Origin of the sequence: Geobacillus sp. JS12 (genome assembly GCF_001592395.1) — a bacterium.
Lineage (GTDB): Bacteria > Bacillota > Bacilli > Bacillales > Anoxybacillaceae > Geobacillus > Geobacillus zalihae.
On sequence record NZ_CP014749.1, the window covers coordinates 286,339 to 517,024 of the forward strand.

Sequence of the window (230,686 nt, forward strand, 5' to 3'; positions counted from 1 at the left end):
CGGTGAAGTTCTACATTTCCTATGTTGATATAGAGGAGCGCGGCTTTGACCGCGAGGAAATTTGGTACAATCGGGAACGAAGCGAAGAATTATTTTGGGAAATGATGGATGAAGTTCATGGGGAAAGCGATTTTTCGCTCGATGGTCCGCTTTGGATCCAAGTGCAGGCGCTCGAAAAAGGGCTTGAAGTCGTCGTGACGAAAGCGCAGTTGTCCAAAGACGGAAGCAAGCTCGAGCTGCCGCTTCCAGAAGAGAAATGGCGCGAGTTTTCGCTGTCAGCTGATGAAAAGGTGGAATCGCTGTTCGGCCACCATTTCCACTTTGGTCAAAACGGGGACGCCGAGGAGAGAGAAGAGCAAGATGTCCTTCAATTCACCCTTTCGTTCCAAGATATCGAGGATGTCATTTCCTTGGCCCATCGCGCTGACTTCTCTCGATTGTCGAACCGCCTGTTCCAATTTGAAGGCCGCTATTACTTGTTCGTGGAGTTTGACGAGCGCTACACCGAGCAGGAAGTGGACAATATGCTCAGCCTTCTGTTGGAATACGGAAGCGATTCCCAGCTGACGATTTATCGACTTGAAGAATACGGGACTGAAATTATGGGCGACAATGCACTCGAAACGATCAAAACGTATTTTCCAGCCTCATAATGTTTCCATTCCGCCGATTTCGCCGCCAGAAATCGGCGTTTTCTACGTTAGCGGAAGAAAAACGGCCATCATGAAGAGCCGGGTGGAGGGGTTTTGTTGCGAAACACATCGAGAGTGGCGATTCTCGTCGTCATTGTCGGCGCGTTGCTGGCATTGACGAACGGGTTTTGGGAAGGGAAGCTGCTTGGTCTTTTCAGCGTATTGATGTCTTGTTCCGTCATCTTTATTGCGCTGGTCATTTCTCTTGAGAATCGAAAGCCGGCGCAGACGATCGCTTGGCTGGCGGTGTTGGGGAGCTTTCCGATTGTCGGCTTTTTGTTTTATTTATTGTTCGGACGCAACTATTGGCAACAACGGCGCTATAAAAAGAAAGCCGATTTTGATGAGGCGGTGCTGCTCAAGTTTCAAGAGCCGTCGCCGATTGCCGTCGAGCGGCTGCCGATGGCGCCCCATCAGCGTCCGCTTTTGCGCCTTGCTTATCGCATTGGCCAGCATCCGGTTTCACTCGCCTCGCAGACGGCAGTGTTGACGAACGGAGAGGAGACATTTTCTTCTATTTTTGCTGAACTGGAAAAAGCGGAACACCATATTCATTTAGAATATTATATCGTCCGTCATGATGAAATCGGCCAACAGTTGAAGCGCGTCTTGATGGAAAAGGCGCGCCAAGGGGTGCGCGTCCGTTTTTTGTACGACGCCGTTGGAAGTTGGAAGTTGTCAAACGCCTATATCGAGGAGCTGCGCGCGGCTGGAGTCGAGATGATCCCGTTTTCACCAGTGCGCCTCCCGTTTTTAAGCAACCAAATCAATTTCCGCAATCACCGAAAGATCATTGTCATCGATGGAGGCGTCGGCTTTGTCGGCGGGCTGAACATCGGAGATGAGTATTTAGGAAAAAACAAATATTTCGGATTTTGGCGCGATACGCACTTATTGATCCGCGGTGAGGCGGTTCGGACGCTCCAGCTCATTTTTTTGCAAGATTGGTATTACATGACGGGAGAACGCTTGTTGACGCCGGACTATTTGTCACCGCCGCTCATCGTCGAGGAAGGGCAAGGCGGGGTGCAGCTCATTGCCGGCGGTCCGGACCAAAAGTGGGAAGTGATCAAACAGCTGTATTTTGCCATGATTACGTCGGCCAAACGGTCGATTTGGGTTGCCTCGCCGTACTTTGTGCCGGATGAAGACATTTTGACGGCGCTCAAAGTGGCGGCGTTAAGCGGCATCGATGTTCGCCTGCTGGCGCCAAAGCGTCCGGATAAAAAAATTGTCTTTTACGCTTCGCGCTCGTATTTTCCCGAGCTGCTCGAGGCTGGGGTGAAAATTTACGAGTATGAGAAAGGGTTTTTACACAGCAAAGTCATCGTCGTCGATGGCGAGCTCGCCTCGATCGGCACGGCGAACATGGATATGCGCAGTTTCCATTTAAACTTTGAAGTGAACGCCTTTTTGTATTATACCGACAGCATTCATAAACTCGTCCGCGATTTTTTGGAAGATTTTCGCCACGCTTCCATGATCGACTACGAACAGTTTCAACAGCGCCCGTTCCGGGTGCGTATCGCTGAATCGGTCTCCCGGCTGTTGTCGCCTCTGTTGTAACCAACCGCTTGTAAACGCCAGTCCGCCGAATCGGCGGACTTTTTTCGGCGCAGTTTGGCTTTGGGCAGGAAAACCGGCGATGGTCAACGAATAAAAGGGAAGAACCGGACGGTGAAGGGGGCAGCAGAGAACAATTCCAGCTGTTCCCGCTCACAGACAACTATTTTTTACTGGAAAGGAAGTGATCATGTTGTTTGTCGCTCTCTCAGCTGATGGCAGGACGGTTTCGCTTGCCGGGGCGGAAAGATGGGAACGAGAGGGGCTGATGCGCCTGAAACGACAGGAACCGTTTTTTTGTCCCGCGTGCCGTCAAGAAGTGGTGCTCCGGTCGGGCCGCTACCGTTTGCCGCATTTCGCCCATCGAAAAGGGGCGGCCTGCCCGGTTGAGCACGAACCGGAGTCGGAGCGTCACTTAACCGGGAAGCGAGACTTATTCGCATGGCTCATTCGTCAAGGCATGGAGGCGAAGCTCGAGCCGTATTTGCCCGCCATCAAGCAGCGTCCTGACGTATTGTTCCGCCATGGCCCACACCTTTATGCCCTCGAATACCAATGTTCCACGATCGATGAATCGCTGTTTCGCGAACGCAATGACGGCTACCGTCGCCTCGGCATCCGCCCGTTGTGGGTGTTAGGAGCCCATCATTTGCGGCGTTCGCCAAAATATTCGGGGGAAGTGCAGCTCTCCCGGTTTCAATGGTTGTTTGCCCATCGCGCTCCACATTCAGTCGTTCCACATATATGGTACTACAGCCCAGAAACGAAACGCTTCATCCGCCTTTTTCGCCCGTTGCCGCTATCGGTGCAGCGAACATTCGCTGCGGTCGATTCGATTCCGCTTTCGTCGTTTTCGTTCCCCGATTGGATGGCCCCCTGCCCGCTGCCGCTTTCACCCACGTTTTGGGAACGATGGCTCGAACGAAAAAAACAATGGCGGCGGACGTTTCCGCTTTATCCGAACCAAACCGTGCGCCGCATTTGTGCTGATTTTTACCAGGCGGGCATCGTTCCGTCACTGTTTCCGACCGAAGCAGGCTGGCCGGTGCCGCGCGGGTATTTATGGGAGACGGCGCCGTTCATTTGGCAAACGTATGTCCTTTTGTTTCTTCTTGGAAAGACCGGACGGCCGGCAACGGCAGTATCTTTATTTCAGTGGCTCGACGACAAAATCCGCACCGGCCGCCTCGCCCCGCGCCGGCTGCCGCTTGTCGGCCGGGATACGTATCGTGAGGCCGTCGGCGAGTATTTGCATTGGTTGAGCCTGCTCGGCTATCTCCGCCGCGAAGAGGGCGACCAGCTTCATTTGGTGAAGCCGCTGTCGTTTCCGTCGACCGTCGATCAGATGATTCATCAAGATGCTGCGCTTCTTGAGCAAATTCATCAAACGCCAGCGCTTAGCCGCTATTGGGAGGCGCTTGAATTTCAAAACACGGAGAAAATGAGCAGAAAACAGGAAAAGATGAACAGAATGGTGAATAATAATTCGTGTATCGATTCATTTAGATAAGGAGGAATGATGACGGTGGAGGAGAAGAAAGCGAAAAAATCGCTGCCGCTGCGAAGCGAGATTCCGGTGGGAGAAACGTGGCGGCTTGAGGACATTTTTCCCACCGATGACGCCTGGGAAGAAGAGTTCAAACAAGTGAAGGCGATGATTCCAAAGCTTGGCGAATACAAAGGGCGGCTTGGCGAATCGCCGGAAGTGTTGTATGAAGCGCTGAAATGCCAAGATGACGTATCGATGCGCCTCGGCAAGCTGTATACATACGCCCATATGCGCTATGATCAAGATACGACCAATTCGTTTTACCAAGGGCTCGACGCCCGGGCGAAAAGCTTGTACAGCGAAGCATCGAGCGCGATGGCGTTTATCGTGCCGGAAATTTTGGCGATCGATGAAGCGGTGCTGCGCTCGTTTTTGGAACAATACGAGCCGCTTCGCTTGTATGCGCACGCGTTAGACGAGATTACGCGCCAGCGCCCGCATGTGCTGTCGGCGGAAGAGGAGGCGATCTTGGCGCAGGCTGCCGAGGTGATGCAGGCGACATCCAATACGTTCAGCGCGCTGAACAATGCTGATTTAACGTTTCCGACGATCATCGATGAAAATGGCGAGGAAGTCGAAGTCACGCACGGCCGGTTCATCCGTTTTTTAGAAAGCACGGACCGCCGCGTCCGCCGCGATGCGTTTTACGCCGTATACCATACGTATGAGAAGTTTCAAAATACGTTCGCCAATACGCTTGCCGGCACGGTGAAAAAAGACAACTTTTTCGCCCGCATCCGCCGCTACCGTTCGGCGCGGGAAGCGGCGTTGGATGCCAACAACATTCCGGAGAGCGTCTATGACAACCTAATTGCTACGATTCATGAACATTTGCCATTGCTGCACCGGTATGTGCGGCTGCGCAAACGAGTGCTTGGGCTTGATGAGCTGCATATGTACGACTTGTACACGCCGCTTGTCCAAGATGTGAAAATGGAAGTGACGTACGAGGAAGCGAAGCAATATATGCTTGAAGGGCTCGCGCCGCTTGGCGAGGAATATGTGGCGATCGTGAAAGAAGGTCTTGACAACCGTTGGGTCGATGTGCGCGAAAACAAAGGAAAGCGAAGCGGCGCCTATTCGTCGGGAGCGTACGGCACCCATCCGTACATTTTGCTCAACTGGCAGGACAATGTGAACAATTTGTTTACACTTGTGCATGAGTTTGGCCATTCGGTGCACAGCTACTATACGCGCAAAACGCAGCCGTATCCGTATGCGCATTATTCAATTTTCGTCGCCGAAGTGGCGTCAACATGCAATGAGGCGCTGTTGAACGACTATTTGCTGAGAACGATCGATGATGAGAAAAAGCGGCTCTATTTGCTCAACCATTATCTTGAGGGGTTCCGCGGCACGGTTTTTCGCCAGACGATGTTCGCGGAGTTTGAGCATTTGATCCATTTGAAGGCGCAACAAGGCGAGGCATTGACGGCCGAGACGTTGACGTCCCTTTATTACGACTTAAATAAAACGTATTTTGGCGATGATATTGTCGTGGACAAAGAAATCGGCCTCGAGTGGGCGCGCATTCCGCATTTTTATTACAACTACTATGTGTACCAATACGCAACCGGCTTCAGCGCGGCGACTGCACTTAGCAAACAAATTTTGGAAGAAGGCGAACCGGCGGTGAGACGGTACATCGACTTTTTAAAAGCCGGCAGTTCTGATTACCCGATTGAAGTATTGAAAAAAGCCGGCGTCGACATGACGAGCGCCGAGCCGATCCGCCAAGCGTGCCAAGTGTTTGCGGAGAAGCTTGATGAGATGGAGCGGCTGCTTGAGAAATGAAACGAATGCGGCGCTACAGCCGCACTCGTTTGGACGGAAATCCACGAAACTGATGGCGGCGGTTCCATGTCGCCACCAACCCAAGCAAGGAGAGGAACAAAAGCGGCATGGTCGCCCAAAGCGGAAGGAGCTGCATAAGGCCCAACAAATTCAGAATAAAGGCGGCAGCGGATGCCGCCGCCCAAAAGGATAAGACGATGCGCTGCTTCATGGCGATGGCCACCTCTTCCCATTTGCTTTAGTTGATGGCTCTTCACCACAACATGTACTTGACAAGCAATACGGTTTCCTGCACAAAGATGTGCAAAAATCACTGATTTGTTGATTTTCCTTCACAAGCGTAAATAGGGTATGTTCAGAAAAAATCAAGTACAACTTTTGGTGAAGAGCCTAGTTGATTATATGCTGTTTGTCTGCCTGATCATGACGCAGGGCGAATTATGACAATAATGTGAACAAACGAGCAAACGGGTTGCCAATTTGGTTGGACGTTTGGTAAGATAAAGACGTGAACGGAAGACAAAACCTGATACCCCTTTGTTTGACCGTGAACAATTTCTCCCATCCCCTTTGTTGTCTTGGCAACAAGAAAAAGCCCGGCGTCAGCCGGGCTTTTTCTTGCGCCCATCCCTGCTTTTAGGGACGGGAATCATCGATATAGCGCCAAAATGTTCCGTGTTTGACGGGCACCCGCTCCACTTTTTGCTTTAGCTGCAGCTTTTTCATTTCCGTTTCCGCTTCTTGGATCGTCCAGTTGTACACAACGGCAACTTCCTTTGTGGCGACGAATTTAAAATGGCTTAAAAATGATTCCAGCGGAGGAGGAGAGGACGGTTCAGGATGGAAGCCGAGCATTTCAGCGATCAATTCGACGTAGATGTCGTACGGATAGCATCCGGAAATTTTAATGCCTTCGTCTTCAATGTTTTCATTAAACAACACAAGCGTCGGAATTTCGTCAACGTCCATTTCCGAGGTGATTTTTAAATCGCATTGGAACGCTTTCGCCGCTCCCGGCGAGTGCATGTCGCGCAAAAATTCATCGACATCCAAGCCCGCTTTGACGGCGCATTCGGCGAGCACAGACAAATCGGCGACATTTTGTTTTTCGAGAAAGAGCTGTTCTTGCAGCTTGCGCAAAAAGCGAAGGCCAGCCCGCTTTCCTTGCATTTCCGCCGCTTTAATGGCGAGCGATGGGGCGAACGGGCTCGAAATCGGGTTTTCGAGCCAAACGCTGCCGTCGCATGACATGCCGGTGCGGTTCGCCGCCCACTCCCACGCTTTCGCCATTGCCTCCGGCTTTGTTCCTTTGCGCGCGCTCCATGTCGCCCATGTTCCGCTCAATATGTGCCTTAAGGTAAAAAAACGGCCGTATTCGATCGTCAGTTTTTTGATGACTGGTTCAAGCCCCCAGCATTCCGGGCATAAAGGATCGATAAACAAATACAGCTCGAGCGGTTTGTTCGTGTTGCCTAGCGGCTGGGAAGGGTAGCAAGTTGATGTCGTCTTCCCAGCAAACTTCTCACTCAAGGGTATGCTCCTTTCTGTCCAGATGATCTGGGGTATTGACCATATGATGGGCGGTGAGTACGAGCCGGTGATAAAACTGTTCGCGCGCCGGCCCGGACAAGCCGATTTCGTCCATGGCTGCCCGCATGCAGGCAAGCCACGCTTCCGCCCGCTTCGGCGTGATTTCAAAGCGGAGATGGCGCGCCCTCAGCATGGGGTGTCCATGCTCTGCCGTGTAAAGAGGGGGCCGCCTAAATATTGTGTTAAAAACTGTTTTTGCTTGCGGGCGGTTTCCGTCAAATCGTCAGGGAAAATGGGCCGCAAGTCCGGATGCGCGGCCACGCGACGGTAAAATGCTTCGACAAGTTTCGCAACCGTCTCCTCTCCGCCGATCGCCTCATAAAGAGTTTGCCATTGTTCACCCATCGCGGATGCTCCTTTTGTTTGAAAATCATTCGTTGTCGTTTGATTGCTATTTTATCAACAGCACGCATGGATCTCAAACAAAGTGACTCGAGCACCGCTCGTTTATGTGCGGTAGCTTTTCAACACGCGTTCGACATACGCCCGCGTTTCGGCAAATGGGGGCACGCCCCCATAGCGGTCGACGTGCCCAGGCCCGGCGTTGTAGGCGGCTAAGGCGAGAGTGATATTGCCGCTGTACCGGTCAAGGAGCTGGCGCAAATATTTTACGCCGCCGTCGATGTTTTGCGCCGGATCAAGCGGGTTGTGGACGCCGAGCATTTTTGCCGTGCTTGGCATGAGCTGCATGAGTCCAAGCGCTCCAGCCGGGCTTTTCGCATCGGGACGGAAATTTGACTCATGGCGAATGACGGCGCGGATGAGCTGCGGGTCAACATCGTATTTTTCCGCTGCCGCCGCGATGAAAGCATCGATGGAAGAAGATGAGTTGGTTGCAGCACCCGCTTCATGTTCGAGCGGGGCGCTGCGATGGCCGGCGGGCGCCGGGGGCTGACCGCTTAGGGCAGCTTGAGGCGCCTCGGCAGAGGATTCCTCCACGCGGCTGAGAGATTCGGCAAGCAAGCTTGAAAACAAGGATGGCACCGGCGATGGCAACAGGCTGGAGCGTCCGGGTGAGAACGCATTGAGCGCCTGCCATTCGATGAGCAGCTTTAATGGCGAAACGGTCATCGTCTTTCCTCCATTTCTTTCATGCGGGCGTAAAAGCGGGCGATTTTGTTTGGCGCCGGGCGGCGCGGGATGCCGAGCGCCTCAAGCAGGCGCAAAAACCGCTTTTCACCCGCTTCCACGTGATCCACTTCATATTCAAGTTCGTAATCTTCGCTTTGCAAGTAACAGTTATGGTCAAGGCATAGCGTGCCGCCTTCATACGGCCATTCGGCTCGGTCGGTGACAAGGGAGCCAAAGCAGCGCACCTCGTGTGGGTTGATGCCCAGTTCTGCAAGCAAATCGGCGATCGCCCCGCGCGGCGCCGCTATACCAGCAAGCAACGCTTCTGCTTCAGACAGCGAAAGCGGCTCATGGATTTCCAAAATGGTCCCGTCCGCCCGCGTTTGTTTCAGCGTCAAGGTCAGGCGTCCCTCTTTCGCTCGGATGCGCAGCGCTGCCGCTCGTTCTTTCAGGGCGAATGACGGGGTGTCAAAGTAATGGTTTTCCTGGCGGAAGAAAGCGCCATCATCAAGGCGAAAGGCGGCGCGGACGGCAGCAAACTCCGCTGCTGTTAACAAGTTTTTTAATTCGATTTCGATTTCTTGATGCATCGTGAATCCCCTTCAGACAGGATAGTCGTCTCCCTCTATTATCAGCTGTTTTCCGGCGAATATCAATTATTTCGCCTGTATAGGGTGAATATGGTAAAATAAAGGGCGGATGGTTGATGCGGAAGGAGAGAAAACATGAACGAAAAATGGATCGTCGAGCGGGCGGAGCGGGAAGGCGGCCGGCTTTGGCTGTATGTCAATGATGCTCCGGTTCCGCTTGCCCGCGTAACGCCGAAACGCCATATGCTTGTCGACTCGGATGCGTTGGCGTTTGCGTACATTTTGGAAACCGATAACCGCTTTCTATATGTCATGATTCCGAAGCCGTGGTGGCCTGAGCTAAAGGCGGCGCTTGACGCCAAGGAGCCGGTCTGGCTTCGATGTGGAGAGAGGACGCTTGAGCTTGAACAGTTTCGCGATGAACTGTCTTATTTGCTTGAAAATATTCGCGGCAACGCCAACTATGGCGAGGCGCTTGAACAGGCGGTGCAAGACGTGTTTTTTGAGCCATAAGCCGGGGGTTCCCTTTCCGGCGCGTTAGGATCGGGAGCGGCCCGGTGAATTCGACAGATGAGCGGTTCCATCGAGCAGCAAGAGACGTAAGCCGCGGGAGATCGAAAACATGTAGGCAGGTGGTACGATGGTCAACCATTGGGATTTGTTTTTAGCCCCGTATAAGCAGGCGGTTGAGGAGCTGAAAGTGAAGCTAAGGGGCATTCGCGCCCAATTCGAGATGATTGAAGCGCACTCGCCGATTGAGTTTGTCACCGGACGGGTGAAGCCAGTTGCCAGCATTTTGGATAAGGCGCAAAAGAAAAACATCCCGCTCGACCGTCTCGAGGAAGAGATGCAAGATATTGCGGGGCTGCGCATCATGTGCCAGTTTGTCGATGACATTAAGACCGTCGTCGAGCTATTGCGCCAGCGCAACGATTTTACGATTGTCGAAGAACGCGATTACATCACGCAAAAAAAAGAGAGCGGCTACCGCTCGTACCATGTCGTCATCCGCTATCCAGTGCAGACGATCCGCGGTGAAAAAAACATCTTGGCGGAGATTCAAATTCGAACGTTGGCGATGAACTTTTGGGCGACGATTGAGCATTCGTTGAACTATAAGTACAGCGGGCGTTTCCCCGAAGATATCAAAGTTCGGCTGCAGCGCGCCGCGGAGGCGGCCTATCGCCTCGATGAGGAGATGTCGAAAATTCGCTTTGAAATTCAAGAAGCGCAGGCTGCTTTTTCTCGAAAACAAGAAGCAAAAGGAGAAGGGCAATGAAACGGACGGACGCGCCGCTCGTGTTCGCCATCACGTCCAAAGGCGACGACATATCAAACGCTCTGGCGCAAAAAATGAAAACGTATTTGCTTGACTTTGACTTGCGTTACGATGAAGAGGAACCTGATCTCGTCATTTCGGTTGGCGGTGATGGAACCCTGTTGTATGCGTTCCATCGCTATTGCCATCGGTTGGACAAGACGGCGTTTGTCGGAGTCCATACTGGCCATCTCGGCTTTTACGCAGACTGGGTGCCGGAGGAACTCGAAAAGCTCGTCATCGCCATCGCCAAGACGCCGTACCAAGTGGTCGAATACCCGCTCCTTGAGGTGACGATCCGCTATCTCAACGGCGGAAGCGAGGCAAAGTATTTAGCGCTCAATGAATGCACAGTCAAGTGCGTCAGCGGGACGCTCGTGATGGATGTCGAGATTCGCGGCGACTTGTTTGAGCGGTTCCGCGGCGACGGGTTGTGCATTTCGACGCCGACCGGCAGCACGGCTTACAATAAAGCGCTCGGTGGCGCGATTTTGCATCCTTCGCTTGAGGCGATTCAAGTGACCGAGATGGCGTCGATCAACAACCGCGTGTTTCGGACAATCGGTTCGCCGCTCGTGCTGCCGGCGCACCATACGTGTTTACTCAAGCCGGTCAACCACGTCGATTTTCAAATTACGATCGACCATTTGTCACTGTTGCATAAAGAAGTGAAGTCGATTCAATGCCGGGTGGCCGATGAAAAGGTGCGTTTCGCCCGCTTTCGGCCGTTTCCGTTTTGGCGGCGGGTGCGCGACTCGTTTATCGCCGACTGAGGGAAAGCACGCCTCCTTGGTTAGGCAACGCTTCCTGTTTGCGGCGAGGTGATGGTCTTTTGGCGCGGATGCCGATTCCGTTTTCGCGGCGCCAAAGAAAAGTGGATGGAACACGATGAGCAAGACGGAGATTTTTGATCAGAAAGGTGACGAACATTGCCGCCGTTTACCATGACCTTTTCCATCGATGAACAGCACGACGGAAAGCTGCTGCGCCAGTTTTTGCAAGAGAACGGCATTTCGCGGACGGCGCTTACCGATATTAAATTCCATGGCGGGGCGCTGTTGGTTGACGGTCGGCCCGTCACCGTCCGCCATGTGCTGCGCGCCGGCGAGACGCTGTCGGTTGTCTTTCCGCCGGAGCGGACAAGCGATTGGATGGACGCAGAAGCGATGCCGCTTGACATTCTGTATGAAGACGATTACGTCCTTGTTGTCAACAAACCAGCGGGATTGGCGACGATTCCGTCGCGCCACCATCCGGGCGGGACGCTCGCCAATGGCTTGCTTCACCATTATCGAAAGCAGCAGCTCGACTCGACCGTCCATATCGTCACCCGGCTTGACCGCGACACGTCCGGGCTCGTGCTCGTCGCCAAGCACCGCCACGTTCATCATTTGTTGTCGGCATTGCAGCAAAAAGGGCACGTTGTGCGCACGTATGAGGCCATTTGCCATGGCGTCATCGTCGAGGATGAAGGGACGATTGACGCCCCCATCGGCCGCCAAAGCGACAGCATCATTGCCCGCGAAGTGCGGGAAGACGGGAAGCCGGCTGTCACTCATTTTCGTGTACTTGAGCGGCTTTATGGCTATACATACGTTTCGCTCCGGCTGGAGACGGGGCGCACGCACCAAATCCGCGTCCATTTGGCTTATCTCGGCCACCCGCTCGCCGGCGATGAACTGTACGGCGGGAGCCGGGAGATGATCGGCCGCCAGGCGCTTCATAGCCGGCAGCTGTCGTTTTTTCACCCGTTTGCCGGGCGCTGGTATACATGTTCCGCCCCGCTTCCTGACGATATGGAACTCCTCCTCGAGGCAACGCGCAGACGGTGCGCTGATTAGGAGAACGTGCGGAATTTTTCCGGGACGAACGGCATCGAGGAAGGAACGGATACCGTTTCCATTTCCGGATAGCGCAAGGCGGTCAGCGCACCGCCGAATACGCAGCCGGTGTCGATGTTGACCGTCCGCCCGACAAACCGCGGTTTTTCGACCGGCGTGTGGCCGTATACAACCCATGCGCTGCCGTGATACCGTTTCGCCCAGTCGCGGCGCACCGGCGTCCCGTCCGGGTTCGTTTCGCCGGTGATGTCCCCATACAGGACGAACGTCTTGACTTTTTTGTCCGTCCGCCCGATATAGTCGTGACGGATGCCGGCGTGGGCGATGACAAGGCGCCCCTCATCGAGCACCGCATACAGCGGAGCCTGTTCATACAGGCGGATGAACTTGCGGCGGATCATCTCTTGTTCGCTTGGAGGCAAGGCGCGATATTCCGCGACCGTCGTCTCAAGCCCGTGGGCGATTTGCACGTTTCGTCCTAAAAAAAAGCGGTACAGCTTATTGCAATGGTTGCCTGGCACGTAGTAAGCCAAATTTCGCTCAACAAGGGCGCAGACGATCTCGATCATGTTCAGCGATTCAGGACCGCGGTCGGTCAAATCGCCGACGAAGCCGAGCTTTCGTCCGTCGGGATGAATTGGCACCCCTTCGTCCCAATGGTAGCCGAGTGTTTCTGTCAATGCGGCGAATTCGCGGAAGCAGCCATGAATGTCGCCGATGATGTCCACCTGCATAGGATGAGCTCCTTTCTAGCCCGAATCGTTATACTACCAGTATGTCCGTTCGACAGGGAAAAGAAAAGATGAGGCAGCCTTGCCCTACCCATCGAAGGCGCTGTTCAAAAAGCAGTGGCCGCGGCGGAGAGCGGAACAAAGAAGGGGCCTTGGGCCGGGATGAAGGCCAAAAGAAAGCCGCCTGCGGACGCAGCAAGCGGCTTTATTCATCGCTCGAGAACATAAACTTCCGCGTTCGCGAATGAACGTTTAAGACGAGGCCGATCGCCAGCATATAAGTCGCCAGCGAGCTTCCTCCATAGCTGATGAACGGAAGCGGCAACCCCGTGATCGGCAAAAGTCCAATCGTCATGCCAATGTTTTGGAACACTTGGAACGTAATCATGCCCGCGACGCCGGCGCATAAATAGCTGCCGTATAAATCGTTGCTCTCCAAGGCAATATGGATCATGCGATAAATGAGCAGGAAAAAGAGAGACACGACGATGCTTGAGCCGACAAATCCGAACTGTTCGGAGATGACGCCAAACACAAAGTCTGTGTGCGCCTCTGGCAAATAGACTTGTAAGTTGCCCAATCCTTTCCCATACAGTTCCCCTGACCCAATGGCCATGAGCGAACGGATGAGCTGGAAGCCTTGTTCGTTGGAATATTCATATGGAGCCAGCCAGCCATAAAACCGGTTCAACTGATAATCTTCTTTAATAATGTATTTATGGAAGAAATCAGGAAAATAAAAGAAAATGAACACAACGACTGCCACCATTGTTACACCGGAAAAGACAATGCCGAAAATGATGCGCCAGCGGATGCCGGAAACGAGCACCAAGGTGGCGGTGATGGCCATAAACACCATCGACATGCCCATGTCTGGCTGTTTGGCGAGCAAAATGAGCGGCGGCAAGACGGTCAAAGCGATTTTGCCAAGCAATTTAAAATCATCGCTGATCGTCGGTTCGGGATATTTTTCCCGATGGTTGACGATGATGCGACTTAGGACGATGATCATAAAAATTTTCATCAGCTCGGATGGCTGAAAGTTGCCTCCAGGTAGATGATACCAGCTCGTCGCCCCCTTAATGGTTACGGATCCTGGGACGTTCAATTCCAGCCCAAGCAACAGCAACATCCCGAATCCATACAAATACCAAGCGATTTGAAACAGCCGATCATAGTCAATGATCATCGTCAAGGCGATCACGACAGCGCCGATGGCGTACCATTGCAGCTGTTTCGAAGCGAAGTTGACGTTTTGCAGTTTCTCCGGCAGCATCGGTTCTGCGCTATGGATGGCGATGGCGCTGACGACCGCCATCAAGAATAAAAGGAACAGCATATGGTAATCAAGCTTCGATTTGGAAAAACGATCATGATCCATGGAACGATCCTCTCCATTCAAATGTGCCATATACCATATTAGCGAATCGCGCCGGTTTTGCAAAGTGGGAAAAACCGCCGCCAGCATGAAGGAATCGGAAGGCAAAAGGGAAGCGTGCATTTACATCGACTGCCGCATCGCCTATAATAGAATTAACACCTGGTGCTAAGAATAAATGATAATTGGGAGGATGAACGAATGGTCTTATCGTTGGAAGGACGTACATATGTCGTGATGGGGTGGCGAACAAACGAAGCATCGCCTGGGGCATTGCTCGTTCGCTTCACGCTGCCGGCGCTCGGTTGGTGTTTACGTATGCCGGAGAGCGGTTTGAAAAAGAGGTGCGGGCGCTTGTGGATACGCTTGGGGACGAACGTTCGCTTCTGCTGCCATGCGATGTGGCAAAAGACGAAGACATCGTTCAATGTTTCGCGCAAATCAAAGAACAAGTCGGCGTCATCCATGGCGTCGCTCATTGCATCGCCTATGCCAATAAAGAAGACTTGAGCGGTGAGTATATGAACGTAAGCCGCGAAGGCTTTTTGCTCGCCCACAACATCAGCGCCTACTCGCTCACCGCGGTTGCGCGCGAGGCGAAAGAGCTGATGACGGAAGGGGCAGCATCGTCACCCTCACGTACTTAGGCGGCGAGCGCGTCGTGCAAAACTACAACATTATGGGTGTGGCGAAAGCGTCGCTTGATGCGAGCGTGAAATATTTGGCGAACGATTTAGGCAAATACGGCATCCGCGTCAATGCCATTTCCGCTGGACCGATTCGCACGTTGTCGGCCAAAGGGGTGAGCGATTTCAACTCGATTTTAAAGCAAATCGAAGAACGCGCTCCGCTCCGCCGGACGACGACCCAAGAAGAAGTCGGCGATGCGGCGCTGTTTTTGTTCAGCGACTTGTCGCGCGGCATCACCGGGGAAATTATTCACGTCGACTCGGGATACCACATTTTAGGATATTAAAAACGTGCGAGCAGCCGTTCCTGTTGATGGAGCGGCTGTTTTTTGCTTGACTTGGGCAATTATTGAGATCACGGGCATACATATATAAGGTAAGGCAAGCATGGAAAGGGGGATCGACGTGCGGAAACAAAACGTTGTGGAGACGGAGCCGTTGCTTTACATTGTGCAGCCAAAAGCGATGCGGGCGGCGGCGCATATGCAAGAAACGTTTATGTGGACTAGCCGAATGCAACAGGAAGAGGAAGGGAGTTCCAGCGATGAACGAGGCGGCGAGGAGGAACCGACTGAATTTTTTGCCAAAAAAGAATTCCAAGCGATGGCGCTCGACGAGCGGCTGGCCTTTTTGGCGGAGCTGCCCGGCCATTTGCCGCCGCTGAAATGCCAATTTGTCATGAAGGATAAGAGCTATGAAGGCATATTAAAGAAGTGCACGGCGACCGAGTTGACGATCGCCGATGAACAGGGAAACGAAACGGTCATCGGGCGCGCGCAGCTTCTCGCGGTGACGATGATCGGGTTTGTGCAGTAACGCATTTCCTTGCGTTGAAACGCATCTTTGCCTGAATGCGTTGCGGCGCCAGGAAAGGATGATGAGGGTTTGTTTCCCTCATTTGCTGTGGGAGTGTATTCTCATTTTTATTTTGGATGTCTGTCACTTTCTTCGTTGGCGATTTTCGATTCGTGTTAGTGTGAGCTTGCAATCGTAAAATGTTTGGTGTCATGTTTCGCTTGAGCCAATTTGCGGTTCAAATGCGTTTTAGGCGACGCGTCCAGCGTTTGTTGGTTGCCGCTTGCAATGGTAAAAGGTTTTATGTGGCGGCCGGTTTGGGGATGTTTAGGAGCTGGGGCGCTTTTCGCGAGTTCAGTTCGCTCTGCCGCAGCTTCTTTTTGTTTGGCTGTTTGTTGATGGTCTTCCATTGATATGGCACGCTCTTTTTTGGCTTTTCCCTTTTTCGTTTTGTCGGATGACGCTGCCGCTTTCTTTTTCGAGTGGACTTTTTCTTTTGCATCCGCTTTAGGGGTTGGCCGGTTCAGTTGTTCTGTTGCCTCTTCTTTCAGCGGTTCTATTGTCATGCCGGCTGCTTGTTCTTCACTCACTACAGCTTGTTCTGTTTTCTCCGCCTGCTCCCAAACTTCCAATAACTCGGAAGCGACTCGCTCCCAATGATAGATCGAAATCGCAAGCTGCCGGCCTTTTTCTCCCATTCTTCTCATCAATGATTGATCCGATAATATTTGGGCAATCTTGTTGGCAAAATCACTCGGGTCCTCCGGATTTTCTACGATCAGGCCGTTTTCATTGGCGAAAATGACTTCCGGATTGCCGCCTCTCGCGGTCGTTACGATCGGAAGGCCTGCTGCCATGGCCTCGTAGTGGACGCGCGCCAACGGTTCCTGCCATTGCGAGGTGCATACAAACAAATCAGCCGCCGCAAACCAATTTTGGATTTCATTCGGTGGGACAAAGCCTGTCGTGACAACGGGGACAGGCATTCGTTTCGCCAGTGCTCTTACATATGCGACATAATCAGTAATGTCATTTTCGCTAAACCAGTTGCTCCCGACAATCACCAGGGCTAAGTTTTTAAATTTTTTTGCCAGCTCCGGCAATGCTAGAATGAGTTTATCGACCCCTTTATTGCGCGACAGCCTTCCGGCGAACAACATGACCGTTTTGTTTTCCAACCCATGCGCCCGCCGAATGTCGTTGCGTATTTTCTGCATTTTTGGATGATTTCCCGGCAAAAATCGTTCGCTGTCTACTCCAGAATAAATCGTGCGCAATTTTGGCGATGCCTGCGGATATAGACTGCGGATGACATTGCCAATATAATCGCTCACTGTTACGATGTAGGCCACTTCTGCGATGGCCGCCGTTGCTTCTTCTGGATCGATTTTTTCCGGTTGAAACATATCATTGTGCATACTTAACGTCATTTTGGCGTCGGGCGCTGCCTGCCGGATGGGCAGAACAAGGCGGGGGCGGTTAAAGATATGGATGAGATCGAACTTGTTCGCTTCCACATAACGAACAACGTTTTCCCGGTATATTTCAAATATTTTTCCCGGTACGCGCATGTAGTGAACGCCTTGGATCGTTTCTTGCTCGGGAAGCGACGAATCGCTGATGCCTAAAACGGTAATATCATGGAATTGGCTTACATGTGGAAGAATGCCGGAAATATACGTTTGAATGGCTCCGCCGAGTACAGGGGAATGGGGAGTTTTTCTGTACAAACCATCAAAATCCTCATATTTATTCCACTCCTTTCCAGTCATTTTCGATTTCTGCCAATACAGGCCACTTTGACTGGTCAGTTTCGACAATCGTTTGAATGAGCTGTGCGGTTTGTTCATTGAGAAAGATTTCCGGTTCATAGACGACTTCTTTCATATTTTTATAAAATTCGTTTGGCATGGCCAAGTCAATCATCAAAAGCTCGTATAATTCAGGTGTGATTGGATTTGCTTCATGGTACGCTAGAATCATTTCCCGCACCCATGTTGCATCCCATTTGTATAAATCCGCCATTGTGCCGCTAATGAGTTTTCGTAAATCACGAATCGGAAGGTCAAAGGCAACTCCGTCGAGATCAATAATCCACATTCCGTCCGCGCCCATTTGGCCGTTGGACCAACCGTAGTCTTGGTGAACCAACCCCCAATGAGCCGTTCCTTGCTTGACGAATTCAACATAGCTGGATTGCAGGAATCGTTCCATGCCTTTTCGCGCCTGTTCTTCAAATCGGTCAACTACCTCTAATAACGGTGGGCTTGCCGGCATTTCAGGGTAGTATTTGGCAATGTTCCGAAACCAGCTCATTTTCGTAATCATTTTTTCATAGTTTTTTGGCCATTTGGTTAGCCGCGAAGCCATTTCCGCCTGTTTTGGGGGACATACCCTTTGCTTAGCCGATGGAATTCACCAAGGGCATAACAAAGCTTTCTTGCTCCTTCCAAATCCTTTGCAACTGGCGTCAACGGTTCAATCCATTCCGCCACAAACCATAGTTTTCCTCCTGCCTCGACATAACGTTTTCCATCCTTTGTTTTTACAATTGGCGGCACTCTTGCCTTGCGCACTTCCACTAAATATTCTTGTGCTCCTAGGCTGAATAGGCTCCTTGTCGGCCTCCGGTGCAGCAGCTTCAAACTTTTCGGGCCTGATTTCGTTTCGAGCTTCCAAATCGCTCCTCCCTTGTCCGGTTTTGTCGTAACGATTTGCATATTTTGAACGGATAAATCGTAGTTTTTCAGCACTTCCTCTGCCAGCTGGATGATATACTCAGGGACAAAAAACTCATGAGTCGTTTCATCGACGAGCCATGGTTCAATCACGATGTCTTTCATGCTATCCCTCCTGTCAGGTATTTGGGAATGGACGAAGCGAAATATGTGTGATTGCTACTAGGATATGTATGGAGAACGAAATGGGACTGGGTAAGCTCATTAAATAGAGGATATTTCCCAAAGCCTCTGCAGTTTGACGAACTGGGGGCGGCGAAAGTGTGACGAGTGGGGATCGATGCACAAGGAGCGGCATGGTTGATTTCATCGGAGAAAGAGAAAAAGGCTGTCCCGAAACCATTTCTCTTAGACAGCCCTTATTGGTTTGGGGAAAGGGAGGAACATGCTTCCATATAAACCGTTTCAAACCGCTTGGCCACATGGTGGAATTGAAATTGCTGTTCAACGAGCGTTCTTGCCTTTTTCGCCATGGTTTCCGCTTCATGTTTGTTCACAAGCATGTAATCAATCGCTTCAAAAAAAGCGTGCGGGTTTTGGTAGTCATCGATGACAAAGCCGGTTTCGCCGTGGCGGACGATTTCGGCATTGCCGCCGCGGTTGGTTGTCACGACCGGAATGCCGGCGGCCATCGCTTCGTAATGAACGCGGGCGAGCGGCTCGTGCCATTGCGAGCTGCATACAAACACATCGGCCATTAAGAGCAGTTTGGGGATATGACTGTGCGGAACGTAATTCGTAAACAGAACGCGATCGGCCATCGGCACCGCGAGTTCATGAAGCCAGTCGATGTATTCGCTTCGTCCGGTGTCGCCGAACCATTTTCCGCCGACGATGACAAGCGCTGCCTCAGGATGGTGGACCAAAAGGGATGGCAAGCATTGAATCAGCAAATGCGGTCCTTTTGTTTTGCTGAGTCGGCCGAGAAAGAGAACGACTTTTTTATCAGTGAGTCCGTATGCTTCGCGTTCTGCCTGGCGTATGCGCTTGCCCTCTTCTGTCCAGACGGGGATGTACTGGGCAAGGTCGACTCCGGAATAAATGACTTTGATTTTTTGCGGGTTCACCAAGTACCGTTCAGTCACCGTCCGTTTGATGTATTCACTGACGGCGGTCAGCAAGGTGCAGGCGTCTAGCGCCCGCTTCACCTGCTTGGCTGTCATTTTCAGCGGGGAAAACATGTCGTTATGCAGGCTTAGCACAAAGGCGCTTTGCGGAGCCGCCGCTTGGTAATCGATGAGCGGAACAGGACGATTGAAGACGTGAACGACATCAAAGTTGTATGCGGCCAGCGCACGTGCCACATCCGTTTCATACGTGGCTTTTGGAAAACGGATGTAGTGGATGTCTCCGTCTGTCTCTTCAGGCGGCAACAGCGGGTCAGTGATCGAAAAAATGGTCAGTTCGTGGCGGCGGGCGATCAATGGAGCAATCCCATCGATCATCATTTGAATGGCCCCGCCCCGCACTGCTGGGGCGGGCAGCTTTTCGGTGCAGACATAGGCGATTTTCATAAATGCTCACCCTCATACAGCGAACGGATGTATTCAATCTCTTTTTGCAGGCCGTCCTCAAGCGTTACAACCGGTTTGTACCCAAGCAGCCGCTCCGCTTTTGTCAAGTCGGCCCATGTTTGTTTCGGCTCTCCGCGGGCGGCGGGGTATACTGAATGATCGCTTGTTTTCCCGTCAGCGTTTCCAGCAGCCGGATCACCTCATTGACCGATGTTCGTTCTTTTCCGCCGATATTGATCGTTTCTCCAATGACGCCATCCCGCTCGATTGCGGCGATCGTTCCATCAACGCAGTCAGAAATATAGGTGAAATCGCGCGATTGTGTTCCGTCGCCGAACACAATGAGCGGTTGTCCAGCGAGCAGCTGGCGGATGAAGCGGTGAAACGACATGTCCAGGCGCTGGCGCGGGCCGTAGACGGTGAAATAGCGCAAAATGACGATCGGTACGGCGAACTCACGAAAATAGACGCGGCATAAATGTTCGCCGGTGAGCTTCGTAATGCCATATGGGGAGAGCGGGGCCGGTTCAAGCGTTTCCGACAACGGGCCGCTCCGCTCGCCGTAGACGGATGAGGTCGAAGCGTAGATGAACCGTTTGAGCGGCCGGTCTTTGCATGCCTCAAGCAACCGCTGGGTAGCGGAAATGTTGTGTGCAGCATAGGCGGCAAACTCCGTCCCCCAGCTCGTTCGCACGCCGGGCATGCCGGCTAAGTGGTAGACCGCTTCGACGTTTTGCAGCAAGGACGGCAAATCGGCTGTCAACAAATCCAGCTCAAGAAAGGTAAACCGTGGATGAGACTGCAAATGGGCAATGTTCTTCGCTTTTAGCGGCGCCGGCGTCGGTCCGAGAAAGCCGTCGACGCCAATCACATGATGCTCGTCGTTTTCGAGCAGTTTTTCGCATAAATGGGAGCCGATAAATCCGGCCGCCCCGGTGACGAGAATGTTCACGGGCGCCCCACCCCCATGTAGCGCAAACCGCTTTGTTCGACTGCATGGCGATCCAAACAGTTTCGACCGTCAAACACGAGCGTCCCATTCATCGCCGCTTTCACTTGCCCCCAGTCAAGCGTGCGGAATTCGTCCCAATCGGTGGCGATGACCAAGCCATCCGCCCCTTGGATCGCTTCGTGCACCGACTGGACTTGTGTGACGCGGGCGAGCGGCTCCGAGAGCGTTGCCTTCGGGTCGTAGGCGGCAACCGTACAGCCGTTTTCACTCAATCGGCGGATGAGCGCTTCAGCGGGGGAAAAACGCGTATCGTCTGTATTCGGCTTGAAGGAGATGCCAAGCACGGCGATCTTTTTGTCCGTCAATGGGGCAAGTTGCTCATTGAGTTTTTGGAAGCAAACGTCAAGCTGGGTGGCGTTGATGGTCTGCACTGCCTTCAGCAAATGCGGCTCCACTTGGCGCGAGCGCGCCGCATGTTCGAGCGCTTTGATATCTTTTGGAAAGCAAGATCCTCCATAGCCGAGGCCGGCCCGCAAAAAATGCGGGCCGATGCGCGGGTCGAGGCCGATCCCGCGGGCGATGTCATTGACATCGACGGCAAACGCGTCACAGATGCGCGCCATTTCGTTAATAAAGGAAATTTTGGTCGCCAAAAACGCGTTGGCGGCGTATTTGATCAGTTCCGCGCCGGTCAGGCTTGTTGTGAGGTAAGGGGCATTGATGCCGGCATACACCGCCTGCATGACGGCAAGCGATTGGTCATCATCCGGTTCGAGTCCGACGACGATTTTGTCTGGGTGAAACATATCGTAGACAGCCGACCCTTCCCGCAAAAACTCTGGGTTGGATACGATGCGGAACAACTGCGGTTTCACTCCTTTGCGGATGAGCTCGGCACGCATCCATTCATTCGTCCCCGGAGGGACGGTGCTTTTCGTGACGATCGTTTTGTACGATTTGATCGTTGTTGCCAAGCGGTCGAGCACCGCTTCAATATAGCGCAAGTCGGTGCCGCCGTCGGGCCGCGGCGGGGTGCCGACACAAATGACAACGACGGCCGCCCGTTTGATATCATCCCAGCGGCCGCTGAACGTCAGATCATTATAGTTTTTGACAATCAATTCTTCGAGCCCTGGCTCATAAAACGGAACTTCCCCGTTATTGAGCAGGCGGATTTTCCGTTCATCATGATCGATGCAATGCACTTCATGCCCAAGTTCAGCAAGGACGGCAGCGGTGGTTAGTCCGACGTAGCCAGCGCCAATGATACAAATGTTCATCCTAATAGGCCTCCTTCGTGAAATCTCCGGCTTTTATAGCGTATTAACAGACAAGCGTGGTTTGCTACATGGCAAGCGCCTAAAACGCTGGAAATGGTGCGGTCTATTTTCGGCGGACAACCTTTCTGCTGTTTGGAAAGGAAAGGGGAAGAATGAAGCAACAAAGGGGTGTCCCAAAAGGATCGGGACACCCTCTTTCGTCTCTATATATACGTACTGACCGCTTCTTCCGCACTATATTTTGTGTCTATCCTGAAGGCAGAAAGCCTTTTGGGTCAGCCCCTTTTGATGAACTCATCATACAACCGCTCCTGCACCTTGATTTGTTTCGTGATATCAAACCGCTGTTCAATCACTTTGCGCGCTTTTTTCGTGAAGGATGGAATTCGTTCCGGATGTTCCAGAAAAAAGCGAATGCCGTTCGCTAGCTCAAGATCGTCTCTTTCTGGTGCGAGATAGCCGGTGCGTTTGTGTTCGATCAATTCGGGGATGCCGGCGTGATTCGTTGAGACGACCGGCAGTCCGCTTGCCATCGCTTCTTTCAATACGTTGGGGATGCCTTCAATGTCTCCGTCTGAAGCGGTCTCGCTCGCCAGGCAAAATAGATGGGCGCGTTCCATTTCGCGGGCGATTGAAGCGGCATCCATGGCACCCAGCAGGTCGACAAACGGATCGAGCTTCAGCTCGCTGATAAGCCGGCGGATGTTTTCTTCCTCTTTGCCGCTGCCGATGATGCGGAGGCGGCAGCGCGGATGAACCGCATGCACGCGCCAAAAGGCGCGCACGAGCGTTAAAAAGCCTTTTTTCTCGACGAGCCGGCCGATTGAGAGAATGATGATGTCTCCGTTCTCAGGAATCGTCTGCTCTCGGTACGGAAATAAATCGAGCTCGATGCCGCCGTAGAGAACTTGGATTTTTTCCGGCGGAAAGCCTAGTGTGGTCAGTTCATTGGCAAGATAGCGGCAGACAGGAAGAAAGAGCGCCCCGTGCTGTTTGAGCAAATTGTACCGTTTTTGATTGCGCCGCAAGCTTTGATATTTCGCCGATCCATCGCGGCCGCGGATGCTGACGACAAGCGGAATGCGATGGGCGATGCAAAGCGGAAGAATTTCGACGGCATGCTTTCCATGGTGAGCGTGAATGGCGACAATATTTTGTTCTTTGGCGAAGCGGCCGAAATCGTCGATGTCGTTGAGGTGATAATAGTTGATGAGAGGAAACGGATGGCTGCCGTCATCGGCGAATGACCCGATCATGATCGGGCGGTATTTTTTTAAATGAACCATTTGGTTGTAAATAAAACGTTGATTGATTTTCATTTTTTCATGAAGAAAGTGGGCGATCGTTTGTTTCATTTTTCTCTATCCCTCGCTTTTGAAAAAATCGGACAAGAATGCGAATTTTTTTGTTTCCTGTTCGGCGAGGCGGGTGAGCAAGTTCAAGGACGCTGGGCTGTTTACCGCCCGCTTTTGCTTTTCTTGGCCGACCGTTTCGCTGTAAAACACGTGCGGAAACATGGCATCAGCCAAATAGACCCTTTTGTATGGAGCATACAGGGAACAAACGGAGAAATAAAGGTCAAATAGCAACTTCGTTCGTTTTACCGCATCGTCTTTCGGGTTTTTCGTCAAAGAAATAAGCAAAAAGCGAAAATCATCAAGCGGAAGACCATAGTAGGCGAGGTCAAAGTCGATCATGATGACTTCGTGGTTTTCCGCCAATAAAAGGTTGTTGCTGTTGTAATCCCCGTGGCAAATGGCCTTTCGTTCTTTCGCTGTGCGGCAAAAATCAGCTAGATTGCTTTTTTCAAGCCATGCATAACTTTGATTCGCGATTCCAGCCATCTGTTCCATTATATGAGAAAGAGTGTCACGATGATCGATGGCCTTTGCCTGCTCCTCTAACTGTGCTGCTTTTTGCCGATGTGCGCTCAGCACGTCTTTTGGCTCCGGAAACGATGAAGGGCAGGGGCCGATCCAATCGGCAAACAGACTGTGAGCATGAAAGCGGGCGAGCCCTTCGATCCGTTGTTGGAAAGAGGGCTTCGTTCCGCTTGGGACGATGTAGTCCATCAAATAGTAGTAATGGCCTTTTCGGTGGATGTAATATTGGTCTGTTTTCGTTTGGAAGATTTTTGGGACATGAAATCCTTCTTGGTACAGCTTGGAATGAAGCAAAATCGGAAAATTCGTTTTGTCTTCGCTCAGCCGTTTCAGCACGTACCGTTCCCTCGTTTTTTTGTTTTGCACAAGCCATACTTTTTTTTCTTTCAGTTCCTTCATGATATCGACTTCAGTTCCAGTCAGGTCGTAACGGCTTAAAATGTCAAACAACAAGCGAGATCGTTTCGAAGCCAAGATCAGTTCCTCCTAGCATCCATTGTCGATTGGTAAAAGTGTATGTAATACGAGAAGAGAATGTATAGACAAGCGCGCTAGTCAATGAGAAAACGGCGCCGCCAAAAAAATAAGCGCCGGCCGCGTTGGTTGGCGTCAGCCGGCTGTGCTTTCTTTCTTGGTTATTCTTCCTCGTCATCCGAATCAGCGGATGAAGCCGGCCGCATGGAAACAGGGAGATCGATTGCGGTGATCGCGGCCGCATCGATCGCAAGGGAGCGCCCCCGTCTTTATAAAAGCGGTCAACCAATAGCGAGACGCTGTTCGTCCGCGGCTCGAAGCCGAGAAAAAGCGCATTGTAATGCGTCTCGTTGGTGGTGTGCACGTTAACCTCAGTGTTGAGTGGAAGCGCGGCCAGCTGTTCGTAAAGAGCACGGGGAAGGCGGGGTCGGGTTGGGCGTCGGTTGAAAAAGACATGGTACATCGCGTCGCCTCCTTTCTTGTCCCTTGTGTTAAAAACCTATACTCCATCATATGATTGGCTTAGGAGAGCGTTTGGGCAAACGTCCGCGTCAAAGAGAATTCACTGGCTGCCAAGTTGGAACGACGGAGAGGTAATCGGTTTTTTAGCGGTCATGACCGACGGAAAGGGGGAGAGGAGCATGGACGATCCATTTTCATTTGTCCTTCTTTGTTTAGCCAGCTTTCGCCTGACACGGCTGATTGTATATGATGCGATCACCGCCTGGATTCGCCGTCCCTTTCACGAATGGACGGAGCAGGAACTTCCAGACGGAAGCAAACAAGCATTTCTTTCTTTCAAGGGAGGCGGGCTGCGTCGCTGGTTTGGCGAACTGCTGAGCTGCTACTGGTGCACGGGGATCTGGTGTGCGGCGTTTTGTTATACTGGCCTAATGCTTTGGCCGAATGTTTTTGAGCCGCTCATTATGCTTCTAGCGATTGCCGGCGGGGCGGCGATCATGGAGACGCTCGTCAGTAAATGGCTGTCGTAAGGAGAAAGGCGGCTATTGAGATTATGACACAGCCAATGAGGGATGCCGGCGGGCGTCGTTTTGGTCAAAAAATGGACAGCGAACCGGTGATGCTGGTTGGGCAACGTTCGCTGAAGGAATGGCTGGCGGTGTGGATGGAAGTCGTCAAGCCGTCGTCAGCCGGTGATGCCAAAACAGCAGCGCAGCTTGTCGGGATGACGTTGATGGAAGGAAACGTCCAACTCCTATTGTTTGAAATAGGAAATAGCGGAGCCGGCCCAAAACGGCCGGCCCAAACAGCAGGTGCGCCGCTGGCCGGCATGAAGGCGGAAAACGAGCGGGTCACCATTGAATGGCAATATGGTTGGCGGCAGGAACGCCCTTTGGCAGTTCTGCGCAATACACGAATCCATCAACCGTCAATGAGCGGGCATTGCTGGACGGGGGAACAGTGATTTCAAACTGGGAAAAGCGCCGCTCCTCGCCTGGTTCAAGCGGGGCGTCATAAAGCGGGGCAAGCCAGTATTCCCCGCTTTGCCGCACTTTTTCCCGCCAGTTTTCTTGGGTGAACGTCCAGCTTTCCGCGCTATTGGAGATCAGCGCTTCCTGCTCGGCCCGTCCGCTGTTTGGCAAAACAATTTTCCCGCTGAGCACCGCCGTTTTTGGAGGCGAAAGGCGGAGACAGACAATCAAATGGTGAAGCGGCGCTGTTCCGTGATTGCGAATGATGAAATCGCCGATGATGGTCAGCTCTTCCTCGTCAAGATGCGTCGGAATGACGACAGAGTAGTGAAACAACGACGACACGGCGGCAGCTCGTTCAAACGCTGGTGTCTGTGCTTCTTTGGAGATGTTGGATCGCGTTTCTTCGAGTGCAATTTCACACAACAGAAGTTGGCGTTCCAAGGCGGCGATTTTTTTCTTATACGTTTCAACGTTGACGGTTTCTGCTTCGCGGAACTTTTCTTTCCAATAGGCGCTGCGCATTTTTTCTTTGGCCAGCTCGGCTTCCAGCTGTTGCACTTGTTGCCGGCATGAGGCCGCTTCCGACCGGTAGTGGATGATTTGTTGCTGCAGACGGAGATGTTGGTCGTTTTTGTTTTTCATATGGTTTCCACCCCTTCCATTCTCATCTTATGTATCCATTGCGGGTGCATGCCATATAAAAAAGGCTGTTGTTGGAACAACAGCCTGAACGGTGCAGAATGCTACATGGCCGGGAATACGTCCGGGCATTGCGGCGGGAATTTGGTTGTCGGGCAAAGCACGGCTTCGGCCAATTCTTCGCGCGGTTGGCAGAAACGAGCTTCGACTTCGATTTTGACATCAGCTTCCACTTGGACTTCAAGGCATAAGGTGATGGAAACATCGAGTTGTGCAAAGTTGTCTGTGCAGACTAGGCTCGTGTCGCATTCGAAGAACGAAATATGGCAGTTGAGCTGTGTGCCTTCCGGGGCGCACAAGATGAACGTTTGTGCTGTAGCGAACGGAATTGGCTTCGATTGGCAAATGACCGTGCCGGATGGGCTGACAATTTGCACGACGACATGCCCTTTGATGAGCGCTTTGACTTTTTGCAACGTCACCGTTTCCCCAGAAGGAAGGGTGACGTTTACGGACTGCCGGCCGTTTGGCTGCGTAATTTCCTGGCAAATCAAGGCGTCCTGGTCAACGACTGAGTCGATCGGATTGCCTTCAGCATCTGTCAGGAAGCAACGGATTGTCAAGTGTTGCGGGTTTGTATGTTGCGCTCCCAAAAAGTCGCAAATCGTTCCTTCCCGCCGGCAGTGATCCAGCGGGAAAAGTGCTTCCAAATCCTCGCCGCTGAAGCTGCGCAATGGCACATCGACTTGGCGCGTCACCCAGTCGTAAATTTTGCGCGTTCTGATGCATACTCTTTCTGTATCGCGACGGTGATGATGACTCATTTTTCTTCGTTCCTCCTATCGTTCAGTTGTTCCCCAACGCTTGGTGGTTTGGGACTACTGTATACTATGGAACGGATTAGGTAAATGTGTTGGGACAGATGCGGATTTTTGGTTGGTGGGCGCAGCCAGCGATGAATCAAAGGGGGAGATGTCGAATGATGAAAATAAACATGGGGCGATGAACGAAAAGAGAAGGAGCACGGGTGAACAGCGGCTTGCTGAGCGAATGGCGGAACTGGAGCGACGTCTGAAAGAGGTGGAAGCCGAAAACATTGTGTTAAAGGAGCTGGCTTACCAAAGCGCCAAGCGCTACGAGCAGCTCAAACAGCTGGAGAAGGAAAATGACGAGCTCCGCCGCCAGCTGCTGCAATCGCCATGGAGCGAAAAAACGGGCAAGACGGATGAGGACGAACGGCCGGACAGCTGGTTTTTCCGCACACTGAGGCAAGAAAATGCCATCATGCCACACCCGGAGCGAAACGAAAAATGAGAGGCACCCTTGGCTCGCCAAGCCATACAATAGCAGTAGCCGCTCGCTTTTTCTCTCGCCGTTAGACATTGTTTGTTTTTATGCCGTTTCGATTAGAGACGAATCGTACGGAAATGGACTTGAACATAAATTGGTTGATCGGCGAGGGCTACACTTTTTCGGGATGGAGGGATGAGAAATGAAGAAGCCAACTCCGTCGAAACCGGTGACAAGGGTGCTTTCTTCGACAACGCAGCCTGTGCGGCGTCCGAGCGGATGCGGATGCGGTCGGCCAGCCGTCATCAAGAAGAAATAACGGAAATCCGTGAGAGATGCCTATACTTCGCTTCGCCTCCTTGCATAGTCTAACAGTGCAACTAGGCGAAAGGAAGGGGGGAAGGGCATGTCGGATCGGAAAAAAGCGAAAGTGATTCATGTCGATAAATTGATCATTCATGCCGATGACATCGTCATTATGCCGCGCGGCCGCATCCGCGATCCGTGGTTGTTCCCGCACCGCGATGATACGGAAATGGAAGCCGTTGAAGATGTGCGGGACCGGGATAAGGAAGAACATGGTGAAGGAGGCCATGATCGAAACGAAGGAGAACGGAGACCGTTCTCGTGGATCTAGCCATAAAGCAAATGGGGGACGCAAACGGTGGAGCGTTTTAAAAATTACGGGCTTTGGCTCGGGATCGGGTCGTTTGTCGTACTGGCGCTGGAGACGTTTGGCGTCGACATCGACCTTGGCAAGTATGAACAGTTGTATCATGCGTTATTAAGCATTTTGGTGATGGCCGGCATTTTAAACAACCCGTCGCTTGGCCGCGGTTATTCGGATAAAGTTGATGACAAGTCGTAAACCGCATGGGGGGCGCCTGCAGAAGGCGCCCTTTTCGTGCCCGGAAAGGCTGGAAAGGCGGCAGAACGTTTTGTAGAAAATGACAATTATAATCTGAAAAGGGAAAAACCATTCTAAACATTGTCACCACCCATTCTCATATCAAGGAGGACATGAATCATGACGGTTGCAACACAAGTGAAACAAACATTGGCGGGGTTAAAATCGGCGCAAGCGAGCTTCGAAACGTTTGCTTTGCAAACCGAAAACCAAGCCGCGAAACAGCTTTACCAACAAGCTGCCCAACAAACGCAGGCGGTCATTGATTTGGTGAACTCGCGCATGCAAGAAATTCAAAACGAAGAGCCACAATATAAACAACCATAACCTTCGCTGAAGCGAATGGGATGGTTCAGGCGGAAAGGTTGGCACAGCACGCCAACCTTTCCCGACTTGGCGGAAATACATAAAAACGAATGGGTTGATGAAGATGAAAAAATGGTGGTTGGCGGCCGTCGTTGCGATGATCGCGGTCGGCGGCTGCGCCAAAGAAGAAACGGAACAAAAACAATCGCTGCAAGGGGCAAACCTGCTGAGAACCCAAACGTACGGGACGGCGAAACATGCGGAGCTGAACCAAGGTCCGGCCGAGCGGGCGGCCAGCTATTTGCGCGGGCGCGACGATGTTCGGGACGTGGTGGCGGTCAACAGCGGGGATCGGTTGCTCATTGCTTATCAAATTCCCCATATGAAGCGGTGGAGTCGAAAACAAATTGAGAAAGACATTGACCAAAAACTGCGCGACCTGTTTCCTGGCTATGATGTTGTTTCCTCGAGCGATTTGAAAATTTTTTGGAAGACGAAGGAATTAAAAGCCAACATGGACAATCGACGCTGGGATGAACGAAAAGTCAATCGGGAAATCAGGCGCATTGAAAAGCTAAGCAAAGAGCAAACATAAGAGGTGTCATGATGGCGAATGAAAAACGGAAAAAGCTGACCCCGGTTCAGCAGGAATATCATTTATTCGAAAAAGAGCGGGAAACGAAGCGCCCTATCGTTCGCAACTGTGTTTGCGCGTTTCTCGTTGGCGGAATCATTTGCACGATCGGGCAAGCGATCTCTTATTTCTATATGTACTTCTTTGATTTCACCGAGCAAACGGCAGGCAATCCGACGGTCGCGACGATGGTCTTTTTGTCGATGATTTTAACTGGGCTTGGCGTTTATGACCGGATCGCCCAATTCGCTGGGGCGGGAAGCGCCGTGCCGGTGACAGGGTTTGGCAACGCCGTCATCTCGGCGGCGATTGAGCACCGGACGGAAGGATTTGTGTTAGGCGTCGGCTCGAACATGTTCAAGCTCGCCGGATCGGTCATCTTGTTCGGTACGTTTGCCGCCTTTGTCATCGCCCTTGTCAAAACGATTGCGACCCAGTGGGGGGGATTGTAATGCTGAAAGGGCACCGCACATGGGTGTTTGCGAACAAGCCGGCAATCATCGCAACAGCGGCGGTCGGCGGGCCGTTTGAGGCGAACGGCCGCCTCGCGGAAGACTTTGATCTTCTTCACGAAGATTTATGGCTCGGAGAGGAGTCGTACGAGAAGGCGCACCGCGTGCTCATGGAAGAAGCAGCGTTTCAGGCGATGGAAAAAGCCGGCCTAGAGAAAGAAAACGTGCAATTTCTCATCGCCGGCGACTTGATCAACCAAATGACCCCGACAAGCTTTGCTGCCCGAACGCTCGGCATGCCGTATCTCGGTGTTTTTGGCGCCTGTTCCACTTCGATGGAAGGGCTGGCGCTAAGCGCTTTTATTACCAACTACGGCGGGGCAGATTATATATTAACCGGAGCCTCAAGCCACAATGCTGCCGTCGAAAAACAGTTTCGTTACCCGACGGAATACGGCGGGCAAAAGCCGCCGACGGCGCAGTGGACAGTAACGGGAGCTGGCGTGGCGATCGTCAGCCCGAAAGGGGACGGGCCGCGCGTGACCGCGGCGACGATCGGCCGCGTTGTGGATATGGGGCTTGCCGACCCGTTCAACATGGGTGGAGCGATGGCGCCGGCGGCGGTCGATACGATTGAGGCGCATTTGCGCGACATGCAAATCGATGCATCGTATTACGATTTGATCGTCACCGGCGATCTAGGGCGAATCGGACGCCAAGTCTCCCTTGACTTGCTGCGTCAGCACGGCATTGACATCGATGAAGAGTGCTACCAAGATTGCGGGCTGCTCATTTACCGCGATGGGCAGCCGGTTTTGTCCGGCGCAAGTGGGGCGGCTTGTTCCGCTGTCGTCGTTTACGGGCATCTCATCAAACGGATGCGGCGCGGCGAGCTGAAGCGCATTTTGGCAGTCGCGACAGGAGCGCTATTGTCGCCGCTATCGTTCCAGCAAAACGAGACGATTCCATGCATCGCCCACGCGGTGGCGATCGAGTATGGAGGTGAGGCGTAGCGTGTTGGCGATGTTTTTTTGGGCGTTTGTCGTCGGCGGGCTGATTTGCGTGATCGGGCAAATTTTGATGGATGTGTTTAAACTGACACCTGCGCATACGTTGACGATTCTCGTCGTCGTCGGGGCGATTTTGGATGGATTCGGTTTGTATGAGCCGCTCATTGATTTTGCCGGCGCCGGGGCGACGATTCCGATTACGAGCTTTGGAAACGCGCTCGTTCACGGCGCGATGCAAGAGGCGGAAAAACACGGCATTATCGGCGTATTGACCGGCATGTTTGAAGTGACGAGCGCCGGCATCTCCGCGGCGATCGTCTTTGGGTTTATCGGGGCGCTCTTGTTCCGCCCGAAAGGATAGGAGGGATCTTCCATGACCGTTGCTTCGCAGGTGAAACAAACGTTGGCGAGCTTAAAAGGCATTCACGCTGGGCTGCAACAGCTGGCGCTCACTTCCCAGGATGAAACGGCGCAGCGGACGTTTCATGAAGCGATGCTTGCGACAGAGGAGATCATCGCGGACATCAAAGACCGGATCGGTCGGCTCGAGTTCGAAGAGCCGCAATACCACGGAAAGTAAGGAGCATGATCGATGCCTATATGGTTAGAAACCGCCATTCGTTCGATTTGCATTTTAATCGGGTTGTTTGTGATCACCCGCATTCTCGGCAAAAAGCAATTATCAAAATTGTCGTTTTTTGAATACATCGTCGGCATTACCGTCGGCGATATCGCTGGAACGATGTCGGTCGATTTAGGAATTTCGTTGCAAGAAGGCATCACCAGCATTTTGATTTGGTCGCTGTTTCCAGTGGCTGTCGCTCGTCTCTCGCTGCGCAACAAGAAATTTCGCGATTTTGTCGAGGGCAACTCCACGGTTTTTATTAAAAACGGCAAAATTTTAGAGGAAAATTTGAAACGGGAGAAATATACGGTTGACGAGCTGCTCGAACAGCTGCGCAAAAAAGATGTGTTCCGCGTCGCCGACGTCGAGTTTGCGGTGCTTGAGCCAAACGGCGACTTGAACGTGTTGCTGAAGCGGGAAAAGCAGCCGCTCACCGTTGGAGATGTGTTCCCAAACCCGCCGCGGGAAAAAGAGCCGCAAACGGTCATTATGGACGGCATGATTTTGGATGAGCCGCTCGCTACGATGGGGCTTGGCCGCGGCTGGCTGAAGGAACAGCTTGACAAACAAGGAGTGGCGATTGAAAATGTGTTTCTCGCCCAAGTCGATTCATACGGACAGCTGACGATCGATTTGTACGATGATAAGATCCAAATTGCCGAGCCACAGGAGAAAAAGCTGCTCTTGGCCGCGATGAAAAAAGTGCAGGCTGATCTGGAGCTGTATGCGTTGCAGACGAATTCCGAAGAGGCGAAGGCGCTGTATGAACGAAACGCCGCAAAAATGGCAGAGCTTGTGCAAAAAGTCGAACCGCTCTTGCGAAACTGATGACACAGGAGGAAAAGACGATGGAAGACAAACGGACAAAAACGACGGATGAGGAAATTCAAATCCAATTGAAAACGAACGACCGCTCCGAGCGGACGCGGACGACCGATGAGGAAATTTCGATTGAATTGATGTTTGACAGCCCGCAGCTGACGCGCCAGCCGAAAGACTACGACGAAATCGAATATTGACGGCTTCCGTTTCCACAATCGGCGATCCATAAGGAGCTGTCTGTTCATTCGCATTGGCTGTCCGGGAAGGAAAACTTCCTTCTCGGACAGCCTCTTTTTGTTGCCCTTCTTCTCTGGCGACGCAAGGGCGCCGCCCCGCCTTACTCCGGCAGAGACTGCAAAAAGGCGCGCACCTCTTCCGGCGTTTTGGCGTCAGCGCTGTGCAGATGAGCAATTTTTTTTCCGTTGCGGAAGACAAGCAGGCTCGGGATGCCAAGCACCTGGTATTTCTCGCCAAGTTCCGGAAACCGGTCACGGTCGATTTCAAACCAATCATATTGTCCATAGTCGCGAACGATGTCATCGATGAACATATTGAGGCGCACGCAGTCCGGACACCAAGTTGTGTAAAACTTCATAATCGCTGGCTTATCGCCGGAAATGGCCGCCTCGAATTGCTCAGCTGTTTCAATCTGTCTCACATTCGTTCCCTCCCTTTCATGTTGCCGTTCATCTTTACTTTACCATATGGCAAGGCAAAAAAAGAACGGGGACGCCTTCACCTTGGGCAGTCGTTTTTGCATACAACAGTAAGAAAGGAGGGGAAAGTGTGAGCAAAGAGTTGGAAAAGGCGCTCGAAGGTTGGGTGGCGTCACGCAAAGAAGGGCATGAAACGTTCATCCGCCTGTTTGAACAATGGGGAAAGGACTTTAACAAACAGCTGCAAGAAATCGAAAAATTGAACAATGGATTTTTAAAAAGTGTGCAAGGCAACTTAGACTACATCGAGCAATGGTTTGCGAAGAAGGAGCGGGAATTTGCCGAGCTGTTCCGCCGATTTGGATGACAAAATGCCCTTGCGCCCATACGTCTTGATGCGCGGATGAATACGATACAGTAAACAAAGAAGGAGGTGCATCATGATGGGCTTCTGCGGCTATGGATTTCCGTACTACGGCTACGGCTATGGCGGTGGCTATGGCGGTGGCTTTGTGCTGATTGTCGTGTTGTTCATTTTGTTGATTATTGTCGGCGCGGCATTTGTCGCCTAACGGAAAAAGCGAATGGGATACGGGCCGTTTCGGCGCCACGGAGCGGCTCGTATTTTTCTTTCCCTAATTTGATGCACGCCGAGGCGGGAGCATCATACGATATAGCAGGGAGAAGGAGGCGGAACGATGGATCAGCAATTTTTTAAAAACATCGAAAAGAAAACAGGTGTCAATATGAAAGACGTTTTTGAGCTCGCCAACTCGCTGCAAAACGCCAATTTCAGCGACGAAAAAACGGTGCGCCAAGTCGTGAAACGGGTGGCGCAAATCGCTAATCGAAAAGTGCCAAAGGAGCTCGAAGACCAAATCGTCAAGGCGATCGTCCATAACGGCAAGCAAATTGATTTCAATACGATTGCCAATATGCTGAACAACAAAAAATAAGCGAAAGGGAGCTTGCGTGCGCACAGCTCCCTTTTGCTCTGCTTGGCTTAGGGGAGCGAAACGGTGTTCAATGCCTCCAAGCCTTGGATCAGTGTAGACGGGGCTGTTCTATGGCCATCATTCGAGCGATTTCACCATCGTGACATGTGGGATGCCGGCGTCCATAAAGACACCGGAGACGGTCGTGTAGCCGAGCTTTTTGTAAAACGGTTCCGCGTGCGTCTGGGCGTTCAGTTTCGCCGTTTTCGCCCCTTTTGTTTTCGCCAGCTGTTCGATCGCTTCCATCACCATCCGTCCGGCGCCGCGGCCGCGGTAGGACGGCAGGACGCAAATGCGCTCGATTTTGCCGACGCCTTCGTCAATGAAACGGAGTCGCCCAGCACCGACCGGTGTTTGGCCATCATACAGGACGAGGTGGAACGAGTCGTCCTCGAATGCGTCGATTTCCTCGTCTTCCGGCACGTTTTGCTCCTCAATGAATACGAGCCGGCGGACGCGCAAGGCGTCTTCGTACAAAGCGCGATCTTGCGTTGTGCCAATCGCAATGTTCATCTCAGACCGTTTCCTTTCCTCCGACGATAAACGTTTCATAGACGGTCCACGAGCCGTTTTCCAGCTGATAGAGAAGATGGAAGCGGTCGACGGTCTCCTCGAAGTGCACATCTTGCAGCTTCAGCTGGCTGTAGACGTCCGCATATTCTGCGCCCGGCAAATCGCGGCCGATCGTAATGTGAGGTACGAACACAAACTCCGGCTTTCCGGCGAACAAGCCGCTGTGCAGTTGTTCATGAAGGCGCTCGAGCACGTCGTTTGGCTCCACCTTCAAATAAATGATGTTGCTTGTCGGATAAAACGAGCTGAATTTCGTCACTTTGATCGGAATGGGAGGTGTTTCCGCCGCAATGCGGCGCAACTCTTTCGCCATTTTTTTTATTTGCTCCTCATCCGCTTCAAATGGGTATTTCAGCGTAATATGCGGAGGGATGAGGGCGTAATGGCTGTCGTACCGTTTCCGGTACGAGTTGGCGAAGTCTTGAATCCGTTTTGGCGGAAAGATCACAATGCCGTACTTCATTTTGTTTTCCCTCCTTGAACCAGTTCTTTTTCCACGCGCAGGAAACGCACGGAATGGATGCGGCGGCTTCGACATCTTTGAAGTTGCTCCGTTTTGTCCTATAACGATAAAATAGCGGCTACGGCTCGGGGGACATCCGGCTGCCAATACGTCCACGCATGACCGCCTTCGAACTCATGGTACGTATAAGCAAACCGTTTTTCCATAAACAAGTCCGCGCCATTCGATTCGGGGTGATAAAATCGCGCACATGGCCATCCGTCGTTTTCACCGCTGTCTCCTCTGTGCCAACAGAATGGTAAAGCGAAAGGAGCGATGGATCGCGGAATGAGCGGATGCGCGCCAATACCGAGTCATCGATATAGGGGGACTGCATGGCGATTTTCCCAAATGTATGCGGATACAACAACCCGGCTAGAAGCGACACCGTTCCGCCGAGCGAATCGCCGATCAGCGCCCGGCCTTTGCCCATTTGGTATGTCGGCAGTTCGCGGTCCAAAAACGGGACGAGTTCATGGGCTAAAAAACGAAGGTATGCTTCGTGCTTTCGGCCTTCCGGGTGGTATTTCTCGTAGCGGTCGTTGACGTTCCGATACGGGATGCCGACGACGATCGTCCGGTCGATTGTTCCTTCTGCCATCAGCGTTTCGATGACGGTTTTCATTTTTCCATACATAAAATAATCTTTGCCATCTTGCGCGATTAATAAAGAATATTTGTAAAGCGGCGAAAAATTGCTTGGCAAGTAGACGAGCAGTTCGATTTCTTCTTGCAGCTCTCCGCTGTACAACTTGCAGTCGCGCATCGTTCCTGTTGCTGTCGCCATGACCATCCTCCATGAAAGCGTAAGTTCATCTGTTATTGTAACATATTTGCGCCAAAAGATGTTAACGAAGGGCTCGAATTTTTTGCGAATTTGCCGAATCGTGCCATTCACAAAAAAATGGCTTGCAAAAACGGGGGGAATGCGCTACATTTTTTATTAAAATTAGAAAAATTGAATACGCGTCTCATTCTTATCAAGAGAAGCGGAGGGAACTGGCCCAATGAAGCTTCAGCAACCAGCCGCCCGGCGGCCAGGTGCTAAATCCAGCGAATTGAGCATTCAATTCGGCAGATAAGAAGAAGCATGACCATGTGCGTATGGAAAAGTCTTCTTCTTAGAAGACTTTTTTTATTTACTCAAGCGGCCGCTCCCATCAACCGCGAGGCGGTCTAGGACCAAGGCCCTCGGCCGCTGCCCGACAGACAGCGGCGCTTCGTTGGGCGTCAAATGGTCGGCCGTTGATCCATGATGGAATTTTCAGCAGAAGGAGAGAGATGAGATGGAGAAACTGGAGACGTTGTTAGCGCAAATTGGCAATCGGAGCGAAACGGTGACGGGGACGGTCAACCCGCCCGTCTATTTCTCGACCGCCTACCGCCATGCTGGCATCGGAGAGTCGACCGGGTTTGACTATATCCGCACCGGCAACCCAACGCGCAAAATCGTCGAAGAAGCGATCGCGAGACTGGAAGGCGGCGACCAAGGCTATGCGTTCAGCTCCGGCATGGCCGCCATTCAGACGGTGCTCGCCTTGTTTGAGAGCGGAGACGAGTTTCTCGTATCGGCCGACCTTTACGGCGGCACGTACCGCCTGTTTGAGCGCGGCTGGCGCAAGTACGGTCTCGGCTTTCATTACGTCGATTTTGCTGATCTTGCCGCGGTGGAAGCGTGTATCACCGAAAAAACGAAAGCCATCTTTTTGGAAACGCCGACGAACCCATTGATGCAGGAGGCGGATATTTCGGCGGTCGCCAAGCTCGCCAAACGGCATGGGCTGCTGCTGATCGTCGATAACACGTTTTACACGCCGGTGCTCCAACGCCCAATCGAACAAGGAGCGGATATTGTCATCCACAGCGCCACGAAATATTTAGGCGGCCATAACGATGTGCTGGCCGGCCTTGTCGTCGCCAAGGGCGAAGATCTCTGTCAACGCTTGGCCGAGTACCAGAACGCCATCGGCGCGGTGTTGTCGCCGTTTGATTCATGGCTGCTCATTCGCGGGATGAAAACGTTGGCTCTCCGGATGCGTCAACATGAAGAAAACGCCAAGCGCATCAGCGCGTTTTTGCGCGAACATGAAGATGTCACGGATGTGTTGTATCCAGGGAGAGGCGGGATGCTGTCGTTCCGGATTGCCGATGAAAAGTGGGTGAACGGGTTTTTAAAAAGCTTGCGCCTCATTACGTTCGCGGAAAGCCTGGGCGGAGTCGAAAGCTTCATCACGTACCCAGCGACGCAGACGCATGCGGACATTCCTGAGGAAATCCGCATCCAAAACGGTATTTGCAACCGGCTGCTCCGTTTCTCGGTCGGCATTGAGCATGCGGATGATTTAATCGCCGATTTGGCGCAGGCATTGAAAAACATGAAAGAGGTGTAAGCGATGGAACAGGAATGGGCGTTTTCGACGAAACTACTCCATAACGAATGGAAAGTCGACCGCGAGACGGGGGCGGTGAGCGTGCCGATCCAGCACGCCTCCACGTTCCATCAGTTCGATTTCGACACGTTCGGCAAATACGACTACAGCCGCTCCGGCAACCCGACGCGCGAGGCGCTCGAGGAAACGATCGCGGCGTTAGAAGGCGGAACGCGCGGGTTTGCGTTCGCTTCTGGCATGGCGGCTATTTCAACGGCGTTTTTGCTCTTGTCCCGAGGCGACCACGTCCTCGTGACTGAAGACGTCTACGGCGGCACGTACCGGATGATCACGGAAGTGTTGACCCGCTTTGGCATCGAGCATACGTTCGTTGATATGACCGATTTGCGCGCCGTGGCCGAAAACATCCGGCCGAACACGAAAGTCATTTATATGGAAACGCCGTCCAATCCGCTGTTAAAAGTGACCGATATTCAAGGCGTCGTCAAGTTGGCGAAGGCGCATGGCTGTTTGACATTCTTGGATAATACGTTCATGACGCCGGCGCTGCAGCGGCCGCTTGACCTTGGCGTCGATATTGTCCTTCACAGCGCCACGAAATTTTTAGCCGGCCATAGCGACGTCGTCGCCGGGCTGGCGGTCGTGAAAGATGAAGAGTTGGGAAAAGAGCTGTACAAACTGCAAAACGCATTTGGCGCTGTCCTTGGCGTCCAAGATGCGTGGCTTGTGCTGCGCGGATTAAAAACGCTCCACGTCCGGCTGAAGCAGTCATCCGAATCCGCCCTAGCCATCGCTGAGTATTTGGCGCGCCATCCGAAAGTGGAAGACGTGTATTACCCGGGGCTTTCGCACCACCCAGGCCATGACATCCAGCGCCATCAGGCGGCCGGGTTTGGCGCTGTGCTGTCGTTCCGCTTAGCCGATGAAGACGCGGCTCGGACGTTCGTCCGCAACGTCCGTCTGCCCGTGTTCGCCGTCAGCCTTGGCGCCGTCGAATCAATTTTGTCGTACCCGGCGAAAATGTCGCACGCCGCCATGCCGAAAGACGAGCGGCTCCGCCGCGGCATTACCGACGGCTTGCTGCGGCTGAGCGTCGGGCTGGAGGATGTGAACGATTTGATCGCCGATTTCGAGCAGGCGCTGTCGTTCGTGAAAGAGCGGCCGTCGGTTTCAACGCCATAGCAATCAGCCCGCCAAGCCTTCAAAGCTTGGCGGGCGGGTCAAGATGCCGCTGAGGTTGACAACAGCTTCTCCTCTTGTAAGTGTTTCAAAAAGAGGTCGACGAGTTCGCTGTCCCACTGCGTTCCCTTTCCTTTTCTCAAGATGTCCGCCGCTTGACGAATATCCATACCTTTTCGGTACGGGCGATCGGAAGTCATGGCGTCAAACGCATCGGCCACGGCGATGATTTTGCCAAACAACGGAATGTCGTCGCCTGCTAAGCCATCCGGATATCCCTTGCCATCGATGCGTTCGTGATGGGAGCGTATGCCGGCTAGAAGCGGTTCGATCGGTTCGATCGGCCTGACTTCCCGCAAAATGGCCTCCCCAAGGGCGGGGTGTTTTTTGATCCAGGCAAATTCGTCATCGCTTAATTTTCCGTCTTTCAGCAAAATGGCGTCCGGAACGCCGATCTTTCCGATATCATGCAGCAGAGCGGAGCGATACAAGGCATCCAGCTGTTCATCCGGAAGGGAAAGCTTTTCCCCAATCGCGAGCGCGTAACAGGCCACGCGCAGCGAGTGCCCAGCTGTATAAGGATCGCGGGCGTCAAGCGCCGCTGTCAAGACAGTGATGAAACTGTTGAGCAGTTCTTTGTTCGTTCGGTCGCGGCGATGCACAGCATCGATCATATGGTTGAATCCGCGAAGCAAATCGGCAAATTCATCAGTATACATATTGTGGGCGACGGGTTTATACGTTTCGTTTTCCGCCCATTTCATATGAGTTAACAGCACGTTGACTGGCTCGTTGATTTCGTCAACCAACAGGCGGGTCAAGAAAACGGAAAACGCGATCGAAAACAGCAAAATCACGGTTGCCCAGGGCCAATACGACCAAGGGGATGCGCTCGGTCCGGCGAGCGACCATTTGATTTCCGTCGCTAAGCTGAACAATAAAACAGGAAATGTACTGCTGAACAAGACCGTCAGCTGCAATTTCGTTTTGAGCGGCACCGGAAGCGGCGGATGCCTTTCATCGATCCTGCCAGCCTTCGTAAGCAAATGCGCCATCAGTGGTCGGCACGCCTTCGTTGTCAAGAAAAATTCAATCAACGCATGGAGCGACGCGATCAAAATAGCGCCGATAAAGGCGTACAAAATGTATCGATAGGGAAGAGATAGGACACGGTAGTGGATGCATAAAGCCGTCAGCCCCATGCCGGGAATTGACAATCCAAACAGATGCGGGCCGAAAATGCGGCGCACCGCCAATAACGGCAAGCGGCGCGCTTGTTCTAGCGCCTTTGCTGCCAATTCCTCGTCCGGCTCTTTGGCGGCAAAAAAACGGCGAATCGGCGCCAAATCGCGCGGAAACACAATCGACTCGGCCGTTCCCATGACCATGGCTGAGAACAACAAAATGCCAATCAGCCATTTCGCTTCTTCCCATGAGATGCCAAGCGTCGTCAACATTAACGTCGAGCCGACGCCCATCACCGCAATCGCTGAGCCGATGATATAATGACGCAACAACTGGTGCACGAATGAACGATACATGGTTTTCCGCCTTTCTTCTAAGACTATGGGCTTATTTCTAATATACTAATTCTTTCTTGATAGAACAATCAGAATGTAGAAAAAATACGATGACTAAGTTGTTAGGTGTTTTCTTCCGTATTGGCTACTCGTCTGCCTAGGCGTCAATTGCTATATTCGACTTCGTTGCCAGACAGCCGTTTGAAACGAGCTTGCACGAAACAGCAGCTCAAGGCGAAGATTCCCCGTCCCCGTGTTCCACTCTTGCTTCAATCGTTCGAATGCATGATATTTGAAGAAGGATTCTCTTTTTTCATCATGAACAACGATTTTTAAAAAAGTTGTTGACAACCTGTATGCTCGTCTATATAATGAAAGATGTGTTCGATAGCGATACGACCTGTTAGCTCAGTGGGAGAGCACTTCCTTGACAGGGAAGGGGTCGGGGGTTCAAATCCCTCACAGGTCATTATCAAGAACCTCGAACTCATTTGAGTTCGAGGTTCTATGGAATGTAAAGGATTGAATAAGTGAATTAGTATAGAAACTATATGGGATAGGAAAGGCGCGCGATGAAGTGCGTCTTTTTATTTTTTTTCTGAATTTTTTTACTTATTAATAATGTGGTTGTATAATTAAACCAGATTGTATAAGTAATAAGGAGGAAAATCATTGATTTTGAAAAAAGTTCCAATAAGAAATCAGAATGATCAATGAGGGCCTTCCGGGGAATTTTAAACTGGCGATTTTGGGGAAAAGTAATCGGCCTTGACACAAGACGCATTTTAATGTGATTTAACTCATTTTATGCATTTAACTCACTTGTTTCCCCTTTCTATTTTGACAGAGTGGAGGTCGCTGGTTCGAGCCCAGTCGGAATCATCGAGCGAAATCCCTTGAGCTGGAAGGCTCCAAGGGATTTTTTGTTTATGTTGTTTATGTTGTCGTTTTTTATCGCCACGGGTAATAAAACTATATTGAGCACGTAAAAAGGGATGCATATGAAAAATCATCAAACAAGAACAGTCTATGTCATATCAGGCCCCGCTGGAGTTGGCAAATCAACAATCTCAACAGCATTGGCGAACAAGTTGGAGCGTAGTGCGTATATTTCCGGCGATGACATCAGCCATATGCATATCAATGGACGGAAAAAACCGTGGGAAAGCAAAGAAGAGCTTTCATTAATTTGGGATAATATTCTAAGTCTTGTAAGAAATTTTGTAAAATACGGCAATGATGTGGTAGTGGATTATATTGCCTTTCCCCAAGAAGCGATATGGTTGTATGAAAATGTAAAGGATTTAAACGCAACGGTTATGTATGTTGTTTTGTGGGCAGATGGGAAAACGTTAAGGCAAAGGGATGAGATGAGAGCCCCCGAGCAACAAATGGGGGAGCGCTGCCTCATTTTGCTGAATGAGTTCCATGCATCAGGATTCGATCGAAAGCATCTTTTGGATACTAGCGGGAAACGTAAGGATGACATAGATGAGATGATTGATGAAATCATGAGCAATCAAAGGTTTCGAATTGGTTAAAAGATGTTTCATTGGCGCTGCTCTTTCCTTGCCATCGCGAGTTGATTCTCACATCAGCAATGACACTGCAAATTTTATTGCTCTGCCGGTGAACACAAACAGCCCGTTTTCAGCGGGCTTTTTTTCATGATATGATAATGGAAAAAGAAGAAAGTTGCAAAAGAGACAAAGATGAGGGATGGACATGGCGCATAACTTTCAATTTCTAGAAGGAAAATGGGATGTGCTTGCCCGGGTAGGGGAGACGGCCGAGCGGCATGTGCATCAAAATCCAAACGTGGCAATCAGCGAGCTGCGCAAGTTGGCCGAGGCGATGACGAAATACATATTGGCGCTCGAAGGCATTCGCGAAGAGCGCGGCACCGATCAGCAAGACCGCCTCAAGGTGCTGCTGTATGAACAAATCATCCCAAAAGAGATATATGACATCTTCACGATGATCCGCTTAAAAGGCAACCAAGCGGTGCATGATCCCCATTATGGGGACGTGCATGAGGCAAAGACGCTATTGCACATGGCGTTTCGCCTAGCTGTATGGTTTATGGAAGTGTATGGCGACTGGTCGTTCGAAGCTCCCCAGTATCGAGAGCCGCTGCCGCCATCGTCTGAATCGACGGATGAACTGAATCGGCTCATCGAATCGTATAAGCAGCGGCTTGCCGACTTGGAAGCGGAGCTTTCGCACATCCGCGAGACGGGGTTGTATACGAGTGCCGAGGAAAAACAAAAGCGGCGTGACTATTCGCGGCGGGCGGTGGCGAATTTCGAACTGACTGAGGCAGAGACGCGCCTCATCATCGATGAACAGCTGCGGGCGGCTGGCTGGGAGGCTGATTCGGAAAAACTGCGCTTTGCCAAAGGCGCGCGGCCAGAGAAGGGGCGGAATTTGGCGATTGCCGAATGGCCGCTTCGGCACGGGGTTGCCGATTATGCTCTTTTTATCGGCTTGGAGCTGGTCGGCCTCATCGAAGCGAAACGCGCAAGCAAAGACATCCCCGCCGATATCGAACAGGCAAAACAATACGCCCGTCTCGTTGTGCGCCATGGGCAAGAAGTGATTCACGAGCCGTGGGGGGGAGTATTTCGTTCCATTTTTGTTCGCCACCAACGGCCGTCCGTACGTGAAACAGCTTGAACAAAAGTCCGGCATTTGGTTTTTGGACGCCCGGAAATCGACGAACCATCCGCGCCCGCTGCAAGGCTGGTATACGCCGGACGGGTTGAAACAGCTGCTGGAACAAGACATTGAACGATCCGAACAGCGGCTGCGCGATGAGACGTTCGATTATTTGAAACTGCGTCCGTACCAAGTGCGGGCGATTCAGGCTGTTGAGCGGGCGCTTGAAGACAAGCGCCGGAGCGTGCTTGTCGCCATGGCGACGGGAACGGGAAAAACGCGCATGGCGATCGGCTTGATTTACCGCTTGCTCAAAGCGAAACGGTTTCGGCGCATTTTGTTTCTCGTTGACCGAAAAGCGCTCGCCGAACAAGCGGAAGCGGCGTTTAAAGAAAGCCGAATGGAGCACTTTCAGACGTTTGCCGAGATTTACGGTTTGCAGTCGCTGTACGACCAAAAGCCCGATCCGGAGACGAAAGTGCATATCGCCACCGTTCAAGGAATGTTGAAGCGCATTTTTTACAACGACCGTCCCGAAGACGTTCCGCCGATTGACCAGTATGACTGCATCATCGTCGACGAAGCCCACCGCGGCTATACGTTGGATAAAGAAATGAACGAAATCGAGCTGGAGTTTAAAGACCATCGCGATTATGTAAGCAAGTATCGGCAAGTGCTTGATTACTTCGATGCCGTCCGCATCGGTTTGACCGCGACGCCCGCCTTGCATACAACGGACATTTTCGGCCCGCCCGTGTTTACGTATTCGTATCGCGAGGCGGTCATTGACGGGTATTTGGTCGACCATGAGCCGCCGTATCAGTTTGATACGGTGCTGAAACGGGAAGGAATTACGTGGGCGAAAGGAGAGACGGTTGATGTCTACGACGCCGTATCCCATACGGTGTCGCAAGAGTATTTGGAGGATGAACTGAACATTGATGTTTCGCACTTTAACACGAAAGTCGTAACAGAAAGCTTTAACCGCGTCATCATTCGCGAGCTCGTCAACTATATCGCTCCGGATGATGAAGGGAAGACGCTCATTTTTGCCGCGACGGACGATCACGCTGATCTCGTCGTCCGGCTGCTGAAAGAAGAATTTGCGCGCGTATACGGAGAGTTCGATGACAATGCGGTCATGAAAATCACCGGATCGATCAAAGACCCGTCAGGAGCGATCCGCAGGTTTAAAAACGAAAAATACCCGACAATCGCGGTGACGGTCGATTTGTTAACGACAGGGGTCGATGTGCCGGCGATTACGAACCTCGTCTTTTTGCGCCGCGTTCGCTCGCGCATTTTGTATGAACAAATGCTCGGCCGGGCGACAAGGCGGTGCGATGAGATTGGGAAAGACCATTTCAACATCTTTGACGCCGTCGGCATTTACGAAACGTTAAAGCCGTATACAAGCATGAAACCGGTCGTCGCCCGCCCGCAGGCGACGCTGACGGAGCTGTTCGATGAACTCGAACAGCTTGAACAGACCGCCCATCTGGAATACCAAAAAGAACAAATCATTGCGAAGATGCAACGGAAAAAGCGGACGTGGTCCGACAGGCAGCACGAAGATTTCCGCGTGCTTTCCGGCGGAAAAACGGTCGATGAATTCATCGACTGGCTGAAATCGCTGCCGTCTGATGAACTGAAAGACGGGCTGAAAGAATATAAATCGATGTTCCGCTATTTGGACGAAAACCGGTACCGCGAGCGCAAGCAATACATTTCCCACCATGAAGACAAGCTGCTTGGCGTCAAACGAGGCTACGGCAATGCGAAAAAACCGGACGACTATTTAGAGGCGTTCGGTGAATTTATCCGCACGAACATGAATAAAATCCCGGCGCTGATAATTGTCTGCCAGCGGCCGTCCGAACTGACGAGGGAAGAGTTGAAACAACTGCGATTGGAACTTGACCGAAGAGGCTTTTCCGAGAAAAAACTCCAGGCGGCATGGCGGGAGGCGAAAAATGAGGACATCGCGGCCGACATTATCGCCTTCATCCGCCAACAGGCGCTCGGCGACCCGCTCATCAGCCATGAAGAACGAATTCGCCGCGCCATGAACGCCATTTACCGGATGAAACCATGGCCGCCGCTGCAAAAGAAATGGCTTGAGCGGATCGAAAAACAGCTGCTGCAAGAATACGTCCTCCATCCCGATCCGGAAAAAGCGTTTGACTACGAACCGTTTAAAAGCCACGGCGGCTTTAAGCAGCTGAACAATATTTTCGGCGGTCAGTTGCCGCAAATCGTGCGCGAAATTAATGAAAACTTGTACAACTACGCCAAGAAGGAGCAAGCCTAGAGATGAACAACCGAGAAATTGTCCAAAAGCTGTGGAACTTGTGCAACGTCTTGCGCGATGACGGCATCACGTACCACCAATATGTCACCGAGCTGACGTATTTGCTGTTTTTGAAAATGATGAAAGAAACCGGGCAAGAATACATCATCCCCGAGCCATACCGTTGGGACGTGCTCGCCAAAAAGGATGGAATCGAGCTGAAAACGTATTACCAACAGCTGCTCATGGCACTTGGGCAGGAAGAGAACGAACTGTTAAGGCAAATTTACACCGACGCGACGTCCAACATCCGTGAGCCGAAAAACTTGGAAAAAATCATCCGCACCATCGACGCGCTTGACTGGTACAACGCGAAAGAAGAAGGGCTCGGCGCCTTGTACGAAGGGCTGCTCGAGAAAAACGCGAGCGAATTGAAATCAGGCGCGGGGCAATATTTCACCCCCGCGTGCTGATTGACGTCATCGTCGAACTCGTTGACCCGAAGCCCGGCGAGCGCTGCCACGACCCGGCGGCAGGGACGTTCGGCTTTATGATCGCCGCCAGCCGCCACGTCCGGGCGAAAACGGACGACTATTTTGATTTATCGGAAGAAGAAATTCGGTTCCAGAAATATGAAGCGTTCTCCGGGGTCGAGCTCGTCCGCGACACGCACCGCCTCGCGGTCATGAACGCCCTCTTGCATGATGTGCACGGCGACATTTTGCTTGGCGACACGCTCTCTCCCCTTGGCGAGCGGCTGAAAGGGTATGACGTCATTTTGACAAACCCGCCGTTTGGCACAAAAAAAGGCGGGGAACGGGCGACACGGACCGACTTTACGTTTATGACGTCAAACAAGCAGCTGAACTTCCTCCAGCACATTTACCGGGCGCTCAGACCAAACGGCAAGGCGCGCGCCGCGGTCGTTGTGCCCGACAACGTGCTGTTTGAAGGCGGCGTCGGCGCCGACATCCGCCGCGACTTGATGGACAAATGCAACGTCCATACGATCTTGCGCTTGCCGACCGGCATTTTCTACGCCCAAGGGGTGAAAACGAACGTCTTGTTCTTCACCCGCGGGGAAACAGACACGGGCAACACGAAAGAAGTATGGGTGTACGATCTTCGCACGAACATGCCGTCATTTGGCAAGCGCAATCCGTTGACGAAAGACCATTTCGCCGGATTTATAAAAGCCTACACCGCCGAAGACCGCCATCAAGTCGACGATGAACGGTGGAACGTCTTCACCCGCGACGACATCGCCAAAAAAGGCGACAGCCTCGACATCGGTCTCATCGCCGACGAATCGCTGTCCGTGTACGACAACTTGCCCGACCCGATCGACTCGGCTGAAGAAGCGGTGGAGAAATTAGAGCTCGCCATCTCGCTGCTCCATGAAGTCATTGCCGAACTGAAAGCGGCCGAACACCCGACCCGCTACGAACCGGCCAAAACCGAAATGCTCCACGTCGCTGAACGACTCGAGGTGTCAGAACGATGAGCAAGGCCAAACCAAAATCGATGGAGCAGCTGCTCGAAGAAGCGCTCGTGCCCAAAGACGAGCAACCGTACGAAGTGCCGGGGAATTGGGTGTGGGTTCGATCAGGCCATATAGCAAAGTGGGGATCAGGGGGGACCCCTTCAAGAAAGAGATTAGAATATTACGGTGGGGATATTCCTTGGATTAAAACGGGTGAATTAAATGATGGAATAATTACCGGCTCTGAAGAAACTATTACAGAAGAGGGACTCCAGAAGTCCAGTGCAAAAATATTTCCAAAAGGATCTATAGTCATTGCAATGTATGGTGCAACAATTGGGAGACTTGGCATACTTGGTATAGATGCTGCTACAAATCAGGCCTGTGCAGTCGGTCAACCGTATGAGTTTTTAGATTCAAAATATATGTTTTACTATTTTTTTGCACGAAGAAGTGATTTAGTAGCGTTAGGTAAAGGTGGAGCCCAACCGAATATCTCTCAAACGATAATCAAAGATTTTCCTTTTGCCTTGCCTCCCCTAAACGAACAAAAATGCATCGCTGATAAAATTGAGCGGTTGTTTGCAAAAATCGATGAAGCAAAGCGGCTGATTGAAGAAGTGAAGGAGTCGATTGAACAGCGGCGGGCGGTCATGTTGGAGAAGGCGTTTAAAGGGCAATTAGGGACAAATGATCCGAGCGAGAAAAGTATATTGGAAACATCCGATGATCTAAGTGAAAAAGACGTCATTCCGAAAGAACAATGGCCTTATGAGGTGCCGGGGAATTGGACTTGGATAAAGCTGAAATCATGTCTAAGAAGATTGCAATATGGATACACGGCAACATCATCGACTTTAACAGAAGGACCGAAGTATCTGCGTATCACAGATATACAAAATGACAATGTTGACTGGGAAACGGTTCCGTACTGTAAAATAGATGATAAATTATTAGAAAAATACAAATTGAATAAGGGAGACATCGTTATTGCAAGAACAGGGGCGACTACTGGTAAAAGCTTTTTGATTGATGATATGCCATTTTGTTCTGTTTTTGCTTCTTATTTAATTCGCTTAACGATGAATGAAAATTTGAATCCGTACTACCTATGGAATTATTTAAAAAGCTCTATGTATTGGAAGCAAATCACTATTGTAAAAAAGGGCATTGCTCAACCGGGAGCCAATGCTCGGATTATTGGGGAACTCATTGTTCCATTGCCGCCTATTCCAGAACAAAAACGCATCGCCGAGAAACTCGACAACTTATTAGAAAAATTAGAGAACGAAAAACAACTCGTTTTGGCAGCAGAGGAAAAGCTCGATTTAGTAAAACAATCTGTTCTCCAGAAAGCCTTCCGCGGCGAGTTGGGGACGAATGACCCGAACGATGGACACGCGATGGAGTTGGTCAAAGAAGCCTTGCTCTCGTCAAGCGGACAGCGGTGACGCTGTTCGCTTGATCGAATCATGATTTTGCATTGTGGGGGATGATGAAAGCTGCGGGGATTGTGGAAGCGCGCAGAACGATTTCAGTTGTTCATGAACCAAACTGACGGTCAAATAAGCGCAGTGCTTTACAGATTTGGGACTGAAGCCCTTTTTGAACATTTCCATAAATCACCATATGACTAAAATGCCTCCCAACCTTTCTGTCTCAAAGGATGAGAGGCATTTTATCTGTCCGGCTGCTGTCGAACCCGGTTGAATCAGAGTGATCAAAAATAGCTTATTTTAGTAAAGAAAAAGAGTGAATGTAAAACATATACATTTTTTGCTTACCCGTTTGAATCAAGCGAGTGTTTTGATGCAATCGTAAACTTTTGCACCATTTCTTGCAACGTTTCGGATACATTCGCCAATGAAGCGGCTGCTGACGCAATCTCTTCCATGGAAGCGAGCTGTTCTTCGGTGGAATGGGCCATTGTTTTGGACGTCTCCATCGTCTTTTCGGCTGCAGCGGCGAGTTCCGCAACGGCTGAATCCAGTTCTTGTATGCCTGCTGACAGCTGCTGTACGGATGCTGATACGTCTTCCAATTGGGCTGAGATGGTTTTCGAGTTTGCGAAAATCGTGTTGAATTTCGCTGCTGTTTCTTGGGAAGCATCGATGCCGTCTTGAACATTTTGCATCACATCTTCCATGCTCGTTGATGTGTTCTCTACATCTTGATGGATGCTAGACAACAAATGGGTAATTTGTTTTGTCGCTGCTTGCGTTTGTTCGGCCAATTTTCTCACTTCATCGGCCACGACGGCAAATCCCGCCCCATGTTCTCCTGCTCTCGCCGCTTCTATGGCGGCGTTAAGGAAAGGAGATTCGTCTGCTCCGCGATTTGATGAATCGTGTGGACGACCGCTTCGATTTCTTTCGACCGCTCCTGCAACGTGTGAATCAGTTGTTCTGACCGGAGCACGGCTTGATGAATGTCCTGCATCTGCTCGGCATTTTTTTCGACCGATGTTTTCCCGTCTTCGGCTAAGTTTGTCATATGGACGGCCAAGTGGGCGATGGCTGTCGTACGCTCCGCGATTTGCGAGACGCCCTGCGTCATTTGCTCCATGGCGGCGGCGATTTCATCGGTTTGGCTGCTTTGGCTGTCCGCTCTGCTGGCGACCTCTTGGATGCCGACAGAAACTTGTTCCGTTGACAAGGCTGTTTGCTCCGCGCTCGCTGTCAGTTCCTCTGCAGCCGCGGCGACTTGCTCTGATGCATCCGCGACTCGGGTCAGCATTTGAGAAAGATCGTCTTTCATTTTGTTATAGCTTTCGACAATTTGTCCAATTTCATCACGAGTTTGGTCATTGATGGCAACCGTAAAGTCTCCATTCCCTGCTCGCTGGAGGGCGCTGGAGACGGCGGCCAATCGAGCATGGATGCGACGCGAGAACCATATTGTGGCTGCTGATGCCATCACGAGTATGATGACGGCAGAAAGGATCAATGTTTTCAAAAGGGAAGACACGGCTGTGTCCACATATGTTTGGGGAATCCCCACATAAAACATCCCGATCGTTTCTCCGCGATCGTTTTTGATCGGCATATATGCAGCTTGATACCATTGATGCAAAATATTCACTTCACGGAAGAAGGTGTTCCCTTTCTTTAACACTTGTTCCACCACTTCTGGAGGCGCGGTTGTGCCAACAGCCCGTCGATGGTTCACGATAATGTTGGTGGCAACCCGTGTTTCATTTTGAAAGATCGTGGCCGTTCCGCCCGTTAGGTTTCCGATTTCGTCAACGAGTTGATTGTTGCCATTGATTTTCTCGCTTCCTTTATAAAGCGCTCCGTTTTTGACAGCCCAACTCCCTTCATATTTTTCGTCAAGATAGTGATAGGCCAAGGAAAGACTGGATTTGACTCTTTCAAGCGTTTCTTTTTGGATTCCTTTTTTGATTTGGATGATGGCAGCAGCCGTCAAAACAATGGTTAATAGAATAATGATGCAAAAAATCAAAATATTGATTTTTGTTCCTAGCTTCAACGTTTTCAATGAGCGCTCCCCCCTCTCTATTCTTTGTCAAACATATCCATTATTATAGTAATAAAAGAGGAATTCATAAATAGTGTATTGTTCCTAATTCGAATTCTAAAAATGGTAGAGTGGGGAATACTGTCTAGCAAGAATGCCAATAATTTAGCTCAATAAGAAGGAAGTTGTCATGATTCAGGATCATATAGTAAATAATTTTAGTAAAAATATTGCGTATTTGTTATAATACTCATGGATACAACTAAGTAGAATGGGGTAATGCATATGGCTACGATTCGCGACATTGCTAAACAAGCAGGCTATTCCATTTCAACTGTCTCGCGGGTGTTGAACAATGATCCAGATCTTTCGGTATCCGAGGAGACGCGGGAGAAAATTTATGAAGCAGCAGAAAAGTTGAACTACCGCAAGAAAACCATCAGAAAAGTGATTCGCAATATTGCTTTTTTATATTGGTTGACGGATAAAGAGGAATTAGAAGACGTGTATTACAAAACAATGAGGATGGAAATGGAAAAGCTGGCGAAAGAGTTTAATCTAGAACTGCAAATGTATAAAATTTCAGATGGCATTGACCAAATTCCAGAGAACATTGAGGGGTTTATTGCCGTTGGAATTTTTTCGGATCGGGAGCTTGAACGTCTGCGATCGATGACGACAAATGGGGTGTTTATTGATTTGTCGCCCGACCCGCGCTGTTTTGATTCGGTGCGCCCAGATTTAACACAGATCACTGAGCGAGCGATCGACTTCTTTCTTGAGAAAGGGCATACGGACATCGGCTTTATTGGCGGGACGTATCCGAATCCGAATACAGGAAAGGATGAGATGGACTCGCGCGAGCGGGCGTTTCGACATTATATGAAAGCAAAGGGGTTGCTCAAGGAAGAGTATATTTTTTGCCACCGGGGATTCTCATTTGACAATGGCTATGAACTCATGACCAAGGCCATTGAAACCCTAGGGGATCGATTGCCTACCGCGTTTTTTGTAGCGGCGGATCCCATTGCTGTCGGTTGTCTGCAGGCGTTGAATGAGCATCGCATTCCCATCCCTGAGCGTGTGAGCGTCATCAGTGTCAATAACATCAGCATTACCAAATACGTATCACCGCCATTGACGACATTCCATAATTGATATTCATGAAATTTGCAAAAGTGCGATCGAGTTGTTGCTCGAGCGGATACAAAGAAAGAGAAACATTGTGAAGACATTGCTGTTAGGGGCTGAGCTTATCGTACGGAAAAGTACGAACTAGCCCTCTTTTTTTGTTTCGTAAATATTTTTATTAATTTTAGTAAAAAGTTGTTTACATTTTTTATTGTCGATGCTATATTGAAGATAATTAAGCGTTTCCAAAACGAGAAGGGAGAATGGGGGAAATGATGAGGAGTATTAGTAAACATCTTGCGCTTATGAGTGTGATGGCTTTTAGTTTGTCTTTAGCTGCATGTGGGCCTAAAGAAAATGCTAATCAAGGATCTCGTGCAGGAGAAAACAAAGAGAACAATGAAAAAGTAGAGCTCGTCGTTTGGGAAGACATTCAAAAAGGCGCGGGAATTAAAGATGCCATTGCCCAATTTGAAAAGGAAAACAATGTGACAGTAAAAATCATTGAGAAGCCGTATGCGAAACAAATTGAGGATTTGCGTTTAGACGGGCCGGCTGGCACTGGACCGGATGTATTGACGATGCCGAGCGACCAGATTGGGACAGCCGTGACGGAAGGGATCATTAAAGAATTGAATGTTGGGGAAGACATTCAATCCATCTATACGGAAGCCGCCATGCAGTCGCAAAAAGTAAACAACAAAGTGTATGGTTTGCCAAAAGCGGTCGAGACAACGATGCTTTACTACAATAAAGATCTTATTTCCGAAGAGGAATTGCCGAAAACGCTTGAGGAATGGTATGAGTATTCCAAAAAAGTAACAGATGGCAAAAAATTTGGCTTTTTGGCTCTGTTTGACCAGATTTACTATGCCCAAAGTGTGATGAGTGCGTATGGAGGCTACATTTTTGGCAAGGACGAAAACGGAAATTACAATCCGAACGATATTGGATTGAATAATGCCGGCGCTGTCGAAGGGGCTAAAATGATTCAAAAATTTTATAAAGAACGTCTATTTCCGTCAGGAATGATTGGCGAGCAGGGTATTAATGTACTCGAATCGCTGTTTACGGAAGGCAAAGCAGCAGCGATCATTTCTGGTCCGTGGAATATTGAGCCGTTTACAAAAGCGGGAATCAACTTTGGAGTGACGAAACTTCCAGCGTTACAGAACGGAAAAAATATGAGCGCATTTATTGGAGTAAAAAGCTACAACGTAAGCGCCTACTCGAAACATCCAGATCTTGCTGAAAAATTGGTGATCTTTCTGGCGAATGAAGAAAATTCGAAAAAACGTTATGAAGTGACAAAAGAGGTTCCGGCCGTCAAAGCGTTGGCGGATGATCCGGTGGTGAAAAACAGTGAGGCGGCACGGGCGGTTGCGGAGCAATCTCAATTTTCTGAAATGATCCCGAATATTCCGGAAATGAATGAGGTGTGGAAGCCTGCAGATTCAGCATTGCAAACGATTGCAACTGGAAAAGCAGATCCGAAAGCGGCATTAGATCAAGCCGTGAAAACGATCAAAGGGCAAATTAAGGCGAAACATAGCGGCAAATAAGGGGAGAGAACAAGGTCCTTGCGCTTTCGTTTCTAACAAGGTGCAAGGACCTACAATAAATCGATCGTGATGGTGTGAAACGATCTTTTTGTTTGATGCGTTTTGTGTTGAGAAAATGTGTTCTTCAAGGAAAGAAGGGGAGTCCATGTCACACCGGAAAATGGCCTTATGTTTATCGATTATTCCTGGCCTAGGTCAATGGTATAACCGACAATGGGCGAAGGGAGTTTTGTTTCTTGTTTTCGCTGCCTCTTTTTTGACGGCGTTTGCCGATCTGTTCAACATGGGGTTTTGGGGATTGTGACGCTTGGAACAGAAGTGCAACGCGATAATTCGATTTTTCTTTTGGCAGAAGGGATTATTGCGGTCATTGTCGCTTTGTTTGGATTGGCTTTTTATTGTTTCAATTTGTGGGACGCTTATAAAAGTGGTGAGCGGAGGGACAGGGGAGATCGGTTGAATACTCTGAAAGAAGAGTACCATCAACTTGTGGAACAAGGGTACCCGTACGTTGTCAGCAGCCCTGCTTTTTTTCTTTTGGTTTTTTCTGTTATTTTTCCAGTGTTGTTCAGTTTTGCCTTGGCTTTCACCAACTATGATTTATATCATACTCCTCCTGCCAAGTTGGTCGATTGGGTTGGGTTCGATACATTCCTCAAAATTTTTACGGTTGATATTTGGCGCTCAACCTTTTTTGATGTGTTGTCATGGACGGTCATTTGGACACTCGTTGCTTCCACTCTTCAAGTGGCGGCAGGTATTTTATTGGCGGTGATCGTCAACCAAAAAGACCTTCGGTTGAAGAAATTGTATCGAACCATTTTCGTATTGCCGTGGGCTGTGCCGGGATTTGTGACGATTTTAGTGTTTGCTGGCTTATTTAATGACAGTTTTGGAGCCATCAATCATACAATTTTAGCGGCGCTTGGCATCGATCCAATCCCTTGGATGACTGATGAGCATTGGACGAGGGTGGCGCTCATCCTCATGCAAGGATGGTTGGGATTCCCATATGTGTTTGTCGTGACGACGGGCGTTTTGCAGTCGATTCCTGAAGAATTGTATGAAGCAGCGACGATTGACGGAGCTTCCATGTTTGCCAAATTTCGATATATTACATTGCCGATGGTGCTGTTGGCGATGGCCCCGATTATTATTACACAGTTTACCTTTAACTTTAATAACTTCAACATTATTTATCTGTTTAATGGAGGCGGACCGGCTGTTCCGGGATCGACAGCGGGAGGAACGGATATCCTTGTGTCTTGGATTTATAAATTGACGATGCAATCAAGCCAATATGCGTTGGCTGCCGCTTTAACAATTTTGTTATCTTTGTTTGTCATGGGGATTGCGTTATGGCAATTTCGACGGACCAATTCTTTTAAAGAGGGAGTATAGAACATGAGAGCCAGTGTCAGGTCAAAAAAATTCCTTCGTCTCTTCGTATCCTATGCCATTTTAACGTTTGTCGCCGTGGCAATCATCTATCCGCTGCTTTGGACTATTGGCGCCAGCCTGAATCCGGGGAACAGTTTAATCAGCACCACCCTTATCCCCAAAAAACCGACGCTTGATCATTATCGCGAGTTGTTTGCGGGCAAAGAAAGCTTATTGTACGAACGCTGGTATTGGAATTCGATGAAAATTAGCTTTTTTACGATGCTTGGTTCCGTGATTAGTGTTTCATTTACTGCGTATGCATTTTCGCGTTTTCGATTTAAGGGAGAAAAAATGCTTTAACGTTGTTTTTGCTGTTGCAAATGGTGCCGCAGTTTTCTGCGTTGATCGCTTTGTTTGTTTTGGCGCAAATGCTTGGGATGCTCAATAGTCACTGGCTGTTAATTTTGCTTTATATCGGCGGGCAAATTCCGATGAATACGTACTTGATGAAGGGATATATGGATTCGATCCCGAGAGATTTGGATGAAAGTGCCAAAATCGATGGAGCGAGCAATACGAGGATCTTTTTCCAAATTCTTTTGCCGTTGTCTAAACCAATGATTGCGGTCGTGGCGATGAACGGATTTACCGGACCGCTTGGTGATTTTGTGTTATCATCGGCCATTCTCCGAACTCCTGATGCTTATACGCTTCCGATAGGGCTGTATAATCTCGTTAACGAAGTGATGGGGGCGAGCTATACGACGTTTGCAGCCGGGGCGCTTCTGATTAGCATTCCGGTAGCGATTGTCTTTTTGATGTTGCAACGGAACTTTGTGTCCGGATTGACATTGGGTGGAATCAAAGGATGATGCAGGGAAAGGAGACGACGTAATGCCAAAATATGAACGAACGTATACAACACAAGCGAACTTCATTCTTCATGGAGGAGATTACAACCCTGATCAATGGTTGGATCGGCCGGATTTTTTGCAGGCGGATCTTGAGTTGATGAAACTCTCCCACACAAACACATTCACGATTGGTGTATTTGCTTGGTCTGCTCTCGAACCGGAAGAAGGGGTTTATCGTTTTGAATGGCTCGATAAAGTGTTTGACGACATTTACCGTATTGGAGGGCGGGTGATTTTGGCTACGCCAAGCGGCGCTCGACCAGCATGGTTGTCGCAAAAGTATCCGGAAGTGTTGCGGGTGAATGCGGCGCGTGTTCGACAGTTGCATGGCGGGCGTCATAATCATTGTTTTACCTCGAGCGTATACCGTGAAAAAACTCAACATATCAATCGATTGCTGGCGGAACGGTACGGAGATCATCCTGCTTTGCTCATGTGGCACGTTTCCAATGAATACGGCGGGGAATGCCATTGTAATTTGTGCCAAGAAGCGTTTCGTGAATGGTTGAAAAACAGATACAATCATGATCTTGACGCGCTGAATGCCGCTTGGTGGACGTCATTTTGGAGCCATACGTACACCGACTGGTCGCAAATCGAGTCGCCGTCTCCGATTGGTGAGCATACGATTCATGGGTTGAATCTTGATTGGAAACGGTTTGTGACAGATCAGACGATTTCCTTTTTTGAAAACGAGATCGTTCCGCTTCGGGAGTTGACGCCTCATATTCCGATTACAACGAATTTTATGGCGGATACGCATGACTTAATTCCTTTTCAAGGACTTGACTACAGCAAGTTTGCAAAGCATCTTGACGTCATTAGTTGGGACGCCTATCCTGCTTGGCACAATGATTGGGAGAGCACTGCTGATTTGGCTATGAAAGTCGGTTTTATCAATGATTTGTATCGAAGTTTGAAGCAGCAGCCATTTTTACTGATGGAATGCACTCCGAGTTTAGTGAACTGGCATAAAGTGAACAAAGCGAAGCGGCCAGGCATGCACTTTTTATCTTCGATGCAAATGATCGCTCATGGTTCCGACAGCATCCTCTATTTTCAATGGCGCAAGTCGCGGGGGCGTTTGAGAAACTTCATGGTGCAGTCGTCGACCATGACAATCGCACGGATAACCGTGTATTTCAAGAGGTTTCTAAAGTTGGGAAAGCGCTCGAGAAAATGTCTGGCATCGTCGGAACCAATCGGCCGGCGGAAGTGGCCATTTTGTATGATTGGGAAAACAATTGGGCGTTAAATGATGCGCAAGGATTTGCGACTGAAACGAAACGGTATCCACAAACGCTCGTACAGCATTATCGCCCCTTTTGGGAGCGGGATATCCCTGTTGATGTCATCACAAAGGAACAAGACTTTTCCCGCTACAAATTGCTGATTGCGCCGATGCTTTACTTAGTGAGCGAAGAGACGATTGCTCGTTTGAAACAGTTTGTAGGGAGCGGAGGGACGCTTGTCATGACTTATATAAGCGGAATGGTCAATGAATGTGATTTAGCGTATTTAGGTGGCTGGCATCCCGATTTGAGGAAAACATTCGGCATCGAACCGATCGAAACGGATACCCTTTATCCACGCGATCGAAATTCGGTTCATTATCGTGGACGGTCTTACGAGTTGAAAGACTATGCAACGGTGATCAAGGTGTATACTGCAACAGTCGAAGGAGTTTATGAAGATGATTTTTATGCGGGTACGCCCGCTGTGACGAGCAACCAATACGGGAAAGGTCAAGCCTATTATATTGGCGGCCGCCTAGAGGATCAATTCCATAGAGATTTTTATCAAGAATTGATGGAAAAACTGGATCTGAGGCCTGTCTTGTTTGTAAAGCATGGAAAAGGAGTATCCGTGCAAGCGCGGCAAGCGCCGGAATGTGATTATGTGTTTATTATGAATTTTACGGAGGAGAAACAGGCTGTTGTTGTTGAGGAAAAGGTGAAGGATCTGTTCACTGGCGAGGAAATCGTAGGGGAGATTACGCTAGGCAAATACGAGGTGCGAGTCGTGGAGAAAAGGAGATAAAGGAGAGAGAATCGCTCAAGCACCAAATCAAGTAGGACGGTTGGGTTTCATAAGGTAGCCAATCAAGTGTGTGCTATGTTCTAAAAATATTCATGGAGGCGGGGGAGAGGATGAGGAAACGATTTTTTTTCATACTAGTCGCCATGATGGTGATGATCATGCCGTTTTCGTCCAATCATATTCATAAAGCAGCGGCTGATTCGTATAATTATTTAATTAACGGGGGATTTGAATCGGATTTTTGGGATGATGGGTCATGGACAGTCACTACGCAGGATTGGAATTCTGTTGATCTACAGCGTTTTTCTTATACAAATGATGCATGGATCGTTCCGAGTGAGGGAGATAGCGCCTTTAAATACTGGGTCCGCGATATAGCGAACGGAAATCAAACATTTACATTGAAGCAAACGATCGGACAGCTGCCGCCAGGGAGTTATGAACTTTCTGTTCAATCAATGGGAGGAGCAGGAGACGAAGCGGGTCATATTCAATTGTTCGCAGGCGATCAGATGGCGGAGGCTGTTGTTACAAAAGGATATAATTCTTGGGAGACGGTTAAATTGGAATTCACACTGGAAGAAGAAGCGTTGAACTTTGAAGTCGGTGCAATAGTTACTGGGAAACCGAACGCTTGGGGCTATATGGATTATTTTCAGTAGATATCGCTGAACAGTGCGGGAGGCCGAGAGGGGCCAAAGCCTGTTCCGGCTGATATTTTCGTAAAAAGGGTAGATGGCCTAAGCAAAGGGTTCGTTAAAGGAGTTGATGTTTCGAGTATTATCGCACTTGAGAACAGCGGAGTGAAATTTTACAACGCGGCTGGTAAGAAGCAAGATATTTTTAAAACGCTAAAAGAAGCCGGGATCAATTATGTACGGGTGCGCGTATGGAACGATCCTTATGATGCGAAAGGGCATGGGTATGGAGGCGGGAATAACGATTTGGAAAAAGCCATTGAGATTGGAAAGCGAGCTACGGCCAATGGGATGAGGGTGCTAGTGGACTTCCACTATTCCGATTTTTGGGCCGACCCTGCCAAACAACGTCCTCCCAAAGCATGGGCAAATCTCAATTTTGAAGCAAAAAAGAAAGCTTTATACCGATTCACGAAGGAAAGTTTAAAAGCAATGTTGAAAGAAAAAATTCAAGTCGGAATGGTTCAAATCGGAAATGAAACAAATGGAGCGTTTGTCGGGGAAACGGATTGGGCGAAAATATGTGAATTGATGAATGCAGGAAGCAGTGCAGTAAGGGAGATGAATCGGAATATACTGGTTGCGCTTCATTTTACGAATCCCGAAACTCCAGGCAGATATGCATCCATAGCGAAAATGCTTGCTGAACATAAAGTGGATTACGATGTGTTCGCTAGCTCCTATTACCCGTTTTGGCATGGTACTTTAGCCAATTTAACGTCTGTGTTGAAACATGTAGCCAATACGTATCATAAAAAGGTGATGGTGGCAGAAACATCGTATCCATATACGAAAAAAGATGGAGACGGCCATGAAAATACAACTCCAAAGAGTTCTGGACAAATACTGAACTATCCGATTACTGTCCAAGGGCAAGCGAACTCGATTCGAGATGTGATTCAGGCGGTGGCGGCTGTAGGCAAACGGGGGATCGGGGTGTTTTACTGGGAACCTGCATGGATTCCTGTTGGCCCTCCTGAACGTCTCAAGCAAAATGAGAAAAAATGGGAAAAATATGGATCTGGTTGGGCGTCTAGTTTTGCTGCTGAATATGATCCTGATGCGGCGATATGGCATGGGGGAAGTGCTGTAGATAATCAAGCGCTGTTTGATTTTAATGGTCGACCTTTACCATCATTATATGTGTTTAAATATGTAAACACAGGAGCTGTAGCTCCTTTGAAAATCGATGAAATCAAAGACATATATATTCGCGCTATAGTTGGTGAACCGGTTGAGTTGCCTGATACGGTAACAGCTACTTATAATGATGGGAGCCAACGCTCTGTTTCTGTGAAATGGGATCAGGACGAGTTGGATCAAGCGCTGAGAATTGGCATCGGAACACATGTGATTCAAGGTATAGTGGAGGGTGGAGAGACGGTAAAAGCCTATCTTGACATTACACCGAAAAACTATGTAGTGAATCCGAGCTTCGAGGATCAAGATAGAACGATGTGGACCATCATTTATCGAAACGGCACCTCTCCACATACGGATTATTTGGAGAAAGCTGCGGATGCGAAATCGGGAAACTATTCCCTTCACTTCTATTCGAGTGAGGCTGTTGATTTCCAAGTAGAACAGACGATCACGGGATTGGAGCCGGGATATTATGATTTATCGATGTTTTTGCAAGGAGGAGATGCCTCCGATGCAGAAATATACTTGTATGCGAAAACAGGAGGTAAAGAGTATCGGGCAGCTGCCGCGGTGAATGGTTGGTTGAATTGGAGTCATCCTGAGATTCATGATATTTATATTGGTGATGGAACTGTGACGATCGGAGTGAGCATCAAGGCAAACGGCGGCGCTTGGGGAACGCTGGATGATTTTCAATTATATCGAAATAAATGACGAACTTGTAAAACCGGGCGGAAGCAGCCCGGTTTTGCAGTTGAGTCAATCATATCCTTGCCTAAATGATCGAAAGTATAAGCGATTTACTTCGCCTTGTGCAACATGCGAATGACAAAGCTTGCAAGCAAAATGAGGATAACGGAACCGATCAGCGCGGGGATGATGTCAAATCCGCCGATGGTCGGCCCCAATTGCCTAACAGCTTCGTTCCAAGCCAAGCGCCGATAAACCCAGCAATAATGTTGCCAATGATTCCTCCTGGAATGTCTCGACCTGTAAGAAGCCCTCCCAGCCAACCGATGATGCCCCAACAATTAAGCTCCATAAAAAGGACATGGATGATTCCCCTTAAAGAATGATGAAGATTCCTTCCGTATTGATATTGTATGTCAAAAGGATTGATATTTATGCACATATAAAGGTGTTACTCACATTTCGCACCCTCCCGACGAAAATCGGGAGGATTTTTTGTTCCGATGTCGAATGAATCCTTGACACACAAGGAATGTAAAGGAGTTTTTCTCTCATGAATGTGAAAGTCAAAGGGGTCTATCGTAATGATTATTTGAATATAATAAGTGTTCTAGTCAAAAAGCTGGACATCCCCGCTTGATTGACCATCTTGTACCCGTCGATCCACAGTGCCAAACACGAGTCAGCGATGCCGTTCAGGCCATCCTTTACAATCTATTTGACGGCCGGCAAGCCCTGGTTCACTTAGAACGATGGGCTCAGGAGATCGATTTAGAGAAACTCATCCGTCCCGGTCTCCAACCTTCCTGGTTGAACGACGATGCCTTGGCTCGTCATCTCGATCGCTTGTATGAGGCCGATATTCACAAGGTCATCAGCACTTGCTTGATTCATATTTATCGCAAAGAAGGCCTTTCCCTCCGAGTCTTTCATGCCGATACGACGGACAAGACGGTTTACGGAGCCTATGAATCGGCCTCGTTGGAGGCTCTGCAGATCACACATGGCTACAACCGCCATCATCGTTGGCAAAAACAGATCGGCTTTGGACTGGTCGGCAACGAGGACGGCATCCCGTTTTACGGCGATGTGCACGACGGCAATCGATCGGATAAGGCGTGGAATCCTGAGGTGCTGTCGCGGATCCACGAACAGTTCAAACAAGCCAAGATCGACGATGAGTGGATTTACGTGGCCGATTCCGCCGCGATGACAAAAGACACCTTGGCGCAGACCAAAGCCGCCCGTGCCTTTTTGATCACCAGAGGCCCTTCATCGCTCCGGATCGTGAAACAGGCGCTCGCGGAGGCCGATTCGCCTCACATCCCGTGGAGCAAACCCTTTACCCTAGCGGAGAGAAACGGCGCTACGTATCGGGTATGGGAAACGGCCTCGACCTATGAAGGCCACTCGGTTCGGCTGATCGTCGTCGAATCGAGCGCCCTCGACCAGCGCAAAGGAAAGACGCTCGAAAAAGAACGAACCAAAGAAGCGGAGCTTCTTTGTGAGGAACAAGTCCGTTGGGAGCGCCACCCTTCTCCTGCCGCGAAGACGCCGAACAAGCCTTGACGTCCCTCAAGGCGTCCCTTCGCCCTCGGTTTCATCGAGTGGAGGCCGCGGTCGAAGAGATCGTGCGTCCGAAAAAACGGCGCGGACGGCCGAAAAAAGGGGCGGAGCCCGAGACGGAGACGCTGTACACCCTTCGCCTAAACGTCGAATTCGACCAACCGGCATGGGAACAGGCAAGACGGAAAGCGTCCCGGTTTGTCCTCGTCACGACCGTTCCGAAGGAATGGAAGGGCCAACCCATGGATGCCCAAGAGATCCTAAAGCTGTATAAAGGGCAAATCTCGGTGGAAATGAACTTCGCGTTTTTGAAAGATCCGTTTTTCACCGATGAGATTTACGTCAAAAAACCGGAACGGGTCGCCGTATTGGGCTATTTGTTTCTGTTGGCCCTAGCGATTTACCGCGTTTTTCAGCGCCGGGTGCGCCAGTTCATCACACCCGAACGTCCGTTAAAGGGTGCGGGAGGCCGCAAGTTGACACGGCCAACGGGACAGGCGATTTTTCAGCTGTTTCAATATGTGAACGTCATCCTGCTGGAGCTGCCAGACGGGCGCATCCAACGCGCACTCGATCGCCCCTCAACCCGGACCAGCGAAGGATTCTGCAGGGATTGGGCATGGATGAGAGCATCTACGTGTAACGTGATACGGAACGACCAGCGATGGTAAAAAAAGGATTGCCATCGCTCGTTGTGTTGGCCAAAAAGTTATTCTGAAAAACTAAATAAAAAATCCTTCGTTTTGACCTTGTTAGGGTGCGAAATGTGAGGTGTTATGTAAGAGGGGGCTATTCTGCTTTTGGAGAATTGTCCCATAAATGGTCATTTTCTCTTCCGCCCTCGTGCGCGGCCGGGCAGGGGGGATTTGATCGGGATCAAAGAAGCCGAGATGCAAAAAGCCGACAATTTTTTCCCCCGGTTGGACGCCGAGCCGTTCCCGCACTTTTGGATCATAAATGTGCGGATTGGTTTTCCACACAACCCCAAGCTGACGTTCCCAAGCGAGCAGTTGGAAGTTTTGGATGAGTGCGCTCACGGCCGCGAAGTTTTCTTCCCATTGTTTTTGGCGCGGATCTTCTCTCATGATGACGATAAGAAAGGCCTTGGCTTGTTCGAGGCGGCGGCGGGTTTTTTCTTGTTCTTCTCCAGAAAATGCTGATGCAACGGTCTCGATAAAATGTTCTTTCTGCGTTGCGGGGACAAATAGAAATCGCCACGGTTCGCGAAGGCCGTGGTTGGGCGCCCAAACGGCCTCATTCAGCAGTTCGGTGATGAGCTCAACGGGAACGGGATCGGGTTTGTATCCTTTTTTGATGGAGCGCCGCTCACGAATCGTTTTCGCAATGCCTGCGTATTGTGCTGTTTCGGGAAACGATGGATTCATGGAAGATGTCCTCCCCTTTTTATTGATAATAATTATCATCATCACAATCATTATACATGATTTTCTGTTCAAATTCCATGTATTTGGTCGAAACAGCGCTGTTGTGCGGTGAGGAAAAACAGTGTTCTCTGAAAGAGGTTCTACATTAACATGAAAACCGCGTTTGACTTGCAGTCAAGCGCGGTTTTCGGATGAAGGAAAACTAGCGAATGGATTCAAGTTGCTTGGCAAGATGGTGGAGTTTCTTCTCATGCTGGATGGTTTTGGACGCGAGGAAATGGACGGTTTCTTGCGTTTCGGTCAGCTCCACGCGCAAGCCAGCGAATTTTTGTTCGAGTCGGTCGAACCGCTCGTTCACCTCGGCACGAAATTGCTGCATCTCCGCTCTCAACTGGTTGGCTGTTTCTTGCATTTCCGCTCTCAACTGGTTGGCTGTTTCTTGCATTTCCGCTCTCAACTGGTTGGCTGTTTCTTGCATTTCCGCTCTCAACTGGTTGGCTGTTTCTTGCATTTCCGCTCTCAACTGGTTGGCCGTTTCTTGGATTTCGGCTCTCAACTGGTTGGCGGTGTCTTGGATTTCGGCTCTCAGCTGGCTTCCCATTTCGTCAATTTGGGCGCGGATGTCGCGGGAAAATATTTTCAGCGCCTCGACCACTTCTTTCACCACCGTGTCGCGTTCCATGCTTGTTCACCTCCTCTTTTTTGATTATACAATGTGAACCAGGGAAAGAAAACGGCTTTTTGAACAAGCGTTTTCTCCGTTTTCATTTGATTGATCGTTGGTTTGAGCTGCGGCGTCGTGGGTGAGAAAGTTCATGTCAATATAGTGGCGTTTTGGGGAACGGGTGGATCTGCCTCTTCGTTAATCAAAGTATTTGTTTCTCGTTTACCACTTTTAGAAGGCGGGTGATTTAGTGAAAAATCGTGGGAAACGGAATCTCTTCTCAAATTGAGAAGTCCTGTAAAATCAACTCTTCTCTTTCGACCGAAAACAATGGGTTCAGCGAAATCGGTCGTATTTCACCAGCCTCTTAGGGATTTATGATAAGTAATTACTTATTATAAAAATAATAAACTTTTATTTTACTTATTGAAAGAAGGGACATATGATAAAAACAGTTATGTGATACTAATAGGGGGGATTAGAGTGCAGAAGCGAAAGATGGCTGATTGGCCATATTGGACTGCCCATGAACAAGGGAAACGTTTTTGGTTGGGGGGAGTGGCCTTTACGTTTTTGACGGCCGCTGTTGGAATGTCATTGGCCTTCCTGCCGGGATTCGATCGTGTCGGTCCGCTCGCTTGCGCCATTTTGCTTGCTGTGGTGTATCGGCAGCTGTTTGGCTATCCAGAAGCGCTGCGACCAGGCATCCAGTTTGTTTCGAAATATTTGTTGCGATTGGCCATCATATTATTTGGTCTAAAGCTGAATGTGAATGTTTTGATTCATCAAGGATGGGGGCTTGTCATTCGCGATGCGGCGGTCATTGTGTTTGCCATTTTCATGACGATTTGGGTTGGAAACATGTTGAAAGCAAGTCCTTCTTTATCCTTATTGCTGGGCATTGGAACAGGGGTATGCGGGGCGGCCGCGATTGCCGCCGTTTCTCCCATTTTAAAATCGAACGACGAGGAAACGGCCATCTCAGTTGGAATGATTGCACTTGTCGGCACGGTGTTCTCGATCGCGTATACACTGATTCGTCCTGTTTTGCCCATTTCATCTTTCCATTACGGCATTTGGAGTGGGATGAGCTTGCATGAAATTGCCCACGTCGCGTTAGCGGGCGCTCCAGCTGGGCAGGATGCATTAGCTATGGCGTTGCTGGCAAAGTTGGGAAGAGTACTTTGGCTTGTGCCGCTCAGTTTTGTTCTCATTTATTGGAGAAGAAAAAAAGACGATGGACAGGAGGAGGGAGACACAAAAGTAGAATTTCCTTGGTTTTTGCTTGGATTTATCATGATGAGTTTGCTTGGCAGTTATGTGCTTGGAAACGCCATTCCTGTTTCTCAAAACGTCTTACGCTACATCTCTTCCTTCACTTCATTTCTTTTGACGGCGGCAATGGTCGGCCTTGGATTGAATGTGGATTTGCGAAAATGGCGGACAAACGGATGGCGTCCTCTTCTTGCCATGTGCATGGTGTCTCTTTTTTTGTCTTTTTTCTCTTTTTTTATCGCTTAACGTTCAAGGAAAAAGACGGCCCGCAAATGCTGCCGGGCGTCTTTTTATTAGGGAGATGGGGAGTGTGGTGAATGGATGATGGAAGGTTGGTGAGTACGTACAATGGTTAAAAACACCTCCATGGCTTTTGTAGAAAATGGCGTTTTTGGTGTCACGAGAGAAAAGTGGCGAAAAAATGGTTCATCATCGATCGGAATGATTGTTAACGTGCCAAATGAAAGTTCTTTTTTGATCGTCCAGAGAGAGAGGAAGGTCAACCCCAAACCCGCCTCTACCGCTTCTTTAATAAGCTGTGTACTGCCAAATTCCATAATGGAGGACGGAGTGAAGCGGTGTTTATGAAAAAATTCGTCCGTTGCTTTCCTTGTTCCCGAGCCTGGCTCCCGAATAATCCATGTGGCGGTGCGGAGGTCTTCCATCTGCACTGCCTTTTTTTGAGCATACGGGTGATGAACAGAAGCAACGACAACCATTTGATCTTTGGCAAATGGTTCAATATATACATTTTTTGGTTCGATATCCATTTCGATGATCCCTACATCCAGTTGATGGCTGCTTACCATTTCGACAATTTCATTCGAGTTCCCGATGGTGATCGTTGGTTTGATTAGTGGATAGTGTTGATGCAATTTTGCGATCATCTGTGGAAGAACATACTCGCCATACGTGTAGCTGGCCCCAATAGACAGCTCCCCGCTGGCTCGATTCATGAAATCATCCAGCAGTTGATTCATGCGTGTATACAGTCCGAGTATTTCTTTCGCATAGTGATACACAATTTCACCGGCTTTATTCAATTTGACGTACTTGTTTGTCCTGTCCAGAAGTTTCGTATTGAATAATCGCTCTAGCGTTTGGATATGCTGGCTGACAGCAGGCTGTGTCATATGCAGTTCTTCAGCTGCTTTTGTAAAGTTGCCCTTTTCCACGACTTTGACGAATACATGCAACAACTGATCCAAGGTTGTCCCTCCAAACTTTGTTTGAATATACGCTTAGTTTATCATGGGTTTCGGTTAACGCCAATCCATTCATCTCTTGTTTTTCGGTGATTCAAGGAAAAGATCCATGGGCAGCTTTTTCCATTCGCCCGGGTATGAAAATCCCCTGTTCTCCCGCAACGAGACGTTCCACCGACTACAACTGAAAGGCAGACAAGTTATACGGAGAGGGCTATCAAGTCGTGATCCAAATGAATTCGTCACAGATTCAGGTTTTTCGTATTTCACCTAAATTTCATCTTCCTCCAGTAAAGTAATAAATCGATCACATTCTTGACATGATGCAGCAGGTCATTTCGATGTAGGGGGGAAGCAGATTGAGAAAGAATTATGTGAAAATGGTGCTCGACTTGTCCATGGCGATTACGTTTGTGTTGTTAATGAATCCAAGGGTGTTCAACGGGTTGCCGTTTCATGAAATGGCCGGTTTAGTAATAGCAGTAGCTATTCTTATTCATATCGGGTTGAATTATCGCTGGGTGATCAACACGACGAAAAAAATTTTTGCTCTAGAACTCCCGCGAAAAACACGGTTCAGTTTTTTATTAAACATCTTGTTGCTTATTTCGATGACAACGGTCATTGTATCCGGAATTTTGATTTCGCGAGTCGTTTTTCCGAATTTTTCCATCGAAGGCAACCACTTTGTTCGCGGGATTCACGACCTTTCCGCCAATATGACGCTCGCATTAGTAGGTCTTCATATTGGCGTACATTGGCAATGGATTATGAGTACTTGTAAAAAGGCGTTTAAATCGAAAGAAGGAAAATGGAGAAAGGGCGTTATTGCCTCTGCTGTGCTGTCGCTTGCTGTCTTAGCCGGTGGAATGTATTGGATTTCATTAAACGTCAAGCCCAGCGAAGGGGATTTCAAACCGAAATTTACTGAACAAAACGCCCCATCATTTGATGAAAAAACGGCTGGAACAATGCCAACGCCGCCGGACGGAGAGATACGGGACGGAAAATTCCGTAAAGAACGGGGAAGCAACAACCCGCTACTCGCCCTATTTACCTACTTTGTCATTTGGGCCGCGATCATCATCCCTACTTACTATCTTGAAAAACGAATGTTGAAAAATAAACGTGCAAAGGATGCGAGTGTGTAAACTTGCTATTGTTAGGCTAGCAAAGTTATTTTTGGTAAACTAATGAGGAGGGGGAGCACTGGGGAGGTGCTCTTCTTGTTTATTATGTGCCTATAGAGAAGGAGGAATAAACCGATGAATAAAAAGTTTCCAGAAGGCTTTTTATGGGGAGGAGCGACGGCGGCCAACCAGATCGAAGGAGGATTTGGCGAAGGAAACAAAGGGGTAAGCATTGCCGATGTGCTTCCGGGAGGAAAGATGAGGCAACAACTGCTTAGGGAAAAAGGGTTGCAGTTTGCCATTGATAAGGAGAAATACACATACCCGAACCATGAAGCGATCGACTTTTACCACCGGTATAAAGAGGATATAGCCCTGTTTGCTGAGATGGGATTTAAAGCGTTCCGCCTATCGATCGCCTGGACGCGCATCTTCCCGAACGGCACCGAGCTTGAGCCAAATGAAGAAGGGCTTGCCTTCTATGATCGGGTGTTCGATGAGTTACATAAATACGGGATTGAGCCGGTGGTGACGATTTCCCATTATGAAATGCCGCTCCATTTGGCCAAAGAATACGGTGGCTGGCGGAGCCGCGAACTGGTAACGTTGTTTGAACGTTACGCCAAGGTGATTTTCCAGCGTTATAAAGATAAAGTGAAATATTGGCTGACGTTTAACGAAATAAACGGTGCGCTCCATTTTCCGCTTATGAGCATGGGATTTGTGCCGGAAAGCGAAGAGACGAAATATCAAGAGTTGTTTCAAGCGTTCCATCATCAATTTGTCGCCAGCAGCCTGGCGGTGAAGGCGTGCCGCGAGATCATTCCGGACGCAAAAATCGGCTGCATGATTCTCGCCGCCCCCGTGTACCCGTACGACTGCAATCCAGAAAACGTCATGCATGCACTTGAAGAGGAGCGGCTGTTGAATTTCTTTTGCGCCGACGTTCAAGTGCGCGGCGAGTATCCATCCTTTATGAAACGCGTGTTCGACGAGCGCGGGGTGAAACTCGATATTCGCGACGGGGATTTGGAACTGATCAAGAAGCATACGGTCGACTATATTGGTTTAAGCTACTATATGTCCGTCACTCAGAAAAAAGACAAGATGGATGATGAGCTCATCCCCGGCAGCGTATTTGATGGGGTGAAAAATCCGTTCCTTAAAGCGAGCGATTGGGGCTGGGAGATCGACCCTATAGGGCTGCGCATCATTTTAAACCGGTTGTACGATCGGTATCGCGTACCGCTTTTTATTGTGGAAAACGGGCTTGGGGCGCATGACAAAGTGGAAGAAGACGGCTCGATTCACGACGATTACCGCATTGACTATTTGCGCCGTCATATTGAAGCAGCGCGTGAAGCGATCGCCGATGGCGTCGAATTGATTGGCTATCTCGTATGGGGCTGCATTGACCTCGTGAGCGCCTCCACCGGCGAGTTTTCAAAACGGTACGGGTTGATTTACGTCGATAAACACGATGACGGCAGCGGCACGCTCGAGCGGAGAAAGAAAAAGTCGTTTGATTGGTATCAAAACGTCATCGCGACGAACGGGGAACAATTGTAATGGAGACGGTGCATTGTTCCTTGGAAAATGCAACGGAGCGAGTGGCAAGGGAATAAATGGATACGCTATGGATGAAGTCGATCATCAACCCGATTTGAAGGAGGGACAAACAATGAACATCGTTGCCCTTGTCGGCAGCTTGCGGAACGAATCGTATAACCGGAAACTGGCAGAGTGGATCAAGGAGCGGTACAAAGACAAATTCCAATTGGACATGGCCGATATCGGCGCTCTGCCGCATTACAATCAAGACGATGAGCTCGATCCACCGGATGTCGTGGCGGTGTTCAAGCGGCAAGTGGCGGATGCAGACGGCGTTTTGATCGTGACGCCGGAGTACAACTGGTCCGTTCCCGGCGTGTTGAAAAATGCGTTAGACTGGCTGTCGCGTGTGGACAAAGTGTTGGTCAATAAACCCGTGATGATTGTCGGAGTATCGACAGGGATGATGGGAACGATCCGTGCCCAGCTTCATTTGCGTCAAATCTTGCAAAGCCCGGGGCTAACGGCGAAAGTGTTGCCGCCGGCCGGGAACGAGGTATTGATTAATTTTGTGAACCAAAAGTTCGATGAATCGGGGCAATTGACGGACGCAGCAACGATCCAATTGTTGGATCAGGTGATCGGACGGTTTGTTCAATGGATTGCTCAAAGCGGACGGTGAGCGCCGTTCGCTTTTTCTTTCGGTAGGCAATGAGTCCGAGTCAGCTGAACAATTGGCTTGATGATGGTGAGCATGATTTGTATTAAGGAGCTTCTGTTGTGTTTTATACCCATTACCGGTATAATGTAATGAAAAGAGGTGATGTTTGATGAACCATTATGAAGATCATCATGTGGATAAAAAAATGGTTCCACGGACGGAACAGGAAATCGAGCGCATCATCAAGCGCTTGAAGCGCATTGAAGGGCAAGTGCGCGGTGTGCAAAAAATGGTGGAGGACAATCGGTATTGCATCGATATTTTAGTGCAAATTTCCGCGATCAGAGCGGCGTTGAACCAAGTCGGGCTGCAGCTGCTTGAACGCCACGTGAGCCATTGCGTGGCGAAAGCGATCCGTGAAGGGAGCGGAGACGAATCGATTCGCGAATTGATGGATGTGATGAAACAATTTTCGAAGTAAGGGGGGGAAACGGGAAATGGGAGAGCCGAAAACCGTGACGCTGAAGGTGACCGGCATGACATGCGCCGCGTGCGCCAATCGGATTGAGAAAGTATTAAATAAGATGGATGGCGTCAAAGCCTATGTCAATTTGGCCATGGAAAAAGCAACGATTCAATACGATCCATCAAAACAAACGATCGCCGATATCGAAACGAAAATTGAGAATTTGGGGTATGGCGTTGCGACGGAAAAAGTGACGCTTGATATTGAAGGAATGACATGTGCGGCCTGTGCGACGCGGATTGAAAAAGGGTTAAATCGGATGGAAGGTGTGACAAGCGCTGCTGTCAACTTGGCGACAAACAGCGCGGTGGTTGAATACAAGGAGGGTGTTGCATCTGTCGAAGACATTTTAGAGAAAATCAAAAAGCTTGGGTATAAGGGGCAAATTCGAAACGAAGAACAAGACGATGCTGGCCGGAAAGAAGAGCAGTTGAAACAGAAGCAGCGGCGACTCGCCATTTCGATCCTCTTATCGTTGCCGCTGCTTTATACGATGCTGGCTCATATGCCGTTTGCTATTGGCTTGCCGATGCCGCAGCTCTTGATGAATCCGTGGTTTCAGCTTCTTTTCGCTACACCTGTTCAGTTCTACATCGGCGGTCCTTTCTATGTCGGGGCGTACCGGGCGTTGCGAAACAAGAGCGCGAACATGGATGTCCTAGTGGCGCTTGGAACATCGGCCGCGTACGTTTACAGCTTGTACGAAGCTTTTCGGACACTTGGGAATCCTGACTATATGCCGAGACTGTATTTTGAAACAAGCGCCGTCTTGATTACGCTTGTGCTTGTCGGCAAATACGTTGAGGCTCTTGCGAAAGGGCGAACAACCGAAGCGATCTCGAAGCTAGTCAGCCTGCAGGCAAAGGAAGCTACTGTCATCCGTAATGGGGAAGAAAGAAAAGTTCCGCTCGAGGAAGTGGTGATCGGCGATACGATCCTTGTCAAGCCAGGAGAAAAAATCCCGGTGGACGGTACAGTCATCTCCGGCGCCTCTTCCGTAGACGAATCGATGATTACCGGTGAATCGATTCCGGTTGATAAGAAGGAAGGCGACTATGTGATCGGAGCGACCATTAATACAAATGGGGTGCTGACCATTCGAGCAGAAAAAGTAGGAAAAGATACAGCACTTGCCAATATCATTAAAATCGTCGAAGAGGCGCAAGGTTCGAAAGCTCCGATTCAGCGGATGGCGGATACCATTTCCGGTATTTTCGTACCGATTGTTGTCGGAATTGCGGTTGTTGCATTTATGATCTGGTACTTCTTTGCTGGGCCGGGTGATTTGGCGAAAGCGCTTGAGGCGGCCATCGCCGTTCTTGTCATCGCGTGCCCTTGTGCGCTCGGTTTGGCCACACCGACATCGATTATGGTCGGCACCGGCAAAGGGGCAGAACAGGGAATTCTCTTTAAAGGAGGTGAGTACCTAGAGAGAACGCATCAAATCAATGCCGTATTACTCGATAAAACAGGAACCGTGACAAAAGGAAAACCGGAAGTCACCGATGTGCTGGCCTTCCGCGAGGATATGCTCGATTATGCGGTTTCCGCCGAGAGCGCTTCGGAGCATCCGCTGGCTCATGCGATTGTTGAATACGGGAAGAAACAAGCGATTTCGATGAAGCCATTGGAGCACTTCTCCGCCATTACCGGCCACGGAATTGAAGCTGTCATTGACGGAAAAAGCATCCTTATTGGGACGCGAAAATTGATGAAGGAATGCTCTGTAGCGATTTCTGTGCATGAAGATAAAATGGTAGAGCTTGAAAAACAAGGGAAAACAGTGATGCTCGTTGCCATCGATGGACAGCTTGCCGGCATCATTGCTGTCGCGGATACGGTAAAAGAAAGCTCCAAAGAAGCCATTCAAACATTAAAACAAATGGGCATCGATGTCTATATGGCAACAGGGGACAATCAACGGACAGCGGAAGCGATCGCCAATGAAGTCGGCATTGAGCATGTGTACGCCGAGGTGCTTCCGGAAGACAAAGCGAACATCGTCGAGGAATTGCAAAAGCAAGGGAAACGAGTGGCGATGGTCGGTGATGGAATTAATGACGCTCCAGCTCTTGCGAAAGCGGATATTGGGATGGCGATTGGCACGGGAGTGGATGTCGCCATCGAGACCGCGGACGTGACCTTGGTCGGCGGCGATTTACGCCATATCCCGAAAGCCATTGAGTTGAGCCGCCAAACGATGAAAAACATTCGGCAAAATCTGTTCTGGGCGTTGTTTTATAATACGATTGGCATTCCGGTCGCCGCTTTCGGATTATTGGAACCATGGATCGCGGGGGCAGCGATGGCATTTAGCTCTGTATCCGTTGTGACCAACGCGCTTCGTTTGAAACGGGTGAAACTATAAACATTTAAGGAGGAATGGATGATGACGATTACATTACAAGTACAAGGAATGACATGCGGACATTGCAAAGCGGCGGTGACCAATGCCCTTCAAGCGTTGGATGGCGTCAGCCGTGTAGAAGTGCATTTGCAAGAAGGAACTGTCGATGTGGAGTATGATGAAACAAAGGTCAGCGTAGAAAAACTGAAAGAAGCGATTGAAGAGCAAGGATATGATGTGAAATAACATACGGAAGGTGCCCCGAAGTGATGACGGGGCACTTTTTTATCGCCTAAACGAGTTCTCGGCTGGGGAAAGTTTTTTCTCTTCTTGAAGAATATCGAGAAAGCGAGATGTTATAATGAAAATAACAGGCGCGGAAAAAAGGGGGGATTTATTTGCTATCGCAGCAAGACATCCTTAATGAAATGTCGAAATGTTTAGATTTATGGAAGAAAAAGTATGGTGTGAAGCGAATCGGGTTATTTGGCTCGTACAGTCGGGGGGAACAAAGGGAATCGAGTGACATTGATGTGTTGGTAGAATTTATGGATAATGCGTTGACGTTTGATCATTATATGGAGTTGAAACTGAGTTTGGAAGATCATTTTCAAAAACCAGTGGATTTAGTGATTGTAGATGATATCAAACCAGAATTAAAGCCGATTATTTTAAGGAGTGTTAAGTATGCAGAGGGATCCTAGCGTCTTTTTGCAAGATATTTTGGCTGCTGCAGAGAAAATTGAGAAGTACACCCAAGGGCTTTCTTATGATGACTTTTTAGATAATGATTTAGTATCAGACGCAGTCATTAAAAACATATTAGTGATTGGAGAAGCAGTGAAAAACATTCCAGACGAAATCAGGCAAGCATCCCCATATATTGAATGGAGAAAGATGGCTGGCATGAGGGATATGCTGATCCACAGTTATTTCTCCATTAATTATCGAATTGTGTGGGATGTCGTTCGAAATAAGATTCCTGTATTAAAACAGCAAGTTGAACGATTGCTAAATGAAAGTTAGACTTCAATTCAAACCGTATGCGCCGTTTGGGGATAGCTCGTTATTCAAAAAAGGGGGTGGCCTAGAAGGACGGTGAAAAACGGCTGCCACGAGCAAATCAGCGGCATTTCACCAAAAAAAGAAGGCTGATTTCGCAAAGTTTCTCTAATTGAGAAAAAGATGGAATAGCGGTATTTTGTACTAAATCACCGGCCCTCTAGAAGGCCGGTGATTTAGTGAAAAGTCGCGAAAAACGAACTCTTCTCAAATTGAGAAGATCTGTAAACTCAACGACTCTCTTTCACCCAAAAGAAACGGATTCGGCGAAATCGGTCGTTTTTCACCAGTCCTAAAAGTCAGCGTAGAAAAACTGAAAGAAGCGATTGAAGAGCAAGGGTATGATGTGAAGAAAGGGAGAACGGTTGGACAGCAGCCCCGCTTTTTCCGTTAATCGTGAAAATATCGTACATATTCATATTATGTCCCATGCTGCTCATATCCATTTGTTGGCCATCGGAACTATTTCCATGTCCCATATGGCTATGGTTCATGCTGCTCATATTCATGTCCATATGGCTTTCGGCGTCCGGGTCGCTCATCCATTCATCGAATACAAGCGTGTAATCTCGATCGACTTTTTCTTCATTTTTCGGCTCTACGATTAATGTTCCGTACAGTCCTTTGTCCACTTGTTCGGCGCTTTTTTGATGGGAATGATACCAATACGTTCCCGGCACGGTTGCGGTAAATTCAAAAAAGGCAAGCGATTCGGATTCGCCGATGCCTAACGGCGATACGTAATCGCCTGCCGTCCCATTTGAACCCAAGCGTCGATAAAGTCTTGTTTCGGCGCTTTTTGGTTTTTGACAGCGGTCAATGGATCATTGAAATAAATGTACTGCTCATCGTATCCCGTAATGAGCACCGCGTGTTCCCGGTACGTGATTTTGATCGGGCCTTGCGGGGTTTGCCATTCCCGAAAGGCAGAGGGAGGAAGAGGACGAAAGGTGGTGTTGGTGATCACCCAAACCGGTGCGCCTTTGGCCAAGTATGTATAGATGTTCTCAAACGATTGCCCTGTTAAGTCGATGATTTGGTTCGGCAAGTACCGCTCAGCCAACTGCTTGATCGGCTTATGGTACACGCCGTATCCAGGCTTCGATAACGTATACATATCGCCGACAAACCCTTCATTTGGGTGGCCGTAAAACACTTGGCCATTCCGCACTTGATACGGAGTAGGGTTTTTCTTGATTTGTTTCGCCAACGTCATCTTATCGACGCGAATGCCGGCATGATTCAAGAGCATGGCCAAGCTGGTTACTTCGCATCCCCTCGGCAGTTCCGGAAGCTGAGACAAAAGAGGGGCGTCAATCAGGACGGATGTCCTTAGCGCTTGTTTCTTTGAAGAGGCAGCTGATCGATTCGCCTCCTTTGCTTGATTGCTGGGGGACGGATTGGTTTCTCTGCTGTTTCTGTTCTGTATGAAGGCTTTGATGGCATCGCCTGTCTGGGCCGAACTTGCATAATAGGATAATGAGGCGGCCAATAGCAAGAAACAGGAAATATACAATCCGAGCGACAGTTGATCCATCCTCCCGTTCAGAGGTCTTCTCAAGAGAACAAAACAAAGGGAAACGATGAGAAAAGTCAAAAAAAGGATAAGCGCTAACAAGCCATTCTCAACTCCTTTGTAACACGTGTGTGTTTTTATCGTAACAGATCGATGTGCAAAAATGGTGAAATTCACACTTTCTCCATACTTTATCGTTAATATTATGAGGAACTGAACATCTTGCCGGCAGTTTTCCTGAAAAAATGGAAACAGATTGTTTTTGAAACTTGATGTTGTGTACGATAGAATGAAAGTGTCTTTGTATAAATCATTTTAGTTTCAAACAAAAAGGTTTTTGGTGTTGTTTTTGGATTCTTCTTAGCAAAGTGGAGGGACAATCATCGCCATGTGCGGTTTTATTGGCTGTATTCATGATCGCCCGAGAGCGATTGAGCAAACATGGAAAACAACGTTGATGGAGATGAACCGCCTGATTACGCATCGCGGCCCCGACGATGAGGGGTATTTTTTTGATGAATACGTGAGTTTTGGCTTTCGGCGGCTGAGCATCATCGATCTGGAGGCGGGGCATCAGCCGCTGTCTTATGAAAACGACCGCTATTGGATCATTTTTAACGGGGAAATTTACAACTATCTTGAATTGCGGGAGGAGCTTTCGGCGAAAGGATATTCGTTTGCGACGCATTCGGATACCGAGGTGATTGTTGCCCTTTACAGCGCCGAAAAAGAAAAAGCGGTCGAAAAGCTGCGCGGGATGTTTGCGTTTGTCATTTGGGACAAGCAAGAGAAAACGGTGTTTGCGGCGCGCGATCCGTTCGGCATTAAGCCGTTTTTTTATGCGGAGCAAGGAGATCGCACGTTTTTCGCTTCGGAAAAGAAAAGCATCTTGCTCGCTCTGGAACAGGAGTCGCTAAACGGCGATTCCCTGCAGCATTATTTAACGTTCCAATATGTCCCTGAGCCGCTGACGATGTCGGCCGGCATTTGCAAGCTGGAGCCGGGGCATTATCTCAAGAAACAAGTCGGAAAACCGCTCACCATTCATCGTTATTGGAAGGCATCCTTCGAGCCCATTCGCCAATCGGAAGAGGAGCTTGTCAAGAAAATCCGCGATGCGCTGTTTGATTCGGTCAACGTCCATATGCGCAGCGATGTGCCGGTCGGTGCGTTTTTGTCGGGAGGTATTGATTCATCGTTCATCGTCGCCATCGCGAAACAATTCCATCCGCACCTGAAGACATTTTCCGTCGGGTTTGAGCGGGAAGGGTTCAGCGAAATCGATGTCGCAAAAGAAACCGCAGAGAAGCTTGGGGTAGACAACATTAGCTATGTCATCTCACCGCAGGAGTATATGGAAGAGTTGCCGAAAATTATGTGGCATATGGACGATCCGCTTGCCGATCCTGCGGCTGTGCCGCTGTATTTTGTCGCTCGTGAGGCGAGAAAGCACGTCACGGTTGTGCTTTCCGGCGAGGGGGCGGACGAGCTGTTTGGCGGCTACAACATTTACCGCGAACCAGAGTCGTTGCGGCTGTTTGCGCGCATGCCAAACATCGTAAAAGCGGTGTTGCGGGTGATCGCGAAGATGCTTCCGGACGGAATGAAAGGAAAAAGCTTTTTGGAGCGCGGAACGACGCCGCTTGAAGAACGGTATGTCGGCAATGCGAAAATCTATAGCGAAAAGGAAAAAGCGGCGTTGCTCAACACGTACCAAGAGGGGCGCGAATATACGGCGGTGACGGCTCCTTTTTACCGCGAAACGCTTCATGACCCACCCGTCAACCGGATGCAGTATATTGATATTCATACATGGCTAAGGGGCGATATTTTAGTCAAAGCGGACAAAATGACGATGGCCCATTCGCTTGAGCTGCGCGTTCCCTTTTTAGACAAAAAGGTATTTGAGGTTGCTAGGCAAATCGCCCCTAACATGAAAACAGCCAACGGCACGACGAAATATATTTTGCGCAAAGCGGCTGAGGGCATCGTACCGGATCATGTGTTAAACCGGAAAAAATTAGGGTTTCCCGTGCCGATTCGCCACTGGCTGAAAAACGAAATGTATGACTGGGCGAGACAGCTCATCAACGAAAGCGAAACCGATCATCTGTTCCATAAGGACGTGCTCTATCGGCTGCTGGATGAACATGCCCGCCACAAGGCGGACCATAGCCGCAAGCTGTGGACGGTCTTGGCGTTTATGGTTTGGCATCAAGTCTATGTGGAAAAGAAGTACGATTTTGCTCCATCCGCACAAAGCGAGAAGCGGCCAGCGTCTGTTTTGGAGGCGTAGCAGGGAAATGAAGCGTCCCGGAGCTCAGTCGGGACGCTTGTTCATCGAAAGAGGCTGATTTCCGAGCGAAGGAATTTATATAGATGCAATTTGAAGCTTTAACATTTGTAGCTTTTACCGAGCATTTGATCGACTGTCGGGCGACCGAACAACGCCGCTTTCAGACCCATGTATGGGTCTGTGAAGCGGGTGGTTGTTCGGTCTTCCGTTACGCCTTGGCGTGACGGAGGCAAGCCTGTGGCTTGCCTTCGACAGTCGAAAAATGGACAAGTGACTTTTCCATCAAGGATATGTTAAACTTTTTCGTTGCATCTATATAGTTCGTTTTGATGTTCGATTTTGATGGGCGGTTGAGATTGGGCGTTTGAATCCCATTTTGCGTCCCCTCCTTCATATGATTCGTACATGGTGAATCGTAGCAAGTTTTTATGAACGAAATATGAACAAGGAACGATTTTTATGTGGAAGAGAAAATTTGATTCACTCACTCTTGCAATTTTCCCGGTTTTGGTATATGCTTGTTCCATCAGGATGCTAAATACTATATATTGGTTTTGAAGTCTTGTTGTACAACTACATATCGTTCTGCCAAGCAATGGTGTCCATCAGGACTTAATAGGGAATCCGGTGCGAATCCGGAACTGCCCCGCAACTGTATGTGCGGACGAAATGGGATGGCCACTGGCGGCAAGAGCCGTTCGGCGCGCCGCTGGGAAGGCCCCAAAGTAGGACGATGCACGAGTCAGGAGACCTGCCTTGCTTGGAACGTTTCATGTTCTTCGGGGTGTGAGAAGATGAAACGATAGGGGAAAAGAAAAAGGGTTTCGTATGCCTTTTTTCCGTCTGTCGTTTCATCCGCTCGCCTGCCCGAGCGGATTTTTTTATGGAAGGAGAGGGGAAACGAATGACCGTATTGACGAAAATGATCATCCTCGATGACCAAGGGAAGCCGGTTTCGTTTTCACGTGAAGAGTTTGCGTCGCTGATTGGGCAAGCCGCCGCTGGATTTGGCCGTCTGTCGCTTGATGAATACGTCGAGCGTGTTTGGCAGCTTCTCAGTCGAAAGGAGTCCGTCACGGTAGAACAGCTGCACCAAACGGCTATTTTGGAAGGACTTTCTTACATTGATGAAGATGAGCCGGAATGGACGTTTGTGTGCGCCCGGCTGTATTTGCAGAAACTGTACCGCGAGGCGGCACGGCAGCGCGGGTACGATGAACGCGAGCGGTATGGCGATTTCTACGCGCTGCTTGTTGCGCTGACAGAACAAGGGGTGTACAGCCCGTTCTTGCTTGAACGTTATACGAAAGAAGAAATTGATGCCATCGGTGCGTTTCTTGATCCGGAGAAGGACAAGCTGTTTACGTACATTGGGCTGCGCACGCTCGCGGATCGGTATTTGGCCCGCGATTATGAGCGACGGCTGTATGAATTGCCGCAGGAGCGGTTTTTGGTCATCGCCATGACGCTCATGGCGAATGAACCACCCAAGCGGCGCCTTGAGCTCGTGAAGGAAGCGTATTGGGCGTTAAGCAACTTATACATGACTGTGGCGACGCCGACGCTTGCTAATGCCGGGAAGTCGTACGGCCAGCTGTCGAGCTGCTTTGTCGACACGGTCGATGACAGCTTGCAAGGGATTTATGACAGCAACACCGACATCGCCAACTTGTCGAAATCGGGCGGCGGCATCGGCGTTTATTTGGGGAAAATCCGTTCGCGCGGCAGCGACATTAAAGGGTTCAAAGGGGTCTCCTCCGGCGTCATCCCGTGGATGAAGCAGTTGAACAATACAGCGGTGAGCGTCGATCAGTTGGGACAGCGAAAAGGGGCCATTTCCGTCTATTTGGATGTATGGCATAAAGACATTTTTGCGTTTCTCGATGCGCGGCTCAACAACGGCGACGAACGGCTGCGGACGCATGATTTGTTCACCGGCGTTTGCATCCCTGATTTGTTCATGGAGCAAGTCGAACAGCGCGGCGACTGGTATTTGTTTGATCCGCATGAAGTGCGGAAGGTGATGGGGTTTAGCTTGGAGGATTTTTATGATGAGGAAAAAGGGTGCGGGAGTTTCCGCGAGAAATACTGGCAATGCGTCAACGAACCAAGGCTGTCGAAAGAAAAAGTGCCGGCGATCGACGTGATGAAAAGCATCATGCGCAGCCAGCTCGAGTCGGGGACGCCGTTTATGTTTTACCGCGATGAAGTGAACCGGCAAAATCCGAATCGCCATCTCGGGATGATCTACTGCAGCAACCTTTGCACGGAAATCGCGCAAAACCAAAGCCCAACGGTGATGAAGCGGCAATATGTAAAAGACGGGATGATCATCATTGAGAAAATCCCAGGCGATTTTGTCGTCTGCAATTTATCGTCGATCAACTTGGCGCGGGCGGTGACCGATGGGGTTTTAGCGCGGCTCATCCCGATTCAAATGCGGATGCTCGATAATGTCATTGATTTAAACAATATTCCGGTGCTGCAGGCCGGCCTGACGAACGAAAAATACCGCGCTGTCGGGCTTGGAACCTTTGGCTGGCATCATCTTTTGGCGTTAAAAGGTATTCGCTGGGAGTCGGAGGAAGCGGTCCGCTATGCCGACGAGCTGTATGAAACGATCGCGTATTTGGCGATTCAAGCGAGCATGGAGCTCGCCAAAGAGAAAGGGAGCTACCCGGCGTTTCCGGGGTCGGACTGGCAGACGGGCGCTTATTTTGAGCGGCGCGGCTACGAAAGCCACGGTGAATTGGATTGGGATCGGCTGAAGCAAGATGTGGCCCGCTACGGGATGCGCAACGGCTATATCATGGCCATCGCCCCGAACGCATCGACGTCGATCATCGCTGGCAGTACGGCAAGCATTGATCCCATTTTCTTAAAAGTATACGCCGAGGAAAAGAAAGATTATAAGATTCCCGTTACGGTGCCGGATTTAAACGAACAGACGACATGGTATTACAAATCGGCGTACCATATCGACCAACGTTGGAGCATCAAGCAAAACGCCGCCCGCCAGCGCCATATCGACCAAGCCATCTCCTTTAACTTCTACGTCATGAACACGATTAAGGCAAAAGAGCTGCTCGATTTACATTTGACGGCATGGAAGTCGGGGTTGAAAACGACGTATTACGTGCGTTCGACATCGGGGACGATCGACGAGTGCGATTCTTGCGCGAGCTGACCATGGGGCGCAACAAACGCCTTTGGTCGGGCTTTCCCTTCCTTGTGCGGGAGGGGCGTCCGCGGTTGGTCGCGCATCACGATACTTGAAAGAGAAAGGAAGGAATCGACACCATGACGATCCGCTTAGTCAAACGGCCGATTATGGATCCAGAGGCGCCGAACCGTTCGACGGGCATCATCAACGGCCGCTGCTCGAATGTGTTGAACTGGGACGATATCGCCTACCCATGGGCGTATGCGAAATATAAGCGAATGCTCGCCAACTTTTGGACGCCGTTTGAAATCAATATGTCGCAAGATGTGAAGCAGTTTCCGCAGCTGACCGACCGCGAGCAGGATGCGTTTTTGAAAATCATCGGACTCTTGGCGCTGCTTGACAGCATCCAAACCGACTACGCTGGGCGCGTCGCCGATTACATTACGGACCCGAGCATCAATGCGCTCATGATCATGCTCGCCCAGCAGGAAGTCATTCACAACCATTCCTATTCGTACGTGCTCTCGAGCCTTGTGCCGAAAGCGAAGCAAGATGAAGTATTCGACTTTTGGCGGAACGAACCGACGCTGCGCAAGCGGAACGATTTTGTGACGAACGGCTACAAGGCGTTTGCCGAAGATCCGAACGTGGAACATTTGCTGCGGTCGATCGTCTTTGACGTCATTTTAGAAGGATTGTTTTTCTACTCGGGGTTCGCCTTTTTCTACAACCTCGCGCGCCAGCAAAAAATGGTGGCGACGAGCACGATGATCAATTACATCAACCGCGACGAGCACATTCATGTTGATTTGTTTGCGAAAATTTTCAAAGAAGTGTTGAACGAATACCCGGAGTATCGGACGCCGGAGCTTTCCGATTTTGTCCGTGAAACGTTTACGAAAGCGGCTGAGCTGGAAATCGAATGGGCCGGGGAAATCATCGGGAATGACATCGATGGCATCGACTTGGCTGATTTGGAAGCGTACATTAAGTTTTACGCCAACGTCCGCGCTCATCAGCTCGGTTTTGACCGCCCGTTTGACGGCTATCGGACGAACCCGCTCCGCTGGATTAAAGCGTATGAAGAAGTCGACCTCGGCAAATCAGACTTCTTCGAGCAAAAACCGCGCCAATATACGAAAGTGCAAGTCGATAATGGGTTTGATGAGCTGTAAGGAAAACCGCGTTGGGGCATCGTCCAACGCGGTTTTTTACCGGAAAACATGATTAACGGAGGGATTCTCGCTGCATTATACAATGGGGAAGAGAAAAGGAAAAGAGATGTTGCGGCTTGTTGTCGGACGGTAGGCTTGGGCGCCTTACCTTGGTATAATGAGAAAAAACGTCCTTGTGAACTACCCACCACCTACGCTTCGCTTAGAGATGGGGGCTTCGAGCGACTTGTGTGTGTTCGCCGAACGGTAAGCCACACACAAGAACCCTTTATGCTTCCCTTCGTTCCGAAGGTGTCCGTTCTAGCCATATTCTATCCTATTCGTTGGCTGACGCCAACCGACATTCATCTCCCACTTTCACTTCGCTTCGAAGTGGGAGACTTCTTTCGGAAAGATGTTAAATTGAACATTTACGAAGAAGAGAGCGGTAAGTGCAGGAAAACGGTGCGTTGCGACGGTGCTCCAAGGCTTTCCGTTTTTTGGGAAGAACGGCAGCGGGCGTTTTGGCGGGACAGATGGTGCCAAGCAGTCTTAAAGCGTAAGTGGACGATGAGGATATAAGAGGGCATTCGATGGTGTGTATCGTTCTGTGTCGCTGGCGCGCGAGCAGCCCACCTGATGAAAGGGTGAGCTGTTTCCGTTCAGAGCATACATTATTCGTGGCGATGTTTCGCGTCTGTTCAAGGGGAATGGCGACATCAAGGCAAGCGGTCAAACAATATCCCCGAGCCGCTCTTTTCCGTGCTGACGGCTGACGAGTTCGTCGAGCTGGCGGATTTTTTTCCACGCTAAGTCGTCGCTGATCGTTCGATAATGGTGGCGGCCGCCGGGCTCCTCGTCGGCTTCGTCGGCCCATTTGACGATGGCTTGAAGCGGCGTTCGTTTCCATTCTCCTTCTGGAAGGTAGGAATCGGTATGAAGCAAAATCGCCAGGGCAATTTCCTTAGCGTTTTGCGGATGTTCGCCAAGGCGGATCAGCAGCTTATGGGCGCGCTCGGCCCCTTTGATGGCATGGATGTCGTTTTGCCGGTATTGTTCGTAGTCCCAACGGCCGTTTTTGTACCATGTGTAATGGCCGATATCATGAAGCAGTGCCGCTTTTGTCGCCAAGTCGACGTTCACTCCGTGGCGGAGGGCAAGGTGGTAGGCATGGTACGCCGCGGTGATGGCGTGGGCGAGGCCGGATCGTTTCAAATATTTTTGCGCAATCGGATGGGCAAAGACGTCGGTTAAGGTGACCGTTCTCATAGGCATCCCCTCCGTTTTTTGTATTTCTTACCATCATACCATGGCATAAAGAGTCAGGCAATGAGAGAAAGTAGGCGGGAGCGGTTGCATGGGAAAAAATAAGCCGATCGTGCTAAAATAGCGCTCGGCTTATTGGATTTGTGCTTGGCAGGCAAGCCGTTTGGCTGGTTGATCCGTTTTTTCGCGCTCGCGCCGCGTTTTCGGAGCGAGAAGGTGAGCGCCGGCCAGAACGGTGACCATGCAACGGCCACACGTTCCTTTTTTGCATTTGTGATCGAGCAGAACACCTTGTCCTAGGGCGGCGTCAAGAAGCGAAACGCCGGGGGCTGGCTGCACGGTGAACGTTTTCCCTTTTTGTTCGATTTGAATGACAAACCAAATTCAGTTGAACCATTGAAAATCAAATCGTCCTCGAGCAGCGTGCACTGCTGGGCGGCGTTGGCGGCGGCGGAAAAGTCGATCGGGCTGCCGAGCTGTTTCGCCTGTTCAATGTCACTTCGAACGTCACCTTTTCTCCTGGTCCGGAATAAAACAGAATAAGGAACATTGCCCACTTGATATGCGGCGCGATTCCAGCGATAATGGAAACGATGTGGAATGAATGCCGCCAAGCGGCACGGAAGAAGTAAAGAAGGTGACAGAATGATGGAACATGCGGAACAGATTTATCAAAGACTCGTAGAGATTTGTGGGGAAAGAAACGTCCTTCGCGATGAGCCGATGAAAAACCATACATTGGTGCGGATCGGCGGCAAGGCCGATTTTCTCGTCTGGCCGGAGACGTACGAGCAGGTCATTGAGGTGTTGCGGTTGAAAGAAGAGTACGGCCTGCCGTTTACGCTTCTTGGCAACGGTTCGAACGTCATCATCCGCGATGGCGGGCTGCGCGGCATTGTCATGCAGCTGAAGCATCTCAACCGCATTTGGCGTGAAGGAAACAACGTGATCGCCCAAAGCGGGGCGGATATTAAAGCGGTGTCGCGGTTTGCGTTGGAACAGCACCTCACCGGGTTGGAGTTTGCCTGCGGCATTCCGGGATCGGTCGGCGGGGCGATTATGATGAACGCCGGAGCGTACGGCGGGGAAGTGAAAGATGTGCTTGACCATGTCAAAGTGGCGACGCTCGCCGGCGAGCTAAAAACATTGACAAACGAGGAACTGGAGCTCGGTTATCGAACAAGCATCATCAGCCGGACGCATGATATTGTGCTTGAAGTTGTCTTTTCCTTGCAGCCGGGCGACTATGCACAAATCAAGGCGAAAATGGATGATTTAACATTTCAGCGCGAATCGAAACAGCCGCTTGAGTATCCGTCGGTCGGCAGCGTGTTTAAGCGGCCGCCGGGCTATTTCGCCGGCAAGCTCATCCAAGACAGCGGCCTTCAGGGAAAAGGATTCGGCGGTGCGGAAGTGTCGACGAAGCATGCAGGATTCATTATTAACAAAAACAATGCGACCGCTGCCGATTACATTGCGACGATCGAAATGGTGCGCAAAACAGTGAAAGAAAAATTCGGGGTCGATCTGGAATTAGAAGTCAAAATTATTGGCGAGGAATGACGGAGGATCCGAATCCGGTTTGCGGGTTCGGATTTTTCTCATTTCGCCGAGAGGAAAAATGAAACAAACCGCAAATAGGTAAGAAAAGGGGTTATGAATGGGGGAAGAGGATGAACCTTTATTTCATGATCAATCCAGCCGCCAAAAACGGCCGGTCCGTGTCCATTTGGAAGCAGCTGCAACCGCTGCTGGATCGGGAAGGAATCGCCTATCAGGCATATTGGACGAGCCGAAAGGGAGAAGGAAAGGAAATCGCCCGACGAATCGGCGAGGAAAGCGTCGAGCCGACGGTGATTGCGGCGGTCGGAGGCGATGGGACCGTGCATGAAGTGGTGAACGGAGCGGGTTCGTTTCCGCACGTTGCGATTGGCTGCATCCCCGCCGGAACGGGAAACGACTTTGTCCGCGGTTTCCGTCTTGCCCGAAAACCGAAACAGGCGCTCCAACGGCTGTTGAGTGACGTTCGATCCGGCAAGGATTTGGCTTTCGATCTCGGCCGTTTTGCCAGCAGCGCCGTGCCCGACGGCGTGTTTGCCAACAGCATCGGCTGCGGTTTTGACGCCCATATCGCCCGCATGGCCAACCGTTCAAAATGGAAAGGGAGGCTGAATCGTTTTGGACTCGGTTCGTTCATTTATGTGTTTTATTTAGTAAGAGAGTTGTTTCGCTATCAACCGGTTGACCTTGATATTTGTGTGGATGGACAGAATTATTCGTTTTTGAAGGCCTGGCTGGCAACGGTTTCGAATCACCCATACTACGGCGGAGGTATGCGCATCGCCCCGTCCGCCCGGGGTGATGACGGCTTGCTTCATGTGACGGTCGTCGGGCTGATGCCGCGTTGGAAAATTCTTGGGCTGTTTTTAACTGTATTTTGGGGCGGGCATGTGCGAATGAAAGAAGTTTCCGTGTTTGCCGGGCGGAACGTGCACATTCGCCCTGCCGCTCCTGTCCCCGTTCACGCTGATGGAGAGGAAGCGGGGGTGGGAGAGGTGTCGGCTTGGATTGAGGCTAAAAGGATGCGAGTCATTGGCGCGGAACTCGGTGGATGATGAGGGCGTATGTGAAAAGAGAAAGGGGGAGTGAGGAGACAAGTGGTGGGGAAGCGGATGGTCATGTTTGATGTCGTATTCTATGTGGTGTTTCCGATCATGCTCTGGCATGCATTGCGCAGCCCGGTCGGGGAGTACGGGGCGATGTTGATTTGTACCGTGCCGGGAGCGGTTTATACCGTTTATCGCTATTGGCGTATTCGCAAAGTGCAATGGTTCGGCACGTTTTTGATTGTTAATCTGGCCGTTAGTACGCTGTTGAACATATTCGCTGGCTCTGCGTTGCAGATGTTATGGAATGACGTCTGGTACTCGATTGTTTTGTCTGTCTTTTTTTGGTGACGGTCGTTGTCAAGCGCCCGTTGTTGCTTTATTTTTCTCTTGATTTTGTGGAAATGCAGGGGGCTCCGCGCTCGGTCATGAAAAGACGGTTTTTGGAACGTGATGTCTTTTCACTTTTTCAATGGATCACTGTTGGTTTTGCTTTGCGCGACGGGCTGTTGGCGGCGATTAAGGCGTACTTGATCGTTCGCTACGACGTCGAAGCGTTTGACCGTGCGATTGTCATTCGCGAAGGCATTGGTTGGGGGATCACGATTCTCTGTATGTTGGGGTTTGTCCGTATTTCGAAAATCATCTCGGAGCGGGAGAACCGCCATCATTCGACGTGAGCGTAAAGGAGAGAAGCGGTCGAAAGCAAAACGGGCAACTGAAGAAACAGGGAAAAGGGAGCGGCGTTGCACATGGCCAAACGCCAAGAGGGTGTCCCAAAAGGATCAGGACACCCCCTTTCGTCTCTCTATATACGGCATTGACCGCTTCTTCCGCACTATATTTCGTGTCTATCTTGAAGTCAGACAGCCTTTTGGGTCAGCCCCTTTCTCATCTTAAATGAAGAACTCATAATACGCAGGTGGCGGGAGTATGTCATTCGGAACTCATTTTCTATTGTTTTCTTGCTTGTTCTGTTTCCCTTGGCCTGCCGGATGGTCGGCTTTCACTTGCGGTGCAGCTGCCTGCTTCAGTTGTTGTGAATGGGAAACCGAGACACGAGACTCTGTTTGTTTGTTCACAGCAACCGCCGCTTGGTGTTTTTGACCGTTTGCTTTGGCGCTGGCAGCAGTTTTATGGTACATATTCCCTTTTGTTTCTATCTTGATCGCTTGCGTGGGGGACGAGTTCGTTTCTATTTTTGTGCTGGTGTTCGTTTGTTCATTTTGTTGAACCGCTGTCTCGTCTTCCGCCGGTGCGCTATTTTTCGACTGTGGGAGCGAAAAATCAGGCGAACGAAACAGAGAAATAGGAAAGAAAGGGAAACGGTGAGAGTTCCTTCACGGTTTGGCAGTCAACCGCTTGTTTGCTATAATGGAAACAAGTTTGACAAAGACGATATCCGAGGCGGCTCCTGCCAATTTGTTTGGTGGGAGTTTGTTTTTGCGATGAGCGCCCGGCAGGGGAAAACGGGATGGCCAATGCCATGCCGAGCGAAAACGAAAGGAGCAAACCGGTTATGACGGAGCGGGTGGATGATATTGTTGAGGTTTGTTTATTAGCGGGAAAATTGATGCTTGAAAGCGGCGGAGAGACGTATCGGGTCGAAGATACGATGATGCGCATGGCCGCTTCGTTCGGTGTTTCCCGCTCTCACAGCTATGTGACCCCAACGGGCATTATGTTTTCCGTTGAGGGAACGAATGTAACACGGTTTATTCGCATTTCCGAGCGTTCGACCGATTTATCCAAGGTGGCGCTTGTCAATCACATTTCCCGCCGCATCAGCAGCGGCGAACTGTCGCTCGACGGAGCGCGCAAAGAACTGGAACGCGTTCAGCAGCAGCCACTCGGTTATCCGCTTTGGCAGCAAACTGCTGCCGCAGCGGCGGCGAGCGCTTGTTTTGCCTCGCTGTTAGGCGGCATGAATCATTTTCTCCCTTCCCTTCTTTCTGGTGGAATGGCGTTTTGGTGTTTTGAAATGATGCATCGGTTCGTAAAAATCCGGTTCTTCGCTGAATTTTTTGCCGCTTTTGTCGCCGGTGGGATCGTGCTGTTGATGGAAAGGGCCGGATTTGTCGGAGACGTAGGAAACATGATGATTGGCTCGGTGATGCCGCTCGTGCCGGGGCTGGCGATTACCAATGCGGTGCGCGATTTAATGGCCGGCCATTTGATCGCCGGTTTGTCGCGCGGTGCTGAGGCGTTTTTAACCGCGTTTGCGATCGGCACCGGCATTGCCTTTATTTTATCGATTCGTTAGCAGGGAGCACCGATGATGATTGTGCAACTGTTGCTTAGCTTTGTGGCGTCATCGCTGTTTGGCGTCATTTTCAATATTCCGAAACGATTGCTGCCGCACAGCGGATTTGTCGGCATGAGCGGCTGGGCGATGTATATGGCTGCCGCCCGGTCGGGGATGGACGGTGTCGCCGCCACGTTTGCAGCGGCGTTTTTCGTCGCTTTTTTAAGCAACGGGTTCGCCCGCCGCTATCGGGCGCCGGCAACCATTTTTATTGTTCCTGGCATTCTCCCGCTCGTTCCAGGTGGGACGGCATTTGAAGCGATGCGTCATGTCGTCATGAACGACTACAATGCAGCGATTCCGTTGGCGGCGAAAGCGTTCATGATTTCCGGGGCGATTGCGATGGGGCTCATTTTTTCTGAGGTCGTCAACCAGCTGGTAAAGCGCCGCCCGTAATGGCACGTGTCTGTTTTTTCCAATCATTTGCCTATCGTTGTATTTGTTTGTCTGAATATTATAATGAATATAACGATGTTTTTTCTATCGATTTTGAAACAGCGGGGGAGAGCGGGATGAAAGAAATTGTTCAGCAGATGAAAGCGGAGCTATGGGAGATTTTCGATCACCTTCATCACCATCCAGAAATCAGTTGGGAAGAGTGGCAAACGACTGAATTTCTCCGCCGAGAGTTGGAGCGCGAAGGGTATCGGGTGCGGACGTTTGCCGATTGCCCGGGTGTGGTGGCGGAAATCGGCGCCGGGCCGTTTACGGTTGGGGTGCGCAGCGATATGGACGCCCTTTGGCAAGAAGTGAACGGCGTTTGGCAGCCGAACCATGCGTGCGGGCATGATGCCCACATGACGATCGTGCTCGGGGTGGCGAAGCTGCTTCGCCGCATCGGCTATGAGCCGCCGGGGACGCTCCGGTTTTTGTTCCAGCCGGCTGAGGAAAAAGGCACGGGGGCGCTGAAGATGATCGAAAAAGGAGCGGCTGATGGCCTAACGTTTTTGTACGGCGTTCATTTGCGCCCAATTCAAGAGGTAAAAGGCGGTTATGCGTCTCCGGCGATCATTCACGGGGCGGCGCAATGCATCGAAGGGCGGATCCGCGGCGTGGCGGCGCATGCGGCGCGGCCGCATTTAGGCGTCAACGTCATTGAAGTCGGCAGCGCCATCGTGCAGGAGCTCGGCAAAATTCATATCGATCCACAAGTGCCAGCGTCGATCAAAATGACGAAGTTTCATGCCGGTGAAAAAGATGCGAACACGATCCCGGACTACGCGGAATTTGCCCTTGATTTGCGGGCGCAAACGAACGAGGCGATGGAGCGGCTCGTCGAGGGGCTGCGCCATGTGATCAACGGGGTCGCTGCGATTTACGGAGCTGATATTGAGCTTGTTGAGCGGACGCGCATCGTCGCCGCTCATCCTGATTCAGATGCGGTGCGGCTGATGGAGGAGGCGATTATCACGACTTTGGGGACGGAAAAATGCGTTCCGCCGGTCGTGACGTCGGGAGGAGAGGATTTCCATTTTTATTCCTTTCAAAAACCGAAGCTGAAGACAACGATGCTCGGATTGGGCTGCGACTTGCGTCCAGGGCTCCATCATCCGAACATGACGTTCCGGCGCGATGATTTGCTTTCCGGCGTGGAAATTTTGGCGCGGGTTGTGATGAACACGTTTGCGACGTTTGCGCCGCAGGGGGAGAACGAGCGTGCCTCTGTCGCTGCAAATCATTGAGACGATCGAACAGTTGAAAGAGATGGCCAGGCTTGAGGAGGAGATTTGGAAAACGACGCCGGTTCCGCTCCATCAAACGCTGACGGCGGCGAAAAACGGGGGCATTATCATCGGGGCGTATGCGGACGGGAAGCTTGTCGGCTTTGTCTACAGCTTTCCTGGGTTTCGAAATGGGGAAGTGTATCTTTGTTCCCATATGATGGGGATTGCTGAATCGTTTCGTGATCGTGGCCTCGGCTATCGCTTGAAAATGAAACAGGCGGAAGAAGCGCGGCGGCGCGGCTACCGAGTCATCCGCTGGACGTATGACCCGCTGCAAAGCCGCAACGGCTATTTGAACTTGGCGAAGCTTGGGGCCCTTGGCGTCGAGTATGTGGAAAACTGCTACGGCGAAATGAATGACGCGTTGAACGGTCAACTGCCGTCTGACCGCTTCATTGTCGAATGGCGGCTTGATGAGCGTCCGACCGGGGAGCGGAGCTTGGCTAAAGCTGATCTTCTCAAGGCCAGAAGGTTGACGGTGCTCGAGGCAGGGCAAAGGGCTGACGGTCTGTTGCAGCCGGTGCCGAGAGACATCGATGGAACAGCGGCGCCGTTGCTGTTGACAGCCATCCCGCTTGACTTTCCGCAGCTGAAAGAGCAGGATTTCGCGCTGGCGCTTGAGTGGCGGCTGGCGACGCGCGCCTTGTTTCAGCGGCTGCTTGCGGAAGGATGGATTGCCGCCGGCGCTTGGCGCTGCCTGGAGGAAGGAGTGCTTTATTACATATGGAAGCGGCGGAGTGAACGATGGCAGCAGAAAGGGGAAGAAGAATGACGATCAACATCGAGTACGTCATATTGCGCCATTTGCAAATGGAGTTGAAGGCGCCGTTTACGACGAGCTTCGGCACGTTTCAAAGGAAAGAGTTGATTTTAGTGGAAGTTGTCGATCGCGACGGCGTTTCCGGCTGGGGTGAATCGGTCGCATTTTCCGCCCCGTGGTACAGCGAGGAAACGGTGAAAACGAACTGGCATATGCTCGAAGATTTCCTTGTGCCGCTTGCGTTGGCTGAGCCGATTCACCACCCGGAGGAGCTGGCAAAGCGCTTTTCTGCCATCCGCCAAAACAACATGGCGAAAGCGGCGATTGAAGGGGCGGTATGGGATTTGTACGCCAAGCGGCTCGGCGTCCCGCTTTGTCAAGCTCTCGGGGGAACGAAAAAGGAAATTGAAGTCGGCGTCAGCATCGGCATCCAGCCGACGATCGATGATCTGCTTCAGGTGATCGAGCGGTATGTGGACAAAGGGTACCGGCGGATCAAAGTGAAGATCAAACCGGGATGGGATGTTGATGTCATTCGCGACGTGCGGCGCGCGTTTCCCGACGTGCCGCTTATGGCCGATGCCAATTCGGCGTATACGTTCGCTGACGCCAAGCGGCTTCAGGCGCTCGATGAATTTGGGCTGATGATGATCGAACAGCCGCTTGCCGCTGACGATCTTGTCGATCACGCCCGGCTGCAGCCGCTTCTGCATACTCCGATTTGTCTTGACGAAAGCATTCGTTCCTATGACGATGCGCGCAAGGCGCTTGACCTTGGCAGCTGCCGCATCATCAACATCAAAATCGGGCGCGTCGGCGGGCTTTGGGAGGCGAAGCGCATCCACGATCTTTGCGCTGAGCGCGGCGTTCCGGTCTGGTGTGGGGGATGCTGGAAGCAGGGGTCGGGCGCGCCCACAACATCGCGATCACGACGTTGGAAAACTTCGCGCTTCCCGGCGACACCGCCGCGTCGTCGCATTATTGGGAGCGGGATATTATCACACCGGAAGTTGAGGTGCACGGCGGCTTGATCTGCGTGCCGGACGCCCTGGGCATCGGCTATGAAGTCGACCGCCGCCAAGTGGAGCGGTATACGCAGTTTGCGAAGGTGTTTCATCGTACGGCGACGGCATAAAGGATGATAAAAGGGAGAAAGAAAAAATGATGATCAGACCGATTGAAGTTCGCGATGCGGAACATTTCTTGGAGTTGTGCAAAAAAATTGATGAATCTGGTTTTATGTTATTTGAGCCTGGCGAACGGCAAACAACGGTTGAGCAACAAAGTAAATCGATTGAAAGAATGTTGTCTGAGCCGAATAAAATGATCTTTGTTGCTGAAACGGAAAACAAGCTTGTCGGGTTCCTTGCTGTCATAGGAGGCGATGTAAAACGAAATCGACATTCTGCCAATGTTGTTTTGGGAGTTCTTGAAGACTATCAAGGACAGGGCATTGCCACTAAACTATTCAACAAAGCGTTTGAGTGGGCAAAGGAAGTTGGAATTTTGAGATTAGGACTTACGGTCATGAAAGGGAACGATAAGGCGTTCAACTTATATAGGAAGATGGGATTCGTATTAGAAGGCGAGAGGGTTCAATCATTAAGAGTGGGCGGAGAATTTGTCAATGAATATTACCTATACAAACTGTTGTAACGCCAATTTGGGGCTGACCCAAACGCAAGCACGTTTTGGGCCAGCCCCTTCTTCGTAGCGTTATACGCGCCCGATCCCGGTGTTCGCTTTGACGACAATTTCCGTATATTTCTTTTCGTCCGCTTTTTTCGACGAGACGAGCGTGCCGACGATGGCGCCGACAAAGCCGAGCGGAATCGAGATGATGCCCGGGTTGGCGAGCTTAAAGAGCGGTTCGCCGACGAAAATGGCGGCACCTGGCTGCGGCGACCAGACGTTCGGGCTGAAGAAGACGAGCACTAAGGCGCTGATCAGACCGACAAGCATCCCCGTAATCGCTCCGGTGGTGTTAAAGCGGCGCCAGAAAATGGTGAATACGATCGTCGGCAAGTTGGCGCTTGCGGCGACCGCAAATGCCAGTGATACAAGGAACGCGACGTTCATTTTTTGCGCAAACAGCGCTAACAAAATCGATAATACGGAAACGCCGACCGACGCCCAGCGGGCGGCGAGCATTTGTTCTTTTTCCGTCGCTTGGCCGCGCCGCAAAATATGGCTGTAAAAGTCATGGGCAAACGCCGAGGCGGCTGACAGAACAAGCCCGGCGACAACGGCCAAAATGGTCGCGAACGCGACGGCTGAGATGAAGGCGAACAAGAAATCTCCGCCAAGCGCTTCCGCCAACAGCGGGGCAGCCATATTGCCGGCCGGGTTGGCGGCGACGATTTTGTCATAGCCGACGAACGCGGCGGCGCCAAACCCCAAAAAGATGGTCAGGACATAGAAAATCCCGATGATCCATGTCGCATACACGACCGATTTGCGCGCAGTCGGGGCGTCTTTGACCGTAAAGAAGCGGATCAAAATGTGCGGCAGCCCGGCCGTCCCCAACACGAGCGCCAAGTTGAGTGAAATCGTATCGAGTGGATCTTTAAACTTGTTGCCCGGGTTTAAAAACGCCTCGCCAAGCGGCGTCGCGGTTTTGACTTCATGGAACATTTTGGCGATGCTGAAATCGAATTTAGCAAAGACGATGATGGAAATGATAAACGTACCGACCATCAATAAGACGGCTTTGACGATTTGCACCCAGCTCGTTGCCGTCATGCCGCCGAAGACGACGTACACCGTCATCAAAACGCCGACGATCAAGACAGAATAAACGTAGTCTAGACCCAACAGAAGCTTGATGAGGCCGCCGGCGCCGACGAGCTGGGCGATCATATAGAAGATCGAGATGGCGATCGTATTTAACGCCGCGACGCCGCGCACTTTCTTATCGTCAAAACGGGCGGCGATCATATCGGCCATCGTGTATTTGCCGAGGTTGCGAAGCGGTTCGGCGACGATATACAAGACGACAAGATAAGCGACAAGGAAGCCGATGCTGTAAAAGAAGCCGTCAAATCCCGTCAGCGCGATCATGCCAGCGATTCCTAAGAAGGATGCGGCGGACATATAATCGCCTGCGATGGCGAGCCCGTTTTGCCAGCCGGTGAGGCTGCTGTCAGCGGTGTAAAATTCGCTCGTTGTTTTCGTGCGCTTGGAGGCGTAGTACGTAATGACGAGCGTCAAGGCAACGATGATGAGAAAGAGGAAAAAGGCCAACCCGTGCATTAGGCGTTTCCTCCTTCCGCTGCTTCTTGCTTCACTTGCTCGACGATGGCATCAAATTGTGCTGCGCGTTTCGAATAAAGGATGCATAAGGCCCATGTCATAATAAACTGCGCAAAGGCAAACAGCCACGCCCAGCTGACCGGCCCAATCGCTGGTGCGTTGAGCGCTTTCGAATACGACGTCAACACCGGAAGGGCGAAGTAAAAGACGAAGAAAAAGACGGTGGCTGGGATGATGAAGCGCTTCTTCGCCTGAATGAGCCCGCGGAACGAAGCGGATTGAGCGATGGCATCATAGTTGATGCCGCCCTGGTCGACCCTTGATTGTTTTTTCGCTGCCATTGTAATCCCTCCTTGTCATTAAAGCGTTTTCGAAATTAAAGCGTTTTCAAAAAGGACTATGAACTGTTCTGCCGCAAACGGTGGATGTGCCCCCCTTTCTGACACAAATTTGTCACACATTCATTATACATTTATCTGAAAAATTTGTAAATTGATGTTTTTTGTTATTTTTAAAAACTATTTTTTGCTTTACCGCACAAAACGGAGAAAATTTTTTTCTGTTTTTCTTATTTTCGCACTTTACAAAAAAACAAGGATCATGTAGAATGTCAACTGTATTCGACAATAAAATTCAACAATTTTCTACAAAAAACGACAAGGGGAGACATCTATGAATTTGTTTCGTAAAAAACCGATTCAATCGTTGCTTAAGGAGTCGGGGACGAAAGGAGCTTCGCTGCGAAAAGAGTTAGGTGCATTCGACTTGACGATGCTCGGCATCGGCGCCATTATCGGGACAGGCATTTTCGTCCTGACCGGGGTGGCGGCGGCGGAACATGCTGGTCCGGCTCTCGTTCTTTCGTTCGTTTTGTCTGGGTTGGCGTGCGTGTTTGCGGCGCTTTGCTACGCCGAGTTCGCCTCGACGGTGCCGGTGTCAGGGAGCGCCTACACATATAGCTATGCGACATTCGGTGAATTATTCGCTTGGATTTTAGGCTGGGATTTGATTTTGGAATATGGGATTGCTTCGTCGGCGGTCGCTGTCGGTTGGTCCGGTTATTTCCAAGGGTTGCTTGCCGGTTTTGGCATCGAGCTGCCGAAGGCGCTCACGAGCGCGTATGATCCGGGGAAAGGGACGTTCATCGATTTGCCAGCGATTATCATCGTCCTGTTCATTACGTTTTTGTTGAATTTAGGGGCGAAAAAATCGGCTCGTTTTAATGCAGTGATCGTTGCCATTAAAGTGGCGGTCGTGTTGCTCTTTTTGGCGGTCGGTGTTTGGTACGTCAAACCGGAGAACTGGACGCCGTTTATGCCGTATGGCTTCTCTGGCGTAGCGACCGGCGCGGCGACGGTGTTTTTCGCTTACATCGGCTTTGATGCGGTGTCGACGGCGGCGGAAGAAGTGCGCAATCCGCAGCGCGATATGCCAATTGGCATTATCGTCTCGTTGCTTGTGTGCACATTGTTGTATATTGCGGTTTCGCTCGTATTGACAGGCATCGTTCCGTACGAGCAGCTCAACGTGAAAAACCCAGTGGCGTTTGCGTTAAACTATATCCACCAAGACTGGGTGGCGGGCTTTATTTCGCTCGGGGCGATCGCCGGCATTACGACCGTGCTCCTTGTGATGATGTATGGGCAGACGCGTCTCTTCTACGCCATCAGCCGCGACGGTTTGCTGCCGAAAGTGTTTGCTCGCATCAGCCCGACGCGCCAAGTGCCGTATGTCAATACGTGGCTGACGGGAGCGGCTGTAGCGGTATTCGCCGGCATCATTCCGCTCAACAAATTGGCGGAACTGACGAACATCGGCACGCTCTTTGCTTTTATCACCGTCTCGATCGGCGTGTTGGTGCTGCGTAAAACGCAGCCGGACTTAAAGCGGGCATTCCGCGTTCCGTTTGTCCCAGTCATCCCGATTTTGGCTGTCTTATTCTGCGGCTACCTCGTTCTTCAGCTTCCGGCGATGACATGGATCGGTTTTGTCTCGTGGCTGCTGATCGGTTTAGTGATTTACTTTATCTACGGCCGCAAGCATAGTGAGCTGAATGAAATGGCACGGACGGAAGAAAAGGCCGGATGAGCGGCCAAACAATGAAAAAGGGGCTGTTCCCAATGGGGAAACAGCCCCTTTTCCCATTATGTCAAATTTTTCGGCAACACCGCGTTTCACCACTTTTTCATTTTCACGATTTAGTCGAACAATCGCCAAAACATAAAGACGCCCGCCTCAATGCCATTCGCGTCGCCGAGTTGCTTGTGGAGAACGAGGAATGGCTCGCCCCTATTGTTTCGAAAAAAGCAACTGCCAATCAAACAGCTGGAAACGATGGCGTCGGTCAGCCGCAAGACGATTGAGAGAAATAGAAAATACATTATTGCGGTCGCGGTTATTTTGGCAGGCGATTACATTTATTTAAAGGACTATTTGAACGCTCTCCCGCCCGTATTTCGAGATGGGAGATTCTTGGGAACACCCGCCCCACGGCAGGCTGTCCACCAAGCCATCCCCGTGCGTCCCACGGTTGTGCTGTCTTACAACGACAGCAAACGAAGCCCTTCATTCAGGATATTCCGAGCGGCGTTGTGGTCCCGGTCATGTTCGGCCCCGCAGCTCGGGCACACCCACTCGCGGATGCCGATCGACTTCACCTCAACCTGCCGGTGCCCGCAGCACGAGCACAATTGACTCGAGGGAAACGTGCACGCAACACGAACCACCGTCCGCCCGTACCATGTCGCTTTATACTCAAGCATGTTGAGAAAACGCCCCCACGCGGAATCAGAAATGGATTTGGCCAGCTTGCTGTTCTTTTTTGCATGTTCCTAACACGCAAGTCCTCCACGCACACCACTTGGTTTTCGCGGATGAGGCGGGTGGACAGTTTGTGCAGGAAATCGTTCCGGCAGTTGGCGATTTTTTCATGAAGCTTGGCCACTTTCAAACGGGCTTTCTCCCAGTTCGAACCGCCCGGCTTCCGACGAGCCATCACCCGCTGCCAGTAGGCGAGCTTTTCTTCATACCTGCGCCAATACCGGGGGTGTTCGATCGTTTCGCCTGTGGAAAGCACCACGATCTGTTTCAACCCCAAATCGACGCCCACTTTCTTGTCGGTTTGGGGCAATGGGGAATATCCGTTTCCACGAGAATGGAGACGAAATACTTCCCCGCTCGATTTCGACGAATCGTGGCGGAGAGAATGCGGCCTTCCATCTCACGGCTTTTGGCGAACTTCACCCATCCGAGCTTGGGAAGTTTCAATCGATGGTCGTCCACTTCGATCGTAGGGCGTCCGTTCTTTGGGTAGTTGCACTGGGCGGTGTACGATTGGTTCGGGTGTTTTTTGCTTTTGAAGCGGGGAGCGTTCGCCGTTCCCTCGAAGAACCGGTCAAACGCCTCGGACAGCTGTTGCAACGCGTTTTGCAAGGCGGTCGAATCGGGAGTCTTCAGCCACGGGATCGTTTGTTTCAATGCCGTCAGCCTTTTGGAACATTCGTTGTAGCCGAGCCCTCTTCCGGTGGTTTCATACGCCTCATTCCACTCGGCCAAAAAGTGGTTGTACACAAATCGGCAGCACCCGATCGTTTGGTTGATGAGCTTCGCTTGTGTTGAGGTGGGATACAACCGAAAGCGGTAGGCTCTATGCATGATCTTCCCTCCTACATACAGGAACGTGTGTTCTATCACTATCCATTTTACACCTTCTGTTCTGTGGAAGCAAGAGGAAGAGCGACGGCAAATCTCGATTCATCCCCCACTTACGCTCACGCATGGAAGTGGGGACTTCTTGGTTCATGGTGATAAAAGGGGTGCTTCCATTCTGAAAAAGGGAATTGTGCTGGAGTTAGGTGAAGAGTTCGTCACGGTATTGACGCCGGAAAGGGAATTTTCTTCGATTGAAAAAAGAAAAAGAAAGATCGCCGCCAAGCCGACGTCCACCGCCATTTGAAAGCGATGGATGCCAAAACGAAAAAAGCCGAGTGATTCCGCTCGGCTTTATTCCGTTTTTCGGCTTGCCAATTCGCTTTGTGCTTGAGCAATGAGCCGTTTCGTAATTTCCCCGCCGACGGAGCCGTTGGCGCGTGAAACCGTGCCAGCCCCGAGTTGCACGCCAAACTCTTGGGCGATTTCGTATTTAATTTGTTCCAACGCTTGTTCGATGCCTGGAACAAGCAGTTTGTTGCTTGAACGAGCCATTGAAATTCCTCCTTGATGATTTTTTGGATGCGGTACGATTAGTATGGACGATCGAACAAAGAGATATGGTTGGGAATTACAGGAGGAATTTAAAAAAAAAAAGATTGCAAACGTTTTCGGTTATTGTTTATAATGAAAACGAGCAGGTGTAATAGGGCTGTCTGCCAAGGTCTTCCCGACCTTGGCGGACAGCCTTTTTTCATGCGGCATAGGCGTTGAAAAAACGAGCATCATATAGGTGAAATACCAATTCCACGAAGAAAGGAACTGGAGCCATGGAATGGACGGTGCGGCTGCCAAAACAGGCAGGAAGGCAGGCCGGTCGGGGGTGGGCGGTCGCTGCGCTTGCCTCGATTCCGCTTGTCATGACGCTGGGCAATTCGATGCTCATCCCGGTGCTGCCGGCGATGGAACGGTAGCTCGGCATCACGCCGCTGCAGTCAAGCTTGCTGATTACGATGTATTCCGTTGTCGCGATTTTGTTCATTCCGCTGGCTGGATATATAAGCGACCGCATCGGGAGAAAAATGGTCATCATTCCAAGCCTGTTGCTGGCGGCCGCGGGAGGGGGGCTGGCGGGATGGGCCGCTTGGCGGATGGACGATCCGTACGGATGGATGATTGCCGGGCGCATGCTGCAAGGGCTTGGGGCGGCCGGGGCGTTTCCGATCGTTTTGCCGCTTGTCGGCGATTTGTTTCCGGATGAGGAGGAGGCAAGTCACTGTTTAGGGACGGTTGAAACTGCGAACACATTCGGCAAAGTGCTAAGCCCGATTCTCGGGGCGATGTTGGCTGGCATCGTTTGGTTTTTTCCATTTTTCTCCTTCCCTGTCTTTTGCCTGCTATCGGCAGCGATGATGGTTTGGTCCATCCAGGTGCCGGCGCGTCGGGAGCGGCCGTTGCCGTTGCGGGATTTTATTGCGGCGGTGAAGGTGATTTTCCATCGCGAAGGGCGCTGGCTTGCCGGTGTTTTTGCCATTGGGGGTCTGCTCATGCTCGTGTTGTTTGCCTTTTTATTTTTTCTTTCGAGCCGCCTTGAAGAGGTTTATGACATCGACGGGATAAGGAAAGGATGGGTGCTCTCCATCCCGCTCGGAGCGCTCTGCCTCGCTTCGTTTGCGGCCGGGAAAGCGATCGGCGGCCGGAAACAGCGGATGAAATGGGGCGTTGCAGCCGGCTCCGTCCTATCGGCGGCTGCGTTGGCCATCGTTCCCCTTCATCCATCCCTTTCCGTTTGGCTGGCGTTGTTCTCGGCAGCCGGCATCGGCATCGGCGCTGCGTTGCCGTGTTTAGATGCGCTTATCACGGAAGGAATTGAGAAAAGCGAGCGCGGGACGGTGACGTCGTTTTACAGTTCGCTTCGCTTTATCGGCATGGCCGCCGGTCCGCCGTTGGCGGCCTGGCTGATGCAAGGCGGCGCCGGTCCGCTCTTGTTCTTGCTCAGCGGGCTGGCGCTCGTCGGCGGGGGGCTTGCCTTTTGGCTGATACATCCAGAAATGGACGGAGGGGAAGGGAATGAAAGCGGTCACATACCAAGGCATTAAAGATATCGCAGTGAAACAAATGCCAGATCCAAAAATTTTGAAGGATGATGATATTATTGTAAAAATCACAAGCACCGCCATTTGCGGCTCGGATCTTCATCTAGTGCACGGCATGGTCCCGAACATGCCAGAAGATTTTATTATCGGCCACGAACCGATGGGCATTGTCGAGGAAGTCGGGCCGGCGGTGACGAAAGTGAAAAAAGGCGACCGTGTCATCGTGCCGTTTACGATTGCTTGTGGCCAATGCTGGTATTGCCAGCACGGGCTTGAGAGCCAATGTGATGCGTCCAACCCGAACGGAGAATCGGGGGCATACTTTGGCTATTCTGAAACGTTTGGCGGCTACCCGGGCGGGCAAGCTGAATATTTGCGCGTGCCGTTTGCCAACTTCACTCCGTTTGTCGTCCCGGACGACTGCGAGCTCGAAGATGAAAAGCTTTTGTTTTTGTCAGACATCGTCCCGACCGCGTTTTGGGGTGTTGATGAGGCAGGGGTGAAAGACGGCGATACAGTCGTCGTGCTCGGCTGCGGTCCGGTTGGATTGTTGACGCAAAAATTCGCCTGGCTGAAAGGGGCAAAACGCGTCATTGCCGTCGATTACATCGACTATCGGCTCGAACATGCGAAAAAGACGAATAAAGTGGAGACGATCAACTTTACCGAATACGAAAACACCGGCGAATACATTAAGGAACTGACCGGCGGCGGGGCTGATGTCGTCATCGATTGCGTCGGCCTGGACGGAAAAATGACGCCGCTTGAATTGCTCGGCTCGGCGCTGAAGCTGCAAGGCGGAGCGATGGGGGCGATCGTCATCGCCTCACAGGCGGTGCGCAAAGGTGGAACGATCCAGCTTGTCGGAGTGTATGGCTCCCGTTACAATCAATTCCCGCTCGGCGACTTGTTTTCGCGCAACATTACGCTGAAAATGGGGCAGGCGCCGGTCATTCATTACATTCCGACGCTGTACGAATGGATCGTCGAAGGAAAATTCGACCCGACTGACATCATCACGCACCGTCTTCCTCTTGACGAGGCGCAATATGCATACGAGATTTTCGATGAAAAGAAAGACGGCTGCATTAAAGTGGTGCTCAAACCGTAGCGGCGCATAAAGTCGGCGCAGCGGAGAGACGATAAGAAAAAATGCGGAAGGAGGATGGATGTGGCGAACATCGCATTTCCGGTCGCCCGCCTGCAAGACGGGACGCTTCGCCAGCTGCAGCAGCTCGAGCAGCGGCTGCGCGAAGAAACAGGAGAAGAAATTGTGCTTGTCGCGTATCAGCGAGAGACTGTAAACGAGGAGGGGACGAGACGATGATGAAACGGAAAGTGAAATTTGACGCAGCGAAAAACAACAACAAAACGCCGACGGAAAGCTTGCCGGATACGGAGTTTGCGGCCCAATACGCCGGCGAGGAAGATATGATCCGCGGCGCGAACCGCAACTCGAAAAAAGGCCGCCAAGGAGGCGGCGATGGATAAAAAAGGGAACCAACAGCCCGCCCGAATAAGCGAAGAAATGGCGTTTGAATGGGGCGATTTCGCCGCCCATGAGCCGCTTTGGATCATGGAGGAACAAAAACGGGCGAAAGAAAACGAAAAGAAACGAAAAAAGCAGGGATAACGCTCCCTGCTTTTTCACGTGGTGCACAAAAAAGCCGTGCCTCCGGCGTTGGGCCGTTAGGCCGATGCCGAAGCGGACAAGGCGGACAGCGGTGCGGAAAACAGCGTTGCGCCGGCGCCGGACGGGTCGAAGTAGGCGACGATGACGGTTGGCGCCCATGAGAGTTGCTTTTTCGCGGCGTAGTGGCTGACATCAACCGGCACGATTTCCACGACCGTATGTTTAAACAGCTCCTTTTCTCCGAGCCCGAGGGCGGCAAAGTCCTCCCCAAGCACCTCGGGGCGCTCAAGCAACGCGCGGTAGACGGTCGTGCGCGTCGTTTTCTCCGTTTTTTCTTCCCACCACGGCTTGCGCGGTTTGTATTTTTGGTTGCGCAAGTAGTCGTATTTCATGAGCGATTCGGCGACAGGCAGGGCATCTGGCGCACACGTACGTAAAAACTCATGCAGGCGGCGGAATAAATCCTCAAGCTGATGGCCAATGCGCGCCCAGCCGCGCTCATCCCAATACGTGCCAAACTGCTGGAAAAAGTCAAACGGCGATGGGAACACATCGGTCACCAAGTACTCGATCGTTTCGTCCATTCGATGGGCGTTCCAATACTTTTCGAGCACGTCTTCCACTTGCTTGATGCGGATGACGTCATCAAACGACAAGACGTTGTTGGCGAGCACTTCGTATGGCGCATGGTCCATATACACATAGCCGTACTCCTCGGCGCGCAGGCGCAACCCAGTGCCGCGCAGCAGTTTCAAAAAGCCAAGCTGCAGTTCTTCCGGGCGAAGGGCGAACACGTCGTTAAACGTCTTTCGGAACGAGTTGTAGTCTTCTTCGGGCAGACCGGCGATCAAATCCAAATGCTGGGCGATTTTCCCGCCTTCTTTAATCATCGTCACCGTTCGCGAAAGTTTTGCGAAGTTTTGCTTGCGCATAATGAGACGGTTCACTTCGTCGTTTGTCGACTGGACGCCGATTTCAAAGCGGAACAGCCCGGGCGGCGCCTCCTTGTTTAAAAACTCGATGACCTCCGGGCGCATAATGTCGGCGGTAATTTCAAACTGAAATACCGTTCCCGGTACATGTTCGTCAATTAAAAAGCGAAACATGTCTATTGCATAGCTGCGGCTAATGTTGAACGTCCGGTCGACGAACTTGATCGTCCGCGCTCCGTGCTTCATTAAATAGCGTAAATCATCCTTGATTTTTTCACGGTCAAAATAGCGGACACCTACTTCAATCGAGGACAGGCAAAATTGGCAACTGAACGGGCAGCCGCGGCTTGTCTCCACATAGATGATCCGGTTCGGAAGATGTGGGATGTCTTCCGGAAAGCGAAACGGCGACGGCATATCAGCAAGGCGGATTTTGTTTCGCTGCGGATTGACGACGATGCGCTTTCCATCGCGAAACGCCAGCCCTGCGACATCTGCCACTTCTTTGCGGCCTTCTAAGGCAAAGAGCAGCTGTTTAAACGTTTCTTCCCCTTCACCGATGACGATAAAATCCAATTCCGGCACCCGCTCCATCCATTCACGCACATCGTACGACACTTCCGGTCCGCCGGCGACGATGACAATATTCGGCGCTGCTTTTTTCAACAGCTTGACGACTTTGATCGTTTCTTCAATGTTCCAAATGTAGCAGCTGAAGCCGATGACATCCGGACGGCGTTGGTACAAATCAGTCACAATGTTCAGCACCGGGTCTTTGATCGTATACTCAACAAGCTTGACGTCAAATTCGGGCTGAGCGTATGCTTTTAAATAGCGGATGGCTAAATTCATATGAATGTATTTGGCGTTCAATGTCGCACAGACGATGTTCATCGCAACAAAACCCCTTTGTCTATCATATAGCAGCAAAACTCCTTTGTCTATAATTTATAGATGCAATTGGAAGCTTTCATTTGGCTTTAAGCGAGGGGGAGAGTTGACTATCATGCAGTTTAGCCAAATGAAAAAGCAGAAAAACTTGTCGAACATTGTGGAAAAGAATTTTAAAAAATCTTCGTAAATCAAGGGAGGAGTAAATTTTTCCACATCGAATATATATTTCGTTGAATGGTTTGAATAGACAAGGAGAGATGGATATGGCCCAAAGCCTTTCTCCTCGGGAAGAACAAAATGCATCGACGGATGTGCGGTCGCTTGAAGAGGAAAATCGGCGGTTAAAAGAGCGGTTGAACAGTTATTCGATCATTTTTGAGCGGTCGCTCGATGCGATCGTGATTTTAAATAAAAACGGTGAATTTGTCGATGTGAACGAAGCGGCGTGCAAGCTGTTTGAGATGGATAAGTTTTCGTTGATCGGCCATTCGTTTTCTTCGTTCCTCGAACTTGTGCCGCCCGATATTTTGCTGTTTCAGCGCTCGATGTTGCAAAAGTTCGGTTCGTTCAGCGATGAACTGCTCATCAAACTGCCGGACGGCAAAGTGAAGCATGTGGAATTTTCGATGAAAAAGGATGTGTTCGACGAATTTGACCTTGTCATGATGCGCGACATCTCAGCCCATAAGGCGCTTGAGCGCGAACGCATCATTCATGAGTTTTTGTTTCGCGACGTATTCAACCGCGCCGTTGACGGCATCGTCATTTTCGATGAATTTGGGCGGTTTATCGATGTCAATCCGGCGTTTTCGATGAGCTTGAACTTGGAAAAAGGAAAACTGCTCAATTTGTCGTTTCAGCAGTTCGTCGCCCGCGAATGCGCCAATGAGTTCGCTCGGCTGCTCGCGGAAGTGAAAGAAAAGGGAACGGCCAAAGGCGAGTTGTCGCTTGTCCGCCCGGACGGAACGGTGAAAATGTTTGAGCTGACGGCGACTTCCAACGTCTATAGCGGGTTTTACATGGCCATTATGCGCGATGTGACAGAAAGAAAAAATATGGAAATCAAGTTGCAAAAAAGCGAAGAACGGTTCCGGGCTATTTTCGAACAAGCGCATGAGGCGATCCTCATTTGGGACGATTTTGGCTACATATTGAACGCCAATCCGGCGGCGAGCCGGACGTTTGAGCTGCCCTTGAATTTGCTTGTGCGCCGCAATTTGTTTGAGTTTGTCGACTATGGGGACGAAAAGGTGAAACGCATTTTCAGCGAGTTCCGGCGCAAAGGGGAAATCCGTGACGAGCTGACGTTTCATATGCCGAACGGTGAGGATAAGCAGCTCGAGTTCACCATGAAAAAAGGAGCGATCGACGGGTACCACTTGACGATTTTCCGCAATGTGAGCGAGCGGCGGAAAATCGAGCGCGAGCTGCGCGAAAGCGAGCAAAAGTTCCGGAGCATTTTCGATCATGCGATGGATGGTATTTTGCTTTGGGATGCCAAGCATCGGATCATCGACGCCAATCCGGTTGTCTGCGGCATTTTTTCCGTCGAAAAGGAGGCGCTGCTTGGCCGAATGGTGGTCGAGCTCGTTCCGGAGCGGGCGCGCCGCCAGCTCAATAAGCTGCTTCAACAATGCCAACGCACCGGCGAAGCGAGCGGCGAGGTCGAATTTTTCGACGAGGGAAAAGGGAGAATTATTGAGTTTTCACTGAAAAAGGAAGTGATTCCCGGCGTCGGGATGATGATGCTGCGCGATGTGACCGAGCGCAAGGAGATGGAGCTGCAGCTGCGCAAGTCGGATACGCTCAACGTCGTCGGGGAATTGGCCGCCGGCATCGCCCATGAAATCCGCAATCCGATGACGGCGCTAAAGGGTTTCATTCAGCTGTTGCAAGGAAGCATTGACGGCGACTATTCGATGTATTTTAATGTCATTATGTCGGAATTGAAACGGATTGAGTCGATCATCACCGAGTTTCTTGTCCTGGCGAAGCCCCAGGCGGTGCAGTACAAACAAAATGATATCTGCAAAATTATGCAAGACACGATCGATTTGATCAGCGCCCAAGCGATGATGCACAACGTGCAAATCATCGCCGACTTCGAGCGCGGGCTGCCGCCGGTGTATTGCGAGCCGAATCAGTTGAAGCAAGTGTTCATCAATATTTTGAAAAACGCCATCGAAGTGATGCCAAAAGGCGGGGACATTACGGTGCGCATCACTCGCGCCGGGTGCTATGTGCGCATCTCCATCACCGACCAAGGATGCGGCATTCCAAAAGATAAAATCAAAAAGCTTGGCGAGCCGTTTTATACGACGAAAGAACGCGGCACCGGCCTCGGCTTGATGGTCAGCTATAAAATCATAGAAGAGCACCAAGGGAAAATTGAAGTGGAAAGCGAAGTCGGCGTCGGCACGACGTTCCATATCACCTTGCCGATCGAACGAATGGAAAGAGAGGACGACGATGACGATTGAATATGCAGTATACCGCTCAGAGCTGCTCGGCGACATTTACGTCGCCTCCGACGGCGACGCGATTGTCAAAGTCGAGCTGTTTCCAGAAGAATGGCGCGCGTTCGCCGGCGAACATTCGGTTGTCAAAAGCTGGTCGCCGCTTCTTGAACGCGCGCTTAGGCAGCTGGATGAGTATTTCCACGGTCGACGCCAAGTATTTGACTTGCCGCTGAAGTGGAAGGGAACAGCCTTCCAAGAAGAGGTGTGGGCGGCGCTTTGCCGCATCCCATACGGCGAGACGGCGACATACGCTGACATCGCCGCGCAAATCGGCCGCCCGAAAGCGGTGCGCGCCGTCGGCCAGGCAAACCGGGCGAATGAACTGTCGATTCTCGTTCCGTGCCACCGTGTTGTCGGCAAAAACGGCGCTCTCATTGGCTATGCCGGAAGCCGCACCGATGTGAAGGCGAAGCTGTTGGAGCTTGAGCGCCGCTTACGTAGATGACGCTCTTGCGTTCGTGGAACAGGCAAAGAGTTTGGAAGGCGTTGTATGCGGATGCTGCAATGGAGCAGGCGGAAAAAGAAGCTGATGGCTTGTCTATATAAGTTGAAACTTTGTTTTACATCCAGTAGAGCGCTCGCTGCATTCTATCAAAATGACTTGTTATGAAGGAAAACAGAATCGAACAATCGGAAAATCTTTATTGCAACTTATATATAGATGCAATTTGAAGCTTTACCATTTATAGCTTTTATCAAGTATTTGATCGACTGTCGGGCGACCGAACAACGCCGCTTAAAGACCCATATATGGGTCTGTGAAGCAGGTGGTTGTTTGGTCTTCCGTCACGCCAAGGCGTGACGGGGCAAGCCTGTTGCTTGCCTTCGACAGTCGAAAATGGACAAACCGCTTTTCCGTCAAGGATATGGTAAACTTCTTCGTTGCATCTATATGAAAAACGCGTCTGCCCCGAGGATTGCCATCCACGGGGGCAGAGATCGGGCGTTATGTTTTTTGCCAATGCGACAAGGCGAGGGCGCCGACTAAAATGGCGCCTTTTATAATGTCTTGGGCGTAATACGGGACGTTTGCCATCGTCAAGCCGTTCAGCAACACGCCCATTAAAATCGAGCCGAACAATGTGCCGATGACGTTCGGCTTGCCGGCGCCAAAGACGGAAAAGCCGATGTAGGCGGCGGCGACGCTGTCCATTAAAAGAGAGGCGCCGGCCGACACTTGCCCGGTGCCGATGCGCGAGGCAAGGACGATGCCGCCTAAGGCCGCAAAAAACCCGCTGATGACGTATGCATATGTCCGATAGCGGTTGACTGGGATGCCTGAGAGCCTTGCCGCCTCGCGGTTTTCCCCGGTCAAATAAAAGAGGCGGCCGGGTTTCGTGTACGTTAAAAACAGATGAGCGGCCATGACGACAAACAGCATAAGCAAGACAGAAAACGGTACGCCGAACAGCTCTCCCTGGCCGATAAACAAAAAGGAAGGAATGAATTTGCCCGGCGCCGTGCCGCCATCGGGCAGCGGCATGTCGTTGTAGATCGAAAACCCTTTCGTATAGGTGAGCTGCACGCCGTTAATGGCGTACATCGTCGCCAATGTTGCAAGCAAATCGGGCAATTTGAATTTGACGATCAACAACGAGTTCAAGAGCCCGACAGCAATGCCAAGCAACAGCGGCACGAGCAGGGTGATGAAAATTTCTTGGCGGTACAGGACGAGCGCCGCGGCGCTCGCGATCGTCGCGAGGCTCACCGTCGAACCGACGGACAAATCGAAGCCATCGACGATGAGCGAAAACGTAATGCCGATGGCCACGAGCGTCACGATCGAAATGGACCGCAAAATGTCACTGAAGTTTTCATACGTAAAAAATCGGTCTTGCGTGATGCCGAAGTAGGCGATCACGGCAAGAATGGCCAGCAAGGTGCCGTGTTTATACAACCATTCAAGAATGGACGGCGCCGTTTTTTTCGACGGCGTTGTGGAAACGGCTGGCTGGCTCATGGATCTCACCTCCGCTGCAATAGTAAACAAGCTGTTCATACGTCAGTTCAGCGGCCGGCAGGCGGGCGAGCAGCCGGCCGTCGACCATCACGTAGATGGTGTCGCAAATGTCAAGCAGCTCTTGAAATTCGCTGGAAAAGTACAGCACCGTTTTTCCTTCATCGGCAAGGGAGCGAATGATGGAAAACACCTCTTGCTTCGCATGGACGTCGATCCCTTTGGTCGGTTCGTCAAACAAAAAGACGCGTGCGTTTGTGTTGAGCCATTTGCCGATGACGACTTTTTGTTGATTGCCGCCGCTCAAGTGGCGAACGACGGTGGTGCTTGACGGCGGATGAACACCTAGCGAGCGGACGAGCCCGTCGGCTTCAGCCGCTTCTTTCGCCCGGCTGATCCATTGCCAGCGCGACAGGCGGGAAAGAAGGCGGACGGTCAAGTTCGTTTTCACTGACTCGGGCAAAAACAACCCTTGTTTGCGCCGTTCTTCCGGGATGAGGCAAAGGCCGGCGTCGATGGCTTCATAAGGCGATGAGAACACATAGCGTCTGCCATCGATTTCCCACTCGCCGGATGTGTTCCGGTGGGCGATGAGGCTTTCGGCAAGCTCCGTCTTGCCGGCGCCAACCAAGCCAGCGATGCCGACGATTTCGCCGCGGTGGGCGTATAGGTCGACTGTTGTCCCGGTTTTGTCGATCAACATTCCGCGGGCGGCAAACGCGATGTCGCTTCTGTATGTGCGTGCTTGTTTCGCGGCGGCGGTCCGCTTCGTTCCAGTCATATGAAGGATGATGTCCTCAAGCGGCAGGCTGCGGGCGCCTCCGTGATAGACGACGCGGCCGTCGCGCAAAATCGTCAGCCGGTCGGCGATCTCCTGAACTTCTTTCAGCTTATGAGAGATGTAAATAAAGCCGACGCCTTGCTGCTTCAGTTCATCGATGATGGCAAACAGACGCCTTGTTTCCGCCTCGCTTAAGGCGGCCGTCGGTTCGTCTAGGATGATATAGCGCGCGTTGGATGACAGCACTTTGGCGAGCACAATCAGCTGCTTTTCATGGAGCGAGCAGTCGCGAGCCAATTTCGTCGGCGGCAACGACAGGCCGACGCGGCGAAGGAGGGCGGCGGCCCGCTCTTTTTCTTGACGCAGCGAGCGAATCGGCCGTTGCTTCACATGGACGAACTCGTCCGCCGCTACATTTTCGTAAATCGGCAAGCCGGGAAAGAGCGCTGTGTCAACTTCTTGAACGACGAGGCCGATGCCGGCTTGTTTTGCTTCGCGCGGCGATGAAAACGTGTATATCGTACCGTCGATCGTGATCGTACCAGCGTCAGGCGGAATGGCGCCGGCCAAAATGTTCATGAGCGTGCTTTTGCCGGCGCCGTTCATGCCTAAAAGGGCGTGGACTTCGCCAGGACGAACGTCGAAGTCCACGCCGTCAAGCACGCGCACGGCGCCAAACGATTTTTCAATGCCCCGCATTGACAACCCGTTCATTTTTTGTTCACCTGGGCTTCCAACGTTTTCATCCACGGCGAGATGGCGACATTGGATTGCCCCAGCCCGGAATGTATTGCGAAAGCTCATTCATCGACACTTGTTTGTCCGGAAGATCGGACCGTTTCACTAAATGCGGCTCAAGCGAGTAAATGTTCGGCGTTTTCTCGCCGGCGATTTTTTGATAGGCGAACCGCACTTGGACGCGGCCGACTTCGGCTGGGTCCGTCGCCGTTGTCGCCACCCATGGGCTGTTTGGTTTTTGGATCATTTGCAAGTCTTCATCGCTCAAATCGATGCCATACACTTTAATTTCCGTGCGCCCGGCTTGCTCGATGGCGCGCGTCGCCCCTTTGGCGAACTCGTCCCAAGTTGCGAAGACAGCGTCAATGTCGCCTTTGTTCGGGTATTTTTTCAAAATCGCTTCCATTTGCGTTTGTGTGTCCAAAGCTGTGTTGGCGCTCGCCGTGCCGAACTTGGCGATTTCTTTAATGTTCGGATAGCGTTTTTTGAACGCGTCATAAATGACATGGCGGCGTTCCATCGGGGTAAAGCCGCCGACCCAAATCGTGACGATGTTGCCTTCCCCGTTTAAGTCTTCTGCGAGCGTTTTTAATGTTTTCCAGGCGAGGCTGTAGTCGTCTTGGTCGATGACGGTGACGCCGGGAATGTTCAAATCGTTGTCAAACGCCACAACGGGAATGCCTTTGGCGACGGCTTTTTTCACCGGGCCTTCGAGCGCATCGGCGCGGCCGTGATCAAGCAAAATGGCGTCCACATTTTGTGTAATGGCCGTCTCAACGTACGATGCCATTTTGGTTAAATCGTTGTCGGCGTTGTAAATTTGCACCTCGCCGCCGAATTTTTGCACTTGTTCTTTGACGCCGGCGATGTATTGCGATGAGAACGTGCCGATGGACAGTTGCATAATGGCGGCGATTTTCACCGGCTTTTTCAACTTTTCGGGAATGGCCGCTTGCTCGTCGCTTGTTGCCGTCGAGTGGCTGGATGTCGTTTCCGTTTTGTTGTTCGTGGTCTTGGCTCCGTTGGCTGGCTTGGAGCTCACGGCATCTTGCTCGTGTGTGCAGCCAGCCAAGATGGAGAACACGGCAAAGAAAAGAAGAAAAAGGGAAGATAAGGCCTTAAATCGTTTCATGTTGCTCCTCCTTTGTGAATAATGATGGCAGCGTTGCGTTGTAATTGCCGCGAATGATGCCTTTTTCGGTAATGATGGCGGTAATGAGTTCGTTTGGCGTTACGTCAAACGCCGGATTGTATACGTTGACGCCTTCCGGGGCGATGCGCACGCCGGCAATGTGGGTCACTTCATCCGGATGGCGCTCTTCGATCGGGATGTCCGCACCTGTTTTCGTCGTCAAATCGATCGTGGACAGCGGCGCGGCGACGTAAAACGGAATGTCAAACGACTTCGCGAGCAAGGCCAGGCCGAACGTGCCGATTTTGTTCGCTGTATCGCCGTTTTGTGCGATCCGGTCGGCTCCGACGATAATGGCGCGAATCCCTTTCGCTTTGATCGTTTGCGCTGCCATGTTGTCCGTAATAAGCGTGACGTCGACGCCTGCTTGCATCAGCTCCCAGGCGGTCAGGCGCGCCCCTTGCAAAACGGGACGTGTCTCAAGGGCGTAAACGGATAGCTCGATTCCTTTTTCTTTCGCCAAATAAAACGGGGCGAGCGCCGTTCCGTAGCGGGCGGTGGCGATCGAGCCGGCGTTGCAGATCGTCATCACCCGATCGCCCGGACGAAAGAGCGACAACGCGTATTCGCCGATGCGGCGGCACACATCCTCATCTTCCACTTGAATGCGGATCGCCTCATGGATGAGCGCCGTTTTTGCCTCGTTGACGGAAAGGGCGTCGGCCGCAGCGGTGACAAGCCGATCGAGCGCCCAAAACAAGTTGACGGCGGTCGGCCGGGCACTGGCTAGGTAGTCACGATCTCGTTTCAAGCAGCGGCGGAATTCATCGAGCGATTCGGTGTCATAGCCGAGCGCGGCAAGCGCCAGGCCATAGGCGGCGGTGATGCCGATCGCCGGCGCTCCGCGCACTTTCAGCGTGGCAATGGCCTCATAGACGTCTTCCAAAGTGTGCAAGTCGATATATTCGATGATGGATGGCAGCTTTTGCTGGTTTAAAATCGTCACATGCGTCTCGCGCCATTCGACTGAGCGCGGGATGGCAAATGTGCTCATTGCTGTCTTCCTTTCTTTTGGCGTTGTTCGTTTGTCCGGCCCGTTGCCGGCGGGCCGGATCGAATGGCATTATTGCTTGGTTTCGGCGAGCAGCCGGCGGAAGCCGTCTGTTCCCGTCAATTCAGCCCGCTCTACGATCAAGCGGCGGCCGAGGCGGAGCGCATGCCGTTTGGCAACAAGCCGTTCATCTTTGTGCTCGATGCCGTCAAGGTCCGCCACATGGGCGAGGCCGATCGTCCGGCGGATGACTTCGCAGCCGGCAAAGCCGACAGCATCGATGAACGCGTGCCGGAGCACGTCCTCGAGCAAGCCCGGCGTCGCGGCGTACGTTTCCACGCTCTCGGTGCGCCAAAGGGTTGAGAACACGGACGCAAAGACGTCCCATGTCCGGTCGATGTGGTCAAAGAGCGGTTGGCGCTCTAATTCAGGGCGGGACAACGCATTTAACAGCAAATTGGCGAAAAATTGGCCAAGGTCAAACCCGATCGGACCGTAAAAGGCGAATTCCGGGTCGATCACTTTCGTTTCGTCGGCGCTTACGAAAATGCTGCCGGTATGCAAATCGCCATGCAAGAGCACATCGGCTTCGGTTAAAAACTTGCGCTTCAGCTTTGCTGCTTCTAGGTGCAAGCGGTCATCGCGCCAAAGCGCTTCAACGTCTGGGCGCAATTCGTCTTCAAAGTTGTTCGTTTCGTGGTCAAAAAACGGGTCGGTGAAGACGAGGTCTTCCGTGATTTTGCACAGTTCCGGATTGACGAAGCTTTGCGCCAATTTCTTTTTCTCTTGCTGGTTCATGCCGAAATCAGACGTATAAAACGCCGTCTTGGCGACAAACTCGCCGATATGCTGGGACAAAAGCGGATACGTTTTTCCTTCGATCAACCCTTTGCGGGCGATTTGCAAACGGGATAAGTCTTCCATCACCGTAATGGCGAGCGATTCGTCAGAATAGTAGACTTTCGGCACGTATTGCGGCACATAGCTCGCAAACGTGCGCAGCGCGTTGCTTTCGATGATGGCGCGCTTTAACGTAAGCGGCCAGCTTTCGCCGACCACTTTGGCGTACGGCAACGCTTGTTTGATGATTACGCCTTGCTTTGTTTCTTGGTCGACGATATGAAACACTAAGTTCAAGTTGCCGTCGCCGATCTCGCGGCACAAAAGCGGCGCCCCGTCGCGGAATAAGCCGAGGCGGACAGCGAGAGATACCGCCTTCGGTTCGGTCAGCGGTTCGTAAACCGATGTTTGAACAGTGGTCATTGCCTTGTTCCCCCTTTTTTCATTTCGCTCGTTTTCAAATGCCGGTTCTGACGCGCGCTAAAACTCGGCGTTTCCGGCAAATGAAAAAGCCTCTTTCGCATACGGAAAGAGGCTTGAAGATTCATTCGTTCTTCGCGCCTCTTATCTTTCAGAAAGACATCGGTCTTTCTGTTGGACTTAGCACCGTGCCCTGCGGAAGCATGACGCTTCCGGCGCCGCCCTTGGCGTGCGCCCTATCTCACGATAGCATTACGGTCGGTTGCTGGGCTTCATTGGGCCAATTCCCTCAGCCAACTCTTGATAAGAGTACCGATCAAACGTATTTCGTTTTTGCAATTTTCGCGATGTTAATAATCGTTTGGCTGCTTGATTCGAATGATACAGGTTGGGCTGGCGGATTGTCAATACGTTTTGAAAAATTTTTTTGCCGCCTCTTCATAATCGTGCGGCCGGCGGTCGGCAAACACCGGGATGCGCGCGCGGACGTCCGCAACGAGTGAGGGATCGATGTCGGCCGAGAGAATGCCCGGCTTCTCGTCCGCCTCGGCGATCACTTCGCCCCATGGGTCGATGACGAGCGAATGGCCGGCAAAGACGTTGTTCGGGTCGCGGCCAGCCCGGTTGCAGGCGACGACGTAGCATTGGTTTTCAATCGCCCGCGCCATCAAGAGCGTCCGCCAATGGTGCAGGCGGGGAAGCGGCCATTCGGCGACGACAAACAGCACTTCCGCCCCAGCCAAAGCATGGGCGCGAATCCACTCCGGAAAGCGGATGTCATAGCAAATGACCCCGGCGCATGAAAGCCCGTCGAGCGAAAACAAGCCTAAGCTGCTTCCCGGCTGCAAATACAAATGTTCATCCATCAATTGGAACAGATGGAGTTTGCTATATTCGCCGACGACTTGACCGTTCCGGTCGGCCACGATCATCGTGTTCGTCACGCCGGTTGTTGTTTTTTTAGCGACCGAGCCGGCGACGAGATGGATGCTGTGTGCTTGCGCTAGGCGGGAGGCGAACGCTTTGGCCCGTTCGGCGCCTTCGTCGGCAATCTCATCTAGGCGCGTCAAATCGTAGCCGGTCGTCCATAATTCCGGCAGCACGATGATATTCGCGCCGTCCTTGACGGCCGATTCAATGGCGCTTTCCGCGCGCCGTTCGTTTTCGTTCGGGTCGCCAAACGCAATATCAAGCTGGAGGCAGGCGATGCGGATCGTCATGAGTTTTCACCTCGAAAAAATTTTGCTTTACATTTTGCTTTTTACGATATATGATGTTGCACTAGAATTTCAAGAATTTTTTAAGAAGGTGTGGGCGATGACGATGGAAATTCCTTTTTCCGAGTTGCTTGAGCAGCTGCCAAAGCAATTTTTCGCCTCGCTTGTCGCAAAAGTCGGGGAGAAAATCAAGGCCGGATGCGACGTGATCAATTTAGGGCAAGGCAACCCGGATCAGCCGACGCCAAAGCATATCGTTGAGGCGATGCAACGGGCGGCGGCCAATCCGAAATACCATAAATATTCGCCGTTTCAAGGCTACTTCTTTTTGAAAGAAGCCATCGCCGCGTTTTACGCGCGCGAGTACGGGGTGACGATCGACCCGGCCCGCGAGGTCGCCATTTTGTTCGGCGGCAAAGCCGGGCTTGTCGAGTTGCCGCTTTGCCTCGTCAACCCGGGCGATGTAGTGCTTGTCCCGGACCCGGGCTACCCGGACTATTGGTCGGGAATCGCGCTCGCCCGCGCACGGATGGAGATGATGCCGCTTGTTGCGGAAAACGGTTTTTTGCCGGACTATGAAGCCATTCCGGCGGCAGTGGCCGACCGGGCGAAACTGATGTTTTTAAACTATCCGAACAACCCGACCGGCGCAACGGCGACAAAGGAATTTTTCGCGGAGACGGTGGCGTTTGCCGCCAAGCACGGCATTGCCGTCGTGCACGATTTCGCTTATGGGGCGATCGGCTTTGACGGCCGGAAACCGGTCAGCTTCCTGGAAGTCGATGGGGCGAAAGACGTCGGCGTCGAAATTTATACGTTTTCGAAAACATACAATATGGCCGGCTGGCGTGTGGCGTTTGCCGTCGGCAACGAGCGGATCATTCGGGCGCTTGAGCTTTTGCAGGATCATTTGTATGTCAGCTTGTTCGGCGCCATCCAGGAAGCGGCCGCCGCGGCGCTCCTTGGTCCGCAAGACTGCGTCGCGGAGCTCGTTGCCTTGTACGAGGCGCGCCGCAATACGTTTATTCATGCTTTGCGCGACATCGGCTGGGAGGTGCAGGCGCCATCCGGGTCGTTTTTCGCCTGGCTTCCGCTGCCAAAAGGCATATCATCCGCTGAGTTTGCCGACATGCTGCTTGAGCGGGCGCATGTCGCCGTCGCCCCAGGCATCGGGTTCGGCGAGCACGGCGAAGGGTATGTGCGCGTCGGCCTCTTGACCGATGAAGCGCGGCTTCGCGAAGCAGCGGAGCGGATCGGCCGCCTTGGATTGTTTGAAAAAAATTTTTGAAAAATGATTGACAACGCCAATCGGTGATGGCATAATTCAAAGTAAATTTGCCAATTGCTTGACAAGTGCATAAACGAGCAGGCTTTCTTATCAAGAGCAGGCGGAGGGACGAGCCCAATGAAGCCCGGCAACCGGCTTGGCGCGCGCCAAGCACGGTGCTAATTCTTGCAGCGGAAACGCTGAGAGATAAGAAGAGCGCCATGACTGAATGACGCCTCTTCTTAGGAAGGGGCTTTTTTATTTCGCCATATATTGAAAGAGGGATGGGCGATGAGTGCAGTCATTGCGACGTATTTGCTTCATGACGAGAAAGACATTCGCAAAAAGGCCGAAGGGATCGCGCTCGGCTTGACGGTTGGCACATGGACGGACTTGCCGGCATTAGAGCAAGACCAGCTCCGCAAACATAAAGGGGAAGTCGTTGCGATCGAAGAGCTTGGCGAAAGCGAGCGGGTAAACGCGTACTTCGGCAAGCGGCTGAAGCGGGCGATCGTCAAAATCGCCTACCCGACAGTCAACTTCAGCGCCGATCTGCCGGCCTTGTTGGTGACGACATTTGGCAAGCTGTCGCTCGACGGTGAAGTGCGGCTGCTTGATTTAGAGTTTCCGGATGAATGGAAGCGGCAGTTTCCCGGGCCGCGCTTTGGCATCGCCGGCATTCGCGAAAAGGTCGGAGTGTACGACCGCCCGTTGTTGATGAGCATTTTCAAAGGCATCGTCGGCCGCGATTTGGCGTATTTGACATCAGAGTTGAAAAAGCAAGCGCTTGGCGGCGTTGACTTGGTGAAAGATGACGAAATTTTGTTTGACAGCGAACTTCTTCCGTTTGAAAAGCGGATCACCGAGGGCAAGACGGCGCTTCAGGAAGTGTACGAACAAACGGGCAAGCGGACGTTGTATGCCGTCAACTTGACCGGCAAAACGTTTGCGTTAAAGGACAAAGCGAAACGAGCCGCCGAGCTTGGCGCTGATGTGCTGTTGTTTAACGTCTTCGCTTATGGGCTTGATGTGCTGCAAGCGTTGCGTGAAGACGAGGAGATTGCGGTGCCGATTATGGCTCACCCGGCGTTCAGCGGCGCCGTTACGCCGTCGGAGTTTTATGGGGTGGCTCCTTCGCTTTGGCTTGGAAAGCTTTTGCGGCTCGCCGGCGCCGACTTTGTCCTGTTCCCGTCGCCGTATGGCAGCGTCGCCTTGGAGCGTGAGCAGGCGCTTGGCATCGCAAGGGCGCTCACCGACGACCAAGAGCCGTTCGCTCGGGCATTTCCGGTTCCGTCGGCCGGCATTCACCCGGGCTTGGTGCCGCTCCTTGTCCGCGATTTCGGCCTTGACAGCGTCGTCAACGCCGGCGGCGGCATTCACGGCCACCCGGACGGGGCGATCGGCGGCGGACGGGCGTTTCGCGCTGCCATCGACGCGGCGCTGGCCGGCCGTCCACTGCGTGCGGCGGCAGCAGAAAACGAAGCGCTGCAAAAGGCGATCGACCGCTGGGGCGCTATTGAGGTGGAAGCATGACGAAACAACTCGTTCTTTTTTGCGATTTTGACGGCACGATCACGGAAAACGACAACATCATCGCGATTATGAAACAGTTCGCCCCGCCGGAGTGGGAGGCGCTAAAGGACGACATTCTCGCCCAGCGCATCTCCGTTCAGGAAGGCGTCGGAAAAATGTTTTCGCTTCTTCCGTCAGCGCTGAAAGGGGAGATTGTTGACTTTTTGCTTAGCACCGCCCGCTTGCGCGAAGGTTTCCGCGAGTTTGTCGCGTGGACAAAAGAGCAAAGCATCCCGCTCTATATCGTGAGCGGCGGCATCGACTTTTTCGTCTATCCGCTGCTTGAAGGGCTCATTGAACCGGAGCGGATTTTTTGCAACGGCTCCGATTTCAGCGGTGAGACGATCCGCATCACATGGCCGCATGCATGTGACAGCCGGTGCCAAAACGGCTGCGGCTGCTGCAAGCCGTCGCTATTGCGCAGGCTTGCCCGCCCGGACGGGTATCACGTCGTCATCGGCGATTCGATCACCGACTTGGCGGTGGCCAGGCAAGCCGACTATGTGCTGGCGCGCGATTTTCTGCTTGAAAAATGTCAAGAGCTTGACCTGCCGCACGCGCCATTTGCGACGTTTTTTGACGTGATGGATGCGTTGCAGCGAATGGAGGTGATCGTATGAGCATCGTCGTGAAAAAGTGGAACGAGCTTGCGGAAGTGAAAGCCGAGCTCGCCGCCCGCGATTGGTTTTTCGCAACAAGCGGCAATTTGTCGATCAAAGTGACGGACGACCCGTTGACGTTTTTGGTGACAGCGAGCGGCAAGGATAAGCGGAAGCAAACGGATGAGGACTTCTTGCTCGTTGACGCTGCCGGCCGACCAGCGGAGAAAACACATTTAAAGCCATCAGCGGAGACGCTGCTGCATGTGGAAATTTACAACCGCACAAACGCCGGTTGCGTCTTGCACGTTCATACCGTGGACAACAATTTGATTTCTGAACTGTATGCGTCAAACGGGGAAGCAGTCTTTTCCGGCCAGGAAATCATCAAGGCGTTTGGCATTTGGGAAGAAAACGCCGCAGTGCGCATCCCGATCATTAACAATGACGCCGACATCCCGATGCTGGCTCGGGAGTTTGCGAACCATGTTCATGGCGATGCCGGCGCCGTGTTGATCCACAACCACGGCATTACCGTCTGGGGACGAACGGCGTTTGAAGCGAAAAAACATTTGGAAGCGTGGGAGTTTTTGTTCAGCTGGCAGGTGAAGCGGCTGCTTTTGCAACGGGCCGGCCTGCCGGTTGGTTAATATACATCTTTTAGAAGGGGGATTTTGACATGGCCGTCATCAAAGTGAGAAAAACAGGTGAAGTGATTACAGGAGAGGAGAATGTGCGCGCCTTTTTAAACAGCCAAGGCGTCTTGTACGAACATTGGGACATTGCCAAACTGCCGGAGCATTTGCGCGACAAATACGTGCTCACCGATGAAGAGAAAAATGAGATTTTGGCGACGTTCAAAGATGAAATTGAAGATTTGGCGGCGCGCCGCGGCTACAAAACGTGGGACATTGTCGCTTTGTCTGAGGCGACGCCGAACTTGGAAGAGCTGCTGAAAAAATTTGAACAAGTGCACATCCATACGGAAGACGAAGTGCGCGCCATTACAGCCGGCCATGGCATTTTCATCATCAAAGGCGACAAAGAGACCGGCTATTTTGACGTCGAGCTGGAAGCCGGCGATGTCATTTCTGTGCCGGAAGGGAATCCGCACTACTTTACGCTCATGGACGACCGCCAAGTCGTAGCCGTCCGTCTGTTCATCGACCCGTCCGGCTGGGTCGCCCATCCGTATGAAGAAAAGGAAGAGGCCGTCCAATAATGAGAACACCCCGTTGCCAGGCAAGGCAGCGGGGTGTTTCGTTCTGTATGGAGAGGAGCGCCTGCCTCGATGACGGAAGGGGGGACCGCTAAAACGATTCGGTTAACAAAATCATAAACAAAATGCCGATAATAAAGGCGTACGTCGAGATCCGTTCGTTGCCGTCGCCATGGCTTTCGGGAATGAGTTCTTTGTAAATGATAAACAGCATCGCCCCGGCGGCAAACGCCAACCCGTATGGAACGAGGCCGCGGAAGAGAGAGGTTAAATAAAAGCCGAGCAAAGACGTCACAATTTCGACCGCGCCGGTTAACGTGGCAATGACAAACGCTTTAAAGCGGCCAATCTGCTGATTGACTAAAAACAAGGCGACCAAAAATCCTTCCGGCGCGTTTTGCAAGCCGATGGCCAATGCGATCAAATTGCCGATTTGCGAAGCGCCGTCTGAGGCGTAGCTCACCCGACTGACAGCCCTTCGGGGAGATTGTGCATCGCAATGGCGGCGATGATGAGCATCGCCTTTTCGTCGAATTGCAAGCCGCTTTTCGTATGTTCCAAGTCGATATGGGGGACGGTCATCTCAAGCAGCGTTAACACGAGCACCCCCGCCGCCAATCCGATGGCGAGCGCCTCGAAACCGCCGGACCGCAGCGCCTCGGGAATAAGGCTTGCCATCGAGGCCGCCATCATAATGCCGGCTGAAAACGCGAGGAGCACATCGCGCCAGCGGTGGGTGAGCGATTTGGCCATAAACAAAATCGGCACAGCGCCAAGTCCGGTCGATAAGGCGGACAGCACACTGCCGGTCAATACCCCGTTCATCTAATTCCCCTTCATCAGCCTTTATTTTTTCATATGCGCCGTTTCCGCAAATGTGACAATCGCCCAAGCGCTGCCCTATAATAAATTATCATAGCGAAAAGAACGGCCGCTGGCGAGAAAAATGGACCAGCGCCTGGCAAAAACGGTTGCCTGCCTGTTTGCTGTTCAAGTATAATGCAAGTAAGAACTGGTTAAATGCAAAGGGTTGGATGGCATGGAACAAAAAGAGCAAGAACTCGAGCGATCGCTGAAGTTGTTTATCGTATTGTCGCGGGCTTACCGCGCCGTAAGCGACCAAGTGAACAAATCAATCCACTCATTCGGGGTCAATCCGACCGAATTTGCCGTGTTAGAATTGTTATACCATAAAGGGGATCAGCCGCTCCAGCAAATCGGGGAAAAAATTTTGCTGGCGAGCGGCAGCATCACGTATGTCATCGACAAGCTTGAAAATAAAGGCTTGATCATCCGCCGCGCCTGCGAACGAGACCGGCGCGTCACGTACGCGTCCATTACAGAAGAGGGGCGGCGGTTTATTGAGCGCGTATTTCCCGAGCATGCGGAAAAAATTCACGAAACGGTTTCGGCGCTGACGGCGGCAGAAAAAGAGCAGGCGATTGCGCTGCTGAAAAAATTAGGATACGGGGCAAAAACAAGGGGCTGACGTGAGGTCGGCCCTTTAATTTTGCCGAAAATGGATACGTTATATAAAGAACATACCATCGCCAGCAAAAAGGAGAGATCGCCATTGATGGTTCCGGTAGGGGTATCGAATCGCCACATTCATTTATCAAAAGAACATATGGCGGCGCTGTTCGGGGAAGGCGCCGAGCTGACAGTGCTCAAGCCGTTGTCGCAGCCCGGCCAGTTCGCTGCGAAAGAAACGGTGACGGTCGAAGGGCCGAAAGGAAAAATTGAAAACGTTCGCGTCCTCGGTCCGGTTCGCTCACTGACGCAGCTGGAGATTTCAAAAACCGACAGCTTCAAACTCGGCGTCGCGCCCCGGTTCGCTTATCCGGCGACATTGACGGAACGCCGGGCATTACGATTCACGGACCGAAGGGAACGGTGACCATCGACAAAGGGGTGATTATTGCCAAGCGCCACATTCATATGACGCCGAAAGATGCGGACACGTTTGGTGTCCGCGACAAACAAGTCGTGAAAGTGAAAACGCAAGGGGAGCGGGCGCTCATTTTTGACGAAGTGATCGTCCGCGTCAGCGAAGATTTTGCATTAGATATGCACATTGACACCGATGAAGCGAACGCGGCCGGCTTGAAAACGGGCGATTATGTGGAGTTGCTTCCGTCGTGAAACTCTCTGCCCTAAAGGCGCAGAGGAAGCGCCCCTCGGGACGAACCGAGGGGGCGCTTGCCGTTTGCGGCCGTAGAGCGGCGGGACACATGTTTGACGGCGGCCATGGCGCCGTGCTCGTTTTTCGTATAAGGCGGGCAAGAACGTTTGGACATCCAAGCCGGATTAGATGGGCGAAGCCGGCCGGCGATTAGCGTTTCGGCCCGCTGTTTTCTCCTTGCGGTTTCAAATAACGGTCAAACCAACCGACAATGTGGCGAAGCCGCTCAAGGCGAAGCACCGGGTTGCCGGTGCGCGACAAATCGTGATTAGCATCGGGGAAGCGGACAAGTTTCGTTTCCCGCCCGAGTTGTTTCAAGGAGATAAACAGCTGTTCCGCCTGTTCAATCGGGCAGCGGTAATCGCGTTCGCTGTGCAAAATCAAAAGCGGCGTGCGGATGTTTTGCACGTATTTGAGCGGCGAATGATGCCAAAGCCGCTCGGCGTCTTCCCAAACGTCGCAGCCGACTTCCCATTTCGTGAAAAAGTAGCCGATGTCGCTCACGCCGGCGAAGCTGAGCCAGTTGGAAATCGAGCGTTGGGTGACGGCGGCTTTGAACCGGTCGGTATGCCCGACGATCCAGTTTGTCATAAACCCGCCGTAGCTGCCGCCGGTGACGCCAAGCCGTTGTTTGTCAATAAAGTCGAACTTGCTGATCGCGGCGTCGACACCAGCCATAATGTCTTCATAATCCATGCCGCCATAGTCGCCGCGCACGGCATTGACAAACGATTGGCCGTATCCGTGGCTGCCGCGCGGGTTCGTAAACAGCACGGCATAACCGGATGAAGCGAGCAGCTGAAATTCATGGAAAAACGTAAATCCATACATCGCATGCGGTCCGCCGTGAATTTCGACGACAAGCGGCGCCTTTTTCCCTTCGCCAAGCCCGGGCGGCTTCAGGATCCAGCCTTGAATCTCCCAACCATCCGCCGATCGATACGTAAACGGTTCGGCATCGGCGAACACCACTTCGTTTTCGAGCGCTTCATTGGCACGCGTAAGCCGTGTTTTCGTTCCATCGGCAAGCGAGACCGCATATAAATCGCCAACGGACGTAGGCGAGCTGATGGCGGCGACGGCTTGCCGTCCATTCGGATGGACGGTGAATCCGTATAGATGAAAATCGCCTTCGACCACTGGAACGATCGGGCCGGCGAGCGAGACGAAATATACGTTGACGCGTCCGCGCTCCGAGGCGGTGACATACAGGCCGCTTCCGTCGCTCGCCCAAATCGGCCCCGGGCCTTTCGCATCAGCGTGCATGTCGCCGACCATGGCATCGCCGAGATGGACGTCCCGATCGGCGGTCAACACCCGCTTCGTTCCGCGTTCCGGCTCAAAGACATAAAGCCGGTGAAGCGTCGCCCCGAGACAAGCCAAATCATGGCCGACGGCGGCAAGCTTCATTCCGTCCGGCGACCAGGCGAGCGAGGCGAACGCGCCGCATCCGTTCGTCAAGTTCGTTTCCACTTTCGACTCGAGATCAAGCAACACAATGTCGCGGGTAAAGGTGGTGTCCGGATCCTCGTTTCGGTTGGCGACAAAGGCGAGCGTCCGTCCATCGGGCGAAATCGCAAACGAACCGATTTCCTCCTCGCGGCCCGTCAACGCTTCGATTTTTCTTGACAGCGCATCGATGCGCGCGAGCACCGCCCGTTTGCCGTCAAGAAAGCCGGAGGCGTCCGACTTGTAATACAGCCGCTCGACAACGCGCGGTTTTAGGTCGGCTCGCTTCACTTCTGCTTTTTCCGGCTCTTCGCGGTCTTCAATCGTTTCATCATCGCCAAGCGTCGTTAGGGCGATGAGAAACGTCCCGTCCGGCGACCAGACGTAATCGCGCACACCGTTTTTGAAAAACGTCAGCTGGCGCGCTTCTCCCCCATTGGCAGGCAACAGCCAAAGCTGCGTGCGCCCCGAGCGGTCGGACAAAAAGGCGATCGTTTGGCCGTCCGGGGAAAAGCGCGGCTTCGTGTCGCGCCAGCGCCCGAACGTCCATGGACGGACGGCGCCGTCTTCCGTCCACATATATAAGTGGGAGCGGTATTGTTTTTCCTCGTCGATCGATTTTTCCACAAACACGACGCGCGTTCCGTCCGGGGCGTAGTGCGGGTCGCGCACCGAGCGGAGGCGAAGCAAATCTTCCGCCGTCATGCCGCAGCGTTTCGTCGGGTGTTCGTTGTTGTTCATCAGTGGGCCCTCTCTTTCTTTTAAACAAAATGGAACCATCTTGTATATTTCGTCTTGCGAAAGAAAAGATCCTGCCTCAAAACAGAAAAAAACGAACGCCCAAACGATAGGCGTCCGTTTTTTGGCTATGCCGACAGTTTTTGTTTTTCATTTGCCTGCTGCGCCGCTTTTTTCACCCGCGGGTAGAAGATCACGCCGCTTGCCAGCAAGGCAACGCCGAGCAGGAACGTTTTCATATCCGCCGTCCCGGCAATGACGACCCAGACGGAATAGATGGTCGCCAGCGCCGCAACGATGCCGTCAGCGAGCCGCTTCCGTCCTGCCGCATACGTTTCCCCAGTGAGCGTGAGCTTCAGCTGGAAGACGGAAGCGATGAAATACGGAACGAGATAAGCGAGCGTGGCAATGTAAATGACGAAGTCAAACGCCGCCGCCATCGAATGGGAAATGGTCGAGAAAATGAACAACTGGGCCAATGCATTCGATAGTGTCAACGAGAAGCTCGGCACGTTTTTCTTGTTTTCTTTCAAAAAGGCCGGCATAAACAGTCCTTGTTTGGCAGCTTGGTATGGCACTTCCGCGCTCAATAAAATCCAGCCGAGCGTTGAGCCAAGCAAGCTGATCAGCCCAAGGCCAGCCAACACGTAGCCGCCCGCCGGTCCGACGATCGCGACAATCGCGTCCACAAGCGGTTTTTCCGATTGAATCAGTTCGCGTTGCGGCAAGACGCCCATGACTAAAAAGCTGATGCCGATGTAAATAGCTAAGGCGATGAGCAGGCCGGCGATCGTCGCCCGTTTTACGTCCGCTTGCTTGCGCGCCCGGGAAGCGAACACCGTCGCCGATTCGACGCCGACAAACGCCCATAACGTCGACAAGGCGGCATTGTTGATTTGCGCAAGCAAACCGATCGGCTGTCCGTTCCCGTCATAGCGAGGGGCATCAAGCGGACCGATGACCGCTTTGTCAAAGGCAAACAGCGCGATCACGATAAATAGGAAAAAGCCAAGCACTTTGGCCGCGGTGGCGACAAAATTCAGCTTGCCAGCGCCTTCTACCCCGCGCAAAATGATGATATGCATCCCCAAAAGGAGCGCCGTGCAGACGAGAAACGTCAACAAGTTCCCAAGCTTCAAGGTGAACGCCCCGGCGGTGAACACCGTTTGGCCGCTCGTCAGAACCGGGAAAAACGTCGACAAGTAGCTTGCAAATGTTGTAATGATCGCCACGTTGCCGGCAAAGTTGCCGACCCAGTAGCCCCATGATGACATAAATCCCGATAAAATCGAGAGATTGGAGCCTTTCGGAAACAGCTCCTTCGCGTAAATTTGCGGTCCGCCGCCTAACTCGGGCTTGCGGATGGCCAAGTTGCCAAACACAAGCGCCGTCATGAGGACGCCGGCTCCGGTCAACAGCCAGGCGAGCATCACGCCGATGGGGCTCGCCGCTTCCGCCAACGAGCGCGGCAGCATGAAAATGCCGGAACCAACCATATTGCCAACGACGAGCGCGGTTAACACCCAAATGCCAAGTTTTCGTTGCTGATCCAAGGTCAAAACGCTCCTTTCAAAAAAAGAAAGCACCCGCGCCTCTTCAGCAGGTGCATGATCGATTCGCATCCAAACTGAATGGCGATAGCGCTCCATCGCCCAAGGGCGATGGCAGTCCTGCGCCTGTTCGGCCGCAGGCCCAGCTTGCGCCGCCGGAGCGCGCCGCAAACTTCGGCGGTGAACCCTTTCCCGCTGCATCATCGACCGCTCCGGGCCTCGACAGCGCTACTTTTGTTCACCGCAACCTCTATCCCATTGAAGTGGAGAGGGGGTATATCGTTGTCGACATTATATTACTCAATTCGACAAAAAACGTCAATATGTTTTTAGGAAATAAAGAAGATGGAACGAGATTCCCAACCCAGGGCCGCTATTTGGAGGATGAAAAGGGTGAAAATAGGAATATGACTTGTTTTTGAAAAATAGAAATGATTGCGAAGATCAAGATCATGATAGTTGCTTTCTTTTTCTATGAGGAAATAAAATGGAAATTTGTTCAGAGAATGGTTCATCACTAAAAACTAAAAGATGTACTTGCACTAGCCATTAAAGTATGTTAGCTGTTTCTAACCGAACCCGAAATGCAAAACGTTGGATATTTCTGTATCCGTATCCCCGACGTTTGATCCGCTTAATCTTGTTATTCGTTTCCTCCATTTTCCCATTCGAATAAGACGATAAAATGCATGATATGATTTCGTCTGTTCGTTTGACGAGTGATTTTGCGATGGCTCGCACAACTGAACAAGGACAAAACGAATAACGATGAATCCAAGCCTCCAATTGTTCCAGATTTTGCACATTCTTTCGGAACGTTTGCACGCTCTCTCAGATAAAGATTTCCAACGCGCCTAATGGACCGATGGAAAAGAGAAAGCGCAAAATTTTGGTGAAGAGCCTTTTTATGCGCATATATGGGTGGTTTTTTATATATTATGCAAAGGTTGCGAAATATGAGTGAAATGATTAGTATAATTTGTGGTGATGAACCCAGAGAATGGGAAATCGAGAAGGATTTTGAGGATTCATGGCGAATAAACAGTAGGTCGGCTGAGTGATGAAAAAATGTAAAAATGAAAGGAAAGAAGGGACAGAGCATGAAGTTTTCCGAATTTCGTTACGAGCGGCCGGACATCGCTCAATTGCAAGCATCGTTTCAAGAAGCGCTTGATTCGTTCCGCCGCGCCGGGAGCGCCGCCTTGCAGCACGAGGCGATGAAGCGGATCAATGCACTGCGCCGCCGCTACAGCACGATGGCGAACCTTTGCCACATCCGCCATACGATTGATACAAACGATGAATTTTATAAACAAGAACAGGACTTTTTCGACGAAACCGAGCCGGTCGTCAAGGGGCTCGTCAACGATTATTACCGAGCGCTTGTTTCCTCGCCGTTCCGCGCTGAATTGGAACAAGTGTGGGGAAAACAGCTGTTTGCGTTGGCGGAAACGCAACTGAAAACATACGCGCCGGCGGTTGTCGAAGACTTGCAAAAAGAAAACAAGCTGGCGAGCGAATACACGAAGCTCATTGCATCGGCGAAAATCATGTTTGAAGGAGAGGAGCGGACGCTCGCCCAGCTGCAGCCGTTTGTCGAGTCACCGGACCGCACGATGCGCAAACGGGCGAGCGAAGCACGGTTTTCGTTTTTCACGGACCACGAAAAAGAGCTCGATGAGCTGTATGATGAGCTCGTCCATGTCCGCACGGCGATCGCCCGCAAGCTCGGTTTCCAAAACTTTGTGGAACTCGGCTACGCCCGTTTAGGCCGGACGGATTACAACGCCGACATGGTCGCCAATTTCCGCCGGCAAGTGAAAACACACATCGTCCCACTCGCGTCCAGGCTGCGCGAGCGCCAGCGGCAGCGCATCAAGGTCGAGAAGCTCTACTATTACGATGAGCCGTTTATGTTTTCAACCGGCAACCCGGCGCCAAAAGGCGATGCCAGCTGGATTGTCGAAAACGGCCGGCGCATGTATGAAGAGCTGTCGCCGGAAACCGGCGAGTTTTTCCGCTATATGGTCGAACATGAATTGATGGACCTCGTCGCCAAAAAAGGGAAGGCGGGCGGCGGCTATTGCACGTATATCGATGATTATAAGGCGCCGTTTATTTTCTCGAACTTTACCGGCACATCCGGCGACATTGACGTATTGACCCATGAAGCCGGACATGCGTTCCAAGTGTATGAAAGCCGCCATTACGACATTCCGGAATACAACTGGCCGACGCTTGAGGCGTGTGAAATCCATTCGATGAGCATGGAGTTTTTCACCTGGCCGTGGATGGAGCTGTTTTTCGCCGACGACGCCGACAAATACCGGTTCGCCCATTTGAGCGACGCGCTTTTGTTTTTGCCGTACGGCGTGGCGGTCGATGAATTTCAGCACGCGGTCTACGAGAACCCGGATATGACGCCAGCGGAGCGGAAGAGTGTCTGGCGCAGCATCGAAAAAGCGTATTTGCCGACAAGAGACTACGCCGGCCATGACTACCTTGAGCGCGGCGGGTTTTGGCAGCGGCAAGGGCACATTTACACCGATCCGTTTTATTACATCGATTACACCCTTGCGCAAGTGTGCGCGTTTCAATTTTGGAAGCGGGCGCAGGAAGACCGGGAATCAGCGTGGCGCGACTATGTGGCGCTTTGTCGATTGGGCGGCAGCCGGCCGTTCACCGAGCTCGTCCAAAGCGCCAACCTACAGTCGCCGTTTGCTGACGGGGCGGTCGCTTCGGTCGTCGGCCATATTGAACGATGGCTCGACAGCGTCGATGACAAAGCTTTGTAAAAAGAAGAAAAAAGGCGGGCGGGAACGGCACCGCCTTGCCTTTCTTTATTTTGGAAACTTCTGCTGAACTAGAGCAAAGGGGGAAAACGGATGATCCGTAAAGCCACATGGGCCGACGCACCGGCCATCGCCTCCGTCCACGTCGAAAGTTAGAAGACGACATACAGCGGCATCGTGCCGGACGCGTACTTGGAGACGTTGACAGTGGAAGAAAAGCAAACGTTATGGGAGAAGGTGCTCCGCCAATCGGGTCATTCTGTGTTTGTCGCCGAGGAAAACGGGCGCGTCGTTGGATTTGTCTCCGGCGGACCAAATCGGGCAGCCGACGGTCCGATAGCGAAGTATGACGGGGAGCTGTATGCGATTTATTTGCTTAAGGAAGCGCAAGGAAAAGGGCTCGGCCGGCAGCTCGTGCAAGCGCTCGTCGGCGATTTGACGCAAAAAGGCATTCATTCGCTGACTGTCTGGGTGCTTGCCGACAATCCGTCACGCGGTTTTTACGAACGGCTTGGCGGTGAAAAAGTGGCCGAGGAAAGGGTGGAAATCGGAGGGAAAGCGTTATGGGAGTGGTGCTACGGCTGGCGAGACGTCCAATTGATGGAACAGTAGGTGGGCTGCCGAACCGTCGGCAGCTTAAAAAATTCATTTTGTGAGTGATTACTCACTTTACAAACACGTTTGTCCTGTTTTATACTTTTGTGAGTGATTACTCACTATTTTATTTCAAGAAGGAGGAAAGGTGCATGAGCATTTTGAGAAGTAAGTGGGTGGCCTTGTCGCCTGTCATGGTGGCCATTGTAGTATTGATTTTCTCTCTTGTTCTTGTTCCAACCGTGCATCCGAAGCCGCAAAAGCTTCCCGTTGCGTTTGTCAACGAGGACGAAGGGGTGCAATTGCCGAATCAGCCCCCGATCAACATAGGGAAGAACATTGAACAAGCCATCCAAAACATGGCGAAATCGAATGCAGCTGGAAAGGATCAACCCCAATTGATTGGATGCAAGTTGACAGCGAGAACAAAGCGAAAAAAGGAATGGATAAGCAACACTATTATGGCGCTCTCATCATTCCAAAAGATTTCAGCAAGAAAGTAGCGTCCCTGCAGACGCCCCGTCCTTCTGCCCCAAAAGTGAAAATCGTCGTCAATCAAGGAATGAATGCCGCAGCGTCTGCCATCGTGCAGCAAATCTTGAATCAAGCAGCGGACCATATCAATGCCAACGTGCGCCAACAATTGTTGCAAGCGATGGCTAAAAAAGGGGGAATGGTGACGGTTGAACAGGCTGCTCTTCTCGCCTCGCCTGTTGAGAAAGAGACGGCCGTCATTCACGCGGTCGGCACACACAGCGCCAACGGCAATGCGCCTGTTTCGTTCGTTCAGCCGATTTGGATGGCAAGCCTCGCTGCAGCGGCGCTGCTACATTTAGCGATGGATCGACGCGCGTTTGCCCATCGACGCGAGAAGCTGGTTGCACAGGTGATGAAAACGGTTGTTGGGCTGCTGCTGGCGCTGATCGCAGGATTTGAACTTATCGGGATGGCGGATGCGATCGGATTTCATATCCCTTCATTTATAGATATGGCGCTGTTTGTTTCCCTTGCCTTTTTTAGCTTTTTTGCCATTGAAAGCGCCGTGTTCGGTTGGATTGGGTTAAAAGGGATCCCGATTTTTATTCTTCTTTTGTTCTTCGGCGCTCCGCTGCTTTCCATGGCGCCGGAATTGATGACATCATTTTACCGCGATTGGGTTTATTCATGGCTGCCGCAGCGCTTCATGGTCGAGGGGCTTCGGGAACTCTTTTTCTTTGATCCGACATTTCAATGGAACGAACCCGTTTCCGTCTTATGTTGGCTGGCGCTTGTCGGGGTTGTTCTCGTCATCGTTTCGGCATTCAAGAAACGTATGGTTCAGGAATCGGAGGAATCCGGCAAACTGGTGACGTCATGATGAGGTGTAAAGGGGGAATGAACAATGCGCACTCATCCACCTATTCAAGTCGAGCGTGTTTCCAAGCGGTTTGGAAAAAAAGTAGTCATCGACGATGTGTCGTTGGATGTCTAGACGGGGGAAATATTCGGCCTGCTCGGCCCGTCGGGGGCGGGCAAGACGACGTTGGTGCGCATGATCGCCGGCATTGATCAAGCGAGTGAATTCGGCGCTGGGAAATGGGCGTTGGCTACATGATCGGGTTCGGGTTGTTTACGACGATTCAGGCAAGCTTAATTTCATGGTTTGCCATTGATGTCCTGGACATGATGATGGAAGGTTCGTTTTGGTATGTGCTGCTCATTACGTTTTTGCTGGCGATGACGGCGCTTGCGCTTGGGATGCTGCTGTCGGCGTTCGCCAACAACGAGCTGCAAATGGTGCAGTTTATCCCGCTTGTCGTCGTGCCGCAAGTGTTTTTCTCCGGCTTGTTCAATCTTGACACGATGGAAGAATGGCTTCGCTCGCTGAGCGTCATCATGCCGCTCACCTACGGGGCGGACGCGTTGCGCGATATTATGGTGCGCGGAGAGGGCTTTGGCGCCATCGCCGTGGATGTGTACGTGCTGCTTGGCTTTACGTTGCTGTTTATGCTATTAAATGTAGTAGCGCTGAAAAAATACCGCAAGCTGTAAGGAGTAGAGTCATGAGCGAGCATTCATGGATTCAGGAATTGCTGCAAATCGGCGGCAAGGAAGGGCAGTTCAGTGAAAAGCAGCTGAAAATTTTGGAAGCCGCCATTGAAATGTTTGCTGAAAAAGGCTATGCGGCGACCTCGACGAGCGAAATCGCCAAAAAGGCCGGGGTGGCGGAAGGGACGATCTTCCGCCATTATAAGACGAAAAAAGACTTGCTGTTGGCCATCGTCACGCCGACATTGTTTCAGTCCGTCGCCCCATTTTTGGCGAAAGAATTTGTCCGCGAAGTGTTTGACAACGAATATGAGACGTACGAACAGTTTTTGCGCGCGGTGCTCGCCAACCGCTACGCCTTTGTGAAAACGTATTTGCCAGCGATTCGTGTGCTTTGGCAGGAGGTTGCCTTTCATTCCGAGATTAAACAGTGCTTTCAACGCGTGTTTACCGAGCACGTGTATCCAAAATTCGCCCGCATTGTCCGCCATTTTCAAGAGAAAGGGGAGTTGGCCGAGCTGCCGGTTGATTCGGTCATCCGCTTGACGATCACATCGCTCGCCGGCTTTTTGGCCGCCCGCTTTCTCCTTTTGCCTGACCACCATTGGGACGATGAGGCGGAAATGGAGCGGACGATTCACGTGTTGATGAACGGTCTGCGGCGCTAACCGGCCGGCTTCCGCGTGGGAGCCGGCCTAGCCGTTTTTCTTGGCATAATCGAGGATGGCTTTGGCAAAGTGTTTAAAATCATCGAGATGGTGGTCGATGATGGCTTGCAAAATGCCAAGGTTCAGTTGTTGGTAGTTGTGAACGGCGATGTTGCGGAATCCGACCATCGCCTTCATCTTTTTGCTTACGGAAGGGGAGATGACCCATGTTCTTCGAGAAGAGCGAATGCATCGCGGCTATGTTGCGGCAGTCCGAATTTCTGCTCGGCCACGATATGCATGGCCAAATCGATGCATGCCTCGCACGCCCGCTGCAAATTAAGAACGATCGAATCTTGCTTTGTGTAATTTTGTAAATTTTTTGGATCATGGTCATATTCTTCGTCAATTCGTTTCAGACATCGTTCAATGATGCTGATCTTATTCAAAATCACATCATGTTTCATACACCGACCCACTTTCTGCAATTCGTTTTAATACTGGCGCCCTCTCTTCATTCAGCTTTGCATACATTTTCAACGTTTTCATTTCAAACTCCATTCGTTTCCGTTCGTCGCCACAATCGATCACCTTTCCGCTTGAGACGACTTGCGCTTGAAACACGGTGCTGGCTTGGCGCAAATCGACAAGATCGACATCGCGCCCTAACTTGTCAGCCAACTCCCCGAAAGCCGAAACAGCTCATACGGATCATGCGGTTCGCCGTCGCTGACAAAGGCGATGTCGACATCGCTGTCCGGGCGCAACGCTCCAAGGGCGGCTGAACCGAACAGGTAGATGACGAACGGGTGAAGAGCGGGGCGGAGCGTCTGAACGATGATCGTCTCCATTTCGTTTAGCAATCGCGATGCCCCTTGCGTTTTTCTTCATTATAGCAAAATCTTAATAGCAAAATCTTATTGTTCTTGGCGAAAAGATGGAAAAAGAAAAAGGGATGGCGATGATGCGCCAATCCCTCTGAGCGAAAGAAGCAGGGGCTGATTGATTCATTTCCTCCTTACATACAAACTTCGGGGCGGCTCTTTTTGCTGCTCTTCCCTAAAACACTTCCTCACCCCGAAAACGGGATGGGGCGATGTTCGAGTCATTCGGGTGATGGATGATATAGGTGTGCGCGTTGGTCGTTACGCCACAATTAGGCGATTTCCGCCACAATGGCATTGTCCTTGACATCGATACGGATCGCACGCACCGATTGATCCGCGTCAAGCAGGCAGTCGGCGATGTTGTCTTCGACATGCTCCTGGATGACGCGGCGGAGCGGGCGGGCGCCGAAGGCCGGATGGTAGCCGAGTTCGGCCAGTTTTTCTTTCGCCGCTTCGGTCACTTCGAGTTCAATGCCTTGTTCGCGCATCGCCGCTTTGACGTCAGCGAGCATTAAGTCGACGATCTCAAGCAAGTGCGTTTTTTCAAGCGGCTTGAACTCGATGATGGCGTCGAAGCGGTTCAAAAATTCCGGCTTGAAGTAGGCGCTCAAAGAGTCAAGGACGCTTGTTTGCCCGTTGCCCTCTTTTTCAAAGCCGACGGTGATTTTTTTGTCGGTCACACCGGCGTTGCTTGTCGCGATGATGACCGTGTCTTTGAAGCTGACGGTGCGGCCTTGGCTGTCGGTTAAGCGGCCGTCTTCCAAAATTTGCAGGAAGATGTGCTGCACATCCGGGTGCGCTTTTTCAATCTCGTCAAGCAAGATGATGCTGTATGGGTTGCGGCGCACTTTTTCCGTCAGCTGTCCGGCTTCTTCAAAGCCGACATAGCCCGGCGGCGAACCGATCAGCTTCGAGACGGAATGTTTCTCCATGTATTCGCTCATATCGAGGCGAATCATGGCGTCTTTTGTGCCAAACAGCTCCTCGGCGAGCGTTTTGGCGAGCTCCGTTTTCCCGACGCCGGTCGGGCCGACGAACAAGAACGAACCGATCGGGCGGTGTTTCGCTTTCAAGCCGGCGCGGCTGCGGCGAATGGCTTTCGCGACTTTTTTCACCGCTTCCGCTTGGCCGATCACTTTTTTCGCCAAGTTTTCTTCGAGATGTTTCATTTTTTCTTTTTCATCGGCTTGCAGCTTGCCGACCGGGATGCCGGTTTTCTCGGCGATGATTTGTTCGATGTCGGCGGCATCGACGACAGGGCGTTCTTGGGTGACGCCTTGCTCGAGTTGTTTTTCAAGCTTCAGCTCTTCAGCGCGCAGTTTCGCCGCCAATTCGTAGTTTTCTTCTTTCGCCGCTTGTTCTTTTTCTTTCGCGATTTGGATCAACCGCTCTTGCAGTTGTTTTTCATCGGTCGGGCCGAGGCGCAAGTTCGCTTTCGAGCCGGCCTCGTCAAGCAAGTCGATCGCCTTGTCCGGGAGGAAGCGGTCTTGAATGTAGCGGTGCGACAATTTCACGCACGCTTCGATCGCTTCGTCCGTATAGCGGACATGATGGAATTGTTCGTATTTTGGCTGAATGCCTTTTAAGATGGCGATCGCTTCCTCAACGGTCGGCTCGTGGACGATGACCGGTTGGAAGCGGCGCTCAAGAGCCGCGTCTTTTTCAATTTGCCGGTATTCTTTGAGTGTCGTCGCCCCAACGACTTGCAGTTCGCCGCGGGCAAGCGCCGGTTTTAAAATATTGCCGGCGTCCATCGAGCCTTCAGCGGCTCCAGCACCGACGAGCAGATGGATTTCGTCAATGAACAAGATGATGTTTTTCCGCTCTTGCAGTTCGGCGATGAGCCGCTTCATCCGCTCTTCAAATTGGCCGCGGATGCCGGTGTTGGCGACAAGCGACGCCACATCAAGCAAGTACACTTCTTTGTTCAACAGTTTTTCTGGCACTTGCCCTTCGGCAATTTTCAGCGCGAGCCCTTCAACGATGGCTGTTTTCCCGACACCCGGCTCCCCGATCAACACCGGGTTGTTTTTGTTGCGGCGGTTTAAAATTTCGATCACGCGGGCGATTTCTTTGTCGCGGCCGATGACCGGATCGATCAAGCCCGCTTTCGCCATTTGCGTCAAGTTGCGGCCGAATTGATCCAAAAATCCACCGCCATGGCTTTGCGGGCGCTTCGCCATCGTTTTCGGCGCGCTCATTCCGGCGTTGGCGGCTGTGAACGGGCTAGTAAAGAAGTCATCAAAGGAAAACGGTGAAAAGCCGAAGTTCATCGGAATGGACAGTTGTTGTTTTTGCTTTTCATAGCATTCATGGCACAGGTGAAGTTGTTGTTTTTCCCCGTTCCATTGCAAGTTGACAAACACCGTTGCTTCACGTTGTTGGCATGCTTGGCATAGCATGAGGCATAACCCCCTTTTTTTGTTATTTGACTTTGACTTTCTTTGACCTTCTGACTTTATTATACTTTGACCTTTTTTGACTTTCAAGTGTTTTGTACAAAAAAATTGTGATAACGATGAAATGTTTTTGAAAAAATGGTGAATACTAATGTAGGTGCGGCAAAGCTATGATAAAGTGAAAAACAGAAAAAGAGGCGGAAAAGACTCTGCCTCTGGCGCTGACAATGATCACGAATTTGAAGGAAAAAGGAGAAAGGTGAAGATGAGAAGACAGGTTGGGTTTGCGTTTGTTGCTTTGCTTTTCGGGATGATCATGGCTGCTTGTACAAATCACAACAAGCAAGCCGAGACGCCGGCCGTGCTTGACGTGAAAATCGATGCGCCCGATCATATCGATTTGAACAAACCGACGAAACTCGCCTGCGTCGTGACGTACGGCGATGAAAAAGTAGACGATGCGAACGAAGTCAAGTTTGAAGTATGGAAGCATGGAAGCGACGAGCGGGAAATGCTTGAAGCGAAGCATGACGGCGACGGCCGCTACTCGGTGGAAAAAACGTTCACCGAAGCGGGAACATATTCGGTCATCGCCCATGTGACGGCGCGCGACATGCATAACATGCCGAAAAAAGATATTGTCGCCGGCACCCCGGAACAGGCGGCGACGGCTGACGGTGCGCGCGAAAATTCCCAAGGCAGTGCTGAAGAACACCATCATGGCGCCGTCGCCATTTCGCTGTCGTCCCGTTCGTTCGAAGCCGGAAAACCGGCGGCATTGACCGTCCGCCTCACCAAAGATGGGAAGCCGTTGACAGGTGCGACCGTTCGTTTTGAGATTTGGCAGGCGGACAATAAGCATGAATTTGTCGATGCAAAGGAAAAAGGAAACGGCGAGTACGAAGCCATGGCCACGTTTGCCAACAAAGGAACGTATTCGGTGAAAGTGCACGTCGAAGGAAGCGGCGGGCTGCACGAACATCAAGTCGAACAAGTGACAGTTCATTGATGGAAACGCGATTTCACATCGCATGCCATATTAATGAAGAGAGTTTGCGGTGTGTGAGAAGGCATCTTGTCTCGGATGCCTTCTTTTTCGTTCTATCGTCTTTCTTGTCCATGCCGGACATATACATATATATGGAAAAGCAACGGACAAGAGAGGGAGATGGAGGATTTGGGCAAGAGACACGAGTGGTCGGAGGCGTGGCAAATCGCTGCTGTTTACGTCGGTACGGTGATTGGAGCGGGATTTGCGACTGGCAGGGAAATTATTGAATTTTTTACCCGCTACGGAATGGCTGGGACGATCGGGGTGGCGGTCAGCGGCGTTTTGTTCACATGGGGCGGCGCGCGCCTGATGGTGATGGCGCGCCGCATTGGAGCCGCGTCCTATGATGAGTTGAATCGCTATTTGTTCGGGAACATGTTGAGCCCGTTTGTGACGCTCGTGATGACGGCGATGATCGCCGGGGTGACGGCGGTGATGATCGCCGGGGCGGGAGCGGTGTTTGAAGAGCAAATCGGCTGGCCGCGGCAGGCAGGCGTCGCGCTGACGCTCGGGTTGGCGCTTTTGGTTATGCTGCTTGACCGCAAAGGGCTGTTTGGCGTCAACGTGTTTGTCGCGCCGATGATGGTGCTGTTCAGCGCCATCGCCTTTGTGAAAACAATCGTGGCTGGCGATTTATGCCGTCCGGACATGGCTGCGGTGGACTATTCCCTCAAGGCGATGTTGTCCCCGTTTTCCTATGCGGCTTTTAACTTGGCGATGGCCCAAGCGGTGCTTGTCCCCATCGCCCGCGAAGCGACCGATGAGCGAGCGGTGAGGCGCGGAGCGATGTTAGGCGGAATGGTGCTGACGGTTTTGCTGCTGTTGAACCATATGGTGCTGCTGTCGTTTCCACACAAGGACGATTATGATATTCCAATGGCCGAAGTCGTTCATACGTTTTTTACTGTGTTGTATTGGCTTTATGTCGTCGTCATTTACGGAGAAATTTTTACATCGGTCATCGGCGGCATGTTTGGACTTGCACGCCAAGTGCGCGTTTGGGCGCCGCTTGGCGGGAAATGGCTGGGCGTGCTGCTCGTTTTGCTGTTTGCGGCGGTCAGCCCGTTTCATTACGGGGAGCTGCTGTCATTCATCTATCCGCTGTTTGGCTATATGAGTCTTGTGCTTTTGTGGCTTCTTTGGCGCCGGCAGCTGCCGCGCCAGTAAATGGGCCCTTTCGTTCCCCAAAGTTTTTTGGTGAAGGGGGACGAAAGGGCTTCGTTGCGTTATGAGTGGAAGCGGGCGATCATGTTTTCTAAATCGCGCGCTGCCGCAGCCAACGTGTCGGCTTCCCGAGCCAGCTGGTGAAGGGCGAGCGTTTGTTGCTCAAGCCCAGCCGCCGTTTCTTGCACCATGTTTGAAAAATCGGCGGCGACGGTGCGTACGTCTTCCATCAGTCCGCCGAGCTGCTCGCCGTCGGCGGTGATGGCGTTAACATACGCTTCGTTTTGCTGAAGCAAGTCGTTCAGTTGGGCGAACATGCCTTGAAACGATGTGAACGTTTCCCCTGTTTTCCAAAGCGAGTCTTTCGTTGTTTCAACGCGGAGGCCGCTTCCTTGTACAGCTTGCACCGTTTCTTTGAGCGCGTTCGTCATGGCGTCGAGCGAAGCAAAAATTTCAGCGGCGAACGCGTTTGTATCTTCAGCGAGCTTTCGGACTTCTTCGGCGACGATCGAAAAACCGCGGCCCGCTTCACCCGCCCGTGCCGCTTCGATCGAGGCGTTTAGGGCGAGCAAGTTCGTTTGTTTGGCGATCGTGCGAATGGCGGCGATCATCTCATGAACGCGCGCTGCTTCATTGGCTGCTTTGTCGATGAGGGCAGTCATTTCGCCGATGCCGCGCTGCATCGCGTCCATGTTTGTTTTCGTTTCCTCAATGAGGCGGATGCCTTCTGCTGCTGACGACCAAGCGTCGCCCGCTTGCCTTACGACGCGTTCAACGGCGGCCCGCATGAGTTGCACGCGTTCCACCATCTGCCCGATGACGTCACCCGCTTGCTCGACGGCGGTCGTTTGTTGTTTCGCCCCTTCGCGGAACGTTTCGACGGCGGCGGCGATTTCGTCAAACGATTCAGAGAGGCGGCGCATTTCCATTTGTTGCTCATGGCTGACATCATGCACCGTTTTGGCCGCTTTGCCAAGCTCATGGATGATCGTACGGATGCCGAGAATCATTTTGTTGATTTCGTAGGCGATTTGATGAAATTCATCTCGTTTTTTCTTCGTTTTCACTTCCGTTTGCAATTGGCCTGAGGAGACGGTGCGGGCGACGCTGTACCAATGGCGAAGCTCGGCGGCGATGGCCCGATGCCAGGCGGCGCCCAGTCCAAGCCCGGCTGCTGCGGCAAACAGTGCGGCCCAAACAGGCGGCGCCCCGGCGACGGAGGAAGCCAGCCCGACCACCGCTGGAGTGACGGCGATGCTGGCCAGCACCCATTGCAAATACGGGCGGTGCATAAGACGCCCCATCCGCAAATTGAACCGCCTTCCGCCTGGCTCCGTCCAAAACGGGCAGCTGGCGTCAATCAGCACCTCGCCTGTATCGCGTTCGTACACTTGCAAGAGCGGCTCGTTCGTGCGGGCGGCGGCCAGCCCGACCGGGTCGGCAAACACCCTTCCCTCGCGAAGGCGGTTCGTATGGACAACTCCGTATCCGCTTTCATCGACAAGAACAAAATATTCATCACGGCCGAGCCGCTCGTCTAAAAAGGTGCGGATGCGGTCAAGCTGTTCTTCAAGCGGACGGGTTCGGTCGATCATCTCCCGCAGCGCTTCCGCCGTTTCCGTCACTTTTTTCAACGCTCGTTTCGCCCGGCGCTGGTTCGTCAGTTCGCTCATAGACGATTCTCCTTTTCTCATTTGTCTATTTTCAATAATATATAGAAGATTTTGTCGAATCAATAGGATGAAAGGGGGATGCATAAAAATATCGATCGATTGGAAGACTATGCTGTAAACGGAAAGGCGAGGGGATGTTCGTGGGTTTATTCTCATTTTGGAAAAAAAAGAAAAAACGCCCCCCTCAGCGGCCCATTTCGCAGCTTTGGGAAACGCTGCGGCAATCGAGCGATTTTGTCGAAGTGTCGTTTGTTGTGGGAGGCAAGGAGCTGTCGATTTATTATTTTGATTCGCTCGTCGATCCGCAAGTGCTGCAAGAGCGGATTCTTTGCCATTTGCAAAACGACATTCCAAACCATCCGACGGTCCGCTTGGAAGACTTGCAGCAAATCGTGCCGATTCAGCGCATTGAAGTGAGTGAAGACACGGCGCTGATTGAAGAGAAGGTGCTGAAAGGGTTTGTCGCGGTCACATTCCGCGGGCAACCAAACAAAGCGGCGCTCATGAGCGCCGCCGCCGAAAATTTGGGGCTTCGGGAAAACAATGATTCGGAAAACGAATTCAGCGTCGTCGGACCGAAAGTCGGATTTGTGGAAAACGTCGGGGTCAACTTGCATCTCATCCGCCGGCAAGTGGTGACGCCGAATCTTGTCTTTCGGGAAATGTCGATTGGTTCGGTGTCGAAAACGAAAGTGGTCATCGCCTACATCGATGGCGTCGCCAATCCGGAAGTCATTCAAACGGTGACGCAGCGGCTTGAGTCCATTCATTTTGACGTCGTGTTTGACAACGCCATTTTGGATCAGCTTCTTGCGGATAATTCACGGACACCGTTTCCTCTTTTTATCTCGACCGAGCGGATCGATCGGGCCATCTATGCGCTTGTGTCGGGTCAGGTGGCCATTTTTTGCGACGGCTCCCCGTATGCCGTGATTGGCCCCGCCGCTCTTTTCGATTTTTTTACGTCGCCGGAAGACTATTATTTGCCATGGGTGCTTGGCACGTTTTTCCGGCTCATTCGGTTTTTCGGCGTTGCGTTTTCCGTGTTGGCGTCGCCGATTTATGTGGCGGTGCTGACGTATCATTATGAAATGATTCCCGAAGACTTGCTTGGACCGATCATTTATTCACGCTCGAACGTGCCATTTCCGCCGATGCTCGAGGTGCTGTTTTTGGAAATTACGATTGAGCTGTTGCGCGAGGCCGGGGCGCGGCTGCCGACGAAAGTCGCGCAAACGCTCGGGATTGTCGGCGGGATTGTCATCGGGCAAGCAACCGTTGATGCCGGGCTGACGAGTACGATTTTGTTGATTGTCGTCGCGTTGGCGGCGCTCGCTTCGTTTACAACGCCGATTTTCAAAATGTCCAACACGATTCGGTTCATCCGGTTTCCATTTATTTTGTTTGCCGCTTTCTGGGGCGGGATCGGCATTATCTTTGCCGTCTGCGGGCTGCTCATTCATTTAGGGCGGTTGCAGTCGTTTGGCTATCCGTATTTGCTGCCGTTTTATCCATTTCGTGTGCGCAGCTTCCGCGATACATTCGTTCGTTCGCCATACAGTGAAACGGCGGAGCGGCCGATGTTTCTTCGTCCGCGGTCGCGGTTTCGCTATGACCCGAATGCGGCGAAGCAAAAACGCGATATTGATGAGTAAGGGGGATCGTGATGAGGCGTGGGCTTCTATGGCTCGGTGCGCTGCTGTTGCTTGGCGGCTGCGCCAGTTCGCGGCCGATTGACGAAATTCAAATTATTCAACAGATGGGGTATGATTTCGAGAACGGCCGCTACACGGGCACTGCGGTGTACCCGACGTTCAAGCAAGGGCCGATGACAAAGCCGAATATGCTGACGACGACGTCGCCGACAATCTACGACTTAATCCCGCGCCTGTCATCGAAATCAGCGCTGCCGATTGAGGAAGGGCAGCTGCGCTTGATTTTGTTCGGCAAGGAGTTTGCTCGGCGGGGGGTGACGCAAATTACGCACAGCCTCGCGCGCAACAACAAAGTCGGCAGTCATTTGCTGCTTGGCGTGGCGGAAGAAAGCGCGAAGGAGCTGCTAAACATCACGGCGAAAACGACGCTGAGCGATACGTTGTATTTGCCGAATCTGGTGGAGCAGAATGAGCAGTCGATGAACTTGCCGAAAACGAATTTGCACTTGTTTTTGTATCGCTATTTTTCCCCGGGGAGCGACCCTTTTTTGCCGTATTTTGAGAAAAAAGGAGATTTCGTCAAGCTTGAAGGGGTCGCGTTGTTTCGCGACGACCGATATGTCGGGCATGTGAGTTTGCGTGATTCGTTTTTAATGAAAATTTTGCTTGGAGAAACGAAAAACGGCGTCTACCAGTTGAAGGTTGGGAATCGCGGAAAACAAGGCGAGGATCGGGTGATGCTGCAAAACTTATGGGCGAAGCCGAAATATGAATGGAAGCGTGATGGAGGCCGCCATGTGCTTGATGTGTTCGTCCATATCCATGCGTCGGTGAGGGATTACCCGTCATGGCTCGATCAGCCGGGAGGTGATTTGTTTGCTGATGTGAAGAAAAAAATGCAAAACGAATTGGAGCATAATATGCGCCGGTTATTCCACTATTTTCAGAAAAAACGGATTGACCCGCTCGGCATTGGAGATTTTGTTCGCAGCGTGACAAGACATTGGGATTCCGACGCGTTTTACCGTGAATACCCGGATCTAGACATCCGCCCGCACGTCACGGTGGATATCGTCCATACCGGCATTGGCGAATAAGACGGGGAACATGAGGAGGGATTAGGATGAAGCAGGCCATTCAGGAACGGTTTCTCATCTCCCCGTTTCTTGTGTTTTTTGTCATTCATGCTACGCAAGTTGGGGTCGGGGCACTCAATTTTCAGCGTCCACTGATGAAAGAGGCGGGGCAGGATGCCTGGATGGCAGTCTTAATGGCCGGATTGGCGGCGCACGTGTTGATTTGGCTGATGTATCGGCTGCTGTCGCATTCTCCATCAGGCGGAGACCTCGTGTCGCTTCATGAACAGTACTTCGGGCGGTGGATCGGCGGGGTGCTGAGCCTTGGACTTCTTTTTTACTACGCGTTGGCGGCGTTTATGGTGCTTCAATCATACATTGAAATCATTAAAGTATGGGTGTTCCCGTTGATGGGGGCGTGGCAGTTCAGCCTTATGTTTTTGCTGATGACGTATTATGTCGTCTCCGGCGGGTTTCGCGTCGTTGTCGGCTTATGCGTTTGGGGGGTGGTGACTCCGCTGTTGACGATTTTTCCGATGGTTTTCTTTCCGCTTGAGTATGCTCAATACCGGAATTTATTGCCGGTGTTCGACCATTCGTTTGGGCAATTGGCAAAAGCATCGAAAGAGATGGTGCTGCAATATTTAGGGTTTGAAATGCTGCTGATGTATTACCCGTTTTTAAAACAGGCTCCGTCCTCGCAAAAGTGGGCGCATGCGGCCAACGCATTTACGATGTTCATTTATTTTGTTTTGATCCTCATTTCCATTGTGTTTTATAACAAAGAGCAAGTTCAGCATATTACATGGCCGACGCTGACGCTGGCCAAAATTCCGGAAGTGCCGTTTATCGAGAGAATGGAATATATCGTCATCTCGATTTATGTACTTGTTGTGTTCCCGATCATCGCGGTCTCTATTTGGGCGGCGACGCGCGTGATCAAACAGCTGTTCGCTGTTCAGCAGCGCCGTTCGCTTCCCGTGTTGCTCGCTTGCTTATTTGTCGGGACGCTGTTTTTCCAAGAGAAGACAGATATTGAGCAGTTGACGGAATGGACAGCGAAGGCAGGGTTTTATCTTGTCGCAGTGTATGTTCCGCTCCTGTATGTGTATGTATGGACAGCGGAAAAAGTGAAAAAGACGCTACAACAAAAGCCATAAGTATGGTATAGTAAAGAAGAAAAACAGAAGAATCGCAATTCCGTACGCTTGTACGGGAGAGGTTTCTAGCAAAACCCTCTATAAAAAACTAGGGACGGCTGTATCCTAGGGGTATGGCCTTTTTTGTTTTGGAAACCTCTTCTTCTGCTGATTCAGAAGGAGGTTGATTGTGATGAAGATGAAGGAAGAAAAGGCGGTCGTCGTCTTCAGCGGCGGCCAAGACAGCACGACGTGTTTGGTTTGGGCGAAAGAGCAGTTTGGGGAAGTGGAAGCGGTGACGTTTGACTATGGGCAGCGTCATCGCCGCGAAATTGAAGTCGCTCAGGCAATTGCCGCTGAGCTTGGCGTTCGCCATACGGTGCTCGATATGTCGCTGCTTGGGCAATTGGCGCCGAACGCCTTGACGCGTGATGATATCGCCATCGAACAAAAGGAAGGCGGGCTGCCGACGACGTTTGTGGACGGACGCAATTTGTTGTTTTTATCGTTCGCCGCGGTGTTTGCCAAACAGTGGGGCGCGCGCCATATTGTGACGGGAGTGTGCGAGACGGATTTCAGCGGCTATCCGGACTGCCGCGATGTGTTTATCAAATCATTGAACGTCACGCTGAATTTAGCGATGGATTACGAATTTGTCATTCATACGCCGCTCATGTGGCTGACGAAAGCGGAAACGTGGAAGCTCGCGGATGAGCTCGGGGCGCTCGAGTTCATTCGCACGAAGACGCTGACGTGCTATAACGGCATCATCGCCGACGGCTGCGGCGAATGTCCAGCATGCTTGCTGCGCAAGCGCGGGTTGGATGACTATTTGCGGGAAAAAGCGGGGGTGGAGCGGCCATGATGCACCAGCTTTATCCGCAAGTGATGCACCCTTACCGCTATGAGCTGAACAAAGATATGCACATCGCCGCCGCCCATTTCATCCCGCACGAAGCGGCCGGGAGCTGCGCCAACGTGCACGGCCACACCTACATCGTCAATGTGACGATTGCTGGCGATGAGCTCGATGAAAGCGGATTTTTGGTCAATTTTCAAACGATCAAACAGCTTGTGCATGGAAAGCTGGATCATACGTTGCTCAATGACCATGCCGATTGCTTTGATGAAAACGACCCGAACCGGTTTCCGACGACGGAAGTGGTGGCGCGCACGATTTATGAAACGATTCAGCGCTATTTGGATACGCTGCCGCACAAGCCGACATGTTTGCAAGTGTTTGTCCGCGAAACGCCGACAAGTTATGTCGTCTACCGGCCGAAAGCGGGGGAGCGGTAATGGCGCGCACGATTCCGGTGCTAGAGATTTTTGGTCCGACCATCCAAGGAGAGGGAATGGTGATCGGCCAAAAGACGATGTTCGTCCGCACAGCCGGCTGCGACTACCGCTGCCGCTGGTGCGATTCGGCGTTTACGTGGGACGGATCAGCGAAAGACGAGATCGAGCAACTGACGGCAGACGAAATTTGGCGGCGGCTTGAAGCCATGGGCGGCCGCCGCTTCCGCCACGTGACGATTTCAGGCGGCAACCCGCTTCTGATTGCGGCTCTTGGGGAGCTTGTCGCCCTTCTTCATGAAAAAGGGATGCGGGTTGCGGTTGAAACGCAAGGGAGCCGTTGGCAGGATTGGCTGCTTGACATTGACGACGTCACCCTTTCCCCGAAGCCGCCAAGCTCGGGGATGGACACCGACTGGTCGGCGCTCGATCAAATCATGGAACGGCTGCAGGCTGACCAAAGCCGGGTGCGGCGCATCAGCTTGAAAGTCGTCGTCTTTGATGACGCCGATTTGGCGTATGCGAAAGAGGTGCACCGCCGTTACCCAGGCGTTCCGTTTTATTTGCAGACAGGAAACGCCGATGTGGCCGATTCAGATGTGGATGCACTCCGCGCGAAGCTTCTCAGTCGGTTGGAATGGCTCGTGGAACAAGCCGCCGATTCGGAGGAGCTGGCAGACGTCCACATCCTGCCGCAGCTGCACACGCTTCTTTGGGGAAACAAGCGCGGCGTGTAAAGCGGGGTGCGGCGATTCGCCCGGCAATGAATAATGAGGGAGGAATGAAGGAATGGCAGGAAGAAAAGAGGAAGAATTGAAAGACTTGACGCTGCTTGGCCATCAAGGGACAACGTATTCGTTTACGTACAATCCCAATCTTCTTGAAGTGTTTGACAACAAACATCCTGACCGGGATTATTTCGTGAAGTTCAATTGTCCGGAGTTCACCTCGCTATGTCCCAAAACCGGGCAGCCGGACTTCGCGACGATTTACATCAGCTACATCCCGGACAAAAAATGCGTCGAAAGCAAATCGTTGAAGCTGTATTTGTTCAGCTTCCGCAATCATGGCGACTTTCACGAAGACTGCGTCAACATCATTATGAACGATTTGATTAAAGTCATGGAACCGCGCTATATCGAAGTGTGGGGCAAATTCACCCCGCGCGGCGGCATTTCCATCGATCCGTACTGCAACTGGGGACGCCCGGGGACGAAATACGAAAAAATGGCGGAATACCGGCTGCTAAATCATGATTTGTATCCAGAAAAAGTCGACAACCGCTAGAGATAAAAAAAAGAGGTAGTTTTTTCGCTCCAACTCCTATATAATGGACAATGAATGTTTGCCTTGGAGGTTTTGGCGTTGGAGCGAAGAACAGCTCTTTTGCTTGGGGCGAGCGGCTTGGTCGGCGGAGAGCTGCTCAAGTTGCTGCTTGAGTCGGATTTGTACCGGCAAGTGACCATTTTCGTCCGCACTCCGCTGCCGGTGGAACATGAAAAGCTGCAGCAAGTCGTCGTCGATTTTGCGCGGCTTGAATCGTACGAACGATATTTTTATGTGGACGATGTGTTTTGTTGCCTTGGGACGACGCGGAAAAAGGCGAAAACAAAGCAACGGTTCATTCGAGTCGACTATGAATATACGCTGCGCGCGGCGGCGTTGGCGGAAAAGTGCCGCGTGAAAAGCTTTTTGACCGTCTCTTCGGTTGGCGCCAACCCGTGTTCGCCGTTTTTTTACCAGCGCGTCAAAGGAGAGGTGGAAGAGGCGTTGCAGCGGCTTTCCATCCCATCGCTTCATATTTTCCGTCCATCGTTGCTCGTCGGCAAGCGTCGGGAGTTCCGCCTTGGCGAGATGCTTGCCGGGTGGCTGTTATGCCGGCTGCCGTTTTTGTTCGTCGGCAAATGGAAAAAATATAAGCCGGTTGACGCCCATCAGCTTGCTTTGGCGATGTTTTACCGGGCGGCGTCCGCAGCGAACGGCGTCCACATCTATGAATGTGATGAACTCGCCCGCATTTCGTAAACAAAAAAGAGGCTCTTGACGGCCTCTTTTTTCTATTCAATAATCTTATAATTTTTATGGTTGACCACCGTCCGCTCTTGCAAATCAAGCTCGCGGTAGTTTTTCATATATGTCAAATCGACGATGACCGAGTTTTCGTTCACTTTTTCCACGATGCCGCGCAATCCATTTTTAAATTCAATAATGTCCCCGACTTTTGCTTTTTTCACCATTCTATCATTCCCCTTTTTAAACCGAATATAGTCGTCGGCGGCTAAAACGGGCGTGATCGGCCGAAAAGGCGGCCGGCCGGTGCGCCCTGGCCGTTGTGCCCGCTCTTTATAAAAAGGAGCAGGCGCTTTTTTACTAGTTTGCCTTATTTTTATGCACAAGTAAAGGGGTTTCTTTCCTAAAATCTGATATTTTAAAAAAAAACAAGGGGCGAAGCCGTCCCTTGTTTTCGTCTACTTGGCAAACACATGGTTGCCGATGACGACCGTCACCGGACGGGAGCGCAGCCATTTGCTTTTCGCCGTTTTCGGATTATAGAAATAGAGCGAGCCGTTTCCTAAACCGCGAAAAGCAAGTGCTTCTTCAACGGCGCGGTATGATTCACGGTCGGCCGGTTCGTCGATCGATCCGTTTGCGACCGGCGTGAATGCATAATGGCCGCCAGAGCGCTCATAAATGACGGCACGGATCGTATCCGGAAAATCCGGATGGTCGACGCGGTTGAGCACGACCGTTGCCACGGCCACTTTCCCGGCGTACGGTTCCCCTTTCGCCTCGGCATGGACGAGGCGAGCGAGCAAATCTTTCTCTGCCGCCGTGATCCCGGCATCAGGGATGACGAGTTTTTCACCAGGATATAGCCAATCGCCTTTGCGATTTGTCTGCTGCAGTTGTTTCAGCGGCACACCGTATTGTTTCGCGATTTTCCAAAGCGTGTCGCAGCGCTTGACGGTGTGGATCGTCGCCGCATCGGCATGGCCGGCAAAGAAAAATATGCCGCACAACATAGCCGTCACCCATGCTTTTGCTTGTTTCATCCACATCCCTCCTTTTGTCTTGCAAACTCGCTACTAGAGTAACAAGGATCACGCGATGAGTCATTATCGAAATGATGGAAAAAACGCGCGAGGCATTGAAATGACTAGTTTCATAGAGAGGGATGGAAAATTCTCCGTGAGCAAAAACACCCGGCTTCCAGGACGGAAAGCCGGGTGTGAAGCCATGGGAAGAGGGGCTTTTAGTTGCGCGGAGCATCCATATAGTGGTAAATAACATGACCGCCGCGCTGGGCGATGCCGCGAAATCGTTTGAAGTCGGGCTGTTTGACGAGCACGGCGCGAAAAACAGGGAAGTCCTCTTTTTTCACCAACAGTTCGGAGATGATTCCGTTGCGCAATTCATCGATTTGCTTGGCCGCCAGTGCTTCATCCATCGCATGTCCCCCCAAGCGTTGATTCGCCATCGTCACCGTTATTTATCGTATCACAGACGCCTGTTGGGTGAAATACCTATATTTTGGCCGGGCAAACACCCTTTGCTTGTTCCGACATACAATATGGGTGGGTACGCGCCCCGAGAATATAAGCAAGAAAGGGAGAGAACAATGAATCATTGGGATCCGTATATGAATGGTCCGTTTTCAACCTCTTCCGGCCATGACAATGAAGCCGGGTGGATGGAGAATAACGTGCCGCCGATGGCTCCGCTATCGGCAACGACGCCAAATGAAGCAACGCCGACTCAAGTGATGCCGATGGCGTATTATCCGCCGGCAACGCCTTATGGCTATTGGTGTCCACCGGTTGCGCCGCCAGCGCCGCTTGTCAGTCCGGTCCATCTTGACAGTCCAGACAGTCCGGACAGCTCCGATATGATGCTGCCGGCGCCGCCGCTCGGTTTAGGAGCCGGGCCGAATATGGCCCATGCTTCCGTTTGGCCGATGGGTGGGAAAGAAAACACGCCGCCGATGACGCCTGATGACGCCGCTATTCCGTATGGCATGACGGCCCCGTATGCAGAAAACGTCCCCCCGGCTGGCAGCACGGCTCCCGTGGCCGTTCCTGGCACGCTGTCTGGAATGGCTGCTGGTGCAACACCAGGTTTCGTTCCTGGCGCACATCCGTATGCGCCGCTGTACTATCCACCGATGGCGCCGCAGCCGTATGCCCCGGTGATGCCGTATGGCTATGGCTATCCTGCCGCGCCGCTGCCTCCATATTATGGCGGAGGAACCCCGTATGCGCCTGGCTTTCCAATCTCGTATGGCCCCTATCGGTAAGATGCCAAAAAAGACCGCCGAATGGCGGTCTTTTTCACATCTCGGGCCGAGAAAATCCTCACTTCCATGCATGAGCGCAAGTGGGGGATGAATCGGTATCTTTCCTCATCCACCTTTCTCTTGCATCAAAAGAACGAAAGGTATAAAATGGTCATGAATAGAACAAACGTTCCTTATCGTAGGAGGGAAGGTCATGCATAAAGCCTACCTCTTGCGGTTGGATCCCACCCGAAAGCAAAGGGAGCAAAGGAAGGGAGAAGAGATTGCACATGAGCATGGAACAGAAAACAGCCATTGTCACCGGTGGAGCGAATGGGATCGGCAAGGCGATCGCTAGAGCATTCGCAAAACAGGGAGCGAACGTCGTGATCATCGACCGCGATATTCAAAACGGTGAAGCGTTCGCCGCGCAATTGCAGTCGGACGGGTTCAAGGCGATCTTTGTGGCAGCGGATGTGCGGAAGGTGGACGATATTGAACGGTTTGTACAAGAAGCTGCCGGCCGCTTCGGCCGCATTGACTATTTGATCAACAATGCTGGCGTCTCACGCTGGAAGTCGCCGTATGAGCTGACGGTTGAGGAGTGGGATGACGTGCTGTCAACGAATTTGCGCAGCGCTTTTTTTGCTTCTCGAGAAGCAGCGAAATATATACGCCGCAATGCAAAAGGCGGAGCCATCGTCAACATTGCCTCGACAAGGGCGCTCATGTCCGAGCCGAATTCCGAGGCGTACGCTGCATCGAAAGGCGGCCTTGTCGCTTTGACCCATGCGCTGGCGGTGTCGTTTGCGGATGATCGCATTCGCGTCAATTGCATCAGCCCCGGTTGGATTGAAACGGGCGATTATGGGCAACTGCGAGACATTGACCACCGGCAGCACCCGGCCGGCCGCGTCGGCAAACCGGACGATATCGCCCGCGCTTGTCTGTATTTATGCGATGAGGAAAACGATTTTATCACCGGGGTCAATTTGGTCATCGACGGGGGAATGACAAGGAAAATGATTTATATTGAGTAGGGAGCGGGCGTTTGTTAAAATAAACAAAATGGGGACGGCTTGAAAGGAAAAGGTGGGACGGAAAAATGAAAATCCGCAAAACGCCGGTGATGGACGGACAAGCTCCGGCTAATGTCTACATTTACGAAAATCGAAAAGAAGAATATATCGTGATTGCCATTCCGGCGCTTGAGTGGTCATTTTCGTTCGCCTATGAGGAAGAGGCGGAGGCGGTGGCCGAGCGGCTTGAGGCATCGCTAAAAAAGCGGCTTGACCATGAGCGCGCCGCCCTCTTGGCCGTGCGGTTGCTCGGCTGGGCGCGGGAAATGTAGCCTAGAGGGCGACCGTGGCCGCCAGCGACTTTGCATGTTAGGGGTTCGATGACAACGTGGTCAACAAAACAAAAGTAATCGCAGTATATATCATAGGCAGCATTTTATGGATTGCCGCCACCGACACCTTGCTCAATATGCTGTCGATCAGCCGCGCTGTATATATGGCGCTTGGCGCCGCCAAAGGGGCCGTGTTTATTTTGCTCTCGGCTATTTTTTTGTACCAGCTGTTAAAAAAACGCGAGCAGCTGGAAAAGATCGAAGAAAATGAACAACAGCTGCTTACGCTCATCAATTCGATGCCCGATTTCGTTTGCTTTAAAGACAGCGAGGGTCGATGGCTGCGCGTCAACGATTTCGGACAGCGGCTTTATCATCTCGAGCGTATCGACTATGTCGGGAAAACCGATCGTGAACTTGGCGAGCTGGTGCCGTTTTTTAAGGACGCTTTCGAGCAGTGCATCGAATCGGACCGCGAAGCATGGAAAAGCGGAACGGTCACCCGCCGCGAGGAGTCGTTTGCGACGCCGGATGGGGAAGTGAAGACGTTTGACGTCATTAAAGTGCCGCTCTTTGACGAAAACGGAGCGCGCAAAGGGCTGCTGACGATCGGCCGCGACATTACCCAGCAAAAGCTTGCCGAGGAGCTGCTCTTGAAAAAAGAAAAGCTGTCCGTCCTTGGCGAGCTGGCCGCCGGCATTGCCCATGAAATCCGCAATCCGCTCACCTCCATGAAAGGATTTATTCAGATGATGCAAGAAACGCGCGAAGTGAATGATCATTATATGCGCATTATGTTAAGTGAACTCGGCCGCATCAACCAAATTGTGAGCGAGCTGCTGGTGCTCGCCAAGCCGCAAAGCCACGATTATCGGCCGTTTTTGCTAGACGAGGCCATTTCGTATGTCATCAGCTTGATTGGCCATGAGGCGACGTTGAACAACGTTTCCATTTCCGTCCATAACACCGCTCCGAAAGCTTGTGTGTACGGCGATCAAAACCAAATTGTTCAAGTGTTGTTGAACGTTATGAAAAATGCCATCGAAGCGATGCCTGATGGCGGAATTTTATACGTCCACGTTGCGGAAGCGGACGGGAAGATCTATGTCGATGTTGCCGACACCGGCGTCGGCATTTCGAAAGAGCGGCTGCAGAAAATCGGTGAACCGTTTTTCACTTTGAAAGAAAAAGGAATGGGACTCGGGCTGACGACAAGCATGAAAATCGTTCAAGAACATAAAGGAACGATGCGGATCGAAAGCGAGGTTGGGAAGGGAACGACTGTTCATTTGACGTTTCCGTCCGGCGGCGTCAAAGCCGCAAACGGCCGGCAAAATGCGCTGTCATAACAACAGGCGTCCACGCAGAGCGAGGATATCTGTTTTTTTTGGGCTAACGGCTCAATCGATGGCTGATAGGCAGCCGAGTTGCATGGCAGGCAGAGGCCGATGCTTTGCGGATCATCATAGGCCCTGTCGGTGCACAGCGCGTTTTGGTTCGTAAAATTTCTCTTTCAGTTGTTTAGGGTCGAAACTGCCGATCGTAGAGGGAACGATTCCGACTTAGCTTTGCTTGAAGTGGGAGACTTCTTTCGGAAATCCGTTAAAAATGAAACCTATTGCACATGATAAACGTAGTTTGAGGAGGAATAATGGGAAAAGGATGTGATGATGTGTTCATCGCCCAACTGGCAGTCATTTTGTTCGCCGCCAAACTTGCCGGCGATCTTGCCGTGCGCCTTGGCCAGCCCGCCGTGCTCGGCAAGCTGCTCATCGGCATTGCGCTTGGTCCGAGCGTGCTCGGTGTGATCGAGGATACCGACCTTTTGCAGGAGTTAAGCCAAATCGGCGTCATTTTGCTTATGTTTATCGCCGGCCTTGAGACGGATATGGACCAGTTTCGGCGCACTGGAAAAGCTGCTGTGGCGGTCGGAGTGCTCGGCATTCTCGTTCCGCTGCTCGCCGGGTATGCGGCTGGCGCAGCGTTCGGCATGGAAACCGGCACAGCTCTTTTCCTCGGACTTTTGCTGTCCGCAACGAGCGTCAGCATTTCCGTGCAGGCGCTCAAAGAGATGGGACAGCTGCAATCGAAGGAAGGATCCGCGATTCTCGGCGCGGCGGTCATCGACGACGTGCTGGTCGTCATTGCCTTGGCGTTTTTATTAAGCCTAACTGGCGGCGACGTCGAGCTTGGTGCGGTTGTGCTGAAAAAAGTCATCTTTTTTGCCGTTGCCATTTTGCTCGCTTGGAAAGCCATCCCGCTCGTATTAAAGTGGTTTGCCCCATTGCGCGTAACCGAGGCGGTCGTCTCAGCCGGACTGGTCATCTGTTTTGCCTTTGCCTATTTTGCTGAGGCGATGGGGGTGGCGGCGATCATCGGCGCCTATATGGCCGGGCTTGGCGCGAGTTTTACGGACTATCGGGAAGAAGTATTTGAGAAAGTGGAAACGATCGCCTATTCTTTGTTTGTCCCTGTCTTTTTTACCTCCATCGGGGTTGCGGCCGACTTTTCCGGCATCGTCGAGCATTGGCCGCTGATTGTCGGTTGGAGTGCGCTCGCGATTTTGACAAAGCTTGTCGGCGCCGCGCTGGGGGCAAAATGGGCCGGATTTTCGTGGGGAAGCTCGCTGGCGGTCGGCGCTGGCATGGTGTCGCGCGGTGAGGTGGCGCTCATCATCGCCGGCATCGGCTTGGAAGCCGGCCTGCTTGATGGGGACATGTTTGCGGTCATGATCATCGTCGTATTGGTAACGACTGTTGTGACGCCGCCGTTATTGAAGATGATTTTCAGCCGTCTTCATCCGGTGCGCCGGACGGCCTAGTCGCCGTCGAAGTGGGCGGCCGGGCCGATGGCCGGCGTTATAGCGGCAAAACAGCGGGGCTGTCCCCAAAAAAGGGCAGCCTCGCTGTCGCTACGAGCGGTTCTTTTTCGCTTGCTTGGCCGTATCCACGCTGTCTTTGGCCATTTCTGCCTCCGCCTTGGAGACGGTCGGGTTGGCTGTTTCTTGGCTCACCTTGTTTTGTCTCCCTTTGTTCGACATGCGATCCCCTCCTTTCGGCCCGTTTCGCTCCGCTTGCCGTATGCCCGCAAAACCTTTCCTCCCTCCCAGCCCTCTTATTAGTATGTCGAGAAGAGCATCTCCCCATCCAAAAAACGTCATTGAGAGCGATGGCCCGTCCGGTTTATAATGTAGTCTGCATAGACTAGCGGCAGACGATGGGTGCGGAAAGGAGGGAGCCTGATGGAACAGCCGTTTCGCGTCGAAAAAACGCTCAACAATAACGTGTTAATCGCTTCCCATCCGGCGTATGGCGAAGTCGTTCTGCTTGGCAAAGGAATCGGCTTCGGCAAAAAACGGGGGGACGAGATTGCGAAGAGCGCTGTGGAAAAATGTTTCGTTCTGAAAAACGAACGCGAACAAGAGCAATACAAAAAGCTGCTTCCGGAATTGAGCGAAGAATTCATCGCCCTCATGAGCGAGGTGGTTCAACATATTCAGCAACGCGTAGGCGCACCGCTCGACGAGCACATCCATGTGGCGCTGACGGACCATATCGCTTTTACATTAAAGCGGCTTGAACAAGGATTGGACGTCAAAAACCCGTTTTTGGCTGAGACGAAAAGCTTGTATCCGTTGGAATATGAAATTGCCAATGAAGTGGCCCGCACGATTGAACAAAAGCTTGGAGTCTCCCTGCCTGAAGGGGAGACAGGCTTTATTGCCCTTCACATTCATAGCGCGATTTCGAAACAAAGCGTGTCGGAAGCGAATCGATATTCCCAGCTCATTGCTGACCTTGTCAAGATCGTCGAGCAACAGCTTGGCGTTGACATCGACCGCGAGAGCGTTCATTATTTGCGTTTCGTCCGCCATTTGCGCTATGCGATTGAGCGGATGAAAAAAGGTGAAAAAGTCGAAGAACCAAAAAATTTGTCGAAAATCTTGAAGGAAGCGTATCCATTATGCTATAATCTAGCATGGAAGTTGGTCAAAGTCATGCAGCAAACGCTTCATCTGCCGGCGGACGATGCCGAGGCGGTCTATTTGACGTTGCATTTGCAACGGCTGGCGGAGAAAAAGAACAATACAACTGCATAGGTTGTCTCGCTTTACGTGTTACTGACTCGATCAGGCATGAGTAAAGAGGGCAAACAAGGCGGCAACAGTTGCAAATTCATCTTTGCGCTGTTGTAAGCGTTCTTTTGCCTCTCTTTAGTCATGCCTTTTTTATTGCGCCGATGCCCCTCGGAAGCGTCCGCTCCATTTTCGATACATGAATCGGCCGTTTGCTGCAAAACTTAAGAACAAGGAACCTAAAGGAGGTTATGAAGATGAAGCGAGCGTTTGGCACGCTGCAAAAGGTCGGGAAAGCGCTCATGCTGCCGGTGGCGATCTTGCCGGCGGCTGGGATTTTGCTGGCGTTTGGCAACGCCTTGAAAAACCCGGCGCTCACGGACAAAATTCCCGCATTAAAAGCCGACTGGGTCGTGCTCGTCTCCAACGTGATGGAGCAAGCAGGCGGCATCGTCTTCTCCAACTTGTCGCTCTTGTTTGCAGTCGGCGTGGCGATCGGCCTTGCCGGCGGGGACGGGGTCGCGGGCTTGGCGGCGATCATCGGCTACTTGATTATGAACGTGACGATGAGCGTCATCTTAGGCGTAACGGCCGATATGGTCGGCTCTGACCCTTCGTATGCCAACATTCTCGGCATCCCGACGCTGCAAACCGGCGTCTTTGGCGGGATTATCGTCGGGATTTTGGCCGCCTACATGTACAACAAATACTTCAATATTGAACTGCCTCAATATCTCGGCTTTTTTGCCGGCAAGCGGTTCGTGCCGATCGTGACGGCGGCGTCTGCGGTCGTGCTTGGCATTATCATGACATTCATCTGGCCGCCGATTCAGCACGGGCTCAATGCGTTTTCGCACAATATGATCGATGCGAACAAACCGTTGGCCGCCTTTATTTTCGGCGTCATCGAACGGGCGCTCATTCCGTTTGGCTTGCATCATATTTTCTATGCACCGTTTTGGTTTGAATTTGGCGAATACGTCAATAAAGCCGGGCAAGTGGTCCATGGCGATCAAAAAATCTTTTTCGAGCAACTGAAAGACGGGGTCAAATTGACGGCCGGCACGTTCATGACCGGGAAGTTCCCGTTTATGATGTTCGGTCTCCCGGCAGCGGCGCTTGCGATCTACCATGAAGCGCGGCCGGAAAACAAAAAAGTTGTGGCCGGCATCATGGGGTCGGCCGCGTTGACATCGTTTTTGACTGGGATTACCGAACCGATCGAATTTTCGTTCTTGTTTGTCGCTCCGGCGCTGTTTGCCATTCACTGCGTTTTTGCCGGCTTGTCGTTTATGATCATGCACTTGTTGAACGTCAAAATCGGGATGACGTTCTCCGGCGGGGTCATTGACTTCTTGCTGTTTGGCGTTCTGCCAAACCGGACGGCATGGTGGCTCGTCATTCCGGTCGGCTTGGTGTTTGCCGTGATTTACTATTTCGGATTCCGCTTTGCAATCCGCAAATGGGATTTGGCGACGCCGGGCCGGGAAAAAACGGTTGAGGAAGCACCGAAAGCCGAGGCGGCCGCTGCTGGCGACCTGCCGTATGAAGTGCTCGCTGCTCTTGGCGGAAAGGAAAACATCGAACATTTGGACGCCTGCATTACACGTTTGCGCGTGTCGGTCCATGACATTGGCCAAGTCGATAAAGACCGCCTGAAGGCGCTTGGCGCTGCCGGGGTGCTGGAAGTCGGCAACAACGTGCAAGCGATTTTCGGTCCGAAATCGGATATGTTAAAAGGGCAAATTCAAGACATCATGCAAGGAAAAGCGCCGGCCCGGGCGGAAGAGAAACCGAAAGCAGCGGCGCCGGAAACCGTGAAATCCGAAACGATTGCTTCGCCGATGTCAGGAGAGGTCGTTCCGCTCGCTGAAGTGCCGGACCAAGTGTTTTCGCAAAAAATGATGGGCGATGGGTTCGCTGTCATGCCGACGGACGGCACGGTCGTCTCTCCGGTTGATGGGAAGATCATCAACGTCTTTCCGACGAAGCACGCCATTGGCATTCAATCGGCCGGCGGGCATGAAATTTTGATCCACGTCGGCATCGATACGGTGAAGCTGAACGGCCAAGGGTTTGAAGCGCTTGTGAAGGAAGGCGACGAAGTGAAAAAAGGGCAGCCGATTTTGCGCGTCGACCTTGATTATGTCAAACAGAACGCCCCATCGATCGTCACGCCGGTGATTTTCACGAATCTCAAAGCCGGCGAAACGGTTCACGTCAACAAGCAAGGCTCAGTTGCTCGAGGAGAAGACGCTGTTGTGACGATCCGCTAAGCTGCTTATTCGCCGCGGGGCGGGGACAAGCATTTTCCGTTGCCTTCCCGCCCCTGCATTTGATATGATGGCAAAGAAAAAATTGAAGAAAAGGGGAATGATGAACATGGCAGAAAAAACGTTTAAAGTCGTTTCGGATTCCGGCATCCACGCTCGTCCGGCGACGATTTTGGTGCAAACGGCGAGCAAATTCAACAGCGAAATCCAGCTTGAGTACAACGGCAAAACGGTGAACTTGAAATCGATCATGGGCGTCATGTCGTTAGGCATTCCGAAAGGGGCAACGATCAAAATCACGGCAGAAGGGGCCGATGCGGCAGAAGCAATGGCGGCGTTAACCGATACGTTGGCAAAGGAAGGCCTTGCGGAATAATGGAAAAAATGATTCATGGCATCGCCGCTTCAAGCGGCATCGCCATCGCCAAGGCATACCGCTTGGAAACACCTCATTTGGCGGCCGAAAAACGGACGGTCGCCGACGTCGAGGCGGAAATTGCGCGGCTTGAGGCGGCGGTCGCGAAAGCGAAAGAAGAGCTGGAAGCCATCAAACAGCATGCCTTGGAAAAGCTTGGTGAAGACAAAGCCGCCATTTTTGCCGCCCACTTGCTTGTGCTTGACGACCCAGAATTGCTGAACCCGATTAAGGAAAAAATCAAAACGGAACAAGTGAATGCGGAATATGCGCTCCATGAAACGGCATCGTTTTTCATTTCCATGTTTGAAGGCATGGACAATGAGTATATGAAAGAGCGGGCCGCCGATATCCGCGATGTGACAAAGCGCGTCCTCGCCCATCTGCTTGGCGTCACGATCTCGAACCCGAGCCTCATTTCTGAGGAAGTCGTGATCATCGCGGAAGACTTGACGCCATCCGATACGGCGCAGCTGAACCGCCAATATGTGAAAGGATTTGCCACCGACATCGGCGGGCGAACGTCGCACTCGGCCATTATGGCCCGCTCGCTCGAAATTCCGGCTGTCGTCGGCACGAAGGCGGTAACGGCGGAAGTAAAAAACGGCGACATGGTCATCGTCGATGGGCTCGACGGTCAAGTCGTCGTCAATCCGTCTCCGGAGCTGCTTGCGCGTTATGAAGAGAAGCGGGCTCGCTATGAGGAGCAAAAAGCGGAATGGGCGAAGCTTGTCGATCAACCGACGGTCACCGCTGATGGCGTGCACGTTGAGCTGGCGGCCAATATCGGCACGCCGGACGATGTGAAAGGAGCGTTGGCCAACGGGGCGGAAGGGATCGGATTGTATCGCACGGAATTTTTATACATGGGACGATCGGAGCTGCCTACGGAAGACGAACAGTTTGCGGCTTACAAAACGGTGCTGGAACAAATGAATGGCAAGCCGGTCGTTGTGCGTACGCTTGACATTGGCGGCGACAAAGAGCTCCCGTATTTACACTTGCCAAAAGAGATGAACCCGTTTTTAGGGTTTCGAGCCATTCGCCTTTGTTTGGAAATGCAAGACATGTTCCGCACGCAGCTGCGCGCCTTGCTGCGGGCGAGTGTGCACGGCAATTTGAAAATCATGTTCCCGATGATTGCGACGCTCGATGAATTCCGCCAAGCAAAAGCCATTTTGCTTGAAGAAAAAGAGGCGCTCCTCCGCCAAGGGGTTGCCGTTGCGGATGGAATTGAAGTCGGCATGATGGTCGAGATTCCGGCGGCTGCCGTCATGGCGGACCAGTTTGCGAAAGAAGTCGATTTCTTCAGCATTGGAACGAACGACTTGATCCAATATACGATGGCGGCCGACCGGATGAATGAGCGTGTTTCGTATTTGTACCAGCCGTACAACCCAGCCATTTTGCGGTTGATCAGCCACGTCATCGACGCTGCCCATCGCGAAGGCAAGTGGGTCGGGATGTGCGGCGAAATGGCGGGCGACCCGATCGCCATTCCGATTTTGCTTGCCCTTGGCCTTGATGAGTTCAGCATGAGCGCCACCTCGATTTTGCCGGCGCGCGCTCAGTTGAAACAACTGGCGAAAGAAGAGGCGGCCCGCATCAAAGAGACGGTGTTGTCGCTCGGCACGGCTGAGGAAGTCGTGTCGTTTGTCAAACGAACATTTTCACTTGCCTGAATGAAAGCGTGGCGACGTTTATGTTCGCCGCGCTTTTTTCGTTCTGCGTTATGCCAACAGCGGTGTCGATGATTCATAGCCATACCGCTGCCGGATCGTAAGTGAAAGGCCTAAAGCGATGACTTTCGCCATTTGGTAAACAATGTGCAAATTCGTGTACGGAAGTGCGCTCATATCGGCGGTATCTTCCATCACGACGCCCATCATGCTGATGTCGCCGATCGATGGCAGCGATTTGCCGAGCGCCGTGCCAGGGGAAAGGGCGCCAGGGCGGATGGCGATCGTATGGACGAACGGCTGCGGCCCGACAATGCTGTCGATTGCCACTACATATGCTCCGTGTTCGTTTTGCAATTGTTCGGAAACGCGTCGGATGTTTGTCGCATCGACGGGTTGCCTGAGCGTGCCGATGACGGTCAAATGATCCGGATAAGCGTTTTCCAGCAGCGTGCCGACGAACGGCCCTAAGCTGTCGCCGTTGATGCGATTGCTGCCGATGCAAACGACGGTCAGATGACGGATGTGCGCCGGCAGCAAGGAAAACAGTTCATTGCGAATGAGCAAAGGAGCGAGCGGATCGCTGTAGGAAATCGTCCTCATCAATCGCGATTCCTTTCTGTCTATAGTCTCCTTTTCTTATTCGCGGCCGCTGCCGGCGATTCCTTTCTTTTCAGGGTTGCAAATTTTTCCTTATGTTTGCTTAAACGGATTGCGCCATTCCATTAACACGGCATGGTTGAGCGATTCTTCGTCTTCTAAATAATTACGGACAATCGCAAGCGGTGTGCGACCGCAGCGAAGCAAAAACGTAATGACCGGATCGCTCAGCTCGCCAGCAACGACTTTGTCGATGTAGGCTTCCGGCGATAGTTCAGCCGCATGTCGATGGTAGCCAGGCATCCGCCCGCCGCCGAGCAGCCGGTCGAGGCCGAGATGGACGACGACTTCATACATCGACTGCATGAGCCACTTGCCGAGGCCGAGCTTCCGGTATGGCGGCGAGACGCAAATGTCGACGACATACAGCGTGTTGCCATCCGGGCGGTGGTTGCGGATATAGCCGCCGTCGGTGATCTCTTCCCATGTATGATCGGCATGGGCTGGATCAAAATCAACGATCAAGCCGGTCATCGATCCGACGATGCGCCCTTCGACTTCGACGCAAAGCGCCCCTTCGGGAAACAAGGTGACATGGTTGGTTAATTGTTCCTCGTTCCACCACAACTCCGATGGAAACGGGGGCGGAAAACTTTCTTGCTGCACGCGGATGAGATCAGCAAAGTCGTCTGTCGTATAGTTGCGGATGACCGCTTCGCGCGGGGTGTTGCCGTCAAAGACGTATAAACGTTTATCGTACATGCCGATCCCCTTGCTTTTTTACCTTCATCATAACGGAAAACGCGAAAAAATGGAAAGAAAAACCCCGACAACTAACAGCGGCCGGAGGTTTTTTGCTCGACATACTCGCTCACAAGCGCTTCAATTTGCTGTTCATCGGGCTTTTCGCCGCAAAATGCAAACTCAATTTCCTCAATCAATTCACCGTCGCGATAAACGTGCAGCGCCCCTTTTTGCAACAGGACGCTGTATTCGATCTCAAATCGATATCCTTCGTGTTCGATGGCGCCCATTGTCATTCACCTTCCTCTCGTTTATTGTCTCATGTGCGTCGATTCGTTATGTATGAATTAAGAAGGTCCTCCTATAGACGGGGGGCGATCGTCCTTTGTATAATGAAAATTAGTGTGACAAAAAGAGGAAACAGAGGGGAGAAATAGAGAGTGTTCCGGACATTGCGCAGCAAATTGATCGTCTTGATGGCTTTATTGTTAGTGATTTCATTGGCCGCGACACAACTCGTTGGGGTTGTGCAAATGCGGAAGATGGTGGATGCTGACGTGAAACAGCGGGCGCAGTCGGCGCTTGACGGATTGCTCGGCGATATTCGCGACAGTTTTCAAAGTGAGGAGAATAGCTTAGTGCAATTCAGTGAATCGCCGTTGGCTTTGCAAATGGTTCAGGATGAAAGCGCCTGGCCCGGGCTGGAAAAGCAGTTCCGCACGTTTTTGCGCCTGCATGAGAATGTGCAATTCATCTATATTGGCACGGAGCAGAAGAAAATGTATATATCGCCGATGACAGAGCTCCCGGACGGATACGATCCGACGAGCCGCCCGTGGTATAAAGCGGCGATGAAGCGGCCGGATGAAGTGGTGTGGACCGAACCGTACGTCGATGCGATTACCGGCAAGCACGTTGTGACGTTGGCCAAAGCGGTGAGCGAAAACGGCCGCATTGTTGCGGTCATCGGCATCGATATGACGCTCGATGCGGTGACAAGAATCGTCAATGCGAGCGACGTCGGCTATCACGGCTATCCGGTGCTGTTTGACGCGAAGGGGACGGCGGTCGTCCACCCTCAATACAAGGGGAAAAACATGGCGAAAAACGCGACGGTCCGCTATATGCTCGAGCATGAAAAAGGAATGCACGAATACGAGCAAGACGGCGAACGGCGGGTGATGTACTTCACTACGATTCCAGAGCTCGGCTGGAAAGTCGGCGCCGTCTATAAAGAAAAAGACTTATCGGCGATGAGCCGCTCGCTTGGAGCAAACATGCTTGTCATTACCATTATTGCGCTCATTGTGGCGCTTGTTGCTGTGTATTTCTTAGCGCGCTCAATCACAAGGCCGATTGTGGCGCTGCAAGAGCAAGTCGAAAAGGCGGCGGGCGGTGACTTGACGGTGCACGCACGCATCACTGCCAAAGATGAGATCGGTCGTCTCGCCCGCCACTTCAATGACATGATCGACCATATGCGGATGCTGATCAGCGAGGTGAACCGCTCGGTCAATGAATTGGCCGTTTCGGCCGACCATTTGAGCGCTGTCTCGGAAGAAACGATGGCGACAAGCGAACAAGTGGCGAAAGCGATCGGCGAAATTGCCAAAGGAACAACCGATCAAGCAGGAAGTCTTGATACGATCAATGAGCGGACGACGACGCTGTCGCAGCAAATCGAATCGGTTACGAATGCGACGGCTGGAATGGAGTCGCTTTCCGATGAAACGAAAACGGCGAGCTACGATGGCTTGGAGCATTTAAACATTTTGCAGAAAAAATCGGAAGAAGCGAAACATGAGCTGGAGTCAGTAGAAAACGTCATTAACGACCTTGTGAAAAAAATGAAAGAAATTGACGATGTCATTCAAACGATCACAGCCATTTCTGGACAGACGAATTTGCTGGCGTTAAACGCCAGCATCGAGGCGGCGCGGGCCGGCGAGCATGGGAAAGGGTTTGCCGTTGTCGCTGATGAAGTGCGCAAGCTGGCCGAACAATCGGCGAAAGCGACGGAAATGATCCGCGCGACGATTGCCGCCATCCAGCAACAGGCCGGATTGGCAATCGAGGCGGTCGGCCGTTCGAAAGACGCCTACAACGAGCAGCGGAAAGCGGTGCACACGACCGGCGATTCGTTTATCAAAATCACCGGCATGATGGAGCAAGTGGCTGATGCGCTTGCGGGGATTATGGAGGAAGCAAAGCTGATGAACGCGAGCAAAGACGATGTCGTCGGAGCGATGCAAAACATCGCCGCCATCGCCCAACAAGCAGCGGCAGCGGCGGAAGAAGTGGCTGCTTCGGCTGATGACCAGCTGCAGGCGCTTTCGACGGTGACCGAATCGGCGGAGGCGTTAAGCGAAATGAGTCGGCAGTTGAAACAACTGGTTGAGAAGTTTAAGATTTCATAAAAAACATCCATGAGCAAGCCTTGCTCCCCACCCTGGCATGAAAATGACTTATCAAGGCGGCGCATTTTCACAGAAAATAGAGGGTGTCCTAGCGGCAACGGGGCACCTTTTTTATCATCTCTAGCCGAGAAGGCTCCCATTTCCGCGTGCGTAAGTGGAGGATGAAGCATCAAGGATGTTCCCCTAACGCCGCCCAAAAAAAGAAGGATTTCGCTTGCTGTCTTCGTAAGACAACGGAACCGTGGGACATACGAGGATGGCTTGGCTGGCAAGCCTGTCGTGGAGCGGTTGTTCCAAAGAATCTCCCACCGCTAAACGTTTGCGTAGGTAAGAGAGCGTTCAATAATTTTCGAATAGGAGACTTTCACTTTCGCTTTGTACAGGGTGCAGTCCAAAAATAAGTGGGAGATGAATGTCGGTCGGCGTTTACTTAAAATCATGAATGTTCCCCGCCGTGCAGTCACGATCTTTTTTCTATTCATACAATGATAATAAGTGAAATTTTTTCAGCTTCTTCGTCGATTTTAGTGAGCGATAGTGCTAAAATAAACAGTGAAAACGTTTATACCGTTATTTTGCTGTACGTTTGGGGATGCTGGCAGCGCAATGAGGACTTTTATGCATAGCTGTTGCCAGCCCAAACGATGCGAAAACAAGGTGGAGGTTTTTTCACGATGGCAAAACAGACAAACTACGCTCAACCGTGGAGCCAGTTTTACGGGCCGAACCTCGGTTATGTCATCGACATGTATGAACAGTATCTCGATGACCCGGACAGTGTCGACCCGGAACTGAAACGATTATTCGAACAGTGGGGGACGCCGGTTGTCGAAGAGCCGGTTTCACCGGCAGACGGCGGTGTGGCACAAACACACCAAACATTTCGGCTGCCGGAAACACCGAACGCCTTCAGCAAGCTTGTCGCCGCTGTCAAGCTGGCGGACAGCATTCGCCATTACGGCCATCTAGCTGCCGATACGAATCCGCTTGTCAAAAAGGAGAAAAAGCTGCGCCGCTTGGAGCTTGACGAATACGATTTAACGGAAGAGGATTTAAAGCGCATTCCGGTCGCGTTTCTTTGTCCCCACGCTCCGGCGCATGTCCAAAACGGCTGGGACGCCATCTTGCATTTGCGCAAAATTTACACGGACAAAATCGCGTTCGAATTCTCGCAAGTACATAATCTCGAAGAGAGGAACTGGCTCATCCAGCAAATCGAGTCCGGAGCGTATTACCCGAGCTTGGCGAACAAAGAGCGGGTCGCTTTGTTGCGCCGCTTGACGGAAGTGGAAGGGTTTGAAAAGTTCATCCACCGGACGTATGTCGGGCAAAAACGGTTTTCGATCGAAGGGCTTGATTCCATGGTGCCGCTTTTGGATGAGCTTGTCAGACAGGCGATCGAGCATGAAATCGACGCCGTCAACATCGGCATGGCGCACCGCGGCCGGTTGAACGTGCTGGCTCACGTGCTCGGCAAGCCGTACGAAATGATTTTCGCCGAGTTTCAGCATGCAGAGAGCAAAAACTTTATTCCGTCTGAAGGAGCGGTGGCCATTACCTACGGCTGGACGGGTGACGTGAAATACCATTTGGGGGCGGCGCGCCGCCTTCGCAATAAAAGCGCGCATACGATGCGGATTACGCTCGCGAACAACCCAAGCCATCTCGAAGTGGTCAATCCGGTTGTGCTTGGCTACACGCGCGCCGCGCAAGAGGATCGGACGAAACCAGGAGTGCCGGTGCAAAATATGGATGCGTCGTTTGCCATCTTGATTCACGGCGATGCCGCGTTCCCGGGACAAGGGATCGTCGCGGAAACGCTCAACTTAAGCCAGCTGCGCGGCTATACGACCGGCGGGACGATCCATATCATCGCCAATAACATGATCGGCTTTACGACGGAGAGTTACGATTCACGCTCGACGACGTATGCTTCCGATATGGCGAAAGGGTTTGAGGTGCCGATTGTGCACGTCAATGCCGACGACCCGGAGGCTTGTTTGGCGGCCGCATGCTTGGCGTTTGCCTACCGCCAGCGGTTTAAAAAAGACTTTGTCATTGACCTAATCGGTTACCGCCGCTTCGGTCATAATGAAATGGATGAGCCGATGGCGACGAACCCGACGATGTACGCGATCATCAACCAACATCCGACCGTACGCCAGCTGTATGCGCAAAAATTGATGGAAAAAGGGATCATCACCGAGCGGGAAGTCGACGAAATGGAGCAAGAGGTGGCCGAACGGCTGAAAATCGCCTACGAGCGGGTGCCGAAAAACGAAGACGAACTCGATTTCATCATGGATCCGCCCAAACCGGTCGTCGATCGGCTGCCGGAAGTGAAAACGGGCGTGGCGAAAGACGTGCTCCATCGTGTGAACGAAGAATTGCTGCAGTTTCCGGACGGATTCAACGTCTTTAACAAGCTTGAGCGCATTTTAAAACGGCGAAGCGGCGTGTTTGCGCAAAACGGCAAAGTCGATTGGGCGCACGCGGAAATTTTAGCGTTTGCCACGATTTTGCAAGACGGCGTGCCGATCCGCTTGACCGGGCAAGATTCGCAGCGCGGCACGTTTGCGCAGCGCCATTTGGTGCTCCATGACGTGAAAACCGGAGAAGAGTATGTGCCGCTTCACCACATCAGCGGCGCCAAAGCGTCGTTTGTCGTGTACAACAGCCCGCTGACGGAAGCCGCTGTGCTCGGCTATGAATACGGCTACAACGTTTACGCGCCGGAGACGCTCGTGCTTTGGGAAGCGCAATTTGGCGACTTCGCCAACATGGCGCAAGTGATGTTTGATCAATTCATTTCATCCGGCCGGGCGAAATGGGGGCAAAAATCCGGGCTTGTCATGCTATTGCCGCACGGCTACGAAGGGCAAGGCCCTGAACATTCAAGCGGCCGCGTCGAGCGCTTTTTGCAGCTGGCGGCGGAAAACAACTGGACGGTTGCCAACTTATCGACGGCCGCGCAATATTTCCATATTTTGCGGCGGCAGGCGGCGCTGTTGACAAGAGAAGAAGTGCGTCCGCTCATCATTATGACGCCAAAAAGCTTGCTCCGCCATCCGCTGGCAGCGTCGGATGCGGAAGCGTTCGTTGACGGTGCGTTCTCGCCGGTGCTCGAACAGCCGGGATTGGGCGCTGACGCTGGCAAAGTGGAACGCATCGTGTTTGGCACTGGAAAATTGATGATCGATTTGGCGGAACAAATCGGCAAAATGGAAGGTCTTGACTGGCTGCATATCGTGCGCATTGAAGAGCTGTATCCGTTCCCGGAAGAAGCGGTGAAAGACATCATCGCCCGCTATCCGAACGTCAAAGAGCTCGTCTGGGTGCAAGAAGAACCGAAAAACATGGGGGCATGGCTGTATATGGAACCGCGCCTGCGGGCGTTGGCTCCAGAGGGTGTCGATGTCAGTTACATTGGGCGACGCCGGCGGGCCAGCCCGGCGGAAGGCGATCCGGTCGTCCACCGAAAAGAGCAAGAGCGCATCATCCGCTGTGCATTGACGAAGCATGAATGATGACTACGGAACATTTGAGGAGGGCATCAACGTGGCTGAGATCAAAGTCCCAGAGTTAGCAGAATCCATCACGGAGGGAACGATCGCCCAATGGCTGAAAAAACCGGGCGACTACGTGGAAAAAGGAGAATCGATTTGCGAGCTGGAAACGGATAAAGTGAACGTGGAAATTATGGCGGAAGAATCGGGTGTTTTGCAACAGCTGCTTGCCAATGAAGGCGATACGGTTGCGGTTGGCCAAGCGATCGCCATTATCGGCGAAGGAGCGGCAGCACCGACTGCCGCTTTGCAAGCTGCTCCGCAGCCAGCCGATGAAACGGAAACGGTCGCGCCGGCCGACAGCAATGAACAGCCAGCGCCGCAGCCGGTCGCGGTCGCCCAGGCGCCGAGCCAGCGGCCAATCGCCTCTCCGGCCGCCCGGAAAATGGCGCGTGAAAAAGGGATCGACTTGACGCAAGTGCCGACCGTTGATCCGCTTGGGCGCGTGCGCAAACAAGACGTCGCTTCGTTTGCCGCACAACCGGCCGCCGCCCCGCAGCCGGCTCCGCAAGCCGCGCCGACGCCGGCCGCCGTTCCAGCCGCTGAGGCCGGCAAGCCGGTCATCCGCGAAAAAATGTCGCGCCGTCGGCAAACGATCGCCAAACGGCTGCTGGAAGTGACGCAAACGACCGCGATGTTGACGACGTTCAACGAAATTGACATGTCGGCGGTCATCGATCTGCGCAAGCGGAAAAAAGATAAATTTTTCGAAGAGCATGACGTCCGCCTTGGCTTTATGTCCTTTTTCGTCAAAGCGGCTGTCGCGGCGCTGAAAAAATATCCGTACGTCAACGCGGAAATTCAAGGCGATGAAATTTTGTTGAAAAAATATTATGATATCGGCGTCGCCGTGTCGACGGACGAAGGGCTTGTCGTTCCGGTTGTGCGCGACTGCGACCGGAAAAACTTCGCTGAAATTGAGCGCGACATTGCCGAATTGGCGGCGAAAGCACGCAGCAATAAGTTGTCGCTTGCCGATTTGCAAGGCGGCACGTTTACGATCACAAACGGCGGCGTGTTCGGTTCATTGTTGTCGACCCCGCTTCTCAACGGACCGCAAGTCGGCATTTTAGGCATGCATTCGATCAAGCTGCGCCCGGTCGCTATCGATGAAGAGCGGATCGAAAACCGGCCGATGATGTACGTCGCCTTGTCATACGACCACCGCATCATCGACGGCAAAGAGGCCGTCGGGTTCTTAAAAACGGTGAAAGACTTGATCGAAAATCCGGAGGATTTGCTGCTTGAAAGCTGAAAAGGAAAAGAGGAGCCTGCGATGCGCGGGCTCTTTCTTTTTCCCCGCCTTTCCTTGATCGGTGAATGATTTTCCATGTCTTACGGAACACTACCGGAAAAAAGGGGGGATTTGATGTCAGAGCGTGGACGAAACGATCACCCGCACATGTTTTACCGCGACGGCGCCCACGAAAGCGTCATCAACGATCCGACCGCGGACGGCGCCGAGGCGATTGGGGTGCGGACTGATGCTGATCCGATGAAGGCTGCCAATCCGAATCCGTTTCACGTTGATCGCCTTGACGTCGAGGAAGGGATGAAACGGTTTCAGTCGCTTTTCGAAGAGAGGTGATCCGCCCAGCGGATCACTTTTTTCGCTGATCGAAAGAAGGAAAATGACGAATGAGCGCGAATATGGTTACGTAACACCATTCTTTTGTTGGAGGGATGACGATGGAACTTGGATTGGCGGGAAAAACGGCGCTTGTCGCTGCCTCGAGCCAAGGGCTTGGCAAGGCGATCGCCCGGGCGCTTGTGCTTGAAGGGGCAAACGTGATGATCACGAGCCGAAACGAAGAAAAGCTGCAGGAAGCAGCCGAGGAGTTGAATGGGCTGCATAAGGGACGCGTCGCCTACACGCGTGCAGATGTGACGAAGGCGGAAGACATCCGCCAGCTGGTCGCCAAAACGGTCGAGACGTTTGGGACGATCGATTTGCTCGTCAACAACGCCGGCGGCCCTCCGGCGGGAACGTTTGAAACGGTGAGCGACGAAGACTGGCAATATGCGTTTGAGCTCAATTTGTTGAGCTATATTCGCCTCATTCGCGAAGCGCTCCCTTACTTAAAGAAAAAGGGAGGAAAAATTGTCAACATCGCCTCATCATCGATTAAAGAGCCGATTCCGGGACTTATTTTATCCAACACGTTCCGCACTGGCATCGTTGGGCTGACGAAAACGCTTGCTGTTGAGCTGGCTCCGGATGGCATTTTAATCAATACGGTGGCTCCTGGTCGGATCGCGACGGAGCGCGTCGCCTTTTTGGACAAAGTGAATGCCGAGAAACTCGGCATTACGAAAGAAGAAATGGAAGCGCGCATGAAAAGCGCCATTCCGCTCGGCCGCTACGGAACCCCGGAAGAGTTTGCCAATGTCGTCGTCTTCTTGCTGTCCGAAGCGAATTCGTACGTTACTGGTCAAGCGCTCATTGTCGATGGCGGCATGGTGAAGGCGATTTAAGGCAAACCGACAGGAGGGGAGACCGGATGAAAACAATCGGATTCATCGGCCTTGGCGTCATGGGGAAAAGCATGGCGCGCCACTTGCTGAAGGCGGGCTATCCGCTTCTCGTCTATACACGCACAAAAGAAAAGGCGGAAGACTTGCTTCAAGAAGGAGCGGTTTGGAAGGAAACGGTTGCTGATTTGGCGCGGGAGGCGGATGTCGTCATGACGATGGTTGGCTATCCGCGCGATGTCGAGCAAGTGTATTTCGGCGAGGGCGGCATTTTGGAGAATGCGCGGCCGGGAACGTATGTCATCGATATGACGACGTCAACACCGACGCTTGCAAAGTCCATTTATGAAGCAGCCAAGCAAAAAGGGATTCACGCGTTGGACGCCCCGGTGTCCGGCGGTGACATCGGTGCGCGCGAAGGAACGTTGACGATTATGGTCGGCGGTGATGAGGACGTCTTTTTGGCGTGCAAGCCGATTCTCGAGCGGCTTGGCACGAACATCGTGCGGCAAGGAGGAGCTGGAGCCGGCCAGCATACGAAAATGTGCAACCAAATTGCCATCGCCACCAATATGATCGGCGTTTGCGAGGCCATGGCGTATGCGAAGCGGGCTGGTCTTGATCCATTCAAAGTGTTGGAAAGCATCGCCAAAGGGGCGGCCGGCAGCTGGTCGCTGAGCAACTTGGCGCCGCGCATGTTGTCAGGCGATTTTGCTCCGGGGTTTTACATCAAGCATTTCATTAAAGATATGAAAATTGCGCTTGAAGAAGCCGAGCGGATGAACTTGCCGCTGCCAGGGCTGGCGCTCGCCAAACAAATGTATGAGGAGCTGGCGCAAGCCGGTGAGGAAAACAGCGGCACGCAAGCGCTATACAAGCGGTATGTTAAGGCGTAAGCAGGGCGGTTGTTCGCCCTTTTTTTATCTTCTCTGTCTTCTCAGCGAAGCAGGGGAGATGGAAAGCGCAAATTTGGATATATTTATCGAAAAATATTGAATATTTGTTCTTGTGGAGGTATAGTAAAAGTAGAAACAACATACCAACCGGTTAGTATAAAGGGGAGGGGAGCATATGGACTTTTCTTATTCGCCAAAAGTGAAAGAGTTGATCAAAAAATTAAGCGCTTTCATGGAGGATTACATTTATCCGAACGAGAGGGTGTATGAGGAGCAGCTGAACGCACAAGAGTCGAGATGGTCGGGCGTGCCGCCGATCATGGAAGAATTGAAGGAAAAGGCGAAAAAAGAAGGACTGTGGAATTTGTTTTTGCCAGACAGCGAATACGGCGCGGGATTAACGAATGTCGAATACGCGCCGCTTTGCGAAATTATGGGCCGTTCGCTCATCGCTCCGGAAGTGTTCAACTGCAATGCGCCGGATACCGGCAATATGGAAGTGCTCGTCCGCTATGGCACAGAGGAGCAAAAGAAAAAATGGCTGATCCCGCTCTTGAACGGGGAAATTCGCTCCTGCTTTTCGATGACGGAGCCGGATGTCGCGTCGAGTGATGCGACGAACATTCGCGCCTCCATCGTCCGAGACGGCGATGAGTATGTCATCACCGGGCGGAAATGGTGGTCGTCTGGCGCCGGCGATCCGCGCTGCAAAGTCGCCATCGTGATGGGAAAAACGAACCCCGATGCGCCAAAACATGAGCAACAGTCGATGATCATCGTTCCGCTCGATACGCCGGGAGTGAAAATCGAACGGATGTTGCCGGTGTTCGGCTTTGACCATGCGCCGCACGGGCATGCCGAAATTACGTATGACCATGTGCGCGTGCCGAAAGAAAACATCATTTGGGGCGAAGGAAAAGGGTTCGCCATCGCTCAAGGTCGGCTTGGCCCGGGACGGATCCACCATTGCATGCGCCTCATCGGAGCGGCGGAGCGAGCGCTTGAACTCATGTGCCGGCGCGTACAGTCGCGGGTGGCGTTCGGCAAGCCGCTCGCTGAACACGGCGTGATCCGCGAGTGGATCGCCCAGTCGCGCATTGAGATCGAGCAGGCGCGCTTGCTGACGCTAAAGGCGGCGTACATGATGGATACGGTCGGCAACAAAGCGGCGCGCAAAGAAATTGCGATGATTAAAGTGGTGGCGCCCAATGTCGCTTTGAAGGTCATTGACCGTGCCATTCAGGCGTTTGGCGCCGCTGGGGTGAGCAACGATTTTCCGCTTGCCGCCATGTGGGCGAACTCGCGCACGCTCCGTCTGGCCGATGGGCCGGACGAAGTGCATAAAGAGCAAGTTGCCAAGCTTGAATTGCGGCAATATCAACAATAAGGGAGAGGAAGTGGTCATATGCATGTGTTGGACTTATTTAAAATCGAGGGGAAAACCGCCATTGTCACTGGCGGTGGGCGCGGGCTCGGCGAGCAAATTGCCGTCGGTCTTGCCGAAGCCGGGGCGAACGTCGTTGTTTGTTCGCGGAAAGTGGAAGCGTGCGAGCAAGTGAAAGAAAAGCTTGAACAGCTCGGCGTCCGTTCGCTGGCGCTGCGGTGCGATGTGACGAATCCGGAGGAGGTCAAACATGTCGTCGAAACGACCGTCAAAGAGTTTGGCGGCATCGACATTTTAGTCAACAACAGCGGAGCGACGTGGGGAGCGCCGGTCGAGGAAATGCCGCTTGAGGCATGGCAAAAGGTGATCAACGTCAACGTTACCGGCACGTTTCTCATGAGCCAGGCGGTCGGCAAGGTGATGATCGCCAAACAAACAGGCGGTTCCATCATCAATATCGCTTCCGTCGCTGGCCTTGGCGGCACGCACCCGGACATTTTAAATACGATCGGCTACAACACGAGCAAAGGGGCGGTTATTACGTTTACGAGGGACCTAGCAGCCAAATGGGGGAAGCACGGCATTCGCGTCAACGCGGTGGCTCCAGGCTTTTTCCCGACGAAAATGTCAAAAGTCGTTCTTGAACGCGTTGGGAAAAAAGTGCTCGAGCATACGCCGCTCGGCCGCTTTGGCGGCGAAGATGACTTGAAAGGGGCCGTCTTGTTTCTCGCTTCCCCGGCGTCCGCCTTTGTCACGGGCGCGCTCCTCGTCGTTGACGGCGGCAGCCATGCGACCGGCATTTAATTAAAAAAGGGGGAAACGCAAATGAGCGAAAAACGGGCGTTGTCTCTTTATCCGGAACACATTTCGTTCTATATGGATATTCCCGACAAAACGGTATGCGATGTACTGCATGAACGAGCGGCGGAATTCGGCTCCCAGCCGGCGCTGACATTTTACGACAAGACGATCACCTATGCCGAGCTTGAGGCGGCGGTCAACCGTTTCACCTCAAGCCTGCAGGCGCGCGGCGTGCAAAAAGGCGACCGCGTCGCAATCATGCTGCCGAACTGCCCGCAATATGTCATCGCTTACTATGGCATTTTGCAGGCGGGCGCGATCGTCACACAAGTGAACCCGATGCTTGTTGAGCGCGAACTTGCCTATTTGCTCAAAGACTCCGGCGCCGAGACGATCGTCATTTATGAACCGATTTATCCGCGCCTTGCCGCCGTCAGAGGGGAGACAGCCGTCAAGCAGGCGGTCACCGTCAGCCTTGGGGCGCCGTCGTCCGTTGCGCTGGCTGAAGGAGATGTCACGTTTGACGAATTTCTTGCCGCAGGAAGCGGAGTGGTGCGCCCGGTGCCGATCGAGCCGATGCACGACGTTGCTGTATTGCAATATACGGGAGGGACGACGGGGCGCTCCAAAGGAGCGATGCTCACCCACCGCAACATTTTCGCCAACGTCTTGCAATGCGCCGAATTTTTCAAAGGGACATTTGAGTTCGGGAAAGAGCGATATTTAACCGTCATCCCGTTGTTCCACGTGTTCGCGATGACGTCGGGAATGAACTTGGCCATTTACCAAGGAGCGGAAAACATTTTGCTGCCGCGCTTTGAGCTGAAAGAAGTGTTGGAGACAATTCGCGACAAGCAACCAACCGTGTTTCCAGGCGTGCCGACGATGTATGTCGCGATTACCAATACGCCGGGTGTCGAGCAGTACGGCATCAGCAGCATCAAAACGTGCAACAGCGGCAGCGCACCGATGCCGCTTGAATTGATGCGCGACTTCGAGGCGAAAACGGGAGCGGTTGTCCTTGAAGGATACGGCTTGTCTGAAGCCTCGCCGGTGACGCATTGCAATCCGCCGTTTGCGGCTCGCAAGCCGGGCACGGTCGGCATCGGCATGCCGCTGACTGAGTACAAAGTCGTCGATGTGGCGACTGGCACGCAAGAGTTGCCGCCAGGAGAAGTCGGCGAGCTGATTATCCGTGGACCGCAAGTGATGAAAGGCTATTGGAACATGCCGGAAGAAACGGCCGTGGCGCTGCGTGACGGATGGCTGTACACTGGCGATTTGGCTTCGATTGACGAGGAAGGGTATGTGACGATTGTCGACCGGAAAAAAGATCTGATCATCGCCGGCGGCTATAACATTTATCCGCGTGAAATCGAAGAAGTGTTGTACGAACATCCAGCGGTGAAAGAGGCGGCGGCGGTTGGCGTGCCTGATCCGTATCGCGGTGAAACGGTGAAGGCGATCATTGTGTTAAAAGACGGACAACAGGCAAGCGAAGAAGACATTCTTGCCCATTGCCGAAAAAACTTAGCGGCGTACAAAGTGCCGCGCATGGTCGAGTTCCGTGCCGAACTGCCGAAGACGAACGTCGGGAAAATTTTGCGCCGCGCCTTGCGTGAAGAAGCATCCCGCTCGCAATAACGGCGCGGCTTTCGGCCAAGTCCGAAGCAGGCTTGGCCGTTTTATGGTACAATAGCTGGCAGCGACTACATTTTAGGCAAGAGGTGTAAAAACGTGAAGGAGAAAATTATGGCTGCCAGCATTGAGCTGTTTGAACAAAACGGCTTCAGCGAAACATCGATCCAAGACATCGTTGACGCCCTCGGGGTGACAAAAGGGACGTTTTATTACTATTTTACAAGCAAAGAAGAACTGTTGATGGATATTCACCTTCGCTACATTGAATGGCTGCTGGACGAAGAGGAGCGGATTATAAGCGATACACAGCGCTCGGTGCGGGAACGACTGTATGACATCGTCTTCATGCTCATCCATAATGTCGAACGGCAGGGACGGGAAGCGCGTATTTTTTTTCGTGAAATGAAGCATTTGAATGAAGAGCATTTACAGAAAGTAAAAGAAAAGCGCGATTTGTTCCGCTATCGGCTGCAGTCGTTGATTGAGGAAGGAATGAAAAGCGGTGAACTGCGCTGCGATTTGTCACCATCGATCGCCACGCTTACCGTTCTTGGGGCGGCCAATTGGAGCTACCAATGGTTTCGTCCGGACGGCGAGCTGACCGATGCCGAGGTGGCGAAGCAGATGGTGGAGATCCTGCTTGATGGCATGAACGCGCCGTCTGTCTCGAAAGCCGAGTGAAAAGAGAGACAAACAAGTTTGATCCGAGGTGTGTCGATGGATGCTGTTCGTGCGGCGGCAATGGCGCGCTTGAATTGTTGACCAAGGGGGAGAGGGAGATGACAGCGATTATTCCAGTGCGCAAGGGGGAAGAACTGCCGGCAGGGAAGCTGGCCAAGTTTTTGCGAACGGTGCTGCCGGACATGCCGGATGGGGAGCTCGAGATCCAGCAATTTTCCGCCGGCCGGTCGAATTTGACGTATTTGCTCCGCTGTGGGGAGTGGGAGGCGGTGCTGCGCCGGCCGCCGTTTGGCCCGGTGCCGCCGAAAGCGCACGATATGAAGCGGGAGAGCACGTGGCTTTCTGAAATCCATCCGCTGTTCCCGTTGGCGCCGAAACCATTCTATTTTTGTGAAGACGAATCGGTGATCGGCAGTCCGTTTTTTGTCATGGAGCGGCGGCATGGCGTCGTGATTGACAGTGATTTTCCCGATGGCGTCATCCCGACAGAAGACGTTTGCCGTGGCATCTCTGAGATGATGGTCGAGACGCTTGTCCGTATCCATCAAATTGATTATACGAACACACGCCTCGTTCAGATGGTAAAGCCGGATGGGTTTATGGAACGGCAAGTGCACGGATGGATCCAGCGCTATGAGCGGGCCAAGACGGATGATATTCCGGAAGCCGAGGCGCTGATGAAGTGGCTCGCTTCCCACATCCCACCGCAGCGCGAAGCAACCGTAATCCATTACGATTTTAAGCTGAATAACGCTTTGTTTGCCAAAGACGACATCACCAAAATGGTTGGGCTGTTTGATTGGGAGATGTCGACGGTCGGGGATCCGCTTGCCGATTTGGCGGTGGCCATGAGTTATTGGATTGAGGAAGACGATCCTCCACTCATTAAAAGTGGGTTTGGCCGCGCGCCGGTCACCGTCCGTCCCGGTTTTTATACGCGCGAACAGTTTATTGAGGCATATGCCAAAAAAAGCGGCCGTGATGTGTCCGATATACACGTTTATTTAACGTTTGCCTACTTTAAATTAGCGGTCATTTGCCAGCAAATTTATTACCGCTACCGCCGCGGACAGACGAACGATGAGCGGTTTCGCCATTTTGGCCAGTTTGTCGAAGCACTCATTGAGCATGCATGGCAGCTGGCGACAGGACGGTGAGGCGGCGTGATGACAAAAGTGCATGTCGTGCTGTGCAAAGAAGACATTGATGAGATGGCGCTTGCTGATCGAAAGGTGGCTGTCGTGTTCGATGTTTTGCTTGCCACCTCGTCGATTACAGCCGTTCTCGCTGCCGGCGCTCGTTCGGTGATCCCGGTGCGCGATGCCGAGGAGGCTAAGAAGATCGCGCTTCGCTTGCCAGAGGGGAGCTATGAGCTCGTCGGCGAATACGAAGGGCGGACGATCGCCGGTTTTCATCCGCCGGCGCCGCTATTTTTGCAAACGGTTTGTCCAGGGAAAACAGTCGTGCTATCGACGACCAATGGCACGGTGGCGATTCGCAGAGCTCAGCCAGCCCGTGCGGTGTACGCGGCGAGCTTGCTGAACAGCCCGGCGGTCGGCGAGCATATTTGCCGTTTACATCAGGAAGAGACGATCATTGTGATTTGTTCCGGCTCGTCGGGCCGTTTTTGCCTAGAAGACTTTTATGGCGCCGGCTACTTTGTGCACTGCTTGATCGAGCAAGGGATCAACGCGGCGGAGCTGTCCGACAGCGCGACGGCCGCATGGCTCTTTTACCGGCAATATTCGGATGAAGGAAAGGCGAAAGAAGTGTTGTCTGCCTCGCGCGTCGGCCGTTGGATGACGGCGTACGGCTTGGAAAAAGAAATCGACTACATCAACCGGCATGGGTCGCTTTCTGCCGTTCCAAAACTTGAGCTGGGGCCGTTCGGCCCGGAACTGCGCGATATGGCGTCGACAAAAGTAACGAAAGAGGGGATATCGCCATGAAATTTGTCCAATTCGTTGAATACGGTGGACCGGATGTCTTGCGTGTTTGCGAAGGCGAACGTCCGAAACCCACGGGGCGGCAAGTCGTGATTGAAGCTGAAGCGATCGGCGTCAACTATGCGGATACAGCCCGACGGGAAGGCCGCTATGTTGTGCCGACGCCGCTTCCGTTCATACCTGGGACGGAAGTGGCGGGCGTTGTCCGTGAAGTTGGTCCGGAGGTGCAAACGGTCCTCCCGGGGCAACGCGTCGTCGCGTTGATCGAATCCGGCGGCTACGCTGAGTTTGTCGCCGTCGATGAACGGGCGGTCGTGCCGCTTCCGGATGGAATGGATGCCCGGCAGGCGGCGGCCTTGCCGGTGCAAGGGCTAAGCGCCTACCATATTCTCAAAACGATGGGCCGCTTGGAAGAAGGGGAGACGGTGCTCGTTCATGCCGCAGCCGGCGGCGTTGGGACGATTGCCGTCCAATTGGCGAAACGGTTCGGCGCCAAAATGGTCATCGCCACGGCAAGCACGGAGGAAAAACGAGCGCTCGCCAAACAGCTTGGCGCTGATGTCACCATTGATTATACAAAAGACAGCTGGGCGGCGGCCGTGATGGAGGCGACCGGTGGGCGCGGCGTCGATGTCGCTTTGGAAATGGCGGGCGGCGATGTCTTTCATCAGACGCTCGATTGCCTCGCTCCGTTCGGCCGCCTGGTCGTATATGGGGCGGCGAGCGGGGAAATGACGCGTCTCAATCCAGTCCGGCTGATGGCGAAAAACTGGTCGGTGATCGGCTTTTTCTTGCCGCAAATCATGAAAAAGCGGGCGTTGTACGAACAAAGTTTGCGGGAATTGCTCGCGTGGGTGCAGGAAGGAAGCCTGAAGCTGATGATCGGCGGCGTCTACCCGCTTGAGCAGGCTTCTGAAGTGCATCGGCTGCTGCAGGGGCGGAAAACGCATGGCAAGCTATTGCTTGTGCCATAAGTAAAGAAGAGGGGGCTGACCCAAAAGGCTGTCTACCTTCAGGGCAAACACAAAATATAGTGCGGAAGAATCGGTCAGTGCGTATATATAGAGACGAAAGAGGGTGTCCCGATCCTTTTGGGACACCCTTTTCTTGCATATTCCCCTAAAGCCAATGGTGAACAAAAGTCGAAAGAAAAGCAGCCTTTTTCTTATGGGGGCATGGCGGCCTAAACCGATACGATTTTTGAAAACCGTTACGGTCTGCGGCGCTTCGTTTGGATATACCGCTCGAGCCGGTCAAGCCCTTCTTTGAGCACATCGAGCGAATAAGCGTACGACAGGCGGACATGGCCTTCACCGTATTCAGAAAAGGCGCTGCCGGGAACGAGGGCGACGCCGGCGTTTTCGACGACATCGAGGGCAAAATCAAACGAAGACATGCCAAAGGCGGCGATTGACGGAAACAAGTAAAAGGCTCCATCCGGCTTCTCAACCGGCAGCCCCATGGCGGTGAGACGACTGTAGGCATACTCAAGCCGCTCGGCGTAGGCGGCGCGCATCACCTCGGCGTCGTTTTTGCCGGCGGTCAGCGCCTCCACCGCCGCTTTTTGGCTGATCGATGACGTGCACGAGACGCTGTATTGGTGCACTTTCACCATTTGTTCAACGGCGAACGCTGGAGCGAAGACAAACCCGATGCGCCAACCGGTCATGGAGTGCGATTTGCTTAAACCGTTGATGACGATCGTCTGCTCCGGCAGCCACTCGGCGATCGAGTGATGGCGTCCGTGGTAAACGAGCTCGCTGTAAATTTCATCGGAAACGATCCAAATTGGCCGTCCTTTCAAAAGGGAAGCGATGTTCTCAAGCTCTTCGGCTGACAGCGCCGTCCCGGTTGGATTTGATGGGTATGGAAGAACGAGGCAGCGCGTCTTTTCCGTCAAATAAGGCGCAATGAGCTCAGCCGACAGACGGAAACCGTTTGGCCTTGTGTCGATGTACACCGGTTTCGCTCCGCACAGGCGGATGAGCGGTTCATAGCCAGGATAGACGGGTGCGGGAAGAAGCACTTCCGTCCCTTCCTCCAAAATCGTGCGAAATGCGATATCAAGCGCTTGGCTGGCGCCGACGGTGGCGATGACTTCGTCCGGCGTGTAGCGAAGGCCGTACTTGTCAGCGACGAATTGGCAAGCCGCCTGGCGCAGTTCCAGCAGGCCGGCGTTCGCTGTATACGTCGTGAAATCGGCGGCGATCGCCTCCTGAGCGGCTGCTTTGACATGATCGGGCGTTGGGAAATCAGGCTGGCCGATCGTCAAGGAAACAAGTCCCGGCCGGTCGGCGACAAGGTTGAAAAATTGGCGGATGCCTGATAACTGAATGGCTTGAACACGTGGTTGAATGAGGTGTTTCACGGTTGTCCACCTTTCTTTTTTGTTTCTATTGTACCATTGGCGAGGAAAACGAAAAAACAAAAATGAGCCCCTTTCCGTCCGGATGGTTCCCACAAACGGAAATGGGGCTCACTTGGTCATCGACGATTCACTTTCCAACTTCGTTCGCTCCTTTTACGCGCCGTATTTTTTCAACAGGTCGTTATATTGGGCGGAAAGCTTGAAAAACAACGGCTTGTCACCGGCCGCGAGCGCTTCATCAATTTGTTCCATCAGTTTTTTTCTTTGAAACTGGAAGATCGCTTCTTTCAGCACTTGTTCGGCCATCGGTCCGTAGCTGCTTTTTTCTTCCGGCTGGTTGAACAAAACGGTGCCTTCATTCGGGTATTGTTTTTCGTACATGATTCAGTCCCTCCCATATGGGAACGAAATCGTTCCCTTTCTTATATTATCGTCGTTTTTGATGCTAATGTAAAGAAAATTTAGATAAATATTTTTTGTCAATTTTTTCTCTACATGATTTTTATACCCGTTTTTTGTTGGGGCTTAACAGTTTTTCGGTTATGATAAGAGGAGAACAAGGCAAAGGTGATGGCGATGATTCGCACGTGTGTCGTGACAAAAGAATTTGAGATTTTGTATGATGTTGACTTAACGCTTGTCAACAGCCCGGATGTCTCATGGTATTGGGTTGACTTTCATGAGCCGACGGATGAGGAATCGGCGCTGCTCGCCTCCTTTTTCCGTTTTCACCCACTGGCGATTGAAGACTGTCTCGAATATGTGCAGCGGCCGAAGCTCGATTTTTATGACCGCTACTTGTTTGTTGTGCTTCATGCCATTGCCGGGATGACGCTGGAGGCTGAGGAAGTCGATTTGTTTGTCGGGCAAAACTTCATCGTTTCGTTTCATAAGTCGCCGATTCATGCCGTCGACGAGGTGTGGGAGCGATTGAAGCATGAAGAAGATGTTCAGCAGGGGCCGTTTCACGTCATGTACCGGCTGATCGACAAGCTTGTGGATGATTATTTTCCACCGCTTTACCATATTGAAGACGTGCTGAACGATTTAGAGGAGAATACGAACAATGAACCGATTCACGACATTATTGAAAAAGTGTTTGACATCCGCGGCGATTTATCGAAGCTGCGCCGAACGATCGTGCCGATGCGCGACTTGTTGTACCGCATCATCCATTCCGACCGGCTGCAGCGCATGAAAGAACGGCAGCTGTACTTTCATGACATTTATGATCATTTGCTGAAGCTGTCGGAAATGATTGAGACAAACCGAGAAATTACCGCGGATATCCGCGACAGCTATTTATCGCTCAACTCGAATCGAATGAACAATATTATGATGACATTTACAGCCATTACGACCATTTTCATGCCGCTCTCCTTTATTGCCGGCATTTATGGGATGAACTTTGATTATATGCCTGAATTGCACTGGAAGTACGGATACTTTGTTGTATTGGCCGCCATGGCGGTGATCGGCATGACGATGTTCGTCTGGTTTAAGCGCAACGGTTGGTTTCAGTTGTTGAAAGGCGACTGGGCGAAGGAGGAGCGAGAGCGCCGCCAGTAGCCGTATAAAACGGGCTGTTCCCCTCATATACATAATTACATCATGACGGCAGCGTAAGCGCGAAGGAGGGGAACCGATGGCAAGAGGAATTTGGGGCGTCGACTCGGCGCAAGCCGTAACGGATCAGCTGTTTCAATGCGTGCGGACGGAGCTTGGCTATCCGAAATTTTGGGGCCGTTATTTGTCGGAAGTGCCGAACGTGTCCGAAGGGTTGACACGCGACGAGATCGCCCGCATCCGCAACTATGGCGTGAAGGTGCTGCCGATTTATAACGCCTTCCGCGAAGCGGTCGGCTATGCGAACGGTCAGGTGGCGGCGCGCAACGCGGTGTTCCATGCGCGGCGGCTCGGCATTCCGAAAAATAAACTGCTGTTTGCCAACATCGAAGACTTTTTCGCTGTGGATGCCGCTTGGATCGCTGCTTGGGTGGAAACGCTCTATCCGACCGGATACCGGCCGGGGCTGTACGCGGACCCGACGAAAGGGGATTTCGCCGCTGCCTATTGCGAGGCGGTCAGCCGGAACAACCAAGTGGCGGTGCAGGCGGTCATTTGGAGCGCCGCACCAAGGCCGGGAACGACGAAAGAGCAGAAAGCGCCGCGCTATCAGCCGGCTGCCCCGCCTTGCAGCGCGAATGTCTGGGTGTGGCAGTACGGGCGTGATGCAGAAGTCTGCCCGGTTGACACGAATTTAGCTGACCGACGCCTATTGGACTTTTTGTATTGAACAAAGCCGTTGCAAAAAGGCAGCGGCTTTTTTATGGGGCTGGGAAATTGTTGGCTGTTGCGCGTCTTTTCTTTTGGCTCTTCATCACAAGTTGTACTTGAGATTTTAAGATAGGTATGCATAGGGAAAATAGAGGATACAAAAAATGCGAATTTTCCTGTATGGTAAAGGTGTCCAAACCAAACCATTGGAGGAAAATTCGCATGTACGCTCAGTTTATCAAAGAACTCATCGATTTACCAGATGTTTTGATTCAAAAGGTGCGAAAAGAAGAAGAACGTTGGATTTTCGAACTTTCTCTTCCCGAACAATGCCCGTTATGTCCTGTTTGCTTGAAACGCACGATCAAAATGACAGGAAAAAAGAAGCAATGGATGCATGGGTATGCTCAACGGATCGGCATCTTTTGGGTGGAACTCCCTGTGGAGCGTAGACGTTGTTGTACATGTGGCATGACATTCAGCACGTCTTATCCCGGAATTTCCCCTCGAAGTGCAGCGACGGATGCGTTTCAGCAATGGGTGGCGCAATCTTGCATCGGAACATCCATTCAGGCGGTGGCTCGTATGCTCAAGCTTCCGTACACGACCGTTGAACGCTGGTTTTATACCCATGCCCCTTCCTTCCTATCGAATGACATCCAACCAAAGGCAGTTTGTGTCGATGAGTTTGCGTTTCGAAAAGGACATGATTACGGAGTGGCAGTCATGGATGCCGAAACGGGAGAAGTGTATGCCGTTGAAGCAGGAAAGAACGAGGAAGCCATTGGACGTGTGTTGGCTCCTGTGTCTGGTTCTGTTCAGTATGTCGTGAGTGATTTGGCTCCAGCGATGAAAAAAGCCATTCAAGGGGTGTGTCCGGAAGCGAAGCATGTGGTCGATTATTTTCATGTGATTCAATTGTTTACGGAAGCGTTGGATCGATGCCGCCAATCCTTCGGAAAAGGGAACAAGAAACATGGGCATGTTCGGTATGTTTGCCGCTTATTGACCCAGTGCCCCGAGAAACTCACCGAGGAGGAGCGCCAAACGGTGCGGGAGTGGCAGAAAGAGAGCGATTCCTTGCAGGCTGTCTATCAATCCCTTCAACATTTTCGTTATGTATCCAAAAGCCAAAGCGAGCGACAAGCGAAACGTCGTTTGAACGCCTGGGTTCATCGGTATTTGTTTTGTCCTTGTTCTGCTGTTCGCGCCATCGCAAAATCACTCGTCAAACGAACAGACGAAATCATATCGTGCATTTTATCCCCTTATTCAAATGGGAAAATGGAGGGAACAAATAACAAGATCAAGCTGATGAAACGTCGGGGATACGGATACAGAAATATCCAGCGTTTTGCATTGCGGGTTCGGCTAGAAACAGCTAACATACTTTCATGACAGGTGCAAGTACAACTTTTGGTGATGAACCTTTCTTTTAATTTTTTTGCTTGGATTGATTATATTAGTAATAGGAAAAAAGGAGGATGTCAGTCGGTTGAGAAAAACGGAACGATGATCGAAAGGAGAGGGAATATGGATCGATCTGTCGCCTCGTTGTTGGATCGCATCCATGAACAATACGAACGATGGAGGGCGGGGCCGCCGCTTGACGGTGGGGAATTGGCCCGATTTTTCAATGCTGTCGGCCGGACGGCGGCGGTGATTGGTCGCAGCGACATCGCTGCTGAAGCAGAGCGGCTCATTCATCGGTTGAACGGCCAAACAAAACGGCAATGGACAGCGGAGGAGGCGCTGATGGAGATGGTTCCTCTCCTTCGCTGCTTCTATGAAGCCGGGGAAGCGGCTTCTGCCGCCATTCCCTCTTCGCACCGCCAAGGGCCGAAAGCAGCGATTCTCCTCTGTGGAAATGATCCCCTGTTTTTTGCTTACGTCCGCGGCGCCCTGCAAACCGTGCCATGGCGTTTCACGACGATTCCCTCCCTTGAGCAGGCGGCCGCGTCGATGTTTCGTCTCAGCCCGGATTGCATCATCGTCAGCGTGAAGGAGGGAGAGTGGGAGAATCCGGACTTGACGGTTTTGCTTGAGCGCGCCGGACAGCGCCCCTATCTTCCTGTTGTCATTGTAAGGAGAGACGAGGGCAAAGAGGGGCGGTTGAAAGGTTATGAGCTTGGCGCGGATGATGTCATCACCACCCCAGCGGCAGATGAGCTGTTCGTTCGCGTTCGCCGGCTCATTGAAAAAAAACGAAAAATCGATGACCTTGTGCTCATTGACGAATTGACAGGTGTGTACAACCGGAAGTATTTGCCGCGGGTATACGCCCGCCTTCGGAGCGACCTCGAGCGTTACGGAGCGCCAAGCTGTTTGGCGTTGCTTGATTTGGACCATTTCAAACAAGTCAATGACCGTTTCGGCCACCTTGCAGGCGATGCGGTATTGCAAAAGCTGGCTGCCTTTTTGCGCCAACATACACGTGGAGTGGATACGGTCGTTCGCTTGGGGGGCGAAGAGTTTGTCGTTTGGATGGCCAAAACGTCCAAAAGCGAGGCTCGTGCAGTGCTTGAGCGGCTGCAACGCCAGTTCGCCGCCGAAAAAGTCGAGGCGGATGGCGCACTCCTATCATGTACGTTTTCCGCCGGCCTGGTTGAGTGCGATGAACCGGATCGGCCGCTTGACTATTGGCTGCGTCTGGCCGACAAGGCGCTGTATGCGGCGAAACGAGGCGGCGGCAATCGGATCGAAGAGGCGGCGCGTGAGAAAAGCGGTTTTTCGGATGAGGCCCCAAGCCAAGCATCAACGGATCGGCGGCGATGGGCGATTGCCATCGTAGACGACGATGAACTCGTGCGGATGATGATTGCTGATCTTGTCCGCAAGCTCGTCAATGAACAGGGGAGGAAAGCAGACATTTACGAGTTTGGCGACGGTCTTTCGTTTCTCGAATCTCCGTTTTATCAAAGCGGGCGGCAATCTGTCGTCATTTTGGATCGGGTAATGCCAAAAATGGACGGCCTTGAAGTGCTGAACCGCCTCCGTCAAGAGCGAAAGCCATACAAGGTGATGATGCTGACGTCGCGCCAAGATGAGCGCGATATTGCTTATGCGTTGAACCGAGGAGCGGACGAGTATGTGACAAAGCCGTTTAAATGGCTTGAGCTTGAGGCGCGGCTGCGCCGGCTGTTGAAGGAGTTGGAGGAGTGATGGCGCTTTTTTCTGCCTTAGCCGCAACGATTGTTTTCCTTGCACTGTTAGTAAACCTCTTTCTCTATTTGGTGGTGCGAAAATGGAGGGAAAATAGACGCCAGGCAGAGATCAGGGTTTTGAAGAAGCGGTTCCATCTTCCGCTGTTTCGTTATGTGCTCGGCGAAGAGGAAGAGCTGCCGTTGCCGTCTTCGCCGCTTGAGCGTGAGGCGATGATGGAGCTTCTTGACCATTTCGCTTCGCTCTTGAAAGGAGAAAAGGTGCAGGAGAGAATCCGAACATTGGCGGAAAAGCATTTTCAAGGATGGCTGCGCCGCCGGTTGTCAAGCCGGGATTGGAGCGAGCGGATGAACGCACTGTTTCTGATCGAGGATTTGCAGATGAAGGCGATGCTGCCGGAGATGGAGCGGTTGTACCTCTCCGACCGGGTGACGAGAGGAGAAGAAGCAAAACTGTTGACGATTTTCGCCCGATTTGACTATAGCTCAGTGGTGGCCTACGTGCTTGAGCCGAAATATGAATTGACCGAGTTTGCGTACCGAGTTATTTTTGGCCATATGAGCGAGCGGCTGCTTCGACAGGTGGAACAGCGATTTGATGAGCTGACGCGGGCGGGGAAATGCGCGTTCGTGGATATGATCGGCATCCGCCGGCGCGAGGAGCGGTCGTTTTTGCTGGAGCTGTTGGCATCCGATGAGTTGGAGCTTCGCGTTCGCGCGCTCAAGGCGATGGCGGAAATCGGCATGCCGCTTGAAGCGGAGAGGCTCAAGCAGCATTTGTGCTCCTCCCATTGGCAAGAGCGGCTGATGGCTGCCCGTCTGGCGGGAAAATGCCGCGAAGAGCGGCTTCTTCCGTTGCTGTATGAGCGGCTTAGCGACCGCTCATTTGTTGTTCGTTCCGAAGCCGCCGCGGCCATCGCGCGTCTGCCGGGAGGCCGAACGGCGTTGCGCGCCGCGGCACGCACAGCATCGGATCGTTACGCCCGCGATATGGCGAGGCAGTGGCTTGGAGGAGGAGAATGATGGTGGAAGCGTGGCGTTCGTTTCTTTGGGTCGCAGGACATATTGTACTGATTTACATGGTCATCGTTCTTCTTTTTTATGCCTTTTTGCTTGTTGTCTCGTTCATCCATTTGCGCCGCATTCATCGTCTTGATGACTGGGAGCCGTATGAAGAGCTGCTCGATGCGAGCTATGCCAAACCGATGTCCATTCTTGTTCCCGCTTATAATGAGGAAGCGGGCATCGTCGGCTCGGTGCGGTCGCTGCTGGCTATTGAATATCCTGAGTACGAGGTCATTGTCATTAACGATGGATCGACTGACAAGACGCTTGAACGGCTGATTGAGCATTTTCATTTGCAGCCGGTCTATCGTGTCATTCGCCGCCAGCTGGATGCAAAGGAAATTAAGGCGGTTTATCAGTCGCTTGATTATCCGCATTTGTTTGTGCTGGATAAAGAAAACGGTGGGAAAGCGGATGCGTTGAATGCGGGAATCAATGCCTCCCGCTATCCATACATTTGCTCGATGGACGGCGATTCGGTTTTGGAGCGGCGCGCGTTTTTGAAAGTGATGAAACCCATGCTTGAGTCCGACGGGGAGATCATCGCTTCTGGAGGAAGCGTCCGCATCGCCAATGGCTGCCGGATTGAACGCGGTGAAATCGTCCAGGTCGGGTTGTCGCGGCGGCCGCTCGTCATTATGCAAACGATTGAATATTTGCGTGCGTTTTTGCTCGGCCGTCTCGGCTTAAGCCGCCACAACTTGCTGCTGATTGTGTCTGGGGCGTTCGGCGTCTTTTCCAAGCCTTGGGTGATTGAAGCAGGGGATATGCCGATACGGTTGGCGAAGATATGGAGCTCGTCGTGCGTCTGCATCGACTGGCGCGGGAAAAAAACGAGGCGAAAAAAATCATCTACATCCCCGACCCGGTTTGCTGGACGGAAGCACCGGAAACGTATGGCGATTTGCGAAGGCAGCGGCGGCGCTGGCATCGCGGGCTTCTGGAAAGCTTATGGATGCATCGATCGATGCTGTTCAATCCGAAATATGGCTCAATCGGCCTTCTTTCGCTGCCGTATTTTTGGTTCATTGAACTGCTTGGCCCGGTCGTGGAGCTGATCGGCTATATGGTCGTTGTTTTCTCCTTATTTCTTGGAAACTTGTACGTCGAATTCGCTCTTTTGTTGCTGACGGTTTCCGTTTTGTATGGTTCGCTCTTGTCCGCCGCCGCCGTCTTGCTTGAAGAATGGACCGAGCGGAAATTCCCAAACGTCTCTGATTTAGTGCGGCTTTTCTTCTTCTCGTTGACCGAGACGCTTTGGTACCGGCCGCTTACAGCATGGTGGCGATGCGAGGGATTGATCGACGCTGTTCGCGGGAAAAAGCAATGGGGGAGCCTAAAGCGGAAAGGGGTTTCAGCGTAGCCGGCAGAACAGCGGCTGGGTTGTTTTAGAGGGCTGGTGATTGAACAGGGAAGGCGGCTCAATCCTGTTTTTCCTCAAACGGAGAAGCCTTACGGATATTGGCTCTTCACCACAACATGTACTTGACAAGCAATACGGTTTCCTGCACAAAGATGTGCAAAAATCACTGATTTGTTGATTTTCCCTCACAAGCGTAAATAGGGTATGTTCAGAAAAAATCAAGTACAACTTTTGGTGAAGAGCCACAAAAAAATTCGTCATCAGCAGAAGGATGAACATGTCCCTATATTGAGCGCTGCCACTTTACACATTTTGGAGTTCGGGTATTTTTAGGATTGGTGAAAAAACAGGGTGAAACAAAAGAGAGATCGATGTTTCTGCTGCCGGCTCGGTGCTAAGATGCCCCCCTTGTTGAAAAAACAGGCGTCCGCTTAATAGCGGTCGCCGAGTCGTTTAAATACGGGTTTTGTCAGCCGTTTCGGCTTTTGTTCCGGCTTTTCTTTTAATCCGGTGTAGGCCATGAGAATGGCTTTTGCCTCTGACAGCGGCATCCGAGCCGGAGGGTTGCGGTATGAATCGTTGAGAGCGCCAAGGTGCGGAAGGGCGGCGAAATCTTGTTTTGTCGGTGGGATGTGGAAGTAGTAGTCGCCGACGGCGACAAGCACGTCGGATTGTTGTTGGCTGTATTTCGGATTGCGGGAAAAATGGAGGCCCACTTTTTTCGCCTTCCCCTCCTCGAGCAGCTTTTCAATCGCCTTTTTCTTTAGAAGATAAAGGAATGCGGGATTCAACGCGGTTTTCGCATGGCGGTTGACGGTAAAAATCGCTTTGGCAATATTGTCGACCGTCAATTGCAACGGTTTCATCGGCATGTCTCCTTTTTTCTTTCTATTATAACATAGGAAGCAGCGTTGTTGGTCGGTTTGTCCTACTTCTAGCCGGGGGTAAGCGAAAAAACGGTCAACTCCGGCGGAGCGAAGAAGCGAAGCGGCACCCGCGTCGTGCCAAGGCCGCGGTTGACGTACAACAAGAGTCCGCCGACGTGGTAAAACCCTTCATAATACCGCTCAGACAACGGCGGCGTGATAAGCGGCCCGATAAACGGCAACTGAATTTGCCCGCCGTGGCTATGGCCAGACAGTTGAACGTGAATAGGGAAGCGGCGAGCCTCAATGGCACCGTCCGGCTCATGAACGAGGGCGATCGTATATGTCGCCCGCGGAATGCCGTTGGTCATTTTCGACCAGTCCGGGCGTCCGAGCATCATATCGTCGCTGCCGGCGATCGCGATCGCCCCGTGGCCGCGCCGGACGAGTGCATGCTCATTGACGAGAACGCGGAACCCGGCTCGTTCCATCAATCGACGGTAAATATCTGTTCCATAGCCGCCGTGATCATGGTTTCCGTAAATACAAAATTTCCCAAGAGGAGCGCGGACGCCGGCCAACGCCTCAGCGACCGCGTCGACGTGCCGATACCGGTTCGCCTCATGGAGCAGATCGCCTGTGAATACGACGAGATCGGGCCCGAGTTCGTTGATGCGGCCCATGATGCGGTAAAAGCGTTCCAAGCCGTAATAATGGCCGAGATGGAGATCACTGAACTGCAGCAGCTTGACGCCGGCAAACGACTTTGGGATCAGCGGATGCGACAGTGCATGGTGCGTCACGGTCAGCTCGGCTGGCTCAATCCAGCGGGCGTAGCCAGAGGCGGCTGCCATCGCCAGCGCTGCGCTGAAACTTGTGCGCGCCAGCTTTTTCAAAAAGGCGCGCCGGCTTAGTTTGGTTGTTTCGATATGGTGCATCGTTTCGCCGTCCTTTCACAAGTAGCTTTATTATAACGAAAAGGGGAGAGAAGGACAATAGGGGAACAATAATGTTCGAATATTCCGCTATTTTATGATATGATAGAAATGAATGAGTAATCAGTCATAGGAGGAGAAATGGATGAATGGAAAAGTGATCATTGTGACCGGCGGGTCGAGCGGAATGGGGAAATATATGGCGAAGCGGTTTGTTTCTGAGGGGGCCAACGTCGTCATTACGGGAAGGCGGGCCGAGGCGCTCGAAGAGGCCAAGCGGGAAATCGCCGCGCCGGATGGAGGGAAAGTGCTTACGATCCCGATGGATGTGCGCAACCCGGAACAAGTGGCGCACATGGTGGAGCGGACTGATGCGGAATTCGGCCGCATCGATGCCCTCATCAACAATGCGGCGGGCAATTTCATTTGCCCGGCGGAAAAGTTGTCGATCAACGGCTGGAACAGCGTCATTAACATTGTGTTAAACGGCACGTTTTACTGCAGCCGGGAAGTCGGCAACTACTGGATTCAGCGCGGCTTGAAAGGGAACATTATCAACATCGTTGCGACATATGCCTGGCATGCCGGCGCCGGGGTCATTCATTCAGCGAGCGCCAAGGCTGGAGTGCTGGCCATGACGCGCACGCTTGCTGTGGAATGGGGGAAAAAGTACGGCTTCCGCGTCAATGCGATCGCTCCCGGACCGATCGAACGGACCGGCGGGGCGGAGCGGCTTTGGGAATCAGAGGAAGCGGAGCGGATGACGTTGGAAAGCGTGCCGCTCGGGCGGCTCGGGACGCCGGAAGAAATCGCGGCGGTCGCCTCGTTTTTGCTTTCGGATGAAGCCGCTTACATTAACGGCGCTTGCATCACAGTCGACGGCGGCCAATGGCTGAACCGGCGGCCGTTTTAACATCTTTCCGAAAGAAGTCTCCCACTTTGAAACGAAGTGAAAGTGGGAGATGAATTTCGGTTGGCGTTAGCCAACGAATAGGATAGAATATGGCTAGAACGGACACCTTCGGAACGAAGGGAAGCGTAAAGGGTTCTTGTGTGTGGCTTACCGTTCGGCGAACACACACAAGTCGCTTGAAGCCCCCATCTCTAAGTGAAGCGTAGGTGGTGGGTAGTTCACTCAAATTTGCCGTAAAGAAAGATGGTCCTCACCCAAAAGGGATTGCAGGCGGTATTTCTTCATTGATCGCGGGCAACCGGCTCATTGCACGTAACGGCTTTTGTCACAAGCGGATTCCCTGCTGTCAGGGGAGCCGCTTTTTTACGTCAGGAACGATTGGGCAATTATGCTATAATAAAGGCAAAGATGGTCGATGGGAATGAGGTGGGCACGATGGATGCATTAGACGTTATGGCCAACTTGCCGCAAGTGATTCCGCACTATCAACCGATTTTCAGCGCCGATGAGCATGGGGTCGTCGGCTATGAAGTGCTCGGTCGGTTTCAAACGGAAACAGGGCCGGTCAGCCTTGGGCCGTTTTTTCACGATGAAGCCATTCCAGAAGAATTTCGCATCGAAGTAGATGATGTGGTTACGAAAAAGGCGCTCGACTATTTTCTGTCGCTTGATGATCAAACGTTGCTCATTTTTTTAAACCGTGATGCCAACTTGCTGATGCTTGACCGCGGCGAGTCGTTTTTGCAGCTGCTTCTCACCTACGAAGCGAAAGGGTTGGCGCTAAGCCGCATCGTTTTGGAAATCAACGAGCAGCATTTCAAGGGAGACGTCGATCAGCTCAGCCATCTATTGACGTATCTTCGTACATACGGCGTTAAAGTGGCGGTCGACAACATCGCCGAACATAGCATTCATCTTGAGCGAATCGGCGTCTTGTCGCCTGACATTTTAAAAATCGATTTGCGTGAATTGCGGAAAACGTCCGTTCATCAAGCATACCAGGAAATCGTTCACTCGATTTCGCTGTTGGCGCGCAAAATCGGAGCGACGCTCCTGTATGAGGACATCGAAACGTCATTTCAGCTTCAGTATGCTTGGCGGCATGGCGGCCGCTATTATCAAGGGTATTATTTGGCCAAGCCGGCGCCTGAGGTTGTGCCGCGCGATTTGTTGAAAGACTTGCTCCGCCAAGAGTGCCATCGCTTCATCCAGCAGGAAAAGAAAAAGCTTGAAACGCTGTATCAAATTGCTGAGCAGTTTCAGCAGCGGATCAGCGCGCTGCTTGGCAAATACAAAAAAGCCGCCGATTTTAACGAGCTCATTTCCCTGTTGGCCGGCGAGCTCGACGATGTTTGCTTCCGCATTTATGTTTGTGATGAGGACGGCTTCCAACAGTCGGGCAATATGTTCAAGCGCGGCGGCCGGTGGGAGCTTCAGCCGCAATATTATATGAAAAACTGGAGCTGGCGCCCATATTTTTTGGAAAACATTATTCGCATGCGCTCGCGCCGAAGAGGGATTTTGTCCGATTTATACACGGATATTGAAACAGGGGAAACGATCCGGACGTATTCGTATCCGATCGATGAGCGCCATTACTTGTTTATTGACTTGTCGTACAGCTATTTGTTTGAGCATGACGCCCATTATTGACTGCATAAAATCGCCTCATTGCGGCAAAGTAAGCATGAGGTGAAACGTATGGCACAGCTGACTTTCGTATTATCTGTCCTTTCTGTATTGATTGCGGTGATTGGATTTATCTATACGGTCCGTCTCGGCCGCCAGCAGCGCTGGCAAGGAGAGCTTGACGGGCCGATCCCGAAAACGGTCGAGGAGCATGCCTATTTGCGCAACCCGATATTGCTTGCGTATGTGCTCGCCGTCTTGCTTGCTGTGTTTGCCATCGGTTATTTGGCGCTTCGATATGATTGAACGGAAGGTGTCCCAACAAGGCGGGACACCTTTTTTGATGGCCGCCATGCACAAAATATCACGCATCTGTCTGCTTTCAAGGAGAGAAAACCGTTTTTTGGTCGCTTGGAAATGACGGTTTTTTCCATGACTTTTTTCCTTTGCCGGCGAATATATATGGAAGCGGAAGAGGCAAAGGGGAATGGAGATGACGAAGCGGCTGCCGACAAGGCTGTCGGGCGAGGAAGCGGCGTTATTGCTTGACGTTTTGTTCAGCCAGCAATATGCACTCGAGCTCATCCGCTCCGAGCTGGCGGATATCGAAAACGGAGACAAGGAGGTCGATGAACACCGGTACCGGCAGCTGTTGCGTTTATACGACCGCCTGTTGACAGAGGAAGAGGAAGGATAAAAATTGTTGTGCACTATCGCTATCGCAGGAAGCGATAGTCTTTTTTATGGTATGATAACAGTGTGGAGAGGAGAAGATGCAGAAGAAAGGCGGAACATCGGCATGACATGGGAACACAATGAATTCATGCAAATGACTGTCAAGCCATTTCTGATTCCGGCGGATAAAGTGGCGCATGTGCAGCCGGGAAATTATTTGGATCATGCGCTGCTCGTCCTGACGAAAACCGGCTATTCGGCGATTCCGGTATTGGACACATCTTATAAGCTTCACGGGCTCATCAGCATGACGATGATGATGGATGCCATTTTAGGATTGGAGCGCATCGAATTTGAACGTCTCGAGACGATGAAGGTCGAAGAAGTGATGAACCGAAACATTCCGCGCCTGCGGCTTGACGACAGCCTGATGAAGGCAGTGGGGCTTATTGTCAACCATCCGTTCGTGTGTGTGGAAAATGACGACGGCTATTTTGCAGGCATTTTCACTCGACGGGAAGTACTGAAGCAACTGAATAAACAGCTGCACAGGCCTAATGGCGGCCGGAAGCTAGGCCGAAAAGAGGCTGAACAATGAGTAGAAAGGTAATCGTGTGCAATAACAAGAGCAGCTGGCTTTGGCTGATCAGTTCGGAAGCTGCGTGGCAACTTCCGCAAGTACAAGCCTTCGAGAAGATATTTACAGCATTTTGCTCGATGAATTTGTGCTTGTCACAATGATCTCTGTTTTGCTAAAGTAAAAAAGAATACAGGTGTAAAGGAGGATATCGCCCATGAAGATGATGGACGCCAATGAAATCATTTCCTTTATTCAAAACAGCAAAAAATCGACACCAGTCAAAGTATACATAAAAGGGGATCTCGAAGGCATCGATTTCGGCTCAAGCGCGAAAACGTTTATTACCGGCAACGTCGGCGTCGTGTTTGGCGAATGGCAAGACATTCAAGCGGCAATCGAAGCGAATCAAGACAAAATCGAGGACTATGTCGTCGAGAACGACCGCCGCAACTCGGCCATTCCGCTTTTGGATTTGAAAGGCATCAGGGCGCGCATTGAGCCGGGCGCTATCATCCGCGACCATGTCGAAATCGGCGACAACGCCGTCATTATGATGGGAGCGGTCATCAATATCGGCGCCGTCGTCGGCGAAGGAACGATGATCGACATGAACGCGGTGCTCGGCGGCCGGGCGACGGTCGGGAAAAACTGCCATATCGGCGCCGGCGCGGTGTTGGCAGGCGTGATCGAGCCGCCATCAGCCAAGCCGGTCGTCATTGAAGACGATGTGCTCGTCGGGGCGAATGCCGTTATTTTGGAAGGCGTCACAGTCGGCAAAGGAGCGGTTGTGGCTGCCGGCGCCGTTGTTGTCGAAGACGTGCCGCCGTATACGGTCGTGGCTGGCGTGCCGGCGCGCGTCATTAAGCAGATCGACGAGCAAACGCGGGCGAAAACGGAGATTAAGCAGGAGCTTCGCCAATTATAATCATCATAAAAGCTGTCCCTTCACACGAGGACAGCTTTTTTACCCATGGAGGAGAGACGATGTCTGCGATCAGCCCATTTGTCGCCATTCGCCGCGACTTGCATCAAATTCCGGAGCTTGGGTTTCAGGAGTTTAAGACGCAGCAATATTTGCTTCGCTATATCCAGTCCCTGCCGCAAGAGCGGCTTCAAGTCCGGACGTGGAAAACCGGGATTTTCGTCAAAGTCAACGGAACATCGCCGTGCAAAACGATCGGCTACCGCGCCGATATGGACGGGCTGCCGATTCGCGAGGAGACCGGCTTGCCGTATCGGTCGAAACATGAAGGGCACATGCACGCGTGCGGCCACGATGTGCATATGAGCATCGCTCTTGGCGTGCTCACCCATTTTGCTCATCATCCATTGGAAGATGATTTGCTGTTTGTGTTCCAGCCGGCCGAGGAAGGACCGGGCGGAGCAAAGCCAATGTTAGAAAGCGACATCATGCGGGAATGGAAGCCGGATATGATCGTCGCCTTGCATATTGCGCCGGAATATCCAGTCGGTACGATTGCAACGAAAGAAGGGTTGCTGTTTGCCAATACGTCGGAGCTGTTTATTGATTTGAAGGGAAGAGGTGGCCACGCGGCGTTTCCGCATTTAGCGAATGACATGGTCGTCGCCGCCTGCGCATTGGTGACGCAGCTGCAGTCGATCGTCGCCCGCAACGTCGATCCGCTTGACAGCGCGGTCATTACGATCGGAAAAATTGCCGGCGGGACGGTGCAAAACGTCATTGCGGAGCACGCCCGGCTCGAAGGAACGATTCGGACGCTGTCGACTGCAGCGATGCAGAAGGTGAAGCGGCGGATTGAAGCGATCGTGCATGGCATTGAAGTTGCGTACGAATGTGAAACATCCATCGATTACGGTGCCATGTACCATGAAGTGTACAATGATCCGGATCTGACAGCGGAATTTATGAAGTTTGCCAAGGCGCACGGCGGCGTGAATGTGATCCGTTGCAAAGAAGCGATGACTGGCGAAGATTTCGGCTATATGTTGGCGGAAATTCCTGGATTTATGTTTTGGCTCGGTGTTGATTCGCCATATGGGCTGCACCATGCAAAACTGGTTCCGAACGAGGAAGCGATCGACCGCGCCATCGCGTTTTTAATCGACTATTTTTCATGGAAAGGAAACGCAGAATGAAGTATAGTTCCGCCTCTAGCAACACACATTAATGAGTGTGAGGAGGTGGATTGTGATGGCGAAAATTGGTGTTGAGCCATCGTTGACGGATGTACAGGAAGCGTTGAAAGAGCGAGGATATGACGTTGTGCCGCTCCGAGGGGAGCAAGACGCAAGAGGCTGCGACTGCTGCGTCATTACCGGCCTGGACGCCAATATCGCCGGCATTCACAACATCGTGACGTCCGGTCCGGTCATTGAAGCGAGCGGGCTCACCGCAGAAGAGATTTGCCAAAAAGTCGAAGAAAAACTTCGCTGATGACGAACGTTCGGACTGTGTGCGCTGGCAGCCCGTTTTTGGCGAAATGGCGAAATCGCATAGCGTAAAGGAATGGTGGAAAAGGAACGAAGAACGTTTTCGTTCCTTTTTCTTTTTTGCTAAAATAAGGGGAAGAAACAATGCTTGATCAACGATGGAGGAGTGTCAATGAAAAAGAAACAGTTTGCCGTCATCGGCCTCGGGCGCTTTGGCGGCAGCATCTGCCGGACGCTGAGCGAACAAGGGATGGAAGTATTGGCCATTGATATTGATGAAGACCGGGTAAACGAATTTGCGTCGATCGCTTCGCACGCCGTCGTCGGCGACACGACCGATGAAAACGTGCTGAAAAGTTTAGGCATCCGCAACTTCGACCATGTCATTGTCGCGATCGGCGACAACATCCAGGCGAGCATTTTGACGACCCTGATTTTAAAAGAGCTCGGCGTCAACCATATTACGGTCAAGGCAACGAACGATTACCATGAGAAAGTGCTGAAAAAAATCGGCGCTGATCAAATCGTGCATCCAGAGCGCGACATGGGCGAGCGGATCGCTCACAATTTGATTTCCAACAACGTCCTAGATTATCTGGAGCTGTCGGACAAATACAGCATTGTTGAAATCGTGGCAAGCGAGCGGCTTGACGGCCATTCGCTTTTGGAGCTTGACATCCGCGCCCGCTATGGCATCAACATCGTCGCCATCAAGCGTGGAGCAAGCGTCATCGTCTCCCCGCTCGCTTCGGAAATCATCCGCAAAGGCGACGTGTTGGTCGTCATCGGCGCTGACAGCGACATTGACCGGTTTGAGGAAAAAGTGGTCGGTTGACGGCTGGCAGGCGGCCTGTGCATGATGATGACGGAAAAAGGGCATCCTTTTGCAAGGACACCCTTTTTTCTTTAGATTTCCATGATGATTGGCAAAATCATTGGCCGCCGTTTCGTCCGCTCGTACAAGAACGGAGCGAGTGTTTCCGTAATTTCGTTTTTGATCTCCGACCATTGGTTCGTTTTCCGTTCCAGCACTTTTTCGAGATGCTTGGAGATCAACACTTGCGCTTCGCTGATCAAGTCGCCTGACTCACGCATATAGACGAAGCCGCGAGAAATAATGTCCGGGCCGGCGGCGATTTTGAACTCTTTCATGTTGATGCTGACGACGACAATCACAAGCCCTTCCTCAGACAAAATGCGGCGGTCGCGCAAGACGATGTTGCCGATGTCGCCGACACCGCTGCCGTCGATGTAGACGGAGCCGGACGGGATCTTGCCGACGATGCGCGCTTCTTTGTCGCTGATGCCAAGCACTTCACCGTTGTCCATAATAAAGCAGTTTTCCTCCGGCACGCCGCAGTCGATGGCGAGTTTGGCGTGCATTTTTTGCATGCGGTATTCGCCGTGGATCGGCATGAAATATTTCGGTTTCATCAGCCGGATCATCAATTTTTGTTCTTCCTGCCCACCGTGGCCGGACGTATGGATGTCGTTGAGCGGGCCATGGATGACTTCTGCACCGGCGCGGTACAGCATGTTGATTGTCCGGTTGACGCTCACCGTGTTGCCCGGAATCGGCGATGAGGAAAAGACGACCGTGTCGCCCGGGATGATTTGAATTTGCCGGTGCGTGCCGTTGGCGATGCGCGACAAGGCGGCCATCGGCTCCCCTTGGCTGCCGGTGCATAAAATCGTCACCCGGTTGGCCGGCAGGCGGTTGATTTCGTTCGCGTCGACGAACGTGCCTTTCGGACATTTGATATAGCCGAGGTCTTGTCCGATCTCAATCGCCGCTTCCATGCTTCGACCGAAGACAGCGATTTTTCGGTTGTTGGCGACGGCTGCTTCCGTCACCTGTTGGAGACGGTGGATGTTGGATGCAAATGTGGCAAAAATGATGCGTCCTTCCACCTTGCGGAAAATGTCGTGAATGCTTTCACCGACGCGCCGCTCCGACATCGTAAAATGCGGGATCTCGCTGTTCGTGCTGTCCGACAGCAGGCAAAGAACTCCCTCTTTCCCAATTTCGGCCATTTTTGTCAAATTGGCCGGCTCGCCGACCGGCGTAAAGTCGAATTTAAAATCCCCAGTGTGAACGATTTGCCCGACTGGCGTTTTCACAACAATACCGTAGCTGTCCGGAATGCTGTGTGTCGTCCGGAAAAAGGTGACGGCCGTTTTTTGGAAGCGGATGACATCGTCTTCGCGAATCTCAATGAGTTTCGCTTGGCGCAACAATCCATGTTCCTCAAGCTTATTGCGAATCAGCCCAAGCGCTAATTTGCCGCCGTAAATCGGGATGTTCACCTGCCGGAGCAAATACGGAATGCCGCCGATATGGTCTTCGTGCCCGTGGGTGATGAACAGTCCTTTCACTTTGTCCGCGTGCTTCACTAAATAGGAGTAGTCTGGAATGACATAGTCGATCCCAAGCAGCTCATCTTCCGGAAACTTAATGCCTGCGTCAATGACAATAATTTCGTCTTGGAATTGTACGCCGTATGTATTTTTTCCGATTTCACCCAGTCCGCCGAGGGCAAAAACGCCAACTTGCTGGTCAGCTAACAGCTTCATGATGAAATCTCCAATACTTGAAAGTTCGGGCTTTTCTTTTCGTATTCTAGATGCGCTCCCTCTAACGGCTGAATATACTCAATATTGATCGGACGGCCTTCGAGTTTTCGGCGTACATCCCGCTCTGATTCTGCTTCGATGTAGAGTGTTTTCGTTTTTTCTCTCACGGGCACCTCGTCTACGTTTTCTTGGTAAAACACTTTGAAAATCATCGTGAAATCTCTCCTTATCGTACAATGGTTGCTCTATCTATTATATAAGAATGTAACGTTCTTTTCATGTATTTTGTTGCCAAAAGCAAAAAACAGGCGTGAGATGTGCCGACGATATGCATCATCTTTGACGAATGTTGCCCGCTTTATTCGCCAAAGTGGGAAAGAAGCCCTTCGAATGGAAGGGCTGTTGTTGTAACGGTCAGGCGATCAATTTTTTCCGGAGCAGGTCTTTCCACTGTTGAAGCAGCTTTTTTTTCAGCTTTTTCAACATGTTTCATCACTCCTTACCTTTTATTGTACTCATTTTGCGGTGAAAGTAAATGTTCTATTCTATATGATATGTAGGCGGAGGTTTGTTTTTCATGGGTAAAAATGGAACAGATCGTGCCTCTTGGTTGACATTCCGGGCGTTTTTCAGTACGGTAAACAATGAACAATTTTTTTACAAGGGGAAGTGAACGTGGGCAGAAAAATCGTCTTTTTCGACATCGACGGCACGCTTCTTGATGAGCAAAAGCAGCTGCCGACATCAACGATCGAAGCGGTTCGCCGCCTGAAGCAGTCGGGCGTTTATGTCGCCATCGCCACCGGACGCGCTCCGTTTATGTTTGAGCATGTGCGCAAACAGCTTGGCATCGATTCGTTCGTCAGTTTCAACGGCCAATACGTCGTTTTTGAAGGGAATGTGCTATACAAGCAGCCGCTCCGGCGCGAGAAAGTCAGGGCGCTGACGGAGGAAGCCCACAAAAACGGCCATCCGCTCGTCTTTATGGATGCGGAGAAAATGAGAGCGAGCATCAGCGACCATCCGCACATCCACGTCAGCATGGCGAGCCTAAAATTCGCCCACCCGCCTGTCGACCCTCTTTATTATGAGAACAAAGACATTTACCAAGCGCTTCTGTTTTGCCGCGCCGAGGAAGAAGAACCGTATGTGCGCAACTATCCCGAATTTCGCTTCGTCCGTTGGCACGACGTCTCGACGGATGTGCTGCCGGCAGGGGGCTCGAAGGCGGAAGGCATCCGCATGATGATCGAAAAGCTCGGGATCGATAAGAAGGATGTGTACGCGTTCGGCGATGGATTGAATGATATTGAAATGCTGTCGTTTGTCGGAACCGGGGTGGCGATGGGCAACGCCCATGAGGAAGTGAAAAGGGTCGCCGACTTCGTTACGAAGCCGGTCGATAAGGAAGGCATTTGGTACGGATTGAAACAGCTGCAGCTCATCCGATAAAAAGCGGCCTTGGCCTTTTCGGCGAGGCCGCTCGCCATTGACAGCGGGCTTTTTAGCGCCCGATTGGAATCGCTCCGTCCGGCACTTGAAACGGGTCATCGGGGTTGATGCGGTCATAGAACATAATGCCGTTTAAATGATCGATTTCATGTTGGAAGACGATGGCCGGCAACCCTTTTAAGCGCAGTGTGACTTCTTCGCCGTCGATCGTCGTCCCAGTGACCGTGATGCGGGCATAGCGCGGCACATACCCCGGCACGTCGCGGTCGACCGACAGGCAGCCTTCCCCGGTCGTCAAGTAACATTGCTGGACGGAATGGCTGACGATTTTCGGATTGAACAAGGCGTAGCTGTACAGCGTCCCGTTTTCATCGGTGACATGGACGGCGATCATCCGCTTTGAGACGTTGATTTGCGGGGCGGCAAGGCCAATGCCGGGCCGCAGGCCGTATTTCGCTGCCAGCTCCGGGTCTTGGCTCATTTTCACGTAGTCAAGCAAGCTTTGCAAAATGCGCTTATCTTCCTCTGAAGGCGGCAACGGAACGGGTTCGGCGATTTTCCGCAATGTCGGATGCCCCTCTTTGATGATGTCCTTCATCGTGATCATTCGCTTCGTTCACTCCCTACGTTTGGCATCGCTGTCTATCGTTTAGTCTAACAAAATGAGCATCGATCGTAAATAAAAACGCAACCGCACGAATATATTATTCGAGTATAAGGAAAACAATAAGACAAATTCGAGAAAACGTTTTCATTATCTTGTCAAGCCACTGTGTGTTTTGTATTTTGTGAAAATATAATACAGGACTCATACAGATGGTGAGGGATGTAATATAACAGTTTGCGGGCGGAATATTACCAATTCCAATTTCACCCAAAAGATAAAACGAAAAAACATGAGAAATCAAAGTCGTTGACGGTTGATCCAAGAACGTGTAAACTAAAACTTGTAAATGCGTATTGTACTAATTCAATCTTGAAAAATAGTGAAACAGATTTCGGCGCCTTTGTTGCTTGCGTTGGCGCCGGATGGCGGCCGTTTTTTATTTCTCTTTCATTTTGGGTACATTAATAGTATATGGGTGAATGTATTCTCATTTCTAAAATTTCTCATGAAAGGCAGAGGTGGATGACATGGGTGTGAAAACCTCCCAGTTTCGATTTGCGGAGCAGCTCGAGAAAGTAGCCGAGCAGTTCCCGACGTTTCAAATTTTGAATGAAGAAGGCGAAATCGTCAACGAAGAGGCGATGCCGGAGTTAAGCGATGAGCAGCTGAAAGAGCTGATGCGCCGCATGGTGTATACGCGCATCCTCGACCAGCGCTCCATTTCGTTGAACCGCCAAGGCCGACTCGGGTTTTACGCGCCGACCGCCGGGCAAGAAGCGAGCCAAATCGCCAGCCATTTTGCGCTTGAGAAAGAAGATTTCATTTTGCCGGGATATCGCGACGTTCCGCAAATCATTTGGCACGGGCTTCCGCTTTATCAAGCGTTTTTGTTCTCGCGCGGCCACTTTCATGGCAATCAAATTCCTGAAGGCGTCAACGTCTTGCCGCCGCAAATTATTATCGGGGCTCAATACATTCAAGCGGCCGGCGTGGCGCTCGGTTTGAAAATGCGAGGCAAAAAGGCGGTGGCCATTACATATACCGGCGATGGGGGCACATCGCAAGGCGACTTTTATGAAGGGATCAACTTCGCGGGGGCGTTTAAGGCACCGGCCATCTTTGTTGTGCAAAACAACCGCTTTGCCATCTCGACGCCAGTGGAGAAGCAAACGGTCGCCAAAACATTGGCGCAAAAAGCGGTCGCTGCCGGCATTCCGGGCATTCAAGTCGACGGCATGGATCCGCTTGCGGTCTACGCCGCGGTGAAAGCAGCCCGCGAACGCGCCATTAACGGCGAAGGGCCGACGCTCATCGAAACGCTTTGCTTCCGCTACGGTCCGCACACGATGTCCGGCGACGATCCGACGCGCTATCGTTCGAAAGAACTCGAAAACGAATGGGCGAAAAAAGACCCGCTTGTCCGCTTCCGCAAGTTTTTAGAAGCGAAAGGTTTATGGAGCGAAGAGGAAGAAAACCGCGTCATCGAGCAGGCGAAAGAGGACATCAAGGAAGCGATCAAAAAAGCGGACGAAACGCCGAAACAAAAAGTGACCGACTTAATCAGCATCATGTTCGAAGAGCTGCCGGCGAACTTAAAAGAGCAGTATGAAATTTATAAAGAGAAGGAGTCGAAGTAAGCCATGGCGCAAATGACAATGGTTCAAGCGATCACCGATGCGCTGCGCATCGAGATGAGAAACGATCCGAACGTGCTGGTGTTTGGCGAAGACGTTGGGGTCAACGGCGGCGTATTCCGGGTGACCGAAGGGCTGCAAGCTGAGTTTGGCGAAGAACGTGTGTTTGATACGCCGCTGGCCGAATCGGGGATTGGCGGTTTGGCGATCGGCTTGGCTTTGCAAGGGTTTCGCCCGGTGCCGGAAATTCAGTTTTTCGGGTTCGTCTATGAGGCGATGGATGCGATTTGCGGACAAATGGCGCGCATCCGCTACCGCACTGGCGGCCGCTACCATGTTCCGATTACGATTCGTTCGCCGTTTGGGGGCGGCGTCCATACGCCAGAATTGCACTCAGACAGCTTAGAAGGACTCGTCGCCCAACAGCCGGGCTTGAAAGTCGTCATCCCGTCGACGCCGTATGATGCGAAAGGATTGCTCATCTCGGCGATCCGCGACAACGACCCGGTTATTTTCCTTGAGCATTTGAAACTGTACCGTTCGTTCCGACAAGAGGTGCCGGAAGGAGAGTACACAATTCCGATCGGCAAAGCAGACATTAAGCGTGAAGGGAAAGACATTACGATTATCGCGTACGGGGCCATGGTGCATGAATCGTTAAAGGCGGCGGCAGAATTAGAGAAAGAAGGCATTTCTGCCGAAGTCGTCGACTTGCGCACCGTGCAGCCGCTCGATATTGAGACGATCATTGGTTCGGTCGAAAAAACGGGCCGCGCCATCGTCGTTCAAGAAGCGCAACGGCAAGCCGGCATCGCCGCCAACGTCGTTGCTGAAATTAACGAGCGCGCGATTTTAAGCCTTGAGGCGCCTGTATTGCGCGTCGCCGCGCCGGATACCGTCTATCCGTTCGCTCAAGCAGAATCGGTGTGGCTGCCGAACTTTAAAGACGTGATCGAGACGGCGAAAAAAGTGATCAACTTCTAATTTGGACAAGTCCGGGGGAGCGAAGCGCCTTCCCCCACTCATTTTCGGCAAACGATAGGAGGTCGACCTACAGTGGCATTTGAATTTAAGCTGCCGGACATTGGCGAAGGAATTCACGAAGGCGAGATCGTCAAATGGTTCGTCAAGCCGGGCGATGAAGTGAACGAAGACGACGTGTTGTGCGAAGTGCAAAACGACAAAGCGGTCGTCGAGATCCCATCTCCTGTCAAAGGGAAAGTGCTTGAGATTCTCGTCCCGGAAGGAACGGTGGCGACGGTTGGGCAAACGCTCATTACGCTCGATGCGCCGGGCTATGAAAACATGACGTTTAAAGGACAAGAACACGAAGAAGTGAAAAAAGAGGAAAAAGCGGAAACGGTGTCGAAAAAGGAAATGGTTGAGACCGCTGCTCCGAGCGCACCGGCAGCTGAAGCGGAGGCTGACCCGAACCGCCGCGTCATCGCCATGCCGTCTGTGCGCAAATATGCGCGTGAAAAAGGCGTCGATATCCGCCTCATCCAAGGCACGGGGAAAAACGGCCGCATTTTGAAAGAAGATATTGATGCCTTCCTCGCCGGCGGCGCGAAAGCCGCGGCTGAGCCGACGCCGCAAGCGGCGGAAGAGAAGGCATCGCCGCAAGCGCCAGCGGCGAAACCGGTTGTGCCGGAAGGCGAATTCCCGGAAACGCGCGAGAAAATGAGCGGCATCCGTCGGGCGATCGCCAAGGCCATGGTGCATTCGAAACATACGGCCCCGCACGTGACGCTGATGGACGAAGCCGATGTGACGAAGCTTGTTGCTCACCGAAAAAAATTCAAGGCCATTGCCGCGGAAAAAGGCATCAAGCTGACGTTCTTGCCGTATGTCGTCAAAGCGCTTGTTTCCGCGTTGCGTGAATATCCGGTGCTGAATACATCGATCGACGATGCGACGGAGGAAATTATTCATAAGCATTACTACAACATCGGCATCGCCGCTGATACGGATCGAGGGTTGCTCGTGCCGGTCATTAAACATGCCGACCGGAAGCCGATTTTCGCGCTGGCGAAGGAAATCAACGAACTCGCTGAAAAAGCGCGCGAAGGCAAACTGATGCCAAACGAAATGAAAGGCGCATCGTGCACGATCACGAACATCGGCTCAGCCGGCGGGCAATGGTTTACGCCGGTCATCAACCATCCGGAAGTGGTGATTCTTGGCATCGGCCGCATTGCCGAAAAACCGATCGTCCGCGACGGTGAAATTGTCGCTGCTCCGGTCTTGGCGCTCTCGCTCAGCTTTGACCATCGGATGATCGACGGAGCGACAGCGCAAAAAGCGCTCAACCATATCAAGCAGCTGTTAAGTGATCCAGAATTATTATTAATGGAGGCGTAAAACGATGGTAGTTGGCGATTTTGCAATTGAAACAGAAACGCTCGTCGTTGGCGCCGGCCCTGGCGGCTATGTCGCCGCCATCCGCGCCGCACAGCTCGGCCAAAAAGTGACGATTGTGGAAAAAGGAAATTTGGGCGGCGTCTGCTTAAATGTCGGGTGCATCCCGTCCAAGGCGCTCATCTCGGCAAGCCATCGCTACGAGCAGGCGAAACATTCCGACGAGATGGGCATCAAGGCGGAAAACGTCACGGTTGATTTCTCGAAAGTGCAAGAATGGAAAGCGAGCATCGTCAAAAAATTGACGGGCGGCGTCGAAGGACTTCTCAAAGGCAACAAAGTTGACATTGTCAAAGGGGAAGCGTACTTCGTCGACGCCAATACGGTGCGCGTGGTCAACGGCGACAGCGCGCAGACGTATACGTTTAAAAACGCGATTCTGGCCACCGGTTCGCGTCCGATCGAGCTGCCGAACTTCAAGTTTTCCGGCCGCATTCTCGACTCGACCGGTGCGCTCAACCTCGGGGAAATCCCGAAATCGCTCGTTGTCATCGGCGGCGGCTACATCGGCATCGAACTCGGTACGGCTTACGCCAATTTTGGTGCGAAAGTGACGATTCTGGAAGGGGCTGGTGAGATTTTATCCGGCTTTGAAAAGCAAATGGTGTCCATCATTAAGCGCCGTCTGAAGAACAAAGGGGTCGAAGTTGTGACGAATGCGCTCGCAAAAGGAGCCGAAGAGCGTGCAGACGGCGTGACGGTCACGTATGAGGCGAACGGCGAAACGAAAACGATCGACGCCGACTATGTGTTGGTGACGGTCGGCCGCCGACCGAATACAGATGAACTTGGTCTTGAACAAATCGGCATCAAAATGACGAACCGCGGCTTGATTGAAGTGGACCAACAATGCCGGACAAGCGTGCCGAACATTTTCGCCATCGGCGACATCGTTCCAGGCCCGGCGCTTGCTCATAAAGCGTCGTATGAAGGGAAAGTGGCGGCGGAAGCCATCGCCGGCCATCCGTCGGTAGTGGATTACATCGCCATTCCGGCTGTGGTCTTCTCCGATCCGGAATGCGCCTCGGTCGGCTACTTTGAACAACAGGCGAAAGAGGAAGGCATCGACGTCATTACGGCGAAATTCCCGTTTGCCGCCAATGGCCGCGCTCTGTCGCTCAACGATACGGACGGTTTCCTGAAGCTTGTCGTCCGCAAAGAAGACGGCGTTGTGATTGGAGCGCAAATCATCGGCCCGAACGCCTCGGATATGATCGCCGAGCTTGGGCTGGCCATTGAAGCCGGCATGACGGCGGAAGATATCGCCTTGACGATTCACGCCCATCCGACGCTTGGCGAAATCGCCATGGAAGCGGCGGAAGTGGCGCTTGGCACGCCGATTCATATCATTGCGAAGTAACGGAAAACGAAGGTGCCCCAAACACAGCGGGGCACCTTTTTCCTGCGGTGCAATAAGCAGGGAACATCATCCAGAAGCAAGATGATGGGCAGAAAAGAAATGAATCTGCGGCGGCAGCTGTATGTTCGCCTGTTGCTGCGCTCGGTCGACAGTCTTTTGTCCAAAGAAGCGGCCTGGTCCATTTCTTGTCCAATTTCCCATACTATTTTCCGCTCTCGCCTCATATCGTTATGGTAAAGAACAAGCGGGAGATGGAGTTGAAATGAAAGCTTACGTTGCATTTTTGATGCAGATGATGATTTGGAGCAGTTTCTCATTGATCGAGTGGCTGTCAGGAAGAGACCGCCTGTTTTTCCGCGGGCTGATGCTGTGCATCTTTATGTACATCGCGTTTTTGCTGGCCCGCCAGCTCGGCTTGGCGACGCGCAAGGCGGCGCTGACGACGATTGGGACGGCGGCGGTGTACTTTGCCGGTCAGCATGTCATTTGGCAGGCCGTTCAATAAAAAACAGCGGTCGAATGCCCGCTGTTTACGCGCTGCCAAACACCATCGTCCGGCCGCTGAACAAGTGCAGTTCACCGCCGAGCGTTTTCGCCAGCCATTTGCTGAATTCATTGGCCTTCCCTTTATCCCCATGCGTCGCCCCCGGCGGCAGTGCGATGTCAATGAATGTCTCTTCTCCAGCTGTTCGCACGGAAATCGCCATCCCTTTGTACAAACGGCCGTCGCCTTGCAAGTAGAGAACGGATTCGTGTATGCGGACCGTATACGGGAAAGCGGCCTGTTCGTACGCCCAACCAAGCTGTTCCCCTGTCTTTTTGAGCGCCATCTGGTAGCGCTCGAGCAGCTGTTTGACGTCCTCGATGGTCATCGTTTTCCCCGCAGGCAGCTTTAGATCGGTGTTCATCATTCCTTCCCCTCCCACCATTTCCATTGCGTCTTTATCCTTATTGTACCATATGTTGGCGGACAATAAATGGAAAAAGAGCGGTTTCAAAAAAGTTCTTTTTTTATTAAATGTGATATACAAATTAGGATTGACAATTTAAATGTGATATATTATTATGAAATCAACAAGCGGATTTATCATCACAAAGGGGTTTTGGGGATGGGCACGATCGTATGTCAAACGTGTGATGCGACGATTGCGTATTTCGAAGATGAAAAAGTGACAACGCTTTATGGGAAATGTGATGGCTGCGAGCATGACAATGAGGGCGGAGAAAAAGAATAAAACGGTCAAACCGATGGGGGAAAGGAACGGATAGAGGCGCGCATGTCGACAAGTCACATGCGCGCCGTTTATTTTTGGCAAACAAGCACAAGCCAGGCAAACCGGCTTGTGCGGTCAGCGGATCGGTTTATATTCCTTAATGACACGCAACGTCTGCAGCGTGTCGTCTTCCGGCCCTTGGACAGGGAGGCCGGCAGCCAAGTTCGTCTCAATATACTTCAAGTTTTCTTCCGTGATGATTTCGCCTGGAATAAAAATTGGAATGCCAGGCGGATACACCATCACAAATTCGGCGATGATTCGGCCGGCCGATTCGTGAAACGGCACGACTTCCGTTTCGGCGTAAAACGCATCGCGCGGCGTCAAGGCTAAGGCCGGGATGTCCGGAAGGAGCACTTTCGGCTTGATCCCTTTCTCTGCCTGATGGCTGAACTGCTTCGACAAGCGGCGGAGCGCTTCAACGAGCAGGCTCGCCTCCCGTTCGGTATCGCCCGGGGTGATGATGCACAAAATGTTGTATAAATCGGAAAGCTCGACTTCAATGTTGTACGCTTCGCGCAGCCACCGTTCGACGTCATGGCCGGTCAGCCCGAGCTCTTTAACCGAAACGATGAGTTTTGTCGGATCGTAGTCGTACGTTGCTTCCGTGCCTAAAATCTCTTCGCCGACGCAGTACAAATATGGAATCTCGTTGATTTGCCGGCGCGTCCAGTCGGCGAGTCGAATGGCTTTGTCGATGAGTTCACGCCCTTTCGTCGCCAACTGTTTGCGGGCGACATCAAGCGAAGCGAGCAACAAGTACGACGTTGAAGTCGTCGTCAGCATGCTTAAAATCGCCTGCACGTGTTTCGCGGAGACGAGTCCTTCGCGCACATTCAAAATCGAGCTTTGCGTCAGCGATCCGCCGAGCTTATGGACGCTTGTCGCCGCCATATCGGCGCCCGCTTGCATCGCTGAGAGCGGCAAGTCCTCATGAAAATGAATGTGCACGCCGTGCGCTTCGTCGACAAGCACCGGAACGTTGTACGAGTGGGCGATATCGACGATTTTTTTCAAATCGCCGGCAATGCCAAAGTACGTCGGGTTGATGACGAGCACCCCTTTGGCGTCCGGGTGCTGGCGGAGCGCTTTTTCCACTGCTTGCGGCGTAATGCCATGGGAAATGCCAAGCTCCTTGTCGATTTCGGGATGAATGAAAATCGGCGTCGCTCCAGAAAAGACAATGGCCGACATGACCGATTTATGGACGTTGCGCGGCACGATGATTTTATCGCCCGGCCCGGCGACCGACATGACCATCGTCATGATGGCGCCGCTCGTTCCTTGCACGGAAAAAAACGTATAATCGGCGCCGAACGCTTCGGCAGCGAGCTCCTGCGCCCGTTTGATCATCCCTTTTGGATGGTGCAAGTCATCGAGCGGGCTGATGTTGATTAAATCAATCGCCAAGGCGTTGTCTCCGATGAAAGCGCGAAACTCCGGATCCATGCCGGCCCCTTTTTTATGGCCGGGAATGTGAAATTGAACCGGATTTTTTTTCATATGCTCCAACAAACCGGTAAACAATGGTGTCTCGAGTTGCGACAATGGTTTTTCACACCTCTTTATCTCGAGGATAAAACAAGTGCATTATAGCATGGATTTTTCCGTTTGCAAAGAAGAAATGAATGGACGCTGAAAAAGGAAAACAGCGGTTCAAGAGAGAAATAAAAGAAAGACAAAGCAAAAAGGGGGCGTTATCGAAATGAAATGGAGAACGAGGGTGACAGAGCTGCTCGGCATTACATATCCGATCATTCAAGGGGGCTCGCTTACTTGGCGTACGCTGATTTGGCCGCAGCGGTCTCGAACGCCGGTGGGCTCGGACAAATTACGGCGATGTCTCTCGATGGACCGGAGCAACTGCGCGAGGAAATCCGCAAGGTGAAGGAAAAAACGGATCGGCCGTTCGGCGTCAATTTCGCCATTGGCCAGCACGGCCGCCCGTTTGCTCATATGCTTGAAGCAGCGCTTGATGAGGGGGTGCCGGTCGTTTCGGTCACCGGCGGCAATCCGGCGCCGTTTTTTGAACAATTGAAAGGAACGAACGTGAAAAAGCTCGTGCTCGTTGCCGCCGTCCGCCAGGCAGTGAAAGCAGAGGAGCTCGGTGCTGATGCGGTGATGGTCGTCGGTCAGGAAGGGGGCGGGCATCTCGGCAAATACGATACTGGCACGTTCGTCCTTATTCCGAAAGTCGTTGACTCCGTATCGATTCCGGTCATCGCCTCGGGCGGCATCGCCGATGGACGCGGGTTGATGGCGGCATTGGCGCTTGGAGCGGAAGGGATTGAGATGGGAACGCGGTTTATCGCCACGAAAGAATGCGTTCATGCTCATCCAGCATATAAAGAAATGATTCTCAACGCCACCGAAAACGATACGGTCATCATTAAACGGTCGCTCGGGGCGCCAGGGCGGGTGCTGGCCAACGCCTGGGCGGAAAAAATATTGGAAATCGAGCGCCAAGGCGGTACGTATGATGATTTAAAAGAATATATTAGCGGAGAAGCGAACCGGCGCTTCATTTACGAAGGAAAGGTGGACGAAGGATTCGCTTGGGTCGGGCAGGCGATCGGGCTCATTCACGATGTTCCGTCCGTCGCTGAGTTGTTTGCCCGCATGATGGAAGAGGCGGAACAAATTCGGCGCCGTTGGGCAAACTAACGGTGGAGGTGGAACAATGGGTTATTCCTATCCATTTTCCTACGACTGGTCAACACAAGAAATCATTGATGGTCATAGTTCCCCTGGGATTATCGCTGTGGTATCATTCGAGCCACAACGGAAGCGCGGTAGGTAAACGCACAAATTAGTTGCATACACCCCTTTTTCCACATAATATAATATAAAACAAAATGAAGCAGCACATTCGTGACGGGCGCCGGAAGTTTAGCGGATGATCGAGAAAGGGGTGCGGACGAATATGAAAAAAACCGCCAATTCGCTGAAGCGACCAGATGGAGACAAACGCATGGCGGTGTTGCGGCTCGAACTCGATTACGAACTAGCGACGCTGTACGAGGCCATGATGGAAAACGATGAAGAAAAGAAAAAAGAGTGCAAACGGCGGCTTGAAAAGCTGCGCCAAGAACTGATGCGCCTTCAAGTATGATTCTGATTCAAGGCGAACCATCTTTCCGGTTCGTTTTTTTCTTGAGCGGTGTCCGCCCCCGTTCCGGTTGCGATCTATACATAACCGAAGGCAGGAGGAATCAATATGGCAGAAAAATGGGAAGAAATCGACCGATACGCCCGGCAATGGATCGACGAAGCAGGAAAGCGCATCCGCGCCTCGTTTGCCAAACAGCTGACGGTGGAAGCGAAAGAGAACCCGAACGACTTAGTGACGAACGTTGACCGCGCCATTGAGCAGTTTTTCGCCGAGCACATCCGCCGCCAGTTCCCTAGCCACCGCCTGTTGGGGGAAGAAGGATTTGGCGACCGGATCGATGCCTTGGACGGCGTTGTTTGGGTGATTGACCCGATCGACGGCACGATGAATTTCGTTCATCAGCGGCGCCATTTTGCTGTATCGATCGGCATTTTTGAAGATGGCATCGGGCAGCTCGGCTACGTGTATGACGTCGTGTTTGACGAACTGTATGCGGCGCAAAAAGGGCGGGGGGTGTTTTTGAACGGGGAGCCGCTCGGCCTCCTGCAGCCCGCGCCAGTGGCGGAGTCGATCATCGCCATCAACGGGACATGGCTCATGGAAAACAAGCGCCTCGACCATCGCCCGCTCATGAGGCTGGCGAAAGAGGCGCGCGGCACGCGTTCGTATGGTTCAGCGGCGCTTGAGCTCGCGTATGTTGCCGCCGGCCGTTTGGACGCCTACATTTCGCCGCGCCTGTCGCCGTGGGATTTCGCCGGCGGGATGATTTTGATTGAAGAAGCGGGCGGAATGGTGACGACCCTTGACGGGAAGCCGCTGGATCTGCTTGGCCGCAATTCGGTGCTTGCTGCGAAACCTGGGGTGCACGAAGAAATTTTGCGGCGCTATCTTCACGATTGATGAGGCGCGAAATCGCGAAAATGGGACAAGCATCCAGCTTGTCCCGTTTTTCAACGCGTCCGTTTTTTATGGGCGAACCCGGCGCCCATGGCGGCGATCAAGATGACCGTGGAAGCGGCGATGCCGATCAAACTTTGCTCGGCGATGAAGACGCCGATCGCCATGATGGCGGCGACGGCAAGAATGGCGAGCAACAGCGGTACAGGCTCGATCCGTTTCATCCTATTTCGCGCAGGAGACTCCCACTTCAACGACCAAAGGGAGTAAGTGGGAGAGGAATGCGCGTTCCCCTTTCTTTTGTGTATGATAGAATAAAGGCATGGAGAAAACCGTTCAATAAAGGCACTCCAATAGCTGCTGCTCGATGTATGGAGTTGGTTGCAGGAAACGTTGCAACGTAAAACATCGAGCGTAGGTCCGTCTGTTGTGTGTGGAAGCCAAGTACTGCCAACAGACACACCGAGAGAATCGGCAACGATGCAGGCATGACCTGCGTCGTTGGGCAGTCGTCAACCTGCCCCTGATGCAACCCCAAGTCAAGGAAGGAGGACGACGTCCGTTTGCACTTCTGGGGAGTTGCAAGCCCCCACTTCAAGCGTTCGCGAAGTGGGGGTAGTTGACTGGGTTGACTCCTTTCTGGCAAAGTGGGCGTCTTTTTCTAGTGTACAGGAAAACATGCCGATTTTCTATCGGTTGTGATATAATAGACAAGCAGTTTGCCGAACAGGAGTGACCGACATTGACGAACAAACGAATCGATCTCCGCAATATCGCGATCATCGCTCACGTCGACCATGGGAAAACGACGCTCGTTGATCAGCTGCTTCGGCAGTCAGGGACGTTCCGCGAAAACGAACAAGTCGCGGAGCGGGCGCTTGACCGCAACGATCTGGAGCGGGAGCGCGGCATTACGATTTTGGCCAAAAACACGGCTGTCTTGTATAAAGGAACGCGCATCAACATTTTGGATACGCCGGGACACGCTGATTTCGGAGGGGAAGTGGAGCGGATCATGCGCCTTGTCGACGGCGTCTTGCTTGTCGTCGATGCGTATGAAGGCTGCATGCCGCAGACGCGGTTTGTGCTCAAAAAAGCGCTTGAGCAGCAGCTTGTGCCGATCGTCGTCGTCAACAAAATCGACCGCGAATTTGCTCGGCCGGCGGAAGTCGTTGATGAGGTGCTCGACCTGTTTATCGAACTTGGTGCTTCTGAGGAGCAGCTCGAGTTTCCAGTCGTGTACACATCGGCGCTGCGCGGGACGGCAAGCCTCGATCCGGATCGCCAGGACGGTGACATGACCGCCTTGTTTGAGACGATCATCGAGCATATTCCGGCGCCGGTGGACAACCGCAACGAACCGTTGCAGTTTCAAGTGGCGCTGCTCGACTATAATGAATATGTCGGACGCATCGGCATCGGCCGCATTTTCCGCGGCACGATGAAAACAGGACAGCAAGTCGCTCTTTTAAAGCGCGACGGTGCCGTCAAGATGTTTCGTGTCACGAAGCTGTTTGGTTTTATTGGGTTGAAGCGGATTGAGATTGAAGAAGCGCACGCTGGCGACATCGTCGCGGTCGCCGGGATGGAGGACATCAATGTCGGTGAAACGGTTTGCCCGCCCGATCATCAAGAGCCGCTGCCGCCGCTTCGCATCGATGAGCCGACGCTCAAAATGACGTTTCTCGTCAACAACAGCCCGTTTGCGGGGCGCGAAGGCAAATACGTGACGGCGAGAAAGCTGGAGGAGCGGCTTCGCACCCAGCTGGAGACGGATGTCAGTCTGCGCGTTGAGCCGACCGAGTCGCCGGATGCGTGGATTGTCTCCGGCCGTGGGGAGCTTCATTTGGCGATTTTGATTGAAAGCATGCGCCGCGAAGGATACGAACTGCAAGTATCGAAGCCGGAAGTCATTCTAAAAGAGATTGACGGTGTCACGTGCGAGCCGATCGAGCGGGTCGTCATGGACATCCCGGAGGAATATACGGGAGCGATCATGGAGTCGCTCGGCAGCCGCAAGGGCGAGCTCGTCGATATGGTGCACGGCGACAACGGGCAAGTGCGTCTCGTCTTCCTTGTGCCGTCGCGTGGCTTGATCGGCTATCGGAGTGAATTTATGTCGTTGACGCGCGGATATGGAATTTTAAACCATTCGTTTGACCATTATGCCCCTGTGCAGCCTGGCGCAATTGGCGGCCGCCGCCAAGGGGTGCTCGTCTCGATGGAAACCGGAAAGGCGACGGCTTACAGCATCATGCAACTTGAGGATCGCGGCACCATTTTTGTTGAGCCGGGCACTGAGGTGTACGAAGGGATGATCGTCGGCGAGCATAACCGCGAAAACGACTTGGTCGTCAACATTTGCCGCGAAAAACATGTCACCAACATGCGTTCATCGACGAAAGAACAGACGGTGACGATGAAAAAGCCGCGTCTGTTGACGCTTGAAGAAGCGCTCGAGTATTTGAATGATGATGAATATTGTGAAGTGACGCCAGCCTCGATCCGGTTGCGCAAAAAAATCTTGAATAAAAGCGAGCGTGAAAAGGCGGAGAAGAAAAAGAAAGCGGTTGAGCAGGCGAAATAGCCGGAAGCGCCATGCGCGCGTCTTTGGTTTGCGAACAATCGAAAACGCCTTGGAGAAGGGCGTTATTAGGATGAACGGGAGGGGAATGGTGTGAATGTGCTCGAACGGCTCACGTTTTTCGCCTCGCTTTATAAGGTGCACGATCATCCCGAGCGCGGTATGTGGCTATTGTATGTGACAGTGTTGTTGCTTGCTGCGCTTGTGTATCGACTCGGTTTTGCCCGCCGCCTGCCGCTGTTGAAAAACGTCATCATTTACGTTTTGCTGGCGCTTGGCTGCACGGTTTTGACCTTTTTTGCTGTCTTTTTGCCGGTGGCAGAAGGATTGGCCGTCGCCGCCCTCGTATTAATCATTTATAAAGTGCGCCTGAAGCAGGCGAAAGAGGGAGAAAAGTCATGAAATCCGTGCAGGATGCCCTTTATAACTGGCTGACGATCCACATCGTCGCCAAAGCCCGTCCGCACGATGCGGCGGCGCGCGATACGGCCTCGTTTTTCCGCGCCATCTTGGAAAACGACTTTGGTGTGACGGCCGTAGACGCCGTCAAAGATGAAACGAATGGGCAATACATCGTCGAATATGTGCGCGGCGGGGAAACAAGGGCGGCGTGTTTCCCGCTTGAGCTGGCTGAGGCGATGTGGCGGCAGATCGAAGCCGAACCGGAAAAGTATGGATGATGACAACCAAAAAGGCGCGGAAAAGCGATCGCTCTTCCGCACCGTTTTTTTTTTGCGGGATCACCAATCATCGTCTGCGCGGCGGCCGCGATAGAAGCGGAACTTTCCTGTTGCCAGCCGCTGTTTCGTTTTTTCGGTGATGCGGTCGTGGCATTCGCGGCACATGTACGTGTGGATCGGACGGTTGCGCAACCGCTTGGCGAGCGGCGATTCATCGTCGATCGTATCGATTTGGTCGCAAAGCACGCATTTGACTCTCATTGTTCACCTCAATACATCCAAACGCGAAATGGTAGAGTGTTCTTTCGTTCCCATTATACCACATTTCCCGCCATCGTTTGTTGATTCAAATGCATTTCACTCCCGCTTTCCTCGGAAATGAGCCGCGCTTTCTGTTCCATTATAACCCACACAGAAACCGTTTATCGATGTAAATGTTCATTCGATTGCTTGTTTTGCTGTTCGTTCAGTTGCCGCTCCTCCCGTTCGTTCAGCTGTCCGTCATTTTCTTCGGTCGGCTTCGGCGTCGTTTCAAATAGGTCGCTTGGCACTTCCGGCATCACTCGTCCGACGATGTCGGCGATTTCGTTCATGAACGCTTGCACCGGCCTCCCCTCATCGATTTGCCGGCCGATGTTGCGCACGCGGGTGTAAAGATCTGGGTCAGCGACAATAATAGCGTTCGCACCGTACGGATCTTTTTGCAATGCTTCGGCGACGGAATATTTGATGGTGCCGACGCGTGAGGCATCCATATTGGCGCCGACGTCAATGCCGACGATGGCGTATTTGCCGACGACGAGCGCAGCGGCATTGTGAACGTTTGGAACACGGTCGGCGATTTCTGCAAGCCGGCGGGCGATCTCTTGCCCGGATTTGTTCTCGACGCGTTCATCGACCGTATTTTTGACGCGCACGAGTGAACGATTGGGCTCGTTCGCTTCATGATCGTTTCCAAACGTGCAGCCGCTGAAAATCAAAAGGGGAAGGAAGAAAACGGCGAGCCAGCAGTTTCTCTTCATAATGGGCCACCTCGACTTTTTTTCTTTAGTTTGCAAATGTCCTTCTATCTTTATACATGTTTTCATATGTTGTATTACAGCCATTCCCATCCAACGGAAAAACGTGAAAAACTCACATGGGGGGAAGCGGAATTTGGGAAAAAAAATTTACGTGCTCGATACGAACGTGCTGTTGCAAGATCCGTATTCGATTTTCGCGTTTGAGGATAATGAGGTCGTCATTCCAGCGGTCGTGCTTGAGGAAGTGGATTCGAAAAAGCGGTATATGGATGAAATTGGTAGAAATGCCCGCCAAGTGTCAAAGCTCATCGACCGTCTGCGCGAAAACGGCAAGCTGCATGAAAAAATTCCGCTTGAAAACGGAGGGGCGCTGCGCATTGAGTTGAACCATCGTTCGTTTCATCAACTGCAAGAAATTTTTGTCGAAAAAACAAATGACAACCGCATTCTGGCGGTGGCGAAAAATTTATCGCTTGAAGAGCAGGCGAAGGAAGATGGACGCTCCGTCATTTTGGTGAGCAAAGATGCGCTCGTGCGCGTCAAAGCGGATGCCATCGGGCTGCAGGCAGAAGACTTTTTAAGCGACCGCGTCGTTGATGTCGACCATATTTACAGCGGATTTTTGGAGCTGTACATAGGAAAGGACCACCTACAGCGGTTTTACGACAAAGGGGAGCTCGTGCTCGCCGATATCGCCGACCACCCGTTTTATCCGAACCAGTTCATTATTATGAAAGACGCGTTTGGCAGCTCGGCGTCAGCGATTGGCATTGTCGACCAAAACGGCAAAAAAGTGAAAAAGCTCATCTTCCATCACGAACATATATGGGGCATTCGCCCGCGCAACGTGCAGCAGACGATGGCGTTTGAGCTTCTCATGCGCGACGACATTCCGCTTGTGACGCTAATCGGCAAAGCCGGAACGGGCAAGACGCTGCTTGCCCTTGCCGCGGGGTTGATGCAAACGGAAGATTTGCGCACATACAAAAAATTGCTCGTCGCTCGGCCGATTGTGCCGATGGGGAAAGATCTCGGCTTTCTGCCGGGGGAAAAGGAAGAAAAGCTGCGCCCGTGGATGCAGCCGATTTTTGACAACTTGGAATACTTGTTCAACACGAAAAAACCGGGGGAGCTCGATGCGATTTTAGCCGGCATGAGCTCGATTGAAGTGGAGGCGCTCACGTACATCCGCGGCCGGAGCCTGCCGGAGCAGTTTATCATCATTGATGAGGCGCAAAATTTAACGAAGCATGAAGTGAAGACGATTTTGACGCGCGTCGGGGAGAAAAGCAAAATCATTTTAATGGGCGATCCGGAACAGATCGACCATCCGTATTTGGATGAATATAACAACGGGTTGACGTACGTCGTCGAAAAGTTTAAAGACCAAAAAATCGCCGGTCATATCCGGCTCGTCAAAGGGGAGCGTTCGGCGCTCGCCCAGCTTGCCGCTGATTTGCTGTAGCTAGGCGTTCCTCAGAGCATCCGCCGTTAAAGAACGGGTGCCATGCCAGGCGCGCGGCCCGCCGCCGCGAACGTTTCGAAAGGCGCCCGCCGCCTGGGGCGCTGCGGAAAACATCTAGGTTCCAAGCGCTTGAGGCGGTTGAAGGCGTCAAAACCTCAAACACCGGGCCGCCCCTTCATGGGGCGCCCGGTCATCGGACGACGAGCCGACGCACATGAGTAATCGGCGCCTCACGGTTGGAGCCGTCGCCAAAATAAATGTGCACCGGACCGTCGTCGCGTAGCGGTTTTCCGTTTTGGGAAAAAGCGAAAATCAGGTCGTACGCCTTTTCCAGAGGGATCACGGTTTCTCCATGTTCCGTCTCAATGACAAGTCTAGACGCGTCTTCATGCGGCTCAGCGTTTCGCAAAAATGGGGCGAACGGCATGCCGAACGAGCCGGTGATGATTTTCTCCTTCAAAAAGCGCCGCTCCGTTTTCAACGTCGGCGGAAAAACCGCGCCCTCTTGAATTTCCCGGTCCCAAAATGCCGACAGCTTTTTGATTTCCTCGTCCTCTTGCTCCGCTTCCGTCGGCTGTGGAGCCGGCTCCGAAAAATACGCATCCATGTCCACTTTCCGGTCGTCGAAAATCCAGACGCCGGGGTCAAGCGTGATCGTAAACTTCACCTTTCCTGTCAGCACAATAATATCGTTCATGAAACACCTCTCCTCTGCATGTTCCCACCATTTTTAGTATAATAATAACGAAAGAGCTTGTCATGTTCCAGGCCGGGTTGCTGTCAACGGTTTCAACTTGCAAAATGGCTTGTTTCACGTTAAGATGTAAAGAAGGATAGGGGAGAGAACGGAGGGATCGATGTGACGGACGAATCGATGAGCTATCGGGAGAAGGCGTACGCGCTTTTACAAGCGGATGCAGAGAAAATCATCCAACTCATCCGCGTGCAAATGGACCATTTGACGATGCCGCAATGTCCGGTGTATGAAGAAGTGCTTGACACGCAAATGTTCGGTTTGTCACGGGAAATTGATTTTGCAGTGCGCCTCGGGCTTGTGGAAGCGAAAGACGGAAAAGCGCTCCTTGACCGGCTTGAGCGCGAACTTTCCGCGTTGCACGAGGCCGTGGCCAAAAAGCGCGTGCGATAAGCATATAAGGCAACTCAAACGATTGGCGCGCCATCGTTTGAGTTTTTCTGTTTTTCGGCAGGAAAACAGCGCGCCGCTGCGAATGATTTTAAGTACATACATGTTCACAGGGAAGAGGAACGATGGAACGACAATTATGGAAAAAAGTATTGAAGTGCTATGATTATCCGCTGATCGCCGCGGTCATCATGCTGTCGTTGTTCGGATTGATTATGGTGTACAGCTCGAGCATGGTCACCGCCGTCATCCGCTTTGAAGTGCCAAGCGACTATTTTTACGAGCGGCAAAAACTGTGGCTGATTGCCGGATTCATCGCGTTCGCCATTATGATGGCGATTCCGTATAAAGTGTGGCGGGCGGAGCGATGGGTGAAACTCGTCTTTTTTGCTTCTCCATTGATGCTGATCGCCGTCGCTTTTCTCGGCCATACGGCCAACAACGCAACAAGCTGGTTTCGCGTCGGGGCGCTTTCGATCCAACCGGCGGAGCTCGCGAAGCTCGGTCTGATTTTATACTTGGCCGCAGCGTTCGCCAACAAGCGGAAGCGGCTGGCCGAGCCGGCGAAAAGCAATTTGTTCCCCATTTATTATACATTGGTGATTTGTTTCCTGATTGCCATACAGCCTGACTTCGGAACGGCGGCGATCGTGTTTGCCATCGCGATGTGCATCATTGTTTCGTCCGGTTTGCGCCTCGTGTTGCTTCTAAAGCAGCTGCTTTTTTTTACATTGATCGGGACGGTGCTGTCACCGTTTTGGCTCCCGGTTGCGGGCAAAAAAATTTTTTCTCCTGAACGGGTATCGCGTCTTTACAGCTTTTTGGATCCCTTTCAATACGCAAACGGCGATGGCTACCAGCTCGTGAATTCGTATTTGGCGATCGGGCTTGGCGGGCTGAAAGGAGTGGGGCTTGGCAAAGGCATTCAAAAATACGGCTACCTGCCAGAGTCGCACACCGATTTTATTATGGCGGTCATCGCCGAAGAGCTCGGCTTATTTGGTGTAGCGTTCACGCTTGGGTTATTGGCGTTTATCGTGCTGCGCGGGCTTTGGATTGCCCGCCGCTCCCACGATGCGTTTGGGAGCCTGCTTGCGATCGGCATCTCCGTCATGATCGGCTTTCAAACGTTCATTAACGTTGGTGGGGTCGTTGGCCTTATTCCGATTACAGGGGTGCCGCTGCCGCTCGTCAGCTATGGGGGAACGTCGCTTGTCCTGACCATGGCTTCGCTCGGTCTTTTGGTGAACATTTCGATGTTTGCAAAGTACGAACAACGGTATAAAAAAGCGGAAAAAACGATGGTCAGCAAACAGAAAAGAGGTCTGACTTTTTAGAAAGTGTATTTACAAATCGGCAAAACTTTTATACTTTTATTAAATAAAGGAGGAGGGACAGAATGAGGACAAGACGAATTCGCAAAGTGCTGGCAGCCAACCGGGGAGAGATCGCCATTCGCGTTTTCCGCGCCTGCACGGAGCTTGATATCCGCACCGTGGCGATTTATTCGAAGGAAGACGCCGGATCGTACCACCGCTACAAAGCGGATGAGGCGTATTTAGTCGGGGAAGGGAAAAAGCCGATCGAAGCCTACTTGGACATCGAAGGCATCATTGAGATCGCCAAAGCCCACGATGTCGATGCCATCCACCCGGGTTATGGGTTTTTGTCGGAAAACATTCAATTTGCCAAACGGTGCCGCGAAGAGGGGATTATTTTCATCGGCCCGAACGAAGAACATTTGGATATGTTCGGCGATAAAGTGAAAGCGCGCCATGCGGCCATGAAGGCGGGCATTCCGGTCATCCCGGGCAGCGATGGACCGGTCGGCGGCCTTGAAGACGTCGTCCGTTTTGCTGAGACGCACGGATACCCGATCATCATTAAAGCGGCGCTTGGCGGCGGCGGCCGGGGCATGCGCATCGTCCGCTCGAAGTCGGAAGTGAAGGAAGCGTTTGAGCGGGCCAAGTCGGAAGCGAAAGCGGCGTTTGGCAGCGATGACGTTTATGTTGAAAAGCTGATCGAAAAGCCGAAGCATATTGAAGTGCAAATTTTGGGCGACCACGAAGGAAACATCGTTCACCTTTATGAACGCGACTGCTCGGTGCAGCGCCGCCATCAAAAAGTCGTGGAAGTCGCGCCGAGCGTCTCGTTGTCGGACGAGCTGCGCGAGCGCATTTGCGAGGCGGCGGTCCGGCTCATGAGAAGCGTCGGCTACGTCAACGCTGGCACGGTTGAGTTTCTCGTCTCCGGAGATGAGTTTTATTTCATCGAAGTCAATCCGCGCATTCAAGTTGAGCATACGATCACCGAAATGATCACCGGGATTGACATCGTCCAGTCGCAAATTTTAATCGCCGACGGATTTTCGCTCCACAGCCCGGAAGTCGGCATTCCAAAGCAGGAAGACATCCGCATCAACGGCTACGCCATTCAGTCGCGGGTGACGACGGAAGACCCGCTCAACAACTTTATGCCGGATACGGGAAAAATTATGGCGTACCGTTCCGGCGGCGGTTTTGGCGTGCGCTTGGACGCCGGCAATGGCTTCCAAGGGGCGGTCATTACGCCGTATTACGATTCGCTGCTCGTGAAAGTGTCGACATGGGCGTTGACGTTTGAGCAGGCGGCAAGAAAAATGCTGCGCAACTTGCGCGAATTCCGCATCCGCGGCATTAAAACGAACATTCCGTTTTTGGAAAACGTCGTTCAGCATCCGAAATTTTTGTCGGGGAATACGATACGTCATTTATCGATACGACGCCGGAATTGTTTGTATTCCCGCGCCGAAAAGACCGCGGGACGAAAATGCTTACGTACATCGGCACCGTGACGGTCAACGGCTTCCCTGGCATCGGCAAAAAGAAAAAGCCGGTGTTTGACAAACCGCGCGTGCCGAAGGTGAGCCAAACGGAACCGATCCCAGCGGGAACGAAGCAAATTTTGGATGAACGCGGACCTGAAGGGCTTGTTCGCTGGATCCAAGAGCAGCCGCGCGTGCTCTTGACCGATACGACGTTCCGTGACGCTCATCAGTCGTTGTTGGCGACCCGCGTCCGCACGATCGACTTGTTGCGGATCGCTGAGCCGACGGCGCGTTTGCTGCCCAACTTATTCTCGCTTGAGATGTGGGGCGGGGCGACGTTTGATGTGGCGTACCGCTTTTTGAAGGAGGATCCGTGGGACCGCCTCCTGAAGCTGCGCGAGCGCATTCCAAACGTGCTGTTCCAGATGCTGCTTCGGTCGGCCAACGCCGTGGGGTATAAAAACTATCCCGACAACGTCATCCGCGAGTTCGTCGACAAATCAGCGCAAGCCGGCATTGATGTGTTCCGCATTTTCGACAGCCTAAACTGGGTGAAAGGGATGACGGTGGCGATCGATGCCGTCCGGCAAAGCGGCAAAATCGCCGAGGCGGCGATTTGCTATACGGGCGATGTTTTAGACCCGAATCGGCCGAAGTACAATTTGGATTATTACAAAGCCTTGGCGAAAGAGCTCGAGCAAGCCGGAGCGCACATTTTAGGCATTAAGGATATGGCTGGTCTGTTGAAGCCGCAGGCGGCGTACGTGCTCATTTCCGCGCTTAAGGAGACGGTCAGCATTCCGATCCATTTGCATACGCACGATACGAGCGGCAACGGTATTTACACGTACGCCAAAGCGATCGAAGCCGGCGTCGATATCGTCGATGTCGCCGTCAGCTCGATGGCCGGCTTGACGTCGCAGCCGAGCGCCAATACGCTCTACTATGCCCTTGAAGGAACGGAGCGGGCGCCGGAGGTTGATATTTACGGCCTTGAGCAGTTGGCCCGCTATTGGGAAGACGTGCGCAAATTTTATCAAGAGTTTGAAAGCGGCATGAACGCGCCGCATACGGAAGTATACATGCATGAGATGCCAGGCGGCCAGTACAGCAACCTGCAGCAGCAGGCAAAAGCGGTCGGCCTCGGCGATCGGTGGGATGAAGTGAAAGAAATGTATCGCCGCGTCAACGACTTGTTCGGCGACATCGTCAAAGTGACGCCATCATCGAAAGTTGTCGGCGACATGGCGCTTTACATGGTGCAAAACAATTTGACGGAGCAAGACATTTTTGAACGCGGCGAAACGCTCAATTTCCCGGACTCGGTCGTGGAGTTTTTCGAAGGCTATTTAGGCCAGCCGCATGGCGGGTTCCCGAAAGAGTTGCAGCGCATTATTTTGAAAGGGCGCGAACCGATCACCGTTCGTCCGGGCGAGCTGCTTGAGCCGGTTGATTTTGAGCAAATCAAGCGGGAGCTGTATGACAAGCTCGGCCGCGAAGTGACCGACTTTGACGCCATTGCCTATGCGCTTTATCCGAAAGTGTTTTTGGAATATGCCGAAACGGTCGAAAAATACGGCGATATTTCCGTGCTCGATACACCGACGTTCCTGTACGGCATGCGCCTCGGCGAGGAAATTGAAGTGGAGATTGAGCGCGGGAAAACGCTCATCGTCAAACTCGTCTCCATCGGCCAGCCTCAGGCGGACGGCACACGCGTCGTTTACTTCGAGCTGAACGGCCAGCCGCGCGAAGTCATCATCCGCGATGAAAGCATCAAAGCCGCTGTCGCTGAGCGCATCAAGGCCGATCGGACGAATCCGAACCATATTGCCGCCACGATGCCGGGCACGGTTGTGAAAGTGCTCGTGGAGAAAGGGGAAAAAGTCGACAAAGGCGACCATTTGATGGTTACGGAAGCGATGAAGATGGAAACGACGGTGCAGGCGCCGTTTGCCGGCATTGTCAAAGACATTTACGTCAAAAGCGGCGATGCCATTCAAGCGGGGGATTTGCTGATCGAGCTGTCCAAATGAAACGGTCTATACCGAACAAAAAAGGGGTGCCCACGTTTTTGCGGGCATCCCTTTTTGTTTGCGGATGGATGGCCGTCATTTCAACGTGGCCGGCGCCGTTTCCCCAGCTGAATGGTCGGCGGCTTTTACCGGCGCGCGGCGGGTGCGGAGCGCCAAAAGCAATAAATAGCTGAGCACACCGAACAGGCAGGAAATGAAAAAGGCATGCGCCAAGGCAATGTATAAATTCAGCTGCGTAAAAACGACAAGCGCTCCGGTTGTCATTTGCGCGAGCACGAGCAAAAGAGCGATGAGCCATCCGTAGTAGATGACCGGCTGTTCGCGATAATGGCGCACGGCGTGTATGGCGGCAGCAGCGATCCAAATGATGATGACAAGAGCGGCCAATCGATGACCCATCTGCACCCATTCATGAAACTGAACCGGGAGGAGGCGCGTTTTCGCGCAAAGCGGCCAGCTCGGACAAGCAAGGCTGGCGTTCGTATGGCGCACGAGCGCCCCGGTGTAGACGACGATGTATGAGTATATGGTGATGCCGTAAATATGAAACCGCATTTTGCCGTCAAGCGAAAGGGAAGCGGCGGAAAACGTTTTGTCGATTTCAAAAATCAATAGCGTCAACAGCAACACAGCGGCAAACGAAATGAGCGAAATGCCGAAATGCAAGGCGAGGACGAAATCGGACTGCCCCCACACGACCGCGGCGGCGCCGATCAGCCCTTGCAAGACGAGAAAGACAAACGATATGACAGCTAAAAACTTCGTCTCCCGCACATGGCCAATGGCTCTCCACGACCAGATGGAAAGGATGAGCACCATGATGCCGGCAAGGCCGGAAACGAGTCGATGGCTCAGCTCGATGATGAGCTCAGGCGTAATGTGATCCGGCACCCATTGGCCGTTGCACAGCGGCCATGATCGGCCGCACCCCATGCCGGATCCGGTTTTGGTCACAAGCGCTCCGCCAATTAAAACAAACAACATTGCCAACGTGGTTGCCGAGGCAAACCATTTGAGTGAACGTTGCAAAATCTTCACCTTCTTGTATTGAGAAACTGTGATTTTGTCCATATTAGTAAAGTGATGGATTTTATTGCAGCCAACCGTGCTGCCAAGCCAAATCTATTTTACACGATGGCGGCCGGAAACACAAAATGACGTTTGCATATTGAATAAGTCGATTAAGTTTGCTAGAAATATTAATGGGACAAGCGAATGAGCCGTTTTGGGTGCGCGCATTCAAAAATTTGACACAAATTATTCAAAAAAAGTTCACATGATGAGGAAAAAATGTGATTTAATATAAAGAGGAAACAGCCCGTTTTTGCTATTTGGCGTTGGAAAGAATTTCAGGCAACATCACGGCGCCGGCCGGGCAAGGAGCGGCGCAGCGAGGAGGAACAGGAGACATGGCCGAATTGAAAGCGGTGCACCAGGATGCGGCCGATGCCGGTCATCGCTCGCATGTGAGCGTTAAGGCAGTTTGGAGAGAGTTGTCGTCTGTTGTGAAAATCGGAATCGTCAATTCCAATTTGATTACGACGTTCGCCGGAATGTGGCTGGCGTTTTATTTTACTGGGGAACACTTTTTGGAGAACCTGCATCTTGTCTTTTTCACACTGTTTGGAGCAGCGCTTGTCATTGCGGGTTCATGCGCCATCAACAACTACATTGACCGCGACATTGATCAATATATGGAGCGAACGAAAGCACGCCCGACCGTCACCGGGACGATGGATCCGCGGCGGGTGCTTTGGCTTGGGATTGGTCTTGTCGCAATCGGCGAGATGAGCTTGCTTATGACAACGGTTACGGCTGCCGTCGTTGGATTGATCGGTATGGTGACGTACGTCTTTTTATACACGCTTTGGACGAAGCGCCATTACACGATCAACACCGTTGTCGGCAGCATTTCCGGCGCGGTGCCGCCGGTGATCGGCTGGACGGCGGTTGATCCGGATTTCCATATTGTTCCGTTCATCCTGTTTTTAATCATGTTTTTGTGGCAGCCGCCGCACTTTTTGGCGTTGGCGATGAAGCGATGCGAAGAATACCGCGCAGCCGGCATCCCGATGCTGCCGGTCGTCCATGGATTCGCCATGACGAAGCGGCAAATCATCGTTTGGGTGGCATGTTTGCTGCCGTTGCCGTTTTACTTGTTCTCGCTTGGCGTTCCATTTTTAGTCGTGGCCACGCTGCTCAATGTCGGCTGGCTGCTGCTGGGATTGGCGGGGTTGAAAATGAAAGATGACATCAAATGGGCGAAGTGGATGTTCGTCTATTCGCTCAACTATTTGACCATTTTGTTCGTGGCAATGGTCATCGCGACGCTTTGGTGAATTAGATAAAATTCTTTCTTTAGTGAAAGAATTTATATATATCCATCACATCAAAGAAAGAAAGAGGGGTTTGATTAGGCTATGAACAAGGGGCTCTGTAACTGGCGCTTATTTTCCCTGTTCGGGATGATGGCGCTGTTGCTCGCCGGCTGCGGCAAGCCGTTTTTATCGACGCTCCAGCCCGCCGGTGAAGTAGCGGACATGCAGTATTCGCTCATGTTGTTGAGCACATCGATCATGGTGCTCGTCATTGTCGTCGTGGCGATCATCTTCGTTTACGTTGTCATCCGCTTCCGGCGGCGCAAGGGGAAGAAAATAAAATCCCGAAGCAAGTGGAAGGAAACCATAAACTAGAAATTATCTGGACTGTCATTCCGATCATCCTCTTGCTCATTTTGGCTGTGCCGACGATATTGACCACGTTCAAACTGTCGGATGTCAAGGCGATGAACGACAAAAAACGCGATAAGGATACAGTTGTCGTCAATGTTCGCGCCAACCAATACTGGTGGGAGTTTGAATATCCGGATTACGGCATTATCACGAGCCAAGACTTGGTCGTGCCGACGAATGAAAAAGTGTATTTCAACTTGATTGCGTCGGATGTCAAACATTCATTCTGGATTCCGGCGGTCGGCGGCAAAATGGATACGAACACCGACAACAAAAACCAATTTTGGCTTGTTTTTGATCAAAAAGCGACCGATAAGGCCGGCGGCGTCTTTTACGGCAAATGTGCGGAGCTTTGCGGTCCGTCCCATGCGCTGATGGACTTTAAAGTTCGGCCGTTGCCGCGCGACCAATTTGACGCTTGGGTGAAAAAGATGCAAAATGCGAAAAAACCGGTTGTCACCGATCCGGTCGCCAAAGAAGGGGAAGCGATTTTCAATAAAAGCTGTATTGGCTGCCATGCGGTGACGCCTGTGGACAAGCGTCCGGTGCAAGCGCGCACGGCGCCGAACTTGGCGAACTTTGGCGATCGCGAACGAATCGCCGGTATTTTGGAGCATAACGAAGAAAATCTGAAAAAATGGCTGAGAGACCCGAACAGCGTGAAGCCTGGAAATAAAATGGCGGGTACATATGGCCACTTGACGGAAGAGCAAATTGACGCATTGACGAAATATTTGATGAGCTTAAAAGTGGAATAAAGCATGAGAAGGAGGTTTCACCGTGAGTACGATCGCGCGCAAAAAGGGTGTTGGCGCCGTTTTGTGGGATTATTTGACAACGGTCGACCATAAAAAAATCGCCCATCTGTACTTGATTGCCGGCGGGTTTTTCTTCCTGCTCGGCGGTCTCGAGGCGTTGTTCATCCGCATTCAGCTCGCCAAGCCGAACAACGATTTCCTTGTCGGCGGGTTGTATAACGAAGTGTTGACGATGCATGGGACGACGATGATTTTCTTGGCTGCCATGCCGCTTATTTTCGCCTTTATGAACGCAGTTGTGCCGCTGCAGATCGGCGCGCGCGACGTCGCGTTCCCGTTTTTGAACGCTCTTGGATTCTGGATGTTTTTCTTCGGAGGTCTGTTTTTGAACTGTTCATGGTTTTTAGGCGGCGCGCCGGACGCTGGTTGGACGTCGTATGCGTCGCTGTCGCTTGACTCGAAAGCGCATCATGGCATCGATTTTTATACGCTCGGGCTGCAAATTTCCGGCTTCGGAACGATCATGGGGGCCATTAACTTTCTGGTGACGATCATCAACATGCGCGCTCCGGGCATGACGTTTATGCGCATGCCGATGTTCACGTGGGCGACGTTTGTGACGTCGGCGCTCATCTTGTTTGCGTTTCCGCCGCTGACGGTCGGCTTAATTTTTATGATGATGGACCGGTTGTTTGGCGGCAACTTCTTTAACCCTGCTGCCGGCGGCAATACGATCATCTGGGAGCATTTGTTCTGGATTTTCGGACATCCTGAAGTGTATATTCTCATTTTGCCTTGTTTCGGGATTTTCTCGGAAATTTTTGCAACGTTTTCACGCAAGCGATTATTTGGTTATTCCTCAATGGTGTTTGCAACGGTTTTGATTGCATTTTTTGGATTCATGGTATGGGCGCATCATATGTTCACGGTCGGGATGGGGCCGATTGCGAACGCCATCTTTGCCGTTGCGACGATGGCGATTGCGGTTCCAACAGGAATCAAGATTTTCAACTGGTTGTTTACGATGTGGGGTGGAAGCATCAAGTTTACGACACCGATGCATTATGCCGTCGCCTTCATCCCGTCGTTCGTCATGGGCGGGGTGACCGGGGTCATGCTGTCAGCGGCGGCCGCAGACTACCAATACCATGACAGCTATTTCGTTGTCGCGCACTTCCATTACGTCATTGTCGGCGGGGTTGTGTTCGCTCTGCTTGCCGGCACGCATTACTGGTGGCCGAAAATGTTTGGCCGCATGTTGAACGAAACGCTTGGCAAAATAACATTTTGGTTGTTCTTTATCGGTTTCCATTTAACGTTCTTTATCCAACATTTCCTTGGTTTAACAGGAATGCCGCGCCGCGTCTTCACATACTTGCCGAACCAAGGATGGGAGACAGGGAACTTCGTCAGTACGGTCGGTGCGTTCTTTATGGCGGCTGCCACGATTATTTTACTTATTAACATTGTGGTAACGACAGCAAAAGGCGAAAAAGTGCCGGGTGATGCATGGGGCGACGGCCGCACGCTCGAATGGGCGATCGCTTCGCCGCCGCCGGTGTACAACTTTGCACAAACACCGCTTGTCCGCGGTTTGGATGCTTTCTGGCTCGAAAAAATGGAAGGCAAAAAAGAATTGACGCCAGCTGAACCGCTTGGCGATATCCATATGCCGAATTCGTCGTTTTTGCCGTTTGTCATTGCGTTCGGCCTGTTTGTTGCCGCCTTCGGCTTTACGTATCATAACGATGCTGGATGGGGCTTGCCGGTTGGCATTGTTGGCCTGCTCATTACGCTCGGTTCGATGTTCTTGCGCTCGGTGATCGATGATCACGGCTTCCATATCCATAAAGAAGAAGTGCTTGAGCTTGAGAAGAAGGAGGCGAACGCCTGATGCATGCAGAGGAAAAATTGACGGCCGAGACGTTTCCGGCCGCGCCGGAACGCGCCACCCTTGAAGGGAAAAATAAGTTTCTCGGTTTCTGGCTGTTTTTAGGCGGAGAGACGGTGCTGTTCGCCTCTCTCTTCGCCACCTATTTGGCGCTGAAAGATAAAACGAACGGCGGCCCTTCGGCGGAAGAACTGTTCCAAATGCCGGTTGTGTTCATGGCAACGATGCTGTTGCTAACCAGCAGCTTGACGAGCGTGTATGCCATTTACCATATGAAAAACTTTGACTTTAAAAAAATGCAGCTCTGGTTTGGCATTACCGTTTTGCTTGGCGCCGGCTTTCTGGGCTTGGAAATTTACGAGTTCAATGAATATGTGCATGAAGGCCATAAGTTTACGACCAGCGCTTTCGCTTCTTCGTTCTACACGCTCGTCGGCACGCACGGAAGCCACGTCGCGTTCGGGTTGCTTTGGATTTTGACGCTCATGATTCGCAACGCTAAGCGTGGGTTGAATTTATACAACGCTCCGAAATTTTATGTCGCAAGCCTGTATTGGCACTTCATCGACGTCGTCTGGGTGTTCATTTTTACCGTTGTATATTTGATGGGAATGGTGGGGTGAACGTATGGCGAATCAAACGAATTCAGGAAATGAACGCGTCGATTTGGCGTATCGCCGGCGGAAAAATGCGGAAGAGATGCGCCATCAAATGATTGCATTCGTTTTGATGATTTTGTTGACGCTCATTGCCTTCGCCGCCGTTGGTTACGAAGAGTTTTCCCATTGGTTTGTCGTTCCGTTTATTTTGCTTTTAGCCGCCGTGCAGGTCGCATTCCAGCTTTATTATTTCATGCATATGAGCCATAAAGGTCACGAATTCCCGGCGATGTTTATTTACGGCGGTGTGGCGGTTATGCTTCTACTTGTTTGGGCGTTTACAACAGTCATTTGGTGGTAAGAAAAGGGGGAATCGGTTTTGCGCCGGTTTCCCCTTTTTTCAATAGCCCTGGCGCGGCGTCGTGTAGTATAATGGGAAAGGACAAATCAGGAGGGGATTCGTATGTTTCAATCGCTGCAAATGTTTGGCCCCGTCGCCCTTTGGAGTCCGTTTTTTTTGCTTGTGTTAGCGGCGGTTGCATTGCTGTACATGGGGATCACCGGGCCATGGCGGCAGCGTTTCGGCCTCGGTGATGGCGTTTCGGGGAAGCAGAAAGCATATTTTTTGACCGGGATGGCGCTTCTTTATATATGCAAAGGGTCTCCGTTGGATTTGATGGGCCATTTGACGTTTACCGCCCATATGGTGCAAATGGCAGTGCTGTATTTGATCGTGCCGCAATGCTTTATTTTAGGCATTCCGGCGCCGCTTTATGAGCGAGTGTTCCGCGTTGCAGCGGTGCGCCGCGTGTTTCGGCTGTTGACAAAGCCGATTGTGGCGCTATTGCTGTTTAACGGTTTGTTTTCGCTTTATCACGTTCCATTCATTTTTGACGCTGTGAAAATGAATATGTGGCTGCATGCCTTTGTTACCTCGGTCATTTTCGTTGCTGCGTTTTGCATGTGGTGGCCGCTTGTTAATAAACTTCCTGAGTGGCAAACATTGTCCGGCTTAAAAAAAATGGGTTACATTTTCGCTGACGGCATGCTGTTGACCCCGGCTTGCGCGCTCATCATTTTTACCGATACGCCGCTTTATGCGACGTATACGGACCCGAAAGCATGGATGGCTGCGCTGGCTTTATGCGTTCCTCAAGGGACGCTGGCTTCGCTTGATTTGACCGGGCCGCAAATGTTTTTATCGATGTCGCCGCTCCATGATCAGCAGCTCGGCGGAGTGTTGATGAAAATCATCCAGGAAATCGTGTACGGGACGATGCTGTTCTTCATCTTCACCGAATGGTATCGGAAGGAGCGGGAGAAAGAGCCAAGCATGGATATGGAGCTGCGGCCGACCAAACTGTAAAGCGCGGTTGGCCGCTAAACGATGAACAAAGAAGAAAGGGAGAGAAGCGATGGCCGTTTTACCGACAATCAGCACGAGCTGCATCGTGATCAGCGCTTTGCTTGTTGCTTATGGGTGGTATTTGATCAGCCGCAGGCGGATCGAAGCGCATAAAAAGGTGATGCTGACGGCAGCGGTGTTTGCTTTGCTGTTTTTCACCATTTACATGTCGCGGACGTTGTTTATCGGCAATACGAGCTTTGGCGGGCCGGAGAACGTCAAAGTGTACTATACGCTGTTTCTTATTTTCCATATTGTGCTGGCGACAGTTGGCGCCGTATTTGGCCTTGTCACCATTTGGACGGGATTGAAAGACAAGAGGGCCCGCCATCGTCGGCTTGGGCCGATCACCAGCATCATTTGGTTTGGCAGCGCCTCAACCGGGGTCGTCGTCTACTGGTTGCTTTACGTCCTCTATCCAGGGGGCCAAACGACGTCGCTCATCAAGGCGGTGCTCGGTTTTTAACCGGCGGGCAAGGAGCAAGGGCAGGGATGGCTGCATAACATATATTATAGATGCAACCAAAACGTTTAACATATCTTGGATAGAAAAGCCACTTATCGATGTTTCGACTGTCGAGGGCAAGCCGCAGGCTTGCCCCGTCACGCCAAGGCGTGACGGACGACCGAACAAACCCCCGCTTCTCAGACCTATACATGGGGCTGAAAGCGGTGTTGTTCGGTCACTCGGCAGTCGGATGCAATGACCGGTAAAAACGAAAAATGTTAAAGCTTTAAATTGCATCTATTATAGAATACAACGTGCCTGTATAGACGTGATTTTGTGCAGCGGGAGGAGAAGGCGGTGAACACGTTTCGCTATCGGAAACGGAGCGCCGTAGAGGCGACGCTGTTGACCATTGTCATGATGTGTGTGCGCGGCCAGACGGAGGTCGCGCTTGACGATTGTGAGGTGTTCATCACCGTTGCTCAAGGCGAGCGGTGCCGCGTCACGGTCAAGATGTCCATTCGATATGGGGCGCCGGTGATGGAAGTTTGCCGCCAGCTGCAACAGCATATTGCCGAGGAGATCGCCGCGATGACGCCATATGTCGCCGAGGCGGTCGACATTGTTGTCAAACGGCTTGTCATGCCGGAAAAAAACGCATGAGAACCGTGCTCTCATGCGTTTTTTGATTATTCTTTGATTTTTTCAAGCTCGCTTTTGACCTGCGCCAACACGTTTTGGCATTGGCTGACAAGAGAGGACGGAAAATGTTCATCATCGCCGTATTCGACGCCGTGTGGATAGTAATGTTTCCCTAAAATCGGCGTGAGCAGCTTAATGAGTGCATAGCGCGAATCGACATCTCCCTCAATGGCGTATCCTTGAACGCGCAAATAGTAGGTGCCTTCTTTGACGACGTATTTCCGGTCGTATGTGACCCGTTCATAATCCCATTGCGCTGCGCGGACAAAACCGTGGCGCTCCATAATGTCATCAAGGTGGGACAGTTCGACCGTCTGATTTTCCAGTCCAGTATTTTCAAACTTCATCTTTCTTCCTCCTAACAACACAATATGTAAAAGCGCCAAACAGGAAATCATCCCTCATTTATAATAGTACGAAAACGGTTTGCTTTTCAACGAATTGTTTGCCTTTTTGGGTGTCCTCTTTTTTTTGCCTCTAAAAAACGGCTATAATGGCAATAAGGAGATTGCGCAGAAAGCGGGAGTTGCCGTGTGAAATGGTTTTTCCTTTTTTTGTTTTTCTTGATTGGATTGTATTATTTTGTGCCGAGTCCGCCGCCCCGAGCCCCCGGAGCAGCCAGAGACGAATCGATACATGTTGAAAGAGCCGAAGGCGACGGCCGGCATCGTTGCGTTGATCGGGCAATCGGCGCAAGAGGCGAAAAAACGGCTTGGCGCTCCAGACCGAATCGACCCGTCAGCTTACGGATATGACTGGTGGGTGTACAGCCGTCGACCCGAGTCGTACGTGCAGATTGGCATCTTGCGCGGTCGCGTCGTCACCGCCCTTGTCGGCGGAGAGAAGGTGAACGTTGAACCGTTTGCGGTCGGCCAGCGGTTGCAGACGATTTTTCAAACGATGCCGGTGCTATCGAACATTGAGATTAAGCTAGGCAGCGGGACATACCGGTTTGAGCTGTCTGAACAAGATTACTCATCAAGGCCGGTTGTCAAAGTTGGCAGCGTCTACGCTCAGCTGTATGTTGACCGCTTTACCGGCGAGGTGGCGGCGATCCGCCTGATGGATGCAGAAACGTTCGTCAAGTTGCGGCCGTACGAGCTCGTTTACCGCGGCAGCCTGCCGGCGGCCGCGCCGCTGTCGGAAGAAAAGCGACAGGCTGTTGATGCGGCCAACGCGAAGCAAATTTTTGACTGGACGAATTTGATCCGCCGTCGCCATGGGCTTTCCTCTCTCATGTGGGATGACAAGGCCGCTGCCGCCGCGGAAAAACATAGCCGAGATATGCATGATCACCGGTTTTTCTCCCACGAGTCGCCGCAGTATGGCGATTTATCGAAGCGGCTTGGCGCGCTTCACATTCCGTTCCAGCTTGCCGGGGAAAATATCGCCGCCCATCAAGTCGATGGCGTTGAGGCGACCATCGGATGGCTGAACAGCCAAAACCATCGGAACATGATGTTGAACGAAGAGTTCACCCGCTTGGGCGTTGGCGTCTACGCCGATTACTATACGCAAAACTTCTTTACGCCGCTCTAAAAATTGGGCGCACCTCTCTGTGTTGGATGCGATATGATATGGCAGATAGGCATGAGTGGACGAAAGGGATGAGAACCGCCATGGTCAAGCCTCTGCATCCTTCCGTTGAACAGTTTAAACAGTTTGTGAAAAAACATCCAAAAATCATCCAAGAGGTGCGCAGTGGCAAAAAGACGTGGAAACAAGTGTATGAGGATTGGTATTTGTTCGGGGAAGACGATGACATATGGGAGCCGTATCGGGAAACAAACGGTGCGGCAAAAGAGGAGGAAAAAGGAACGAACAAATGGCTCGATAAGCTCGCGGCTATGCTTGAACAGATCGATGCAGCCGATGTGCAAAAACATTTGGCGAACGTCCAGCAGGCGATCGCGGCGATCCAAAGCATTCTTTCCGAATTTCAAGGGGCCGGTCAAGAACAAAGAAACAAAGAAGCGCATCCGTTTTCGTTCCGCAAAGATTAAAGGGTGGTGGCGATGAGGAAAGATGTATGGCAATATGTGCAAGGAACACCGATGTTGCGCGCGTTTTTGCGCGAACAGCCGCGCTGGTACCGGCTCCTTGCCCGCCGTCCGCATGAACTGTCGACGTTCCAATTGGCCGCCTTGCGCCACTATGAGCTGACGATCCCTGACAAAGTGGAAAAAATCTCCCAATCGTTGCAAATGGCGTCGCTTATGTGGCAAATGTTTAAAGCCATGCGCGACTAATCGGGCGGCCAATGGCAAAGACTAGTTTCGAAAGGGAGTGATGTCTTTGCCAAAGTGGTTCGCATGGTTTGCGGCTGTCATATTGCTTGCGGCGTATGCCTTCTTTGAGCCGGCGCCGTCGTCCTCCGCTCACGCCGAAGCAGTGGGCGGTCCGCTTCAGGTGAAGCATGAAGTGAAAGGAAGTGACGTATTCATTGAATGTGTTGCCGTCCACTTTCCGTTCCGCAAAGGGAGCGGCGGCGGACACATTAATGTCTATGTCAACGGGCAAAAAATGACGGAAGTATACACGGCCGCCTTTATTGTGCGCGGTTTGCCGAGCGGGAAACATACCATCCGTCTTGAGCTCGTCTACAATGATGGGAAAGCAACCGGCATGACGCACGAATTTGATGTCGCCATCCGATAGAGATGACGACGATCGTTTAAAAGGCGGACAGAGGCGATTCGGCACAGTCTGGATCGCCTTTTTTGTTTGCTTCTTTGCTATCTCTTTCCTTTTCATTTTCTTTTCGTTCATGGTATGATGAATAATGGAGGTGCCATTTGGTGAAGATTGCGACTCTCGAGCGCATCGAGATTTTAGATAAAGCAGAAGCGTTGGCCAAAATGATTGTCGAGTCGGACGTGGCGGACGAATACCGCCGCGCCTTTTGGCGGCTGAAGCAAGACCGCCGCGCCCAGCAGCTGATCGCTCGCTTTGTCAAGCTGAAGGAGCGCTACGAAGAAGTGCAGCGCTTCGGAAAATACCATCCTGATTACCGCGACGTGATGAAAGAAGTGCGCGAAGCGAAGCGGGAGCTCGATTTGCATGAGACGGTCGCCGCCTTTAAGGAGGCGGAGAAGGGGATGCAAGAGTTGCTTGATGAGATCAGCGTGCTGATCGGCAAAGCGGTGTCCGAACATGTGAAAGTGCCGACCGGAAATCCGTACTTTTTGTCGGCGGGCTGTTCCGGTGGCTGCGGGGCGGGCGGAAGCTGCGGCTGCCGCACATAAAAAAGGGGAAGGGACTATGTTTCCAAAACGGCAAGGGATTATCGTTTGGCTTCATTCGCTGAAATATGGGAAACAGTTGCGCAAGTTCGGCAACATTCATTACATTTCCAAACGGCTGAAGTATGCTGTTCTGTATTGTGATATGGAGCAAGTCGACCATGTCATGAAAAAGCTCGCCTCGCTTCCGTTCGTCAAGCGGGTCGAGCCGTCGTACCGCCCATTTTTAAAACTGGAATTTGAATCGAAAGGGGAGAAGGAAAAAGACTCCCCGTATCCGCTTGGAT

The 230,686-nt window shown here is 52.0% G+C and carries 205 protein-coding genes, 1 tRNA gene, 35 pseudogenes and 5 riboswitches (2 of these 246 running past the window's edge); of the genes and pseudogenes, 165 read left to right on the forward strand and 76 right to left on the reverse strand.

The genetic code is table 11. The features are described from left to right. The 4 genes from mecA to pepF all read left to right on the forward strand — a co-directional run. Window positions 1–653, forward strand: partial view of an adaptor protein MecA gene (gene mecA, locus A0V43_RS01515; protein ID WP_020753707.1) — the 3' portion only. The gene continues 28 nt to the left of window position 1, outside the view; 653 of the gene's 681 nt are visible here — the last part of the coding sequence; the start codon falls outside the window, past its left edge; it ends in the stop codon at window positions 651–653. Between the two features lie 96 nt (window positions 654–749). Next, window positions 750–2,258, forward strand: coding sequence for a cardiolipin synthase (gene cls, locus A0V43_RS01520; RefSeq protein WP_011230321.1), 1,509 nt, complete (start codon window positions 750–752; stop codon window positions 2,256–2,258). 187 nt (window positions 2,259–2,445) lie between these two features. Further along, the gene (locus A0V43_RS01525) at window positions 2,446–3,765 is read left to right on the forward strand and encodes a competence protein CoiA (RefSeq protein WP_063192216.1); all 1,320 of its coding nucleotides are present in this window, start codon (window positions 2,446–2,448) and stop codon (window positions 3,763–3,765) included. 9 nt (window positions 3,766–3,774) lie between these two features. Beyond that, complete coding sequence (gene pepF, locus A0V43_RS01530; RefSeq protein ID WP_063192217.1) at window positions 3,775–5,598, forward strand: oligoendopeptidase F; 1,824 nt, start codon at window positions 3,775–3,777, stop codon at window positions 5,596–5,598. 13 nt (window positions 5,599–5,611) lie between these two features. Here the strand turns inward: pepF and A0V43_RS01535 are convergent, their stop codons facing one another. From A0V43_RS01535 to A0V43_RS01555, 5 genes and pseudogenes are all read right to left on the reverse strand, one after another. After that, complete coding sequence (locus A0V43_RS01535; RefSeq protein WP_063192218.1) at window positions 5,612–5,809, reverse strand: hypothetical protein; 198 nt, start codon at window positions 5,807–5,809, stop codon at window positions 5,612–5,614. Window positions 5,810–6,234: 425 nt separating this feature from the next. After that, the gene (spxH, locus tag A0V43_RS01540; RefSeq protein WP_011230325.1) at window positions 6,235–7,128 is read right to left on the reverse strand and encodes a ClpXP adapter protein SpxH; all 894 of its coding nucleotides are present in this window, start codon (window positions 7,126–7,128) and stop codon (window positions 6,235–6,237) included. Next, window positions 7,121–7,533 (reverse strand): annotated as a pseudogene (locus tag A0V43_RS01545) (globin domain-containing protein). Before A0V43_RS01545 ends, spxH begins: the two are co-directional and overlap by 8 nt. 102 nt (window positions 7,534–7,635) lie before the next feature. Next, window positions 7,636–8,259 (reverse strand): lytic transglycosylase domain-containing protein, encoded by a 624-nt coding sequence (locus A0V43_RS01550; RefSeq protein ID WP_063192219.1) that lies wholly within the window; start codon window positions 8,257–8,259, stop codon window positions 7,636–7,638. Continuing rightward, window positions 8,256–8,849, reverse strand: a complete 594-nt coding sequence (locus tag A0V43_RS01555; RefSeq protein ID WP_063192220.1) for a CYTH domain-containing protein — start codon at window positions 8,847–8,849, stop codon at window positions 8,256–8,258. The genes A0V43_RS01550 and A0V43_RS01555 overlap by 4 nt, the downstream gene beginning before the upstream one ends. A gap of 135 nt (window positions 8,850–8,984) precedes the next feature. Between A0V43_RS01555 and A0V43_RS01560 the strand changes: the two genes are divergently transcribed. The 4 genes from A0V43_RS01560 (at window position 8,985) to A0V43_RS01575 (ending at window position 12,008) form a co-directional block, all read left to right on the forward strand. After that, window positions 8,985–9,362: a UPF0738 family protein gene (locus tag A0V43_RS01560; protein WP_015374165.1), complete on the forward strand. Its 378-nt coding sequence runs from the start codon at window positions 8,985–8,987 to the stop codon at window positions 9,360–9,362. Window positions 9,363–9,489: 127 nt separating this feature from the next. Then, window positions 9,490–10,128, forward strand: coding sequence for a GTP diphosphokinase (locus tag A0V43_RS01565; protein WP_011230330.1), 639 nt, complete (start codon window positions 9,490–9,492; stop codon window positions 10,126–10,128). Further along, window positions 10,125–10,940 (forward strand): NAD kinase, encoded by an 816-nt coding sequence (locus A0V43_RS01570; RefSeq protein WP_011230331.1) that lies wholly within the window; start codon window positions 10,125–10,127, stop codon window positions 10,938–10,940. Before A0V43_RS01565 ends, A0V43_RS01570 begins: the two co-directional genes overlap by 4 nt. Before the next feature lie 156 nt (window positions 10,941–11,096). Further along, window positions 11,097–12,008: an RluA family pseudouridine synthase gene (locus A0V43_RS01575; RefSeq protein WP_063192221.1), complete on the forward strand. Its 912-nt coding sequence runs from the start codon at window positions 11,097–11,099 to the stop codon at window positions 12,006–12,008. Here A0V43_RS01575 and prpE read toward each other — a convergent pair. Together prpE and A0V43_RS01585 are read right to left on the reverse strand one after the other, a co-directional pair. Continuing rightward, entirely contained in the window at window positions 12,005–12,742 is a 738-nt protein-coding gene (gene prpE / locus A0V43_RS01580; RefSeq protein ID WP_015374167.1) for a bis(5'-nucleosyl)-tetraphosphatase PrpE, read from the reverse strand. The two genes, A0V43_RS01575 and prpE, sit on opposite strands and share 4 nt — an antisense overlap. 202 nt (window positions 12,743–12,944) lie before the next feature. Continuing rightward, window positions 12,945–14,120 (reverse strand): FtsW/RodA/SpoVE family cell cycle protein, encoded by a 1,176-nt coding sequence (locus tag A0V43_RS01585; RefSeq protein WP_033004719.1) that lies wholly within the window; start codon window positions 14,118–14,120, stop codon window positions 12,945–12,947. 198 nt (window positions 14,121–14,318) lie between these two features. Here A0V43_RS01585 and fabI point away from each other — a divergent pair. Both fabI and A0V43_RS01595 read left to right on the forward strand, forming a co-directional pair. After that, window positions 14,319–15,093 (forward strand): annotated as a pseudogene (gene fabI / locus A0V43_RS01590) (enoyl-ACP reductase FabI). A 118-nt stretch (window positions 15,094–15,211) separates the two neighbouring features. Next, a complete protein-coding gene (locus tag A0V43_RS01595) occupies window positions 15,212–15,622 on the forward strand; it encodes a CotO family spore coat protein (RefSeq protein ID WP_063193775.1) in 411 nt (136 codons plus the stop codon). A 155-nt stretch (window positions 15,623–15,777) separates the two neighbouring features. Here the strand turns inward: A0V43_RS01595 and A0V43_RS01600 are convergent. From A0V43_RS01600 to A0V43_RS20095, 8 genes and pseudogenes are all read right to left on the reverse strand, one after another. Then, window positions 15,778–17,348: pseudogene (locus A0V43_RS01600) on the reverse strand (glycosyltransferase family 4 protein). Between the two features lie 2 nt (window positions 17,349–17,350). Then, window positions 17,351–18,444 (reverse strand): annotated as a pseudogene (locus A0V43_RS01605) (CotS family spore coat protein). A 254-nt stretch (window positions 18,445–18,698) separates the two neighbouring features. Continuing rightward, window positions 18,699–19,853, reverse strand: coding sequence for a glycosyltransferase family 4 protein (locus A0V43_RS01610; RefSeq protein ID WP_063192222.1), 1,155 nt, complete (start codon window positions 19,851–19,853; stop codon window positions 18,699–18,701). After that, window positions 19,850–20,805 (reverse strand): annotated as a pseudogene (locus tag A0V43_RS01615) (NAD-dependent epimerase/dehydratase family protein). The gene A0V43_RS01610 and the pseudogene A0V43_RS01615 overlap by 4 nt, the downstream one beginning before the upstream one ends. Further along, the gene (locus A0V43_RS01620) at window positions 20,802–22,085 is read right to left on the reverse strand and encodes a UDP-glucose dehydrogenase family protein (protein WP_015374173.1); all 1,284 of its coding nucleotides are present in this window, start codon (window positions 22,083–22,085) and stop codon (window positions 20,802–20,804) included. Before A0V43_RS01620 ends, A0V43_RS01615 begins: the two are co-directional and overlap by 4 nt. Before the next feature lie 275 nt (window positions 22,086–22,360). Next, entirely contained in the window at window positions 22,361–23,440 is a 1,080-nt protein-coding gene (locus A0V43_RS01625; RefSeq protein ID WP_063192223.1) for a glycosyltransferase, read from the reverse strand. A gap of 6 nt (window positions 23,441–23,446) precedes the next feature. Continuing rightward, window positions 23,447–24,442 carry an aminoglycoside phosphotransferase family protein gene (locus A0V43_RS01630; RefSeq protein ID WP_063192224.1) on the reverse strand — a complete coding sequence of 332 codons (996 nt, stop codon included), beginning with the start codon at window positions 24,440–24,442 and terminating at the stop codon, window positions 23,447–23,449. Next, complete coding sequence (locus A0V43_RS20095) at window positions 24,411–24,905, reverse strand: hypothetical protein (RefSeq protein ID WP_236930891.1); 495 nt, start codon at window positions 24,903–24,905, stop codon at window positions 24,411–24,413. The genes A0V43_RS01630 and A0V43_RS20095 overlap by 32 nt, the downstream gene beginning before the upstream one ends. Before the next feature lie 178 nt (window positions 24,906–25,083). Here A0V43_RS20095 and A0V43_RS01640 point away from each other — a divergent pair, with 178 nt between their 5' ends. After that, complete coding sequence (locus A0V43_RS01640) at window positions 25,084–25,434, forward strand: DUF1360 domain-containing protein (protein WP_063192225.1); 351 nt, start codon at window positions 25,084–25,086, stop codon at window positions 25,432–25,434. A gap of 23 nt (window positions 25,435–25,457) precedes the next feature. Beyond that, window positions 25,458–25,868: a hypothetical protein gene (locus A0V43_RS18475; RefSeq protein ID WP_128577955.1), complete on the forward strand. Its 411-nt coding sequence runs from the start codon at window positions 25,458–25,460 to the stop codon at window positions 25,866–25,868. Here A0V43_RS18475 and A0V43_RS01645 read toward each other — a convergent pair. Together A0V43_RS01645 and A0V43_RS01650 are read right to left on the reverse strand one after the other, a co-directional pair. Beyond that, complete coding sequence (locus tag A0V43_RS01645) at window positions 25,756–26,520, reverse strand: hypothetical protein (protein WP_060788640.1); 765 nt, start codon at window positions 26,518–26,520, stop codon at window positions 25,756–25,758. The genes A0V43_RS18475 and A0V43_RS01645 overlap by 113 nt on opposite strands. A 101-nt stretch (window positions 26,521–26,621) precedes the next feature. After that, window positions 26,622–27,341: a BMQ_0737 family morphogenetic spore coat protein gene (locus A0V43_RS01650; protein WP_063192226.1), complete on the reverse strand. Its 720-nt coding sequence runs from the start codon at window positions 27,339–27,341 to the stop codon at window positions 26,622–26,624. A gap of 148 nt (window positions 27,342–27,489) precedes the next feature. On the opposite strand from A0V43_RS01650, the gene A0V43_RS01655 reads away from it, so the two are divergent. The 11 genes from A0V43_RS01655 to A0V43_RS19645 all read left to right on the forward strand — a co-directional run bounded on the left by A0V43_RS01655 (window position 27,490) and on the right by A0V43_RS19645 (window position 32,760). Continuing rightward, window positions 27,490–27,831 (forward strand): hypothetical protein, encoded by a 342-nt coding sequence (locus tag A0V43_RS01655; RefSeq protein WP_063192227.1) that lies wholly within the window; start codon window positions 27,490–27,492, stop codon window positions 27,829–27,831. A gap of 382 nt (window positions 27,832–28,213) precedes the next feature. Further along, window positions 28,214–28,444 carry a hypothetical protein gene (locus A0V43_RS01660; protein ID WP_011230350.1) on the forward strand — a complete coding sequence of 77 codons (231 nt, stop codon included), beginning with the start codon at window positions 28,214–28,216 and terminating at the stop codon, window positions 28,442–28,444. 27 nt (window positions 28,445–28,471) lie between these two features. Continuing rightward, window positions 28,472–28,675: a phage holin family protein gene (locus tag A0V43_RS01665; protein WP_023633985.1), complete on the forward strand. Its 204-nt coding sequence runs from the start codon at window positions 28,472–28,474 to the stop codon at window positions 28,673–28,675. Between the two features lie 159 nt (window positions 28,676–28,834). Beyond that, on the forward strand, window positions 28,835–29,041 hold the full coding sequence (locus A0V43_RS01670) for a DUF1657 domain-containing protein (RefSeq protein WP_063192228.1): 207 nt from the start codon (window positions 28,835–28,837) through the stop codon (window positions 29,039–29,041). Window positions 29,042–29,138: 97 nt separating this feature from the next. After that, on the forward strand, window positions 29,139–29,615 hold the full coding sequence (locus A0V43_RS01675; protein WP_063192229.1) for a YhcN/YlaJ family sporulation lipoprotein: 477 nt from the start codon (window positions 29,139–29,141) through the stop codon (window positions 29,613–29,615). A gap of 11 nt (window positions 29,616–29,626) precedes the next feature. Then, window positions 29,627–30,106 carry a stage V sporulation protein AC gene (spoVAC, locus tag A0V43_RS01680; protein ID WP_015374180.1) on the forward strand — a complete coding sequence of 160 codons (480 nt, stop codon included), beginning with the start codon at window positions 29,627–29,629 and terminating at the stop codon, window positions 30,104–30,106. Beyond that, the gene (spoVAD, locus tag A0V43_RS01685) at window positions 30,106–31,119 is read left to right on the forward strand and encodes a stage V sporulation protein AD (protein ID WP_015374181.1); all 1,014 of its coding nucleotides are present in this window, start codon (window positions 30,106–30,108) and stop codon (window positions 31,117–31,119) included. The genes spoVAC and spoVAD overlap by 1 nt, the downstream gene beginning before the upstream one ends. Before the next feature lies 1 nt (window position 31,120). Next, window positions 31,121–31,477: a stage V sporulation protein AE gene (spoVAE, locus tag A0V43_RS01690; RefSeq protein ID WP_013146042.1), complete on the forward strand. Its 357-nt coding sequence runs from the start codon at window positions 31,121–31,123 to the stop codon at window positions 31,475–31,477. Window positions 31,478–31,489: 12 nt separating this feature from the next. Then, window positions 31,490–31,696 (forward strand): DUF1657 domain-containing protein, encoded by a 207-nt coding sequence (locus tag A0V43_RS01695; RefSeq protein ID WP_011230357.1) that lies wholly within the window; start codon window positions 31,490–31,492, stop codon window positions 31,694–31,696. A 12-nt stretch (window positions 31,697–31,708) separates the two neighbouring features. Beyond that, window positions 31,709–32,569: a DUF421 domain-containing protein gene (locus tag A0V43_RS01700; protein ID WP_013523193.1), complete on the forward strand. Its 861-nt coding sequence runs from the start codon at window positions 31,709–31,711 to the stop codon at window positions 32,567–32,569. A gap of 20 nt (window positions 32,570–32,589) precedes the next feature. Beyond that, on the forward strand, window positions 32,590–32,760 hold the full coding sequence (locus A0V43_RS19645; protein ID WP_015374183.1) for a hypothetical protein: 171 nt from the start codon (window positions 32,590–32,592) through the stop codon (window positions 32,758–32,760). Between the two features lie 140 nt (window positions 32,761–32,900). Here A0V43_RS19645 and A0V43_RS01705 read toward each other — a convergent pair whose 3' ends face one another. Continuing rightward, window positions 32,901–33,221 carry a thioredoxin family protein gene (locus A0V43_RS01705; RefSeq protein ID WP_063192230.1) on the reverse strand — a complete coding sequence of 107 codons (321 nt, stop codon included), beginning with the start codon at window positions 33,219–33,221 and terminating at the stop codon, window positions 32,901–32,903. Between the two features lie 128 nt (window positions 33,222–33,349). Between A0V43_RS01705 and A0V43_RS01710 the strand changes: the two genes are divergently transcribed. From A0V43_RS01710 to A0V43_RS01715, 3 genes are all read left to right on the forward strand, one after another. Continuing rightward, window positions 33,350–33,586, forward strand: a complete 237-nt coding sequence (locus A0V43_RS01710; RefSeq protein WP_011230361.1) for a hypothetical protein — start codon at window positions 33,350–33,352, stop codon at window positions 33,584–33,586. A gap of 76 nt (window positions 33,587–33,662) precedes the next feature. Next, window positions 33,663–33,791, forward strand: coding sequence for a YjcZ family sporulation protein (locus A0V43_RS18480; protein WP_071880143.1), 129 nt, complete (start codon window positions 33,663–33,665; stop codon window positions 33,789–33,791). Window positions 33,792–33,917: 126 nt separating this feature from the next. Beyond that, a complete protein-coding gene (locus tag A0V43_RS01715) occupies window positions 33,918–34,175 on the forward strand; it encodes a sporulation-specific transcription regulator SpoVIF (RefSeq protein WP_011230363.1) in 258 nt (85 codons plus the stop codon). A gap of 117 nt (window positions 34,176–34,292) precedes the next feature. Here A0V43_RS01715 and A0V43_RS01720 read toward each other — a convergent pair whose 3' ends face one another. From A0V43_RS01720 to A0V43_RS01730, 3 genes and pseudogenes are all read right to left on the reverse strand, one after another. Further along, window positions 34,293–34,727, reverse strand: a complete 435-nt coding sequence (locus A0V43_RS01720; RefSeq protein ID WP_013146036.1) for a GNAT family N-acetyltransferase — start codon at window positions 34,725–34,727, stop codon at window positions 34,293–34,295. Window position 34,728: 1 nt separating this feature from the next. Further along, window positions 34,729–35,250 carry a YjcG family protein gene (locus A0V43_RS01725; RefSeq protein ID WP_011230365.1) on the reverse strand — a complete coding sequence of 174 codons (522 nt, stop codon included), beginning with the start codon at window positions 35,248–35,250 and terminating at the stop codon, window positions 34,729–34,731. A 98-nt stretch (window positions 35,251–35,348) separates the two neighbouring features. Further along, window positions 35,349–36,076, reverse strand: a pseudogene (locus A0V43_RS01730) (alpha/beta hydrolase). Between the two features lie 187 nt (window positions 36,077–36,263). Next, window positions 36,264–36,374, forward strand: a riboswitch (SAM riboswitch). Between the two features lie 201 nt (window positions 36,375–36,575). Here A0V43_RS01730 and A0V43_RS01735 point away from each other — a divergent pair. After that, window positions 36,576–37,679, forward strand: a complete 1,104-nt coding sequence (locus A0V43_RS01735) for a methionine biosynthesis PLP-dependent protein (protein WP_063192231.1) — start codon at window positions 36,576–36,578, stop codon at window positions 37,677–37,679. Window positions 37,680–37,682: 3 nt separating this feature from the next. Continuing rightward, complete coding sequence (metC, locus tag A0V43_RS01740; RefSeq protein ID WP_063192232.1) at window positions 37,683–38,861, forward strand: cystathionine beta-lyase; 1,179 nt, start codon at window positions 37,683–37,685, stop codon at window positions 38,859–38,861. 38 nt (window positions 38,862–38,899) lie between these two features. Here the strand turns inward: metC and A0V43_RS01745 are convergent, their stop codons facing one another. Then, window positions 38,900–40,399, reverse strand: coding sequence for an HD-GYP domain-containing protein (locus A0V43_RS01745; RefSeq protein WP_063192233.1), 1,500 nt, complete (start codon window positions 40,397–40,399; stop codon window positions 38,900–38,902). A 376-nt stretch (window positions 40,400–40,775) separates the two neighbouring features. On the opposite strand from A0V43_RS01745, the gene A0V43_RS01750 reads away from it, so the two are divergent. The 5 genes and pseudogenes from A0V43_RS01750 (at window position 40,776) to A0V43_RS01770 (ending at window position 48,260) form a co-directional block, all read left to right on the forward strand. Further along, window positions 40,776–40,847, forward strand: a tRNA-Val gene (locus tag A0V43_RS01750). 526 nt (window positions 40,848–41,373) lie between these two features. Then, window positions 41,374–41,919 (forward strand): P-loop nucleotide/nucleoside kinase family protein, encoded by a 546-nt coding sequence (locus A0V43_RS01755; protein WP_063192234.1) that lies wholly within the window; start codon window positions 41,374–41,376, stop codon window positions 41,917–41,919. A gap of 184 nt (window positions 41,920–42,103) precedes the next feature. Further along, window positions 42,104–45,347 (forward strand): annotated as a pseudogene (gene hsdR, locus A0V43_RS01760) (type I restriction-modification system endonuclease). A gap of 2 nt (window positions 45,348–45,349) precedes the next feature. Then, window positions 45,350–46,830: pseudogene (locus tag A0V43_RS01765) on the forward strand (N-6 DNA methylase). Then, window positions 46,827–48,260, forward strand: coding sequence for a restriction endonuclease subunit S (locus A0V43_RS01770; protein WP_063192235.1), 1,434 nt, complete (start codon window positions 46,827–46,829; stop codon window positions 48,258–48,260). The pseudogene A0V43_RS01765 and the gene A0V43_RS01770 overlap by 4 nt, the downstream one beginning before the upstream one ends. Before the next feature lie 329 nt (window positions 48,261–48,589). Here A0V43_RS01770 and A0V43_RS20105 read toward each other — a convergent pair whose 3' ends face one another. Both A0V43_RS20105 and A0V43_RS01775 read right to left on the reverse strand, forming a co-directional pair. Beyond that, window positions 48,590–49,063 (reverse strand): methyl-accepting chemotaxis protein, encoded by a 474-nt coding sequence (locus A0V43_RS20105; RefSeq protein WP_236930894.1) that lies wholly within the window; start codon window positions 49,061–49,063, stop codon window positions 48,590–48,592. Between the two features lie 41 nt (window positions 49,064–49,104). Beyond that, the gene (locus A0V43_RS01775; RefSeq protein ID WP_236930895.1) at window positions 49,105–50,307 is read right to left on the reverse strand and encodes a methyl-accepting chemotaxis protein; all 1,203 of its coding nucleotides are present in this window, start codon (window positions 50,305–50,307) and stop codon (window positions 49,105–49,107) included. Window positions 50,308–50,571: 264 nt separating this feature from the next. Between A0V43_RS01775 and A0V43_RS01780 the strand changes: the two are divergent. The 7 genes and pseudogenes from A0V43_RS01780 to A0V43_RS20840 all read left to right on the forward strand — a co-directional run bounded on the left by A0V43_RS01780 (window position 50,572) and on the right by A0V43_RS20840 (window position 59,871). Then, a pseudogene (locus tag A0V43_RS01780) lies at window positions 50,572–51,565 on the forward strand (LacI family DNA-binding transcriptional regulator). A 127-nt stretch (window positions 51,566–51,692) separates the two neighbouring features. Further along, window positions 51,693–52,979 (forward strand): arabinogalactan oligomer ABC transporter substrate-binding protein GanS, encoded by a 1,287-nt coding sequence (locus A0V43_RS01785; RefSeq protein WP_063193776.1) that lies wholly within the window; start codon window positions 51,693–51,695, stop codon window positions 52,977–52,979. Window positions 52,980–53,124: 145 nt separating this feature from the next. Beyond that, window positions 53,125–54,380 (forward strand): annotated as a pseudogene (locus A0V43_RS01790) (carbohydrate ABC transporter permease). A gap of 3 nt (window positions 54,381–54,383) precedes the next feature. Continuing rightward, window positions 54,384–55,234, forward strand: a pseudogene (locus tag A0V43_RS01795) (sugar ABC transporter permease). Between the two features lie 139 nt (window positions 55,235–55,373). Beyond that, window positions 55,374–56,398, forward strand: a pseudogene (locus tag A0V43_RS20960) (beta-galactosidase); the annotation flags it as partial. A gap of 57 nt (window positions 56,399–56,455) precedes the next feature. Continuing rightward, window positions 56,456–57,316: a beta-galactosidase trimerization domain-containing protein gene (locus A0V43_RS20965; RefSeq protein WP_442899718.1), complete on the forward strand. Its 861-nt coding sequence runs from the start codon at window positions 56,456–56,458 to the stop codon at window positions 57,314–57,316. Between the two features lie 110 nt (window positions 57,317–57,426). Continuing rightward, window positions 57,427–59,871 (forward strand): annotated as a pseudogene (locus A0V43_RS20840) (glycosyl hydrolase 53 family protein). A gap of 86 nt (window positions 59,872–59,957) precedes the next feature. Here A0V43_RS20840 and A0V43_RS20125 read toward each other — a convergent pair. Next, window positions 59,958–60,210 (reverse strand): annotated as a pseudogene (locus tag A0V43_RS20125) (GlsB/YeaQ/YmgE family stress response membrane protein). A 190-nt stretch (window positions 60,211–60,400) separates the two neighbouring features. On the opposite strand from A0V43_RS20125, the pseudogene A0V43_RS19950 reads away from it, so the two are divergent. Beyond that, a pseudogene (locus tag A0V43_RS19950) lies at window positions 60,401–62,056 on the forward strand (IS1634 family transposase). A gap of 109 nt (window positions 62,057–62,165) precedes the next feature. On the opposite strand, the gene A0V43_RS01820 reads toward A0V43_RS19950, so the two are convergent. Together A0V43_RS01820 and A0V43_RS01825 are read right to left on the reverse strand one after the other, a co-directional pair. Next, window positions 62,166–62,798, reverse strand: coding sequence for a nitroreductase family protein (locus tag A0V43_RS01820; protein WP_128577956.1), 633 nt, complete (start codon window positions 62,796–62,798; stop codon window positions 62,166–62,168). Between the two features lie 202 nt (window positions 62,799–63,000). Then, window positions 63,001–63,480 (reverse strand): gp58-like family protein, encoded by a 480-nt coding sequence (locus A0V43_RS01825; RefSeq protein ID WP_063192236.1) that lies wholly within the window; start codon window positions 63,478–63,480, stop codon window positions 63,001–63,003. A gap of 480 nt (window positions 63,481–63,960) precedes the next feature. Between A0V43_RS01825 and A0V43_RS01830 the strand changes: the two genes are divergently transcribed. Further along, window positions 63,961–64,983: a YeiH family protein gene (locus A0V43_RS01830; RefSeq protein WP_063193777.1), complete on the forward strand. Its 1,023-nt coding sequence runs from the start codon at window positions 63,961–63,963 to the stop codon at window positions 64,981–64,983. 47 nt (window positions 64,984–65,030) lie between these two features. Here the strand turns inward: A0V43_RS01830 and A0V43_RS01835 are convergent, their stop codons facing one another. After that, window positions 65,031–65,945: a LysR family transcriptional regulator gene (locus A0V43_RS01835; RefSeq protein ID WP_063192237.1), complete on the reverse strand. Its 915-nt coding sequence runs from the start codon at window positions 65,943–65,945 to the stop codon at window positions 65,031–65,033. 377 nt (window positions 65,946–66,322) lie between these two features. Between A0V43_RS01835 and A0V43_RS01840 the strand changes: the two genes are divergently transcribed. The 8 genes from A0V43_RS01840 to A0V43_RS01875 all read left to right on the forward strand — a co-directional run bounded on the left by A0V43_RS01840 (window position 66,323) and on the right by A0V43_RS01875 (window position 73,183). Continuing rightward, window positions 66,323–67,093 carry a DUF4405 domain-containing protein gene (locus A0V43_RS01840; protein WP_063193778.1) on the forward strand — a complete coding sequence of 257 codons (771 nt, stop codon included), beginning with the start codon at window positions 66,323–66,325 and terminating at the stop codon, window positions 67,091–67,093. 114 nt (window positions 67,094–67,207) lie between these two features. After that, window positions 67,208–68,641: a glycoside hydrolase family 1 protein gene (locus A0V43_RS01845; protein WP_063192238.1), complete on the forward strand. Its 1,434-nt coding sequence runs from the start codon at window positions 67,208–67,210 to the stop codon at window positions 68,639–68,641. A 112-nt stretch (window positions 68,642–68,753) separates the two neighbouring features. Further along, entirely contained in the window at window positions 68,754–69,305 is a 552-nt protein-coding gene (locus A0V43_RS01850; RefSeq protein WP_063192239.1) for an NADPH-dependent FMN reductase, read from the forward strand. Between the two features lie 148 nt (window positions 69,306–69,453). After that, window positions 69,454–69,765, forward strand: coding sequence for a metal-sensing transcriptional repressor (locus tag A0V43_RS01855; protein ID WP_013523213.1), 312 nt, complete (start codon window positions 69,454–69,456; stop codon window positions 69,763–69,765). A 16-nt stretch (window positions 69,766–69,781) separates the two neighbouring features. After that, window positions 69,782–72,178: a heavy metal translocating P-type ATPase gene (locus tag A0V43_RS01860; RefSeq protein ID WP_063192240.1), complete on the forward strand. Its 2,397-nt coding sequence runs from the start codon at window positions 69,782–69,784 to the stop codon at window positions 72,176–72,178. Window positions 72,179–72,199: 21 nt separating this feature from the next. After that, entirely contained in the window at window positions 72,200–72,403 is a 204-nt protein-coding gene (gene copZ / locus A0V43_RS01865; protein ID WP_011230404.1) for a copper chaperone CopZ, read from the forward strand. 152 nt (window positions 72,404–72,555) lie between these two features. Then, a complete protein-coding gene (locus A0V43_RS01870; protein WP_442899705.1) occupies window positions 72,556–72,861 on the forward strand; it encodes a nucleotidyltransferase family protein in 306 nt (101 codons plus the stop codon). Then, complete coding sequence (locus A0V43_RS01875; RefSeq protein ID WP_063192241.1) at window positions 72,845–73,183, forward strand: HepT-like ribonuclease domain-containing protein; 339 nt, start codon at window positions 72,845–72,847, stop codon at window positions 73,181–73,183. Before A0V43_RS01870 ends, A0V43_RS01875 begins: the two co-directional genes overlap by 17 nt. 362 nt (window positions 73,184–73,545) lie before the next feature. On the opposite strand, the pseudogene A0V43_RS01880 reads toward A0V43_RS01875, so the two are convergent. Together A0V43_RS01880 and A0V43_RS01885 are read right to left on the reverse strand one after the other, a co-directional pair. Further along, window positions 73,546–73,986: pseudogene (locus A0V43_RS01880) on the reverse strand (multicopper oxidase domain-containing protein); the annotation flags it as partial. Next, the gene (locus A0V43_RS01885; protein ID WP_063192243.1) at window positions 73,947–74,837 is read right to left on the reverse strand and encodes a C39 family peptidase; all 891 of its coding nucleotides are present in this window, start codon (window positions 74,835–74,837) and stop codon (window positions 73,947–73,949) included. The pseudogene A0V43_RS01880 and the gene A0V43_RS01885, both read right to left, overlap by 40 nt. A 286-nt stretch (window positions 74,838–75,123) precedes the next feature. Here A0V43_RS01885 and asnB point away from each other — a divergent pair, with 286 nt between their 5' ends. The 3 genes from asnB to A0V43_RS01900 all read left to right on the forward strand — a co-directional run bounded on the left by asnB (window position 75,124) and on the right by A0V43_RS01900 (window position 81,372). After that, complete coding sequence (asnB, locus tag A0V43_RS01890; RefSeq protein WP_063192244.1) at window positions 75,124–77,031, forward strand: asparagine synthase (glutamine-hydrolyzing); 1,908 nt, start codon at window positions 75,124–75,126, stop codon at window positions 77,029–77,031. A gap of 578 nt (window positions 77,032–77,609) precedes the next feature. Then, window positions 77,610–77,804, forward strand: a riboswitch (cobalamin riboswitch). Window positions 77,805–77,935: 131 nt separating this feature from the next. Then, window positions 77,936–80,218 (forward strand): ribonucleoside-diphosphate reductase subunit alpha, encoded by a 2,283-nt coding sequence (locus tag A0V43_RS01895; RefSeq protein WP_063192245.1) that lies wholly within the window; start codon window positions 77,936–77,938, stop codon window positions 80,216–80,218. Between the two features lie 113 nt (window positions 80,219–80,331). Continuing rightward, a complete protein-coding gene (locus A0V43_RS01900; RefSeq protein ID WP_063192246.1) occupies window positions 80,332–81,372 on the forward strand; it encodes a ribonucleotide-diphosphate reductase subunit beta in 1,041 nt (346 codons plus the stop codon). A 711-nt stretch (window positions 81,373–82,083) separates the two neighbouring features. Here the strand turns inward: A0V43_RS01900 and A0V43_RS01910 are convergent. From A0V43_RS01910 to A0V43_RS18505, 3 genes and pseudogenes are all read right to left on the reverse strand, one after another. After that, window positions 82,084–82,620: an HD domain-containing protein gene (locus A0V43_RS01910; RefSeq protein ID WP_013146000.1), complete on the reverse strand. Its 537-nt coding sequence runs from the start codon at window positions 82,618–82,620 to the stop codon at window positions 82,084–82,086. A 129-nt stretch (window positions 82,621–82,749) separates the two neighbouring features. Next, the gene (locus A0V43_RS01915) at window positions 82,750–82,956 is read right to left on the reverse strand and encodes a 2Fe-2S iron-sulfur cluster-binding protein (protein ID WP_020754493.1); all 207 of its coding nucleotides are present in this window, start codon (window positions 82,954–82,956) and stop codon (window positions 82,750–82,752) included. An 8-nt stretch (window positions 82,957–82,964) separates the two neighbouring features. Next, window positions 82,965–83,114, reverse strand: a pseudogene (locus A0V43_RS18505) (encapsulin); the annotation flags it as partial. Between the two features lie 151 nt (window positions 83,115–83,265). On the opposite strand from A0V43_RS18505, the gene murB reads away from it, so the two are divergent. The 4 genes from murB to A0V43_RS20135 all read left to right on the forward strand — a co-directional run bounded on the left by murB (window position 83,266) and on the right by A0V43_RS20135 (window position 85,903). Then, window positions 83,266–84,180: a UDP-N-acetylmuramate dehydrogenase gene (gene murB / locus A0V43_RS01920; protein WP_063192248.1), complete on the forward strand. Its 915-nt coding sequence runs from the start codon at window positions 83,266–83,268 to the stop codon at window positions 84,178–84,180. A 110-nt stretch (window positions 84,181–84,290) separates the two neighbouring features. Then, window positions 84,291–85,232 carry a diacylglycerol/lipid kinase family protein gene (locus tag A0V43_RS01925; protein ID WP_063192249.1) on the forward strand — a complete coding sequence of 314 codons (942 nt, stop codon included), beginning with the start codon at window positions 84,291–84,293 and terminating at the stop codon, window positions 85,230–85,232. 45 nt (window positions 85,233–85,277) lie between these two features. Beyond that, window positions 85,278–85,574 (forward strand): DUF3159 domain-containing protein, encoded by a 297-nt coding sequence (locus tag A0V43_RS20130; protein ID WP_236930897.1) that lies wholly within the window; start codon window positions 85,278–85,280, stop codon window positions 85,572–85,574. Window positions 85,575–85,651: 77 nt separating this feature from the next. Further along, window positions 85,652–85,903, forward strand: coding sequence for a hypothetical protein (locus A0V43_RS20135; protein ID WP_223810892.1), 252 nt, complete (start codon window positions 85,652–85,654; stop codon window positions 85,901–85,903). Window positions 85,904–86,170: 267 nt separating this feature from the next. On the opposite strand, the gene A0V43_RS20755 is transcribed toward A0V43_RS20135, so the two are convergent. After that, entirely contained in the window at window positions 86,171–86,305 is a 135-nt protein-coding gene (locus tag A0V43_RS20755; RefSeq protein ID WP_255350125.1) for a hypothetical protein, read from the reverse strand. A gap of 437 nt (window positions 86,306–86,742) precedes the next feature. On the opposite strand from A0V43_RS20755, the gene A0V43_RS01940 reads away from it, so the two are divergent. The 6 genes and pseudogenes from A0V43_RS01940 to A0V43_RS01965 all read left to right on the forward strand — a co-directional run bounded on the left by A0V43_RS01940 (window position 86,743) and on the right by A0V43_RS01965 (window position 91,668). Beyond that, on the forward strand, window positions 86,743–87,486 hold the full coding sequence (locus A0V43_RS01940; RefSeq protein WP_063193780.1) for a threonine/serine exporter family protein: 744 nt from the start codon (window positions 86,743–86,745) through the stop codon (window positions 87,484–87,486). A 12-nt stretch (window positions 87,487–87,498) separates the two neighbouring features. Then, window positions 87,499–87,924 (forward strand): threonine/serine exporter family protein, encoded by a 426-nt coding sequence (locus tag A0V43_RS01945; protein ID WP_063192250.1) that lies wholly within the window; start codon window positions 87,499–87,501, stop codon window positions 87,922–87,924. 116 nt (window positions 87,925–88,040) lie between these two features. Further along, the gene (locus tag A0V43_RS01950; RefSeq protein ID WP_063193781.1) at window positions 88,041–89,210 is read left to right on the forward strand and encodes a M20 peptidase aminoacylase family protein; all 1,170 of its coding nucleotides are present in this window, start codon (window positions 88,041–88,043) and stop codon (window positions 89,208–89,210) included. Next, window positions 89,185–90,024: a GNAT family N-acetyltransferase gene (locus A0V43_RS01955; protein WP_063192251.1), complete on the forward strand. Its 840-nt coding sequence runs from the start codon at window positions 89,185–89,187 to the stop codon at window positions 90,022–90,024. Before A0V43_RS01950 ends, A0V43_RS01955 begins: the two co-directional genes overlap by 26 nt. After that, window positions 90,021–91,147: pseudogene (gene menC, locus A0V43_RS01960) on the forward strand (o-succinylbenzoate synthase). The gene A0V43_RS01955 and the pseudogene menC overlap by 4 nt, the downstream one beginning before the upstream one ends. A 26-nt stretch (window positions 91,148–91,173) precedes the next feature. After that, window positions 91,174–91,668: a GNAT family N-acetyltransferase gene (locus A0V43_RS01965; protein ID WP_063192252.1), complete on the forward strand. Its 495-nt coding sequence runs from the start codon at window positions 91,174–91,176 to the stop codon at window positions 91,666–91,668. A 60-nt stretch (window positions 91,669–91,728) separates the two neighbouring features. On the opposite strand, the gene A0V43_RS01970 is transcribed toward A0V43_RS01965, so the two are convergent. Continuing rightward, window positions 91,729–93,264 (reverse strand): solute symporter family protein, encoded by a 1,536-nt coding sequence (locus A0V43_RS01970; protein ID WP_063192253.1) that lies wholly within the window; start codon window positions 93,262–93,264, stop codon window positions 91,729–91,731. Then, on the reverse strand, window positions 93,264–93,605 hold the full coding sequence (locus A0V43_RS01975; RefSeq protein WP_063192254.1) for a DUF485 domain-containing protein: 342 nt from the start codon (window positions 93,603–93,605) through the stop codon (window positions 93,264–93,266). Before A0V43_RS01975 ends, A0V43_RS01970 begins: the two co-directional genes overlap by 1 nt. Window positions 93,606–93,936: 331 nt before the next feature. On the opposite strand from A0V43_RS01975, the gene A0V43_RS01980 reads away from it, so the two are divergent. Together A0V43_RS01980 and A0V43_RS01985 are read left to right on the forward strand one after the other, a co-directional pair. Further along, window positions 93,937–95,352 (forward strand): branched-chain amino acid transporter BcaP, encoded by a 1,416-nt coding sequence (locus tag A0V43_RS01980; protein ID WP_063192255.1) that lies wholly within the window; start codon window positions 93,937–93,939, stop codon window positions 95,350–95,352. Window positions 95,353–95,453: 101 nt separating this feature from the next. Continuing rightward, a pseudogene (locus A0V43_RS01985) lies at window positions 95,454–95,709 on the forward strand (RNA polymerase subunit sigma); the annotation flags it as partial. Between the two features lie 95 nt (window positions 95,710–95,804). Here A0V43_RS01985 and tnpB read toward each other — a convergent pair. Further along, window positions 95,805–96,918: pseudogene (gene tnpB, locus A0V43_RS01990) on the reverse strand (IS200/IS605 family element RNA-guided endonuclease TnpB). 139 nt (window positions 96,919–97,057) lie between these two features. Here tnpB and A0V43_RS19660 point away from each other — a divergent pair. Beyond that, complete coding sequence (locus A0V43_RS19660; RefSeq protein WP_164834589.1) at window positions 97,058–97,219, forward strand: anti-sigma factor domain-containing protein; 162 nt, start codon at window positions 97,058–97,060, stop codon at window positions 97,217–97,219. Between the two features lie 47 nt (window positions 97,220–97,266). On the opposite strand, the gene A0V43_RS02000 is transcribed toward A0V43_RS19660, so the two are convergent. After that, on the reverse strand, window positions 97,267–97,467 hold the full coding sequence (locus tag A0V43_RS02000; protein WP_063192257.1) for an alpha/beta-type small acid-soluble spore protein: 201 nt from the start codon (window positions 97,465–97,467) through the stop codon (window positions 97,267–97,269). A gap of 275 nt (window positions 97,468–97,742) precedes the next feature. Here A0V43_RS02000 and A0V43_RS02005 point away from each other — a divergent pair. The 5 genes and pseudogenes from A0V43_RS02005 to A0V43_RS19675 all read left to right on the forward strand — a co-directional run bounded on the left by A0V43_RS02005 (window position 97,743) and on the right by A0V43_RS19675 (window position 100,641). Continuing rightward, window positions 97,743–99,011, forward strand: a pseudogene (locus tag A0V43_RS02005) (MFS transporter). Continuing rightward, window positions 98,983–100,119: a zinc-dependent alcohol dehydrogenase gene (locus A0V43_RS02010; RefSeq protein ID WP_063192258.1), complete on the forward strand. Its 1,137-nt coding sequence runs from the start codon at window positions 98,983–98,985 to the stop codon at window positions 100,117–100,119. Before A0V43_RS02005 ends, A0V43_RS02010 begins: the two are co-directional and overlap by 29 nt. Before the next feature lie 60 nt (window positions 100,120–100,179). After that, complete coding sequence (locus tag A0V43_RS19665; RefSeq protein WP_164834603.1) at window positions 100,180–100,335, forward strand: hypothetical protein; 156 nt, start codon at window positions 100,180–100,182, stop codon at window positions 100,333–100,335. Next, window positions 100,332–100,499, forward strand: coding sequence for a hypothetical protein (locus A0V43_RS19670; RefSeq protein WP_011230441.1), 168 nt, complete (start codon window positions 100,332–100,334; stop codon window positions 100,497–100,499). The genes A0V43_RS19665 and A0V43_RS19670 overlap by 4 nt, the downstream gene beginning before the upstream one ends. Then, entirely contained in the window at window positions 100,492–100,641 is a 150-nt protein-coding gene (locus A0V43_RS19675; protein WP_164834604.1) for a hypothetical protein, read from the forward strand. Before A0V43_RS19670 ends, A0V43_RS19675 begins: the two co-directional genes overlap by 8 nt. Window positions 100,642–100,697: 56 nt before the next feature. Here the strand turns inward: A0V43_RS19675 and A0V43_RS02015 are convergent, their stop codons facing one another. Then, the gene (locus tag A0V43_RS02015; RefSeq protein ID WP_063192259.1) at window positions 100,698–102,467 is read right to left on the reverse strand and encodes a B12-binding domain-containing radical SAM protein; all 1,770 of its coding nucleotides are present in this window, start codon (window positions 102,465–102,467) and stop codon (window positions 100,698–100,700) included. Between the two features lie 263 nt (window positions 102,468–102,730). Between A0V43_RS02015 and A0V43_RS02020 the strand changes: the two genes are divergently transcribed. Beyond that, window positions 102,731–104,947 (forward strand): PAS domain-containing sensor histidine kinase, encoded by a 2,217-nt coding sequence (locus A0V43_RS02020; protein WP_063192260.1) that lies wholly within the window; start codon window positions 102,731–102,733, stop codon window positions 104,945–104,947. Further along, window positions 104,937–105,431 (forward strand): methylated-DNA--[protein]-cysteine S-methyltransferase, encoded by a 495-nt coding sequence (locus A0V43_RS02025; protein WP_015374243.1) that lies wholly within the window; start codon window positions 104,937–104,939, stop codon window positions 105,429–105,431. Before A0V43_RS02020 ends, A0V43_RS02025 begins: the two co-directional genes overlap by 11 nt. Before the next feature lie 501 nt (window positions 105,432–105,932). Here the strand turns inward: A0V43_RS02025 and A0V43_RS02030 are convergent. From A0V43_RS02030 to A0V43_RS02055, 6 genes and pseudogenes are all read right to left on the reverse strand, one after another. Beyond that, entirely contained in the window at window positions 105,933–106,946 is a 1,014-nt protein-coding gene (locus tag A0V43_RS02030) for an ABC transporter permease (protein WP_063192261.1), read from the reverse strand. Further along, window positions 106,888–108,438 (reverse strand): sugar ABC transporter ATP-binding protein, encoded by a 1,551-nt coding sequence (locus A0V43_RS02035; RefSeq protein ID WP_063192262.1) that lies wholly within the window; start codon window positions 108,436–108,438, stop codon window positions 106,888–106,890. Before A0V43_RS02035 ends, A0V43_RS02030 begins: the two co-directional genes overlap by 59 nt. Beyond that, window positions 108,435–109,594, reverse strand: a pseudogene (locus A0V43_RS02040) (sugar ABC transporter substrate-binding protein). Before A0V43_RS02040 ends, A0V43_RS02035 begins: the two are co-directional and overlap by 4 nt. After that, window positions 109,581–110,648, reverse strand: coding sequence for an S-methyl-5-thioribose-1-phosphate isomerase (gene mtnA / locus A0V43_RS02045; RefSeq protein ID WP_063192263.1), 1,068 nt, complete (start codon window positions 110,646–110,648; stop codon window positions 109,581–109,583). Before mtnA ends, A0V43_RS02040 begins: the two are co-directional and overlap by 14 nt. Before the next feature lie 69 nt (window positions 110,649–110,717). Continuing rightward, window positions 110,718–111,908: an S-methyl-5-thioribose kinase gene (mtnK, locus tag A0V43_RS02050; RefSeq protein ID WP_063192264.1), complete on the reverse strand. Its 1,191-nt coding sequence runs from the start codon at window positions 111,906–111,908 to the stop codon at window positions 110,718–110,720. Window positions 111,909–112,046: 138 nt separating this feature from the next. Further along, window positions 112,047–112,215, reverse strand: a riboswitch (SAM riboswitch). A gap of 94 nt (window positions 112,216–112,309) precedes the next feature. Further along, entirely contained in the window at window positions 112,310–113,125 is an 816-nt protein-coding gene (locus A0V43_RS02055) for a carbon-nitrogen family hydrolase (RefSeq protein WP_063192265.1), read from the reverse strand. 97 nt (window positions 113,126–113,222) lie between these two features. Between A0V43_RS02055 and A0V43_RS02060 the strand changes: the two genes are divergently transcribed. The 5 genes from A0V43_RS02060 (at window position 113,223) to A0V43_RS02080 (ending at window position 117,782) form a co-directional block, all read left to right on the forward strand. After that, window positions 113,223–114,410, forward strand: a complete 1,188-nt coding sequence (locus tag A0V43_RS02060) for a pyridoxal phosphate-dependent aminotransferase (RefSeq protein WP_063193782.1) — start codon at window positions 113,223–113,225, stop codon at window positions 114,408–114,410. 84 nt (window positions 114,411–114,494) lie between these two features. After that, a riboswitch (SAM riboswitch) is annotated at window positions 114,495–114,603 on the forward strand. Window positions 114,604–114,680: 77 nt separating this feature from the next. Further along, window positions 114,681–115,922 (forward strand): 2,3-diketo-5-methylthiopentyl-1-phosphate enolase, encoded by a 1,242-nt coding sequence (mtnW, locus tag A0V43_RS02065; protein ID WP_063192266.1) that lies wholly within the window; start codon window positions 114,681–114,683, stop codon window positions 115,920–115,922. Continuing rightward, on the forward strand, window positions 115,919–116,581 hold the full coding sequence (gene mtnX, locus A0V43_RS02070) for a 2-hydroxy-3-keto-5-methylthiopentenyl-1-phosphate phosphatase (RefSeq protein ID WP_015374251.1): 663 nt from the start codon (window positions 115,919–115,921) through the stop codon (window positions 116,579–116,581). The genes mtnW and mtnX overlap by 4 nt, the downstream gene beginning before the upstream one ends. Then, entirely contained in the window at window positions 116,578–117,210 is a 633-nt protein-coding gene (locus tag A0V43_RS02075) for a methylthioribulose 1-phosphate dehydratase (protein ID WP_063192267.1), read from the forward strand. The genes mtnX and A0V43_RS02075 overlap by 4 nt, the downstream gene beginning before the upstream one ends. Before the next feature lie 29 nt (window positions 117,211–117,239). Next, on the forward strand, window positions 117,240–117,782 hold the full coding sequence (locus A0V43_RS02080; protein WP_063192268.1) for a 1,2-dihydroxy-3-keto-5-methylthiopentene dioxygenase: 543 nt from the start codon (window positions 117,240–117,242) through the stop codon (window positions 117,780–117,782). A gap of 88 nt (window positions 117,783–117,870) precedes the next feature. Here the strand turns inward: A0V43_RS02080 and A0V43_RS02085 are convergent. Then, window positions 117,871–118,604: pseudogene (locus A0V43_RS02085) on the reverse strand (ZIP family metal transporter). 214 nt (window positions 118,605–118,818) lie between these two features. Between A0V43_RS02085 and A0V43_RS02090 the strand changes: the two are divergent. Both A0V43_RS02090 and A0V43_RS18510 read left to right on the forward strand, forming a co-directional pair. Beyond that, window positions 118,819–119,268: a MarR family winged helix-turn-helix transcriptional regulator gene (locus A0V43_RS02090; protein ID WP_063192269.1), complete on the forward strand. Its 450-nt coding sequence runs from the start codon at window positions 118,819–118,821 to the stop codon at window positions 119,266–119,268. A gap of 87 nt (window positions 119,269–119,355) precedes the next feature. After that, window positions 119,356–119,921, forward strand: a pseudogene (locus A0V43_RS18510) (phosphate propanoyltransferase). Between the two features lie 190 nt (window positions 119,922–120,111). On the opposite strand, the gene A0V43_RS02105 reads toward A0V43_RS18510, so the two are convergent. From A0V43_RS02105 to A0V43_RS18515, 3 genes and pseudogenes are all read right to left on the reverse strand, one after another. Continuing rightward, entirely contained in the window at window positions 120,112–122,151 is a 2,040-nt protein-coding gene (locus A0V43_RS02105) for a S9 family peptidase (protein ID WP_063192271.1), read from the reverse strand. A gap of 125 nt (window positions 122,152–122,276) precedes the next feature. Beyond that, on the reverse strand, window positions 122,277–123,701 hold the full coding sequence (locus A0V43_RS02110) for an amino acid permease (protein ID WP_063193784.1): 1,425 nt from the start codon (window positions 123,699–123,701) through the stop codon (window positions 122,277–122,279). Window positions 123,702–123,778: 77 nt separating this feature from the next. Further along, a riboswitch (Lysine riboswitch) is annotated at window positions 123,779–123,959 on the reverse strand. A gap of 288 nt (window positions 123,960–124,247) precedes the next feature. After that, window positions 124,248–124,499, reverse strand: a pseudogene (locus A0V43_RS18515) (transposase); the annotation flags it as partial. A 299-nt stretch (window positions 124,500–124,798) separates the two neighbouring features. Between A0V43_RS18515 and A0V43_RS02115 the strand changes: the two are divergent. From A0V43_RS02115 to A0V43_RS02135, 7 genes and pseudogenes are all read left to right on the forward strand, one after another. Beyond that, window positions 124,799–126,493: a M3 family oligoendopeptidase gene (locus tag A0V43_RS02115; RefSeq protein WP_063192272.1), complete on the forward strand. Its 1,695-nt coding sequence runs from the start codon at window positions 124,799–124,801 to the stop codon at window positions 126,491–126,493. 90 nt (window positions 126,494–126,583) lie between these two features. Further along, window positions 126,584–127,102: pseudogene (locus A0V43_RS02120) on the forward strand (GNAT family N-acetyltransferase). Between the two features lie 134 nt (window positions 127,103–127,236). After that, complete coding sequence (locus tag A0V43_RS20140) at window positions 127,237–127,587, forward strand: YhgE/Pip domain-containing protein (RefSeq protein ID WP_236930898.1); 351 nt, start codon at window positions 127,237–127,239, stop codon at window positions 127,585–127,587. After that, window positions 127,527–128,441, forward strand: coding sequence for a DUF3533 domain-containing protein (locus A0V43_RS02125; RefSeq protein WP_236930899.1), 915 nt, complete (start codon window positions 127,527–127,529; stop codon window positions 128,439–128,441). Before A0V43_RS20140 ends, A0V43_RS02125 begins: the two co-directional genes overlap by 61 nt. A gap of 24 nt (window positions 128,442–128,465) precedes the next feature. Continuing rightward, a pseudogene (locus A0V43_RS18525) lies at window positions 128,466–128,645 on the forward strand (ATP-binding cassette domain-containing protein); the annotation flags it as partial. Then, a pseudogene (locus A0V43_RS02130) lies at window positions 128,645–129,115 on the forward strand (ABC transporter permease); the annotation flags it as partial. The pseudogenes A0V43_RS18525 and A0V43_RS02130, both read left to right, overlap by 1 nt. A gap of 11 nt (window positions 129,116–129,126) precedes the next feature. Beyond that, a complete protein-coding gene (locus A0V43_RS02135; protein WP_063192273.1) occupies window positions 129,127–129,780 on the forward strand; it encodes a TetR/AcrR family transcriptional regulator in 654 nt (217 codons plus the stop codon). Between the two features lie 27 nt (window positions 129,781–129,807). On the opposite strand, the pseudogene hepT reads toward A0V43_RS02135, so the two are convergent. The 3 genes and pseudogenes from hepT to A0V43_RS02150 form a co-directional block, all read right to left on the reverse strand. Then, window positions 129,808–130,226, reverse strand: a pseudogene (gene hepT, locus A0V43_RS02140) (type VII toxin-antitoxin system HepT family RNase toxin). Next, window positions 130,216–130,622 (reverse strand): annotated as a pseudogene (mntA, locus tag A0V43_RS02145) (type VII toxin-antitoxin system MntA family adenylyltransferase antitoxin). Before mntA ends, hepT begins: the two co-directional pseudogenes overlap by 11 nt. 293 nt (window positions 130,623–130,915) lie before the next feature. Further along, a complete protein-coding gene (locus tag A0V43_RS02150; protein ID WP_063192274.1) occupies window positions 130,916–133,048 on the reverse strand; it encodes an ATP-dependent Clp protease ATP-binding subunit in 2,133 nt (710 codons plus the stop codon). A gap of 262 nt (window positions 133,049–133,310) precedes the next feature. On the opposite strand from A0V43_RS02150, the gene A0V43_RS02155 reads away from it, so the two are divergent. Next, window positions 133,311–134,054 (forward strand): FixH family protein, encoded by a 744-nt coding sequence (locus tag A0V43_RS02155; protein WP_063192275.1) that lies wholly within the window; start codon window positions 133,311–133,313, stop codon window positions 134,052–134,054. 168 nt (window positions 134,055–134,222) lie between these two features. Continuing rightward, on the forward strand, window positions 134,223–135,263 hold the full coding sequence (locus A0V43_RS02160) for a YkvI family membrane protein (protein ID WP_081601519.1): 1,041 nt from the start codon (window positions 134,223–134,225) through the stop codon (window positions 135,261–135,263). A gap of 59 nt (window positions 135,264–135,322) precedes the next feature. Here the strand turns inward: A0V43_RS02160 and A0V43_RS02165 are convergent, their stop codons facing one another. Then, window positions 135,323–136,933, reverse strand: coding sequence for a methyl-accepting chemotaxis protein (locus A0V43_RS02165; protein ID WP_063192276.1), 1,611 nt, complete (start codon window positions 136,931–136,933; stop codon window positions 135,323–135,325). Between the two features lie 140 nt (window positions 136,934–137,073). On the opposite strand from A0V43_RS02165, the gene A0V43_RS02170 reads away from it, so the two are divergent. The 8 genes from A0V43_RS02170 to A0V43_RS02205 all read left to right on the forward strand — a co-directional run bounded on the left by A0V43_RS02170 (window position 137,074) and on the right by A0V43_RS02205 (window position 144,124). Then, a complete protein-coding gene (locus A0V43_RS02170; RefSeq protein WP_063192277.1) occupies window positions 137,074–138,588 on the forward strand; it encodes a spore germination protein in 1,515 nt (504 codons plus the stop codon). A gap of 11 nt (window positions 138,589–138,599) precedes the next feature. Continuing rightward, entirely contained in the window at window positions 138,600–139,685 is a 1,086-nt protein-coding gene (locus A0V43_RS02175; RefSeq protein ID WP_063192278.1) for a Ger(x)C family spore germination protein, read from the forward strand. A gap of 26 nt (window positions 139,686–139,711) precedes the next feature. Beyond that, complete coding sequence (locus A0V43_RS02180; RefSeq protein WP_063192279.1) at window positions 139,712–140,824, forward strand: GerAB/ArcD/ProY family transporter; 1,113 nt, start codon at window positions 139,712–139,714, stop codon at window positions 140,822–140,824. Window positions 140,825–140,996: 172 nt separating this feature from the next. Then, window positions 140,997–141,668 carry a 7-cyano-7-deazaguanine synthase QueC gene (gene queC / locus A0V43_RS02185; RefSeq protein ID WP_063192280.1) on the forward strand — a complete coding sequence of 224 codons (672 nt, stop codon included), beginning with the start codon at window positions 140,997–140,999 and terminating at the stop codon, window positions 141,666–141,668. Then, window positions 141,665–142,102: a 6-carboxytetrahydropterin synthase QueD gene (gene queD / locus A0V43_RS02190; protein WP_047753434.1), complete on the forward strand. Its 438-nt coding sequence runs from the start codon at window positions 141,665–141,667 to the stop codon at window positions 142,100–142,102. Before queC ends, queD begins: the two co-directional genes overlap by 4 nt. Further along, entirely contained in the window at window positions 142,102–142,836 is a 735-nt protein-coding gene (gene queE / locus A0V43_RS02195; protein ID WP_063192281.1) for a 7-carboxy-7-deazaguanine synthase QueE, read from the forward strand. Before queD ends, queE begins: the two co-directional genes overlap by 1 nt. Window positions 142,837–142,888: 52 nt before the next feature. Continuing rightward, complete coding sequence (queF, locus tag A0V43_RS02200) at window positions 142,889–143,386, forward strand: preQ(1) synthase (protein WP_025948364.1); 498 nt, start codon at window positions 142,889–142,891, stop codon at window positions 143,384–143,386. Window positions 143,387–143,440: 54 nt separating this feature from the next. After that, a complete protein-coding gene (locus tag A0V43_RS02205; RefSeq protein WP_063192282.1) occupies window positions 143,441–144,124 on the forward strand; it encodes an NAD(P)H-binding protein in 684 nt (227 codons plus the stop codon). 32 nt (window positions 144,125–144,156) lie between these two features. On the opposite strand, the gene A0V43_RS02210 is transcribed toward A0V43_RS02205, so the two are convergent. From A0V43_RS02210 to A0V43_RS02220, 3 genes are all read right to left on the reverse strand, one after another. Next, the gene (locus A0V43_RS02210; protein WP_033005507.1) at window positions 144,157–144,336 is read right to left on the reverse strand and encodes a YkvS family protein; all 180 of its coding nucleotides are present in this window, start codon (window positions 144,334–144,336) and stop codon (window positions 144,157–144,159) included. Window positions 144,337–144,567: 231 nt separating this feature from the next. Beyond that, the gene (locus A0V43_RS02215; RefSeq protein ID WP_063192283.1) at window positions 144,568–145,152 is read right to left on the reverse strand and encodes a cell wall hydrolase; all 585 of its coding nucleotides are present in this window, start codon (window positions 145,150–145,152) and stop codon (window positions 144,568–144,570) included. 200 nt (window positions 145,153–145,352) lie between these two features. Next, window positions 145,353–145,547 carry a hypothetical protein gene (locus A0V43_RS02220; protein WP_015374277.1) on the reverse strand — a complete coding sequence of 65 codons (195 nt, stop codon included), beginning with the start codon at window positions 145,545–145,547 and terminating at the stop codon, window positions 145,353–145,355. A gap of 171 nt (window positions 145,548–145,718) precedes the next feature. Here A0V43_RS02220 and A0V43_RS02225 point away from each other — a divergent pair, with 171 nt between their 5' ends. The 5 genes from A0V43_RS02225 (at window position 145,719) to A0V43_RS02245 (ending at window position 150,544) form a co-directional block, all read left to right on the forward strand. Beyond that, entirely contained in the window at window positions 145,719–146,393 is a 675-nt protein-coding gene (locus A0V43_RS02225) for a hypothetical protein (RefSeq protein ID WP_063192284.1), read from the forward strand. A 269-nt stretch (window positions 146,394–146,662) separates the two neighbouring features. Continuing rightward, a complete protein-coding gene (locus A0V43_RS02230) occupies window positions 146,663–147,412 on the forward strand; it encodes an SDR family NAD(P)-dependent oxidoreductase (RefSeq protein ID WP_063192285.1) in 750 nt (249 codons plus the stop codon). A gap of 65 nt (window positions 147,413–147,477) precedes the next feature. Beyond that, complete coding sequence (locus A0V43_RS02235) at window positions 147,478–147,723, forward strand: YueH family protein (protein ID WP_011230486.1); 246 nt, start codon at window positions 147,478–147,480, stop codon at window positions 147,721–147,723. A 56-nt stretch (window positions 147,724–147,779) separates the two neighbouring features. Continuing rightward, window positions 147,780–149,072: an ATP-binding protein gene (locus A0V43_RS02240; protein ID WP_015374280.1), complete on the forward strand. Its 1,293-nt coding sequence runs from the start codon at window positions 147,780–147,782 to the stop codon at window positions 149,070–149,072. Between the two features lie 302 nt (window positions 149,073–149,374). Further along, complete coding sequence (locus A0V43_RS02245; protein ID WP_206501577.1) at window positions 149,375–150,544, forward strand: cation:proton antiporter; 1,170 nt, start codon at window positions 149,375–149,377, stop codon at window positions 150,542–150,544. A 90-nt stretch (window positions 150,545–150,634) separates the two neighbouring features. Here A0V43_RS02245 and A0V43_RS20760 read toward each other — a convergent pair whose 3' ends face one another. Then, a complete protein-coding gene (locus tag A0V43_RS20760; RefSeq protein ID WP_015374282.1) occupies window positions 150,635–150,763 on the reverse strand; it encodes a hypothetical protein in 129 nt (42 codons plus the stop codon). Between the two features lie 201 nt (window positions 150,764–150,964). On the opposite strand from A0V43_RS20760, the gene glcT reads away from it, so the two are divergent. From glcT to ptsP, 4 genes are all read left to right on the forward strand, one after another. Beyond that, the gene (glcT, locus tag A0V43_RS02250; RefSeq protein ID WP_025948355.1) at window positions 150,965–151,822 is read left to right on the forward strand and encodes a glucose PTS transporter transcription antiterminator GlcT; all 858 of its coding nucleotides are present in this window, start codon (window positions 150,965–150,967) and stop codon (window positions 151,820–151,822) included. 233 nt (window positions 151,823–152,055) lie between these two features. Next, entirely contained in the window at window positions 152,056–154,074 is a 2,019-nt protein-coding gene (gene ptsG / locus A0V43_RS02255) for a glucose-specific PTS transporter subunit IIBC (protein ID WP_063192286.1), read from the forward strand. A gap of 106 nt (window positions 154,075–154,180) precedes the next feature. Then, window positions 154,181–154,447, forward strand: a complete 267-nt coding sequence (locus tag A0V43_RS02260) for a phosphocarrier protein HPr (RefSeq protein ID WP_011230496.1) — start codon at window positions 154,181–154,183, stop codon at window positions 154,445–154,447. Next, window positions 154,447–156,168, forward strand: a complete 1,722-nt coding sequence (gene ptsP, locus A0V43_RS02265; protein WP_063192287.1) for a phosphoenolpyruvate--protein phosphotransferase — start codon at window positions 154,447–154,449, stop codon at window positions 156,166–156,168. Before A0V43_RS02260 ends, ptsP begins: the two co-directional genes overlap by 1 nt. Window positions 156,169–156,216: 48 nt before the next feature. On the opposite strand, the gene yyaC is transcribed toward ptsP, so the two are convergent. The 3 genes from yyaC to A0V43_RS02280 form a co-directional block, all read right to left on the reverse strand. Further along, window positions 156,217–156,768, reverse strand: a complete 552-nt coding sequence (gene yyaC, locus A0V43_RS02270) for a spore protease YyaC (protein WP_063192288.1) — start codon at window positions 156,766–156,768, stop codon at window positions 156,217–156,219. A gap of 90 nt (window positions 156,769–156,858) precedes the next feature. Then, window positions 156,859–157,527, reverse strand: coding sequence for a GNAT family N-acetyltransferase (locus tag A0V43_RS02275; RefSeq protein WP_063192289.1), 669 nt, complete (start codon window positions 157,525–157,527; stop codon window positions 156,859–156,861). 71 nt (window positions 157,528–157,598) lie between these two features. Beyond that, complete coding sequence (locus A0V43_RS02280) at window positions 157,599–157,799, reverse strand: YbxH family protein (protein WP_025949657.1); 201 nt, start codon at window positions 157,797–157,799, stop codon at window positions 157,599–157,601. Between the two features lie 150 nt (window positions 157,800–157,949). Between A0V43_RS02280 and A0V43_RS02285 the strand changes: the two genes are divergently transcribed. From A0V43_RS02285 to A0V43_RS02345, 13 genes are all read left to right on the forward strand, one after another. Beyond that, window positions 157,950–159,926: a methyl-accepting chemotaxis protein gene (locus A0V43_RS02285; protein ID WP_063192290.1), complete on the forward strand. Its 1,977-nt coding sequence runs from the start codon at window positions 157,950–157,952 to the stop codon at window positions 159,924–159,926. Between the two features lie 674 nt (window positions 159,927–160,600). Then, complete coding sequence (locus tag A0V43_RS02290; RefSeq protein WP_063192291.1) at window positions 160,601–163,453, forward strand: 2-oxoglutarate dehydrogenase E1 component; 2,853 nt, start codon at window positions 160,601–160,603, stop codon at window positions 163,451–163,453. A gap of 31 nt (window positions 163,454–163,484) precedes the next feature. Further along, window positions 163,485–164,747, forward strand: coding sequence for a 2-oxoglutarate dehydrogenase complex dihydrolipoyllysine-residue succinyltransferase (gene odhB, locus A0V43_RS02295; RefSeq protein WP_063193786.1), 1,263 nt, complete (start codon window positions 163,485–163,487; stop codon window positions 164,745–164,747). Between the two features lie 114 nt (window positions 164,748–164,861). Next, the gene (locus A0V43_RS02300) at window positions 164,862–165,080 is read left to right on the forward strand and encodes a hypothetical protein (protein ID WP_063192292.1); all 219 of its coding nucleotides are present in this window, start codon (window positions 164,862–164,864) and stop codon (window positions 165,078–165,080) included. A 101-nt stretch (window positions 165,081–165,181) separates the two neighbouring features. Continuing rightward, window positions 165,182–165,967 (forward strand): SDR family oxidoreductase, encoded by a 786-nt coding sequence (locus tag A0V43_RS02305; protein WP_063192293.1) that lies wholly within the window; start codon window positions 165,182–165,184, stop codon window positions 165,965–165,967. A gap of 26 nt (window positions 165,968–165,993) precedes the next feature. Beyond that, window positions 165,994–166,860, forward strand: a complete 867-nt coding sequence (locus A0V43_RS02310) for an NAD(P)-dependent oxidoreductase (protein ID WP_063192294.1) — start codon at window positions 165,994–165,996, stop codon at window positions 166,858–166,860. A gap of 175 nt (window positions 166,861–167,035) precedes the next feature. Further along, window positions 167,036–168,247: an acyl-CoA dehydrogenase gene (locus A0V43_RS02315; protein WP_013145921.1), complete on the forward strand. Its 1,212-nt coding sequence runs from the start codon at window positions 167,036–167,038 to the stop codon at window positions 168,245–168,247. A gap of 18 nt (window positions 168,248–168,265) precedes the next feature. Next, window positions 168,266–169,048: an SDR family oxidoreductase gene (locus A0V43_RS02320; protein WP_011230529.1), complete on the forward strand. Its 783-nt coding sequence runs from the start codon at window positions 168,266–168,268 to the stop codon at window positions 169,046–169,048. Between the two features lie 21 nt (window positions 169,049–169,069). After that, window positions 169,070–170,689 carry a long-chain-fatty-acid--CoA ligase gene (locus A0V43_RS02325; RefSeq protein ID WP_063192295.1) on the forward strand — a complete coding sequence of 540 codons (1,620 nt, stop codon included), beginning with the start codon at window positions 169,070–169,072 and terminating at the stop codon, window positions 170,687–170,689. Window positions 170,690–170,797: 108 nt separating this feature from the next. Further along, window positions 170,798–171,367, forward strand: a complete 570-nt coding sequence (locus tag A0V43_RS02330) for a TetR/AcrR family transcriptional regulator (protein ID WP_081133231.1) — start codon at window positions 170,798–170,800, stop codon at window positions 171,365–171,367. A gap of 98 nt (window positions 171,368–171,465) precedes the next feature. After that, window positions 171,466–172,524: a phosphotransferase family protein gene (locus A0V43_RS02335; RefSeq protein ID WP_063192296.1), complete on the forward strand. Its 1,059-nt coding sequence runs from the start codon at window positions 171,466–171,468 to the stop codon at window positions 172,522–172,524. Window positions 172,525–172,533: 9 nt separating this feature from the next. Next, entirely contained in the window at window positions 172,534–173,316 is a 783-nt protein-coding gene (locus A0V43_RS02340) for a 2-phosphosulfolactate phosphatase (RefSeq protein ID WP_063192297.1), read from the forward strand. Further along, on the forward strand, window positions 173,313–174,287 hold the full coding sequence (locus A0V43_RS02345) for a quinone oxidoreductase family protein (protein WP_060788046.1): 975 nt from the start codon (window positions 173,313–173,315) through the stop codon (window positions 174,285–174,287). Before A0V43_RS02340 ends, A0V43_RS02345 begins: the two co-directional genes overlap by 4 nt. A 236-nt stretch (window positions 174,288–174,523) precedes the next feature. Here the strand turns inward: A0V43_RS02345 and A0V43_RS02350 are convergent, their stop codons facing one another. Beyond that, window positions 174,524–175,681: an aminotransferase A gene (locus tag A0V43_RS02350; protein WP_013145914.1), complete on the reverse strand. Its 1,158-nt coding sequence runs from the start codon at window positions 175,679–175,681 to the stop codon at window positions 174,524–174,526. 153 nt (window positions 175,682–175,834) lie between these two features. Beyond that, entirely contained in the window at window positions 175,835–176,062 is a 228-nt protein-coding gene (locus tag A0V43_RS02355) for an IDEAL domain-containing protein (RefSeq protein ID WP_015374326.1), read from the reverse strand. Between the two features lie 189 nt (window positions 176,063–176,251). Between A0V43_RS02355 and corA the strand changes: the two genes are divergently transcribed. The 6 genes and pseudogenes from corA (at window position 176,252) to A0V43_RS02385 (ending at window position 183,547) form a co-directional block, all read left to right on the forward strand. Then, window positions 176,252–177,250, forward strand: coding sequence for a magnesium/cobalt transporter CorA (gene corA / locus A0V43_RS02360; RefSeq protein WP_041468507.1), 999 nt, complete (start codon window positions 176,252–176,254; stop codon window positions 177,248–177,250). 76 nt (window positions 177,251–177,326) lie between these two features. Further along, window positions 177,327–177,977 (forward strand): glycoside hydrolase domain-containing protein, encoded by a 651-nt coding sequence (locus A0V43_RS02365; protein ID WP_015374328.1) that lies wholly within the window; start codon window positions 177,327–177,329, stop codon window positions 177,975–177,977. 203 nt (window positions 177,978–178,180) lie between these two features. After that, window positions 178,181–179,356, forward strand: a complete 1,176-nt coding sequence (locus A0V43_RS02370; protein WP_033015914.1) for an ISL3 family transposase — start codon at window positions 178,181–178,183, stop codon at window positions 179,354–179,356. Between the two features lie 135 nt (window positions 179,357–179,491). After that, entirely contained in the window at window positions 179,492–181,120 is a 1,629-nt protein-coding gene (locus A0V43_RS02375) for a diguanylate cyclase (protein WP_063192298.1), read from the forward strand. Between the two features lie 119 nt (window positions 181,121–181,239). Continuing rightward, window positions 181,240–182,142 (forward strand): HEAT repeat domain-containing protein, encoded by a 903-nt coding sequence (locus A0V43_RS02380; RefSeq protein ID WP_236930900.1) that lies wholly within the window; start codon window positions 181,240–181,242, stop codon window positions 182,140–182,142. After that, window positions 182,139–183,547: pseudogene (locus A0V43_RS02385) on the forward strand (glycosyltransferase family 2 protein). The gene A0V43_RS02380 and the pseudogene A0V43_RS02385 overlap by 4 nt, the downstream one beginning before the upstream one ends. A gap of 431 nt (window positions 183,548–183,978) precedes the next feature. Here the strand turns inward: A0V43_RS02385 and A0V43_RS02390 are convergent. Continuing rightward, the gene (locus A0V43_RS02390) at window positions 183,979–184,413 is read right to left on the reverse strand and encodes a YkyB family protein (protein WP_015374330.1); all 435 of its coding nucleotides are present in this window, start codon (window positions 184,411–184,413) and stop codon (window positions 183,979–183,981) included. Between the two features lie 68 nt (window positions 184,414–184,481). Beyond that, the gene (locus tag A0V43_RS02395; RefSeq protein WP_063192300.1) at window positions 184,482–185,351 is read right to left on the reverse strand and encodes a metallophosphoesterase; all 870 of its coding nucleotides are present in this window, start codon (window positions 185,349–185,351) and stop codon (window positions 184,482–184,484) included. Between the two features lie 142 nt (window positions 185,352–185,493). Here A0V43_RS02395 and fadH point away from each other — a divergent pair, with 142 nt between their 5' ends. From fadH to A0V43_RS02440, 9 genes are all read left to right on the forward strand, one after another. Further along, window positions 185,494–186,261, forward strand: a complete 768-nt coding sequence (gene fadH / locus A0V43_RS02400; RefSeq protein ID WP_013523307.1) for a 2,4-dienoyl-CoA reductase — start codon at window positions 185,494–185,496, stop codon at window positions 186,259–186,261. 435 nt (window positions 186,262–186,696) lie between these two features. Beyond that, complete coding sequence (locus tag A0V43_RS02405; RefSeq protein ID WP_063192301.1) at window positions 186,697–187,914, forward strand: EAL domain-containing protein; 1,218 nt, start codon at window positions 186,697–186,699, stop codon at window positions 187,912–187,914. 48 nt (window positions 187,915–187,962) lie between these two features. Further along, window positions 187,963–188,196, forward strand: a complete 234-nt coding sequence (locus tag A0V43_RS02410; RefSeq protein ID WP_063192302.1) for a hypothetical protein — start codon at window positions 187,963–187,965, stop codon at window positions 188,194–188,196. A 187-nt stretch (window positions 188,197–188,383) separates the two neighbouring features. Further along, on the forward strand, window positions 188,384–188,587 hold the full coding sequence (abbA, locus tag A0V43_RS02415) for an antirepressor AbbA (protein WP_013145903.1): 204 nt from the start codon (window positions 188,384–188,386) through the stop codon (window positions 188,585–188,587). Between the two features lie 102 nt (window positions 188,588–188,689). Further along, on the forward strand, window positions 188,690–189,163 hold the full coding sequence (cbpB, locus tag A0V43_RS02420) for a cyclic-di-AMP-binding protein CbpB (RefSeq protein ID WP_011230548.1): 474 nt from the start codon (window positions 188,690–188,692) through the stop codon (window positions 189,161–189,163). A gap of 196 nt (window positions 189,164–189,359) precedes the next feature. After that, window positions 189,360–190,070 carry a 2,3,4,5-tetrahydropyridine-2,6-dicarboxylate N-acetyltransferase gene (dapD, locus tag A0V43_RS02425; RefSeq protein WP_063192303.1) on the forward strand — a complete coding sequence of 237 codons (711 nt, stop codon included), beginning with the start codon at window positions 189,360–189,362 and terminating at the stop codon, window positions 190,068–190,070. A 59-nt stretch (window positions 190,071–190,129) separates the two neighbouring features. Further along, window positions 190,130–191,263, forward strand: a complete 1,134-nt coding sequence (locus A0V43_RS02430; RefSeq protein ID WP_063192304.1) for an N-acetyldiaminopimelate deacetylase — start codon at window positions 190,130–190,132, stop codon at window positions 191,261–191,263. A 55-nt stretch (window positions 191,264–191,318) separates the two neighbouring features. Continuing rightward, entirely contained in the window at window positions 191,319–191,561 is a 243-nt protein-coding gene (locus A0V43_RS02435; protein ID WP_011230551.1) for a YkuS family protein, read from the forward strand. Window positions 191,562–191,729: 168 nt separating this feature from the next. Then, entirely contained in the window at window positions 191,730–192,392 is a 663-nt protein-coding gene (locus tag A0V43_RS02440; protein ID WP_013145901.1) for a potassium channel family protein, read from the forward strand. A gap of 71 nt (window positions 192,393–192,463) precedes the next feature. Here A0V43_RS02440 and rnjA read toward each other — a convergent pair whose 3' ends face one another. From rnjA to A0V43_RS20765, 3 genes are all read right to left on the reverse strand, one after another. Next, a complete protein-coding gene (rnjA, locus tag A0V43_RS02445; RefSeq protein ID WP_063192305.1) occupies window positions 192,464–194,131 on the reverse strand; it encodes a ribonuclease J1 in 1,668 nt (555 codons plus the stop codon). Continuing rightward, window positions 194,128–194,343: a DNA-dependent RNA polymerase subunit epsilon gene (locus A0V43_RS02450; protein WP_063192306.1), complete on the reverse strand. Its 216-nt coding sequence runs from the start codon at window positions 194,341–194,343 to the stop codon at window positions 194,128–194,130. Before A0V43_RS02450 ends, rnjA begins: the two co-directional genes overlap by 4 nt. A gap of 146 nt (window positions 194,344–194,489) precedes the next feature. Beyond that, complete coding sequence (locus A0V43_RS20765) at window positions 194,490–194,624, reverse strand: hypothetical protein (RefSeq protein WP_014195339.1); 135 nt, start codon at window positions 194,622–194,624, stop codon at window positions 194,490–194,492. Between the two features lie 182 nt (window positions 194,625–194,806). Between A0V43_RS20765 and A0V43_RS02455 the strand changes: the two genes are divergently transcribed. Continuing rightward, complete coding sequence (locus tag A0V43_RS02455; protein WP_063192307.1) at window positions 194,807–195,583, forward strand: Cof-type HAD-IIB family hydrolase; 777 nt, start codon at window positions 194,807–194,809, stop codon at window positions 195,581–195,583. 52 nt (window positions 195,584–195,635) lie between these two features. On the opposite strand, the gene def is transcribed toward A0V43_RS02455, so the two are convergent. Further along, on the reverse strand, window positions 195,636–196,190 hold the full coding sequence (def, locus tag A0V43_RS02460) for a peptide deformylase (RefSeq protein ID WP_011230557.1): 555 nt from the start codon (window positions 196,188–196,190) through the stop codon (window positions 195,636–195,638). Window positions 196,191–196,717: 527 nt separating this feature from the next. Between def and pdhA the strand changes: the two genes are divergently transcribed. The 5 genes from pdhA (at window position 196,718) to A0V43_RS02485 (ending at window position 202,107) form a co-directional block, all read left to right on the forward strand. Next, a complete protein-coding gene (gene pdhA / locus A0V43_RS02465; protein WP_013523311.1) occupies window positions 196,718–197,827 on the forward strand; it encodes a pyruvate dehydrogenase (acetyl-transferring) E1 component subunit alpha in 1,110 nt (369 codons plus the stop codon). 3 nt (window positions 197,828–197,830) lie between these two features. Beyond that, window positions 197,831–198,808 carry a pyruvate dehydrogenase complex E1 component subunit beta gene (gene pdhB, locus A0V43_RS02470; protein WP_011230559.1) on the forward strand — a complete coding sequence of 326 codons (978 nt, stop codon included), beginning with the start codon at window positions 197,831–197,833 and terminating at the stop codon, window positions 198,806–198,808. 72 nt (window positions 198,809–198,880) lie between these two features. After that, a complete protein-coding gene (locus tag A0V43_RS02475) occupies window positions 198,881–200,185 on the forward strand; it encodes a dihydrolipoamide acetyltransferase family protein (RefSeq protein WP_063192308.1) in 1,305 nt (434 codons plus the stop codon). Between the two features lie 4 nt (window positions 200,186–200,189). After that, window positions 200,190–201,602 (forward strand): dihydrolipoyl dehydrogenase, encoded by a 1,413-nt coding sequence (lpdA, locus tag A0V43_RS02480; protein WP_013145896.1) that lies wholly within the window; start codon window positions 200,190–200,192, stop codon window positions 201,600–201,602. A gap of 262 nt (window positions 201,603–201,864) precedes the next feature. Next, complete coding sequence (locus A0V43_RS02485) at window positions 201,865–202,107, forward strand: hypothetical protein (RefSeq protein WP_011230562.1); 243 nt, start codon at window positions 201,865–201,867, stop codon at window positions 202,105–202,107. 25 nt (window positions 202,108–202,132) lie between these two features. Here A0V43_RS02485 and A0V43_RS02490 read toward each other — a convergent pair whose 3' ends face one another. Then, entirely contained in the window at window positions 202,133–202,513 is a 381-nt protein-coding gene (locus A0V43_RS02490; protein ID WP_013145895.1) for a DUF1885 family protein, read from the reverse strand. A 198-nt stretch (window positions 202,514–202,711) separates the two neighbouring features. Between A0V43_RS02490 and A0V43_RS02495 the strand changes: the two genes are divergently transcribed. Continuing rightward, window positions 202,712–202,837, forward strand: coding sequence for a GapA-binding peptide SR1P (locus tag A0V43_RS02495; protein ID WP_063192309.1), 126 nt, complete (start codon window positions 202,712–202,714; stop codon window positions 202,835–202,837). A gap of 114 nt (window positions 202,838–202,951) precedes the next feature. On the opposite strand, the gene A0V43_RS02500 is transcribed toward A0V43_RS02495, so the two are convergent. Then, window positions 202,952–204,424, reverse strand: coding sequence for an aminotransferase class I/II-fold pyridoxal phosphate-dependent enzyme (locus tag A0V43_RS02500; protein ID WP_063192310.1), 1,473 nt, complete (start codon window positions 204,422–204,424; stop codon window positions 202,952–202,954). Between the two features lie 157 nt (window positions 204,425–204,581). Between A0V43_RS02500 and A0V43_RS02505 the strand changes: the two are divergent. The 3 genes and pseudogenes from A0V43_RS02505 (at window position 204,582) to A0V43_RS02515 (ending at window position 206,888) form a co-directional block, all read left to right on the forward strand. After that, a pseudogene (locus tag A0V43_RS02505) lies at window positions 204,582–205,540 on the forward strand (NAD(P)H-dependent flavin oxidoreductase). A gap of 232 nt (window positions 205,541–205,772) precedes the next feature. Further along, the gene (locus A0V43_RS02510; RefSeq protein WP_013145893.1) at window positions 205,773–205,988 is read left to right on the forward strand and encodes a hypothetical protein; all 216 of its coding nucleotides are present in this window, start codon (window positions 205,773–205,775) and stop codon (window positions 205,986–205,988) included. Between the two features lie 105 nt (window positions 205,989–206,093). Continuing rightward, entirely contained in the window at window positions 206,094–206,888 is a 795-nt protein-coding gene (locus tag A0V43_RS02515; RefSeq protein ID WP_013523314.1) for an inositol monophosphatase family protein, read from the forward strand. A 50-nt stretch (window positions 206,889–206,938) separates the two neighbouring features. On the opposite strand, the gene A0V43_RS19680 is transcribed toward A0V43_RS02515, so the two are convergent. Then, window positions 206,939–207,109: a DUF5325 family protein gene (locus A0V43_RS19680; RefSeq protein ID WP_014195347.1), complete on the reverse strand. Its 171-nt coding sequence runs from the start codon at window positions 207,107–207,109 to the stop codon at window positions 206,939–206,941. A 518-nt stretch (window positions 207,110–207,627) separates the two neighbouring features. Here A0V43_RS19680 and typA point away from each other — a divergent pair. The 3 genes from typA to A0V43_RS02530 all read left to right on the forward strand — a co-directional run bounded on the left by typA (window position 207,628) and on the right by A0V43_RS02530 (window position 210,149). Continuing rightward, window positions 207,628–209,472 (forward strand): translational GTPase TypA, encoded by a 1,845-nt coding sequence (gene typA, locus A0V43_RS02520; RefSeq protein ID WP_063192311.1) that lies wholly within the window; start codon window positions 207,628–207,630, stop codon window positions 209,470–209,472. Between the two features lie 90 nt (window positions 209,473–209,562). Next, the gene (locus tag A0V43_RS02525) at window positions 209,563–209,871 is read left to right on the forward strand and encodes a YlaH-like family protein (protein ID WP_011230571.1); all 309 of its coding nucleotides are present in this window, start codon (window positions 209,563–209,565) and stop codon (window positions 209,869–209,871) included. Continuing rightward, the gene (locus tag A0V43_RS02530; protein ID WP_013145888.1) at window positions 209,868–210,149 is read left to right on the forward strand and encodes a hypothetical protein; all 282 of its coding nucleotides are present in this window, start codon (window positions 209,868–209,870) and stop codon (window positions 210,147–210,149) included. Before A0V43_RS02525 ends, A0V43_RS02530 begins: the two co-directional genes overlap by 4 nt. Before the next feature lie 60 nt (window positions 210,150–210,209). Here A0V43_RS02530 and A0V43_RS02535 read toward each other — a convergent pair whose 3' ends face one another. Together A0V43_RS02535 and A0V43_RS02540 are read right to left on the reverse strand one after the other, a co-directional pair. Then, on the reverse strand, window positions 210,210–210,410 hold the full coding sequence (locus A0V43_RS02535; RefSeq protein WP_013145887.1) for a YlaI family protein: 201 nt from the start codon (window positions 210,408–210,410) through the stop codon (window positions 210,210–210,212). Window positions 210,411–210,571: 161 nt separating this feature from the next. Further along, window positions 210,572–211,171 (reverse strand): YhcN/YlaJ family sporulation lipoprotein, encoded by a 600-nt coding sequence (locus A0V43_RS02540; protein ID WP_063192312.1) that lies wholly within the window; start codon window positions 211,169–211,171, stop codon window positions 210,572–210,574. Window positions 211,172–211,304: 133 nt separating this feature from the next. On the opposite strand from A0V43_RS02540, the gene A0V43_RS02545 reads away from it, so the two are divergent. Further along, entirely contained in the window at window positions 211,305–212,636 is a 1,332-nt protein-coding gene (locus A0V43_RS02545; protein WP_011230575.1) for a PhoH family protein, read from the forward strand. A 190-nt stretch (window positions 212,637–212,826) separates the two neighbouring features. On the opposite strand, the gene A0V43_RS02550 is transcribed toward A0V43_RS02545, so the two are convergent. Then, window positions 212,827–213,333 carry a molybdopterin-binding protein gene (locus A0V43_RS02550; protein ID WP_063192313.1) on the reverse strand — a complete coding sequence of 169 codons (507 nt, stop codon included), beginning with the start codon at window positions 213,331–213,333 and terminating at the stop codon, window positions 212,827–212,829. Between the two features lie 162 nt (window positions 213,334–213,495). Here A0V43_RS02550 and A0V43_RS02555 point away from each other — a divergent pair, with 162 nt between their 5' ends. From A0V43_RS02555 to pyc, 3 genes and pseudogenes are all read left to right on the forward strand, one after another. Next, window positions 213,496–213,783, forward strand: a complete 288-nt coding sequence (locus A0V43_RS02555) for an Fpa/YlaN family protein (RefSeq protein WP_013145884.1) — start codon at window positions 213,496–213,498, stop codon at window positions 213,781–213,783. A gap of 122 nt (window positions 213,784–213,905) precedes the next feature. Next, window positions 213,906–215,117 carry a putative lipid II flippase FtsW gene (gene ftsW, locus A0V43_RS02560; RefSeq protein WP_013523316.1) on the forward strand — a complete coding sequence of 404 codons (1,212 nt, stop codon included), beginning with the start codon at window positions 213,906–213,908 and terminating at the stop codon, window positions 215,115–215,117. 62 nt (window positions 215,118–215,179) lie between these two features. Beyond that, window positions 215,180–218,622: pseudogene (gene pyc / locus A0V43_RS02565) on the forward strand (pyruvate carboxylase). Window positions 218,623–218,697: 75 nt separating this feature from the next. Here the strand turns inward: pyc and A0V43_RS02570 are convergent. Further along, on the reverse strand, window positions 218,698–219,651 hold the full coding sequence (locus A0V43_RS02570) for a COX15/CtaA family protein (RefSeq protein ID WP_013523318.1): 954 nt from the start codon (window positions 219,649–219,651) through the stop codon (window positions 218,698–218,700). 380 nt (window positions 219,652–220,031) lie between these two features. On the opposite strand from A0V43_RS02570, the gene cyoE reads away from it, so the two are divergent. The 8 genes and pseudogenes from cyoE to A0V43_RS02610 all read left to right on the forward strand — a co-directional run bounded on the left by cyoE (window position 220,032) and on the right by A0V43_RS02610 (window position 227,118). Then, on the forward strand, window positions 220,032–220,961 hold the full coding sequence (gene cyoE, locus A0V43_RS02575) for a heme o synthase (RefSeq protein WP_063193787.1): 930 nt from the start codon (window positions 220,032–220,034) through the stop codon (window positions 220,959–220,961). 81 nt (window positions 220,962–221,042) lie between these two features. Continuing rightward, window positions 221,043–222,112: pseudogene (gene coxB, locus A0V43_RS02580) on the forward strand (cytochrome c oxidase subunit II). 22 nt (window positions 222,113–222,134) lie between these two features. Continuing rightward, window positions 222,135–224,006, forward strand: a complete 1,872-nt coding sequence (ctaD, locus tag A0V43_RS02585) for a cytochrome c oxidase subunit I (RefSeq protein WP_063192314.1) — start codon at window positions 222,135–222,137, stop codon at window positions 224,004–224,006. Then, window positions 224,006–224,626: a cytochrome c oxidase subunit III gene (gene ctaE / locus A0V43_RS02590; protein ID WP_063192315.1), complete on the forward strand. Its 621-nt coding sequence runs from the start codon at window positions 224,006–224,008 to the stop codon at window positions 224,624–224,626. Before ctaD ends, ctaE begins: the two co-directional genes overlap by 1 nt. Before the next feature lie 4 nt (window positions 224,627–224,630). Continuing rightward, window positions 224,631–224,963, forward strand: coding sequence for a cytochrome c oxidase subunit IVB (gene ctaF / locus A0V43_RS02595; protein WP_013145877.1), 333 nt, complete (start codon window positions 224,631–224,633; stop codon window positions 224,961–224,963). Between the two features lie 102 nt (window positions 224,964–225,065). Continuing rightward, on the forward strand, window positions 225,066–225,968 hold the full coding sequence (gene ctaG / locus A0V43_RS02600; protein WP_063192316.1) for a cytochrome c oxidase assembly factor CtaG: 903 nt from the start codon (window positions 225,066–225,068) through the stop codon (window positions 225,966–225,968). 49 nt (window positions 225,969–226,017) lie between these two features. After that, the gene (locus tag A0V43_RS02605; RefSeq protein WP_011230587.1) at window positions 226,018–226,473 is read left to right on the forward strand and encodes a DUF420 domain-containing protein; all 456 of its coding nucleotides are present in this window, start codon (window positions 226,018–226,020) and stop codon (window positions 226,471–226,473) included. Between the two features lie 339 nt (window positions 226,474–226,812). After that, entirely contained in the window at window positions 226,813–227,118 is a 306-nt protein-coding gene (locus A0V43_RS02610) for an Asp23/Gls24 family envelope stress response protein (protein ID WP_015374346.1), read from the forward strand. Window positions 227,119–227,144: 26 nt separating this feature from the next. On the opposite strand, the gene A0V43_RS02615 is transcribed toward A0V43_RS02610, so the two are convergent. After that, on the reverse strand, window positions 227,145–227,504 hold the full coding sequence (locus A0V43_RS02615) for a YugN family protein (RefSeq protein ID WP_015374347.1): 360 nt from the start codon (window positions 227,502–227,504) through the stop codon (window positions 227,145–227,147). Window positions 227,505–227,690: 186 nt separating this feature from the next. Between A0V43_RS02615 and A0V43_RS02620 the strand changes: the two are divergent. From A0V43_RS02620 to A0V43_RS02645, 6 genes and pseudogenes are all read left to right on the forward strand, one after another. After that, window positions 227,691–228,696: pseudogene (locus A0V43_RS02620) on the forward strand (CAP domain-containing protein). Window positions 228,697–228,776: 80 nt separating this feature from the next. Beyond that, window positions 228,777–229,160 (forward strand): YlbD family protein, encoded by a 384-nt coding sequence (locus tag A0V43_RS02625; protein ID WP_063192317.1) that lies wholly within the window; start codon window positions 228,777–228,779, stop codon window positions 229,158–229,160. Between the two features lie 12 nt (window positions 229,161–229,172). After that, window positions 229,173–229,406, forward strand: coding sequence for a YlbE-like family protein (locus A0V43_RS02630; protein WP_013145870.1), 234 nt, complete (start codon window positions 229,173–229,175; stop codon window positions 229,404–229,406). 40 nt (window positions 229,407–229,446) lie between these two features. Then, the gene (locus tag A0V43_RS02635; RefSeq protein ID WP_015374350.1) at window positions 229,447–229,815 is read left to right on the forward strand and encodes a hypothetical protein; all 369 of its coding nucleotides are present in this window, start codon (window positions 229,447–229,449) and stop codon (window positions 229,813–229,815) included. Window positions 229,816–229,955: 140 nt separating this feature from the next. Continuing rightward, complete coding sequence (locus A0V43_RS02640; protein WP_063193788.1) at window positions 229,956–230,402, forward strand: YlbF/YmcA family competence regulator; 447 nt, start codon at window positions 229,956–229,958, stop codon at window positions 230,400–230,402. A 16-nt stretch (window positions 230,403–230,418) separates the two neighbouring features. After that, window positions 230,419–230,686, forward strand: partial view of a YlbG family protein gene (locus A0V43_RS02645; protein ID WP_011230596.1) — the 5' portion only. It continues 2 nt past the right edge of the window; the window shows 268 of its 270 coding nt (coding positions 1–268); the start codon lies at window positions 230,419–230,421; only part of the stop codon is in view: it crosses the right edge, with 1 base visible at window position 230,686.

Bases quoted from the DNA above. Each gene is read 5' to 3' on its own strand.
- A0V43_RS02205 (WP_063192282.1), top strand. From the start codon at position 143,441: ATGTTTGCCTTGGAGGTTTTGGCGTTGGAGCGAAGAACAGCTCTTTTG.
- A0V43_RS01850 (WP_063192239.1), top strand. From the start codon at position 68,754: ATGAACATCGTTGCCCTTGTCGGCAGCTTGCGGAACGAATCGTATAAC.
- A0V43_RS01950 (WP_063193781.1), top strand. From the start codon at position 88,041: ATGAAAGAAATTGTTCAGCAGATGAAAGCGGAGCTATGGGAGATTTTC.
- fadH (WP_013523307.1), top strand. From the start codon at position 185,494: ATGAATGGAAAAGTGATCATTGTGACCGGCGGGTCGAGCGGAATGGGG.
- A0V43_RS02510 (WP_013145893.1), top strand. From the start codon at position 205,773: ATGATCGAGAAAGGGGTGCGGACGAATATGAAAAAAACCGCCAATTCG.
- A0V43_RS01670 (WP_063192228.1), top strand. From the start codon at position 28,835: ATGACGGTTGCAACACAAGTGAAACAAACATTGGCGGGGTTAAAATCG.
- spoVAC (WP_015374180.1), top strand. From the start codon at position 29,627: ATGGCGAATGAAAAACGGAAAAAGCTGACCCCGGTTCAGCAGGAATAT.
- A0V43_RS02615 (WP_015374347.1), bottom strand. From the start codon at position 227,504: ATGAAGTTTGAAAATACTGGACTGGAAAATCAGACGGTCGAACTGTCC.
- A0V43_RS02230 (WP_063192285.1), top strand. From the start codon at position 146,663: ATGAGCATGGAACAGAAAACAGCCATTGTCACCGGTGGAGCGAATGGG.
- A0V43_RS01830 (WP_063193777.1), top strand. From the start codon at position 63,961: ATGGCTGATTGGCCATATTGGACTGCCCATGAACAAGGGAAACGTTTT.
- A0V43_RS01720 (WP_013146036.1), bottom strand. From the start codon at position 34,727: ATGAACATTGCGATTGGCACAACGCAAGATCGCGCTTTGTACGAAGAC.
- A0V43_RS19645 (WP_015374183.1), top strand. From the start codon at position 32,590: ATGGAAGACAAACGGACAAAAACGACGGATGAGGAAATTCAAATCCAA.
- A0V43_RS02310 (WP_063192294.1), top strand. From the start codon at position 165,994: ATGAAAACAATCGGATTCATCGGCCTTGGCGTCATGGGGAAAAGCATG.
- A0V43_RS01700 (WP_013523193.1), top strand. From the start codon at position 31,709: ATGCCTATATGGTTAGAAACCGCCATTCGTTCGATTTGCATTTTAATC.
- A0V43_RS02125 (WP_236930899.1), top strand. From the start codon at position 127,527: ATGGATAAGCAACACTATTATGGCGCTCTCATCATTCCAAAAGATTTC.
- A0V43_RS02150 (WP_063192274.1), bottom strand. From the start codon at position 133,048: ATGCTATGCCAAGCATGCCAACAACGTGAAGCAACGGTGTTTGTCAAC.
- A0V43_RS02535 (WP_013145887.1), bottom strand. From the start codon at position 210,410: ATGAGAGTCAAATGCGTGCTTTGCGACCAAATCGATACGATCGACGAT.
- A0V43_RS02080 (WP_063192268.1), top strand. From the start codon at position 117,240: ATGGCCGTCATCAAAGTGAGAAAAACAGGTGAAGTGATTACAGGAGAG.
- A0V43_RS01725 (WP_011230365.1), bottom strand. From the start codon at position 35,250: ATGAAGTACGGCATTGTGATCTTTCCGCCAAAACGGATTCAAGACTTC.
- A0V43_RS20765 (WP_014195339.1), bottom strand. From the start codon at position 194,624: ATGAAACATGTTGAAAAAGCTGAAAAAAAAGCTGCTTCAACAGTGGAA.
- A0V43_RS01980 (WP_063192255.1), top strand. From the start codon at position 93,937: ATGAATTTGTTTCGTAAAAAACCGATTCAATCGTTGCTTAAGGAGTCG.
- A0V43_RS02175 (WP_063192278.1), top strand. From the start codon at position 138,600: ATGAGGCGTGGGCTTCTATGGCTCGGTGCGCTGCTGTTGCTTGGCGGC.
- A0V43_RS02210 (WP_033005507.1), bottom strand. From the start codon at position 144,336: ATGGTGAAAAAAGCAAAAGTCGGGGACATTATTGAATTTAAAAATGGA.
- ctaF (WP_013145877.1), top strand. From the start codon at position 224,631: ATGGCGAATCAAACGAATTCAGGAAATGAACGCGTCGATTTGGCGTAT.
- A0V43_RS02335 (WP_063192296.1), top strand. From the start codon at position 171,466: ATGACAGCGATTATTCCAGTGCGCAAGGGGGAAGAACTGCCGGCAGGG.
- A0V43_RS02440 (WP_013145901.1), top strand. From the start codon at position 191,730: ATGAAAAAGAAACAGTTTGCCGTCATCGGCCTCGGGCGCTTTGGCGGC.
- A0V43_RS01555 (WP_063192220.1), bottom strand. From the start codon at position 8,849: ATGCATCAAGAAATCGAAATCGAATTAAAAAACTTGTTAACAGCAGCG.
- A0V43_RS01910 (WP_013146000.1), bottom strand. From the start codon at position 82,620: ATGAGAACGGTCACCTTAACCGACGTCTTTGCCCATCCGATTGCGCAA.
- A0V43_RS02485 (WP_011230562.1), top strand. From the start codon at position 201,865: ATGAAAGCTTACGTTGCATTTTTGATGCAGATGATGATTTGGAGCAGT.
- A0V43_RS20095 (WP_236930891.1), bottom strand. From the start codon at position 24,905: ATGTACCATGTCTTTTTCAACCGACGCCCAACCCGACCCCGCCTTCCC.
- A0V43_RS02075 (WP_063192267.1), top strand. From the start codon at position 116,578: ATGAGCATCGTCGTGAAAAAGTGGAACGAGCTTGCGGAAGTGAAAGCC.
- A0V43_RS18480 (WP_071880143.1), top strand. From the start codon at position 33,663: ATGGGCTTCTGCGGCTATGGATTTCCGTACTACGGCTACGGCTATGGC.
- A0V43_RS02305 (WP_063192293.1), top strand. From the start codon at position 165,182: ATGGAACTTGGATTGGCGGGAAAAACGGCGCTTGTCGCTGCCTCGAGC.
- A0V43_RS02135 (WP_063192273.1), top strand. From the start codon at position 129,127: ATGAGCGAGCATTCATGGATTCAGGAATTGCTGCAAATCGGCGGCAAG.
- A0V43_RS02635 (WP_015374350.1), top strand. From the start codon at position 229,447: ATGTCTTTGCCAAAGTGGTTCGCATGGTTTGCGGCTGTCATATTGCTT.
- A0V43_RS01770 (WP_063192235.1), top strand. From the start codon at position 46,827: ATGAGCAAGGCCAAACCAAAATCGATGGAGCAGCTGCTCGAAGAAGCG.
- copZ (WP_011230404.1), top strand. From the start codon at position 72,200: ATGACGATTACATTACAAGTACAAGGAATGACATGCGGACATTGCAAA.
- A0V43_RS01825 (WP_063192236.1), bottom strand. From the start codon at position 63,480: ATGGAACGCGACACGGTGGTGAAAGAAGTGGTCGAGGCGCTGAAAATA.
- queF (WP_025948364.1), top strand. From the start codon at position 142,889: ATGGCAGGAAGAAAAGAGGAAGAATTGAAAGACTTGACGCTGCTTGGC.
- prpE (WP_015374167.1), bottom strand. From the start codon at position 12,742: ATGCAGGTGGACATCATCGGCGACATTCATGGCTGCTTCCGCGAATTC.
- A0V43_RS02030 (WP_063192261.1), bottom strand. From the start codon at position 106,946: ATGAGCCAGCCAGCCGTTTCCACAACGCCGTCGAAAAAAACGGCGCCG.
- A0V43_RS02625 (WP_063192317.1), top strand. From the start codon at position 228,777: ATGGTCAAGCCTCTGCATCCTTCCGTTGAACAGTTTAAACAGTTTGTG.
- A0V43_RS20135 (WP_223810892.1), top strand. From the start codon at position 85,652: ATGAAAAGACGGTTTTTGGAACGTGATGTCTTTTCACTTTTTCAATGG.
- A0V43_RS02055 (WP_063192265.1), bottom strand. From the start codon at position 113,125: ATGACGATCCGCATCGCCTGCCTCCAGCTTGATATTGCGTTTGGCGAC.
- A0V43_RS01785 (WP_063193776.1), top strand. From the start codon at position 51,693: ATGAGGAGTATTAGTAAACATCTTGCGCTTATGAGTGTGATGGCTTTT.
- A0V43_RS02000 (WP_063192257.1), bottom strand. From the start codon at position 97,467: ATGGCTCGTTCAAGCAACAAACTGCTTGTTCCAGGCATCGAACAAGCG.
- lpdA (WP_013145896.1), top strand. From the start codon at position 200,190: ATGGTAGTTGGCGATTTTGCAATTGAAACAGAAACGCTCGTCGTTGGC.
- ftsW (WP_013523316.1), top strand. From the start codon at position 213,906: ATGGAACGACAATTATGGAAAAAAGTATTGAAGTGCTATGATTATCCG.
- A0V43_RS01940 (WP_063193780.1), top strand. From the start codon at position 86,743: ATGACGGAGCGGGTGGATGATATTGTTGAGGTTTGTTTATTAGCGGGA.
- A0V43_RS01735 (WP_063192231.1), top strand. From the start codon at position 36,576: ATGGAGAAACTGGAGACGTTGTTAGCGCAAATTGGCAATCGGAGCGAA.
- A0V43_RS19680 (WP_014195347.1), bottom strand. From the start codon at position 207,109: ATGAAACGGATCGAGCCTGTACCGCTGTTGCTCGCCATTCTTGCCGTC.
- A0V43_RS01560 (WP_015374165.1), top strand. From the start codon at position 8,985: ATGAACGAAAAATGGATCGTCGAGCGGGCGGAGCGGGAAGGCGGCCGG.
- A0V43_RS01610 (WP_063192222.1), bottom strand. From the start codon at position 19,853: ATGAAAATCGCCTATGTCTGCACCGAAAAGCTGCCCGCCCCAGCAGTG.
- A0V43_RS02370 (WP_033015914.1), top strand. From the start codon at position 178,181: ATGTACGCTCAGTTTATCAAAGAACTCATCGATTTACCAGATGTTTTG.
- A0V43_RS19670 (WP_011230441.1), top strand. From the start codon at position 100,332: ATGATGAAACGGAAAGTGAAATTTGACGCAGCGAAAAACAACAACAAA.
- A0V43_RS02515 (WP_013523314.1), top strand. From the start codon at position 206,094: ATGGCAGAAAAATGGGAAGAAATCGACCGATACGCCCGGCAATGGATC.
- A0V43_RS02330 (WP_081133231.1), top strand. From the start codon at position 170,798: ATGGCTGCCAGCATTGAGCTGTTTGAACAAAACGGCTTCAGCGAAACA.
- A0V43_RS02375 (WP_063192298.1), top strand. From the start codon at position 179,492: ATGGATCGATCTGTCGCCTCGTTGTTGGATCGCATCCATGAACAATAC.
- A0V43_RS02155 (WP_063192275.1), top strand. From the start codon at position 133,311: ATGAGAAGACAGGTTGGGTTTGCGTTTGTTGCTTTGCTTTTCGGGATG.
- A0V43_RS01970 (WP_063192253.1), bottom strand. From the start codon at position 93,264: ATGCACGGGTTGGCCTTTTTCCTCTTTCTCATCATCGTTGCCTTGACG.
- queD (WP_047753434.1), top strand. From the start codon at position 141,665: ATGATGCACCAGCTTTATCCGCAAGTGATGCACCCTTACCGCTATGAG.
- pdhB (WP_011230559.1), top strand. From the start codon at position 197,831: ATGGCGCAAATGACAATGGTTCAAGCGATCACCGATGCGCTGCGCATC.
- A0V43_RS01965 (WP_063192252.1), top strand. From the start codon at position 91,174: ATGATGATCAGACCGATTGAAGTTCGCGATGCGGAACATTTCTTGGAG.
- A0V43_RS02060 (WP_063193782.1), top strand. From the start codon at position 113,223: ATGACGATGGAAATTCCTTTTTCCGAGTTGCTTGAGCAGCTGCCAAAG.
- A0V43_RS01975 (WP_063192254.1), bottom strand. From the start codon at position 93,605: ATGGCAGCGAAAAAACAATCAAGGGTCGACCAGGGCGGCATCAACTAT.
- A0V43_RS02530 (WP_013145888.1), top strand. From the start codon at position 209,868: ATGAAATCCGTGCAGGATGCCCTTTATAACTGGCTGACGATCCACATC.
- mtnK (WP_063192264.1), bottom strand. From the start codon at position 111,908: ATGACCACTGTTCAAACATCGGTTTACGAACCGCTGACCGAACCGAAG.
- queC (WP_063192280.1), top strand. From the start codon at position 140,997: ATGAAGATGAAGGAAGAAAAGGCGGTCGTCGTCTTCAGCGGCGGCCAA.
- queE (WP_063192281.1), top strand. From the start codon at position 142,102: ATGGCGCGCACGATTCCGGTGCTAGAGATTTTTGGTCCGACCATCCAA.
- A0V43_RS02390 (WP_015374330.1), bottom strand. From the start codon at position 184,413: ATGAAACCGTTGCAATTGACGGTCGACAATATTGCCAAAGCGATTTTT.
- A0V43_RS02165 (WP_063192276.1), bottom strand. From the start codon at position 136,933: ATGAGCGAACTGACGAACCAGCGCCGGGCGAAACGAGCGTTGAAAAAA.
- A0V43_RS02090 (WP_063192269.1), top strand. From the start codon at position 118,819: ATGGAACAAAAAGAGCAAGAACTCGAGCGATCGCTGAAGTTGTTTATC.
- A0V43_RS02430 (WP_063192304.1), top strand. From the start codon at position 190,130: ATGTCTGCGATCAGCCCATTTGTCGCCATTCGCCGCGACTTGCATCAA.
- A0V43_RS01640 (WP_063192225.1), top strand. From the start codon at position 25,084: ATGGACGATCCATTTTCATTTGTCCTTCTTTGTTTAGCCAGCTTTCGC.
- A0V43_RS01925 (WP_063192249.1), top strand. From the start codon at position 84,291: ATGAACCTTTATTTCATGATCAATCCAGCCGCCAAAAACGGCCGGTCC.
- rnjA (WP_063192305.1), bottom strand. From the start codon at position 194,131: ATGAAGCTGTTAGCTGACCAGCAAGTTGGCGTTTTTGCCCTCGGCGGA.
- A0V43_RS02365 (WP_015374328.1), top strand. From the start codon at position 177,327: ATGGCAAGAGGAATTTGGGGCGTCGACTCGGCGCAAGCCGTAACGGAT.
- pepF (WP_063192217.1), top strand. From the start codon at position 3,775: ATGACGGTGGAGGAGAAGAAAGCGAAAAAATCGCTGCCGCTGCGAAGC.
- corA (WP_041468507.1), top strand. From the start codon at position 176,252: ATGGCGATGATTCGCACGTGTGTCGTGACAAAAGAATTTGAGATTTTG.
- dapD (WP_063192303.1), top strand. From the start codon at position 189,360: ATGAAGATGATGGACGCCAATGAAATCATTTCCTTTATTCAAAACAGC.
- mtnA (WP_063192263.1), bottom strand. From the start codon at position 110,648: ATGAGCACATTTGCCATCCCGCGCTCAGTCGAATGGCGCGAGACGCAT.
- A0V43_RS01945 (WP_063192250.1), top strand. From the start codon at position 87,499: ATGATGATTGTGCAACTGTTGCTTAGCTTTGTGGCGTCATCGCTGTTT.
- A0V43_RS01585 (WP_033004719.1), bottom strand. From the start codon at position 14,120: ATGGATCATGATCGTTTTTCCAAATCGAAGCTTGATTACCATATGCTG.
- A0V43_RS02115 (WP_063192272.1), top strand. From the start codon at position 124,799: ATGAAGTTTTCCGAATTTCGTTACGAGCGGCCGGACATCGCTCAATTG.
- A0V43_RS02405 (WP_063192301.1), top strand. From the start codon at position 186,697: ATGGATGCATTAGACGTTATGGCCAACTTGCCGCAAGTGATTCCGCAC.
- A0V43_RS20760 (WP_015374282.1), bottom strand. From the start codon at position 150,763: ATGTCGAACAAAGGGAGACAAAACAAGGTGAGCCAAGAAACAGCCAAC.
- A0V43_RS01620 (WP_015374173.1), bottom strand. From the start codon at position 22,085: ATGAACATTTGTATCATTGGCGCTGGCTACGTCGGACTAACCACCGCT.
- A0V43_RS02325 (WP_063192295.1), top strand. From the start codon at position 169,070: ATGAGCGAAAAACGGGCGTTGTCTCTTTATCCGGAACACATTTCGTTC.
- A0V43_RS01645 (WP_060788640.1), bottom strand. From the start codon at position 26,520: ATGAAAAACAAAAACGACCAACATCTCCGTCTGCAGCAACAAATCATC.
- A0V43_RS01650 (WP_063192226.1), bottom strand. From the start codon at position 27,341: ATGAGTCATCATCACCGTCGCGATACAGAAAGAGTATGCATCAGAACG.
- A0V43_RS20965 (WP_442899718.1), top strand. From the start codon at position 56,456: ATGTCTGGCATCGTCGGAACCAATCGGCCGGCGGAAGTGGCCATTTTG.
- A0V43_RS01525 (WP_063192216.1), top strand. From the start codon at position 2,446: ATGTTGTTTGTCGCTCTCTCAGCTGATGGCAGGACGGTTTCGCTTGCC.
- A0V43_RS01675 (WP_063192229.1), top strand. From the start codon at position 29,139: ATGAAGATGAAAAAATGGTGGTTGGCGGCCGTCGTTGCGATGATCGCG.
- A0V43_RS02450 (WP_063192306.1), bottom strand. From the start codon at position 194,343: ATGATTTTCAAAGTGTTTTACCAAGAAAACGTAGACGAGGTGCCCGTG.
- A0V43_RS02290 (WP_063192291.1), top strand. From the start codon at position 160,601: ATGGCAAAACAGACAAACTACGCTCAACCGTGGAGCCAGTTTTACGGG.
- A0V43_RS01565 (WP_011230330.1), top strand. From the start codon at position 9,490: ATGGTCAACCATTGGGATTTGTTTTTAGCCCCGTATAAGCAGGCGGTT.
- A0V43_RS01900 (WP_063192246.1), top strand. From the start codon at position 80,332: ATGACGATCCGCTTAGTCAAACGGCCGATTATGGATCCAGAGGCGCCG.
- A0V43_RS02435 (WP_011230551.1), top strand. From the start codon at position 191,319: ATGGCGAAAATTGGTGTTGAGCCATCGTTGACGGATGTACAGGAAGCG.
- A0V43_RS02245 (WP_206501577.1), top strand. From the start codon at position 149,375: ATGGGAAAAGGATGTGATGATGTGTTCATCGCCCAACTGGCAGTCATT.
- A0V43_RS01875 (WP_063192241.1), top strand. From the start codon at position 72,845: ATGCAGAGGGATCCTAGCGTCTTTTTGCAAGATATTTTGGCTGCTGCA.
- A0V43_RS02355 (WP_015374326.1), bottom strand. From the start codon at position 176,062: ATGTACGAAAAACAATACCCGAATGAAGGCACCGTTTTGTTCAACCAG.
- A0V43_RS01860 (WP_063192240.1), top strand. From the start codon at position 69,782: ATGGGAGAGCCGAAAACCGTGACGCTGAAGGTGACCGGCATGACATGC.
- A0V43_RS01840 (WP_063193778.1), top strand. From the start codon at position 66,323: ATGGTGCTCGACTTGTCCATGGCGATTACGTTTGTGTTGTTAATGAAT.
- pdhA (WP_013523311.1), top strand. From the start codon at position 196,718: ATGGGTGTGAAAACCTCCCAGTTTCGATTTGCGGAGCAGCTCGAGAAA.
- A0V43_RS02300 (WP_063192292.1), top strand. From the start codon at position 164,862: ATGTCAGAGCGTGGACGAAACGATCACCCGCACATGTTTTACCGCGAC.
- A0V43_RS02280 (WP_025949657.1), bottom strand. From the start codon at position 157,799: ATGGGCGCCATCGAACACGAAGGATATCGATTTGAGATCGAATACAGC.
- A0V43_RS01695 (WP_011230357.1), top strand. From the start codon at position 31,490: ATGACCGTTGCTTCGCAGGTGAAACAAACGTTGGCGAGCTTAAAAGGC.
- ctaG (WP_063192316.1), top strand. From the start codon at position 225,066: ATGTTTCAATCGCTGCAAATGTTTGGCCCCGTCGCCCTTTGGAGTCCG.
- cyoE (WP_063193787.1), top strand. From the start codon at position 220,032: ATGGCCGAATTGAAAGCGGTGCACCAGGATGCGGCCGATGCCGGTCAT.
- A0V43_RS02020 (WP_063192260.1), top strand. From the start codon at position 102,731: ATGGCCCAAAGCCTTTCTCCTCGGGAAGAACAAAATGCATCGACGGAT.
- A0V43_RS02540 (WP_063192312.1), bottom strand. From the start codon at position 211,171: ATGAAGAGAAACTGCTGGCTCGCCGTTTTCTTCCTTCCCCTTTTGATT.
- metC (WP_063192232.1), top strand. From the start codon at position 37,683: ATGGAACAGGAATGGGCGTTTTCGACGAAACTACTCCATAACGAATGG.
- spoVAD (WP_015374181.1), top strand. From the start codon at position 30,106: ATGCTGAAAGGGCACCGCACATGGGTGTTTGCGAACAAGCCGGCAATC.
- ptsG (WP_063192286.1), top strand. From the start codon at position 152,056: ATGAAGCGAGCGTTTGGCACGCTGCAAAAGGTCGGGAAAGCGCTCATG.
- A0V43_RS02025 (WP_015374243.1), top strand. From the start codon at position 104,937: ATGACGATTGAATATGCAGTATACCGCTCAGAGCTGCTCGGCGACATT.
- A0V43_RS02345 (WP_060788046.1), top strand. From the start codon at position 173,313: ATGAAATTTGTCCAATTCGTTGAATACGGTGGACCGGATGTCTTGCGT.
- A0V43_RS02260 (WP_011230496.1), top strand. From the start codon at position 154,181: ATGGCAGAAAAAACGTTTAAAGTCGTTTCGGATTCCGGCATCCACGCT.
- A0V43_RS02225 (WP_063192284.1), top strand. From the start codon at position 145,719: ATGAATCATTGGGATCCGTATATGAATGGTCCGTTTTCAACCTCTTCC.
- mtnW (WP_063192266.1), top strand. From the start codon at position 114,681: ATGAGTGCAGTCATTGCGACGTATTTGCTTCATGACGAGAAAGACATT.
- A0V43_RS01855 (WP_013523213.1), top strand. From the start codon at position 69,454: ATGAACCATTATGAAGATCATCATGTGGATAAAAAAATGGTTCCACGG.
- A0V43_RS02015 (WP_063192259.1), bottom strand. From the start codon at position 102,467: ATGAACATCGTCTGTGCGACATTGAACGCCAAATACATTCATATGAAT.
- A0V43_RS01895 (WP_063192245.1), top strand. From the start codon at position 77,936: ATGACCGTATTGACGAAAATGATCATCCTCGATGACCAAGGGAAGCCG.
- A0V43_RS18475 (WP_128577955.1), top strand. From the start codon at position 25,458: ATGACACAGCCAATGAGGGATGCCGGCGGGCGTCGTTTTGGTCAAAAA.
- A0V43_RS01535 (WP_063192218.1), bottom strand. From the start codon at position 5,809: ATGAAGCAGCGCATCGTCTTATCCTTTTGGGCGGCGGCATCCGCTGCC.
- A0V43_RS01550 (WP_063192219.1), bottom strand. From the start codon at position 8,259: ATGACCGTTTCGCCATTAAAGCTGCTCATCGAATGGCAGGCGCTCAAT.
- A0V43_RS02320 (WP_011230529.1), top strand. From the start codon at position 168,266: ATGCATGTGTTGGACTTATTTAAAATCGAGGGGAAAACCGCCATTGTC.
- A0V43_RS19675 (WP_164834604.1), top strand. From the start codon at position 100,492: ATGGATAAAAAAGGGAACCAACAGCCCGCCCGAATAAGCGAAGAAATG.
- A0V43_RS20140 (WP_236930898.1), top strand. From the start codon at position 127,237: ATGAGCATTTTGAGAAGTAAGTGGGTGGCCTTGTCGCCTGTCATGGTG.
- A0V43_RS02105 (WP_063192271.1), bottom strand. From the start codon at position 122,151: ATGAACAACAACGAACACCCGACGAAACGCTGCGGCATGACGGCGGAA.
- def (WP_011230557.1), bottom strand. From the start codon at position 196,190: ATGATCACGATGAAGGACATCATCAAAGAGGGGCATCCGACATTGCGG.
- A0V43_RS01755 (WP_063192234.1), top strand. From the start codon at position 41,374: ATGCATATGAAAAATCATCAAACAAGAACAGTCTATGTCATATCAGGC.
- cbpB (WP_011230548.1), top strand. From the start codon at position 188,690: ATGACATGGGAACACAATGAATTCATGCAAATGACTGTCAAGCCATTT.
- A0V43_RS02315 (WP_013145921.1), top strand. From the start codon at position 167,036: ATGGACTTTTCTTATTCGCCAAAAGTGAAAGAGTTGATCAAAAAATTA.
- A0V43_RS01625 (WP_063192223.1), bottom strand. From the start codon at position 23,440: ATGAAACAAACGATCGCCCACTTTCTTCATGAAAAAATGAAAATCAAT.
- A0V43_RS02630 (WP_013145870.1), top strand. From the start codon at position 229,173: ATGAGGAAAGATGTATGGCAATATGTGCAAGGAACACCGATGTTGCGC.
- murB (WP_063192248.1), top strand. From the start codon at position 83,266: ATGGAACATGCGGAACAGATTTATCAAAGACTCGTAGAGATTTGTGGG.
- asnB (WP_063192244.1), top strand. From the start codon at position 75,124: ATGTGCGGTTTTATTGGCTGTATTCATGATCGCCCGAGAGCGATTGAG.
- A0V43_RS02490 (WP_013145895.1), bottom strand. From the start codon at position 202,513: ATGATGAACACCGATCTAAAGCTGCCTGCGGGGAAAACGATGACCATC.
- A0V43_RS02220 (WP_015374277.1), bottom strand. From the start codon at position 145,547: ATGGATGAAGCACTGGCGGCCAAGCAAATCGATGAATTGCGCAACGGA.
- A0V43_RS01745 (WP_063192233.1), bottom strand. From the start codon at position 40,399: ATGTATCGTTCATTCGTGCACCAGTTGTTGCGTCATTATATCATCGGC.
- glcT (WP_025948355.1), top strand. From the start codon at position 150,965: ATGGAACAGCCGTTTCGCGTCGAAAAAACGCTCAACAATAACGTGTTA.
- A0V43_RS02035 (WP_063192262.1), bottom strand. From the start codon at position 108,438: ATGAACGGGTTGTCAATGCGGGGCATTGAAAAATCGTTTGGCGCCGTG.
- A0V43_RS02235 (WP_011230486.1), top strand. From the start codon at position 147,478: ATGAAAATCCGCAAAACGCCGGTGATGGACGGACAAGCTCCGGCTAAT.
- A0V43_RS02550 (WP_063192313.1), bottom strand. From the start codon at position 213,333: ATGAACGATATTATTGTGCTGACAGGAAAGGTGAAGTTTACGATCACG.
- A0V43_RS01715 (WP_011230363.1), top strand. From the start codon at position 33,918: ATGGATCAGCAATTTTTTAAAAACATCGAAAAGAAAACAGGTGTCAAT.
- mtnX (WP_015374251.1), top strand. From the start codon at position 115,919: ATGACGAAACAACTCGTTCTTTTTTGCGATTTTGACGGCACGATCACG.
- A0V43_RS02275 (WP_063192289.1), bottom strand. From the start codon at position 157,527: ATGTACGATAAACGTTTATACGTCTTTGACGGCAACACCCCGCGCGAA.
- A0V43_RS02395 (WP_063192300.1), bottom strand. From the start codon at position 185,351: ATGCACCATATCGAAACAACCAAACTAAGCCGGCGCGCCTTTTTGAAA.
- A0V43_RS02605 (WP_011230587.1), top strand. From the start codon at position 226,018: ATGGCCGTTTTACCGACAATCAGCACGAGCTGCATCGTGATCAGCGCT.
- A0V43_RS02495 (WP_063192309.1), top strand. From the start codon at position 202,712: ATGGGCACGATCGTATGTCAAACGTGTGATGCGACGATTGCGTATTTC.
- A0V43_RS01660 (WP_011230350.1), top strand. From the start codon at position 28,214: ATGTCGGATCGGAAAAAAGCGAAAGTGATTCATGTCGATAAATTGATC.
- A0V43_RS02410 (WP_063192302.1), top strand. From the start codon at position 187,963: ATGGCACAGCTGACTTTCGTATTATCTGTCCTTTCTGTATTGATTGCG.
- A0V43_RS01570 (WP_011230331.1), top strand. From the start codon at position 10,125: ATGAAACGGACGGACGCGCCGCTCGTGTTCGCCATCACGTCCAAAGGC.
- A0V43_RS02215 (WP_063192283.1), bottom strand. From the start codon at position 145,152: ATGAAACAAGCAAAAGCATGGGTGACGGCTATGTTGTGCGGCATATTT.
- ctaE (WP_063192315.1), top strand. From the start codon at position 224,006: ATGCATGCAGAGGAAAAATTGACGGCCGAGACGTTTCCGGCCGCGCCG.
- A0V43_RS01845 (WP_063192238.1), top strand. From the start codon at position 67,208: ATGAATAAAAAGTTTCCAGAAGGCTTTTTATGGGGAGGAGCGACGGCG.
- ptsP (WP_063192287.1), top strand. From the start codon at position 154,447: ATGGAAAAAATGATTCATGGCATCGCCGCTTCAAGCGGCATCGCCATC.
- yyaC (WP_063192288.1), bottom strand. From the start codon at position 156,768: ATGAGGACGATTTCCTACAGCGATCCGCTCGCTCCTTTGCTCATTCGC.
- A0V43_RS02010 (WP_063192258.1), top strand. From the start codon at position 98,983: ATGAAAGCGGTCACATACCAAGGCATTAAAGATATCGCAGTGAAACAA.
- A0V43_RS02340 (WP_063192297.1), top strand. From the start codon at position 172,534: ATGACAAAAGTGCATGTCGTGCTGTGCAAAGAAGACATTGATGAGATG.
- abbA (WP_013145903.1), top strand. From the start codon at position 188,384: ATGACGAAGCGGCTGCCGACAAGGCTGTCGGGCGAGGAAGCGGCGTTA.
- A0V43_RS01820 (WP_128577956.1), bottom strand. From the start codon at position 62,798: ATGAATCCATCGTTTCCCGAAACAGCACAATACGCAGGCATTGCGAAA.
- A0V43_RS01655 (WP_063192227.1), top strand. From the start codon at position 27,490: ATGTCGAATGATGAAAATAAACATGGGGCGATGAACGAAAAGAGAAGG.
- A0V43_RS02180 (WP_063192279.1), top strand. From the start codon at position 139,712: ATGAAGCAGGCCATTCAGGAACGGTTTCTCATCTCCCCGTTTCTTGTG.